This is a genomic window from Actinoplanes sp. NBC_00393 (assembly GCF_036053395.1).
In the GTDB taxonomy this organism is placed as follows: Bacteria; Actinomycetota; Actinomycetes; order Mycobacteriales; family Micromonosporaceae; genus Actinoplanes.
The window spans coordinates 9,131,330-9,362,015 of the sequence record NZ_CP107942.1 but is presented as its reverse complement, the minus strand read 5'-3'; the positions used below and the strand labels follow the sequence as shown (position 1 = coordinate 9,362,015).

The 230,686-nt window shown below is 70.3% G+C and carries 216 protein-coding genes, 1 tRNA gene, 2 pseudogenes and 2 riboswitches (2 of these 221 cut by a window edge); of the genes and pseudogenes, 66 read left to right on the top strand and 153 right to left on the bottom strand.

Going from position 1 to position 230,686, the window contains the following annotated elements; genetic code table 11:
• Positions 1–677: the 5' portion of a mannose-1-phosphate guanylyltransferase gene (locus tag OHA21_RS43380; RefSeq protein WP_442875004.1), read on the bottom strand. 445 nt of this gene lie to the left of the window's left edge; 677 of the gene's 1,122 nt are visible here — the first part of the coding sequence; the start codon lies at positions 675–677; its stop codon lies beyond the left edge, outside the window.
• A 22-nt stretch (positions 678–699) separates the two neighbouring features.
• The gene (locus OHA21_RS43375; protein ID WP_328465363.1) at positions 700–1,845 is read right to left on the bottom strand and encodes a glycosyltransferase family 4 protein; all 1,146 of its coding nucleotides are present in this window, start codon (positions 1,843–1,845) and stop codon (positions 700–702) included.
• 230 nt (positions 1,846–2,075) lie between these two features.
• Between OHA21_RS43375 and OHA21_RS43370 the strand changes: the two genes are divergently transcribed.
• Positions 2,076–2,801, top strand: coding sequence for a TIGR03089 family protein (locus OHA21_RS43370; protein WP_328465361.1), 726 nt, complete (start codon positions 2,076–2,078; stop codon positions 2,799–2,801).
• 164 nt (positions 2,802–2,965) lie between these two features.
• Here the strand turns inward: OHA21_RS43370 and OHA21_RS43365 are convergent, their stop codons facing one another.
• Together OHA21_RS43365 and OHA21_RS43360 are read right to left on the bottom strand one after the other, a co-directional pair.
• Entirely contained in the window at positions 2,966–4,915 is a 1,950-nt protein-coding gene (locus OHA21_RS43365) for an acetoacetate--CoA ligase (RefSeq protein ID WP_328465359.1), read from the bottom strand.
• Between the two features lie 20 nt (positions 4,916–4,935).
• Positions 4,936–5,460: an acyl-CoA thioesterase gene (locus OHA21_RS43360; protein ID WP_328465357.1), complete on the bottom strand. Its 525-nt coding sequence runs from the start codon at positions 5,458–5,460 to the stop codon at positions 4,936–4,938.
• A gap of 60 nt (positions 5,461–5,520) precedes the next feature.
• Between OHA21_RS43360 and OHA21_RS43355 the strand changes: the two genes are divergently transcribed.
• Both OHA21_RS43355 and OHA21_RS43350 read left to right on the top strand, forming a co-directional pair.
• Positions 5,521–7,362: a hypothetical protein gene (locus OHA21_RS43355; protein ID WP_328465355.1), complete on the top strand. Its 1,842-nt coding sequence runs from the start codon at positions 5,521–5,523 to the stop codon at positions 7,360–7,362.
• 270 nt (positions 7,363–7,632) lie between these two features.
• Positions 7,633–8,274 (top strand): SnoaL-like polyketide cyclase, encoded by a 642-nt coding sequence (locus OHA21_RS43350; RefSeq protein ID WP_328465353.1) that lies wholly within the window; start codon positions 7,633–7,635, stop codon positions 8,272–8,274.
• 38 nt (positions 8,275–8,312) lie between these two features.
• Here OHA21_RS43350 and OHA21_RS43345 read toward each other — a convergent pair whose 3' ends face one another.
• Both OHA21_RS43345 and OHA21_RS43340 read right to left on the bottom strand, forming a co-directional pair.
• A complete protein-coding gene (locus tag OHA21_RS43345; protein ID WP_328465351.1) occupies positions 8,313–9,698 on the bottom strand; it encodes an MFS transporter in 1,386 nt (461 codons plus the stop codon).
• The gene (locus tag OHA21_RS43340; RefSeq protein WP_328465349.1) at positions 9,695–10,894 is read right to left on the bottom strand and encodes a M20 metallopeptidase family protein; all 1,200 of its coding nucleotides are present in this window, start codon (positions 10,892–10,894) and stop codon (positions 9,695–9,697) included. The genes OHA21_RS43345 and OHA21_RS43340 overlap by 4 nt, the downstream gene beginning before the upstream one ends.
• Positions 10,895–10,949: 55 nt before the next feature.
• Between OHA21_RS43340 and OHA21_RS43335 the strand changes: the two genes are divergently transcribed.
• A complete protein-coding gene (locus OHA21_RS43335; protein ID WP_328465347.1) occupies positions 10,950–12,032 on the top strand; it encodes an Lrp/AsnC family transcriptional regulator in 1,083 nt (360 codons plus the stop codon).
• Between the two features lie 6 nt (positions 12,033–12,038).
• Here OHA21_RS43335 and OHA21_RS43330 read toward each other — a convergent pair whose 3' ends face one another.
• The 3 genes from OHA21_RS43330 to OHA21_RS43320 are packed head-to-tail and all read right to left on the bottom strand — an operon-like array spanning position 12,039 to position 17,137.
• Positions 12,039–14,210, bottom strand: a complete 2,172-nt coding sequence (locus OHA21_RS43330) for a carbohydrate-binding protein (protein WP_328465345.1) — start codon at positions 14,208–14,210, stop codon at positions 12,039–12,041.
• Complete coding sequence (locus OHA21_RS43325; protein ID WP_328465343.1) at positions 14,210–16,054, bottom strand: RICIN domain-containing protein; 1,845 nt, start codon at positions 16,052–16,054, stop codon at positions 14,210–14,212. Before OHA21_RS43325 ends, OHA21_RS43330 begins: the two co-directional genes overlap by 1 nt.
• A gap of 57 nt (positions 16,055–16,111) precedes the next feature.
• Positions 16,112–17,137: a LacI family DNA-binding transcriptional regulator gene (locus OHA21_RS43320; protein ID WP_328465341.1), complete on the bottom strand. Its 1,026-nt coding sequence runs from the start codon at positions 17,135–17,137 to the stop codon at positions 16,112–16,114.
• Positions 17,138–17,279: 142 nt separating this feature from the next.
• On the opposite strand from OHA21_RS43320, the gene OHA21_RS43315 reads away from it, so the two are divergent.
• Together OHA21_RS43315 and OHA21_RS43310 are read left to right on the top strand one after the other, a co-directional pair.
• Positions 17,280–18,299: an alpha/beta hydrolase gene (locus OHA21_RS43315; RefSeq protein WP_328465339.1), complete on the top strand. Its 1,020-nt coding sequence runs from the start codon at positions 17,280–17,282 to the stop codon at positions 18,297–18,299.
• A 41-nt stretch (positions 18,300–18,340) separates the two neighbouring features.
• Positions 18,341–19,081, top strand: coding sequence for a class I SAM-dependent methyltransferase (locus tag OHA21_RS43310; protein ID WP_328465337.1), 741 nt, complete (start codon positions 18,341–18,343; stop codon positions 19,079–19,081).
• Between the two features lie 165 nt (positions 19,082–19,246).
• Here the strand turns inward: OHA21_RS43310 and OHA21_RS43305 are convergent, their stop codons facing one another.
• On the bottom strand, positions 19,247–20,089 hold the full coding sequence (locus OHA21_RS43305) for a helix-turn-helix domain-containing protein (protein ID WP_328465335.1): 843 nt from the start codon (positions 20,087–20,089) through the stop codon (positions 19,247–19,249).
• A 100-nt stretch (positions 20,090–20,189) separates the two neighbouring features.
• Between OHA21_RS43305 and OHA21_RS43300 the strand changes: the two genes are divergently transcribed.
• Entirely contained in the window at positions 20,190–21,278 is a 1,089-nt protein-coding gene (locus tag OHA21_RS43300) for an FAD-dependent oxidoreductase (protein WP_328465333.1), read from the top strand.
• Here OHA21_RS43300 and OHA21_RS43295 read toward each other — a convergent pair.
• The gene (locus tag OHA21_RS43295; protein ID WP_328465331.1) at positions 21,242–21,517 is read right to left on the bottom strand and encodes a hypothetical protein; all 276 of its coding nucleotides are present in this window, start codon (positions 21,515–21,517) and stop codon (positions 21,242–21,244) included. The two genes, OHA21_RS43300 and OHA21_RS43295, sit on opposite strands and share 37 nt — an antisense overlap.
• Positions 21,518–21,714: 197 nt before the next feature.
• Between OHA21_RS43295 and OHA21_RS43290 the strand changes: the two genes are divergently transcribed.
• Positions 21,715–21,882 (top strand): class I SAM-dependent methyltransferase, encoded by a 168-nt coding sequence (locus tag OHA21_RS43290; protein WP_328465329.1) that lies wholly within the window; start codon positions 21,715–21,717, stop codon positions 21,880–21,882.
• A gap of 272 nt (positions 21,883–22,154) precedes the next feature.
• Here OHA21_RS43290 and OHA21_RS43285 read toward each other — a convergent pair whose 3' ends face one another.
• From OHA21_RS43285 to OHA21_RS43265, 5 genes are all read right to left on the bottom strand, one after another.
• A complete protein-coding gene (locus OHA21_RS43285) occupies positions 22,155–23,033 on the bottom strand; it encodes a hypothetical protein (RefSeq protein ID WP_328465327.1) in 879 nt (292 codons plus the stop codon).
• Positions 23,015–24,265, bottom strand: coding sequence for a hypothetical protein (locus OHA21_RS43280; protein WP_328465325.1), 1,251 nt, complete (start codon positions 24,263–24,265; stop codon positions 23,015–23,017). The genes OHA21_RS43285 and OHA21_RS43280 overlap by 19 nt, the downstream gene beginning before the upstream one ends.
• A complete protein-coding gene (locus OHA21_RS43275; protein WP_328465323.1) occupies positions 24,265–24,537 on the bottom strand; it encodes a hypothetical protein in 273 nt (90 codons plus the stop codon). The genes OHA21_RS43280 and OHA21_RS43275 overlap by 1 nt, the downstream gene beginning before the upstream one ends.
• Positions 24,534–24,794, bottom strand: coding sequence for an SAV_915 family protein (locus OHA21_RS43270; protein ID WP_328465321.1), 261 nt, complete (start codon positions 24,792–24,794; stop codon positions 24,534–24,536). Before OHA21_RS43270 ends, OHA21_RS43275 begins: the two co-directional genes overlap by 4 nt.
• 199 nt (positions 24,795–24,993) lie before the next feature.
• Positions 24,994–26,148 (bottom strand): acyl-CoA dehydrogenase family protein, encoded by a 1,155-nt coding sequence (locus tag OHA21_RS43265; RefSeq protein WP_328465319.1) that lies wholly within the window; start codon positions 26,146–26,148, stop codon positions 24,994–24,996.
• 229 nt (positions 26,149–26,377) lie between these two features.
• Between OHA21_RS43265 and OHA21_RS43260 the strand changes: the two genes are divergently transcribed.
• Positions 26,378–31,546: an SCO7613 C-terminal domain-containing membrane protein gene (locus OHA21_RS43260; protein ID WP_328465317.1), complete on the top strand. Its 5,169-nt coding sequence runs from the start codon at positions 26,378–26,380 to the stop codon at positions 31,544–31,546.
• Between the two features lie 18 nt (positions 31,547–31,564).
• Here the strand turns inward: OHA21_RS43260 and purE are convergent, their stop codons facing one another.
• Complete coding sequence (gene purE, locus OHA21_RS43255; protein ID WP_328465315.1) at positions 31,565–32,062, bottom strand: 5-(carboxyamino)imidazole ribonucleotide mutase; 498 nt, start codon at positions 32,060–32,062, stop codon at positions 31,565–31,567.
• Entirely contained in the window at positions 32,063–33,205 is a 1,143-nt protein-coding gene (locus OHA21_RS43250; protein WP_328465313.1) for a 5-(carboxyamino)imidazole ribonucleotide synthase, read from the bottom strand.
• A 174-nt stretch (positions 33,206–33,379) separates the two neighbouring features.
• On the opposite strand from OHA21_RS43250, the gene OHA21_RS43245 reads away from it, so the two are divergent.
• On the top strand, positions 33,380–33,940 hold the full coding sequence (locus OHA21_RS43245; RefSeq protein ID WP_328465311.1) for a Uma2 family endonuclease: 561 nt from the start codon (positions 33,380–33,382) through the stop codon (positions 33,938–33,940).
• On the opposite strand, the gene OHA21_RS43240 is transcribed toward OHA21_RS43245, so the two are convergent.
• From OHA21_RS43240 to mca, 4 genes are all read right to left on the bottom strand, one after another.
• Positions 33,941–35,932 carry a thioredoxin domain-containing protein gene (locus OHA21_RS43240; RefSeq protein WP_328465309.1) on the bottom strand — a complete coding sequence of 664 codons (1,992 nt, stop codon included), beginning with the start codon at positions 35,930–35,932 and terminating at the stop codon, positions 33,941–33,943.
• A gap of 36 nt (positions 35,933–35,968) precedes the next feature.
• The gene (locus OHA21_RS43235) at positions 35,969–38,488 is read right to left on the bottom strand and encodes a putative bifunctional diguanylate cyclase/phosphodiesterase (RefSeq protein ID WP_442875002.1); all 2,520 of its coding nucleotides are present in this window, start codon (positions 38,486–38,488) and stop codon (positions 35,969–35,971) included.
• A 224-nt stretch (positions 38,489–38,712) separates the two neighbouring features.
• Complete coding sequence (locus tag OHA21_RS43230; RefSeq protein WP_328465305.1) at positions 38,713–39,063, bottom strand: hypothetical protein; 351 nt, start codon at positions 39,061–39,063, stop codon at positions 38,713–38,715.
• A 16-nt stretch (positions 39,064–39,079) separates the two neighbouring features.
• Complete coding sequence (gene mca / locus OHA21_RS43225) at positions 39,080–39,961, bottom strand: mycothiol conjugate amidase Mca (protein ID WP_328465303.1); 882 nt, start codon at positions 39,959–39,961, stop codon at positions 39,080–39,082.
• 114 nt (positions 39,962–40,075) lie between these two features.
• Here mca and OHA21_RS43220 point away from each other — a divergent pair, with 114 nt between their 5' ends.
• Complete coding sequence (locus OHA21_RS43220; RefSeq protein ID WP_328465301.1) at positions 40,076–40,495, top strand: DUF4307 domain-containing protein; 420 nt, start codon at positions 40,076–40,078, stop codon at positions 40,493–40,495.
• A 132-nt stretch (positions 40,496–40,627) separates the two neighbouring features.
• Positions 40,628–41,122, top strand: a complete 495-nt coding sequence (greA, locus tag OHA21_RS43215; protein ID WP_328465299.1) for a transcription elongation factor GreA — start codon at positions 40,628–40,630, stop codon at positions 41,120–41,122.
• A gap of 51 nt (positions 41,123–41,173) precedes the next feature.
• On the opposite strand, the gene ilvA is transcribed toward greA, so the two are convergent.
• The 3 genes from ilvA to OHA21_RS43200 are packed head-to-tail and all read right to left on the bottom strand — an operon-like array spanning position 41,174 to position 44,969.
• Positions 41,174–42,415, bottom strand: coding sequence for a threonine ammonia-lyase (ilvA, locus tag OHA21_RS43210; protein WP_328465297.1), 1,242 nt, complete (start codon positions 42,413–42,415; stop codon positions 41,174–41,176).
• A 21-nt stretch (positions 42,416–42,436) separates the two neighbouring features.
• Entirely contained in the window at positions 42,437–43,795 is a 1,359-nt protein-coding gene (locus OHA21_RS43205) for an amidase (protein WP_328465295.1), read from the bottom strand.
• Positions 43,796–43,817: 22 nt separating this feature from the next.
• Positions 43,818–44,969, bottom strand: a complete 1,152-nt coding sequence (locus OHA21_RS43200) for a cystathionine gamma-synthase (RefSeq protein ID WP_328465293.1) — start codon at positions 44,967–44,969, stop codon at positions 43,818–43,820.
• A 24-nt stretch (positions 44,970–44,993) separates the two neighbouring features.
• On the opposite strand from OHA21_RS43200, the gene OHA21_RS43195 reads away from it, so the two are divergent.
• On the top strand, positions 44,994–45,440 hold the full coding sequence (locus tag OHA21_RS43195) for an HIT family protein (protein WP_328465291.1): 447 nt from the start codon (positions 44,994–44,996) through the stop codon (positions 45,438–45,440).
• A gap of 2 nt (positions 45,441–45,442) precedes the next feature.
• Positions 45,443–46,102 carry a peptide-methionine (S)-S-oxide reductase MsrA gene (gene msrA, locus OHA21_RS43190; protein WP_328465289.1) on the top strand — a complete coding sequence of 220 codons (660 nt, stop codon included), beginning with the start codon at positions 45,443–45,445 and terminating at the stop codon, positions 46,100–46,102.
• A 334-nt stretch (positions 46,103–46,436) separates the two neighbouring features.
• Here the strand turns inward: msrA and OHA21_RS43185 are convergent.
• Positions 46,437–46,654: pseudogene (locus tag OHA21_RS43185) on the bottom strand (winged helix-turn-helix domain-containing protein).
• Between the two features lie 776 nt (positions 46,655–47,430).
• Between OHA21_RS43185 and OHA21_RS43180 the strand changes: the two are divergent.
• Positions 47,431–47,781 carry a hypothetical protein gene (locus OHA21_RS43180; RefSeq protein WP_328465287.1) on the top strand — a complete coding sequence of 117 codons (351 nt, stop codon included), beginning with the start codon at positions 47,431–47,433 and terminating at the stop codon, positions 47,779–47,781.
• 2 nt (positions 47,782–47,783) lie between these two features.
• Here OHA21_RS43180 and OHA21_RS43175 read toward each other — a convergent pair whose 3' ends face one another.
• From OHA21_RS43175 to OHA21_RS43160, 4 genes are all read right to left on the bottom strand, one after another.
• Entirely contained in the window at positions 47,784–48,317 is a 534-nt protein-coding gene (locus OHA21_RS43175; RefSeq protein WP_328465285.1) for a GNAT family N-acetyltransferase, read from the bottom strand.
• Positions 48,314–49,222: a ribonuclease Z gene (locus tag OHA21_RS43170; RefSeq protein WP_328465283.1), complete on the bottom strand. Its 909-nt coding sequence runs from the start codon at positions 49,220–49,222 to the stop codon at positions 48,314–48,316. The genes OHA21_RS43175 and OHA21_RS43170 overlap by 4 nt, the downstream gene beginning before the upstream one ends.
• A gap of 279 nt (positions 49,223–49,501) precedes the next feature.
• Entirely contained in the window at positions 49,502–50,470 is a 969-nt protein-coding gene (ppk2, locus tag OHA21_RS43165) for a polyphosphate kinase 2 (RefSeq protein WP_328465281.1), read from the bottom strand.
• Positions 50,452–51,876, bottom strand: a complete 1,425-nt coding sequence (locus tag OHA21_RS43160) for a CYTH and CHAD domain-containing protein (protein ID WP_328465279.1) — start codon at positions 51,874–51,876, stop codon at positions 50,452–50,454. Before OHA21_RS43160 ends, ppk2 begins: the two co-directional genes overlap by 19 nt.
• A 90-nt stretch (positions 51,877–51,966) precedes the next feature.
• Here OHA21_RS43160 and OHA21_RS43155 point away from each other — a divergent pair, with 90 nt between their 5' ends.
• Positions 51,967–52,131 carry a hypothetical protein gene (locus OHA21_RS43155; RefSeq protein ID WP_328465277.1) on the top strand — a complete coding sequence of 55 codons (165 nt, stop codon included), beginning with the start codon at positions 51,967–51,969 and terminating at the stop codon, positions 52,129–52,131.
• 16 nt (positions 52,132–52,147) lie between these two features.
• Here OHA21_RS43155 and OHA21_RS43150 read toward each other — a convergent pair whose 3' ends face one another.
• Positions 52,148–52,474, bottom strand: a complete 327-nt coding sequence (locus OHA21_RS43150) for a hypothetical protein (RefSeq protein ID WP_328465275.1) — start codon at positions 52,472–52,474, stop codon at positions 52,148–52,150.
• A gap of 395 nt (positions 52,475–52,869) precedes the next feature.
• On the bottom strand, positions 52,870–53,205 hold the full coding sequence (locus OHA21_RS43145) for a hypothetical protein (protein WP_328465273.1): 336 nt from the start codon (positions 53,203–53,205) through the stop codon (positions 52,870–52,872).
• A gap of 177 nt (positions 53,206–53,382) precedes the next feature.
• Here OHA21_RS43145 and OHA21_RS43140 point away from each other — a divergent pair, with 177 nt between their 5' ends.
• Complete coding sequence (locus tag OHA21_RS43140) at positions 53,383–54,312, top strand: S1C family serine protease (protein WP_328465271.1); 930 nt, start codon at positions 53,383–53,385, stop codon at positions 54,310–54,312.
• Positions 54,313–54,444: 132 nt separating this feature from the next.
• The gene (locus OHA21_RS43135) at positions 54,445–55,011 is read left to right on the top strand and encodes a DUF695 domain-containing protein (protein ID WP_328465269.1); all 567 of its coding nucleotides are present in this window, start codon (positions 54,445–54,447) and stop codon (positions 55,009–55,011) included.
• Positions 55,012–55,051: 40 nt separating this feature from the next.
• Here the strand turns inward: OHA21_RS43135 and OHA21_RS43130 are convergent, their stop codons facing one another.
• Complete coding sequence (locus tag OHA21_RS43130) at positions 55,052–56,410, bottom strand: cystathionine beta-synthase (RefSeq protein WP_328465267.1); 1,359 nt, start codon at positions 56,408–56,410, stop codon at positions 55,052–55,054.
• A gap of 3 nt (positions 56,411–56,413) precedes the next feature.
• Entirely contained in the window at positions 56,414–56,758 is a 345-nt protein-coding gene (locus OHA21_RS43125) for a YkvA family protein (RefSeq protein WP_328465265.1), read from the bottom strand.
• Between the two features lie 213 nt (positions 56,759–56,971).
• Here OHA21_RS43125 and OHA21_RS43120 point away from each other — a divergent pair, with 213 nt between their 5' ends.
• Genes OHA21_RS43120 through OHA21_RS43110 form a run of 3 tightly spaced genes read left to right on the top strand, consistent with a single transcriptional unit; the run spans position 56,972 to position 60,117 of the window.
• Positions 56,972–57,997: an SGNH/GDSL hydrolase family protein gene (locus OHA21_RS43120; protein ID WP_442875203.1), complete on the top strand. Its 1,026-nt coding sequence runs from the start codon at positions 56,972–56,974 to the stop codon at positions 57,995–57,997.
• Between the two features lie 32 nt (positions 57,998–58,029).
• A complete protein-coding gene (locus tag OHA21_RS43115; protein WP_328465263.1) occupies positions 58,030–58,818 on the top strand; it encodes an SGNH/GDSL hydrolase family protein in 789 nt (262 codons plus the stop codon).
• 54 nt (positions 58,819–58,872) lie between these two features.
• A complete protein-coding gene (locus tag OHA21_RS43110) occupies positions 58,873–60,117 on the top strand; it encodes an acetyl-CoA C-acetyltransferase (RefSeq protein ID WP_328465261.1) in 1,245 nt (414 codons plus the stop codon).
• A 58-nt stretch (positions 60,118–60,175) separates the two neighbouring features.
• On the opposite strand, the gene OHA21_RS43105 is transcribed toward OHA21_RS43110, so the two are convergent.
• From OHA21_RS43105 to eno, 18 genes are all read right to left on the bottom strand, one after another.
• The gene (locus OHA21_RS43105; protein ID WP_328465259.1) at positions 60,176–60,484 is read right to left on the bottom strand and encodes a hypothetical protein; all 309 of its coding nucleotides are present in this window, start codon (positions 60,482–60,484) and stop codon (positions 60,176–60,178) included.
• Positions 60,485–60,568: 84 nt separating this feature from the next.
• Positions 60,569–61,423, bottom strand: a complete 855-nt coding sequence (locus tag OHA21_RS43100; protein WP_328465257.1) for a Bax inhibitor-1/YccA family protein — start codon at positions 61,421–61,423, stop codon at positions 60,569–60,571.
• Positions 61,424–61,584: 161 nt separating this feature from the next.
• Positions 61,585–61,667 (bottom strand) — tRNA-Leu (locus tag OHA21_RS43095).
• 56 nt (positions 61,668–61,723) lie between these two features.
• Entirely contained in the window at positions 61,724–63,079 is a 1,356-nt protein-coding gene (locus tag OHA21_RS43090) for an NAD(P)/FAD-dependent oxidoreductase (protein ID WP_328465255.1), read from the bottom strand.
• A gap of 99 nt (positions 63,080–63,178) precedes the next feature.
• Positions 63,179–63,742 (bottom strand): hypothetical protein, encoded by a 564-nt coding sequence (locus OHA21_RS43085; protein ID WP_328465253.1) that lies wholly within the window; start codon positions 63,740–63,742, stop codon positions 63,179–63,181.
• Position 63,743: 1 nt separating this feature from the next.
• Positions 63,744–65,039 carry a DUF58 domain-containing protein gene (locus tag OHA21_RS43080; protein WP_328465251.1) on the bottom strand — a complete coding sequence of 432 codons (1,296 nt, stop codon included), beginning with the start codon at positions 65,037–65,039 and terminating at the stop codon, positions 63,744–63,746.
• Positions 65,032–66,054, bottom strand: a complete 1,023-nt coding sequence (locus OHA21_RS43075; protein ID WP_328465249.1) for an AAA family ATPase — start codon at positions 66,052–66,054, stop codon at positions 65,032–65,034. Before OHA21_RS43075 ends, OHA21_RS43080 begins: the two co-directional genes overlap by 8 nt.
• Positions 66,035–66,610 carry a hypothetical protein gene (locus OHA21_RS43070; protein WP_328465247.1) on the bottom strand — a complete coding sequence of 192 codons (576 nt, stop codon included), beginning with the start codon at positions 66,608–66,610 and terminating at the stop codon, positions 66,035–66,037. The genes OHA21_RS43075 and OHA21_RS43070 overlap by 20 nt, the downstream gene beginning before the upstream one ends.
• The gene (locus OHA21_RS43065; RefSeq protein WP_328465245.1) at positions 66,607–67,317 is read right to left on the bottom strand and encodes a DUF4129 domain-containing protein; all 711 of its coding nucleotides are present in this window, start codon (positions 67,315–67,317) and stop codon (positions 66,607–66,609) included. Before OHA21_RS43065 ends, OHA21_RS43070 begins: the two co-directional genes overlap by 4 nt.
• A 46-nt stretch (positions 67,318–67,363) precedes the next feature.
• Positions 67,364–68,116 (bottom strand): uracil-DNA glycosylase, encoded by a 753-nt coding sequence (locus OHA21_RS43060; protein ID WP_328465243.1) that lies wholly within the window; start codon positions 68,114–68,116, stop codon positions 67,364–67,366.
• A 42-nt stretch (positions 68,117–68,158) separates the two neighbouring features.
• Complete coding sequence (locus tag OHA21_RS43055) at positions 68,159–68,596, bottom strand: LppU/SCO3897 family protein (RefSeq protein WP_328465241.1); 438 nt, start codon at positions 68,594–68,596, stop codon at positions 68,159–68,161.
• Between the two features lie 99 nt (positions 68,597–68,695).
• Positions 68,696–69,655: an HAAS signaling domain-containing protein gene (locus OHA21_RS43050; RefSeq protein ID WP_328465239.1), complete on the bottom strand. Its 960-nt coding sequence runs from the start codon at positions 69,653–69,655 to the stop codon at positions 68,696–68,698.
• Entirely contained in the window at positions 69,652–69,981 is a 330-nt protein-coding gene (locus tag OHA21_RS43045) for a PadR family transcriptional regulator (protein WP_328465237.1), read from the bottom strand. Before OHA21_RS43045 ends, OHA21_RS43050 begins: the two co-directional genes overlap by 4 nt.
• A gap of 505 nt (positions 69,982–70,486) precedes the next feature.
• A complete protein-coding gene (locus OHA21_RS43040; RefSeq protein WP_328465235.1) occupies positions 70,487–71,395 on the bottom strand; it encodes a Ppx/GppA phosphatase family protein in 909 nt (302 codons plus the stop codon).
• Entirely contained in the window at positions 71,392–71,886 is a 495-nt protein-coding gene (locus OHA21_RS43035) for an amino-acid N-acetyltransferase (protein WP_328465233.1), read from the bottom strand. The genes OHA21_RS43040 and OHA21_RS43035 overlap by 4 nt, the downstream gene beginning before the upstream one ends.
• Positions 71,883–72,377 (bottom strand): DUF501 domain-containing protein, encoded by a 495-nt coding sequence (locus OHA21_RS43030; protein WP_328465231.1) that lies wholly within the window; start codon positions 72,375–72,377, stop codon positions 71,883–71,885. The genes OHA21_RS43035 and OHA21_RS43030 overlap by 4 nt, the downstream gene beginning before the upstream one ends.
• Complete coding sequence (locus tag OHA21_RS43025) at positions 72,377–72,949, bottom strand: FtsB family cell division protein (protein WP_328465229.1); 573 nt, start codon at positions 72,947–72,949, stop codon at positions 72,377–72,379. The genes OHA21_RS43030 and OHA21_RS43025 overlap by 1 nt, the downstream gene beginning before the upstream one ends.
• Positions 72,950–73,027: 78 nt before the next feature.
• Positions 73,028–74,311, bottom strand: a complete 1,284-nt coding sequence (gene eno, locus OHA21_RS43020) for a phosphopyruvate hydratase (protein WP_328465227.1) — start codon at positions 74,309–74,311, stop codon at positions 73,028–73,030.
• Positions 74,312–74,484: 173 nt separating this feature from the next.
• On the opposite strand from eno, the gene OHA21_RS43015 reads away from it, so the two are divergent.
• Positions 74,485–75,135, top strand: coding sequence for a hypothetical protein (locus tag OHA21_RS43015; protein ID WP_328465225.1), 651 nt, complete (start codon positions 74,485–74,487; stop codon positions 75,133–75,135).
• 57 nt (positions 75,136–75,192) lie between these two features.
• Positions 75,193–76,137 (top strand): hypothetical protein, encoded by a 945-nt coding sequence (locus OHA21_RS43010; protein ID WP_328465223.1) that lies wholly within the window; start codon positions 75,193–75,195, stop codon positions 76,135–76,137.
• Positions 76,138–77,147: 1,010 nt separating this feature from the next.
• On the opposite strand, the gene OHA21_RS43005 is transcribed toward OHA21_RS43010, so the two are convergent.
• From OHA21_RS43005 to mfd, 4 genes are read right to left on the bottom strand one after another with little or no spacing between them, the layout of a single operon-like run.
• Positions 77,148–78,764, bottom strand: coding sequence for a DUF885 domain-containing protein (locus OHA21_RS43005; RefSeq protein WP_328465221.1), 1,617 nt, complete (start codon positions 78,762–78,764; stop codon positions 77,148–77,150).
• Between the two features lie 10 nt (positions 78,765–78,774).
• On the bottom strand, positions 78,775–79,716 hold the full coding sequence (locus OHA21_RS43000) for a MazG family protein (protein ID WP_328465219.1): 942 nt from the start codon (positions 79,714–79,716) through the stop codon (positions 78,775–78,777).
• Positions 79,713–80,459, bottom strand: a complete 747-nt coding sequence (locus OHA21_RS42995) for a hypothetical protein (RefSeq protein ID WP_328465217.1) — start codon at positions 80,457–80,459, stop codon at positions 79,713–79,715. Before OHA21_RS42995 ends, OHA21_RS43000 begins: the two co-directional genes overlap by 4 nt.
• Before the next feature lie 45 nt (positions 80,460–80,504).
• Positions 80,505–84,119, bottom strand: coding sequence for a transcription-repair coupling factor (gene mfd / locus OHA21_RS42990; RefSeq protein ID WP_328465215.1), 3,615 nt, complete (start codon positions 84,117–84,119; stop codon positions 80,505–80,507).
• A gap of 192 nt (positions 84,120–84,311) precedes the next feature.
• On the opposite strand from mfd, the gene OHA21_RS42985 reads away from it, so the two are divergent.
• From OHA21_RS42985 to ppc, 5 genes are all read left to right on the top strand, one after another.
• Complete coding sequence (locus tag OHA21_RS42985) at positions 84,312–86,102, top strand: hydrogenase maturation protein (protein ID WP_328465214.1); 1,791 nt, start codon at positions 84,312–84,314, stop codon at positions 86,100–86,102.
• Between the two features lie 99 nt (positions 86,103–86,201).
• Positions 86,202–87,908 carry a glycosyltransferase family 2 protein gene (locus OHA21_RS42980; protein ID WP_328465212.1) on the top strand — a complete coding sequence of 569 codons (1,707 nt, stop codon included), beginning with the start codon at positions 86,202–86,204 and terminating at the stop codon, positions 87,906–87,908.
• Positions 87,905–89,854 carry a galactose oxidase-like domain-containing protein gene (locus OHA21_RS42975; protein WP_328465210.1) on the top strand — a complete coding sequence of 650 codons (1,950 nt, stop codon included), beginning with the start codon at positions 87,905–87,907 and terminating at the stop codon, positions 89,852–89,854. Before OHA21_RS42980 ends, OHA21_RS42975 begins: the two co-directional genes overlap by 4 nt.
• A 3-nt stretch (positions 89,855–89,857) precedes the next feature.
• Positions 89,858–90,883, top strand: a complete 1,026-nt coding sequence (locus OHA21_RS42970; RefSeq protein ID WP_328465208.1) for a glycoside hydrolase family 6 protein — start codon at positions 89,858–89,860, stop codon at positions 90,881–90,883.
• Between the two features lie 100 nt (positions 90,884–90,983).
• Entirely contained in the window at positions 90,984–93,779 is a 2,796-nt protein-coding gene (ppc, locus tag OHA21_RS42965; protein ID WP_328465206.1) for a phosphoenolpyruvate carboxylase, read from the top strand.
• Between the two features lie 625 nt (positions 93,780–94,404).
• Here ppc and OHA21_RS42960 read toward each other — a convergent pair.
• The 5 genes from OHA21_RS42960 to OHA21_RS42940 all read right to left on the bottom strand — a co-directional run bounded on the left by OHA21_RS42960 (position 94,405) and on the right by OHA21_RS42940 (position 99,321).
• On the bottom strand, positions 94,405–95,115 hold the full coding sequence (locus tag OHA21_RS42960; protein ID WP_328465204.1) for an ABC transporter permease: 711 nt from the start codon (positions 95,113–95,115) through the stop codon (positions 94,405–94,407).
• Positions 95,115–96,065 carry an ABC transporter ATP-binding protein gene (locus OHA21_RS42955; protein ID WP_328465202.1) on the bottom strand — a complete coding sequence of 317 codons (951 nt, stop codon included), beginning with the start codon at positions 96,063–96,065 and terminating at the stop codon, positions 95,115–95,117. The genes OHA21_RS42960 and OHA21_RS42955 overlap by 1 nt, the downstream gene beginning before the upstream one ends.
• Positions 96,062–96,928, bottom strand: a complete 867-nt coding sequence (locus OHA21_RS42950; RefSeq protein WP_328465200.1) for an ABC transporter permease — start codon at positions 96,926–96,928, stop codon at positions 96,062–96,064. The genes OHA21_RS42955 and OHA21_RS42950 overlap by 4 nt, the downstream gene beginning before the upstream one ends.
• Positions 96,921–97,835 carry an ABC transporter ATP-binding protein gene (locus OHA21_RS42945; RefSeq protein ID WP_328465198.1) on the bottom strand — a complete coding sequence of 305 codons (915 nt, stop codon included), beginning with the start codon at positions 97,833–97,835 and terminating at the stop codon, positions 96,921–96,923. Before OHA21_RS42945 ends, OHA21_RS42950 begins: the two co-directional genes overlap by 8 nt.
• 88 nt (positions 97,836–97,923) lie before the next feature.
• Positions 97,924–99,321 carry a glycosyl hydrolase gene (locus OHA21_RS42940; protein WP_328465196.1) on the bottom strand — a complete coding sequence of 466 codons (1,398 nt, stop codon included), beginning with the start codon at positions 99,319–99,321 and terminating at the stop codon, positions 97,924–97,926.
• Between the two features lie 183 nt (positions 99,322–99,504).
• Between OHA21_RS42940 and cysC the strand changes: the two genes are divergently transcribed.
• From cysC to OHA21_RS42895, 9 genes are all read left to right on the top strand, one after another.
• Positions 99,505–101,025, top strand: a complete 1,521-nt coding sequence (gene cysC, locus OHA21_RS42935; protein ID WP_328465194.1) for an adenylyl-sulfate kinase — start codon at positions 99,505–99,507, stop codon at positions 101,023–101,025.
• 96 nt (positions 101,026–101,121) lie between these two features.
• Complete coding sequence (locus tag OHA21_RS42930; RefSeq protein ID WP_328465192.1) at positions 101,122–102,819, top strand: Wzz/FepE/Etk N-terminal domain-containing protein; 1,698 nt, start codon at positions 101,122–101,124, stop codon at positions 102,817–102,819.
• Entirely contained in the window at positions 102,816–104,183 is a 1,368-nt protein-coding gene (locus tag OHA21_RS42925) for a hypothetical protein (RefSeq protein ID WP_328465190.1), read from the top strand. The genes OHA21_RS42930 and OHA21_RS42925 overlap by 4 nt, the downstream gene beginning before the upstream one ends.
• Positions 104,180–105,409 carry a hypothetical protein gene (locus OHA21_RS42920; protein WP_328465188.1) on the top strand — a complete coding sequence of 410 codons (1,230 nt, stop codon included), beginning with the start codon at positions 104,180–104,182 and terminating at the stop codon, positions 105,407–105,409. Before OHA21_RS42925 ends, OHA21_RS42920 begins: the two co-directional genes overlap by 4 nt.
• 5 nt (positions 105,410–105,414) lie before the next feature.
• The gene (locus tag OHA21_RS42915) at positions 105,415–106,293 is read left to right on the top strand and encodes a sulfotransferase domain-containing protein (RefSeq protein ID WP_328478902.1); all 879 of its coding nucleotides are present in this window, start codon (positions 105,415–105,417) and stop codon (positions 106,291–106,293) included.
• On the top strand, positions 106,290–107,792 hold the full coding sequence (locus OHA21_RS42910; protein ID WP_328465186.1) for a lipopolysaccharide biosynthesis protein: 1,503 nt from the start codon (positions 106,290–106,292) through the stop codon (positions 107,790–107,792). The genes OHA21_RS42915 and OHA21_RS42910 overlap by 4 nt, the downstream gene beginning before the upstream one ends.
• Positions 107,789–108,523 (top strand): class I SAM-dependent methyltransferase, encoded by a 735-nt coding sequence (locus tag OHA21_RS42905; RefSeq protein ID WP_328465184.1) that lies wholly within the window; start codon positions 107,789–107,791, stop codon positions 108,521–108,523. Before OHA21_RS42910 ends, OHA21_RS42905 begins: the two co-directional genes overlap by 4 nt.
• Complete coding sequence (locus OHA21_RS42900) at positions 108,516–109,511, top strand: glycosyl hydrolase (protein ID WP_328465182.1); 996 nt, start codon at positions 108,516–108,518, stop codon at positions 109,509–109,511. Before OHA21_RS42905 ends, OHA21_RS42900 begins: the two co-directional genes overlap by 8 nt.
• A gap of 262 nt (positions 109,512–109,773) precedes the next feature.
• Complete coding sequence (locus OHA21_RS42895; RefSeq protein WP_328465180.1) at positions 109,774–110,331, top strand: DUF4262 domain-containing protein; 558 nt, start codon at positions 109,774–109,776, stop codon at positions 110,329–110,331.
• Between the two features lie 108 nt (positions 110,332–110,439).
• Here OHA21_RS42895 and OHA21_RS42890 read toward each other — a convergent pair whose 3' ends face one another.
• Entirely contained in the window at positions 110,440–111,231 is a 792-nt protein-coding gene (locus tag OHA21_RS42890) for a WecB/TagA/CpsF family glycosyltransferase (protein ID WP_328465178.1), read from the bottom strand.
• Between the two features lie 62 nt (positions 111,232–111,293).
• On the opposite strand from OHA21_RS42890, the gene OHA21_RS42885 reads away from it, so the two are divergent.
• The 4 genes from OHA21_RS42885 (at position 111,294) to galT (ending at position 115,072) form a co-directional block, all read left to right on the top strand.
• The gene (locus OHA21_RS42885; RefSeq protein ID WP_328465176.1) at positions 111,294–112,223 is read left to right on the top strand and encodes a sulfotransferase; all 930 of its coding nucleotides are present in this window, start codon (positions 111,294–111,296) and stop codon (positions 112,221–112,223) included.
• A complete protein-coding gene (locus OHA21_RS42880) occupies positions 112,220–113,134 on the top strand; it encodes a glycosyltransferase family A protein (RefSeq protein ID WP_328465174.1) in 915 nt (304 codons plus the stop codon). Before OHA21_RS42885 ends, OHA21_RS42880 begins: the two co-directional genes overlap by 4 nt.
• 76 nt (positions 113,135–113,210) lie before the next feature.
• Positions 113,211–113,987: a DeoR/GlpR family DNA-binding transcription regulator gene (locus OHA21_RS42875; protein ID WP_328465172.1), complete on the top strand. Its 777-nt coding sequence runs from the start codon at positions 113,211–113,213 to the stop codon at positions 113,985–113,987.
• Positions 113,984–115,072 carry a galactose-1-phosphate uridylyltransferase gene (gene galT, locus OHA21_RS42870; protein WP_328465170.1) on the top strand — a complete coding sequence of 363 codons (1,089 nt, stop codon included), beginning with the start codon at positions 113,984–113,986 and terminating at the stop codon, positions 115,070–115,072. Before OHA21_RS42875 ends, galT begins: the two co-directional genes overlap by 4 nt.
• A 128-nt stretch (positions 115,073–115,200) precedes the next feature.
• Here the strand turns inward: galT and OHA21_RS42865 are convergent, their stop codons facing one another.
• Entirely contained in the window at positions 115,201–116,415 is a 1,215-nt protein-coding gene (locus tag OHA21_RS42865) for an NADP-dependent isocitrate dehydrogenase (RefSeq protein WP_328465168.1), read from the bottom strand.
• Between the two features lie 112 nt (positions 116,416–116,527).
• Here OHA21_RS42865 and OHA21_RS42860 point away from each other — a divergent pair, with 112 nt between their 5' ends.
• Entirely contained in the window at positions 116,528–117,118 is a 591-nt protein-coding gene (locus OHA21_RS42860; protein ID WP_328465166.1) for a hypothetical protein, read from the top strand.
• Between the two features lie 87 nt (positions 117,119–117,205).
• Here OHA21_RS42860 and mdh read toward each other — a convergent pair whose 3' ends face one another.
• From mdh to purN, 3 genes are all read right to left on the bottom strand, one after another.
• Positions 117,206–118,156, bottom strand: coding sequence for a malate dehydrogenase (gene mdh / locus OHA21_RS42855; protein ID WP_328465164.1), 951 nt, complete (start codon positions 118,154–118,156; stop codon positions 117,206–117,208).
• 557 nt (positions 118,157–118,713) lie between these two features.
• Positions 118,714–120,276: a bifunctional phosphoribosylaminoimidazolecarboxamide formyltransferase/IMP cyclohydrolase gene (purH, locus tag OHA21_RS42850; protein ID WP_328465162.1), complete on the bottom strand. Its 1,563-nt coding sequence runs from the start codon at positions 120,274–120,276 to the stop codon at positions 118,714–118,716.
• Positions 120,273–120,890: a phosphoribosylglycinamide formyltransferase gene (purN, locus tag OHA21_RS42845; RefSeq protein WP_328465160.1), complete on the bottom strand. Its 618-nt coding sequence runs from the start codon at positions 120,888–120,890 to the stop codon at positions 120,273–120,275. The genes purH and purN overlap by 4 nt, the downstream gene beginning before the upstream one ends.
• 143 nt (positions 120,891–121,033) lie before the next feature.
• On the opposite strand from purN, the gene OHA21_RS42840 reads away from it, so the two are divergent.
• A complete protein-coding gene (locus OHA21_RS42840) occupies positions 121,034–121,387 on the top strand; it encodes a DUF4190 domain-containing protein (protein ID WP_328465158.1) in 354 nt (117 codons plus the stop codon).
• 44 nt (positions 121,388–121,431) lie between these two features.
• On the opposite strand, the gene OHA21_RS42835 is transcribed toward OHA21_RS42840, so the two are convergent.
• From OHA21_RS42835 to OHA21_RS42820, 4 genes are all read right to left on the bottom strand, one after another.
• On the bottom strand, positions 121,432–122,850 hold the full coding sequence (locus OHA21_RS42835) for a cell division protein PerM (protein WP_328465156.1): 1,419 nt from the start codon (positions 122,848–122,850) through the stop codon (positions 121,432–121,434).
• 124 nt (positions 122,851–122,974) lie between these two features.
• A complete protein-coding gene (gene sucD / locus OHA21_RS42830) occupies positions 122,975–123,859 on the bottom strand; it encodes a succinate--CoA ligase subunit alpha (RefSeq protein ID WP_328465154.1) in 885 nt (294 codons plus the stop codon).
• A gap of 4 nt (positions 123,860–123,863) precedes the next feature.
• Positions 123,864–125,042, bottom strand: coding sequence for an ADP-forming succinate--CoA ligase subunit beta (sucC, locus tag OHA21_RS42825; protein ID WP_328465153.1), 1,179 nt, complete (start codon positions 125,040–125,042; stop codon positions 123,864–123,866).
• Positions 125,043–125,603: 561 nt separating this feature from the next.
• Positions 125,604–126,008, bottom strand: coding sequence for a cobalamin B12-binding domain-containing protein (locus tag OHA21_RS42820; protein WP_328465152.1), 405 nt, complete (start codon positions 126,006–126,008; stop codon positions 125,604–125,606).
• A gap of 414 nt (positions 126,009–126,422) precedes the next feature.
• Between OHA21_RS42820 and OHA21_RS42815 the strand changes: the two genes are divergently transcribed.
• A complete protein-coding gene (locus OHA21_RS42815; protein ID WP_328465150.1) occupies positions 126,423–127,163 on the top strand; it encodes a M23 family metallopeptidase in 741 nt (246 codons plus the stop codon).
• Between the two features lie 138 nt (positions 127,164–127,301).
• Positions 127,302–128,243 (top strand): M23 family metallopeptidase, encoded by a 942-nt coding sequence (locus tag OHA21_RS42810; protein ID WP_328465148.1) that lies wholly within the window; start codon positions 127,302–127,304, stop codon positions 128,241–128,243.
• Positions 128,244–128,339: 96 nt separating this feature from the next.
• Here the strand turns inward: OHA21_RS42810 and pcrA are convergent, their stop codons facing one another.
• Positions 128,340–130,751: a DNA helicase PcrA gene (gene pcrA / locus OHA21_RS42805; protein WP_328465146.1), complete on the bottom strand. Its 2,412-nt coding sequence runs from the start codon at positions 130,749–130,751 to the stop codon at positions 128,340–128,342.
• Positions 130,752–130,837: 86 nt separating this feature from the next.
• Here pcrA and OHA21_RS42800 point away from each other — a divergent pair, with 86 nt between their 5' ends.
• Both OHA21_RS42800 and OHA21_RS42795 read left to right on the top strand, forming a co-directional pair.
• The gene (locus OHA21_RS42800) at positions 130,838–132,679 is read left to right on the top strand and encodes a bifunctional metallophosphatase/5'-nucleotidase (protein WP_328465144.1); all 1,842 of its coding nucleotides are present in this window, start codon (positions 130,838–130,840) and stop codon (positions 132,677–132,679) included.
• A 225-nt stretch (positions 132,680–132,904) separates the two neighbouring features.
• On the top strand, positions 132,905–133,195 hold the full coding sequence (locus tag OHA21_RS42795; protein ID WP_328465142.1) for a chorismate mutase: 291 nt from the start codon (positions 132,905–132,907) through the stop codon (positions 133,193–133,195).
• Positions 133,196–133,273: 78 nt separating this feature from the next.
• On the opposite strand, the gene OHA21_RS42790 is transcribed toward OHA21_RS42795, so the two are convergent.
• The 8 genes from OHA21_RS42790 to OHA21_RS42755 form a co-directional block, all read right to left on the bottom strand.
• Positions 133,274–133,666, bottom strand: a complete 393-nt coding sequence (locus OHA21_RS42790) for a hypothetical protein (RefSeq protein ID WP_328465140.1) — start codon at positions 133,664–133,666, stop codon at positions 133,274–133,276.
• Positions 133,667–133,922: 256 nt separating this feature from the next.
• Positions 133,923–134,930, bottom strand: coding sequence for an ABC transporter ATP-binding protein (locus OHA21_RS42785; RefSeq protein ID WP_328465138.1), 1,008 nt, complete (start codon positions 134,928–134,930; stop codon positions 133,923–133,925).
• Complete coding sequence (locus OHA21_RS42780) at positions 134,923–135,933, bottom strand: ABC transporter ATP-binding protein (protein WP_328465136.1); 1,011 nt, start codon at positions 135,931–135,933, stop codon at positions 134,923–134,925. Before OHA21_RS42780 ends, OHA21_RS42785 begins: the two co-directional genes overlap by 8 nt.
• A gap of 25 nt (positions 135,934–135,958) precedes the next feature.
• Positions 135,959–136,900 (bottom strand): ABC transporter permease, encoded by a 942-nt coding sequence (locus OHA21_RS42775; protein WP_328465134.1) that lies wholly within the window; start codon positions 136,898–136,900, stop codon positions 135,959–135,961.
• Positions 136,893–137,819 (bottom strand): ABC transporter permease, encoded by a 927-nt coding sequence (locus OHA21_RS42770; RefSeq protein WP_328465132.1) that lies wholly within the window; start codon positions 137,817–137,819, stop codon positions 136,893–136,895. The genes OHA21_RS42775 and OHA21_RS42770 overlap by 8 nt, the downstream gene beginning before the upstream one ends.
• A gap of 129 nt (positions 137,820–137,948) precedes the next feature.
• Positions 137,949–139,586, bottom strand: a complete 1,638-nt coding sequence (locus tag OHA21_RS42765; protein ID WP_328465130.1) for a peptide ABC transporter substrate-binding protein — start codon at positions 139,584–139,586, stop codon at positions 137,949–137,951.
• Between the two features lie 242 nt (positions 139,587–139,828).
• Positions 139,829–140,497 (bottom strand): response regulator transcription factor, encoded by a 669-nt coding sequence (locus OHA21_RS42760; RefSeq protein ID WP_328465128.1) that lies wholly within the window; start codon positions 140,495–140,497, stop codon positions 139,829–139,831.
• The gene (locus OHA21_RS42755; protein ID WP_328465126.1) at positions 140,494–141,753 is read right to left on the bottom strand and encodes a PspC domain-containing protein; all 1,260 of its coding nucleotides are present in this window, start codon (positions 141,751–141,753) and stop codon (positions 140,494–140,496) included. Before OHA21_RS42755 ends, OHA21_RS42760 begins: the two co-directional genes overlap by 4 nt.
• Positions 141,754–141,886: 133 nt before the next feature.
• Here OHA21_RS42755 and OHA21_RS42750 point away from each other — a divergent pair, with 133 nt between their 5' ends.
• From OHA21_RS42750 to OHA21_RS42740, 3 genes are read left to right on the top strand one after another with little or no spacing between them, the layout of a single operon-like run.
• Positions 141,887–143,320, top strand: coding sequence for a PspC domain-containing protein (locus OHA21_RS42750; RefSeq protein WP_328465124.1), 1,434 nt, complete (start codon positions 141,887–141,889; stop codon positions 143,318–143,320).
• Positions 143,317–143,664 (top strand): hypothetical protein, encoded by a 348-nt coding sequence (locus OHA21_RS42745; protein ID WP_328465122.1) that lies wholly within the window; start codon positions 143,317–143,319, stop codon positions 143,662–143,664. Before OHA21_RS42750 ends, OHA21_RS42745 begins: the two co-directional genes overlap by 4 nt.
• A gap of 60 nt (positions 143,665–143,724) precedes the next feature.
• A complete protein-coding gene (locus OHA21_RS42740) occupies positions 143,725–144,969 on the top strand; it encodes a phosphatidylserine decarboxylase (protein ID WP_328465120.1) in 1,245 nt (414 codons plus the stop codon).
• Positions 144,970–145,156: 187 nt separating this feature from the next.
• Here OHA21_RS42740 and OHA21_RS42735 read toward each other — a convergent pair whose 3' ends face one another.
• The 5 genes from OHA21_RS42735 to OHA21_RS42715 form a co-directional block, all read right to left on the bottom strand.
• On the bottom strand, positions 145,157–146,041 hold the full coding sequence (locus OHA21_RS42735; protein ID WP_328478900.1) for a CDP-alcohol phosphatidyltransferase family protein: 885 nt from the start codon (positions 146,039–146,041) through the stop codon (positions 145,157–145,159).
• 267 nt (positions 146,042–146,308) lie between these two features.
• Positions 146,309–147,211 carry an NUDIX hydrolase gene (locus OHA21_RS42730; RefSeq protein WP_328465118.1) on the bottom strand — a complete coding sequence of 301 codons (903 nt, stop codon included), beginning with the start codon at positions 147,209–147,211 and terminating at the stop codon, positions 146,309–146,311.
• A 139-nt stretch (positions 147,212–147,350) separates the two neighbouring features.
• The gene (locus OHA21_RS42725) at positions 147,351–148,298 is read right to left on the bottom strand and encodes an NUDIX hydrolase (protein ID WP_328465117.1); all 948 of its coding nucleotides are present in this window, start codon (positions 148,296–148,298) and stop codon (positions 147,351–147,353) included.
• A gap of 130 nt (positions 148,299–148,428) precedes the next feature.
• Positions 148,429–149,976 carry a glutamine-hydrolyzing GMP synthase gene (gene guaA / locus OHA21_RS42720; RefSeq protein WP_328465115.1) on the bottom strand — a complete coding sequence of 516 codons (1,548 nt, stop codon included), beginning with the start codon at positions 149,974–149,976 and terminating at the stop codon, positions 148,429–148,431.
• 74 nt (positions 149,977–150,050) lie between these two features.
• On the bottom strand, positions 150,051–151,850 hold the full coding sequence (locus OHA21_RS42715) for a S8 family serine peptidase (protein WP_328465113.1): 1,800 nt from the start codon (positions 151,848–151,850) through the stop codon (positions 150,051–150,053).
• Between the two features lie 148 nt (positions 151,851–151,998).
• Here OHA21_RS42715 and OHA21_RS42710 point away from each other — a divergent pair, with 148 nt between their 5' ends.
• Positions 151,999–153,108, top strand: a complete 1,110-nt coding sequence (locus tag OHA21_RS42710; protein ID WP_328465111.1) for an LCP family protein — start codon at positions 151,999–152,001, stop codon at positions 153,106–153,108.
• 18 nt (positions 153,109–153,126) lie between these two features.
• Entirely contained in the window at positions 153,127–154,533 is a 1,407-nt protein-coding gene (locus OHA21_RS42705) for a M1 family metallopeptidase (RefSeq protein WP_328465109.1), read from the top strand.
• Positions 154,534–154,577: 44 nt separating this feature from the next.
• Here the strand turns inward: OHA21_RS42705 and OHA21_RS42700 are convergent, their stop codons facing one another.
• Positions 154,578–155,696: a GuaB3 family IMP dehydrogenase-related protein gene (locus tag OHA21_RS42700; RefSeq protein ID WP_328465107.1), complete on the bottom strand. Its 1,119-nt coding sequence runs from the start codon at positions 155,694–155,696 to the stop codon at positions 154,578–154,580.
• A gap of 30 nt (positions 155,697–155,726) precedes the next feature.
• Positions 155,727–157,214 carry an IMP dehydrogenase gene (gene guaB, locus OHA21_RS42695; protein ID WP_328465105.1) on the bottom strand — a complete coding sequence of 496 codons (1,488 nt, stop codon included), beginning with the start codon at positions 157,212–157,214 and terminating at the stop codon, positions 155,727–155,729.
• 119 nt (positions 157,215–157,333) lie between these two features.
• Here guaB and OHA21_RS42690 point away from each other — a divergent pair, with 119 nt between their 5' ends.
• The gene (locus OHA21_RS42690) at positions 157,334–157,735 is read left to right on the top strand and encodes a DUF5319 domain-containing protein (RefSeq protein ID WP_328478898.1); all 402 of its coding nucleotides are present in this window, start codon (positions 157,334–157,336) and stop codon (positions 157,733–157,735) included.
• Positions 157,736–157,795: 60 nt separating this feature from the next.
• Here the strand turns inward: OHA21_RS42690 and OHA21_RS42685 are convergent, their stop codons facing one another.
• Positions 157,796–158,647: a response regulator transcription factor gene (locus OHA21_RS42685; protein WP_328465103.1), complete on the bottom strand. Its 852-nt coding sequence runs from the start codon at positions 158,645–158,647 to the stop codon at positions 157,796–157,798.
• Positions 158,648–158,878: 231 nt separating this feature from the next.
• Here OHA21_RS42685 and OHA21_RS42680 point away from each other — a divergent pair, with 231 nt between their 5' ends.
• On the top strand, positions 158,879–159,265 hold the full coding sequence (locus OHA21_RS42680; RefSeq protein ID WP_328465101.1) for a WhiB family transcriptional regulator: 387 nt from the start codon (positions 158,879–158,881) through the stop codon (positions 159,263–159,265).
• Positions 159,266–159,424: 159 nt separating this feature from the next.
• Here OHA21_RS42680 and OHA21_RS42675 read toward each other — a convergent pair whose 3' ends face one another.
• The 10 genes from OHA21_RS42675 to OHA21_RS42630 all read right to left on the bottom strand — a co-directional run bounded on the left by OHA21_RS42675 (position 159,425) and on the right by OHA21_RS42630 (position 171,893).
• Entirely contained in the window at positions 159,425–160,993 is a 1,569-nt protein-coding gene (locus tag OHA21_RS42675) for a molybdopterin-dependent oxidoreductase (RefSeq protein WP_328465099.1), read from the bottom strand.
• Between the two features lie 13 nt (positions 160,994–161,006).
• Positions 161,007–162,716, bottom strand: coding sequence for a M16 family metallopeptidase (locus OHA21_RS42670; protein ID WP_328465097.1), 1,710 nt, complete (start codon positions 162,714–162,716; stop codon positions 161,007–161,009).
• A complete protein-coding gene (locus OHA21_RS42665; RefSeq protein ID WP_328465095.1) occupies positions 162,713–163,657 on the bottom strand; it encodes a hypothetical protein in 945 nt (314 codons plus the stop codon). The genes OHA21_RS42670 and OHA21_RS42665 overlap by 4 nt, the downstream gene beginning before the upstream one ends.
• A gap of 56 nt (positions 163,658–163,713) precedes the next feature.
• Positions 163,714–165,183: an insulinase family protein gene (locus tag OHA21_RS42660; protein ID WP_328465093.1), complete on the bottom strand. Its 1,470-nt coding sequence runs from the start codon at positions 165,181–165,183 to the stop codon at positions 163,714–163,716.
• An 84-nt stretch (positions 165,184–165,267) separates the two neighbouring features.
• Positions 165,268–166,446, bottom strand: coding sequence for an ROK family transcriptional regulator (locus OHA21_RS42655; protein ID WP_328465091.1), 1,179 nt, complete (start codon positions 166,444–166,446; stop codon positions 165,268–165,270).
• Positions 166,447–166,480: 34 nt separating this feature from the next.
• A complete protein-coding gene (locus OHA21_RS42650) occupies positions 166,481–167,737 on the bottom strand; it encodes a sugar ABC transporter permease (protein WP_328465089.1) in 1,257 nt (418 codons plus the stop codon).
• On the bottom strand, positions 167,734–168,537 hold the full coding sequence (locus tag OHA21_RS42645; protein ID WP_328465087.1) for an ATP-binding cassette domain-containing protein: 804 nt from the start codon (positions 168,535–168,537) through the stop codon (positions 167,734–167,736). The genes OHA21_RS42650 and OHA21_RS42645 overlap by 4 nt, the downstream gene beginning before the upstream one ends.
• 164 nt (positions 168,538–168,701) lie before the next feature.
• Complete coding sequence (locus OHA21_RS42640; protein ID WP_328465084.1) at positions 168,702–169,811, bottom strand: sugar ABC transporter substrate-binding protein; 1,110 nt, start codon at positions 169,809–169,811, stop codon at positions 168,702–168,704.
• A gap of 362 nt (positions 169,812–170,173) precedes the next feature.
• Entirely contained in the window at positions 170,174–170,656 is a 483-nt protein-coding gene (gene ybaK, locus OHA21_RS42635) for a Cys-tRNA(Pro) deacylase (RefSeq protein WP_328465082.1), read from the bottom strand.
• A gap of 52 nt (positions 170,657–170,708) precedes the next feature.
• Positions 170,709–171,893 (bottom strand): class I SAM-dependent methyltransferase, encoded by a 1,185-nt coding sequence (locus OHA21_RS42630; protein WP_328465080.1) that lies wholly within the window; start codon positions 171,891–171,893, stop codon positions 170,709–170,711.
• 215 nt (positions 171,894–172,108) lie between these two features.
• On the opposite strand from OHA21_RS42630, the gene groES reads away from it, so the two are divergent.
• A complete protein-coding gene (groES, locus tag OHA21_RS42625) occupies positions 172,109–172,423 on the top strand; it encodes a co-chaperone GroES (protein WP_014440794.1) in 315 nt (104 codons plus the stop codon).
• A 74-nt stretch (positions 172,424–172,497) separates the two neighbouring features.
• Positions 172,498–174,153: a chaperonin GroEL gene (groL, locus tag OHA21_RS42620; protein WP_328465078.1), complete on the top strand. Its 1,656-nt coding sequence runs from the start codon at positions 172,498–172,500 to the stop codon at positions 174,151–174,153.
• 98 nt (positions 174,154–174,251) lie between these two features.
• Here the strand turns inward: groL and OHA21_RS42615 are convergent, their stop codons facing one another.
• The 12 genes from OHA21_RS42615 to OHA21_RS42560 form a co-directional block, all read right to left on the bottom strand.
• A complete protein-coding gene (locus tag OHA21_RS42615) occupies positions 174,252–176,021 on the bottom strand; it encodes an ABC transporter ATP-binding protein (RefSeq protein ID WP_328465076.1) in 1,770 nt (589 codons plus the stop codon).
• Positions 176,018–177,709, bottom strand: coding sequence for an ABC transporter ATP-binding protein (locus OHA21_RS42610; protein WP_328465074.1), 1,692 nt, complete (start codon positions 177,707–177,709; stop codon positions 176,018–176,020). The genes OHA21_RS42615 and OHA21_RS42610 overlap by 4 nt, the downstream gene beginning before the upstream one ends.
• Positions 177,710–177,835: 126 nt before the next feature.
• Positions 177,836–178,090, bottom strand: coding sequence for a hypothetical protein (locus OHA21_RS42605; RefSeq protein ID WP_328465072.1), 255 nt, complete (start codon positions 178,088–178,090; stop codon positions 177,836–177,838).
• Between the two features lie 9 nt (positions 178,091–178,099).
• The gene (gene tsaD / locus OHA21_RS42600; RefSeq protein ID WP_328465070.1) at positions 178,100–179,152 is read right to left on the bottom strand and encodes a tRNA (adenosine(37)-N6)-threonylcarbamoyltransferase complex transferase subunit TsaD; all 1,053 of its coding nucleotides are present in this window, start codon (positions 179,150–179,152) and stop codon (positions 178,100–178,102) included.
• Positions 179,145–179,588 (bottom strand): ribosomal protein S18-alanine N-acetyltransferase, encoded by a 444-nt coding sequence (gene rimI, locus OHA21_RS42595; RefSeq protein ID WP_328465068.1) that lies wholly within the window; start codon positions 179,586–179,588, stop codon positions 179,145–179,147. The genes tsaD and rimI overlap by 8 nt, the downstream gene beginning before the upstream one ends.
• The gene (tsaB, locus tag OHA21_RS42590; protein WP_328465066.1) at positions 179,588–180,265 is read right to left on the bottom strand and encodes a tRNA (adenosine(37)-N6)-threonylcarbamoyltransferase complex dimerization subunit type 1 TsaB; all 678 of its coding nucleotides are present in this window, start codon (positions 180,263–180,265) and stop codon (positions 179,588–179,590) included. Before tsaB ends, rimI begins: the two co-directional genes overlap by 1 nt.
• 9 nt (positions 180,266–180,274) lie before the next feature.
• Positions 180,275–180,958 carry a uracil-DNA glycosylase gene (gene ung / locus OHA21_RS42585; protein WP_328465064.1) on the bottom strand — a complete coding sequence of 228 codons (684 nt, stop codon included), beginning with the start codon at positions 180,956–180,958 and terminating at the stop codon, positions 180,275–180,277.
• Positions 180,955–181,404 (bottom strand): tRNA (adenosine(37)-N6)-threonylcarbamoyltransferase complex ATPase subunit type 1 TsaE, encoded by a 450-nt coding sequence (tsaE, locus tag OHA21_RS42580; RefSeq protein ID WP_328465062.1) that lies wholly within the window; start codon positions 181,402–181,404, stop codon positions 180,955–180,957. The genes ung and tsaE overlap by 4 nt, the downstream gene beginning before the upstream one ends.
• Positions 181,401–182,468, bottom strand: a complete 1,068-nt coding sequence (locus OHA21_RS42575) for an alpha/beta fold hydrolase (protein WP_328465060.1) — start codon at positions 182,466–182,468, stop codon at positions 181,401–181,403. The genes tsaE and OHA21_RS42575 overlap by 4 nt, the downstream gene beginning before the upstream one ends.
• Entirely contained in the window at positions 182,465–183,583 is a 1,119-nt protein-coding gene (alr, locus tag OHA21_RS42570; protein WP_328465058.1) for an alanine racemase, read from the bottom strand. The genes OHA21_RS42575 and alr overlap by 4 nt, the downstream gene beginning before the upstream one ends.
• A 44-nt stretch (positions 183,584–183,627) precedes the next feature.
• Entirely contained in the window at positions 183,628–185,079 is a 1,452-nt protein-coding gene (locus OHA21_RS42565) for an NAD(P)H-hydrate dehydratase (protein WP_328465056.1), read from the bottom strand.
• A gap of 30 nt (positions 185,080–185,109) precedes the next feature.
• Positions 185,110–185,478 (bottom strand): holo-ACP synthase, encoded by a 369-nt coding sequence (locus OHA21_RS42560; protein WP_328465054.1) that lies wholly within the window; start codon positions 185,476–185,478, stop codon positions 185,110–185,112.
• 165 nt (positions 185,479–185,643) lie between these two features.
• Here OHA21_RS42560 and OHA21_RS42555 point away from each other — a divergent pair, with 165 nt between their 5' ends.
• Together OHA21_RS42555 and OHA21_RS42550 are read left to right on the top strand one after the other, a co-directional pair.
• Positions 185,644–185,931, top strand: coding sequence for a type VII secretion target (locus tag OHA21_RS42555; RefSeq protein ID WP_328465052.1), 288 nt, complete (start codon positions 185,644–185,646; stop codon positions 185,929–185,931).
• Entirely contained in the window at positions 185,928–187,376 is a 1,449-nt protein-coding gene (locus OHA21_RS42550) for an alpha/beta hydrolase (protein WP_328465050.1), read from the top strand. The genes OHA21_RS42555 and OHA21_RS42550 overlap by 4 nt, the downstream gene beginning before the upstream one ends.
• Here the strand turns inward: OHA21_RS42550 and glmS are convergent.
• Positions 187,363–189,246 carry a glutamine--fructose-6-phosphate transaminase (isomerizing) gene (gene glmS, locus OHA21_RS42545; protein ID WP_328465048.1) on the bottom strand — a complete coding sequence of 628 codons (1,884 nt, stop codon included), beginning with the start codon at positions 189,244–189,246 and terminating at the stop codon, positions 187,363–187,365. The genes OHA21_RS42550 and glmS overlap by 14 nt on opposite strands.
• Before the next feature lie 110 nt (positions 189,247–189,356).
• Between glmS and OHA21_RS42540 the strand changes: the two genes are divergently transcribed.
• Both OHA21_RS42540 and OHA21_RS42535 read left to right on the top strand, forming a co-directional pair.
• The gene (locus tag OHA21_RS42540) at positions 189,357–190,145 is read left to right on the top strand and encodes an MmpS family transport accessory protein (RefSeq protein WP_328465046.1); all 789 of its coding nucleotides are present in this window, start codon (positions 189,357–189,359) and stop codon (positions 190,143–190,145) included.
• On the top strand, positions 190,142–191,314 hold the full coding sequence (locus OHA21_RS42535) for a pyridoxal phosphate-dependent aminotransferase (protein WP_328465045.1): 1,173 nt from the start codon (positions 190,142–190,144) through the stop codon (positions 191,312–191,314). The genes OHA21_RS42540 and OHA21_RS42535 overlap by 4 nt, the downstream gene beginning before the upstream one ends.
• Here OHA21_RS42535 and glmM read toward each other — a convergent pair whose 3' ends face one another.
• The 3 genes from glmM to rplM form a co-directional block, all read right to left on the bottom strand.
• Entirely contained in the window at positions 191,315–192,667 is a 1,353-nt protein-coding gene (glmM, locus tag OHA21_RS42530; protein ID WP_328465043.1) for a phosphoglucosamine mutase, read from the bottom strand.
• Positions 192,668–192,834: 167 nt separating this feature from the next.
• The gene (gene rpsI, locus OHA21_RS42525) at positions 192,835–193,341 is read right to left on the bottom strand and encodes a 30S ribosomal protein S9 (RefSeq protein ID WP_328465041.1); all 507 of its coding nucleotides are present in this window, start codon (positions 193,339–193,341) and stop codon (positions 192,835–192,837) included.
• A 20-nt stretch (positions 193,342–193,361) separates the two neighbouring features.
• A complete protein-coding gene (gene rplM, locus OHA21_RS42520) occupies positions 193,362–193,805 on the bottom strand; it encodes a 50S ribosomal protein L13 (protein WP_328465039.1) in 444 nt (147 codons plus the stop codon).
• A gap of 648 nt (positions 193,806–194,453) precedes the next feature.
• On the opposite strand from rplM, the gene OHA21_RS42515 reads away from it, so the two are divergent.
• Positions 194,454–195,599: a uroporphyrinogen-III synthase gene (locus tag OHA21_RS42515; RefSeq protein ID WP_328465037.1), complete on the top strand. Its 1,146-nt coding sequence runs from the start codon at positions 194,454–194,456 to the stop codon at positions 195,597–195,599.
• A 145-nt stretch (positions 195,600–195,744) separates the two neighbouring features.
• On the opposite strand, the gene OHA21_RS42510 is transcribed toward OHA21_RS42515, so the two are convergent.
• From OHA21_RS42510 to OHA21_RS42490, 5 genes are all read right to left on the bottom strand, one after another.
• Positions 195,745–196,083: a transposase gene (locus tag OHA21_RS42510; RefSeq protein WP_328465035.1), complete on the bottom strand. Its 339-nt coding sequence runs from the start codon at positions 196,081–196,083 to the stop codon at positions 195,745–195,747.
• Positions 196,084–196,698: 615 nt separating this feature from the next.
• Positions 196,699–197,301, bottom strand: coding sequence for a GTP-binding protein (locus tag OHA21_RS42505; RefSeq protein WP_328478896.1), 603 nt, complete (start codon positions 197,299–197,301; stop codon positions 196,699–196,701).
• Positions 197,302–197,311: 10 nt separating this feature from the next.
• Complete coding sequence (locus OHA21_RS42500) at positions 197,312–197,674, bottom strand: DUF742 domain-containing protein (RefSeq protein WP_328465033.1); 363 nt, start codon at positions 197,672–197,674, stop codon at positions 197,312–197,314.
• A 42-nt stretch (positions 197,675–197,716) separates the two neighbouring features.
• Entirely contained in the window at positions 197,717–198,124 is a 408-nt protein-coding gene (locus OHA21_RS42495; RefSeq protein ID WP_328465031.1) for a roadblock/LC7 domain-containing protein, read from the bottom strand.
• Positions 198,121–200,976 (bottom strand): sensor histidine kinase, encoded by a 2,856-nt coding sequence (locus OHA21_RS42490; protein ID WP_328465029.1) that lies wholly within the window; start codon positions 200,974–200,976, stop codon positions 198,121–198,123. The genes OHA21_RS42495 and OHA21_RS42490 overlap by 4 nt, the downstream gene beginning before the upstream one ends.
• Before the next feature lie 550 nt (positions 200,977–201,526).
• On the opposite strand from OHA21_RS42490, the gene OHA21_RS42485 reads away from it, so the two are divergent.
• The 4 genes from OHA21_RS42485 (at position 201,527) to OHA21_RS42470 (ending at position 207,342) form a co-directional block, all read left to right on the top strand.
• On the top strand, positions 201,527–203,074 hold the full coding sequence (locus tag OHA21_RS42485) for a hypothetical protein (RefSeq protein ID WP_328465027.1): 1,548 nt from the start codon (positions 201,527–201,529) through the stop codon (positions 203,072–203,074).
• A 103-nt stretch (positions 203,075–203,177) separates the two neighbouring features.
• The gene (locus OHA21_RS42480) at positions 203,178–203,570 is read left to right on the top strand and encodes a ribonuclease domain-containing protein (protein ID WP_328465025.1); all 393 of its coding nucleotides are present in this window, start codon (positions 203,178–203,180) and stop codon (positions 203,568–203,570) included.
• A 225-nt stretch (positions 203,571–203,795) separates the two neighbouring features.
• Positions 203,796–203,871, top strand: a riboswitch (cyclic di-GMP riboswitch).
• A 17-nt stretch (positions 203,872–203,888) separates the two neighbouring features.
• Positions 203,889–204,323, top strand: coding sequence for a hypothetical protein (locus OHA21_RS42475; protein ID WP_328465023.1), 435 nt, complete (start codon positions 203,889–203,891; stop codon positions 204,321–204,323).
• Positions 204,324–204,432: 109 nt separating this feature from the next.
• Positions 204,433–207,342, top strand: coding sequence for a DUF5305 family protein (locus OHA21_RS42470; protein WP_328465021.1), 2,910 nt, complete (start codon positions 204,433–204,435; stop codon positions 207,340–207,342).
• Positions 207,343–207,350: 8 nt separating this feature from the next.
• Here OHA21_RS42470 and thiC read toward each other — a convergent pair whose 3' ends face one another.
• From thiC to OHA21_RS42425, 9 genes and pseudogenes are all read right to left on the bottom strand, one after another.
• Positions 207,351–208,880 (bottom strand): phosphomethylpyrimidine synthase ThiC, encoded by a 1,530-nt coding sequence (gene thiC, locus OHA21_RS42465; RefSeq protein WP_328465019.1) that lies wholly within the window; start codon positions 208,878–208,880, stop codon positions 207,351–207,353.
• A 74-nt stretch (positions 208,881–208,954) separates the two neighbouring features.
• Positions 208,955–209,722 (bottom strand): bifunctional hydroxymethylpyrimidine kinase/phosphomethylpyrimidine kinase, encoded by a 768-nt coding sequence (gene thiD, locus OHA21_RS42460; protein ID WP_328465017.1) that lies wholly within the window; start codon positions 209,720–209,722, stop codon positions 208,955–208,957.
• Between the two features lie 146 nt (positions 209,723–209,868).
• Positions 209,869–210,429 (bottom strand): annotated as a pseudogene (locus OHA21_RS42455) (thiamine phosphate synthase); the annotation flags it as partial.
• A complete protein-coding gene (locus OHA21_RS42450) occupies positions 210,423–211,175 on the bottom strand; it encodes a thiazole synthase (protein WP_328465015.1) in 753 nt (250 codons plus the stop codon). The gene OHA21_RS42450 and the pseudogene OHA21_RS42455, both read right to left, overlap by 7 nt.
• A 1-nt stretch (position 211,176) precedes the next feature.
• A complete protein-coding gene (gene thiS, locus OHA21_RS42445; RefSeq protein WP_328465013.1) occupies positions 211,177–211,377 on the bottom strand; it encodes a sulfur carrier protein ThiS in 201 nt (66 codons plus the stop codon).
• On the bottom strand, positions 211,368–212,402 hold the full coding sequence (thiO, locus tag OHA21_RS42440) for a glycine oxidase ThiO (protein WP_328465011.1): 1,035 nt from the start codon (positions 212,400–212,402) through the stop codon (positions 211,368–211,370). The genes thiS and thiO overlap by 10 nt, the downstream gene beginning before the upstream one ends.
• Before the next feature lie 74 nt (positions 212,403–212,476).
• On the bottom strand, positions 212,477–213,055 hold the full coding sequence (locus tag OHA21_RS42435) for a thiamine phosphate synthase (protein ID WP_328465009.1): 579 nt from the start codon (positions 213,053–213,055) through the stop codon (positions 212,477–212,479).
• Positions 213,049–213,159, bottom strand: a riboswitch (TPP riboswitch). It overlaps the preceding gene by 7 nt.
• Positions 213,160–213,194: 35 nt before the next feature.
• A complete protein-coding gene (locus OHA21_RS42430; RefSeq protein WP_328465008.1) occupies positions 213,195–214,841 on the bottom strand; it encodes an ABC-F family ATP-binding cassette domain-containing protein in 1,647 nt (548 codons plus the stop codon).
• 27 nt (positions 214,842–214,868) lie between these two features.
• A complete protein-coding gene (locus OHA21_RS42425) occupies positions 214,869–215,486 on the bottom strand; it encodes a class I SAM-dependent methyltransferase (RefSeq protein WP_328465006.1) in 618 nt (205 codons plus the stop codon).
• Between the two features lie 96 nt (positions 215,487–215,582).
• Between OHA21_RS42425 and OHA21_RS42420 the strand changes: the two genes are divergently transcribed.
• Positions 215,583–216,308, top strand: coding sequence for a hypothetical protein (locus OHA21_RS42420; protein ID WP_328465004.1), 726 nt, complete (start codon positions 215,583–215,585; stop codon positions 216,306–216,308).
• Here the strand turns inward: OHA21_RS42420 and truA are convergent.
• From truA to rpsC, 26 genes are all read right to left on the bottom strand, one after another.
• Positions 216,305–217,132 (bottom strand): tRNA pseudouridine(38-40) synthase TruA, encoded by an 828-nt coding sequence (gene truA / locus OHA21_RS42415; protein ID WP_328465002.1) that lies wholly within the window; start codon positions 217,130–217,132, stop codon positions 216,305–216,307. The genes OHA21_RS42420 and truA overlap by 4 nt on opposite strands.
• Positions 217,133–217,213: 81 nt before the next feature.
• Complete coding sequence (gene rplQ, locus OHA21_RS42410; protein WP_328465000.1) at positions 217,214–217,780, bottom strand: 50S ribosomal protein L17; 567 nt, start codon at positions 217,778–217,780, stop codon at positions 217,214–217,216.
• Positions 217,781–217,815: 35 nt separating this feature from the next.
• Positions 217,816–218,838, bottom strand: a complete 1,023-nt coding sequence (locus OHA21_RS42405; RefSeq protein WP_093618743.1) for a DNA-directed RNA polymerase subunit alpha — start codon at positions 218,836–218,838, stop codon at positions 217,816–217,818.
• A gap of 89 nt (positions 218,839–218,927) precedes the next feature.
• Positions 218,928–219,554: a 30S ribosomal protein S4 gene (gene rpsD / locus OHA21_RS42400; protein ID WP_328464996.1), complete on the bottom strand. Its 627-nt coding sequence runs from the start codon at positions 219,552–219,554 to the stop codon at positions 218,928–218,930.
• Positions 219,555–219,567: 13 nt separating this feature from the next.
• Entirely contained in the window at positions 219,568–219,975 is a 408-nt protein-coding gene (gene rpsK / locus OHA21_RS42395) for a 30S ribosomal protein S11 (RefSeq protein ID WP_014440747.1), read from the bottom strand.
• Positions 219,976–219,992: 17 nt separating this feature from the next.
• Complete coding sequence (gene rpsM / locus OHA21_RS42390) at positions 219,993–220,373, bottom strand: 30S ribosomal protein S13 (protein ID WP_196415123.1); 381 nt, start codon at positions 220,371–220,373, stop codon at positions 219,993–219,995.
• Between the two features lie 162 nt (positions 220,374–220,535).
• Positions 220,536–220,652 carry a 50S ribosomal protein L36 gene (gene rpmJ, locus OHA21_RS42385; RefSeq protein ID WP_014440745.1) on the bottom strand — a complete coding sequence of 39 codons (117 nt, stop codon included), beginning with the start codon at positions 220,650–220,652 and terminating at the stop codon, positions 220,536–220,538.
• A 51-nt stretch (positions 220,653–220,703) separates the two neighbouring features.
• Positions 220,704–220,925 carry a translation initiation factor IF-1 gene (infA, locus tag OHA21_RS42380; protein ID WP_007073013.1) on the bottom strand — a complete coding sequence of 74 codons (222 nt, stop codon included), beginning with the start codon at positions 220,923–220,925 and terminating at the stop codon, positions 220,704–220,706.
• 236 nt (positions 220,926–221,161) lie between these two features.
• Entirely contained in the window at positions 221,162–221,602 is a 441-nt protein-coding gene (locus tag OHA21_RS42375) for a DUF1707 SHOCT-like domain-containing protein (RefSeq protein WP_328464991.1), read from the bottom strand.
• A 34-nt stretch (positions 221,603–221,636) separates the two neighbouring features.
• On the bottom strand, positions 221,637–222,467 hold the full coding sequence (gene map / locus OHA21_RS42370) for a type I methionyl aminopeptidase (RefSeq protein ID WP_328464989.1): 831 nt from the start codon (positions 222,465–222,467) through the stop codon (positions 221,637–221,639).
• 1 nt (position 222,468) lies between these two features.
• Positions 222,469–223,122 carry an adenylate kinase gene (locus tag OHA21_RS42365; RefSeq protein WP_229073950.1) on the bottom strand — a complete coding sequence of 218 codons (654 nt, stop codon included), beginning with the start codon at positions 223,120–223,122 and terminating at the stop codon, positions 222,469–222,471.
• Positions 223,123–223,196: 74 nt separating this feature from the next.
• Positions 223,197–224,537, bottom strand: a complete 1,341-nt coding sequence (gene secY / locus OHA21_RS42360; RefSeq protein WP_328478894.1) for a preprotein translocase subunit SecY — start codon at positions 224,535–224,537, stop codon at positions 223,197–223,199.
• Between the two features lie 526 nt (positions 224,538–225,063).
• The gene (rplO, locus tag OHA21_RS42355) at positions 225,064–225,513 is read right to left on the bottom strand and encodes a 50S ribosomal protein L15 (RefSeq protein WP_328464983.1); all 450 of its coding nucleotides are present in this window, start codon (positions 225,511–225,513) and stop codon (positions 225,064–225,066) included.
• The gene (gene rpmD / locus OHA21_RS42350; RefSeq protein ID WP_043531070.1) at positions 225,514–225,696 is read right to left on the bottom strand and encodes a 50S ribosomal protein L30; all 183 of its coding nucleotides are present in this window, start codon (positions 225,694–225,696) and stop codon (positions 225,514–225,516) included.
• On the bottom strand, positions 225,696–226,316 hold the full coding sequence (rpsE, locus tag OHA21_RS42345) for a 30S ribosomal protein S5 (protein ID WP_328464981.1): 621 nt from the start codon (positions 226,314–226,316) through the stop codon (positions 225,696–225,698). The genes rpmD and rpsE overlap by 1 nt, the downstream gene beginning before the upstream one ends.
• Before the next feature lie 13 nt (positions 226,317–226,329).
• Complete coding sequence (rplR, locus tag OHA21_RS42340; protein WP_442874998.1) at positions 226,330–226,725, bottom strand: 50S ribosomal protein L18; 396 nt, start codon at positions 226,723–226,725, stop codon at positions 226,330–226,332.
• The gene (rplF, locus tag OHA21_RS42335; RefSeq protein WP_328464979.1) at positions 226,722–227,261 is read right to left on the bottom strand and encodes a 50S ribosomal protein L6; all 540 of its coding nucleotides are present in this window, start codon (positions 227,259–227,261) and stop codon (positions 226,722–226,724) included. Before rplF ends, rplR begins: the two co-directional genes overlap by 4 nt.
• A gap of 14 nt (positions 227,262–227,275) precedes the next feature.
• On the bottom strand, positions 227,276–227,683 hold the full coding sequence (gene rpsH / locus OHA21_RS42330) for a 30S ribosomal protein S8 (protein ID WP_014440735.1): 408 nt from the start codon (positions 227,681–227,683) through the stop codon (positions 227,276–227,278).
• Positions 227,684–227,802: 119 nt separating this feature from the next.
• Positions 227,803–227,988: a type Z 30S ribosomal protein S14 gene (locus OHA21_RS42325; RefSeq protein ID WP_020513598.1), complete on the bottom strand. Its 186-nt coding sequence runs from the start codon at positions 227,986–227,988 to the stop codon at positions 227,803–227,805.
• 2 nt (positions 227,989–227,990) lie between these two features.
• Positions 227,991–228,560 (bottom strand): 50S ribosomal protein L5, encoded by a 570-nt coding sequence (gene rplE, locus OHA21_RS42320; protein ID WP_328464974.1) that lies wholly within the window; start codon positions 228,558–228,560, stop codon positions 227,991–227,993.
• Entirely contained in the window at positions 228,560–228,880 is a 321-nt protein-coding gene (gene rplX, locus OHA21_RS42315; protein WP_196415190.1) for a 50S ribosomal protein L24, read from the bottom strand. Before rplX ends, rplE begins: the two co-directional genes overlap by 1 nt.
• Positions 228,877–229,245, bottom strand: coding sequence for a 50S ribosomal protein L14 (gene rplN / locus OHA21_RS42310; RefSeq protein WP_007073026.1), 369 nt, complete (start codon positions 229,243–229,245; stop codon positions 228,877–228,879). Before rplN ends, rplX begins: the two co-directional genes overlap by 4 nt.
• 94 nt (positions 229,246–229,339) lie before the next feature.
• On the bottom strand, positions 229,340–229,612 hold the full coding sequence (gene rpsQ, locus OHA21_RS42305; protein WP_328464971.1) for a 30S ribosomal protein S17: 273 nt from the start codon (positions 229,610–229,612) through the stop codon (positions 229,340–229,342).
• Complete coding sequence (gene rpmC / locus OHA21_RS42300) at positions 229,609–229,842, bottom strand: 50S ribosomal protein L29 (RefSeq protein WP_014440730.1); 234 nt, start codon at positions 229,840–229,842, stop codon at positions 229,609–229,611. The genes rpsQ and rpmC overlap by 4 nt, the downstream gene beginning before the upstream one ends.
• Entirely contained in the window at positions 229,842–230,267 is a 426-nt protein-coding gene (gene rplP / locus OHA21_RS42295; RefSeq protein ID WP_014687763.1) for a 50S ribosomal protein L16, read from the bottom strand. Before rplP ends, rpmC begins: the two co-directional genes overlap by 1 nt.
• A gap of 3 nt (positions 230,268–230,270) precedes the next feature.
• Positions 230,271–230,686 carry the end of a 30S ribosomal protein S3 gene (rpsC, locus tag OHA21_RS42290; RefSeq protein ID WP_328464967.1) on the bottom strand. 442 nt of this gene lie beyond the right edge of the window, so the window shows 416 of its 858 coding nt (coding positions 443–858); the start codon falls outside the window, past its right edge — the gene reads right to left on this strand; its stop codon occupies positions 230,271–230,273.

Here is a 230,686-nt window from a genome sequence, read left to right as displayed (position 1 = left end):
ACACCGGCCGCCAGCTGCGGCTGCTGCCGGGCCAGCTCGGCCAGGAACACGTCGACCCGCCACACGAACATGCCCGCGTTCCACAGGTAGTTGCCGGACTTCACGTAGCTCTCGGCCACGTCGTAGGACGGCTTCTCCTTGAACTCCTCCACCGACAGCAGCGGACCGTCGTCGTCCACCGAGCCGCCGCACTGGAGGTAGCCGTAGCCGGTCTCCGGGCGGGTCGGGGTGATCCCCAGCGTCATCAGGAGGCCCTGCTCGGCACCGGCCATCGCCTTGCGGATCACCTCGGCGAACTGGGTCTTGTCGGCGATCAGGTGATCGGACGCGAACGAGCCCATGATCGCGTCCGGGTCGCGGCGGGCGATCACGGCGGCCGCCAGGGCGATCGCAGCACACGAGTCCCGCGGCGACGGCTCGATGAGCACGTTCTCCTCGGGCACCTCGCTGAGTTGCCGGGAAACCGCCGCGGCGTGCGCGACGCCGGTCACCACAAAGGTCCGTTCGGGGGAGGTGAGGGTATCCAGCCGGTCCACCGTGGCCTGCAACAAAGAGGCCTCAGTGCCGGTCAGAGGGTGCAAGAATTTGGGATGACCGGCGCGGGACAGTGGCCAGAGGCGGGTTCCGGTGCCCCCCGCCAGAACCACGCCGTACAGCACAGCCTGCTCGTCACTCATGTGCGCAGAGTTTAGTTGATGATCAAGCCGCGACCCTCGTCCAAGTTGTCACATGAACCTCCGCGCTGGAGGCCCACGTGAACTCCTTGGCCCGGTCGAAACCAGCCTTTGCGAGGGTCCCGCGACGCGGCTCGTCGTGCAGCAGATCGGCCAGATCCTCGGCGATCCGCTCCGGCGCCTCAGTCGTGTAGGCCACCGCGTCACCGCCGACCTCGGGCAGCGAGAGACGCGGCGTGGTGAGCACCGGGGTGCCGCAGGCCATCGCCTCCAGGATCGGCAGACCGAAGCCCTCGCCGAACGACGGGTAACAGGCCACCAGCGAGCCGCCGAGGAAGCCGGGGAGATCCGCGTACCTCAGGTAGCCGGGCCGCAGCAGCCGCAGGTGCGACGGCACCTCGGCGACCGCCCGGTCGATGTCGTCGTCGTGCCCCTGGCCGCCGGCGAGCACCAGGGCCGGCGGGTGCGGCCAGTCGGCGACCGCGCGGGCCCAGCCACGGATCAGGTTGGGCACATTCTTCCGGGGCTCCTTAGCGCCGAGGAACGCGACGTAGCCGGAGTCGCCGAGGCCGAGGCGGGCCCGGACCCGGGCCTTCTCCTCCGCGGTCGGCATGTGGAAGGCCGACTGGTCGACCCCGTGATAGGCCACATCGATCCGGGTCGGGTCGGCATCCAGCAGGCGGATCAGCTCGTCACGGGTGGCCTTGCTCGGCACGATCACCCGGGCGGCCCGGCGCAGCGACGTCTTGATCGCGCTGCGGAAGAACGTCCGCTTGGTGTTGTCGTAATGCTCCGGCTCGGTGAAGAAGGTCGCGTCGTGCACCGTGACGGTAACCGGGCATCCGGCCCTGAGGGGGCACGTGTAGAAGGGCGAGTGCAGCACCTGGGCGCCCACCTGCTGGGCGAGCAGCGGCAGGCCGGTCTGCTCCCAGGCGAGCCGGGCCGGGCGGTGCGCGATCGCGGCCGGGCCGGGGAGCACCTCTGCCTCGGGCAGCATGCGGCGGTAACGCTCCGCATCCGATCGCTGGGCGACGACGGCGAGGTCGACGCGGCTCGGGTCCAGCTGTCCGAGGGCTCCGAGCAGTCCGTCGACATATCTGCCGACTCCGCCTCTGTCGGCGGGGACACTAGTGGCGTCGACCAGCACTCGCGGGGGGCGACCGGGGGTCACGAGGCATCTCCTTGGCGTCTCTGACGTACCGATGCTGCGGTGTAGCTCTGACGTTGAGGGTCGCCAACGTCACTGTCGAGGGTACGCCTGGAAGGCTTCAAGAAAGTGTCCGCGACACCGGCACATCGACGGCGTTCCGTCGCCGTCACCCTCGGTGAGGCTATCCATGTGAGTGCGTATCCCAAGGTAGGTGGCGGATCGGCAGCCGTGATCCATCTATCGTGAGACCGGTGACGAACACGATCCCGCAGGTGTTCGCGGCCGCGGTACACCGCGACCCGGCCGCACCACTGCTGACCTGGTACGACGATGCCACCGGCGACCGCACCGAACTGTCCGGGGCGACCCTGGACAACTGGGTCTCGAAAACCGCGAACCTGCTGGTCGACGGGGTCGGCCTGGGGCACGGCGACACGGTGGCGCTGGTGCTGCCGCCACACTGGCAGACCGCGGCGCTCCTCCTCGGCGTGTCGGCCGCCGGCCTCGCCGCCGACCTGGGCCACGAGCCGCAGCCGGTCGAGGCGGTTTTCACCACCCCGGACCGGGTCGCGGTGGCCGGCGGATGGAACACCATGGACCGGTACGCCACCGGGCTGCTCCCGCTGGCCATGCCGCTGCGCACGCTGCCTGAGGGGTACGCGGATTACGTCACCGAGGTCCGCAACCACGGCGACCACTACCGCGGCGCACCGGTCTCCCCCGCCGACCTCGCGGTGGCCGGCCCGTATGAGCTCAGCCACGAGGAGACCGTCGAAACGGCGGTGGCCCGGGCAGCCGAGCTCGGCATCGGGGCCGGCGACCGCGTCCTGATCGACACCGCCGCCTACCCCGACCCGGCCGACTGGCTGCTCGCGCCCCTGGCGGCCGGCGCCTCGATCGTCCTCTGCGCCAACCTGGACCGGGCCAAACTGGACGCCCGCTCCGACGCCGAAAAGGTCTCGGTCACGCTGACCTAGACCCCGCGGCGCGCCGACCGGCTCCGCGGGCACGATCCAGGCCCGCCGGCCGGCACTGCGGGCACGATCCAGGCCCGCCGGCCGGCACTGCGGGCACGATCCGGCCGGCACTGCGGGCACAAACCGGCTCCGCGCGCCGGGTGCCGCAGCCGCCGGCCTGATGGTCAGGCGCTGCGGCCCTGGGCCAGGTCGGCGAACGAGTTCAGCGACTCCGGGTTGACCAGCGCGCCCTTGGCCGCAGCCGACTCCACCGGGGTGCCGGTGAGGATCCGCTTCACCGGCACCTCCAGCTTCTTGCCGGAGAGCGTCCGCGGCACCGCCCGCACCTGATACGCCGCGTCGGGCACGTGCCGCGGCGACAGCGCGGCACGCAGCTCCCGCGCGATCCGGCCGCGCAGCGCGTCGTCCAGCTCGGTCCCCTCGGTGAGCACCACGAAGAGCAGCAACTCACCATTCGGATCGCCGGGCTTGTCCAGGTGCACGACCAGCGAGTCCTCCACCTCCGGCAGGCTCTCCACCACCGAGTAGAACTCCGCAGTCCCCAACCGCACCCCACCCCGGTTGAGGGTGGCGTCGGACCGGCCGGTGATCACACAGGTGCCGTCCTCGCCGATGGTGATCCAGTCGCCGTGCCGCCAGACGCCCGGGAAGACGTCGAAATACGCCTCCCGGAACCGGGAACCGTCCGCATCGTTCCAGAACCCGACCGGCATGCTCGGCATCGGCGCGGTGATCACCAGCTCGCCGAGCTCGCCGATGACCGGTTTCCCCTCACCGTCGAACGCCTCGACTCGGGCGCCCAGGATCCGGCAGGCGATCACGCCGGCCCGGACCGGCAGCAGCGGTGCGCCGCCGACAAACCCGGTGCAGACGTCGGTGCCCCCGGACAGGGACAGCAACTGGAGGTCCTTGCCGACTGCCTCATAGACCCAGGCGTAGCCCTCCGGCGGCAGCGGGGCGCCGGTCGAGCCGACGCCCTTGAGCTGCTTGCGAGGGGTGATCCCGGCCTTGCGGCAGGCCAGCAGGAACGGCGCCGAGGTCCCGAAGTAGGTGATGCCGGCGGTGTCGACCAGATCCCAGAGCGCCGACAGGTCCGGCCAGCCCGGATTGCCGTCGAAGAGCACGATCGCCGCACCCACGGCCGGACCGCTGGCCAGATAGTTCCACATCATCCAGCCCGTGGTCGTGAACCAGAAGAAACGGTCCGCCGGGCCGAGGTCGTGGTGCAGTGCCAGGACTTTGAGGTGCTCGAGGAGGATGCCGCCGTGGCCGTGGACGATCGGCTTGGGCAGGCCGGTGGTGCCGGAGCTGTAGAGCACGTAGAGCGGGTGATCGAACGGAACCGGCTCGAAGGCCATCGGGTCGTCGCCGTCAAGATCATGCCAATCACCACCGTTGGAATCGAGGTATCCAATGGTGATGACGTGTTCGATCGACGGAATCGCTGCCTTGATCGCGGAAATTTCCTCGCTCCGGCTGATGTCCTTGTTCCCGTACCGGTAGCCGTCGGTCGCGACCAGCACTTTCGGCTCGATCTGGCTCCACCGGTCGATCACGCTGCGGGCGCCGAACTCCGGCGCGCAGGACGAGAAGATCGCCCCGAGGCTCGCCGTCGCGAGCATCAGCACGTAGGTTTCCGGGATGTTCGGCGCATAGGCGGCAACCCGGTCACCCTTGCCGATCCCCCGGGCCTTCAGCCCGGCACGCACCCGCCGGACCTGGTCACGCAACTGCCGGGCAGTCAGTTCCACCGGCTCACGACTTTGTGAGTACGCGAGGACGACCGGCTCATCGAGCTCCCGGCCGGGCATCCGCAACACGTTCTCGGCGTAGTTCAGCGTGGCGCCGGGAAACCAGGTCGCCCCCGGCATCGCGGCCTCACCGAGCACAGCCGTCGGCTGGTCGTGCGCCACCACCTCGAAGTGGTCCCAGATCGACTGCCAGAAGGCGGTCAGGTCGGTGACCGACCACTCCCAGAGCGCCTGGTAGTCGGCGAACGAGAGCCCTCGCTCCTGCTCCAGCCATGCCAGGTAGCGGCCGATCCGGGTGTGCTGCCGAGCATCCGCCGCAGGCTCCCAGAGCACCGTGCCGGACGTCACCTCGCCTGTCGTCATCACCACACCTTAACGGCGGATCAATCGGCCTCCGGATGATGTTCGGCACGGGCCTGCTGGATGGCTTTACGGCGGGCCAGACGGTGGTCCCGGCGGATCCGTGCCTCGGTGAAACGGCGCTGGTCAGCGGGGTTCTCGGGCAGAACCGGCGGCACTCGGCGCGGGTTGCCGGCCACGTCCACGCCGACGAAGACCAGGTACGCCGTGGCCACCGGAAGGGGGGTCCCGCCGACCTGGTCCCAGCGTTCCGCGGCCAGCTTCACCCCGACCTCCATGGACGTGGCGCCGGTCCAGTTCACCTGGGCGTACGCATGCACCAGATCGCCCACCCGGACCGGCTCCAGAAAGACGATCTCGTCGATCGCCGCGGTCACCGCGGTGCCGCCGCTGTGCCGTGCCGCGGCGGCGCCGGCCACGTCGTCGACGAACTTCATCAGCACGCCGCCGTGCACGGTGCCGTAGAGGTTGACGTCCACCGCCGTCATGATCCGGCTGAGGGTCACCCGCGAGTTCGCGGTGGGCCGTCCGGGGAGCTGTTCTTCCATGCCCGGTACGTTACGGACGGCATTCGCCGCCCTTGCCGGTGGCAGGTACCGTGCCGGATCATGCGCCACCTCAGGTCGATCTTGTACGCACTCGTGCTGGCCCCGGCAATCTGGGTGCTGGCCGGCGTGGGGTTCACCCACGACCTGTCCAGCCGCGGCCGGGAGTTCTTCGCCGCCGAGTCGATCTCCGGCCTGCTTCTTCTGGTCTTCGCCGGCATCCTGTACGCGATCCTCGCCTTCGCCCCGGTCTCCCCGGCCGGTCCGGTGCTGGCGGGCGCGGTCTACCTGGGCGTGGCGGTCTGGGCGTGGAACTCACCGGAGGCGTACGCCGGACTCTGGCCGGCGGAGGTCTCGAAGGAGGGCTTCGACCTGAGCCGGCCCGGCTACGGCCTGGCCGTGCTGCTGGCCATTCCGCTGCTGGGCACCGCGCTGAGCGCCCGCCGCTGGGCCCGGTACGAGCCGCCGGTCCTGCCGATCATCGGCGAGATCGGCCGCTTCCGGGGTGCCGCGCAGGCACCCGGAATCCCGGTCTCGATCGAGGAGACCACGGTCCTGCAAACCGCCCGCAACGGCGACCCGGCCGTGCCGCTCACCGCAGCCCGCCCGGACGACCGCACGGTGCCCATGCCGCCCGCCTCCGCCGACCCGACCATGGCCATCCCGCCGGCCGCCGCCTCCGCTCCCGCCGGCCTGACCGCGTCCACGCCGCCGGCAACCTCCGCCGCCTCCGCTCCCGCCGGCCCGACCGCGGCCACGCCACCGGCAACCTCCGCCGCCTCTTTTCCCACCGGCCGGACCATCGCTACGGGGCCCGCGGACGCGGACACCGAAGACCTGAGCGTTGCCCTGGCGCCCGCTGTTCCCGCCGCCGATGGGGCCGACCCCACGGCGGCAATGCCGGCCGCAACGGCGCTGCCCGACGACCGCACGGTGACGATGCCCGCGGCGACGGAGGAACGAATCGCCGCCGCCACCACGGCACCCGTCGCGGCGGCGAAGCCGGCACTGGTGACTGCGCCGGCCGACCTGGGCCAGCCGTGGGAGCCCACGATCGCGGTCCGGACGCCGGAGGCGGAGCCGACAACCGTCTTCGTGGTTTCCTCGGACGAGACCACCACGGTGGCGGCGCGACCGGCGCCATCCGGGCCCGGTAAAACCGCACAAGCAAATAATTCGGCAATTACCGCTAATTCAAGAATCGCCGAAAAGGCTTCCGCGGACCAGCCGGCGACCGTTTCGGCCGAGCCCGCGACGGCGGCCGGAGAGGAAGCCACGACGGCTTTCGCGGCCACGCCCGCAACGACGGCGGGGGAGGAAGCCACGGAGACCCTCGCGTCCCCGCCCGCGGCGGCGGCCGGAGAGGAAGCCACGGAGACCCTCGCGTCCCCGCCCGCGGCGGCGGCCGGAGAGGAAGCCACGGAGACCCTCGCGGCCCCGCCCGCGGCGGCGGCCGGAGAGGAAGCCACCACAGCCTTCGCGAAGCCGGGTGCGGAGGAAGCGACCACGGCCTTTGCAGCCACGCCAGCGGCGGCGGCCGGCGCGGCAACGACGACGGCTTCCACGGCCGCGCCTACGAAGCCGGCTGGGGAGGAAGCCACGGCGGCTCTCGCGGGGTCGGCTGAAGAGGCGGCGACCACGGCTTTCGCGAAGGTGGCCGAGGAGGAAGCGACAACGGCCTTCGCGAAAGCTGGCGGAGAGGGCGCGACCGCGGCTTTCGCGGAGACGGCTGATGAGGCTGATGAGGAGGAGACTCATCGGCTGCCGGAGGCGGCTGCGATTGAGGCGGCCGCGGCGGAGCTGGAAGATTTGACCGCGCCGCTTCGGCTGTCGGCTCCGGCCGTGGGTGGCGAGCCGACCGCCTACATCCCGGCGCAGCGGCGGCCTTACCCGACCGAGGCCTGATCTGCCCAGCGCGACCACCTGCCCGGGCCCGGCGGCCGCGCTGGGGCCCGGAGTGGGCAGAAAGGCCGCGCGGCTCGGCGGGACTGTCCCTTTCGGCGGGACCCGAAAACCCGTACCCCGAAATCTGTTCTCTTTTGAAAATAGCTGTTAACCGATGGGGTCTTTCGCGATCAGTCCACGATGGATAGCGTGATCAGCGCTTCATGGCTACGGGGGGTAACCAAATAGCAACGGGTCGGTGCCCCCTGCCCTCGTGGAAGGACACCAGACTTGACCGAGACCCCGTTGTGGTTGCAGGGCCGCTCCGCCGTGGTGGAGGCCGCCGACCCGTCCGAGTGGCGGCACGGCACCCCGGACTACCACCTTTCGCACACTGTGATGCCCGGGCAGCGCACCACCGAGCACGCCCCTGATTCGCTCGAGGCCGTCGTCGAGTCGATCGTGCAGGTCTTCGAGATGGAGGTCTCGCACAAGAAGGACCCGGCCACCTGGGTTTCCATGGTCACCGAGCACTTCCGGACGAATGTGAACGGCGGGCCGTGGGCGTCCGCGCAGGACATCGCGGACATCGGCAGCTACAACGTGCTGATCGGCGACAGCCCGTTCTACCGGACCGGGAAGGAGTCGTTCGACAGTCAGCACGACATCTTCCACGGCGCGTTTCCGGGCGGGTTCTACTGGGAGGTGCTGGAGGTGCTCAGCCCGCCGCCGGTGGTCACGTTCAAGTGGCGGCACTGGGGTGCGTTCGAGGGTGAGTATCACGGTCACCAGCCGAACGGGAAGACCATCGAGATGTTCGGCCTGAGCGTCGCCAAGGTGAGCGATGACCTCAAGCTGCTCGAGGTCGAGCACTACTACGACCCGAACCAGTTCCTCGGCAAGTTGACCGGCGGGTGCCCGGTAGCGCACTGAGCAGGGTGCCGGTGCCGCCCGGAGGCGGCACCGGCAAGCTATTCGGCCCGGCGAGCGAACCTCGCGGTCAGCGCGGCGCCCAGGCAGAGCACGCCGCACATCAGCCAGACCACGACGTACGCGCTCTCCCGCGGCGTGTCGTCCCCACCGGGAAGCACCAGGGTCGCCAGGATCGCCGCGACCACCGCCCCGGCGACCGCGCCGCCGAGCGTCTTCACGTTGTTGTAAAGGGCCGTCGTGATCCCGGTCCGGGAGGGTGGAGCGGTCTCCGCGATCACCGTCGGCATCGCCCCGAGCGCCACGCCGGCCGCGAACCCGACCGGGATCTTGAAGGCCAGCAGCTGCCAGACCTCGTCGTGCAGGAGCGCCTGCGCCAGGAACGTCGCGCCGATCATCAGGAACGCCGCGATCAGGGTCGGCCGGTAGCCGAACCGGCCGGCGATCACCGCGGTCAGCGTGGAACCGGCCACCGCGCTCACCGCTGCGGGCAGGGCGACCAGGGAGATCTGCAGGGCAGTGAAGCCGAAGCCGTACCCGGCGGTGTCGCGATCCGCGGCCAGGAAGGTCGCGTCCGGCGCCTGGCTGCCGAAGTAGACGATGCCGAAGACGAACGAGCAGAGGAAGAACGGCGCGACGTGCCGTCCGGTCAGCGCCCGCAGGTCGACCAGCGGTTCCTCGGTGCGCAGCTCCAGCACCACCCAGCCGGCGAATCCGGCCAGGCCGATCACCACGAGCACCCCGGCCAGGCCGGTGGTCGAGCTGAACAGCGAGATTCCGGTGAGCAGCGCCACCATCGAACCGCTCAGGAGTACGACGCCCGGCACGTCCAGTTTGCCGGTGGCGAGCTGGGAGGTCTCCGGTACGGCCAGGAACGAGATCGGTACGCAGATGATCGCGAGCGCGGCCGGCACGAGCAGGGTGAGCCGGGCGTCGCCGATCACCTGGTAGAGCCCGGCCGTGATGACGCCACCGAGCAGACCGCCGAGGGTGAGGGCGCCGACCAGCCGGGCGATGGCGCGCCGGGCCAGTTCGACCGGGAGCCGGTCCCGGACCAGGGCGATCTCCAGTGGCAGTAACGCGGCGAGCGGGCCGAGCAGGGCCCGGCCGGCCAGCAGCATCGGAAGGTTCGGGGCCAGAGCGACGAGCAGGCTGCCCGCCGCGACGCAGGCCAGCGCGATGCGGAGCATGCGCCGGTGGCCGTAGAGGTCGCCGAGTCGGCCGAACGCCGGGACCGAGACCGCGGCCGCCAGCAGCTGCACCGAGATCACCCAGTTCAGGTTGGCGTCCGAGATGTTCATCTCGGTGCCCAGGTCGGGCAGCAGCGGGGCGACACCGAGCTGGATGAATCCGCTGGTGATCTCGAAGAAGACCAGCAGGCCGACGACGGCGGAGACCTTCTGCCGGTCCAGGATCGGAGTGGTCACGAGGCGGCCTTGCGCAGGCGGGCGGCGGCGAGCGAGGCGAGGACCACGGCGGCTTCCGGAACGCTGCGGTCGTCGAAGATCGCCTGGGGCGCGTGGTTCATCGGCGCGGTGGCCGGGTCGGTGCCGGGCGGGACCGCGCCGACCATCAGGTACGCCCCCGGCACCTGTTCGAGCACGAAGGAGAAGTCCTCGGCGCCGGCGACCGGCCGGGGCGCCTCGAACGCGCGCTGCGGCCCGATGATCTCCCGCATGGTGTCCAGCGCGAAGGCGGCCTCGGCCGGGTCGTTCACGGTGACCGGGTAGTTGGCCTGGTAGTCGATCTCCACCCGTACCCCGTGCGCGTCGGCGATGCCCTGGACGACCCGCTTCACCCCGGCCTGGATCGCCTGGTGGGTCTGCGGCGAGAAGGTTCGTACGGTGGCCTGGAAAGTGCCGGTCTCCGGGATCACGTTGAACGCCGAACCCGCGTGGATCGAGCCGACGGTCAGCACGGCCGGGTCGAACGCGTCGGCCGTACGGGTGACCATCGTCTGCAGGGCGGTGACCATCTCGCACAGCGCCGGCACCGGGTCGACCGCCAGGTGCGGGGACGAGCCGTGACCGCCCTTGCCGTGCACGGTCACGGTCACCGAGTCGGAGGCGGCCAGAATGGTGCCGGGCCGGGTCGCGACGACGCCGAGCGGCAGCATGGTGGCGGCGGCGTGGATGGCGTACGCGGCGATCACCCGGTCCCCGGCCGCGTCCAGCACGCCCTCCTCGATCATCACCTTGGCACCGCGCTGCCCCTCCTCGCCGGGCTGGAACATGAAGACCACGTCCCCGGCGAGCTCCTCGCGCCGCAAGGCGAGCAGGTGGGCGGCGCCGACCAGCGCGCTGGTGTGGATGTCGTGCCCACAAGCGTGCATCACGCCGGGGATCGCCGAGGCGAAATCGAGGCCGCTCTCCTCCTGCACCGGCAGCGCGTCCATGTCGCCGCGCAGCAGCACCGCCGGACCCGGGCGGCCGCCACGGAGGACCGCGGTGACCGAGGTCAGCGCCTTGCCCGTGCTGATCTCCAGGGGCAGGCCGTCCAGCGCGGCGAGCACCTTGGCCTGGGACAGCGGCAGGTCGAGGCCGAGCTCGGGTTCACGGTGCAGCGCGTGCCGCAGGCCGATCAGGCGCTCGGCCAGCGGAAGGGCGTCAACGAAGGAGAACATGGCGGTATGGTCACCGGAAAGATCGATCCGGCCGTGAGATTGCAGAGATCCGCCGATGACCACCGGTGAAACGCTGGAAAAGCTCGACGAGCTCGACTACCAGCTGGTCACCGCCCTGCAGTTGGCGCCACGGGCCGACTGGCAGCGGATCGGCGCGGCCCTCGGGGTGGACGGTTCGACCGCCGCGCGCCGCTGGAACCGTCTGCACCGTTCCGGCCACGCCTGGATCAGCTGCCTGCCGACCACAATCGCGATCACCACGGCGGTGGTCGCGGTGATCGAGGTGGACTGCGTCGCGGGCCGGTTGCCGGAGGTGGCGGCGGGACTGGCCGGTGACGAGAACGTGGTGACCCTGGAACACGTCACCGGTGCCCGGGACCTGCTCGTCCAGGCGTTCTTCGCCGACCACGTGGATCTGGCGCGGTATCTGAGCTTCCGTCTCGGCCGGCTGCCCGGGGTGGCGGCGTCACGCACCCAGATCGCCGTCACGCTGCACACCGAGGGAAGTCACTGGCGGCTCGACCGGCTGAGCGAGCCGGCCCGGCAGGCGCTCGCCGAGACCCGGCCGCCGCAGTCCCGGCCGTCCCGCCCGTTCGACCAGGACGATCTGCGGCTGATCCAGGCGCTCAGCGACGATCCCAGGCAGACCGCGGTGCGGCTGGCCGAGCGGACCGGGCTCAGTCCGACGACGGTGCGACGGCGGCTGGACCGGCTGGACGCGGAGCGGTCGATCGCGTACCGGTGCGAGGTGGCCCGGTACGCCTCCGGCTTCCCGATCTCGGTGTCGCTCTGGTGCACCCTGCCGCCGGGTGACACCGGCCGGGCGGTGAGCAAGTTGAGCGGGATGCGCGAGACCCGGTTCTGCGCGACGCTCTCCGGCGCGGCGAACCTGCTGCTCGTGGTCTGGTTGCGGTCGGTGCAGGAGATCGCCGCGTTCGAGGCCCGGCTCGCCACGCAGATCCCGGAGCTGACCATCACGGACCGGTCGGTGGCACTTTGGATCATGAAGATCGGCGGCCACCTGCTGGATCCGCTCGGGCGGAACCTGCGCGCCGTACCCCTGGGTTTCTGGTCGGACGCCGCGTCCGACGCTGCCGAAGGCGAGCTTGTGGCCCGCCTCCGGCAGGCGGATGGCTGACGGCCCCTACCCGATCAGCCGGAGGTAGTCCAGATTGAACCCCCCGGTTTCACAGTAAACCGTAAGTTGTTGATCGCCGTCCGGGAGCGTGACCGGCACCCGGACCGGCCGGTAGGCGCCCCAGCCGCCGGTGTCCGGCACGGTGCCGGTGGCGAGCACCTCACCGGCCGCGTCGCGGACCGTGATCGCGCCCGGCAGCTCGGCGCCGAGTCCGGTGGCGACGCCCAGCTCCAACTCGTATGTACCGGCCGCGGCCAGATCGAACCGGTACTTCAGCCAGTTGCCCGGCGCGGTCCATCCGACGTTGCGGCCACCGCTGGCTGCGGCGTTGCTCTCGATGAAGTTCGCGCCACCCTCGGTCCAACCGTGCTGCTCGGTGTAGGCCTCGGCCTCGACCGTCGCCCCCGCCGGAGCACCATGCGGCCGGACCGTCAGATGCACGGTCGTCTCGTTGTGGCTCTGACCGTCGGTGACCGCCACTGTCAGGTCGATCTCGCCGGCAACCGTGGGCGTCAGCGTGAGTTCCCCGGTCGCGGCGTTGAGCCGGACACCCGGCGGCAGGTCGGTCGCGTAGTAGGCGAGCCGGTCGCCATCACGGTCGGTAGCGCGCAGCGGGATGCGCACGGTCGCGTACTGATCGGCGACGACGCCGGAGACGCCGGCCAGCACGGGCGCACGGTTGTGCCGCGACGGCGGCTTGCGGCCGGTCCAGCGATAGGTGGCGTACGCGCGAGCCGGCACCACCGTCCGGAAGGAGCGACCACCCAGCACCACCTCGACCGAGGTGTCCACGGCGTTGCCGTTGCCGAGGACCGCGACGTACTCGTTCCGGTCCCGGAACACCACGTTGCCGACCCCGCCGTCCGTCGTGCTGGACTGCACCCGAACGTGCCCGGGCCGCAGATACCGAGCGAACTGCCCGAGTTGGTACAGCTCGTCCCGCACGGTGAAGGTGCGAGTCGTCGTGTCCACTTTGACCAAGCGGTCCGGCCACTTGCTGGTCCGGGCGACCTCATCCCAGTCGACGTTGTTGTCCCGTTTGTCGGTCCAGTGCAGGGTGCCGCCGTCCTTGTCGGTGGCCTGCGCCCACAGCAGGTACGAACTCGCGTCCAGCCGCATGTCGGCCAGCACGGTCGCCGGCGACAGGTCACTGGTCTCGGTGAGGTGCACCGGCTTGCCGAACTCCTCGTAGGCATCCCGCATCACCGTCGGATCACCCCAGTACGGGTGGAACGCGATCCCGTCGACGGCCTTCCGGGTCGCCGGGTCCGCGAAGATCCGGTGGTAGTTCTTGGTCTCCGTGCTGTTCGGATCACGCCAGTCCCAGAAGTTGAAGTCGTGCACGTAGAGCTGGGTGCTCAACCCGGCCCTGCGCAGCTCCCGCTTGATCGCGACCGACAACCTCTTCTGTTGATCGACGCTGATGTCCATCGCCGGATAGACCACGTCCATGCCCGGCTCGTTCAACAACGTCAACGCGTCAATGTTGATGTGTTGACGCCGGTACGCCTGGACGAACTTGACGTAGTACCGCGCGAACACGTCGATGCACTCGTCGCGCAGCTTGCCGACCTGGTAATACTCGGTGCTGCTGCCCGGCTTGAGGGCGACCTCGCCGAGGAACCTGTTGTTCGTCTTCATCCAGGCCGGCGCGCTCCACGCCGACGCGAGGAACGTGGCCTTCGGGTTGTACTTCTGGATCAGCTTGATCGTGTCGACGATGTGCAGGTCGATGTCGCGCTGGATGGAGAAGTACCGGAGGTCCCAGTCCTCGGTCACCCCCGTGGGCAGTTCGTCGTAGGACCAGAACGGCCGGTGCTCGATCAGGTCAGGGCTGCCGATGGTCACCCGGAACCGGTCGAACCCCGCCCCGGTACGCGGATCGACCAGCAACCGGATCGCCCGGTCCCGCTCGGCCGGGGTGAGTTTCCACAGGTTGGAGACGCTGGTCTCGTCGATGGAGAAACCGATGCCGGTGTAGTGCTGCCGGCTCCGGCTCGGGTCGATGACGACGGTGGCGTCCGCTGTCTTCGCGCCCTTGGTCATCGTGGCCGCCGGCAGGTCCGCCCAGTGCGCGGCTCCACCGGAGTAGGTGCCGGTCACCTTGACATCGCCCGCGGGGACGCCGGTCAGGGTGGTGGCGGTCAGCGCCGCCACCACCAGGGACTTCAGAAGCATCAGTTGAGCACCCACTTCTGGTTGGCGCCGGCGCCGCAGGTCCAGATCTGCAACCGGGTGCCGTCGGCCGAGTTGTTGTCGGTCACGTCCAGGCACTTGCCGGAGTACGCGTTCACCAGCCGCTGCGATCCGTCATAGGTCCACTTCTGCGAACTGCCGGTGTGGCAGTCCCAGAGGTGCGCGTCGGTGCCGTCGGCGTTGGTCGGCCCGGTGATGTCGAGGCACTTGCCGAGCGAGCGCAGGGTGCCGTCCGAGGCCCGGGTCCACTGCTGCGCGGCGGTGCCGTTACAGGCGTAGAGCTGGATCGCGGTGCCGTTGGCGGTGTTGGCACCGGCGACGTCGACGCACTTGCCGGCCAGCCCGGTGATCGTGCCGGACGGCTGCGGGGTGGTGGTGCCGGACCAGGTGAAGGTGGCGGTGGTGCGGGCCGGCAGGTTGTACACGAAGGACTGTCCGGACCAGTTCACGCGTACCGACTGGGCGCCGGTGCCGCCGTTGTGCGCGATCAGGGCCTTGGAGCCGTCCGGGTTGCGCCACGCCACGTTCTGCACCGCGGTGTTGTTGGACTCGATCCGGACCGCGCCCGGCTTGACGAACTTCGTGAGGTGGCCGGTCGTGTAGTACTCGACGGTGTAGTCGACCTGTCCGGCCCGGCTGCCACCCTCCTGCACAGTGATCAGCCCGGTGCAGGTCCCGCAGCCCCCGTTGTGCGGGCCCATGTTCTGGTTCAGCGCCAGGCTCCATTTGACCAGGCTGCTGCTCCAGTTCCGGGCGTAGTTGACGATGTCCGCCAGGTCTTCGTTGTGCTGGTTGGTGATCCAGGTGCCGCCGGAGTGCTCGGTGCTGAACTGCTTCACCTGTGGGAACTGGTTGTGCACCTGGGTGCCGACCGCCGGGTCACCGAAGTAGCCGTGCCAGGCGATGCCGCCGAAGAGCGGGTCGTTGCGTACACCGGCGTCACCGAGGATGGCCGCGCCGAAGTTCGCGTAGTCGCCGTAGTTCCAGTCGTGGATCAGTACCTTCGTGGTGATGCCGGCCGCCCGGAACGCCGGGTAGACGAAGTTCTTGGTGAACTCCACCAGGCCGGACGGGTTCCAGCTCATGCCCGGGTAGTTCATCGCCGTCGGGTTCGCCGCCTGGCAGCAGTTCGGCTCGTTCTGCACCGAGATGTAGTTGATCGGCACGCCGGCGGCCTGGTAGCTCTGGATGTACTTGACCAGGTACTGGGCGTACGTGGGGTAGTGCTCCCACTTGAGCCAGCCCATCTGGTCCATCCGGCCGTTGTCCTTCATCCAGCCGGGCGCGCTCCACGGAACGCCCTTCACCCGCAGCGCCGGGTTCAGCGATTTGGCCTGCTGAGTCAGCAGCCGCACGTTGGTGTCGTACCCGTTGGCGTTGAAGTCGTTGAGGTCGCAACACGTGTCGTCGAGCGAGACGTTGCCGGGCCGGGACAGGTCCGAGGCGCCGATCGGGTTGCGGACGAACGACAGGCCGATGCCCTGGGTCGGGCTGAACAGCTTCTGCATCACGCTGTCCCGGGTGGCCGCGCTGATCGGGCCGCCGCGCAGCAGGTACGCGGTAGTGTCGGTGATCGACGCGCCGCCACCCTCGAAGGTCTGGTAGGTGACGCCCTCGTTGACGTTGATGGTCTGGTTCGCGGTGCCACCGGCCGGGCCGAACGCGATGTTCGCCTGCTGCTGCAGACCGCGGGTAACGGTGCGGCCACCACTGTCCGAAGTGGTGGTGAGGTGGACGTTGACGGTCTCGCCGGCGGCGAGGGCGGGAGCGACGGGGGACGCAAGGAAGGCGATAGCACCGACCACCGCTGCGAGCAACAGCCTCATGGGGGACTCCCTGCTACGAGATGTAACAGGAAGGAAACCTTCGCCAATCCAGCGAGGTCAATGAATTCTGGTTCCGGATTGCCCTGTTCCGGTTCCGGAACCATGAAACACGTCAGTCGATCCGCGAATCACCAGCTCGGTGGCGAGCTCGACGTGCAGCGCCTCGAGCCGGTGCCCGCCGAGCATCCGCAGCAACAGGTTGACCGCCATCCGGCCCATCTCGCCGAGCGGCTGCCGGACCGTGGTGAGCATCGGATGGCTCGCCTCGGCCAGCTCGATGTCGTCGAACCCGGCCACTGACAGATCCGCCGGCACCCGCAGGCCCCGCTCGGCCGCCGCCCGCAGCGCGCCGATCGCCATCTTGTCGTTGAACGCGACCAGCGCGGACGGACGATCCGGCAGGTCGAGAAGCTCGGCGGCAGCCCGGTGTCCCAGCTCGGTGGTGGGCTCGGCCACGAACCGGGTCAGCTCCGGCGCCTGCAACACCCCGGCGTCCGCGAGCGGCGACAGGTAGCCGGCGAACCGGTTCTCGCTGGCCAACCAGTCGCGAGGGCCACCGATGATGCCGATCCGCCGGTGCCCCAGCTCGACCAGGTGCGCGGTGAGCAGGCGGGCGCCGGCGAAATGCGCCGCGGAGACCGCGGCGATGTTGCGCGGCGGCGGGGTACGCGGATCGACCACCACGAACGGGAAGCCCCGGTCCCGCAGCCGGACCAGCTCGGCACCCGGCTCCGGCGGCAGGATCAGAACCGCACCGGCCACGTTGCGCCGGCTGGTCAGGCCGGCCAGCACGCGGTCACGCTGGGCGGCCACCCCGGCGTTCAGGATCACCTCCAGGCCGTGCGGCTCGAGAGCCTCGGCCACCGCGGAGACAATCAGTCCGAAGTAGTCGGTCAGCACGTACGGGCAGCGTACGTAGATCCCGGTGGCCCGTTCGGCGCGGCCGCCACGCCGCTGCGGGGCCTGCCGGCCCAGCGTGACCATCGCGCTGAGCACCCGGTCGCGGGTATGCGGCGCCACGTTGGCCCGGCCGTTCAGCACCCGGGAGACGGTCGCGATCGACAGGCCGGTCTGCTCCGCCACGTCACGAACGGTGGCACGCCGTGGAGTTGTTTCAGCGCCCTGTTTCATCGCCGCGAGCATAGACGCTGATACCTCGGTACTAGGGGACATCTGGCTCCGTGGATTGACGAAAACCGCGATCCCGCCGCCCTACCTTCGCCCGATGAATCGACTGTGGATCCTCTCGGCGCTCCTGCTCACCGCCCCGGCGATGTGGCTCTTCGGGCCCACCCAGGCGATCGCCCCGGCCCCGCCCCGGTATCAGGAGTGGCTCGCTGACGCGCGGCACCTTCCGGACCCGGCGACCGCCACCACGCAGCAGATCTCAGCATGGTTCGCGAGTCTGCCGCCGGGTGAGGCCGACGCGTTGACCGAGGACTATCCCGAGGTGGTCGGCAACCTGGACGGCGTACCGGTGGCCCGCCGCTATGCGGCCAACCGCGACCCGGCCCTGCCCGGCCGGCAGATCCTCGCCCTGGACCGGCGCGGTGACGGACTGGTCGCCGAGGTGTTCGGCGACCTGAACACGGCGAACCGGGTGGCGGTGCTCATTCCGGGCGTGGCCACCGAGCTCGCCAACTTCAACACCGGCCTCGGCGGCGTGCGCCACCGGGCGCCCGCCTGGCAGGCGCGGCAACTGCACGATCAGCTGCGCACGCTCGATCCGGGCACGCCGGTCGCGGTGATCGCCTGGCTGGGCTACGACACCCCCGATGCGGTACGCCGTGACGCGCTCCGCGAAGACTCGGCAGCCTCCGGGGCGCTCGCCCTGGAACGGCTGGTCGCCGGCCTGACGCAGGACCGCCCGGACCGGCGGATCACGCTGATCGGGCACAGCTACGGGTCGATCGTGGCCGCGCACGCCGCGTCCCGCCTCGGACCGCAGGTCACCGACATCATCGCGATCGGGAGTCCCGGCATGGGCGTACCGGACCGTGCGGCCCTGCACACCAGCGCCCGGTTGTGGGCGGGCAGTGCTCCGGACGACTGGACCCGGCGCCTGCCCGGCGTACAGATCTTCGGTCTGGGCCATGGCCGCCTGCCGGTCGACCCGGCTTTCGGCGCCCTCCCGCTGCCCTGCGCCGACACGGCCGGCCACGACGGCTACTTCCAGCCCGGCACCCGATCGCTGCACGCCATGGCCCGGATCGCCCTCGGCCAGGCCGTCGCGTCCGAAGCGTGAGCACACCGTGAGCGTGGGTAAGTGAGGCGAAGGAGCACAGCATGACCATCGACATGGACGTGATCGTCGGCCTCTACTTCAAGCACGCGGCGGCTCTGCGTGCAGCTCGTGAGGCCCAGTCCGCCCTGCTCAGCGACGGGCACCGCATGCGGCCGCGCCTCGACGACGCCGAGGCGGAGATCTGCTATCTGCTGGTGCGTGAGCTGCGGCCCGGCCGGGTCGTCGAGCTCGGCGGTGGGCACGGTTGGTCCACGACCTGGCTGCTGCGAGCTCTGACCGACAACGGCTACGGCACCCTCGACACGTACGCCGCCCCGGACCACCTGCGCCGCCCCGCGCAGCCGTCCGGCCGGATCCCCGCGTCGCTGACCGCCCGGTGGCGGTTCCACGACTGCGACGTGCGCACCGCGGACGACCTCGAGCCCGCGCACATCGACCACCTGCTGATCGACGCCAGCCACACGGTGTCGTTCGCCCACTGGTACCGGCGGCACCTGCTCAACCGCCTGCGCCCAGGCACCCCCGTCGCCGTCCACGACGTCTTCCACCGCCCCACGACCCCGTCCCGTGAAGGCCGCGTCGTGCTGGACTGGCTCGCCGCCCACAGCGCGCCGCACTTCACGGTCTCCGCTGCCGCCGCACCCCAGGAATACGCCGAGCTGACCGCCGCGAAGCGCCTCCTCGCGCTGGACGCGGTCGTCCACCGGCCCGCCCCGAACCCCATGCTCTTCTGCACCACCCCGCAGCCACCCCGCTACCCGAGGCCCAGGCCCACCAGCTGACGCCCACCGCTGCCTCCCGGCCCGCGAAGCAACCGTGACGGTCAGCCGGTGGGGTCGGCTGACGCCCACCGCTGCCTCCCGGCCCGCGAAGCAGCCGTGACGGTCAGCCGGTTGGGTCGGCTGACGCCCACCGCTGCCTCCTGGGGCGGGAAGGGACCGTGACGGTCAGCCGGCTACCAGGCGGAGGGGCTCGCGGAGGGTGCGCAGCGCGGCGGCGGTGGCGTCGTCGGCCGGCAGGTAGGCGATCAGGCGCTGGTCGTCGTCGGCGGACAGGTCGAGCGTTTCGTAGGACAACCGGAGAGCGCCGGCGGCCGGGTGCTGCATCCGGATCGTGCCGTTGGTCCGGGGCAGGCCGGGCACACTGGCGACCCGCGCGGTGAACTCGTCGCCCGCGATCACGGTCAGTTCGTCGGCGAGGGCGGTGACGTGCGGGTCCGCGCGGAACGGGCCCTGCTTCAACGCTGCCACCTGCTCGTCCGCGACGTGCGACCAGTCCGGGTAGGCGACGCGGGACCGGGAGTCGGTGAAGAGGTAGCGGGCCAAGTTGGGCGGGTCGCCGTCGAGCAGGCCGAGCGGGGCGGTCAGGCGGGCGTATCCGGCCGTGTACGCCAGCACGTCCCCGAGCTGGTTCAGCAGCACCGCCGCCGCAGGTTCGAGCTGGTCGAGCAGCATCCGCACGGTGGGCCGGACGATCCGGGCCGGTCCGGCGGCGCCGCGGCAGGTGAAGCCGGCGTCGGCGGACTTGACCAGCCGATGCAGGTGAACACGTTCGGCCGGACTGAGCTGCAGCACGCCGGCGAGGGCGGCGAGCACCTGCGGTGAGGGCCGGCGGTCGCGGCCCTGCTCGAGCCGGATCAGGTACTCCACGCTGACGCCGGCGAGCATCGAGACTTCGGAGCGGCGCAGTCCGGGCGTACGCCGTCGTGCACCGGCCGGAAGCCCGGCCTCGGCCGGCGTGATCGCTTCCCGGCGGCTGCGCAGAAACAGGCCCAGCTCGTTGTCGCTCACCACCCGACCGTAGCAACGTCGCAGGCCCGGAGGGTGTCCCCCGCACTACCACCCTGAGCACGGCCTCCCCGCCGGCCGCCGCGCCGATGAGAGTCGGCTCATGACTGCGAACGTGATTGTGGTGGGTGGCGGGTACGGCGGCATCGCGGTGGCGAAGGCCCTCGACGACGTCGCCGACGTCACCCTGGTGGAACCGCGCGAGACCTTCGTGCACAACGTGGCCGCGCTGCGCGCGACCGTCGATCCGGACTGGACCGACAAGATCTTCATCGAGTTCAACGGACTGCTCACCCGCGGCCGCGTGCTCCGGGACCGTGCGACCCGGGTCGCCGCGTCCGAGGTCGAGCTGGCTTCCGGTACGCGCCTGCCGGCCGACTACGTCGTGCTGGCCACCGGCTCGTCCGGCCCGTTCCCCGCGAAGATCGACATCCCCGGCCGGGACGCGGCGGCCGCCCGGTTGGCCGAGGCACGGGACGCGCTGCAACGTTCGTCCCGGGTGCTGCTGCTCGGCGCGGGCGCGATCGGCCTGGAGTTCGCCGGCGAGATCAAGGCGGCCTGGCCGGAGAAGGCGGTCACGGTCATCGACCGCGGCGACGACATCCTCGGCGGCCGCTTTCCCGAGGATTTCCGGGCCGACCTGCGGAAACAGTTGGACGCTCTGGGCGTACGCCTGCTGCTGGGAACCTCGCTGCGTGCCCAGCCGGAACCGGAACCGGCAAGCCTGCGCCCGTTCACCGTGACCACCACGGAGGGTGACGTGCTTGCCGCTGATCTCTGGTTTCCGTGCTTCGGTGGTGCGGTACGCACCGACTACCTGGACCCCGCCCTGGCTGCGGCCCGGCAGCCGGACGGCCGGCTCGCGGTCACCCCGCACCTGCGCCTGGCTGGTCAGACGACCGTCTTCGCGGTCGGGGACGTGACCGCCGTGCCGGAGCTGAAGCAGGCGCGTGCCGCCGGTGAGCACGCCGCGGTGGTGGCCGCCAATATCCGCACGCTGATCGAGGGCGGCACGGTGAGTGACGAGTACCGAGCGGCACCGGACGCGATGCTACTGCCGCTCGGCCCGGCCGGAGGCGCCGGTTACGCCCCGGAATGGGGTCTGGTCGGTGCGGAGGCGACCGCGCAGTTCAAGGGGACGTTCTTCCTGGAGAACTATCGGGAACTGCTGGGGGCGACCGTCCCCGCGTGATCGGGGCGGCGCTCGCGCCAGCGGCGGCGCACCGCGCCGAACAGCGCTAGAGCAGCGAGAATGCCGGGGCCCATGTGCACGGCGAGCACTCCGGCGAGCGCCGGGCCGCCCCAGTCGTCGCGGTAGGTGGACGGGTCGGTGACGTCGATGACGAACGGTTCGGCGACCGCGCGGACGATCAGGTAGAGCCCGAGGATCACCCCGAGGGTCTTGAGTACGCCGATGGCGAATCGCTTCATGCCTCGACGGTAGGAACGCCGGAGGCCGGCTGCATCGGGAAGATCCCGGATACCGCCCACCAGGGGTTTTCACAGTTCGAAGCGGCTGCCGACCGCGTTCGGCCGGAACGCGGCCGGGCCGTTTCGAACAGGCCGGCTGGACCGGGGCGGAGAAGGCCACCGGTTACGACCGCCTGCTCGGCCGGATCACCGCCCGGGTGGTCGACCCGCTCCTCGACGCCGCCCGGGTGGAGGCCGGCTCACGCGCACTCGATCTCGCCTGCGGCCCCGGCCAGGCAGCCGCCCAAGCACTGATCCGCGGCGCCCGGCCCGTAGGGGTCGACCTGTCCCCGGCGATGGTCGCGCCCGCTTCGCAGGCATCCTGATCGATGCGATAGCCGAGGTCGGCGCGCCACCGCCGGCTGATCTTCCCCCGGCCCACCCCTTCTTCCGGTACGCGGACCCGGCGCCCTCTCCGCCTGCTCGCCGACTTCACCGAGGTCACGGTGATCTCAGTGGCGTTCGAGCAGCACCTCTCCTCAGTGGACGAGCTGTGGCACGGCTTGCTCGACGGCACGGTACGCACGGCGGCCCTGGTCCGGGCCCAGCCACCTGCGGTCCAGGCGGGGATCCGAGCAGCTTTCGACCGGCTGGCCGCTCAGTACAACCTGTCGGTCCCGGTCGCAGCGGTGATCGCCTCGGGCGTGCCCAGCAGCGACCGCCGCTCCCGGTGACGCAGGTAGAAGTCGATCGCCCGGTAGACCGGCCGCGAATTGCCGCCCAGCGAATAGGCCCCGATGACGATGAAGGGCCAAAAATCTTCCTCAGACCTATTCCTACGCCTGGAGAGACGGCGTTGACGGGCATCCGGCGACGGATCGGCCTTCACCACGATCATTGGATCGGCAGTAGTCACTCCGACCCCAGAAACCGCGTCCCATGGCGTGAAGTATTCGGCGAAGTGTGAGCGGTGGTAGATGCCGCTCGGAGTCAGCACCACACGTCCCGGCGCTCGCCGGAGAAAGTCGACAACGAACCAGGTCAGCGAGCCAGCGACGAGTCCCGCCACCGCGGCGATGATCCAGCCACCGACAGGACCCATGACGGCCGTGCCCAGGGCCCCACCGGCGAATCCGAGAGCGGTCAGGATCACAATGGCGCTCTGCCAATAGTAGGGGGCGCGGGCGTAGGCGAAGGTCAAACCTCGCTCACCGCGATCATCGACACCGAGCACAGGAGACCGGCCATGGCGCGGATATCGCAGCCGGCTCGCTCCCGCTGCCGTCAGATGACCGAAGTACACGGCGATGACGATAAGCATGAATCCGGTGCCGGGTTGACCGTCGGCAGTCACCCAGCCGGCGGCTGCGAGAAGACCGATGGTCAACAGCGCGAGAAAGGCAGCACCGAATAGCGACGATGGAGGCCGCTCGGCCTTGGGCCAGTCATCCGGCAATCCGTACGGGAGCACCGGACCAGAAAGAGGATCTCGCTTCGATTCCACCATGTCCGCCTCTGCTAGAAGATGGCGTTCCACACTCGCTTCGCACCGTCCCCGACCGCTTCGCCGGTGTCCCCTACGACTTCCGTGATCGCCTTGTCAGCGGCATGCAGGGCGCCGTCTACCGTCTTGCCGGCATCGACAACAGCATTTCCGACGGCCGCGAAGCCGCCTTCGATAGCATCCTGCACCTCATCCGATGCCTGGTCATAGAGCCAGTCAGCGGTACCGCTGGCAAGCAGGCCGGCTCCGATCCCGACCGCGGCGCCGATCAGGATCCCGGGCGGGCCGGCCAGCATCCCGGCAGACATGCCGGCGACCACCGAGCCGGTCACGCCGCCGACCGCCGTCGACACACCGGCACCGACCACACCGCTGATGATCGCCTTGCCGGCGGGTTTCCCCTGATGGATGTCGTAACCTATGCCGGCGGCAGTGATGCCCAACCCGATGATCGGAACCTTGCTGGTGATCCGGGACACCGATCCGGCCTTGCGCGTGTACTCATCCGCGTCGAAGTAACGTTGGTTCGCCACTCTGTTGTACCGCATGGCCTCTGTGGAGCCACCGCGCGCCTTCAGGTAGCGTTCCTCAGCCAATTTCTGATCCGCCCGGAGTGCCTCGGCCTGCCTCTTCATGATGACCTCGTGCTTCTTAGCGAAACCGCCGACGGCCCCGTTGGCGAAATCCAAGGCATTGAGGAGGGCTTTGGCTAGAAGGTCGTCCCACGCATTCCTGCCGATGGCGAACAGCGCTTCTTGGGCATTCTTGGTTCGCTTCGCCTGACGCTCAGCGGTCAGGTAGGCATTCACCTTCCGCTGATGGTCATGGTAGGCAGCAACTGACAGGTCGTAGGCCTGAACCATTTCCGGGGCGGCCGGCTGATCGACCGGCAGTTCCTTGACCGCGGGAGCGGGACCGGGTTCCAAGATGACGTCGCCATCCAGTTCCAGCCCGCCTTCGGCGGCTATCTCACGGGCCTGCCGCATGCCGGCCTGTGCGTTCTCCAAGCCGTCCGCATACGAATGGAATGAACTCGCCAGGTTCTCCACATCGATCCGAAAATCGTCGGTTTTGCGGCCGGCCGAGTCCATTCGCTGGTGAAACGCCGGGCCGGCATCACCCTGCCAGCCGTCGCCGCCACGGTCCCTGGCCGCGCGCAGCTCGTCGACGGCCAGGTCCACGCTGCCGGCCAGCCGGTCGCGTAGCCAAGCGGCGGTGGCACGGATGCTCTCCGGGTCACCGTCGATTCGAGTGTCGATCGGCATCAGAAGAGCCCTCGTATCTCCCCGGCCGCGTTGTCGTCCTGGTTCAGGTAGCGAGTGCCTGCCGTGTCCACTCGATCGGCCGCTTCCAGCATGCCCAGCACGAGGTTGGCCGCGCCGTCGAAGACGTGCGCGAGCACCGCGGCCATCACGGCGGTCTGTTCGCCGGCATCGGGTGTCAGCGGCCTGGTCCCGCCGGTCTGGTCAACTGCCTGACCGGTACGCCGCAATCCTTCGGCCACCGCAGCCAGCACCTCGGGATCAGCGTGCATCACCCGGCGCTCCCCGGCCGGCGGCACTCATCGGGAATCTCCAGGTCCAGGAAGACGAGATCGAAGCCGGACTCCAGGCGTAGCCGATCGAGGCCGATAGTGGGTATGACCGCCCACGGCTGCCCCTGCCCGCAGCAGTCGATGAGGCGGTCCAGCGCGGAGTACACCAACAGCGCCCTCCGCCCGTCGCGCATGGGCCAGATGTCGATGGAGAGCTCGTCGGCCTCGGCCTGCACAGGCCCGCAAGGCACGTAGACCACCGGAGGGAAGGCATGCTTCGCTTCGGCGACAGGTTGCTGAGCGGGAGCCTCGCTCCAACTCCCGGCAGTCATGCTCTCGAACCCAGCCATGCCATGGAGTACGCCGTCCGCTGTGCCCAGGGTTCACGGCCGCCGCGGAGGTGGCACACGAAAGCGCTCCGGTCGGGGATCCCGGCCGGAGCGCTCGCGAGAAAAGGGCTCAGTCCTTGAGGAGCTGGCGGGCCATCACGATGCGCTGGACCTGGTTCGTGCCCTCGTAGATCTGGGTGATCTTTGCGTCGCGCATCATGCGCTCGACCGGGTAGTCGCGGGTGTAGCCGTACCCACCGAGGACCTGGACCGCGTCCGTGGTGATCTCCATGGCCACGTCCGAGGCGAAGCACTTAGCGGCCGCGCCGAAGTAGGTCAGGTCAGCGTCGCCGCGTTCGCTCTTGCCGGCGGCGGCGTACGTCAACTGGCGGGCCGCCTCCAGCTTCATGCCCATGTCGGCGAGCATGAACTGCAGGCCCTGGAAGTCGGCGATCGCCTTGCCGAACTGCTTGCGCTCCTTGGCGTACGCCAAAGCGAAGTCAAGCGCGCCCTGCGCGATGCCGATGGCCTGCGCGGCGATGGTGACCCGGGTGTGGTCGAGGGTCTGCATGGCGGTGGCGAAGCCGGTGCCCTCGGCGCCGATCATCCGGTCGGCGGGGATACGGACGTTGTCGAAGTAGACCTCGCGGGTCGGCGAGCCCTTGATGCCGAGCTTCTTCTCGGGAGCGCCGAAGCTGACGCCCTCGTCGGACTTCTCCACCACGAAGGCGGAGATGCCGCGGGAGCGGGCGGCCGGGTCGGTGACCACGAAGACCGTGTAGAACTCCGACACGCCGGCGTTGGTGATCCAGCGCTTCACGCCGTTGAGCACCCAGTGGTCGCCGTCGCGGACCGCCCGGGTGGTCATCGACGCGGCGTCGGAGCCGGCCTCCGGCTCGGACAGGCAGTAGGAGAACATCGCCTCGCCGGCCGCGACCTTCGACAGGTACTTCTGCTTGAGCTCCTCGGACGCCGACAGGATCAGCGGCATCGTGCCGAGCTTGTTGACCGCGGGGATCAGCGACGACGAGGCGCAGGCCCGGGCCACCTCCTCGATCACGATGGCGGTGGCGAGGGCGTCCGCGCCGGCGCCGCCGTACTCCACCGGGATGTGCGGGGCGTGGAAGTCGGACGAGCGGAGCGCCTCGTAGGACGCCTTGGGGAATTCACTGGTCTCGTCGGCCTCGGCGGCGTTCGGGGCGACCCGCGCGTCGCAGACCTCCCGCACCGCAGCGCGGATGGTCTCGTGGTCCTCCGGAAGCCGGTAGGCGTCGAACTCTGACATGCTCCTTAACCTTCCCTCAGGCGGTCCCGCCGCCATGTTACCGGCGCGTAGCGTTCGGCTGGCAACAACCGCTCCTGTGCCGAATATCGCCGTCCGGAAAAGGGCATGCTGGGAAACCGCCGGGTTGGGGTCGTTTCCGCAGATCTCTACCTGGTTGAGACTGTTCTAATGAGGTGTCCGACCGGCATGCTCTAACTACACAGAGCCGCCGGCTGCTCGAGGAGGTCCCGTGGCGCAGGCTGACGAGCCCGAGTACGCAGAGGAACTGGCTCGCATCGATGCCTCCATCGCGTCACTGAAGATAAGGGACATGCAGGCCGCCAAGGAGCGGACGCAGATCGCCAGCAAGATCCAGGCGGCCCAGTTCCAGCGCGACATCCTGGCGCACGCGCAGAAGTCCAAGGGCACCAAGAGCCGCAAGACCCCGCGCCGCAAGTCGCCGGAGGACTTCCCGCCACCACCCCCGCCGGCCGCCGGTCAGCAGCCGCCCGTCGAGGAGGAACCACCGCCGCCGCCGCCCGAGTCGGCCCGGCGGCGTCCGACGGCTCCGCCACCGGACTGGGCCGAGCCGGGCACGGCGTACACCGGTCCGCCGGGCGCCGCTTCCGACGGGGTCACCGTCCTGGTCGACGATCCGCCGCCGAGCGAGCGGGTGACGCCGGCGCCCGGGCCGCGGCGTCCACCGCTGGCCACCATGGAACATCCGCCGGAAGCGTCCAGCCAGTCGGTGCAGAACATTCTGCTCGCCCTCGGTGCTCTGCTCCTCGGGGTGGCAGCCGTGGTGTTCGCCGGGGTGGCGGTTTCGAACCCGTTCGCGCGTACGCTGATTCTGGCTCTGGCCACCGGCATCGCTCTCACCGTCGCGCCGGGGGTGGCCCGCCGGGGTCTGACCTCGACCGGTGAGACGATCGCCGCGGTCGGGCTGGTCCTGCTTCCGATGACGCTCTATGCGTTGCACGGCAGCGCGCTCACCGGCGGGCCGGACGTGCCGGTCGCCCTCTACCTGGGTCTCACCTTCGCGATCACGGCGGTGGCCGCCTTCATCTACGCCGGGGTCACGCGCCTTGCGGCACCCCGGTACGCGACGGTCATCGCCACTCAACCGGTTGCGCCGCTTCTCGCGTACCCCATGATCCAGAGCCCGGCCGGCTGGGGCCTGGCCCTGACCACGGTGGCCGTGCTCGACCTGCTGTTGCTGACCACGGTGATCCGCACCGGGCGGCTGGTGCCACGCTGGCCGCTGGGCCGGCCGGTGGCCGCCGACCGTGTCTCGCTCGCCGATGCCGACGCGGACGCTGAGCGGTTCGCGCGCCGTCCCGGCGCGCCCGATCCGGCGGACCCGGCGGCGTACGCGCCGGACGCCCCACCCCGCCCGGAGTCCCACCCGGAGGAACCGGATCTGATCATCCCGGGCCTCACCCGGCCCAAGCGGCGCTGGCTGCCCACCCGGATCTTCCCCGGCCCGCGGCCGGAGGGCGCCCCGCCGGCCGGCTCGATGCCGCTCGCGCCGCCCGCCACCCCGCCCTCGGCCGACTGGCTGCGGGAGCTGACCTTCGCGCTGCTCTGCATCGCCTGCGCGGGTGCCCTGCTCTATTCCTCGGTGGCGCTGCTGCAGGCCCAGGTCACCGGGGACGCGCTGCGCTCCGGCCTGATCCTGGTCGCCGCCGCCGGCACCGCCGTCGCGGCCGCCCGCCTGCTCAAGCACCCCTTGGCGCTGAACATCGCCGGCGCCGTGCTGACCCTGGCCGTGATCGGCGCGGCAGCCCGGATCGCCGACGTGGTCTCCCCGCGCTGGACGCTGGTCGTCGCCGCCGCGGTGGTCGCGCTGGCCGGCGCCGTCGTCGGGTTGCTGGCCGAGCCGGTACGCCGTGGCCCGCAGTACGCGTCGACCGGCGCGCTGGCCCTGATCGGCCTGATCGTGGCCGTCGACGTGGTCCGGGCGGCCATCGCCCCGGTCGCCGCGGTCCGCCCGATCTGGAACGCCGACACAGCTGCCTACTCCCAGCAGTTGGCCGACGCGGTCGGCCCGGCCGGCTGGCTGCTCGCGTTCAGCGCGCTGCTGCTGACCATCGCCGCCGCACTGGCCCTGCCCACCACCATCCGGCACGAGGGTGCCGTCGCCGGCATCGCGATGACCGCCCTGGCCGTGCCCGCCTCCCTGGGTCTTCCCTGGTCCGAGGCCCCCTGGCCGCTCGTGCTGGCGGCCATCGGCCTGGGCGCGGCCGGTCTGTGGGCCGGCACCCGCAGGGTCGCGATCGCCCACGTGCTGGCGGCCGGCATCGTCGGCCTGTTCGGCGCCGGCGCCGCGCTCAGCGCCTCCTGGCTGACCGCGGCGGTGCTCACCGCGATCGCCGGCGCGGGTGTGATGGTCGCGATCGCCGCCCGGCAGATCCCGGTGCGCATCTTCGCCTGGCTGGTCGGTGACTGGGCCGCCGGCGCCGCCGCGCTGGCGATCCCGGGCGCCGCCGTCACCGCCGCCCTGGCCATCTCCGACACCGGCGGCGGTCCCCCGCCCACCGCGGGCTCGACCGTTCCGGCGCTGGCCGCGGGCTTCCTCGCGGTGGCCGGCACGCTGAGCTACGCGGCGGTCTTCCAGGTCGCGCACCGGGAGATCAGCCTGCCGCTGACCGTCGGCACCGGGCTGGGCGCGCTCTCGATGGCGTTCGCCGCGCTCTTCGCCCCCGGCGCCGCCGCACCCGACATCTGGGTCGGCGCGCTGCTGCTGGGCGCCGCCGGTCTGCTCTTCTTCGCCAAGTCGATCGACGCCCGCGGCCACAACCAGCGCAGCCTGGACGGGCCGGACATCGCCGCCGCGGCCGCCACCGTCGCGATCTGCGGGGCGCTGGCCCGGGTCGCCGCCCTCGCTTTCCCGAACGCGCCGCTCGCTGTGGCCGGCGTCGTGGTGCTGCTGGTCGGGATGGGGGTGTCGCTGCTCGAGGAGGATCTGCGGCGCGGACCCGCCCGGGGACTGGGCGTCGCCGCCGCGGTGGTCGGTGTGATCGCCGGCTGGCAGGCGATCGGAGGCAGCCTGCGGATCCTGTCCGCGCCGGGGCCGCTCTGGGACGCCGACCTGAGCCAGTTCTCGACCGATCCGCCGGCCGGGGCGTGGCAGGCGCCGTTCGCCCTGGTCATGGTCGCGATCACGGCCGCGATTGCGATGCCGAAGCCGTATTCGCACTACGCCTCCGGGCTGGCCGCCGCACTCGCCACGATGGGTACGCCGTGGGCGCTCGGTCTGCCCTGGTGGTCGCCCCTGGTGGTGGGCGGGGCGGTCGCTATCGCGTACGCGCTGGCCGCCGTCGCCACTGCACAGCCCGCAGCGGCCCGGGCCCGCGCCGGGGTCGCCGCCCTGGTGCTGCTGCACGCCGCCGCGACCGGTCTGGCCCGTCCCTGGTCCACCGCGCTGGCCCTGCTGCTCGTCGTGCTGCTCGGCGCGCTCGTGGCAGTGATGGCGCGGGTCCCGGTCGGCCCGTCCGTCGGCACCCCGGAGGACCCGGCGCCCACCGTCGAGTACGCCGAGATCGCACCGGACGAGCCGCCCCTTGCCGTGCTCCCCCCGCACCGCGCCCAGCTCGGCGGCGCCGCGACCGCCTCGGTGCTGCTCGCGCTGCCCGGTGTCCTCGCCGCCCTCGCCGCCGACCAGAGCAACGGCATCCAGGTGGTGCTGACCGCCGCGCTGGCCGGTTCCAGCCTGGGCCTGGCCCTGCTCGCGGCAGCCGGCCGGCACATCCCGCAGTACCTGCCCTGGGCGACGATCGGCCTGGTCCTCGGGGCCACCATCACGGCGCTCACGTCCGTGCCGACCGACTACCCCACCGCCCTGTACGCCGCTGCGGCCGCACTCCTCGGCGTCCTCGCCGAGCTGCTGCGCGGCGCGGTGCCGGCCCCGGTGCAGCGGGTCGCCCCGATCGAGTACCCACCGTCGAGCCGGTACACCCGTCTGCGCCGCGGTGCGCTGCGCTCCAGCGGCCTGACCCGCGGCGGTTGGGTCGAGCGCTGGCTCGCCGACCCGGCGACCGGTGCGGTGGCGATGGCCCTGATCCCGACGGTACTGGCGCTCTTCTCGCTCGCGCCGGCCCTGCGCGCCGCCCTCGTCGACCCCCTGCGGCAGCTGCAGGCGATCTGGGAGGGCCCGATCCCGGCGCTGGCGAACCCGGCGGCCGGCAACGTCGACGCGACCAGCGCCCTGGCGGCCGTGCTGCTCACCGGCGCCGCGGTGCTGGCAGCGATCGGTTTCGGCGGCAAGGCGTCCGAGGCCGTGCCGGTGGTCCTGCCCGGTATCGCGCTCACCCTGCTGATCACCCCGATCGCGCTGGGCGCGTCGTTCCCGGCGGCGACCGGCGCCGCCCTGGTGGTCTTCACCATCTCGATGCTGGGACTGGCCCTCACCCCGCCCCCGGTGGCGACCCGCGCGCCGCTGCTGCGTGGCACCCGCAACGTCGTCTTCGTGATCGGTCTGCTCGCCGGTGGCGCCGGCCTTTCCGGCAGTCTCGCCGAGCAGCCGCTCACCCTGTTCACGCTGGGCAGCGCGGTCGGCGTCGGCCTGGTCGCGGCGATCGGCGGCCGCACCCAGATGGCACGTCTGCTGGGCTGGCTGTTCGCCGCCCTGATGGGTCAGGCGTTCGTGCTGACCGGAGCGATCGCGGCCGGGCTGGAACGGCACTGGGCGGCGTTCGGGGTACTCGCCGTCGGCGCCGCGCTGCTCTCCCTGGAGGCGGCTCTGCCCCGGTTGGGCCTCGCGCAGTACCGGGCCGAGGCGATCACCGTCGAATGGTGCGGGTATGCGTCCGCGATCATCGCCGGCGCCCTGGCCTTCGACTCACTGCCACACCTGGCCGCGCTGCTGGCCGCCTGGGGTGCGGTGCTCGGCCTTGCGGCGTCCCGCCCGGACCGGACCCCCAACCAGCGGCGGACCCTGTTCTGGACGGCGGTCGGCTTCGAGATCGTCGGCTGGTGGCTGTTCATCGCGCTGGCCGAGGTGGGGCTGCCGGAGGCGTACACGCTGCCGTTCGCGGCTCTCGCCCTTGCCGTCGGTGTGGTCGAGGCGCATCACCGGCCCGATCTGAGCAGCTGGGCGGCGTACGGGCCGGCCCTGCTCGCCGCCTTCGTGCCGACCATGGGCATCGTGCTGGCCGGCAACGGCGGTGACGTTCGCGAGGTGTTGCTGCTGCTCGGCGCGGTGATCACGCTGATCATCGGGTCGCGGAGCAGGCAGCAGGCCCCGGTGGTGGTCGGCACCATCGCCACCGTGATCGCCGCGTTCCGGTTCGCCTTCACCCTGGGCGGGCCGTGGCTGATGCTGATCCCGATCGGCGTGATCCTGCTCTTCCTGGGCGCCACCAGCGAAAGCCGCCGGCGCGCCCAGGAGCTGCGAAACGTGGTCTCGCAGATGCGCTAGAGCCGCGTCCGGGCCTCGCTAGCCGAGAAGCTTGCTCCGCAGGGCGGCATCCTTCTCGGCGACCATCTTCTCCAGCCCGGACTGGAAGTCGGCCATCTTCTGCCGCAGCGCCGGGTCGGACGCGCCGAGGATCCGGACCGCGAGCAGCCCGGCGTTGCGGGCGCCGCCGATCGACACGGTGGCGACCGGCACGCCGGCCGGCATCTGCACGATGGAGAGCAGCGAATCCATGCCGTCCAGGTGCTTGAGCGGCACCGGCACACCGATCACCGGCAGCGGCGTCAGGGCCGCGACCATGCCCGGCAGGTGGGCCGCTCCCCCGGCGCCCGCAATGATCGCCTTGATGCCACGGTCCGCAGCCGACTCGGCGTAATCCACCATCTTGCGCACCGTGCGGTGCGCGGAGACGACCCCGACCTCGAACGGCACCTCGAACTCGGCGAGCGCGACCGCGGCGGCCTCCATGGTGGGCCAGTCCGAGTCGCTGCCCATGATGATGCCGACCTGCGGGCCCATCTACACGCCTTCCTGAAGCCACTTGGCGGCGCGCACAGCCCGCGCGCGCACCTCTTCCAACGAGTCGCCGAGCACGGTCACATGCCCGATCTTGCGGCCCGGCCGGACCTGCTTGCCGTAGAGGTGCACCCGCGCGCCCGGGTCCGCAGCGAAAAGGTGGTGCAGCCGCTCGTCGATGGAGATCCCGCCCGGCTCCCCGCCGAGCACGTTCGCCATCACGACCACCGGCGCGGTCAGCGCCGTGGAACCCATCGGATAGTCCAGCACCGCCCGCAGGTGCTGCTCGAACTGCGAGGTCCGGGCCCCCTCGATGGTCCAGTGCCCGGAGTTGTGCGGGCGCATCGCCAGCTCGTTCACCACGATGCCGGCGTCGGTCTCGAACAGCTCGACAGCGAGCAGCCCGACCACCCCGAGCGCGTTCGCCAGGTCGATCGCCAGCTGCTGCGCCTCGACGGCCAGCTCCTCGGACAGCCCCGGCGCCGGGGCGATCACCTCGACGCAGATCCCGTCCTGCTGCACGGTCTCCACCACCGGGTAGGCCGCGACCTGCCCGAACGGCGAGCGCGCCACCAGCGCGGCGAGCTCCCGGCGCAGCGGCACCTTCTCCTCGACGATCAGCGGAATCCCGGTGGACACCAGATCCGCGGCCGCCTCCGGTGAGCCGACCATCCAGACGCCGCGACCGTCGTACCCCCCGCGGGTCGCCTTGGCCACCACCGGCCAGGAGCCACCCGCGAAGGCCTCGATCTCCTCGGCCGTGCTCACCCGCTGCCATCGCGGCACCGGCGCGCCGAGCGCCGCGAGACGCTCCCGCATCATGCCCTTGTCCTGGGCGAAGACGAGCGCCTTCGAGCCCGGGAAGATCTTCACACCCTCACTCTCGAGCGCCTCGATGTGCTCGGTCGGCACGTGCTCATGGTCGAAGGTGACCGCGTCGCACCCCTTCGCGAACTCACGCAGCGCAGCAAGATCGGTATGCGTGCCGATCGGCACATCCGCCGCGACCAGCGCGGCACTGTCATCAGGCTTCTCACTGAGCACACGCAGTGACTGGCCGAGAGAAATGGCAGCCTGGTGGGTCATCCGGGCCAGCTGGCCACCGCCCACCATGCCGACTACGGGCAGACCGGTTCGGGTATCCATCGCCGGTCAAGCCTAGCGACGGTCCAGCTCACCAGAAAAATCAACCCCATTCCCGGTACGCCTACACCTCCCCACGTCGACCGGCCTGCCCCCCGCCCTGCGGGCGCTACCGCCAGCCGGTGCCCCGCCCCACGAGTGACGAAAATGTCGGTCGTCGCCAGTAGCATGACCGGCATGAGCGCAGAGGCCATCGGCCGGTTGATGCCCGCCGTCATCACGCTCGACGACCTGGCCGCCATGATCGCGGCGGACACGCACGGACACCGATATGAGACAAGCACCCAAGGAGTGCTCTCCGTGGTTCCGCCCCCCGACAGTAAGCACGCCAAGATCGCCGGCCATTTGATGTTGTGGTTCGGCAGGGCCGGCTGGTCCGGCGACCAGATCATTCAGGTGCCAGGCATCCGAATCCCTGGGCCGGCCGGAGATGCCGGGCGCATCCCCGACCTGGCACTCTGGTCCCGCCCTCCCGAGGATGCAGTCTGGCTGGATGTCGATGACCTCCTACTGGTCATCGAGATCGTTTCTCCAGGTTCCGAGGCGACAGATCAGGTCACCAAGGTCAAGGAGTATGCCGCCGCGGGCATCCCGCGGTACTGGACGGTGGCACGCGACACAGCCAACACGGTGACGATGTATCGACTCGTGAACGGGGCCTACCAGACCACTGCCGAGAAGCCACTCACCTGGCTACTGCAGTCGGATCCACAGGAGTTCCTACCGCGAGACCATTGATCACTGCTTGAGGCGGATGCCCAAGTCCTGGGCGGTGGTCACCGGCCGCTCGCAGACGAAGCCGCGGCAGACGTATGCGGTGGCGGCGCCGTCGGTCAGGGGGCGGTCGGCCAGCAGCGGCACTCCAGGCCGGTCCGGCTCGCCGACGACGATCACTGTGCCGCCCGGCGCCTGCTGGAACGCTGCCGCGACCAGCGGATCTGCCGGGTCGCTCGTGGCCACGGCGATCTCGAACGGGCCGGTGAGCGCCGCCTCCGCGACGGCCGCCGAGTAACCCGCGAAGCGCGGGTGGCCGCCGATCAGCGGGCCCAGCGTGGCGAGCGCCGCATCGGCCGCCTCACGGTAGGAGGTCTCGCCGGTCAGCGCCGCGTACCCGACCAGGGCCGCGCAGATCGCCGACGCGCCGGACGGGGTGGCGTTGTCGGTCGGGTCCGCCGGGCGGGTGAGCAGCTTCTCCGCATCGTCGGCGGTGTCGTAGAACCCGCCCTCGCCGGTGCCGAAGTGGGCCAGCGCCACATCCAGCAGCTCCTTCGCCAGCCCGAGCCACCGCGGGTCGGCGGTGATCTGGTGGACCGCGAGGAACGCCTCGGCCACACACCCGTAGTCGTCGAGCACCCCGGCCGGCTCACCCACCGCACCGTCCCGGGAGACCCGGCGCAGACGGCCGTCGACGAGGTGCCGGTCGGCCAGCACCCCGGCGAGCGTGATCGCTGCATCCCGAGACGAAGCCGACCCGGTGAGCACGCCGTGCTCGGCCAGAGCCGTGATCGCCAGACCGTTCCAGGAAGCGACCACCTTGTCGTCGCGGGCCGGCTGCGGCCGGGACGCGCGGGCCGCCAGCAGCCGCTGCCGCACGTCCTGCCAGCGGGCGACCAGCGACGGATCGGCGGCGTCGATGTCACGCGCCAGCACCAGAACGCTCTTGCCGTGCTCGAACGTGCCGGCCGTGGTCACCCCGAACAGGTCTGCGGCCCACGTCCCGTCCGCCTCGCCGAGAGCTCCGATCAGCTCGGCGGGCGTCCACGCGTACGTCAGACCCTCGACGCCCTCAGCGTCGGCATCCAGTGCCGACGCCAGACCGCCGGGCCCGGTGCCCAGGTCGCGCAGCAGGAATTCAGCCGTCTCGTCGGCGATCCGCCGGGCGAACGCGTCCCCGGTCAGCCGCCACAGCTGGGTGTAGACCCGCAGCAGCAGCGCGTTGTCGTAGAGCATCTTCTCGAAGTGCGGCACGGTCCACGTGTTGTCCACCGCATACCGGGCGAAACCGCCGGCGAGCTGGTCGTAGAGGCCGCCACGGCCCATCTGCTCGGCGGTGTGCCGGACCATCTCGAGCGCCTCGGCCGAGCCGGTGCGCTCGTGGTGCCGCAGCAGGAACAGCAGGTTCATGTGCGGCGGGAACTTCGGGGCGCCGCCGAACCCGCCGTACGTTTCGTCGTGCTCCTTGGCCAGGCCGCCCGCTGCCGCCGCGAGCAGATCGGCCGAGATCGGTGCGGTCGGCCCACCGACCAGCTGGGCCCCGCCGACCGCCTGGACCACCGCCGCGCCCTGCTTGAGCACGTCCTCCCGCTGCTCCCGCCACGCCGTGGTGACCGAGTCGAGCAGCTTGCCGAAGTGCGGCTTCGGGAAATAGGTGCCGCAGAAGAAGGGGTCACCGTCCGGAGTGGCGAAGACCGTCATCGGCCAGCCGCCCTGACCGGTCATGGCCTGCGTCGCGGTCATGTAGACGGCGTCGACGTCCGGCCGCTCCTCCCGGTCCACCTTGATCGAGACGAAGCCGTCGTTCATCTGCTGCGCGATCCCGTCGTCCTCGAACGACTCGTGGGCCATCACGTGGCACCAGTGGCAGGCCGCGTAGCCCACCGAGATGATCACTGGGACGTCGCGCCGGCGGGCCTCCTCGAACGCTTCCGGCGACCACTGCCACCAGTCGACCGGGTTGTCCTGGTGCTGCTGGAGGTAGGGAGAGGTGGCTTCGGCGAGACGGTTGGCCATGTCTGCAACCCTCTCACGCAGAACGCGGTTCGCCGATCAGGAGGCGTCCTCGGCGCGCAGCGGCGTGATCTGGGCGGCGGGGGTGGTCGCGGCCAACTGGGTCAGCGCCTGCACGATCTTGTCGGCCGGCATCGGCTTGCAGAAGTGGTAGCCCTGCGCGGTCGGGCAGCCGAGCGCGATCAGGGCCGCCCGCTGCTCCATCGTCTCGATGCCCTCGGCCACCACCCGCACGCCCAGGCGGGCCCCGAGCTCGACAGCCCCGCGCACGACCGCCCCGGCCGCCGCCGAGTCGATCATCTCGTCCACGAACGACCGGTCGATCTTGATCTCGTCGACCGGCATCCGGGTGACCGAGGCGAGCGACGAGAACCCGGTGCCGAAGTCGTCCAGCGAGACCTGTACGCCGGACGCCCGCAGCCGGGCCAGCACCTCGTCGACGATCTCCTGCTCGCTCACCGCCACCGACTCGGTGATCTCGAGGACCAGGCGCGACGCCGGCGTACGGTGCCGGCGCAGCGCCTCGGTGACCTGAGCCGGGAACGTCGGGTCGGTGAGGCTGCGTGCGGACACGTTCACAGAAACCGGCACATCGATGCCGTGCGCGTTCCAGCTCGCCGCCGCGGCCAGCGCCAGGTCCAGAACCCGCCGGGTGAACGGGATGAGCAGCTCGCTGCGCTCCACCGCGGGCAGGAAGTCGCCCGGCGACAGCTGACCGCGCCGCGGGTGCCGCCACCGGACCAGGGCCTCCACCCCGGTCGGCACCGAGGTCACCAGATCCACGGCCGGCTGCAGGTGCAGCACGATCTGGTCGTCGGCGACGAACGCGTCCTGCAGTTCGGCGAGCAGGGCCAGCTGATCGGTACTGCTCGCGTCCTGCCCGCTGTCGTACGTACCGACGGTGACGCCCAGTTCCTTGGCCGTACCGACCGCCAGCGACGCCCGCCGGAGCAGCTCGCCGATCTCCACCTGGCCGGCCGGCGCCACGACCACGCCCACGGTCACCTCGATGGCCAGCCGTACGCCGGCCACCTCCATCGGCAGCCGCAGCTGTTCCACCAGCTCCCGAGCCCGGCGCAGGGCCGCCGGCAGCGGGCTGGGCTCGCCCTGCGGCCACGCCGCGGAGTCGGCGAGCGCCGCAACCGTGGGCGCCAGCAGCGCGAACTCGTCATCGCCGGTACGCGCCACGATCTCCTGCGGCCGGGCCAGGTCGGTGAGCCGCCCGGCGACCAGGCGCAGCACCTCGTCGCCGCCGCGATGCCCGAGGGTGCTGTTGACCTGCCGGAAGTCGACCACGTCGAGCAGCAGCACGGCGACCTGCCGGCCCCGGTCCAGGGTGCGCAGCAGCGGATCGCCGACGCCGGCGAACGCCGTCCGGTTGACCAGCCCGGTCAGCGGGTCGTGGATCCGGTCATGGGCCGCCCGGGCGTCCAGCTCGATCATCCGCTGGTGTGCCGCCGCGTCGTGCAACGCCCCGGCCAGCGCCTCCCCGTACGCCGTGATGGCCGCCTCGTCCTGCGGCACCGGCAGATTGGGCTCGCCGAGCCACACGGTGAGCTCGCCGACCGGTCGGCCGGCCACCGCCATGCTGCGGGTGATCGCCGGACCGGAGCGGCCACCGGGCGCCTCGTCCTCGCCGGGGCCGTCCTGGGTGTAGCGCCGGTTCCCGTTGCCGGTGTGCACCTCCAGCTCCGCACGACGGGCGCCGAAGACGTCCAGGGCGCCGCGCAGCCCGGCCCGGGCCACCTCAGCCTCGCTCGTCCCCGGCAGCCGGGCGGTGGCGGTGGCGAACGCCTCCCACATCCGGCGTTCCTCGGCGGCGCGCAGGTGGAACCGGTAGGTGCGGTGCAGCAGCCAGAGCGCCGGCCCGAAGGCGACCAGCCAGAGCGGCTCGCGGGCCAGCGCGAACACCGCGCAGAGGCCGACCAGCACGTTGCCCACCGACATCGGCAGCTTGGCGTGCAGCACCCGGGTGGCGATCTGGGTCGGCTCGACGTCCCGGTGCAGGGTGAGGGTGAGCACCACCAGCCCGAACGTGATGAGCAGATAGGTGACCGCACCGGCGACCAGGGCGAGCGGCAGGCGGGCGCTGCCCAGCGGCGCGTCCCCGGCGAGCAGCGCGGTGACCAGCGCGGCGCCGGCCACCCCGAGGGTCATCGAGGCGATGAGATGGACCACCTCGGCGGTGTTGCGGATCCCGGTCAGCCAGGAGAGCAGCGACCAGGCCAGACCGGTGCCGATCAGGGTAGCGGCGGGTAGCCAGCCGGCCGGCGCGACCACGAAGCCGACCACGACGGCCGCTTCCGCCCAGCTCACCGAGACCGCGTCCGGCCCGAGCCGGAAGCGCAGGCCGGCGAGTTGGGCGATGGCCGCCAGGACGGCGGCGACACAGACGCCGTCCAGCGGGGAGAGCGGGCGGTCGGCCGGAAGGTCCGCCGGCTGCAGGGCGCCGAGCACGACAGCGGCCAGGGCCGCCACCACGACGACGACCGTCAGGATGCGTACGGGTCGCGGGCGACCGAGCCACGAGTGATCACGGATCGTCACGATGGCACCCACACCGGGTGCACAGGAAGATGCACGTGCAAATGCTTCGCGGAGACTTTGCGCCAGACTGTGTCCATGTCGGCGCCCCCTTCCGCGCAGGGTCCCGGGGCCGTGTCGGCCCCCGGCGGAAGGCTAAATCAATACCGATGAACGCAACAGGGCTTGACGGACCCCAGAAGGTAATGCTCGGCGTTCCAGGGTCGAAAACCCCCGGGGTACGCCGAGCACGTCAACCCTCAGGCCTTGGTCGAACCGCTCTCACCGGCGGTGCCGCGCTCGGCTTCCGGAGCGGCTCCCACCTCGCGTTCTTCGGCCGCGGCAGCCGTCGCCGATCGATTCGCTTCGACATCCGGAGCCGCCGTGGCGGCGGATCGCTCGAGATCGGCATCGAGACGCGCGATTTCCGCCACACGCTCACGCTCGCCGGCGGCCGGGAAACTGTCGGGAAGCCGACGAATCCGCTTGTTCATGTTGCGGATCAGGAGCACGGTGGCGACACACATGAGGACGATGAGGAACAGCCCCATCGGACCGGCCAGACCGCCCGATCGGGTGTCGCCGAAATTGTTGACCGCGAAGACGTCCACGTGCTCAGCGTACTGCTCAGTGGGCGTCGACCTTCTCCCGGATGCCCGCGAACAGGTCCGACTCGGGGACCGGGCTGTCGACGAGCGAGCGGGCCAGCTCGAAGTCCTCGGTCGGCCACACCTTCTGCTGCAGCTCGAGCGGGATGTGGAACCAGAACCCGTCCGGGTCGACCTGGGTGGCGTGCGCCCGCAGCGCATCGTCGCGAATCCCGAAATAGTCCCCGCACTCGATCCGAGTGGTGATCTTGTCACCCCGGTCGTGCCGGTCCGACCACTTCTCCAGCCACTCCGTGTACGGCGACTCGAGGCCGGCCGCCAGCATCCCCTCGTGCAGCGCGAGCATCCGCGCCCGGGTCCAGCCGGAGTTGTAGTACAGCTTCAGGGGCTGCCAGGGCTCGCCGAGCTCCGGGTACAACTCGGGGTCGCCGGCCTGCTCGAACGCCACCACCGACACCTTGTGGCACATGATGTGGTCGGGGTGCGGATAGCCGCCGTTCTCGTCATACGTCGTCATGACGTGCGGCCGGAACTCGCGGATCAGCTTGATCAGCGGTTTCGCCGCCTCCTGCGGGTCCTGCAGACCGAAGCAACCGTCCGGCAGCGGGGGCAGCGGGTCGCCCTCGGGCAGGCCGGAGTCGACGAAGCCAAGCCAGGCCTGATCGACACCGAGAATCTCGCGCGCCTTGTCCATCTCGGCGCGGCGGATGTTCGTGATGTCCGCCAGCACCTCGGGGCGGTCCATCTTGGGGTTCAGGACGCTGCCCCGTTCCCCACCGGTACAGGTTGCGACCAGCACCTGGACACCCTCGGCAACATACTTGGCCATGGTGGCGGCACCCTTGCTCGACTCGTCGTCGGGGTGCGCGTGCACGGTCATCAGGCGCAACTGCTCAGCCACGTGTGGAGATCCTCTCGACCAGGCCTGCCGTGGGCATGCCGGGATCGGCTGCGAAGATGGAACTCTGCCATTCTGGCCGATCCCCCCGACAACAAACGCACGAGAGGTCGTCAGGTGAGCGAGACGCACGCCACAACGCCGGTGTTCCCGCCGGGTCGCTACGGTCGCCGGCGCGACGGCCGCAAGCGCCGCTGGCTGCCGATCCTTCTCGTCGTGCTGTTCGCCGCCGCCATCCTCGGGCTCACGCTGAAGTTCTACGACAAGTTCGGGCAGACCGACTACACGCCGCAGATCATCGGGTGGAGTGAGCCGACCGACACCGAGATGGTCATCCAGTTCCGGGTCTGGGTCCCCGAGGGCGGCACGGCCACCTGCATGCTGCGGGCGCGCGACTACGACGGGTTCGAGGTCGGGCGGCAGGCGGTGCTCGTGCCGGCGCCGGACGGTGGCGGCTCGGTTGAGGTGAGCGAGAAGGTCGCCACCAAGGCCCGCGCGTCGGTGGGCGACGTGATGGGCTGCCGCGCGGCCGGGTGACCGCGCAATCCGACGATCTTTCGCCTTCCAGGCGGATCGCCTACCGCTGGTAAGCTTGGTGATTCGCTGCGTTCGGCACGCCGTGTTCTCGGTGTGCCACAACACTGCCCAGTCCCAGCAAGGAGATCGACCTTGTCCAGTTCCGAGGCGCCGAAGACCTGGCTCTCCCAGGACGCTTACGACCGGCTACAGGCCGAGCTCGACGAGTTGATCGCGAACCGGCCGGCGGTGGCTGCGGAGATCAACGCCCGGCGCGAGGAGGGTGACCTCCGGGAGAACGGTGGCTACCACGCCGCCCGTGAGGAGCAGAGCCGGCAGGAAGGCCGCATCCTCTACTTGAAGGAGTTCCTGCGCAACGCCGAGGTCGGCGAGGTCCAGGTGGCCGACTCGGTCGCCGCCGGCTCGGTCGTGACCATCTACTTCGACGACGACCAGGCGGACACCGAGACGTTCCTGCTCGGTTCCCGGGAGATCTCCTCCACCACGGATCTCACCGTGTACAGCCCGGAGTCGGCGCTCGGCAAGGCGATCCTCGGCGCCCGGCCCGGCCAGACCGTGACCTACACGGCCCCCAGCGGCGCCGACATCAAGGTCACCGTGGTGAAGTTCGGCCCCTTCGAGGGTTAGTACCCGGTTCTGTCGAAGAGCTCGCGGCACCCGCCGCGAGCTCTTCGTGCATCACGGCGTCGCCTCCGCCAGCAGGGCGACCCGGTAACCGGCGTCGCGCAGGGCGCTGATCAGGGCCGACGAGTGGGCCGGGCCGCGGGTCTCCACCGAGAGCGCCACCTCCACCTCGCCGAACCCCAGGCGCGGGCTCTGCCGCGAGTGCGAGACGTCGACGATGTTCGCCCGCTGCTCGGCGATCTCACGCAACAGCCGGGCCAGCTGCCCCGGCCGGTCCGCGCAGCGCACCGCGAGGCGCAGGAAGCGGCCGGCCGACGCCAGACCGTGTTCGATCACCCGCAGCAGCAGCATCGGGTCGATGTTGCCGCCGGACAGGATCGCCACCACCGGGCCACTGCGCGGCGGCACGTAAGCACCGGTGAGCAGCGCCGCCACCGCGGCCGCACCGGCCGGCTCCACCACCATCTTGTGCCGTTCGAGCAGCACCAGCAGCGCCGCCGACAGGTCCTCGTCGGTGACCGTGACGATCTCGTCGACCAGCTTCGCGACATGCGCGAAGGTCAGATCGCCCGGCCGCATGACGGCGATGCCGTCCGCGATGGTCGCGCAGGCGTCCAGCTTGCGCGGTGCTCCGGCAGCGAGCGAGGGAGGGTACGCCGCCGCGCCGCTGGCCTGCACCCCGACGATCCGGATGTCCGGCCGGATCGCCTTCGCCGCCACCGCCAGCCCGGAGATCAGGCCACCGCCGCCGACCGCGGTCACGATCGTCGCCGCCTCCGGGCACTGGTTCAGGATCTCCAGCGCCACCGTGCCCTGGCCGGCGATCACGTCCGGGTGGTCGAACGGGTGGATCAGGATCGCCCCGGTGCTGCGGGCGAAGTCGTGTGCCGCCTCCAGCGCGTCGTCCACACTGGTGCCGGCGTATTCGACTGCGGCGCCGTACCCCTTGGTCGCCGTGACCTTGGGAAGTGGGGCGCCCTCCGGCATGAAAACGGTGGCCCGCGTGCCCAGCAGGCCGGCGGCGAGCGCCACGCCCTGGGCGTGGTTGCCGGCACTGGCGGCGACCACCCCGCGGGCGCGGTCCGCGTCCGACAGCCGCGAGATCCGGGTGTACGCCCCCCGCACCTTGTACGACCCGGCCCGCTGCTGGTTCTCGCACTTCAGCCAGACCGGCGCGCCGGTGATCTCGGCCAGCGGCCGGGACGGGATCAGCGGCGTCTCCTTGACCACCCCGGCCAGCAGGTCACGGGCGGCTTCGACGTCGGCGAGGGTGAGCAGGTCCAGCGGATCGGTCATGGCCACCAATCGTGCCACCGCCTACACAAGCGCGTGCCGCTGCCAGGGGTTGAGGACCTCGAACTGCCCGGCGACCGCGAGAAGCAGCAGCTCGGAGTCGGGCGGGCCGACGATCTGCACGGCGAGCGGAAGGCCGTCCGGGCGGAAGCCGACCGGGATCACGATGGCCGGCAGACCGGCGTAGTTCCACGGCGCCGCGTACGGCGCGTAGGACGCGTTGGCCCACATGTTCCGCCGCCACGACTCGCCCGAGTACTGCACCGCCGGCGGAGGGGCAGTCGCCAGCGCCGGGGTGAGCAGCAGGTCGATCGAGCGATCGGCGAAGAACTGGATGGAACGCTCGCGCCAGGCGTCCCGCTGCTTCTGCCGGACCAGCCCGGCCCGCATCGCGGCCCTGCCGAGCCGGATGTGGTTGCGGGTGCGGGGCTGCAGGCTGCGCACGTCCAGACCCTCGGAGTTCACGTACGCACCCGCGAACCAGGTGGCGAGCACGCCGAGAGCGACACCGTTCGGATAGCGCGGGTCGGCGGTCACCGTGTCGTGACCGGCCTGGACCAGCAACTTCGACGCCGTGGTGACGGCCGAGACGTTCGGCTCGTCCGGTTTGACCCCGGCGACCGGGGACCGCAGCGAGACGCCGATGCGCAGTTTGGCCGGCTCCACCAGCTTCGCCGGGGCCTGTCCCGCCAGCACCGAGAAGCCGAGCGCCGCGTCCGCCACCGTGGTGGTGAGAACCCCGTTCTCCGTCAGGCCGAACCAGTCCTTGTCACCGAAGCCGACCGGCACCACACCGCGACCGGGCTTGAGCCCGACCAGACCGCAGCAGGCCGCCGGAATCCGGATCGAACCCAGTCCGTCGTTGCCCTGCGCCATCGGCACCAGCCCGGCGGCGACCGCAGCGGCCGAACCACCCGACGAACCGCCCGGTGTGCGATCCAGATCCCACGGATTCCGGGTCGGGCCGTCCTCGTCGTCGGTCACCGCCCACAGGCCCATCTCCGGCATCTTGGTGACACCGACGACGACCGCGCCGGCGCCTCGCAGCCGCCGGACCACCTCGTGGTCCTCCTCCTCGACCTCGGCGGTCCGCGCCGCCGCGGAGCCGTGCCAGGTCGGCAGGCCCGCCACCGCGGTGTTCTCCTTGACCGCCACCGGCACCCCGGCGAGCGGCAGGTTCGCCAGGTCCTCCTGGTCGTCGACCTTCTCCGCCTCGGTGATCGCCTCACCGCCGCGGACCACCCGGAACGCGCCGAGCGCCGGATCCGAGATGGCGATCTGTTCCAGATGGTCGGCCACGACCTGGGTCGCGCTCGCATCGCCGCGCCTCACCGCACGGGCGATCTGCTTCGCGGTGGCGCCAACCCAGGTCGTCGATTCCATGCGCAGATCTCCAGCGTCCGTCTTATCCGAGCGCCTGCTCCAGGTCGGCGAGCAGATCGTCAACGGTCTCGATGCCGACAGACAGTCGCACGAGATCGGCGGGAACTTCAAGCGCCGAGCCAGCAGCCGACAGGTGTGTCATCTGTCCCGGGTGCTCGATCAGCGACTCGACTCCGCCGAGCGACTCCGCGAGCACGAAGAGCTTCGTCTTGTTGCAGATGGCGATCGCCTGCTCGGGACCACCGGCCGCACGGAACGACACCATGCCGCCGAACCGCTGCATCTGCTTCGCGGCGGTCTCGTGCCCCGGGTGGCTCTCCAGGCCCGGGTACAGGACCTGGCCGACAGCCGGGTGCTCACGCAGGTAGCCCACGATCCGCTCGGCATTGTCGCAATGCCGGTCCATGCGTACGCCCAGAGTCTTGATGCCGCGCAGAGTGAGCCAGGCGTCGAAGGGGCCGTTAACCCCGCCCATCGCGTTCTGGTGAAAGGCCAACTCGTCGCCGAGGCCGGCGTCCGCGGTGACCAGCGCGCCGCCGACCACATCGGAGTGCCCGCCCAGGTACTTCGTGGTCGAGTGGATCACCACGTCGGCGCCGAGCGCGAGCGGCTGCTGAAGGTACGGCGAGGCGAACGTGTTGTCCACCGCGAGCATCGCGTCATACTCGTGGGCCAGCGTGGCCAGCGCCGTGATGTCGGCGATGTTGAGCAGCGGGTTGGTCGGCGTCTCCGCCCAGATCAGGCGGGTGTGCCCGGGGCGGAAGGCGGCGCGCACCGCGTCCAGGTCGTCCAGCGGCGCGGCGGTCCAGTCCAGGCCCCAGCGCTCGGCGACCTTCGCGAAGAGGCGGTAGGTGCCGCCGTACGCGTCATTGGGGATGACCACGTGATCGCCGGGCCGGCACACCGTACGCAGAAGGGTGTCCTCGGCGGCAAGGCCGCTCGCGAAAGCGAGCCCGCGCCGGCCGCCCTCGATCGCCGCCAGGCATTCCTGCAGCGCGTCCCGGGTCGGATTGCCGGACCGGCTGTACTCGTAGCCCAGGCGGGGGGCGCCGACGGCGTCCTGGGCGTAGGTGCTCGTCTGATAGATGGGTGGCACCACCGCGCCGGTCCGCGGATCCGGCTCCTGGCCGGCGTGGATCGCGAGGGTGTCGAACCCGTACTCGTTAGCCGTCATGTTGCGCAAGGCTAGTCTCACCTGATGGCCGACTGCTTGTTCTGCGGCATCGTGGCGGGATCGATCCCGGCGTTCATAGTGGCCTCGTCGCCGGCCGGCGTCGCCTTCCTCGACATCCGCCCGGTATTCAAAGGTCACGTCCTGGTGGTTCCCCGTCCGCACTTCGTCGAGCTCGTTGATCTACCAGCCTCTGAACTGCCGGGATATTTCCGGTTTGTCCAGCTAGTCGCCGCCGCGGTGCCCGCGGCGCTCGGCTCGCAGGGCACCTTCGTCGCGAACAACAACATCGTCTCCCAGTCGGTCCCCCACCTGCACACCCACGTGGTCCCCCGCACCAAGGGCGACGGCCTGCGCGGCTTCTTCTGGCCCCGCCGCAAATACGACAGCGACGACGAGGCCACCGAGATCGCCGGCGCCATCGGTAAGGAATACGTCCGGTTGAGCGTTGCAGAGACCGGACGAAGGGAGTGACCGTGTTCCTGCGGCACAAGAAGCTCGACCTGCCCACCGCCGACACCGCCCTGCCCGGCCGCGACATCGAGATGCCGGTCGCTGCGAAGCACACCGTCCTCGGCACCCCGCTGAAGGGCCCGTGGCCGGCCGGCCTCGAGACCGCGGTCTTCGGGATGGGCTGTTTCTGGGGCGCGGAGCGCATCTTCTGGCAGCTCCCGGGCGTGTACTCGACGTCCGTCGGATACGCCGGCGGCTTCACCGCCAACCCGACGTACGAGGAGACCTGCTCGGGCACGACCGGCCACACCGAGGTGGTCCAGGTCGTCTACGACCCCGCGGTGATCGACTACGCGGACCTGCTGAAGGCGTTCTGGGAGAATCACGACCCGACCCAGGGCATGCGCCAGGGCAATGACGTGGGCACCCAGTACCGGTCCGCGATCTACACCACGACGGACGCCCAGGCCACCACGGCGGCGGCCTCCTTGGAGGCCTTCCAGCCGGTGGTGACGGCCGCCGGCCGGGGCCAGATCACCACCGAGGTGAGGCCGCTGACGACGTACTACTACGCCGAGGATTACCACCAGCAGTACCTCTCAAGTGATAAAAACCCCAACGGGTACTGCAACCACGGGCCGAACGGGATGACCTGTCCGATCGGTGTCGCTCGCACCAACTAACGCTCTACTGATCTGGGCTCGTGCTCGCTTCGGCGAGTGCGGGCTCAGCTCGTTTCTGCCTGCCATCCCGTCGGCCGTCGACCCGCCCTCCGTGGAGCGGGCCGCCGTCGGGGCCGCCACTGCACGCATGGCGTGAGGTGCGTGCGAAGGCTTGGCGGTCCCGGCGGTGGTTTGCTCGGCTGCGCCTGGGGCGACGGACGTCGGGATGGCTTCCTCATCCCGGAGGCCTGAGATCCCCGCCGGGGGCAGGGCTGTTAGTTCGGCCCTGATTGTGAGCCGGTGCGCCGGCCGATGCCGGCGCTTGCGCCGCCAGCAGGCCGAGCGCGACCGGCGGTCACTGCTCGCGGACGAAGACTCCGACGCCTGGCAGGGTCTCGGTGATCTCCTTGACCCTCAGGATCTGCATCGCACGGTCGATGACGGGTTCGGTGACCTCGTAGTGCGCGATCAATTCGCGGCGACTGGCAGCCGAGAGCCCGGCGGGTACTCGCCAGCGGCGATCCGCTTCTGAAGGTCGTCAGCGATCTCTTCGTATCGGTAACGCGGCGGCACAGGTGATCTCCCCGGTTACATACGGTGCCGGGTTGGCAGCGCGCATGCCGCAGCCTGCGCCCCTCTGCACGCCAGCCGCCGGGCTGCTTGAGTGGCCGTCGTGTGCGGCAGCTAAGCGACGGGCACCCGCCCAGGCCCGGCCTGAGCGGCCCGTTTCGGGCCGCCTTGACTCTGTATTGAAAGTCGCGACCTCGGTCAACGCGAGACGGGCGCCCCTACGGCCGGGTTTTCGATCGTCCGGCTGGCAGCTGCGCACCCCTTCAAGGGGGTGGAGGCAGCACCAGGTCCCAGCCGACCGCCGGAAACCGGCTGTGGGGGCCGCCCGGCTGGGAGTTGCGGCACTTCTGCATCTGCCACAGTGCAGCGATTCAGGGCGAGGCCTTTCCGATACGCGGCCACACCCGCTGCGGGTGTGGTCACACGCGCAGCGGGTGTGCCGGCATCCGGGTGGCTGGTGGGTGACAGCGCCAGCGTGCGGCTGGGGCCGAAATTTCGGCTTGTTCGATCACTGAGCCGTGCGCCGGAGTCGTCTCACGGGCCGTGAGGCAGTGCTGCCGCGCGGCCGGGTGATCAGCCGGACCCAATTCGAGGCCTCAGCCGCGCGGCAGCGCCGTCACCTTGGTTTGTGCCGAGGGTCGACACGCCGCCGTCGAGCCCTGGCGCGATCTTGGCGCCTTAGCCGGGCGCAAGTCGCCAAGATCGTCCGAAAGTGTGCGGAGCGCGGCGGGCGGACCTCGACCCGGAACGCTGTCTATCATTCGGCCGTGTGTCGGTACGTGCAGAGCATCTACAAGGTGCACTACGTCTGCGTGCCTTGCCGGCGCAGTCACAAGTACGGCTGGGACGATGCGCTGCATCTCTGCACGTCCTGTCGGCAGCCGATGGTGTTCGCGGGGCATGATTTCGCGGCTCCGCGCCGGCGGAATGACTCCGCCTGGGCCGCGGTTGCGGCGGTTCTCGGGGCGGGGCTGCTCTACGAGGGCTTTGAGGTCTGCGGGTGCGGCCGGGAGCCGAAGTTCCGGCCGCGGACGCGCGCTCAGGTTCGGATGCGGCGGCGCGTCGCCCGCCGCCTCGGGGTGCCGGAGGCTGAGGCGATAGCCGCCCGGGATCCGTACGATCTTGGCTGACCTCAGCGGCTCGAAGAAGGAAGCGGTGCACGCGGGAGTGAGTGGGTGTAGCGGAGCTGCGGCAGCGGCTGGTCGTTGACCGGAGCAACCCTGCTCGCGCCGTCCGGGTGCCAGCCTCCGGCCTCGTAGAAGCGGCGCGCTGTCTTGTTGGCCTCCAGCACCCACAGAACAGCCCGGGGCTCGCCGTAGCGGGGCAGGTCCGTCAAGGCCTTGAGCATCAGCTGGCGGCCGATGCCGGCGCCCACCCAGGCCGGGTCCACATGGATCGCATACAGCTCCGCGGCGCCGGGGGTTTCGCTCGGGCCGATGTACGTGAAACCCAGCAAGCTGCCGCCCTGTTCGGCGACGGTCAGGCGGTGGGTGTCGCGCTCCCAGCGCCAGCGCTCGGACCACCACTCCGCGAGCATGGACGGGCCGCGGGCTGCGAAGGTGGCGGGGTCGAGCAGGTCGGCGTACGCGGACGCGCGGGACCGGTGATGCAGGTCGCCTACCAGGGGCAAGTCGGCGTCCGAGGCCGGGCGCAGCAGAACGGTCATGGAGTCGACGGTAGCCGCCGGGGCGGGATCGGGACGCGGAGCAGGTCCTCGGCGATCACTATCGGGCCGTCGAACTCCTTGCGGGCCTCGTCGAGGAAACGCGAGGCGTCCTGGTAGCGCTGAGAGAAATGGGTCAGGACCAGCATCCGTACGCCGGACTCGCGCGCCACCATGGCGGCCTGGCCGGCCGTGAGGTGGCCGACCTGCGCTGCCATCGCGGCGTCCTCGGCGAGGAACGTCGACTCGATCACCAGCATGTCGACGCCGTCGGCCAGGGCGTAGACGTTGTCGCACAGGCCGGTGTCCATCACGAAGGCGAAGCTCTGGCCGGGGCGGACCGCGCTGACCTGCTCGAGTGTGACGTCGCCGAGCCGGCCGGTGCGCTGCAGCTCGCCGACGGCCGGGCCGCTGATGCCGTGTTCGGCGAGCAGGGCGGGCAGCATGCGGCGGGAGTCGGGTTCGGCCAGGCGATACCCGTACGCCTCGATGGAATGCCAGAGCGGCAGGGCGATGAGGCGCCCCGCGGAGGTCTCCGCGACGAAGCCGGCGCCGACCGGCGAAGCGACGATCTCGGCGTTGTCCCAGTAGCTGGTGGCGTGCCGGAGCCGGTCGTAGAACTCCTGGCCGCCGGCCGGGTAGTGGACGTGCACCGGATGCGGCACCCGGTCCAGCGAGATGCGCTGCAGGATGCCGGGCAGGCCGAGGCTGTGGTCGCCGTGGAAGTGGGTGATGCAGATGCGCTTGAGCGGGGTGACGGCGAGGCCGGCCATCAGCATCTGCCGCTGGGTGCCCTCACCCGGGTCGAAGAGGATCACCTCGTCGTCCCAGCGCAGGAGGTAGCCGTTGTGGTTGCGGTGCCGGGTCGGCACCTGGCTGGCCGTGCCGAGCACAACGAGCTCACGCATCTGGGACCCCCATATGAAGCGACCCCAGGGGACTTCCACGCTCGCTGACGAGCGTGGTCCGGTCGGACAAGGCCGGATCCCCTGGGGTCGGGTGGCTGTCTGGTACTCGCCGGGCCGCTGCCACACGGTCTCGACGTTTTCAAACGAAGCTGTCAAGGACAGCGGCTAGCGGACAGCCACCTCACGAGTCCCGTTGCTATACAACTTCGGACCACCTCCCTTCACGTGTACGGCCACGTTAGCCACCCGAGAGGCGTCCTGCCAACGCTTTTAGAATCACTACAGCCGCGGGAATACCCTGGGCGACATTTCGGTGCTTTCCACCACCAGCGAGGCGGGGCCCACGATCAGCGGGTCGGGCGTGCCGACGATCTCGGGATCCTTGCCGGTGTAATCGAACCGGTGCAGCACGTGCCGCATCGCTGCGAGCCGGGCCCGCTTCTTGTCGTTGCTCTTCACCACGGTCCACGGGGCGTCGGCGGTGTCCGTGTAGAAGAACATCGCCTCCTTGGCCTCGGTGTAGTCGTCCCACTTGTCCAGGGACTCCAGGTCCATCGGGGAGAGCTTCCACTGGCGTACCGGGTCGACCTGACGGATCGCGAACCGGGTCCGCTGCTCGCCGCTGGTCACCGAGAACCAGAACTTCACCAGATGTACGCCGGACCGGACGAGCATCCGCTCGAGTTCCGGGGTCTGCCGCATGAACTCCAGGTACTCCGCGCGGGTGCAGAAGCCCATCACCCGCTCGACGCCGGCCCGGTTGTACCAGGACCGGTCGAAGAGCACGATCTCACCGGCGGACGGCAGGTGCTTGATGTAACGCTGGTAATACCACTGGCTGCTCTCCTTCTCGTTCGGCTTCTCCAGGGCCACCACCCGGGCGCCGCGCGGATTGAGATGCTCCATGAACCGCTTGATGGTGCCGCCCTTGCCGGCCGCGTCCCGGCCCTCGAAGAGGATCACCAACCGCTCGCCGGTGTCCTTGCACCAGTTCTGCAGCTTCAGCAATTCGATCTGGAGCAGCCGTTTGTCGTGGTCGTACTCGGTGCGGTCCATCCGCTCGTCGTACGGGTAGTCCTCGCGCCAGGTGTCGACCGGGGTGCCGTCCGCCTTCAGCAGCCGCGGGTCGTCGTCCTCGTCGTCCACCACCCGGTAACCGGCCAATTCGGCGACCGGGCCGTCATAGGGGCCCGTCGTGGTGTCGTCGTAGGAAGTGTCGATGTCGATGCTCATGTCTTCGCCAGCCACCGCCGTACCTTCTTGCGCCGAGAGGCCCGCACCAGCGCGGGCACTGCTGCCAGCGTCTCTTTACCCACTTGTTCCTGCCTGCCGTATAGCACGCCGAAGTGAAAACTGTCCGAACCGAGTTCGCGCAGCACTTCGCGGGCGACGGTGGAGTCCTGATGGGCGCCGAGCCCGTCCTGCAGGGCGGTCAGCGCCTTCACCAGACGCTTGGCGGGTTTACCGACCTCGGGGGCGATCACCTCGACCGCGTACCGGGCCTTCTTGTAGCTCTTGCGGGCCTCGTGGATCTCCTCGTCCACCCCGCCCGCCAGCGCGGCGTCCAGCTCGTCGTCCGCCTTGCGGACGGCCTTCCGGGTCCGTTTCGCCGGGTTGCCGGCCGAGGTGGGCTGGTCGACCAGCTCGTCGATGCGGTCCAGCAGATCGAGGTAGCGGTCCGAACCGAGTGCCTCGGCCAACTCCTCCCGGCCCTGCGCGACCCGGTGCTCCAGACCCGACTTGATCCGCTGTGCGGCCGGCTCGAACTCCGGCCCGGAGTCGGCCACCCCGGCCAGCAGTTTCTCCTCCAGCACCTGCGGGTCGCGGACCGCGCCGAGCGTATGGGCCAGCCAGCGCAGCTCGTCGCCCACCTGGTTCTCGGGGAACCAGCGCTTGTAGGTCTTCAGCGTGCTGCGCAGCCGCCGGGTGGCGACCCGCATCTTGTGCACGCCCTCCTCCTCGCCACGACGGGCGGCCGGGTCGCGTTCGAGGATGGCGTCGCGCTGCTCCCGCGCGTACCGGAAAACGGGGTTGATCTTGCCCTTGGTCTTCTCCTGCTGCGCGGCGGCGAGACGCCCGGCCAGCGCCCGCGCCACCTTCGACGGGCCCTCCGCCGGGCGGGCGCCGGCGTCGAGCAGCGCCCGCTCGACCGCGTCAAGGACCGCGATGTCGCCGTCGACGAGCTCCACCTCGACCTCCTGCCAGGAGGTCTGTTCGCCGTCCGACTCGGCGCGCACCTGATCCTGCGCGATAAGCGCCAGGGTGCGGCCGTCGGCGTCGCGCAGCGGCGTCTCCACCCGGTGGGTGCAGAGGCGGGCGACGGGCGTCACCGGATGCCGCCGGACGATCACCCGGACCAGGTCCAGCAGCTCGTCGGGGGGCGTTGCGGACTCACCGGAAACCCGATGCTCGGTACGCCCGGAGCCGTCCCCGGGCGTTTTCAGATGCCAGCCCGCGTCGTGCCCGCCGGTGCGCCGCCGAAGTGTCCGACGGTTTTTCATCAACCGCAGGTCCGCGGTGTCGAAGTAGGTGGCGTCGAGATCATGGATCTCGGCGTCGCCGACACCGGCGATGCCGGCCGCACCGGCCAGCTCGGGAAGTTCGAAGGTCTCGGGGACGTCGTACTTGCGCTCGGTTTCGGTGGCGATCTCCACAGGTCAATGGTGCCCGTTCCGGCGCTTCTAACACAGCGGTGTCTCAGGTTCGGCTGGCATCGTGGGAGCCCGGCTCAGAAGGAGTGCTGCATGGAGAAGTCCGAACGCCGTCCCGTCTCCCTCGCCGGTCTGCGCCTCATCGGCGCGGGCGCCGTCCTCGGACTGGCGCTGGCTGTCCCGGCCTCGCCGGCTCAGGCGGACCCGCCCCGGCCGCCGGCCTCGCCGGTCGCCGAGCACGACGCGCCCGACGACTGAGCGGCAGCCACACGGCTCAGATCCGGGCGCTGTCGTTGTCGCGCAGGTACAGCGCCCGGGTGTAATTCGCGGTGGCGGCGCCGAAATACATCGTCGCGAGGCCCATGTGGAAGTTGTTGTTGGTGATGGCGTTCTTCGCGGTGGCCGTCGCCGACCAGCGGATCTCCGCGTCCGAGGCGCTGATCCCCCGGCGGGCGCACCGCTGGCGGTTCATCTCCTTGCCGGTCCGCCACGTCTCCATGGCCTTCTCGGCCTCGCGCATCATGGCCCGGCCCTGCTGGATCAGGGATTCGGCGAGCTCCCAGGCGGCCCGCTCCTCGTTGTTGCGGAATCTCGGCGACATACTTCCGAGTCTGCGCGAGATGTCCTGACATGTCGATTTTTTTCGATCTCAGGTGTGAAAAGTGGGTCGGGCACTTGCCGAAGCCGAAGCAGCCCGCCGCAACGAGTGCGGCGGGCTGCTGGTCGGGCGGGAGTACGTGACCGAGTGAATGCGGGGGAACCTGTTGGTCACGTACTCCCGCCCACCGCCCCGCCCGAACCGGATGCGCCTGGCCGGAGGCGCGGACCAGCGGAGGCGTGCTGGTCCGATGATCCAGTTCAAGGGCGGGTCTGGGCGCGGGATGCCGGAACGCTGGCGGGGCGCCCCGGCGTCACCGCCGGGTGACGTCGCCGGGCCGGGAAGCCGTTGCTTGCCGGGGGACGGTCAAGCTCGTCGACGACGTCCAGATCTCTGGTTCAGTCGAGGTACCTCCACTGATGGTCGTTGGGGCTGAAATCGGTGCGATGACGACCCGGAGCGTTCCCACCGTCCTCCAGGCCGTAACGCCGGCCGGGCAGGGTCCGCATGCTGTTGACGTCGTGCCGCAACGTCCAGGCCTCGCGCCACGGACGGCGGGCCACGGCGTCGGCCCGCTCGGCCAGCCGGCGTGCCGAACACGGCCACCGCCACCCGCACCAGACGCAGTTACCGTCCGCGCCGGCCGCCTCGTGGCGTTCGAGCATGTGCTGCGCGTCGCGCCACAGCAGGCGGTCCACGATGTCACTGGGCGCCGCCTCATCGACGTCGACCATTCCCTAACCCTCCGTCCGGGACTGGCTCAAAGCTCCGTCACGACAGATACAACCGCAGCGAACCATCGGCCGGTCGGACTGTCTGTGCGATTGCGGCGACTATCCGTGACGGCCGTTGTTCGCCATGGGCGGACGCACCACGGGCATCGACCGGGGTCAGCGGCTGTTGTCTGTCACATGGACACCGAAGAATCCGAGGCTCTGGACGCCTACAGCCGGGTCGTCACCGGCGTGGCGGCCCGCCTGCTGCCCTCGGTGGCCGCTCTCTCGGTCCGGTCTCCCCGAGGCGGGGCCGGTTCCGCGGTCACCTTCACCGACGACGGTTTCCTACTCACCAACGCGCACGTCGTGGCCGGCGCGAACGGCGGCTCGGCGGCCTTCGCCGACGGTGTCGAGACCCCGTTCGACGTGGTGGGCGCCGACGCGCTCTCCGACCTCGCCGTGGTGCGGGTGCACCATCCGGGCGCGCCGGCCGCGCCGCTCGGCGACGCCGACGGGCTGAAGATCGGCCAGCTCGTGGTCGCGGTCGGCAACCCGATGGGCCTGGCCGGCTCGGTCACCGCCGGCGTCGTGTCCGGACTGGGCCGGTCGCTCCCGGCCCGGGACGGCCGCCGGGTACGCATCATCGACAACGTCATCCAGACTGACGCCGCCCTCAACCCGGGCAACTCCGGTGGGGCTCTCGCCGACTCCTCCGGCACCGTGATCGGCATCAACACGGCGGTGGCCGGCTACGGGCTCGGCCTGGCCGTACCGATCAACGCCACCACCCGGTCGATCATCGGCGAACTGGTCGCCACCGGCCGGGTCCGCCGGGCCTGGCTGGGCGTGGCGGGCCTGCCCACCCCGCTGCCGCCGCAGCTGGCCGAACGGCTCGGCCAGAAGTCCGGCCTGCGAGTGGTCGAGGTGGTGCCGGGCAGCCCGGCCGGCACCGCGGGTGTCTACCTCGGCGACATCCTGGTCACCGCGGGCGGCCGTCCGGTGCAGAGCGTGCAGGCCCTGCAGCGCCTGATGCTGGGCCCGGCGATCGGCGCCGACCTGCCGATCACCCTGCTCCGCCGCAACGCCCTGGTCGACGTGATCGCCCGCCCCACCGAACTCACCTGAGTCGCGATACCGTCCGCGGGTGCTTTCAAGCGGCGGTCGAAGACGAATCCGGCACCTGCTGGTGGTCAGCGCGGCCGGCGATCCGGAGCTGCGCTCACTGGCCGAACGCTGGCGCCGGGCCGGTCCGCCGCCATGCCGGAGGAGGCCCGCAACCAGGTCGCGTTCCTCTCGCTGGACTGGCTGCTCGGCGAGGACACCGTCGAGATCTGGGTGGGCGGGATCGCCGCGGCCACTACACCCGGCGACGGCCTGACCGGCCGGGACCTGGTCGCGCTGGTCGCGGGCCTGGCGCCGGTCGACGGCGGGTACAACTGGCGCGCGCTGTCCGGAGCCCGGGACGGCAAACCGCTCATCGTTCTCGTGCAGAGCCCGCTGCAGCCGGCCTGTCATCCCGGCCACGACCTGCACGTCCGGCTGGACGTGCCGTACCGCGGCCGGGACGAGAACGGCCTCCCGGTCAGGGACGTCCTGCCGCAGCTGCACGCCCTGGAGGACCACTTCGGCCGGTACGCGGACGGCGCGGTCATCGTCGCCCACGAGACCTGCGACGGCGTACGCACCACACACCTGTACGCCGACCGCCCGGCCGCCGCCGAGTCGCTGAAGCCGCTGATCGCCTCCTGGCCGGACGGGCGCGTCCGGATGACCGTCACGCCCGACCCGGCCTGGAAGCAGGTGTCACACTTCACCCGCCGGTGAACCCGCAAAACGCCGCCGGTGAGGAGCGAAGCGGAGCCAGCTAGCTCAGATGGGCGAGCAGATCCTGCCGGGTCAGGACGCCGGCGGGTTTGCCGTCGACCAGGACCATCGCGGCGTCCGACTTCTCCAGGAGCACGACCGCCTCGGCCACCGGCTCGCCACCGCCGATCATCGGCAGCGCGTCGCTCATGTGCTTCTCGATGGTGTCGTGCAGGTGGGCCTGCCCGGTGAACAGCGCGTCCAGCAGCGCCTTCTCCGAGATGGAACCGGCCACCTCACCGGTCACCACCGGCGGCTCGGCCTTGAGCACCGGGAGCTGCGAAACGCCGTACTCCCGCATGTAGTCGATCGCGTCGCGCACCGTCTCGGTCGGGTGCACGTGGATCAGCGGCGGGATCTCGGCGCCCTTGCCGGCCAGCGCGTCGGCGACGGTCGGCGTGCCGGTCTGGGTACGCAGGAACCCGTACCGGGCCATCCACTTGTCGTTGAAGATCTTGGACAGGTACCCACGGCCACCGTCCGGCAGCAGGACCACGACGACGTCGTCCGGTCCGGCCTTGCGGGCCACCTCGAGCGCCGCCACCACGGCCATCCCGCAAGAGCCGCCCACGAGCAGGCCTTCCTCACGGGCGAGCCGGCGGGTCATCTCGAACGAGTCGGAGTCGCTGACCTCGATGACCTCGTCGGTGACCTGACGGTCGTACGCGGTCGGCCAGAAGTCCTCGCCGACCCCCTCGACCAGGTACGGCCGGCCGGTGCCGCCGGAGTAGACGGACCCCTCCGGGTCGGCGCCGATCACCCGTACCGAGCCCTGCTCTTTCAGGTATCGCCCGACGCCGCTGATCGTGCCGCCGGTGCCGACCCCCGCCACGAAGTGGGTGATCTTGCCGTTGGTCTGTTCCCACAGCTCCGGCCCGGTCTGTTCGTAGTGCGACCGGGGGTTCGCCGGATTGCTGTACTGGTCCGGTTTCCAGGCGCCCGGGATGTCCCGGGTCAGCTGGTCGGAGACGTTGTAGTAGGAGCGCGGGTCCTCCGGCGCGACGGCGGTCGGGCAGACCACCACCTCCGCACCGTACGCCCGGAGCACATTCTGCTTGTCCTCGCTGACCTTGTCGGGGCAGACGAAGACGCACTTGTAACCGCGTTGCTGGGCCACCAGGGCCAGACCCACGCCGGTGTTGCCGCTGGTCGGCTCGACGATCGTGCCGCCGGGTTTGAGCAGGCCCGCCTTCTCGGCGTCCTCCACCATCCGCAGCGCGATCCGGTCCTTGACCGAGCCGCCGGGGTTCAAGTACTCGACCTTGGCCAGCACGGTGGCGCTGATGCCGTCGGTCACGCTGTTCAATCGGACCAGCGGGGTATTGCCGATGATCTCGACCACGTTGTCGTAATAGCGCACGCTTTACTTTACGACCAGGCGCGGGCGGGTCCGCTCCCACTCCAGGAACCGCTCGGTCTCGGCGAGCACCGCGCCGGCCAACCAGGTGACCATGACGGCGTCGTCGATCAGCCCGAAGACCCACAACAGCGCCTCCGGCACCGCGTCGATCGGCGAGACCACGTAGACGGTCGCGGCCGTCATCAGCGCGATCCGCAGGCCGCCGTCGTACTCCCCGCGGGCTGTGGCGGTCGCCATCCTCGGCAGGGCGGCGAGCCGCTTGCCGACCGACGGTCCGCCTCGGGCACCGGCGGTCAGCGCCCGGCTGAGTGCCGTGAACGCCGCCGCACGTTTCAACGTTTTGGCCATCCGTGTTCCCCTTTCCGCCACTCCAGCATGACCTGGACGCGCCATGATTGCCTCTCGCCATCGCGAGTTAGCCTCGAATTCCCACCCCAGGTGCCGATCTACGGCGAGCCGGATGGTTCCCTTCGAGAGACAGCGAGGGAGACTGTGAGCAGCATCGATTGGACTAGCGCGACGGCACGGATCCGCGATCTCTCCCCCGAGGACCGGCGGCGGATCAGAACAGCCGGGCGGGTCGCCGGACAGGTGACCGGCGCGCTCGCGGGGTTGACCGCCCTCTCGGCAGGGCTGTTGATGCGGCAGGCGGCCGATGCCCGCCGGATCATCCCGATGGCCGAGGCGCCACCGCCGCGCGGCGACGGCGTCTACGGGGCGAAGTTCGGCGGGAAGCCGATCAACCTGGTGATCCTCGGGGACTCGACCGCGGCCGGGTACGGCGTACACCGCCCCCGCGAGACCCCCGGCGCGCTTTTCGCCACCGGGATCTCCCGTCGCCTGCGCCGCCCGGTCCGCCTGCACCGGCTGGCCGTGGTCGGCTCGATCTCAGCCGGCCTGCCCTACCAGGTGGACGCGGCCCTGGAGTATGCACCGGACATCGCGATCATCTTCATCGGCGGGAACGACGTGACGCACGCCTCGGGCTTCCCCGCGGCCGTCCGCCATCTCGCCGACACCGTGCGCCGGCTGCGCGCGGCCGGCTGCCGGGTGGTGGTCGGCACCTGCCCGGACATCGGCGCGATCAAGCCGATCAAACCGCCGCTGCGCTGGCTGGCCCGGCGCTGGAGCCGGCAGCTCGCCGCCGCGCAGACGGTGGCCGTGGTCGAGGCCGGTGGGCGTACGGTGTCGCTCGGCAACCTGCTCGGCCCGATGTTCGAGGCCGATCCCGTGCGGATGTTCGCCTCGGATCGTTTCCACCCGTCCGCGACCGGGTACGCACGAGCAGCGGCCGTGATGATGCCGACGGTGCTTGCCGCCCTGGGCGAGGACGACCGCACGGCCGTCCCGGTCGCCGAGGCGCTGCGCACCCTGCCTGAGGCAGCCGACGAGGCGGTTCGGGCACCCGGCACCGAGGTCAGCCCCACGAGTGTGCGCGGTGGGGCCGGGCGGTGGGCGCAGTTGCGCAAGCACCCGTGGTTCGGCGAGCCGAGGCACTGGTTCGGCGTACGGACCCCCACAGTTCCCGGCGGTGCCCCGGCTGACGGGGCCGTAGGGTATACCCCAGAGGATCATCAAGTCGGGTGACGCAGAGTCGGGATCAAGCAGGGAGGCGGGACATGGCTGGTCTGCCGGAACGACTGAGCAAGGCCGCTGCCACCAGCCTTCTGGCCGGTGTGGTGGGCGGCGCCGCCCTGCTCGCGGGCGAGATGCTCGCCGCGAAGGCCCGCCGATATGCGAAGCCCACGATGGGCCTGGCACTGCGCACCTCGATGGGCCCGCAGAGCGCTCCGCCGCTGCGCCTGGTGCTGCTCGGCGACTCGGCCGCGGTCGGTGTCGGCGTGGAGTGGCTCTCCGAGACGGTCGGCGGCCAGCTGGCCCGTCTGCTGGCCGACGGCTCGCCGGACACCGGTCAGCGGCACGTGCTGCTCTCCAGCGTCGGGGTGGCCGGGTCCCGTTCGAGCGACCTCGCCACCCAGGTCGCCCGCGCGCTGCTCGGCGAACGGCCGGACGTCGCCGTGGTGCTGATCGGCTCGTACGATGCCGCGTCCGGTCGCAGCCCGGAGGACGCGGCCGGCCATCTGGGGCAGGCGGTCCGCCGGTTGCGCGCGGCCGGCGTTCAGGTGGTGGTCGGGACCTGCCCGGATCTCGGGGCGGCCCGGTCGATGGCGCCGCCGCTGCGGCAGATCGCCGGGGTGGTCGGCCGCCGGATGGCGAAGGCGCAGGCCAAGGCCGTGGCCGATGCCGGCGGCGTGGTCGTCGATCTGGCCGCGGAGACGGGTGCGGTGTTCCGCGCTGACGCCGGAACGCTTTGTTACGACGGCTTCCACCCGTCCGCGGACGGCTATCGGGTGTGGGCGCACGCGCTGTATCCGGCGGTAGCTCGTGCCGCAATGAGCGGTGTATGACGGGTGTGACAAATTCGCGCTTCCGACCATGTTACCGGTGAGTAAACTGACCGCATGCCGGAAGCTGTCATCGTCGCCACTGCCCGCTCCCCGATCGGACGCGCCCACAAGGGCTCGCTGAAGGATCTGCGTCCGGACGATCTCGCCACCACGATCGTCGACGCCGCCCTGAACAAGGTGCCGCAGCTGGACCGCACGCTCATCGAGGACCTCTACCTCGGCTGCGGTCTGCCGGGCGGCGAACAGGGCTTCAACATGGCCCGCGTGATCGCTACCAAGCTGGGCCTGGACGGTCTGCCCGGCGCCACGATCACCCGGTACTGCTCCTCCTCCTTGCAGACCACCCGGATGGCGTTCCACGCCATCAAGGCCGGCGAGGGAGACGTGTTCATCTCGGCCGGCGTCGAGACCGTCTCCCGGTACGCGCGAGGCAGCTCGGACGGCCTCCCGTCGGCCGCGCAGGAGCTCGTCGGCGGCAGCTGGACCAACCCCGCCTTCGACGAGGCCCAGGCCCGCACCGTGTCCACCGCCAAGAACGGCGGCACCTGGCACGACCCGCGCGAGGACGGCCTGCTCCCCGACATCTACATCGGGATGGGCTACACCGCCGAGAACCTCGCCCAGATCAAGAACATCTCCCGTGCGGAAATGGACGAGTTCGGCGTACGCAGTCAGAACCTCGCGGAGAAGGCCATCGCCAACGGCTTCTGGGACCGTGAGATCACCCCGGTCACCCTCCCCGACGGTACGGTCGTGTCGAAGGACGACGGCCCCCGCCCGGGTGTCACGCTGGACGCGGTCTCGCAGCTCAAGCCGGTGTTCCGCCCCGACGGCCGGGTCACCGCCGGCAACTGCTGCCCGCTCAACGACGGCGCCGCCGCGGTGGTCATCATGAGCGACACCAAGGCGCGGGAGCTGGGCATCACCCCGATCGCCCGGATCGTCTCCACCGGTGTCACCGCGCTCTCCCCCGAGATCATGGGGTACGGGCCGGTCGAGGCGTCGAAGCAGGCGCTGAAGCGGGCCGGCATGAGCATCGGCGACGTCGACCTGGTCGAGATCAACGAGGCTTTCGCGGCGCAGGTCATCCCGTCGTACCAGGATCTGGGCATCCCGATCGAGAAGCTGAACGTGAACGGCGGCGCGATCGCGATCGGCCACCCGTTCGGCATGACCGGCGCCCGGATCACCGGCACCCTGCTCAACGCGCTGGACTGGCACGACAAGAGCATCGGTCTGGAGACCATGTGCGTCGGCGGCGGGCAGGGCATGGCCCTGATCCTGGAACGCCTCAGCTGACCCACTCAGCCCCAGGCCCGGCGCGTCGCACCACGCGCCGGGCCTGTCTTTTTGGGGCTCAGCTGAGCGCGGCGCGGACCCGGTCGACCTCGGCGGTGGCTCGCGTTAGCAGGTCGGCGGACGGGTCTGCGGCGAGCAGGTCGTCGGCCATCACGCGGATCTGGTCGGGCAGGACCATGTGGTGCAGGCGCGGGACCGGACGGGGCGGGCGCTGCTCGGCCTCGGCGCCCAGGTCGGCGAGCTGCTGGACCAGGGTGTGGACCATCTCGGCCCGGGTGCCGGCACCGGACGGGGCGGACCAGCGGGTCTCCACCCAGTGGTGCACCAGATTGAGCAGCCGGTCGATCGAGGTGGCGAAGTCGGGCACGGCGTAAAGGTACCCGGAAACGGGACAACGCCCGGTCCGCGGGGAGACGGACCGAGCGTTGCTGGTAGGACGACCGGCGAATCGTCAGTCGTCGCCCTGGAGGAACGACAGGAGCCGCAGGACCTCGATGTAGAGCCAGATCAGCCCGACCAGGATGCCGAAGGCCGCGGTCCAGGAGTAGCGCTGCGGAAGACCCATCCGCACGCCCTCCTCGATCTCGTTGAAGTTCAGAATGAAGCTCAGCGAGGCGACCACGATGCAGACCAGGCTGAAGATGATGCCCAGCGGGCCGGAGTCACGCAGGCCGGTGTTGACGCCGAAGAGCGCCAGCACGAGGTTGATCAGCATGACGGCGAAGAGACCACCCATGACCGCGATCATGATGCGGGTGAACTTCTTCGTCGCCCGGATCACCCGGGCCCGGTAGAGGATCGCCATCAGGAAGAAGACCCCGAAGGTGGCGATCACCGCCTGGACCACGATGCCGCTGTAGAGGGTCTCGAAGAACTTGCTGATCATGCCGACGAACACGCCCTCGATCACCGCGTAGGTGACGACCAGAGCGGGGTTGGCCATCCGCGAGAACGAGATGACGAGGCCGAGCACGAGGCCGACCAGCGCTGCGCCGATCCAGGCGGGGCCGACGAGCGCGTCCGGGATGAGGGCCCAGGCGGCTGCGGCGGAGATGCCGGTGATGCCCAGAACCGTGACCGTCTTGACGACGACGTCGTCGATGGTCATCGGCTGGACGGCCGGCGGGGACGCGGGGTAGCCCGTCGCAGTCGGGTACGGCTCGCCGTAGGCCGGCTGACCATAGGCCGGCTGACCGTAACCCGGCTGCTGGCCGTAGGCGGGCTGACCGGCCGGCCCGTATCCGGCCGCTCGCTCCCGCTCGGCCGCCTGGCCGAGGCGCGAGAGCACCGGGTTCGATGTCTTCACTGTTTCCAGCCTCCCTTTGAGGTTGAGGCGCTGTGCCTGTTGGTCAAGGGTACGGGCTGGAAGCACATCCTGCCGCACCCCGAAGCTGTGAGCAGACTGAGAGGGGATCTCTCCCGAACACGAACGCGGCCGCAGCTTGATGCCACGACCGCGGAGAACCGTGCCCGGGGCGGGTCTCGAACCCGCACGCCTTGTCAGGCAGCCGCTTTTAAGGCGGCCGTGTCTGCCATTCCACCACCCGGGCGGGCCTGCGAACACCGTAGCGGGTGCCACCCGGGCGGCGGAATCGGCCATGGCCCGTCAGCGCGAGCCGGCGCCCACCTTCTTGGCGGCGGGCATGTCGACCGGCGGGGTCACCTCAGTGAACTCCTCACGCGGGTGGTGCAGCTGCCCCAGCGCCACGGTCTCGCGCTTGAGCAGGAACGCCAGCACCCAGTCGGCCAGCACCCGGACCTTGCGGTTGAACGACGGGATCCGGCTGACGTGGTAGAAGCGGTGCATCAGCCACGCCGGGTAGCCCTTGACCTTGACGCCGTACACGTGGGCGACGCCCTTGTTGATGCCGAGGCCGGCGACGCCACCGACGTGCTTGTGCCGGTACTCCTTCGGCGCGCCACCGAGGATGACCTGGGCGATGTTGTCGGCGAGCACCTTGGCCTGCCGGACCGCGTGCTGGGCGCTCGGCGAGCACCAGCCACCCGGGTTGGTCAGGTCCGGCACCTGGGCGCAGTCACCGGCGGACCAGGCGCCCTCCCACACCTCGCCCTCGAGCGAGGCCACCTGGAGGGTGGGCAGGCAGTTGACGTGCCCGCGCGGGCCCTTCGGCAGGTCGGTCTGCTCGATCATCGGCGACGGCTTGACACCGGCCGTCCAGACCAGCGTCTCGGCGCGGAACGAGTCCCCGTCGGAGAGCACGATCCGGCCGTCGACGCAGGACTCGAGGAAGGTGCTCAGGCGCAGGTCGACGCCACGGGCGGCGAGCTGGCGGGCGGTGTAGGCGCCCATCTCCGGCCCCACCTCGGGCAGGATCCGGTTGGTCGCCTCGACCAGGATGAAATGGACCTCCTTGGGGTCCAGCTCCGGGTAGTACTTCAGGGCGTCGGCGACCACGTCCTGCATCTCGGCGAGCGCCTCGATGCCGGCGAAGCCACCACCGACGAAGACGAAGTTCAGCGAGGCCTTGCGCACCTCCTCGTCGGGCGTCACCGCGGCGACGTCCAGCCGGTCGAGGATGTGGTTGCGCAGGTAGATCGCCTCACCGATGGTCTTGAGGCCGATACCCATGTCGCTCAGACCCGGGATGGGCAGGGTACGCGAGACGGAGCCCGGGGCCACGATGATGTGGTCGTACTCCATCTCGTAGGCCGGGCCGTCGATCGGCTGCACGGTGACGGTCTTGCGAGCGTGCTCGACCCGGGTCACCTCACCGGAAACGATCCGGCACTTCTTCAACTCCCGGCGCAGCGGCACCACAGCGTGTCGCGGCGAAATGTTCCCAGCCGCTGCCTCAGGCAGGAACGGCTGGTAAGTCATGTGCGGAACAGGGTCGATGACGACCACCTCGGCCCGATTCCGATTCAGCTTCTTGGACAGGCGGAGGGCGGCGTAAAGCCCGACGTGACCTGCTCCTACGACGACTATGCGCGGCGGATTCACGTCCCTATTGTCGCGCGCGCGAGCCATTTCGTGCGCGGTTCTGTGACCATCGCAACCAACGAAAGTCAAGTGTCGTAACCCACAGTTTGACCGGGATTTTTATCTCCGCCGGATTGTCTGTGCTAGGAGAAGTGTCACAGCGACGGCGCACGCCAAGCCGGTGAGAGTGGCCAGTTGGAACGGGTCACCGCCGAGGTCGGCGGTCAGCCCGAGGGCGAGCACGATCAGCACCGCGGAGATCAGGATCACGGCGCCGGCGCGGGCCAGCCAGAGCGCCGGGACGTCGACGTTCACCATCGCGTCGTACGGCAGGAGGGCGGCGAGCGCGGTCAGCGTGTGGGCCAGATAGAGCAGGGTGGCCAGGGCCAGCACGCGCCAGAGCGCGATCCGGCTGTCGTACCAGGCGGTGTCGGCGAGCCAGCCGGCCACCACGACGAGCGCGGCGACGGTGCCACCGCGACCGCGCGGCGCGACCGCCGGCCAGAGCGCGACCAGGAACAGCGGGATCAGGAAACGGCCGGCCAGCAGCGCGGGCGGCCAGGCCACCGCCATGGCGAGCAGGCCGGCGAGCAGAACACCACAGCGGATCAGCACCGGTACGGCAGTCGCACGCCGGGCGATGGTCCGCAGCTTCTCCACCCGGCGGGTGATCGCGGTCAGCACGTCAGCGCCCCCTCGGTGCGGAGGCAATCCGGGCCACGTCGCGCAGCACGAGGTCGAGACTGCCGGCGCCGGCCCAGGCCACCACCGGTACGCCGTGCTCGCGCAACCGGCCCAGCACATTCTCCCGTTCGATCCGCCACAGCCGGGTGGCCAGCGGCGTCCACTGGTTGCGGACCGGCGGGGCGGCCCCGGGCGGCAGGGTGTCGACCGCGACGGTGTACCGGCCGGTCTGGGTGAGCTGGGCCAGCATGTCGGCGGCGCGCGGGTCGACCAGCGGGGTCAGCACCACGACCAGCGCTGACGAGGAGATGTGATGTGCGCTGAGGATCGGCTCGTACTGCTCGGTGTCGACCGGGTCGGGCCGGACGTCGAGCAGCCACTCGAGCACAGTCAGGTACTGGCGGCGGCCGGAGGCGGGACGCAGCCGGCGGGACGCGGCGCCGTACTCCAGCAGCGACACCCGGTCGCCCCGGTGCAGGTAGTGCTCGGCGATCGCGGCGGCCGCCCGGACCGTGGTGTCCAGGACCGACGCGTTACCGCGTACCCCGCCGGGCAGGCCGACCTCGCCCAGCACGTCGAGCAGCAGCAGCACCTCGGCGTCGCGGTCCGACAGGGTGTACGCCACGTGCAGGTCGCGGGTGCGCAGCGACACCCGCCAGTCGATGCGGCGCAGCCGGTCACCGGGCGCGAACTGGCGTACGCCGGCCAGCTCACCACCCTCGCCGGGACGCCGGGACCGGTGCGCGCCCACCAGACCGGCTGCGGCGGGCATCGCCTCGGTCGCGTTGAACGGCTCGGTGACCGGGTAGACGCGTACCCCCCGGGCGTCGGTGACCACCGGGCGCGAGGTGAGCAGACCACCGCAGGCCACGGCCCGGGCGGCGGCCGGGCCGACGTCCTGCCGGCCCCAGCGCAGCGCCTCGCCGGGCAGGTCGATCGAGGCCCAGCCGTCGGACGGCACGGTGATCGCGAACGGGCGGTCGGACTGCTCCAGGCGCAGCCAGCGGGAGGTACGGGTACGGACGACGACCAGGTCGTAGCCGATCTCGTCCGGGTTGGCGACGGTCAGACCGGCCTCGACCTGCCCGCCCTCGACGATGTGCTCGTCGCCGGCGGTGATCGTCACCTCCGGCGCGGAGCGGGGCACCCGGCGCAGGTGGAAGGCCGCGCCGATGGCGAACGGCGCGGCCAGCAGCACCAGGTCCACCCGGCCGAGGACCACCCCGAGGACCAGCAACAGTCCGGTGAGCAGGACCGACCGGCCGAGTGCCCGGGTGGGCACCCAGGTGTCAGTCATGGTGGGCGTAGGTCGGGAGCGCGCCACTGGCCGGGGCCGGCACCGCCGAGAGCACCTCCTGCACCACGAACGACGGGTTGACCTGGCGCAGCCACATCTCCGGGCGCAGCGTTATCCGGTGTGCCAGCGCGGGCACCGCCACGTCCTTCACGTCCTCCGGCACCACGTAGTCGCGGCCGGCCATCGCCGCCCGGGCCCGGGCCAGCAGGAGCAGCGCGAGCGAACCACGGGGTGACGAGCCGACCAGGACCGCGCCGTGTTCCCGGGTGGCCGAGGTCAGCGCCACGATGTAGCGGCCGATCGAGTCCTCCACCGCCACCGACTCCAGCGCGGCCTGCATGTGCTGCAGGGTCTGCGAGTTGACGACCGGGGCGAGCTGGGCCTCCTCCTGGCGCCGCGACATCCGGCGGCGCAGCACGTCCCACTCCTCCTCGGCGGTCGGGTAGCCGAAGGACACCCGCAGCATGAAGCGGTCCAGCTGCGCCTCGGGCAGCGGGTACGTCCCCTCGTACTCGATCGGGTTGGCGGTCGCCAGCACGTGGAACGGCGGGTCCAGCCGGTACGTCACGCCCTCCACCGAGACCTGCTTCTCCTGCATCGCCTCGAGCAGGGCGGCCTGGGTCTTCGGCGGCGTCCGGTTGATCTCGTCGGCCAGCAGCATGTTGGTGAAGACCGGACCGGCCCGGAACGCGAAGTCGCCCTTGCGCTGGTCGTACAGGAAGGAGCCGGTGACGTCGGCGGGCAGCAGGTCGGGGGTGAACTGCAGCCGGCGGAAGTCCAGCCCGAGGGCCTGGGCGAAGCAGCGGGCGGTCAGCGTCTTGCCCAGTCCTGGCAGGTCCTCCAGCAGGACGTGCCCGCCGGCCAGGATGCCCGCGAGCACCAGCTCCAGCGAGTCCCGCTTGCCCACCACCACGGTGCCGACGGAGTCGAGAACCGCTCCGGCCAGCCGCCCGACCTCGTACGGGGGAAGAGCCTGGGTCACCGGCACGCCTTTCTCACAGTCGTTCCAACGCATTGACGAAGGTCTCGATGTCACGGGCCCGCAGGCCACGCCGGCCGGGCGCGGCCAGCGCCGACCACAGTTCCTCCCCGAGCAACTCCCGGGCGCGGCGGGGGTCACTGGCCCGGGTGATGCCGTGCCGCAACCGCAGCCGTTCGTCGGTCAGCTCGGCGAGCACCGGCAGAACGTTACGCGTATACAGTTCCGGGTCCGAGTGCGCCCGGTCCAGGTTCTGCTCCCAGCGGCGGACGGTGGCACGCAACGCGTCCGCCACCGGTGGCGCCTCCGGCCCGAAGCGCGACCGCAGGTGGGGCGCCGGGGGCGGCGTGACCAGCGAGGCCGCATAGAGAATCAGGCGGAGGACCACCAGGGCGGCGACGATCAAGAGCAGCGGGATCCGTACGCCACCCGCCCGCAGACCGGCCACGATCACCACCGTGGTCAGCGCGAGGAGCGCGGCCTCCCCCGCCAGGCGCGGGATCGGGGAACGCCGCTTCTCAACCGGCGGCGCTTCCTCGACGGCCGGCGCCTCGGCCACCCCGAACAGGTCGTCCAGTCCCCCGTCGCTCACGCCGACACTCCACTACGAGCGGAGCCCAGATCAGCCCGGAGCCGTTCCAGCGCCGAGCGGGCCTGCAACCGCATCTGATCATCCACGGTGTGCGTCGCGTACCGGGCCTCGCGGTAGACCTCCAGCAGCGCGGCCAGCACCCCGGCGTCCACCCGCTGCTCGGCCAGCAGGCGTCCGACCAGGTCGGTCGGGCTGTCCCCGGGGTGGCGCGGCGTGCCGGCGGCGGCCGCCGCGTCCTCCAGCCGGACCCAGCAGGCGATCACCGCGCGGCGCGGGTCCCGGTCGGTGTCGGAGAGCTCCTCCAGACCGGCGTCCAGGGCGGCGACCAGGTCCTCGGCCGTACGAGGCTGGCGGCGCTGACCCCGCTGCCCGCGGCGACCGGAGCGCCGGCGCATCTGGTCGCGCACCAGCGCCGCGGTGAGCACGATGATCATCGAGATGGCGAGGATGCCCAGCACCACCAGCGCGGCGGTGCCCACCCAGTCCGGCAGGTTGCGGGCCGCCTCGGGGACCGGCGGCTCCGCGGTCGGCGTGCCGGCCACTTCGGTGCGCGGGGGCAGCAGCGGTGGCGCCGTCGTGGTCGGGGTCGCCTCCGGCGTGACCTGGTCCAACTGGGGCGACGACCGGGTGGCAGCCATCGAGAGCACGAAGAGCAGCCCGATGACGGCGGCCAGTGGCCACCATCGGCGGAGTGCGGACAGGTCCATGCGGGGGCTCAGATCCGTGACATAAGGGTGGACGGCAGACCCCGCATCATGCCAGGCCCGCCAGAGCCTTCGCACGGGCGAACACGCCGTCCAACATCGCCGGAGTGAGCTTTCCGGTGAACGTGTTCTGCTGGCTGACGTGGAAACACCCGAGCAGATCGGGGACTCCGGGCTGACTCACATGGGCGCCATGCCCGAATTTCGGACGCGGGACGGGTGGGCGTACGCCGTACACCGCGGTCATCGCCGGCCACCATGCGTGCCAGGCGAAGGCACCCAGAGCGACCACCACCTTCAGGGTGGGCCGGATCAGATCGAGCTCGCGCCGCACCCAGGGCGCGCAGGTGTCGCGCTCCTCGGGCAGCGGCTTGTTGTCCGGCGGCGCGCAGCGCACCGCCGCGAAGATCCGGGTGTGCCGCAGCTCGAGGCCGTCGTCGGCGGCCTCGCTGGTCGGCTGGTTCGCCAGGCCGGCCCGGTGCAGCGCCGCGAAGAGCACGTCACCGGAGCGGTCGCCGGTGAAGATCCGCCCGGTCCGGTTGCCGCCGTGCGCGGCCGGCGCCAGGCCCAGGATGGCGATCTCGGCGTCGGCGACGCCGTAGCCGGGCACCGGCCGGCCCCAGTACTCCTGGTCCCGGAAGGCGGCCCGGCGCGTCACGGCGATGTCGGTGCGCCAGCTGACCAGGCGCGGGCAGGCGAAACAATCCGCGATCCGGGCGTCCAGCACGCTCAGCGAGGCGGCGTCCGACGCCTGGGCGGCGACCTCTTCGGGGGTACGCGGGGACGACTCGGACGGATGCACCGGATCAGCACAACATCCCCGGCCGATCGCCCCGCACCCGGGTCAGGCGTTGGTCTTCAGGCAGAGCAGGTAGCCGTCGCCCTCCTTGCTGCCGATGACCGAGCCCTCCTCACCCTCCTTGAGCTTCGCGTCGAAGGTCGGGTCACAGGCCGTGCTGTACACGTCCGACACGCCGTCGACGCGGCCCAGCACGGTGAACTTGGCGTCCGACGCGGAACACTCGGTCACCTCGGCCTCGACCTCGGTCGCCGCCTCGCCCAGGTCGGACTTGATCGCGAGGCAGTCGCCCGCCTTCGCGTCGCCGGTCGGGTCGGGCCGCAGCACCGCGCCGAGACCGGTCTTCAGCGCCACGACCACCACGATGATCAGCAGGCCGCCGAGGAGGCCGAGAATCCGCTTGCCCACCGTCTTCTTCTTCGGCGGGTCGGCGGGCACCTCCGGCTCGGCAGCGGGCTGGGGCGGTGCGACCGGGTCAGTCATGAACGTTCCTTGATTTCGAGGGGCGCGGCCGGAGAGCCGACCGCCGCACGGGAGGATAGCGATCGCCATCCTCCCGCGCGACCCCCCGATGACCAGGTGTTACTTGGTGCTGGAGGAAGACGGGGCAGCGCTGGCGGACGGTGACGGAGCCGCCGCCGACGGTGTCGGGGCGACCGACTCCTCGGGCACGGCCATCAGGAACGGCGCCTGCTCCGGGCAGCGCGGGTAGCCGAGCCGGCGGCTCTCGATCTCGTTCCCCTCGTCGTCGAGGCAGAAGGCATCGCCACCGATCTTGATCGGCTGACCGTTCTGGTCGTAGAGCTGGGCGCCCTGGACGAGCTTGCCCTGGCTGTCGAAGACGAACACGTCGTCGACGCCGTTGTAGTCGCTGACGTACGTCGTGGTTTCGATGTAGCCCGAGCGGCGTGCCTGCTCGTCCGCCTCGAAGAGGCCGACCACCGCGAAGAGCAGCAGCAGCACGGTGCCGGCCCCGAGCAGGAACCGCTGCACGGGCTTGACGAGCGGGCCGCGGCGGCCGAGCCAGATCGAGCCGAGCACCGTGCCGATCAGCAGCAGCAGGCCGAGCAGCTCGTTGTCCTCGATCCGGGGCAGCAGGCCGAGCGGCGCGCCCGCGTTGTAGAACATGTAGGCGAGAGCCATCGCGACCAGGTAACCGCGCAGCACCCACCAGGCCGGGCGGAGCAGCACGAGGAAGTCGCTGGCTTTCGCGTACCCCAGAAGGGGACCGACCCGGACATCGGCCCGCCGCGTCGCCTCGCCGAGCCGCCCCCGCAGCTCGGCGAGACGGGCGGCGCCCGCCGGCGGCCGCGGCGCCTTGCCCGAGCCGGCAATCCCGGCGCTCGCGCTCAACTCCGCGGCGTACGCCTGCGGCGTGCCGAGGCGATCGACGAGTGAGCCGCCGCCCTCGGCCAGCACCTCGGCGAGGTGTTCCGGAAGATCCTCGAGCAGCTCCTCGCGAGTGGTCGCGGGCAGGTGCGCGAGCGCCAGCCGCACCTGCTCGACATAGGAAGCGATCTCGTCCTGTGCTGTCAGGTTCACGCCGTCCCCCGCTCGCGAAGCAGATCGTCCATGATCGAAGCAAAGCCCTGCCACACCTTGCCGGACCGCTGCAGCTCGGCGCGGCCGGCCTCGTTGAGGGCGTAGTACTTGCGGTGCGGCCCCTCGTCGCTGGGGACCACGTAACTGTTCAGCAGGCCGCCGTTGAAGAGGCGGCGCAACGTGCCGTAGACGGAGGCGTCGCCGACGTCCTCCAGCCCGGCGGAACGCAGACGGCGCAGGATGTCGTAGCCGTAGCCGTCCCCGTCCCGCAGGACAGCGAGAACCGCCAGGTCGAGCACGCCCTTGAGTAGCTGGGTCGGATCCACGCGAGGCACACTACTGCGCAATCCGAAGTACCGTCAACAGCGCGCTACCCGCCTGGCGGTCGACGCGACGGCGCGCGGAACGCATTCCGGCAGCCGGCCGCCGCCTCCCCGTACGTGCTATGGCGCCACCGCCTACGAGCCGCCAGCCAGGCACGTCTCACCGCCCTCAATACGCGTCTGACAGGCGGCCGCCACCCACGAGCCGCCACCCAGACACGTCTCACCGCCCTCAAAACACGTCTGACAGGCGGCCGCCACCCCCGAGCCGCCACCCAGACACGTCTCACCGCCCTCAAAACACGTCTGACAGGCGGCCGCCACCCACGAGCCGCCACCCAGACACGTTTGCCGCGCTGGAGACATGTCGGACGGGCGGCTCGCGCACACCAGCCGCCCGGTATGCACGTTCGCACGCACCATTCCGGCCAGCTCTGCAAGATCGAGGAGGAGGAGGAGGCGGCGGCGGAGGCCAGGACGTGTGGCGGGCCGCGGGTGGCGGGTCGTGTCAGGGGGAGAGGCCGAAGGCTATGCCGTCGAGAATGTCGTGTTCGGAGGCGATCACCGAAGGCAGGCCGGAACGGGCCTGGATGATCTTCATGATCAGGGCGCCGGCGCCGATCACGTCGGCCCGGCCGGGGTGCATGACCGGCAGGGCTCGCCGCTCGGCGACGGTCATCTTCAGCAGGTCACGCGTCACCCGGGAGACGTCGGCGGCCTCGACCCGGCTGTGGTGGATGCGCGCGGAGTCGTACGCCGGAAGGTCGTGAGCGAGAGCGGTCACGGTCGTGACCGTCCCGGCCAGGCCGACCAGCGTCCTGGCTTCCTGGCCGGAAACGGCCGCCAAGGCCGTGTCGACGGCCGCCGTGATGTCCGCCTCCGCCGCAGCGATCTCGGCGGCGGTGGGTGGATCGGAGTGCAGATGCCGCTCGGTCATCCGGACGCAGCCGATGTCCATCGAGATCGCCCGCTCGACCGTGGTGGTGCCGGTGACGAACTCGGTGGAGCCGCCACCCAGGTCGTAGACCAGGAACGGCCCCTCGGCGTCGAGGCCCTGCACCGCGCCGAGGAAGGAGAGCTGGGCCTCCTCCTCGCCGGTGATCACCTCGGGATCGATGCCGAGCACGCCGCGGACCATGTCGCGGAAATCCTGCGCGTTCCTCGCGTCCCGGCTCGCCGAGGTGGCGCACATCCGGACCCGGGTCACGCCCAGCTCGGCGATCTCGGCGGCGTAGCCGAGCAGGGCCTGGCGGGTGCGTTCGATCGCGGCCGGAGCCAGCAGACCGGTACGGTCGACGCCCTCCCCCAGCCGGACGATCTCCATCCGGCGGGCGACGTCGACCAGCTCGTCCCCGTTGACGTCAGCGATCAGCAGGCGGATCGCGTTGGTCCCACAGTCGATCGCGGCGACTCTCATAGGTGCAACAACATCCTTGTGTTCCCGAGGGTGTTCGGCTTGACCCGCTCCAGATCGAGGAACTCGGCGACACCCTCGTCGTACGAGCGAAGCAGTTGCTCGTAGACCGAGTGCGGAACCGGCGCCCCGTCGATCTCGGTAAACCCGAACGAGCCGAAGAACCGGGTCTCGAAGGTGAGGCAGAAGACCCGGGCCACGCCGAGCTCCCGCGCCTGCTCGATGAGGGCGGCGACGATCCGGTGGCCGATCTTCTGACCGCGCCGAGCGGGGTCGACGGCGACCGTGCGGATCTCCGCGAGGTCCTCCCACATCACGTGCAGGGCGCCGCAGCCGACCACCTGATCGTCCTCGTCGGCCGCCACCCAGAACTCCTGGACGGCCTCGTAGAGGGTGACCGTCGCCTTGCTGAGCAGCCGGCGATCGGTGGTGTAGGTGTCCACCAGCGCCCGGATCGCTTTGACATCGGTGGTGCGCGCCCGCCGGACGATCATCGGTTCACACAGGATCCGCCGGACCAGTACGGCCCGATCGCGTCGCGGACCTCGTCGCCGAACGGGTTCACCCCGGGGCCGGCCGCCAGCGCGTGGCCAAGGTGGACGTGCAGGCACTTCACCCGGTCGGGCATCCCGCCCGCGCTCACCTTGGCGATCTCCGGAACGTCCTCGATGGCGGTTCGCCGGTCCAGGTAGTCCTGGTGTGCTTCGGCGTACCGTTTGGCCAGCTCGGGGTCGGTGCTCAGGCGTTCCTGCATGTCGCGCATGACGCCGGCGGACTCCAGCCGGCTGCACGCCGCGGTGGCATGCGGACAGGTCAGGTAGAACAGCGTGGGGAACGGGGTGCCGTCGTCGAGGCGCGGCGCGGTCTCCACCACGTCCGGGTTGCCGCACGGGCAGCGGTGCGCGACCGCCCTGGTGCCACGCGGTCGACGGCCGAGTTGGGCCGCGACAGCGTCGAGATCCTCGGGGGTTGGTGCTTCAGACATCAGTCAGCGGGCTCCGCATTCGCGGCTTGGACGCTGCTCCACAGCGTGTCGTACCAGCGGTCCGGAGCGGCCGCCGGCGCTTTCTCCTCGGCGTCGCGAGCGGCGCCAGCCGCATCGTAATAGACCAGCAGCGGCGTCTCGCCGGGGCGCACGTAGAAGAAGTTCTCCCGGGCCTGGATCCGCAGGTACTCCGGGTCGTTCCACTTCTCCAGCTCCTTGGCGGTGTCCGCGATCTTCGCCCGCTGGGCGGTCGCGGCCCGCTCCATCTCGGCGATCTGCGACTCCTGCTCCAGATACACCCGCAGGGGGTAGGTGTAGGCCAGCGCAAGGGCGACGAAAACCGCGATCAGGACAGTGGCCCGGCCGGTCAGGGCGCGCGGGCGGGGAGCGTCGGTGCGCTTGGCGGCCGGGCCGCCTTCAGACCTCGGGGTACGCCGGGACGCCGGCACCCGGATCGGCCCGGTGTTACGAACCCGTGTGGTCGACGAGGTCGACGGGCGGCCACCGGCACCCGCGCGCGGACCGGTGCGGCGGGCCGGGCCCTGCCCGCTCGGCATGCGGCGTTGCGTCAAATCCCTGCCCTCCCCACCGACCGTGGTGGCGCCCCGCCTGAGCGGGGCGCCGTTACTCCATGATCTGTCTGCTGGACGTCAGCCCGCGCGGTAACGCGGGAACGCGCCCGCACCGGCGTACCGGGCGGCGGTCTCCAGCTGCTCCTCGATGCGCAGGAGCTGGTTGTACTTCGCGACCCGGTCGGAACGCGCCGGCGCGCCGGTCTTGATTTGGCCGGAACCGACCGCCACCGCCAGGTCGGCGATGGTGACGTCCTCGGTCTCACCGGAACGGTGCGACATCATCGTCTTGAAGCCGGCCCGGTGGGCCAGGTCCACGGCGTCCAGCGTCTCGGTCAGCGAACCGATCTGGTTCACCTTGACCAGCACCGCGTTGCCGGCCGCCTCGGCGATGCCGCGGGCGATGCGCTGCGGGTTGGTGACGAACAGGTCGTCGCCGACGATCTGGATCTTGTCGCCCAGCTCGGAGGTCATCGCGCTCCAGCCGGCCCAGTCGTCCTCGGACAGCGGGTCCTCGATGGAGACGATCGGGTAGTCGGCGGCGAGCTTCGCGTAGTAGGCGATCATCTCGTCGGTCGACTTCGGGGCGCCCTCGAAAACGTACGCCCCCTCCTTGTAGAACTCGGTCGCGGCGACGTCCATGGCCAGCACGATGTCGCTGCCCAGGGAGAAGCCGGCAGCCTGCACGGCCTCCGCGATCAGGTCCAGCGCGGCGGCGTTGGCCGGCAGGTTCGGCGCGAAGCCGCCCTCGTCACCGAGACCGGTGGACAGGCCCTTCTTCTTCAGCACCGACTTCAGCGCGTGGTAGACCTCGGCGCCGCTGCGCAGGGCCTCACGGAAGGTCGGCGCGCCGATCGGGGCGATCATGAACTCCTGCACGTCGACGTTGGAGTCGGCGTGCGCGCCACCGTTGAGGATGTTCATCATCGGCACGGGAAGGAGCGCGGCGTTCGGACCGCCCAGGTAGCGGAAGAGCGGCAGCTCGGCGGAGAGCGCCGCGGCCTTGGCGACGGCGAGCGACACGCCGAGGATCGCGTTGGCGCCCAGCTCCGACTTGCCGTCGGTGCCATCCAGGTCGAGCATCTTCTGGTCGATGAGGCGCTGCTCACTCGCCTCGTAGCCGATCAGCTCGTCAGCGATCTTGTCCTCGATGTTGGCGACCGCCTTCTCGACACCCTTGCCGAGGTAGCGGCCCTTGTCACCGTCGCGGAGCTCGAGCGCCTCGAACGCACCCGTGGAGGCGCCGGAGGGAACCGCGGCGCGGCCGACCGTGCCGTCGTCCAGGCCGACCTCGACCTCGACGGTGGGGTTACCCCGGGAATCGAGGATCTCGCGGGCGACGATCGCTTCAATGGTGGCCATTAGTCGTGTCGCTCCCTAAAGAGTTGAACGTTATTCAGTTCCGGTCCGCGACCCTGCGGGCCGACCACGCACCTGAGCGTATCGAGTCGGGCGGTGACACGTTCGCGGGGCCGGTGAACTCTCCGGTCGCTATCCCTCAAACACCCGCCCGGACTGCCGAACCAGTGGGCACTATGACCAGTAGCCTGTTTCCCGCCGCCGGCACCCGCGTCGAGATGGACACCGGGGACGAACGCCTCTCGGAAGTCCGAGTGGTCCGGGTCACCGACGCTGCCGTGACACTCTCGCTAGCCCTGGACGACGTGCCACCGCTGGGGTCGTCGGTGACCCTGCGCTGGCCGGCCGTGCCCCGAGGGCTTTACGCCGTACGCGCCACGGTGGTCTCGCTGGACGAGAACCGGGCCGACTTCACGATCTCCACGACCCCGGTCATCGAGCAGCGGCGCATGTTCGTCCGTGGCGGCGGAGGCGAAAGCGTCCAGCTGGTCCGCGCCGACGCGCCCGAGTGTGTCGGGCTGGTCCACGACATCAGCGAGCGCTCGGTGCGGGCCCACTTCACGGACGTCGAGTTGCGGCCGGGGCAGGAGATGACCCTGCGGGTGCAACTCGACGGGGAGGTGGTGGAGTTCCCGGCCACCGCCCTGCGGGTCAGCGCGATCCGGCAGCAGGTGCCGGTCCGCGGCCCGGTCGTGGTGGAGATGGTGGCAATCTTCGAGCAGGACGAACGCCAGGCAAAAATCATCAGACGGTACGTCCTACGCCAGCAGGTCGCCCGCGCCCGCGTGGCGGCGCTGGCCGCATCCGACGCCCTCACCGCCGTCTGAGCCCCGCGCCGGTTAACTCGATTGCACGGTGTCGGCGGGTGCGCAAGGGTGAGCCTCGTGCCCGCCTTCCCGCTTCACGCGACCGCGCGGCCCCGCCGCGTATCCGCCGGCACCATCCTGACCGCCACCCTGTTGATCATGGTCACCACCTCGTGCACGGACCTGGACCAGGCGAGCGCCGCCGGCAGCACCCGCCAGGACCTGGCCGCCGAGATGGCCACCCAGCTGGCCGGGACGTCAGCACTGACTTACACAGCGACATACCGCCTACCCGGCGGCGCAACGGCCCGCGCAGCGCGGCGCACAGATCCCCTGCGCACCGCGTATGTGTATCCCTCCGGCCGCATGATCACCACGTCCTCCACCATCACGGAGTGCACCCGGCCGGCGGACAAGCTGGTCTGTACCACCACCGACCCAGGCAGCGCCGGCAACCAGCCACCCTCCGCGCAGCCGCCCGCCGCTCAGCTGCCCTCCGCCCAGCTGCCATCGGCCCAGTCGCCTGCCAGCCGGCTGCCCTCCGCCCAGCTGCCGTCGGCCCAGCTACCCTCCGCCCAGTTGCCATCGGCCCAGCAACCCTCCGCCCAGCTGCCATCGGCCCGGCCGCCTGCCACCCAGCCATCCGCCCAGCCCTTCTCTGGCCGGTCACCCGCCGCCCGGGTCACGGCCAAGCCGGCTTCACCCCGCTCCCTGCCGCCGACCTCCGGCATGGTGGAGCCGGAGGCCGTGCTCACCATGCTGGAGGACGCCTCGATCGACCCGGCCTTGGAGATCGAGCGGCAGGACACCACGCTCGCCGGCCGCCCAGCCACCTGCCTGCAGATCCGCGGCCCGGACAGCTTCCGCACCTGCGTGACGGTGGAAGGCATGCTGGCCAGCTTCACCGGCCACATCGACGGCGCCGCGGTGGAGATGGTGCTGGTCGAGTACACCGAAGAGACTGACGACCTCGACTTCACCATCCCGCCGAACGCCCACTTCGTCGACCGCCGCAGCAACTGATCCCGCCGCACCGCCTAGCCTCGCCCCGCCACCGGCATCCGCCCTCGCCAGGCCGCCTTGTCCGAGCCATGCCGCCACCGGCTTCCGCCCTCGCCAGGCCGCCGCCGGCTTCCGCCCTCGCCTGGCCACTCCGCCGTCGGTTCCACCCTCGCCGGGTCAAGTCACCGCCGCGAATAACCAGCGTGAACGTCGGCCGGACCAGCCCAGCCGTCGCCCAGCCAGGCCTCCAGCCTCGAATAACCAGCCTGAGCGACAGCCGGATCAACCCAGCCGTCGCCCAGCCAGGCCTCCAGCCTCGAATAACCAGCCTGAGCGACAGCCGGATCAACCCAGCCGTCGCCCAGCCAGGCCTCCAGCCTCCAATAACCAGCCTGAGCGACAGCCGGATCAACTCAGCCGTCGCCCAGGCAGCTCTTGGCCTCGGATAACCGGCAAGAGCGACAGCTGGGTCAGCCCCTGCCGCCGAGCCGTGGTTGAACATGGCTGCAGCTTGTAGCCGAGCAGCAGCAATTGCCTGTGCCCTTTCGGAGACGAACTACTGGACGGAAGCCTTATCGCTGGCCACGCCGTGAGCGGCAGGGCAGGGCCAGAACCCAGGCCGGGCCAGAACCCGGGCCGGAGACGACCCGCGGAAGGCCCAGCACCGAGTGGCGGATGCTGGCGACTCGCCGTGTTGGATCGGGTTTGGTCGTGGCTGCTGTAGGGACGGGCCTCGGGCTGCGGTCCAATCCGTGTCGAGCACGGCTGAGGCGGTCTTGGGCCGCGGCCGAACCCATCTCAGCCACGGCCGACGCGGACTCGAGCCACGGCCGACGCGGACTCGAGCCACGGCCGACGCGGGTTCCGACCGTAGTCGAAGTGGCTCGGCTGCGGACGGAGCGGGCGGGCTGCGGCCAGAGCGGGCTGGGGCTGCGGCCAGAGCGGGCTGGGGCTGCGGCCAGAGCGAGCAGGGGCTGCGGCCGAAGCAGGCTGGGGCTGCGGCCGGAGTGGGCTGGGCTGTGACGGGTGGGTCAGACGCCCAGCAGGGTGCGCAAGTGGCGGGGTGGCGGTGAGCCATGCGCCAGCATCGCGTCGTGCCAGGCTCGGGGGGTGGCGCCGAAGGGGCGGGCCGCTGCGATGGCTGCGACCTCGGTGTAGCCGACGAAGTAGGTGGAGAGCTGGGTCGAGGTGAGCAGCGCCCGCCGCCACTTGCCGGCGGCCTCGCCCTCCTCCTGGAAGCCGCGGCCGGTCATCAGGGACATCGCCTCGGACTCGGGCAGGCCGTCGCAGTGCGTGAGCTGGTCGATGATCGCGTTGAGGCTCATCCGCAGCTGCATCTTGAGCTGCTGGAGCCGGACCGGCAGGCCGCCGAAGCCGAGGCCGGTCATCAGCTCCTCCGCGTAGACTGCCCAACCCTCGACGAACGGGCCGGACCAGCCCAGCGCCCGCACGCGGGTCGCGGCCCGGAAACGACGGGAGTGGGCGATCTGCAGGAAGTGGCCGGGCATGGCCTCGTGCACGGTGAGATTGCGGAGCATCTCGTTGTTGTACTCCCGGTAGAAGCTGGCGATCCGCTCGGCGGGCCAGTCGGCGGGAGCCGGCGCGATGCAGTAGAAGGTGGGGACTTCCGCGGTCTCCAGCGGGCCGGGTGGGTCGCAGTAGGCCACCGCGACGCCGCGGGCGAACTCCGGCATCTCCTCGATGACGCAGGGATCGTCCACCAGCGACACGATGTCGTGCCGGCGGACGAACTCGGTGGCCTCGTCCATCGTCACCTTGGCCAGCCCGACGATGGACGTGTTGTCGGGGTGCTGCTCGGCAATCATGTTCAGCCCACGACGCACCGTCTCGTCGGTGGCCGGACCACCGACCAGCTCGCCGGCGGCTGCCCGCAGCTCCTCGCTGACCCGGTCGAGGTTGGCCCAGGCCCGGGAGAGCACCTCGGCGGCGGAGAGCTCGGTGTCCAGCGTGTGCCAGAGCCGCGCCTCCCAGAGCCGGCGGCCGAGTCGTGGGTCGCGGCCCGGCTCGCCCCGGTCGAGCAGCCCGCGCAGCCAGCCGTCGAACTCGCCCAGCGCCTCCAGCGCGGCAGCTGAGGCCGGCTCAACGACGTCGCGCATCGCGGGCGCGCCCGCGAGCATGGCGGGCACCTCGTCGCGGATCAGGGCGGCGGTGCCGGCGAACTGCCCGGCCGCGGTCTCGGCGTGGATCCGCGGCACGTCACGCAGGACGGCACGGGCGGTGGCGAGTGCGTCGGGGATCGCGGCGAGCCGGCCGGCCAGGCTCTCCAGCCGCTCCTCGACCGGGGCGAACGGCCGCGCGATCAGCCCGTGCAGCAGCGGCCCGGGATTGTGCTCCAACGGGTTCCACTCGTGCTCGCGCACGTCGCTCAGCTCGAAGAGGGCCCGCTCGACCTGCGCCGCCAGGATGGCGTGGTCGACCTGCTCCTCCGGGGCGAGCCCGTCGGCGTCGACCCCGCTGAGCGCGTCACCGGCGTCACGCAGCATGGCGAGCCGCCCGGCGACACCGGACGCGGACAGGTCTGGCAGGCGGTCGTCGAACCGGTGATCCCCCGCGTAGGACGCGGTCGCGGGATCGCTTTCCAGGAGGGCGTCGACGATGCGCTCGGCGAGCGGTACGAACTCCGGCATGCCGAAAAACCTACTCGGAGGGACCGACATTTTCCGCCGCACGCACCGCGTCCGCGTACCCGAGTGCGGTTCGGCGTAGCTCGGCCTCGGGATCGAGGCCCGCGGCGAGGGCCTCGGCGACCACCTTCAGTAGGACGGCGCCCAGGTCGTCAGGGTCCGGCAACGGTACGCCCACCCCGCCCCGTTCCACCCGCTGCAGAATCTTCGCCGCCAGAGCGAGCGCCGGCTGACTCAACGCGATCCCGTCGAGCACCGACTCCCGTTCCTTCTCCGCCTGCTTGATCCGCTCCCAGTTGGCCGTGATCTCCTCGAGGTCACGCACCTGCTCCCCCGCGAACACATGCGGATTGCGCCGCACCATCTTCTCGACCAGCCCACCGGCCACGTCGTCGATGGTCCACTCCTCGGCCAGCCGCGCGTGCAGCACGACCTGGAGCAGCACGTCCCCGAGTTCCTCGCGCAGCGCGTCGAGGTCGTCCGACTCGATCGCGTCGTACGCCTCGTAGCTCTCCTCCAGCAGATAGGGAGCGAGCGACTGATGCGTCTGTGCCTGCTTCCACGGGTCGCCACCGGGCGAGACCAGCCGGTCCATCACGGCGACCGCGTCGAGCAGCCGCGCGCCGGGCGGATCCCACGAGCCGTACATCAGCTCCAACTCGGCCAGCCCGGGCTCGCGGGCCAGCCGCAGACCCAGCTGCCGGGCGAACGCCTGGTCGCCGCCGGATCCGGCGAGCCAGACCGCGGCGGGTTGCCCGGCGATGGCATCGAGCAGGCCTTGCGCATCGGTGTCCAGGATGGTGACCGGCACACCGGTCACCCGCAGGGCTTCGGCCTGGTCACTGTCGGCGGCGGCGAAGACGGGGTACGCCCGGACGACATCCCAGGCCTCAGCGGTCAACAGCCCGGCCGGCAGTCGCGGCGAGGTGACCAGCAGGACGATCCGGGTGCTCAAGAGACGTCGGCCACCGGAACCGACTGGTCCTCGCCGAACTCGGCGCTGAGCAGGTCGAGACTGTTGGTGCCGTCGTTGACCTGCAGAAGATTCACCTCGTACGGCTGGTAGCGCGGGTTGACCTTGACCGAGAGGTCCTCGGCGGCCGCCTCGAGCTCGTCGCGCAGGACGGCCGCGGTGGCGACCACCTGCTTGTTCTGGTCGGTGACCTGCTCGGACTTCCAGGTCTCGAAGGTCTGCCCGGGCTGCACCCCGCCGTTCGCGGCCAGCGTGTCGTAGACGAGCCGCAGGTCGTCGTCGGCCGGCGGAGTGCTGGTCTGGACCTTCTCCATCAGCTGGTTGCGCAGGACGAGGTTGTCCACGTAGAGCCGCACGTACTGCAGGTCGGGCGGCAGCTGGATCTGGGCGGCACCCTCTTCGTACGGCATCTGCGCGGGCAGCGTGACCCCGTGCTGCCCGGCGACCTGCCCGAGAAGCTCCCGGGTGACCAGCGCGTGCACGACGTCGCCCCGGGTGAACGGCACCTGCACCGGCTTGGCCTGCTCACCCTCGGCCGGCGGCGCCGGGTTCTCGGCGAGCACGTCGTACGCCTCGTCCCAGATCTCCTGGACCTGCTGCTCGGAAACCCGCTCGGTGTCACCGAGATAGGCGGCGACGGTTGGCTCGGACCGGCAGGCGGCGAGCCCGCCCACGGTGAGAGACGCGACGACAACAGCGGTGGCGAGTCGGCGAGCACGCAGCATGGTCAGAACTGTCTCATGCGCAATGTGATGTGCGTCGCCCACCCCCTACCGCCCTGCCGCGGCCGGGGTGGGCACCTCGCCGAGGACGTCCTTGAGCAGCTGGGCGCACCACTGCAGAAGCTCCTGGTCACGCAAGGGTTCGCCGCCCACCCGGCGGGTGCTCGGCCGGGGGACGCTCACCTGGTCGTTGGCGGCCTTGTAGACCGAGTCCGGGTGGTAGCGCTTGAGCCGCATCTGTTTCGAGTCGGGCAGCGGCAGCGGGGAGAAGCGGATGTGCTTGCCCTGCAGGGAGACGTCGGTCAAACCGTACTGCCGGGCCAGCTGGCGGAAGCGGGCCACCGCGATCAGGTTGACGACCTGGGCCGGCGGCTCGCCGTACCGGTCGGTCATCTCGGCGATCACCTCTTCCAGGCGGACGTTGTCGCGGGCCTCGGCGAGTTTGCGGTACATCTCCAGGCGGAGGCGTTCGACCGCGATGTACTCCGTGGGCAGGTGCGCGTCGACCGGCAGGTCGATCTTGACCTCGGGCTCCTCCTCCGGGCGCTCGCCCTTGAACTGCGCGACCGCCTCGCCGACCATCCGCACGTAGAGGTCGAAACCGACGCCCTCGATGTGGCCGGACTGCTCGCCGCCGAGCAGGTTGCCGGCGCCGCGGATCTCCAGGTCCTTCATCGCCACATACATCCCCGCGCCGAGCTCGGTGTGCTGGGCGATGGTGGCGAGCCGCTCGTGGGCGTGCTCGGTGAGCGGCTTGTCGCGCGGGTAGAGGAAGTACGCATACGCCCGCTCGCGTCCCCGGCCGACCCGGCCGCGGATCTGGTGCAGCTGGGCCAGGCCGAGCAGGTCGGCGCGCTCCAGGATCAGCGTGTTCGCGTTCGGGATGTCGATGCCGGACTCGACGATCGTGGTGCAGACCAGGACGTCGAACTCCTTCTCCCAGAAGCCGACCATCACCTTCTCGAGCTGTTCCTCGCTCATCTGGCCGTGCGCCACCGCGACCCGCGCCTCGGGGACCAGCTCGCGCAGCTTGCGGGCCGCCCGGTCGATCGACTCGACCCGGTTGTGCAGGTAGAAGACCTGGCCGTCGCGGAGCAGCTCGCGGTGGATGGCCGCGGCGACCTGCTTCTCGTCATACGCCCCCACGTAGGTCAGCACGGGGTGCCGTTCCTCCGGCGGGGTGGCGATCGTCGACATCTCCCGGATGCCGGTGATCGCCATCTCCAGGGTCCGCGGGATCGGGGTGGCCGACATGGTCAGCACGTCGACCGACGCCCGCAGCGCCTTGAGCTGCTCCTTGTGCTCGACGCCGAAGCGCTGTTCCTCGTCCACGATGATCAGGCCGAGGTTCTTGAACCGGGTCGACTGCGCGATCAGCCGGTGCGTACCGATGACGATGTCCGCGGTGCCGTCGGCGGCCTGCTCCACGACGAGCGCTGCCTCTTTCGGCGTCTGGAACCGGGAGAGCTGCTTGATCTGGATCGGGAACTGGCTCATCCGGTCGGTGAACGTGTTGAAGTGCTGCTGGGCCAGCAGTGTGGTGGGCACCAGAATCGCCACCTGCTTGCCGTCCTGCACCGCCTTGAAGGCGGCCCGCACCGCGATCTCGGTCTTGCCGTAGCCGACGTCACCGCAGATCAGCCGGTCCATCGGGACGGCCAGCTCCATGTCGTGCTTGACCTCGTGGATGGCCGCAAGCTGGTCGGGTGTCTCCGTGTACGGGAAGGCGTCCTCCAGCTCCCGCTGCCACGGGGTGTCCGGCCCGAACGCGTGGCCCTGCGAGGCCTGCCGAGCCGCATACAGCTGGATGAGCTGGGCGGCGATCTCCTTCACCGCCTTCTTGGCCCGGGCCTTGCTCTTCTGCCAGTCGGCGCCGCCCATCTTGTGCAGCGAGGGCGACTCGCCGCCGACGTAGCGGGAGAGCTGGTCGAGCTGGTCGGTGGGCACGTAGAGCCGGTCGCCGGGCTGGCCCCGCTTGGAGGCGGCGTACTCAATCACCAGGTATTCCCGGTCGGCGCCGTTGACCGTGCGCTGCACCAGCTCGATGTAGCGGCCGATGCCGTGCTGCTCGTGCACCACGAAGTCGCCGGTCTTGAGCTCCAGCGGGTCGATGGTGTTGCGCCGGCGGGCCGGCATCTTGCGCATGTCCTTCGTGGACGCGCCGCGGCCGCCGGAGATGTCGTTGCCGGTGATCACCGCGAGCCGGGACGCCTCGTCGACGAACCCGTGGTTCAGCCCGCCGCAGGTGATCAGGATCTGGTTGTCCTCGATCGGCGACGAGATGGAGTCGACCGGGGTGACCCCGAGGCCGGCGTCGCGCAGCAGCTCGGTGGCCCGCTGCGCGGTCCCCTTGCCCTCGAAGACCAGGGCGATGGCCCAGCCCCGGCCGGCCCACTCCGACAGGTCGCCCGCCAGTTTCGCGGTGTCGCCGTGGTAGAGCGGGACCGGCTGCGCGGCGAGCGCCACCGCGTCGCCGAGGTCCGGTGAGACCTCGACCGACGTGGCGTCCTCCCAGGGGAGCGCGGCGGCGGGTTCCTCGACGGCCAGGCCGAACGGGGAGACCGTCCACCAGGGCTGCTTCAGGGTCGCGGCATGAGCGCGTACATCAGAGAGGGGCCGGAAGGCGACCGCGCCGACATCGATGGGGGCCTGGCCGCCGACGGCGGCCGCGGCCCAGGAGGCCTCGAGGAATTCATCCGAGGTACGCGTGAGGTCGTGCGCCCTCGTGCGGATCCGCTCCGGGTCGCAGAGCAGCACGTGCGTGCCGGCCGGCATGCAGTCGAGCAGCAGCTCCATGCTGTCCGTCCCGTCGAGCAGAGCGGGCGCCAGCGACTCCATGCCCTCGACCGGGATGCCCTCGGCCAGCTTGTCGAGGATCTCGGCCAGCTCGGGATGCTGCGCGGCGAGGGCCGCGGCCTTGGCCCGGACCTCCGGGGTGAGCAGCAGCTCGCGGCACGGCGGCGCCCAGAGCCGCTCCACCTGGTCGATGGTGCGCTGGTCGGCGACCGCGAAGGTGCGGATCTCCTCCACCTCGTCGCCCCAGAACTCGACCCGGGACGGGTGCTCGTCGGTGGGCGGGAAGACATCGAGGATGCCGCCGCGGACCGCGAACTCGCCGCGTTTGGTGACCAGGTCGACCCGCGCGTATGCCATGTCGGTGAGCCGGCGGGCGACCCCCTCCAGCTCCGCCTCGCGGCCCGCGACCAGCTCCACCGGCTCCAGGTCGCCGAGGCCCTTGAGCTGCGGCTGGAGCATCGACCGGACCGGCGCGACGACGACCTGCAGGGGCTGCTCGCCGGGGTGCGCCAGGCGGCGGAGCACGGCGAGCCGCTTGCCGACCGTGTCGGAGCGTGGGGAGAGCCGCTCGTGCGGCAGCGTCTCCCAGGACGGGTAGACGGCGACCCGGCCCGGCTCGATCAGGCAACCGAGGGCGTCGGCCAGGTCGTCGGCCTCACGCGAGGTCGCGGTGACGGCGAGCACCGGGCGCTGCGCCCCGCCGAACTCGCCGGAGCCGGCCACGGTGGCGACCACGAACGGCCGCAGCGAGACCGGCGCCGTGAGGTCGAGCGAGTCCGAGTCGACGAAGCCTTTGCGGGCCAGGTCGCGGGCACGGGCGAGACCACGGTCGCGCAGGGCGGCTGGGATCAGACCGGAAAGCTGCATGCGAGAAGACCCCCGAAGGCACGACGAACAACCCCGGACGCCCGAAGGGGGCGGGGGTATACGGAACAGCTTAGTCCGCCCCTCCGACACTTCCGGCTGGGCGCGTGTTATCGCACAGCATGTCCGACATGAGCGCGAAGGGGTCGTGAAGAGTGCCCGAACGTTGCGGAGCACATCATCCGGGGAGGCAACGTGCGGATCCTGCTGCTCGTTACAGCGTTCAACGGCCTGAGCCAGCGTGTCTGGTGCGCCCTGCGGGAGGCGGGGCACGAGGTGGGCGTCCTGCTGGCCACCAGCGGGCCGGAGATCGTCGACGGGGTGCATGCGGCCCGGCCCGACCTGATCCTCTGCCCGTACCTGAAGGACCGCGTGCCGGCGCAGGTCTGGCAGCACTGGCGGACGATCATCCTGCATCCCGGACCGGTCGGCGACCGCGGCCCGTCCTCTCTGGACTGGGCGATCAGCGAGGGACTGCCGGCCTGGGGCGTCACCGCGCTGCAGGCGGTCGAGGAGCTGGACGCCGGCCCGATCTGGGCCACCCGGACGTTTCCGCTGCCCGCGGCCCCGCCACGGAAGTCGGCGCTGTATACGGGGCCGGTCTCGGACGCCATGCTGGAGTGCGTCTTCGAGGTCGTGGCGAAGGCCGCCGACCCGATGTTCGTCCCGGTTCCGGCCGAGGACGCTCCGACCGAGGCGCCCGGCGCCCGTCCCCGGCCGCAGATGCGGCAGGAGGACCGGGCGTTCGACTGGTCCGAGCCGACCGACGTCATCCTGCGCCGGATCCGGGCCGCTGACGGGTCGCCCGGGGTGCTCACCGACGTGGGTGGGCTGGCGGCGTACGTCTACGACGCCCACCCCGGCCTGGCCCGCGGTGGCCGGCCGGGCGTGATCCTCAGCCGCCGCCAGGGCGCGGTCCTGGTCGGCACCGGCGACGGCAGCCTGTGGATCGGGCACCTGCGCCCGGCCGGTGACGACGGGATCAAACTGCCGGCCACCAGCGTGCTCGGCGCGCGGCTGCGCGGTGTCCCGCACGCGCCGGTGGGGCCGGAGATCGACCCGGAGGCGCCGTCGGCGTACCGGCAGATCCGCTACCGGCGTTCCGGGGCGGTGGGCTGGCTGCATTTCGACTTCTACAACGGCGCGATGGCGCCCGGGCACTCACGCCGGCTGCTGGCCGGGCTGCGCCACGCGGCCGCCCAGGACACCCGGGTGCTGGTGCTGCGCGGCGGGACCGAGGCATTCAGCAACGGCATCCACCTCAACGCGATCGAGGCGTCGGCCGATCCGGCCGGGGCGGCCTGGGCCGGCATCCGGGCGATCAACGAGGTGTGCCGGGAGATCATCACCTGCACCCGGCAGCTGGTGGTGGCGGCGTACGCGGGCAGCGCCGGAGCCGGCGGCGTGATGCTCGGGCTCGGCGCCGACGTGATCGCCGCCCGGGACGGGATCGTGCTGAACCCCTACTACGACATCGGCCTGTTCGGCTCCGAGCTGCACACCTTCACGCTGCCCCGGCGGGTCGGCGCGGACCGGGCGCAACGGCTGATCGACGAGCGGCTGCCGGTGAGTGCGAGCCAGGCGGCCCGGATGGGTCTGGTGGACGAGGTCGGGCCGCGGCACCCGGAGGCGTACGCGCAATGGCTCGCCGCCCTGGCCGAGCACCACAGTGACGTGCGCACCGCGCGCAAGCGACGCGCAGCGAAGGCGAGGCGGCTGGCCGCCGAGCGGATTCCGCTGGACGTGTACGAGACCCGCGAGCTGGCCGAGATGAGCCGGGACATCTACACCGACCGGTCCGGTTTCGCCGCCGCCCGCCGCGGCTTCGTCCGCAAGATCCGCCCGGACGGCACGCCGCGGCGACTGCTGCTGGCCGCGAACGCTGGACCGGCCACTGCAACCCGGTCCCGGGCCACGAACGCCGGGCCGGCCGCCGAACGACGACCTGCCCTTCGCCCAGCGGTCCCGGTGTCGGTGTCGGCCTGATCGATGAGTGTTCTGCGCACCCCGGGTTCCGGGGCGACTCCCCCTGCCCACGATGACCGCACCGTCCCCACTCAGCGCCCGCCGACCGGACGTGCTCCGATGCCCCGCGACCAGCTGGGCAGCACCATGCTGTTCCCGGCCCAGTTCGAGTACAGCGCGTACAGCGTGCTGGCCGGGCCGGCCGAGCCGCCGCCCGCGGACGGCGAGCCGTACCGGGTCCGGATGCGGCGGCTGGCCCGCCGCCGTCCGATCCGGACGGTGCTGATCACGCTGTTCGCGTTCGCCTTCGAGAGCACCTTCTTCGGCTGGCTGATCACCTCGATCGAGCTGCCCGACCAGCGCCTGCACACCGTGCTCTACGTGGCCACCGTCTTCATGATCGGTGCGACCGCGCTGATCGAGCTGTTCCGGCTGGTCAACGTCGTGACGCTGTGCCTCGCCACGCTCTGGGCCTGCGATCCGGTGCCGGTCGTCCCGGACACCACGCTGCGGGTCGCCTTCCTCACCACGATCGTGCCGGGCAAGGAGCCGATCGCCATGGTGGAGAAGACACTGCGGGCGGCCCGGAAGATCCGGTACGCCGGCACGTACGACGTGTGGCTGCTCGACGAGGGCGACGACCCGATCGTGAAGCTGATGTGCCGGCGGCTGGGGGTACGCCACTTCAGCCGGAACGGGCGGGACGAGTACAACACCCGAACCGGCGCGTTCAAGACGAAGACCAAGCACGGCAACTACAACTCCTGGCTCGACGCGCACGGCGACGGCTACGACGTCTTCGTCTCGGTCGACCCGGACCACGTGCCGGCGCCGAACTTCTGCGAGCGGCTGCTCGGTTACTTCCGCGACCCGGACGTCGGGTTCGTGGTGGGCCCGCAGATCTACGGCAACTACGACAACCTGGTGACCCGGTGGGCCGAGTCGCAGCAGTACCTGTTCCACTCGCTGCTGCAGCGGGCCGGCAACCGGCGTGGCATCGCGATGCTGGTCGGCACCAACAACGCCGTACGCATCTCCGCCCTCAGATCGATCGACGGTCTGCAGGACTCGATCACCGAGGACATGGCGACCAGCCTGCGGATGCACGCCACGAAGAACCCGGAGACCGGCCGCCGCTGGCGTTCCGTCTACACCCCGGACGTGCTCGCCGTCGGTGAGGGCCCGTCCTCCTGGACCGACTACTTCACCCAGCAGCACCGCTGGTCCCGGGGCACCGACGAGGTGGTGGTCCGCCGTTTCGCCCGGCTGGCGTGGCGGCTCGGGGTGGGCCGGGCGCTGCACTACTCGCTGCTGATGTCGTACTACCCGCTGACCGCGGCGGCCTGGCTGCTCGGCGCGGCGAACGCGGCCGGATTCCTGCTGCTGGGCGCGAAGGGCGTACAGGTGCCGGAGTCGGTCTGGCTGATGCTCTATGTGGACGCCGCGCTGTTCCAGATCGGGCTCTACCTGTTCAACCGGCGGCACAACGTCAGTCCGCACGAGGGTTCCGGATCCTCCGGGCTCGCCGGGATGCTGGCGTCCACTTTGTGCACTCCGATCTACGTGTCGTCGTTCCTCGGCGCGGTGCTGCGCCGGAGGGCCGGGTTCGTCGTCACGCCGAAGGGCGACTCGACCAGCCCGGACCGGCTCGCCACGTTCGCACCCGGACTGCGCTGGGCCGCCCTGTACGCCGCGATGCTGGCCGTCGCGCCGTTCATCGACCACGTCGACGCCGCCATGTACGCCTGGCCCGCGCTCAACCTCGTCATCTGCCTCACCCCGGCCATGATCTGGCTGACCCGTACCCGGAAGGAGCCCTCCGCATGAAGCCCCCCTCGCGTCCCACCCTCGCTCGTCGCCTGGTGAGCGGTCTGGCCACGCTGGTGGTGCTCGCCGGAGTCGCGGTCGCCAACCGGCCGATGGTCGCGGTCGGCGCCGAGGCGCTGCACACGTACCAGATCAACCGGGAGTCCTACAAGAAGAAGTACGGCCACTGGGCCCGCCTGCCGGTGCCGCGCGGCTACCGGGTCAACGCGATCCACGCGGCGCTGCTGCACACCGGCAAGGTGCTGATCATCGCGGGCAGCGGCAACAACCGCGACGCCTTCGAGGAGAAGAGTTTCCGTACGGTCCTGTACGACCCGGCCACCGAGAAGTTCACCGAGGTGGAGACACCCACCGACGTGTTCTGCGCCGGGCACACCTTCCTGCCGAACGGCAATCTGCTGGTGGCCGGCGGCACCAAGTCGTACGAGGTGCTGGAGAAGGACGTCGAGCACGCCGCCGGCGTCATGAAGCTCAAGAACGAGTCGCCGGACCACGGCGACCGGACCTTCGAGAAGGGCACCCGGCTGCTCTCCGCCACCGGCGAGGTCTACCTGACCCGGACCAAGGTGACCGTGCCGGCGGCGAAGAAGGTCACCCACGGCGCGCACACGATGGTGCACGCCGGCGAGGCCGAGGTCTGGGTGGACGCCGAACGCAAGGGCGACGCCCCGGTGGCCCGCGAGGGCGCCCAGTACCGGATCGACGGGTTGACCGGGGACGACGCCAAGAACCTGTACGGCGTGGCCGACAAGATCACCAGGGAGAAGCAGGAGTACGGCGGGGACAAGACGTCGTACGAGTTCGACCCGGTCGCCGAGCGTTACGTCAAGACCGGAAGCCTGCGGGACCACCGGTGGTACCCGACCCTGATCGGGCTGACCAACGGTGAGGTCCTCGCCGTCTCCGGCCTCGACCAGTTCGGCCGGGTGCTGCCCGGGCGCAACGAGCGGTACCTGCCGGGCGAGCGCCGCTGGGTCCGCGCCCCGGAGCTCAAGCGATACTTCCCCACCTATCCCGGCCTGCACATGATGGCCGACGGGCAGGTCTTCTACTCCGGTTCGAACGCCGGCTACGGCTCGGACACCGAGGGCCGTACGCCGGGCGTCTGGGACGTGCGGCGCAACAGATTCAAGACCGTTCCGGGGCTGCGGGACCCGCGGATGACCGAGACCAGCTCCTCCGTGCTCCTCCCGCCGGCGCAGGAGCAGAAGGTGATGATCCTGGGCGGCGGGGAGATCGGTGAGTCGCCGGTCTCCACGGCACGGACCGACATCATCGACCTCGACGCGAAGAAGCCGGAGTACAAGCCCGGCCCGGACCTGCCCCGCCCGGCCCGCTACCTGTCCACAGTGGTGCTGCCGGACGACACGCTCTTCACCACCGGCGGGTCGTCGGGCTACCGCGGCGGGCCGTACCAGGGCAAACCCCGCAGCGATCTGTTCAACTCGCAGATCTACCGGCCGGCCGAGAACGACTTCGCGACCGCCGCCGAGTCGACCGTCGGCCGCAATTACCACTCCGAGGCGATCCTGCTCCCCGACGGCCGGGTGATCACCCTGGGCGGCGACCCGCTCTACGACAAGTCCGGGAAGAACGCCGGCACGTTCGAGCAGCGGATCGAGGTGTTCAGCCCGCCCTACCTGTTCCACGGCGAACGACCCCGGATCACCGGCGGGCCGGCCGAGATCGACCGTGGCTCGACCGCCCGGTTCACCACCCCGGACGCCGCCCGGATCGCCTCGGCCCGGCTGCTGCGGCCCAGCTCGGTCACCCACGTGACCGACACCGATCAGCGGTCCGTGGCCGTCGAACTGGAGACCGGCGCCGACGGTGTCGAGGTGTCGGTTCCGGAGAAGCCCGGACTCGTGCCGTCCGGTTGGTACATGCTCTTCCTCGTGGACGACAAGGGCGTACCGTCGACGGCCCGGTGGGTCCGGGTGCGTTAGCTGATGGGCCGGCACCTGAAGGCCCGCCGCAGCCGGCGGGCCGTGCTGCTGGCCGCCCTCCTCGGGGTGGCGGCCGGCGGCGTCATCCTGCACGACCGCGAACCGGCGCCGGCGGTTCGCGTGACACCGGAGACCACCGGCATCGCGTACCCCGGCCTCTATGTCGACCCGAACGGCGCCGCCGCCGCGTATGTGCGGGCCCTCGAACGCTCCGGGCGCAAGGCCGAGGCCGCGATCCTGCGGCGGATCTCCGATCGGCCCGCCGCCACCTGGTTCACCGACGCGGCGCCGGGATATCCGGCCCGGGCCCGGCGACTGGTGACCGCGGCGAGCGCGGCCAAACGGCTACCGGTGCTCGCGCTCTACTTCATCCCGAACCGGGACTGCGGGAGCCATTCCAAGGGTGGGGCGACGAGTGCTCACGCGTACCGGCTCTGGGTCTCGGCCCTGGCCCGGGCCATCCGCGGGCATCGCGCGCTGATCATCCTGGAACCGGACGCGGTCGCGCAGGCGGTGGGCGGCGGATGCCTCACCGCGCGCGCCGCCAGGCAGCGCTACGCGCTGCTCGCCGCGGCGGTGACCACCCTGCAGGCCCAGCCCGGGGTGTCGGTCTATCTCGACGCCGGCAATCCCACCTGGGTCCCGGCGGCACGGATGGCGCCGGCGCTGCGCCTGGCCGGCGCCATCAAGGCGCGCGGCTTCGCGCTCAACGTCGCCAACTTCGAGACGACGGCAGACAATTTACGGTACGGGCGACAGCTCTCGAAGCTGCTCGACGGCCGGCACTTCGTGATCGACACCAGTCGCAACGGCAACGGTCCGGCCCGCCGCGGACCCGGCGACCGGCACTGGTGCAACCCGCCCGGGCGACGGCTCGGAGTACCACCCACGCTGCGGACCGGCCGGCCGCTCGTCGATGCGTACCTCTGGGTGAAACGCCCGGGTGAGTCCGACGGCGCCTGCGGCCGGGGCGCTCCGCCCGCAGGTCAGTGGTACCCGGCCTATGCGCGCAGTCTCGCCGGGTCATGAGACTCTTGACTCAATTCACCCCTTGACCGGGGTACGCCGATAACATCGGCGAAGTCGGGACAGCGCCGTCCTGGAGCCATCCGAGCTAAGGAGCGCCCCGATGACCGACCAGCCTGCCCACCTGGACCGAGAGGGTTCGGACGCGGCGTTACGAGCCGACATCCGGCGGATCGGCACGCTGCTCGGCCAGACCCTCGCCCGGCAGGAAGGCCGGCCGCTGCTGGACCTGGTCGAGGAGATCCGCGCACTGGTCCGGCAGGACGCGCCGGCCGCCGCCGACCGGCTCTCCGCCATGGACATCACCACCGGCACCAAGCTGGCCCGCGCCTTCTCCACCTACTTCCACCTGGCCAACATCACCGAGCAGGTGCACCGCGCGCGGGACCTGCGCCGGCGCCGCGCCAAGGACGGCGGCTGGCTGGACCAGGCGGCCACCCGGATCGCCGAGCGGGAGATCCCGGCCGACGAGATCGCCGCGGCCGCCCGCCGCCTCGCGGTCCGCCCGGTCTTCACCGCACACCCCACCGAGGCCGCCCGCCGCTCGATCCTGTCGAAGCTGCGGCAGGTCGCCGACTCGCTCGACGCCGAGTCCGCCGCCGCAGCCCTGTACGGCGCGACCGACACCACCGCCTCCACCAAGCGCTTCGCCGAGCTGATCGACCTGCTCTGGCAGACCGACGAGCTGCGCCTGGACCGGCCGGACCCGACCGACGAGGCCCGCAACGCCGTCTACTACCTCAAGGACCTGTACGCCGAGGCCGCCCCGCAGGTCCTCGACGACCTGGCCGAGACGCTGCGCCGGCTCGGGGTGGAGACCGCACCGACGTCCCGGCCGCTCACCTTCGGCTCGTGGATCGGCGGCGACCGGGACGGCAACCCGTTCGTCACCCCGACGGTCACCCGTGACGTCCTGCTGATCCAGCACGAGCACGGCATCCAGGCCACCGAGAAGGCCATGGACAAGCTGATCGACGAGCTGTCCGTCTCGCGCCGGCTGCGCGGCGTCTCGCTGGACCTGTCCGCCAGCCTGGCGCAGGACCTCGACAACCTGCCCGAGATCGCGGACCGGTTCCGCCGGGTCAACGCCGAGGAGCCGTACCGTCTGAAGGTCCGGGCGATCAAGGCGAAGCTGGCCAACACCCGCGCCCGCCTGCGCAACGGCATCGCGCACGTGCCCGGCCGCGACTACCTGGGCAGCGACGAGCTGATCTCCGACCTCGAGCTGATGCGCGCCTCGCTGGCCCGCAACTCCGGCCAGCTGCCCGCGGTCGGTGTGGTCGCCACCGCGATCCGCCAGGCGTCGGCGTTCGGCCTGCAGCTGGCCACCCTCGACGTGCGCGAGCACGCCGAGAAGCACCACGAGGTGCTCCAGCAGATGTACACCCAGGTCGGCGAGGTCGACGACTACGCCACCCTGGACCGGTCGGACCGGACCAAGCTGCTCGCCTCCGAGCTCACCGGCCGGCGGCCGCTCTCCAGCGCCGACACCCCGCTCACCGACTCGGCCCGCAAGACGTTCGACGTGTTCAACACGATCCGCGAGGCGCAGGACGCCTTCGGGCAGGACGTCATCGAGACCTACATCATCTCGATGACCCTCGGGGTGGACGATGTGCTCGCGGCGGCCGTACTGGCCCGCGAGGCCGGCCTCGTCGACATCCACACCGGCCGCGCGCGGGTCAACATCGTGCCGCTGCTGGAGACGCCGGCCGAGCTCGACGCCGGTGGCGACCTGCTGGACGAGATGCTGTCGCTGCCGGCCTACCGCGAGATCGTGCGGGCCCGCGGGGACGTGCAGGAGGTCATGCTCGGCTACTCGGACTCCAACAAGGAGGCCGGGATCACCACCAGCCAGTGGCGCATCCACAAGGCGCAGCGGTCGCTGCGTGACGTGGCGGCCCGGCACGGGGTCCGGCTGCGCCTTTTCCACGGCCGGGGCGGCACGGTCGGCCGTGGTGGCGGTCCGACGCACGAGGCGATCCTGGCCCAGCCGTACGGGACGCTGGACGGCGCCATCAAGGTGACCGAGCAGGGCGAGGTCATCTCCGACAAGTACACGGTGCCCGCCCTTGCCCGGGAGAACCTGGAGCTGACCGTCGCCGCGGTCCTGCAGGCCACCCTGCTGCACACCCAGATCCAGGTGGACCCGGTACGCCTCAAGGTCTGGGACTCCACCATGGACACCGCCTCGGACGCGGCGTTCGCGCAGTACCGGTCGCTGGTCGAGGACCCGGACCTGGCCGCCTACTTCTGGGCCGCCACCCCCACCGAGCTGTTGGGCGCCCTGAACATCGGCTCCCGCCCGGCGAAACGCCCCAACGCCGACGCCGGCCTGAGCGGTCTGCGGGCCATCCCGTGGGTGTTCGGCTGGACCCAGACCCGGCAGATCGTGCCCGGCTGGTTCGGCGTCGGCACCGGCCTGGCCGCGGCCCGCGCCGCCGGCCTCAGCGACGTCCTCGACGAGATGCACGGCAACTGGCAGTTCTTCCGCACCTTCCTCTCGAACGTCGAGATGATGCTGGCCAAGACCGACCTGTCGATCGCCCGCCGCTACGTGGAGACCCTGGTCCCGGAGGAGCTGCGGCCGATCTTCACCAAGATCGAGCAGGAGTACGCGCTGACCGTCCAGGAGGTCCTCGCGATCACCGGCGGCAGCGAGCTGCTCGACTCCCAGCCGGAGCTGTCGCGCACGCTCAGTGTCCGCGACACCTACCTGGAGCCGCTGCACCACCTGCAGGTGGCCCTGCTCCGCCAGTACCGCGACCTGGGCGAAGGCGGCCGCCAGATGCCCACGGCCCCGGGCGCCCGCCGCGGCCCGTCCGACTCGACGGCGCTGGAGCGCGCGCTACTCACCACGGTCAACGGCATCGCCGCCGGCATGCGCAACACCGGCTGACCACCCCCGCTTCACCGACCGCCCCTGCTTCACCGACCGCCCCGGCGCGCCTCCGCACCGGGGCGGTCGCCCTTTCCAGCGGCTCCCGCCCAGCACGCCGGCGGCTCCCGCCCAGCACGCATGCCTGCCCACCGGGCCCAGCCGACCCACGCCCTGATACATGCCTGAGCGGCGGCCCACCACCACGAGCCGCCCACCAGCCACGCCTCCACCGCCCCGAGACATGCCTGACCGGCGGCCCACCACCACCAGCCGCCCACCAGCCACGCCTCCACCGCCCCGAGACATGCCTGACCGGCGGCCCACCACCACCAGCCGCCCACCAGCCACGCCTCCACCGCCCCGAAACATGCCTGACCGGCGGCCCACAAACACCAGCCGCCCACCAGCCACACAACGCGGCACCCGAGACCCGCCCGAGCGGCGGCCCACAAACACCAGCCGCCCACCAGCCACGCAACACGGCACCCGAGACACGCCCGAGCGGCGGCCCACCAACACCAGCCGCCCACCAGCCACGCAACGCGGCACCCGGGACATGCCTGAGCGGCGGCTGGTGGGACAGAGCAGCCGGCCCGCCTGCCCCGAGGTGCGGGCGGCGGGCCGGAAGCGGATTGCGGCAGTGTCAGCTGGTTTCGCCGGCGAGGCTGAAGCTGCCCAGCCGGTTGATGGCGACCGCGGTGCAGACCACCGCGAAGACCGCGCTCATCACGATCGCCGTGGTGAGGCCCACCTGGGACGTCAGGATGGCGGTCGGCGAGATCTTGTCGGCGATCGTGATCACGTACTGCTGGATGGAGAGGACCCGGGTGCCGCTCAGGAAGTTACCCAGCAGGCCCTCCCAGACCAGGATGTAGACCAGGCCGAGCAGGACCGGCCGCCGGGTCAGCAGGCTGAGCAGGACGAACAGGGCGGAGTACGCGATCGAGCCGGCCACCGCGGCCACGGCCAGGGCGGTGCCGAGCTCGGCGGAGCCGGCCAGCAGTCCGACCACGAAGAGCGGCAGCGCCGTGGTGAGGGCGGTGACCACGACGGCGACGCCGAACTTGGCCAGGATGATGTCGCGGCGCGGGAGCGGCTTGGTCAGGATGTGGACCAGCGTCCCGTCGTCGACCTCGGAGCCGAGCACGCCGGTGCCGACGATCAGCGCGATCACCGGGAGCATCACGGCGAAGCCGAGGCCGACGATGACGGCCTGGCCCCATTGGTCGGGCGACACATCGTACGCCCGGACAGTCAGCGCCAGGCCGATGAGCAGCAGGGGCAGCGGCAGGAGCAGCAGTGCCCGGCGGCGGCCCAGGAGGCCACGCGCCGTGATCAGGGCGACGGTAGACATCAGGCCTCCAGCAGGTAGGAGAAGACGCTCTCCAGGGATTCGTCGGACGGCACCAGCTTCTGCAGCCGGATGCCCTGGTCCAGGGCGATCCGCGGCAGCGCACGGGTGAAGCTGCCGTAGTCGGACGCTCGGACGGTGAGGCCACCGGCCTCGATCTCGATGCCGCTCACCGATTTCTCGGCGATCAGCGCGACCGCGAGCCGCCGGTCGTCGGAGCTGCGGACCGCGAAGACGTGCGGCCGGTTGGTCATCAGCCGCCGGATCTTGCGGTAGTCGCCGGAGGCCGCGAGCCGGCCCGCCACGATCACCTGGACCAGGCCGGCGACCTGCTCGACCTCTTCCAGGATGTGCGAGCTGAACAGGATGGTGTGGCCGCGGTCGCCGAGCGAGTGCAGCAGCTCCATCATGTGCATCCGCTGGCGCGGGTCCATGCCGTTGAACGGCTCGTCGAGCAGCAGCACCCGCGGCTCGTGCACCAGCGCGGCGGCGACCCGGGTGCGCTGCCGCATGCCCTTCGAGAAGGTCTCGATCCGGCGGTGTGCCGCATCGGTCATCTCGACCAGTTCCAGGGCGCGGCGGGCGGCGCCGGCCGGGTCCGGCAGTTTCTGCATCTTGGCGCAGGCCAGCACGAACTGTTCGGCGGTGAGGAAGCCGTGCACCGCCTCGCGCTCGGTGACCAGGCCGAGGTCGCGGTAGACGGCCGGGTTGCGCCAGGTCGGCTTGCCGTCGATGGTCAGCGTGCCCCGCGACGGGGCCAGGAATCCGGCCATCATGTGCAGCACCGTGGTCTTGCCGGCGCCGTTCGGGCCGAGCAGGCCGGTGACGCCGGCGCCCAGCGACATGGTGATGTCGTTGACCGCTACGACGTTGCCGTACCAGCGGGTCACGTTCTGCAGGTCGATCACGGCGGTGGCCGCGCCGGTCTCGGCGGCGAAGGTCTCGGTCGTCACAGCGAGGCCACCTTCCGGTAGCGGGCGAGCAGCAGCAGGAGGCAGGCGGCGATCAGGCAGAACGCCTCGATCGCGTAGACCGGGCCGAAGCGGCCGATGGGGAACTCCATCTCGCTGGTGCCCGGTGTCAGCCAGGCGCCGATTCCGGCGATCAGGGTCATCGGACTGGCCAGGCCGGCCAGGTTGTTCGCGGTGGTGGAGCCGATGATGCTCAGCACGCCGACCACCGGGGTGGTCACCAGGAAGACACCGACGATGCCACCGGCCGCGAAGGCCTGCTTGCCGGTCAGCGACGCGATCAGCAGGCCGATGCTGCTGAACAGGACCGCCCAGAGCAGGCTGTAGCCCCAGCCGGGAACCAGGTCGAGGAACTCGTTCCACACCCCGCTCGCGCCGTCCTTCGTGGTGAACGCCGCGCCCAGGAACATGATCAGCTGCGGGATGCCGAGGAGCAGCCACACCGCGGTGACCATGGCGGCGAACTTCGCCAGCACGTAGTCGGCCGCGCGCAGCGGACGGCTGAAGTACAGCGGGAGGGTGCCGGACCGGATGTCACGGGACATCAGCTGAGGCGCGAGGATCGCGACGAAGAAGATGATCAGCCAGGACATCTGGTCGTCGAACTGGACGTAGGTGAAGATCACCTCGCCGAGCTGCGAGCGGACCGCGGCCAGGATCACCGCGACCAGCAGCATGATGCCGGCCACCAGCCAGGGGAAGATCTTGGCCTTGGCCGAGCGGCCGAAACCGAACGAGGCCCGCAGACCGTGTACGTAGAGCGCGGTCAACCCGGCACGACGGCCGAGCCGCTGCCCCTCGTACCGCTGGTATCCGATGTCATGGATGACGCCTGCCTCAGACATCGGCGGCCTCCTTCGCGGTGAAGAGCTCGGCGACCCGGTGCCGGCGCTGGTCCAGGCGGTGCAGGGACAGGTCGAGGTCGGTGACCGCGTGCAGGATCCGGTCGTACGCCGTCTCCGACTCCATCGGGACGAGGAGCAGCCGGCCCTCGCGGGAGACCGCCATTCCCATCTCGGCGAGGGCGGCGGCGAGTTCGTCCGTACCGTCGCTGACCTCGACCGCAAGCACATCGGAGGCCTCGGTCATGCTGGAGATGCGGTCGGCGCGCAGCAGCCGGCCGCCCTCGATGGCGATGAGGGAGTCGCAGATCCGCTCGACCTCGCCGAGCAGGTGCGAGCAGACCACCACCGAGATGCCGAACTCGGTGCCGATCCGGTGGATCAGGGCGAGCATGGCGTCCCGGCCGGCCGGGTCGAGGCCGTTCGTCGGCTCGTCGAGCAGCAGCAGGTCGGGGTCGTGGACCAGCGCCTGAGCGAGCTTGACCCGCTGTTTCATGCCGGTCGAGTAGCCGCCGATCTGCCGGTAGCGCTCCTCGTAGAGGCCGACGTGCCGCAGCGCCTCCGAGGCGCGTTCGCGGGCGGCGGTCCGTGGGAGCCCGCTCATCCGGCCCAGGTGGGTGACGAACTCGGCGGCCGAGACGTCCGGTGGCAGGCAGTCGTTCTCCGGCATGTAGCCGACGCGGGCGCGAACCTGGTCGGTCTGCGTGACGGGGTCGAGGTTGAAGACACGGACGGAGCCGCTGCTGGGCGGCACCAGTCCGAGCATGATTTTGATGAAGGTGCTCTTACCGGCGCCGTTGGCGCCGACGAGGCCGATGACGCCCTCGTCGACAGCAACGGTCAGGTCGGCGAGGGCGGTCACCCCGCCGCCGTACGTCTTGGTCAGCGCCTCCGTAGCGATGATGGTCACGGGTTCAGCCTAGAAAGCCCGCGCACCGCCGTGGATCCGGAAGTCCCCTGAGGCGTACTCAGGGTTTCTCAGCCGCCTCTCAGGAAACTCAGCTCACCGCCACCTGGAAGACCGGCAGCTTGCCGAGCCTGCGGTATTCGCGCAGCGCGGCCGGGGTGCTGTCGACCGACGAGTCCTGGCCCTTGTGGTTGCCGGGTGTCTCGAAGTGCACCATCGCCTTGATGCCCGGGAAGTGTTTGATCTGCTTGCCGACCTCGCGGTAGAACTCGGCCATATGGCTGGGGTTCCGCTTGGAGAACCAGACACCCCACTCGGCGATCATCAACGGCTTGCCCGGATGTGCCCGGCGGACCCAGTTGTAGAAGCCGGGCCAGCCGGGCTTGCTCGCCGAGCGGCGGTTCAGCAGCTCGGCGAAGTCGCCGTGGCCGTAACCGGGGTCGCTGTACGAGTACGTGTCGAACCCGATCCAGTCGACCACGTCGTCGCCCGGGTACATGTGGCGGAACCAGCTCTTCGTGGTGTGCGGCACGTACGCCATGTGCACCAGAACGGTCACCACGTTGTTCGCGCCCTTGGCCCGCAGCCGCTTGACCACGTGCCGGAACATCTTCGCGTAGTCACGTGCCGTGTACCCCGAGCCGGCCCGCTCCCGGACCTGGTCCTCGGCCTCGTGGTGGATCGCGAAGAAGAACTTCTCCCGGTAGTTCTTCTTGAGGTGGACCGCGAGCCGGTCGAGGAACTCGTCGGTGCGCCGGTCACCCTTGGCGATCGCGGCCCAGGTGGCACTCTCCGGCTTCCAGTTGAGCAGCAGGACCCGTTTGCGGCCGGGTTCCCGGGAGATCGCGATCTCCTGCGGCGTCGGGAAGAGCTGCCGCGTCCCGCTGTGGTACGCGTGGAAGATCGCCTGGTGCCGCCCCGTCTTGCGCTCGAACTCGGCCAGCGCCCGGGTGCTCTTCTCCTCGGTGTGCGCGCCGGGCGCCACGCCCCAGAGCACGCCGCAGGTCGGCACCAGCTTGGCGCCGGTGCGGCACTTCTTTCGCCGGTGCGGCTGTGGCTGCTGCTGCGGCTCGGCGAACCGGGCCGGGACACCGCCGAGCAGCGGACCGGCCAGCCCGCGGGCCACCGGCGACCGATACGTGGGCAGTACCGGATCCGGCAGCCCGGTGTACCGCGGCAGCACGACCGCCGGCGCGGAAGCCGACGTGGATGCCGACGTGGACAGGGCCGGCGTCGGCGCCAGGATCCGCACGCCGGGGTCGGGCAGCGCGCTGTGCCGCAGCGGTGAGGTTCCCGGCTCACCGCGGGAGGGCTGCGCCGGCACGTCGGCCATCGGCGCCGTCACGGTCGGGTCACCGGACGACGCGTACGGCAGTCCGATCTGGTCGACACCGCCGGTCCACGCCCAGGCGAGGGTGGCCGTCACCGACATGGCGAAGGCCGTGGTCAGCGCCGCGATATGAAGAAACCGAGAACGGGTCTGTCTCACGATCGCCCAGTATTAAAGGATCATTGCGACTTGTCCAGGAAGCTGGGCTTTTAAACACAATTAAGTCATAAGCGGGTTTTATCCGGGTGGACGGAAGATCAGCGCCGGAGCCCTGACCCGGCTCGACCGCCGCGATCGGGGCTGCGAAACTGTCCCCCAAATCGTCTGCAGGGGGATTTCGAAGTGAATGGTTCGGTACTACCCGACGACGTTCTGCGGGACGCCCCGTCCTTCACGCCCCGCCCCTACGAGCTGGCAGACCTCGAACTGCTGCTGTCCGGCGCATACGCGCCGCTCACCGGCTTCCTCGGGCGCAACGACCTGGCGTCGCTGGCCCGCCGCGGACGGCTCGCCGACGGCACCCCCTGGCCGGTTCCGGTCACCTGTGAGATCCCCGCGGAGATCGCGGCCAAGCTGGACCTCGCCGACCCGCGGCGCCGCACGGTCGTCCTCACCGACCTGGAAGGCGCGCCGGTCGCGGCCATCGAGGTCACCGACGCCTGGCAGACCGGGGAGCAGAGGTACGGCATCGGCGGCCCGGTCCGCCGGATGGGCGACGGGGGCCACGGGCCGTTCCAGCGTCTGCGGCGTACGCCGGCCGAGGTGAAAGCCCTGCTGCCACCGGGCCGGGTGCTCGGCGTCATCGCCGACCGGCCACTGCACCGGCCACAACTGGCGCAGATCGCGCACGCTGCGCGTACCCTCGCTGCGCATCTCTTGATCTTGATCCCGGTCAGCGGACCGGGACCGGACGGCCTGCCGCCGGAGTCGCTGGTCCGCTCGATCTTCGCCGCCCGCGACCGGATGCCGCCGGCCACCATCGTGGCCGTGCCCCTGATGACCCGCCGCGACGAGATGCGCGACGCGCTGCTGCGTGCCCGGGTGGCCCAGGCCTACGGCGTCACCCACGTGCTGTCCACCGGTGAGGCTCTCTCCGGCGCCGGCCTGCGGGTCCTGGTGCCGCGCGAGCTCGCCTACGACAACCGGGACGGGCAGTGGCGCTGGCGCGACGACATCCCGCCGCGCAACCGCCGGCTGGCGATGAGCCCGGCCGAGATCGACGACCTGCTGGACCGCGGTTTCCCGCTGCCCGAGTGGCACACCCCGCCGGCCGTCGCCAAGGAGCTGTCCCGGGTCCGGCCGCCGCGCCGGCACCGCGGCCTGGTCGTCTTCTTCACCGGCCTGTCCGGCTCCGGCAAGTCCACGATCGCCCGCAACCTCGCCGACGCCATGCGGGAGAACGGCGAGCGGACCATCACCCTGCTCGACGGCGACGTGGTACGCCGCGAGCTCACCGCCGGTCTCGGCTTCAGCAAGGCCGACCGGGACCGCAACGTACGCCGGATCGGCTGGGTCGCCGCCGAGGTGGGCCGGCACGGCGGCATGGCGGTGGCCTGCCCGATCGCACCCTACGAGGCGGCCCGCGCGGCGGCCCGGCAGATGGCGATGGAGGCCGGCGCCGGGTTCATCCTGGTGCACGTGGCGACCCCGCTGGAGGTCTGCGAGGCCCGCGACCGCAAGGGCCTGTACGCCCGGGCGCGCGCCGGCCAGCTGCGCGGGATGACCGGCATCGACGACCCGTACGAGATCCCGCCGAACGCGGAGCTGACCGTGGACACCACCACGATGACCGTCCCCGAGGCGGTCGAGGTGGTGCTCGGCTACCTCGTCGAAAGCGGCTGGGTGGAGCCCAAACTGACGTAGCCCCATCACTATCGGCGGGAGTGTGGCGTTACCCCACAGGGGCGAAACGCCCAAAGCTGGCAACCCACACTCCTCCTGGAAGGCCGCCGAAAACCGATGGAAGCGTCCCGTCCTGCGTCTGCCGACCTCTCGCACTACCTGGGCGCGCTCCGCCGGCACTGGTGGCTCGCCCTGGCGGTCACCGGCGCGGGTCTGGGCGCGGGCGCGGTCCTCGCGCAGACCATGCCGAAGGTCTACGAGTCCTCCGCCTCGGTCCTGGTCCAATCCGTCGATCAGGACACCAACGCGCAGGGCGGCCGGACCAAGGGCGCGGTGAACCTGGACACCGAGGCCCAGCTGGTCGGCTCCGGCGCGGTCGCGGCGAAGGCGGCCGCGCTGATGCGGGCCGACGTGTCGCCGATCGAGCTGGCCAAGTCGGTGTCGGTGCAGGTGCCGGCGAACACCACGGTCCTCGTGATCACCTTCAAGTCGGAGACGCCGCAGGGGGCGCAGTCCGGGTCGCACGCGTTCGCGGAGGCGTACCTGCGCAACCGCGAGGAGACCGCCCGCGCCCAGCTGGACAAGCAGATCCAGTCGCTGAACCTGAAGGTGCGGCAGCTGACCGGCACGCTCACCGGGATCAACGCGAAGCTGGCCGCGGCCCGCCCGGGCAGCCCCACCGAGAGCAACCTGCAGAGCCTGCGGAACAACTCGCAGAACCAGCTCAACTCGCTGACCGGCCGGCTCAACGAGCTGACCACCACGATGGTCGGCGGCGGCAGCATCATCAGCGACTCCCGCGTGCCGGAGGACCCGACCAGCCCGAACACGCTGCTCAACGTCGGTACCGGTGGCATGATCGGCCTGCTGCTCGGACTGGGCCTGGCCTACCTGCGGGAACGGTTCGACCGGCGGCTGGTCACCGCGACCGACGTACGGGACCGCGGCCGGGTCGCGGTGCTCGCGGCGCTGGACGAGCGCAGCACCCCGCACTTCGACGACGTGCTGCAGCCGTACGGTCCGGGTGGCCGGGTCTTCAACCGGCTGCGCAACGAGGTGCTGGCCAGCCTTGAGGGCGGCGAGCAGATCATCGTGGTGACCGGTACCAGCCGTGGCCCGGCCAGCACGCTGGTCGCCGCGAATCTGGCGGCGGCGCTCGCGCGTACCGGAAGTGATGTCGTCCTGATCGGCGCCCACCTGCCGGACAGTGTGGTGGATGCCGCGCCGCTGGCGCGGATGCTCGGGGTCTCGGCCGTGCCGGGCCTCTCCGATCTGCTGGCCGGGCGGGTCGCTCTGGGCCGTGCGCTGCAGCGCACGCCGCGCATCCCGTCGCTGCGGGTGATCACCACCGGCGGCGCGGCCACCGCGGCCGGGCTGATGCAGTCGCAGCGGCTCAAGGACACCCTGGAGACGTTGCGGCGGCAGAGCCAGTACGTGGTCATCGAGGCGCCGTCGACCAGCAGCAGCGCGGACGCGCAGAGCCTGGCCAGCCTGGCCGACGCGGCGATCCTGGCGGTCGAGCTGCGCCGCTCCCGCCGTCCCGCTCTCATCGACGCCGCCGAGCAGCTCCAGCGGGTCGGCACCCGGATGCTCGGCGCCGTGGTGATGCCGCGGCTCAGCGCGATGCAGCCCAGCCAGCTGTCCACACCGGCCGTGACGCTGCCGCCGCCCATGCCGGAATCCGACGGCGCGGTGGAGGGCCCGACCCAGCAGCTGTCGTTCGCCCGGCCGCGCTCGGCCGAGCAGGACAGCGCCGACGCCACCGCGGTCATCGACCTCTCCAACGCCGGCGCCGCGGACGGCGACGACAAGTGACCGCGGTCGCCCCGGCGCCCGTCATCGCCGGTCCGGCCCACCGCACCGTCAAGAACCGCTCGCTGCCGGCCTGGCCGGTGGCCGGGATCCTGCTGCTCTATCCGCTCTGGTGGGCGCTCGGTCTGGGCGTACTGATCTTCCCGCTGATGGCCGCGCCGATGCTGTTCCTGCTGATCCGGCGCCGGGCGGCGGGCCGCAGGCTGCGCCTGCCGCCCGGCTTCGCCTGGTGGGCGATCTTCCTGCTGGCGGTGGTGGTGAGCATCGCCGCGCTGGGCGCGGACCCGGCCGGGACGGTGGTCGAGCGGGCAAGCGACCGCCTGGTCGCCGTCGTCTACAAGCTTTCGATGTACGCGTCACTGACCGTTCTGCTGCTCTACGCCGGCAACCTGACCGAGGCCGAGCTGTCCCGTCGCCGCCTGGTGCGGCTGCTCGCCGGGATGTTCGTGGTGACCGTGCTGGGCGGGCTGCTCGGCATGGTGGCCGGGAACTTCGAGTTCACCTCGCCGGTCGAGTGGCTGCTGCCCTCCGGGGTGCGCAACAAGGGATTCGTCCGGTCGCTGGTGCATCCGTACGCGGCGCAGATCATGGACCTGGTCGGTGGGGAGAAGCCGCGCCCGGCCGCACCCTGGGGTTACACCAACACCTGGGGCAACAACTTCTGCCTGCTGGTCGGCTTCCTGGTGGTGGCCGCCTGGGCCAGTCACAGCGCCGGTAAGAAGGCGCTGGCGATTCTCTGCCTGGGCGTCTCGGTGGTGCCGGCGATCGCCTCGCTCAACCGGGGCCTGTGGATCGGCATCGGCGTGGTCATCCTCTACGTCGCCGCCCGCTACGTGCTCGCCGGCCAGCTCTGGATCATCGGGGCGCTGCTGGTCGCGACCGGTGCGCTGGCGGTCGCGCTGGTCGCCACCCCGCTCGGCGACACCGTGCAGGCCCGGCTGGACAACGGCAAGTCCAACGGCGTCCGCTCGTTCCTGATCGACAAGGCCCTGGACGGTTTCACCGGCTCACCGGTGATCGGCTACGGCGGCACCCGCAACACCCTCGGCGGGCGCAACTCGATCACCGTCGGCGAGAGCGCCGGGTGCGAGCGCTGCGGCAATTTCACCGTCGGCGGCAACGGTCAGCTGTGGCAGCTGCTCTACGCGCACGGCGCGGTGGGCACCGTGGGCTATCTGGGCTTCTTCGGGTACGGCCTGTGGCGTTTCCGCCGCGACCGGAGCCCCACCGGCCTGGCCGCGGGCGCCGCGCTGGTCAGCTCGTTCTCGGCGATGCTCTGGTACAACTCCCTGGTCACCCCTCTGGCCTTCATGGTTCTGGCATACGCGCTGCTCTGGCGCAACTGGATCGAGGGGAACAACACGTGAGCCCAGTGAAGACTGCTCCGGCGGAACTCACCGTCGACGACGCGGCCCTGCGGACCCAGTACCTGAACGAAGTGCTGGGCCTGCTCTACCCACCGCCGTGCGACACCGACGGCGGACCGGGCCCGCTGATCGCCGACTACCTGGTGGTCCCCAACGCCCGCCGGCCGAAACTGCTGGTCCCGTCCATCTCACCGGCCGTCGCCGCCGCCGCGGTCCGCCGGTACGCCGAGCCGCAGTCCCGCCTCGCGAAACTCAAGCGGGACGCCGTGGTGGCCGCCGTGCACACCCGGACCAGCGGGCTGCTGTTCCGCGACCGGATCCGGGTGACCGGACCGGTGTCGGCCGGCATCGACGGCTACCTGAGCGAGGCGCTGCGCCGCGACCTGGCCGTGAGCATCCACATCGGTCCGGCCCGGGCCAACCGCAAGCCGGTGCTGCAGCTGCTCGGCACCGACGGCGAGACGTTCGCGTTCGGCAAGCTGGGCACCGGGCCGCTCACGCAGCGCCTGGTCAAAGCGGAGACCGCGGCGCTGACCGCGCTCGGCACCAGCCAGCTCACCAAACTGACCGTGCCCCGGGTGCTGCACGCCGGGCAGTGGCGCGACATGCAGGTGCTGATCCAGTCGGCGCTGCCGGTATGGCTGCCCCGGGCGCCGCTGACCCAGCGCCGGCTGACCGCGGCGATGCTCGACATCGCCGGGTGCTGCGGGTACACCACCGGGCCGTTGACCAGCAGCGCGTACTGGCACGAGCTGCGCGGGCGGCTGGCCGCGGTGGCGGACCGGGCGGAGGGCGCCGGCCTGGCCGCCGCTGTCGACGTGCTGGCCGCGCACAGCGGCGAGACCGCCCTGCGGTACGGGGCGTGGCACGGTGACTGGGCCCCGTGGAACATGGCCAACCTCACCGACGCGCTTCTGGTCTGGGACTGGGAACGGTTCGCCACCGGGGTGCCGCTCGGCTTCGACGCGGTGCACCACGAGCTGCAGAAGCGCATCCAGTCCACCGGGGACGCGCGGGCCGCGGTGGAGGCGACCGTACAGCGGGCCGACGAGCTGCTGGCGCCGTTCGGGGTGGCGCCGGTGGCCCGGGAGATCACCGCGCTGCTCTACCTGGTCGACCTGGCCGTCCGATATCTCACCGACCGGCAGGCGGAGGCGGGCGCCCGGCTCGGCGTGCTCGGCACGTGGCTGCTGCCCGTGCTCATCCGCCGTGTAGAGGAGCTCTAGTGACCATGGACATCCGCAAACTGCCCGCTCCGGTGAAGCGGGTGGTGCACCTGGGCTCCCGCTCGTACGGGCGGCTCACGGCGGAGAGCCGGATGCTGCCGTCGTTCCTGATCTGCGGCGGTCAGCGATGCGGGACGACCTCGCTGTATCGGGCGATGGCCGCGCATCCGATGGTGCTCAAGGCGGTGCTGCACAAGGGCGTGCACTACTTCGACACCTCGTACCACCGGGGGCTGGATTGGTACCGCGCGCACTTTCCGCTGGTCCGGACGGCGGAGAAGATCGCGGAACGGTACGGGATGCCGGCGCAGACCTTCGAGTCGAGCCCGTACTACATGTACCACCCGCAGGCAGCCGCCCGGATCGCCCGTGATCTGCCGTACGCCAAGCTCGTGGTCCTGGTCCGCGACCCGGTGGAACGCGCCTACTCGCAGCATCACCACGAGGTGGCCCGCGCCTTCGAGGCCGAACGCGACTTCGGCGCCGCGCTCGCACTGGAACCGGCCCGCCTGCACCGTCAGGAGGAACGGCTCGCCGAGGACCCGGCCTTCTACAGCTTCGCCCACCAGCACCACGCCTACCGGGCCCGCGGCGAGTACGCGCGCTACCTGAGCGTGATGGCCCAGCACGTCGGCCGGGAACGGATCCACGTGGTGGAGAGCGAGCGCTTCTTCACCGACCCGGAACCGGTGTACGACGAGGTCTGCGCGTTCCTCGGGCTCCCCGCCGACCTGGAGCGGCCGCCGTTCGAGCGGCACAACGCCCGGCCCCGGCAGAGCGACATGGATCCCGGCCTGCGCCGCGAGCTGAGCGCCTACTACCAGTCGCACGACGAGGCGCTCGGCGGCTGGCTCGGGCACACCCCGGTCTGGCGCCGCGGGTGACGGCAACCCTTCCTGATCGGGCAGCTCGCGGCGCGGCCCGCGGCGGGCTGGCCAACATCGCCGGGTCGGCCCTGGCCGGCGGCACCGGGGTGGTGGTAACCTGGATCGTCGCCCGAACCCTCGGCCCCGAGCTGGCCGGCGCGTTCTTCGCCGCTACCGCCGCCTTCGTGCTCGCCGGCGGCCTGGCCAAACTCGGCACGAACACCGGACTGGTCTACTGGCCGGCCCGGCTGCGGGCCACCGGGCGCAGCCATCTGCTCGGCGCCTGCCTGCGCACCGGCATTCCCCCGGTGGTCGTGCTGTCGGTGGTGCTGGCCGCGGCGATGTGGGCGGGTGCGCCGGCGATCGCCCGTCTGACCGCTGGTGAGTCGGCGCACGTGGTCGCCGATCACGCCGCCGGGCTGCGCGTGCTCGCCGTCTTCATCCCGTTGCAGGCGCTGACCGATGTGCTGCTCACCGTCACCCGTGGCTATCGGATCATGCGGCCGACTGTGCTGCTGGACCGCGTACTCCGCAGTGGTCTGCAACTGCTTGCGGTCAGCGCGGCCGGCGTAGCGACCCTCTGGCTGGCCGCGTCGCTGCCGGTCTTTGCGCTGGCCTGGGCCGCGCCCTACCTGCCGGTCGCGCTTCTGGCCGGGTACGCCGCCCGCCGCGCCTACCTGTCCGGGCTCGTGGAACAGCGCCCCGGTCCTGCGAGTGAACGCCGGCAACTGCGCCGCGACTTCTGGGTCTTCACCGGGCCGCGCGCGGTCGCGGCGGTGGCCCAGCTCGCCCTCCAGCGGATCGACGTGCTGCTGGTGGCCGCGCTGGGCGGACTGGCGCCGGCCGCGGTGTACGCGGTGGCCGGCCGGTTCGTCGTGCTGATCCAGTTCGCCAACCAGGGACTGTCCCAGTCGGTGCAGCCGCGGCTCGCCGAGGCGCTGAGCACCGGCGACCAGGTCACCGCGAAGCAGCTCTACCAGACCGCGACCGGCTGGCTGGTGCTGGTCACCTGGCCGATCAATCTGCTGGTCATCGCCGGCGCGCCCTACTACCTGCGGCTGTTCGGCGACGGGTACGTGAGCGGCGTACCCGTCGTGGTGGTGCTGGCCGGGGCGATGCTGGTGGCGACCGGCTGCGGGATGGTCGACATGGTGCTGGCGATGGCCGGCCGCACGTCGGCGAACCTCGGCAACGTACTGATCGCGCTGACCGTGATGATCGGCCTGGACGTGCTGCTGGTGCCCCGCTGGGGCGCGCTCGGCGCGGCCGCCGGGCTGGCCTGCGCGATGGTCGTCAACAATCTGCTGCCCCTGGCCCAGGTGTACCGCGGCACCGGGCTGCATCCGTTCGGCCCGGGCACCCGGGCCGCCGCACTGCTGTCGGTGTGCTGCTTCGGACCCCTGATCTTCGCGCCCAGCGCCGTCGTGGTGGCCGTGCCGGCCTTCGTCGCGGGCGCCTGGCTGCTGCGCGGACGGCTGATGCTCCGCGCCTTCATCCCCATGAGGAGGACGAATTGACCAGCGATTACACCCAGGTGTTCCAGGACACCGAGGCGGTCGAGAAGTACGAGAACGTGACGTACGCCCCGGACAGTTACGCGTCGCAGATCAACGATCGGCAGCGGGAGTATTTGCGTGCTCTCGTGCGGCGCGAGTTCCCCGAGCATCCACCGGTGCAGCACGACTTCGCGTGCGGCACCGGGCGGGCGATCCGGGCCCTGCAGGGGCTGGTCCGCGAGGCGCACGGGTACGACACGTCGGCGGAGATGATGGCCAAGGCGGCCGAGGTCGGATCCCGGGCGTTCTGGCACCAGATCCCGATGGACGGGCCGGTTCCGAACCCGGTGGCGGCCGGTTTCCCGGCGCTGGTGACGATCTTCCGGCTGCTGCTCAACGTGAACGAGGACGTCCGCGACCGGGCTCTCGCGTTCGCCGCCAAGGTGCTCCCGCATCGCGGATCCGGGATGCTCGTGGTGGAGAACCACGGCAACTCCGGCTCGGTCCGGCACCTGCGGGCCCGCCGGCACAGCGGGCAACGGTGGTTCGCCGAGCTCTCGCACGACGAGGTCGAGCGGCTGCTGGCCCGGCACGGCTTCGAGATCGTGGAACGCCGCGGGTTCTCGATGCTCACCCCCGGCCTGCACGACCACCGGGTGGCCCGGCTCGCGGACGCGGCGGCCCGGCGGATGCCGGGCAGCGACGCGTACGCGGTGAACGTCCTCTACACCGCCCGACGGGTCCATGCGTAGGGGTGTCGCGGCCGTCGCCGTAGCACTGCTGCTGGTGTCCGGCTGCACCGACGACAAGCGCAAGAAGCCCGCCCCGGAACCCTCGCCCGACCTGACCAGCGCGCCGCGGGCGGTGGCGATCGATCCGGGACCGTTCGAGGCAGGCCCGTTCGAGCCGCCCGGTCACGGCGCCTACTTCGGCGCCTGGATCAAGCCGGATCAGCTCACCCACGTCGGCCGGCTCGCCGCGGTCGGCGGCCTGGAGGAGTCACTCGGCCGGCGGCTGGACTTCATCAACACGTATCGCCGCTTCGACCAGCTGATGGGCACCCCCTCGGACAAGGAGTTCCTGTCCCAGGGCGCCAATCTCATGATCAGCTGGGCGACCGGGGACAACCGGTCCATCCTGGCCGGCGAGCACGACCGGCTGATCCGCCAGCAGGCGCGGGCGATCCGCAAAATCAAGAAGCCGGTGCTGCTGCGCATGCGGTGGGAGATGGACCGGCCCAACCTGCGGGCCACCATGTGGTCCGGCGAGGACTACATCGCCGCCTGGAAGTACGTCCGGGAGATCTTCCGCAAGGAGAAGGCGGAGAACGTCTCGTGGGTCTGGTGCCCCACTGCAGAAGGATTCGTACGCGGTGAAGCACCCGACTTCTACCCCGGTGACGACCAGGTGGACTGGACCTGCGTGGACGTCTACGCCGGCGCCCAGTTCCAGCCGATCGGCAAGCTGATGGGCCCGTTCCTGGACTGGGCCGCGCAACGCCCCAAACCGATCGTGATCGGCGAGTTCGGCGTGGCGAAGGCGTGGGGGTCGGCAGGCCGGAAGGCATGGCTCGAGGACGCCGAACGCACCTTCAAGGCGAACCGGCAGATCAAGGCCATCGCCTACTTCGAGTCCGACCCGGAGGGCAACGGCCCCAACCAGCAGTTCCAGCTCACCGGCGACAAGGCGGCGTTCGGCGCGTTCCACTCGCTCGTCCAGGACCCCTATTTCAACCCCTGATCGTGGTCACCCCCGGAAGCGCCCTGGTCCGCGGCGTTCGCGGCCGCGGATCACGGCGTTCACCGCCGCCCTGACACCCTCAGTGTCCTTGCGGAACCGGCTTCTCTGCACAACGGCCACATCCGCTGCGGGTGTACCCACACCCACAGCGGGCGTGGCCGCACGCCGGAAGTCGCTGGGCAAGGCCAAGGCCCGGAAAAGTGTCGTACACCTGTTCCAAAATGAGTGGGACAGAGCGAGCACGACTCCGGGGGTGGCACCGATGTCCAACCGCGACGACTTCTTCGACCGCCAGAGCGAGATCATCAAGGAGTACGGGTGGGCCGTCGTCCACGTCCTGCCCGCCGACGAGGACCCGGAGGATGCGGTCCCGTTCGCCTACACCGTGGGCCTGACCGGTTTCGGGTTTCCTGAGCTCGCAGTCGCCGGGCTCGACCCGGAGGTCGGCCACCAGATCCTCAACGAGTTGGCCTGCCGCCTGTGCGACGACGGTCTGCGGTTGCGGCACGGGCAGCGCATCCCCGACCTGCTCGTCGACCAGGAGGTCGTGATCGTCGCCGGCGCGGCGATCGACGAGGTGTTTCCCGGCGCCGCATTCGCCCGCTACGGCGACGACCGGGTGCAGCTGCGCCAGGTGGTCTGGCCCGATCTCGACGACCGCTATCCCTGGCAGGAGGGGTATGAGTCGTTTCTCTACCCCCAGCCGACAATCGGTTCACCGGCGCCCGCGGCCGGGGCGCGGTGCCGGGGGTTCCGCGGCATCCCACAGCCGCCCGGCCGGCACCGTTCATCCCCGCGCATCCAGAGAGGCGGCGCCTGAGCACATCTGGCATCCCTCGCCCGGGCAAGGACGGGCGCGGAGGCGCGGGGCGAGGGCGCGGGGGCGAGGGCGAGGGCGAGGGCGAGGGGCGAGGGGGCGCGAGCAGCGTCAGGGCCTGCGGCGGGGGGCCCGGGCCAGAAGGCGCAGGGCGTAGGGGGCGTCGTGCCGCAGATATCGGCCGGCCAGGCGGCGAGGTTCGGTGCCGAGGCGGTGAGCCCATTCCAGGCCGGTTCGCTGCATCCAGCGCGGGGCGCGGTGCACGTCGCCGGTAACGAAGTTCACAGCTGCGCCGCAGCCGACGAACCAGGTGGCGGGGAGGTGCGGGCGAAGGCGTTCGATGACCAGTTCCTGCTTCGGGAAGCCCAGCCCGACGAAGACCAGGTCCGGCTGCGCGGCGATGATCGTGGCGCAGAATTCGGCGTAAGCCCGCTCGTCGTTCTCGAAACCGAAGGCGGGGCTCAGGGTGCCGGCAATGCGCAGACCCGGGCAGGCCTCCACCAGCCGATCCGCGGCCCGAGCCGCACCATCGACCTGGTCGGCCGCGCGGTCGACCGGGGTGCCGCCCACCACGAAGATGGAGCGGTGGTCCCGGCCCAGGCCCTGGGAGAGGGACCAGATCAGGCTGCTGCCGGCTACCCGCTCGGGCAGCGGGGCGCCGCCCAGGCGGCTGGCCCAGACCAGGGGCATGCCGTCGGCGACGATCAGGTCGGCGTCGTCGAGGTGGCGGCGGACTGCTGGGTCGGCGGCGGCCCGGCGCAGGATGTCGACGTTCGGGGTGATGATGCGACCGCCTCGGCCGGAGGCAAGAGCGTCCCGGACCACGGCCACGACCTCGTCCTCGGTGATCCGGTCGATGCCGGTTCCGTCCAGGTGCACGCGGTCGAAAGCCTCGATAGTCACCTAACGCCTCCTTTTGCTTGCTTCACTCGTTACCAGAGCGAAACGAGCGAAGGTGAGCCAAAGTGGCACAGGTGCTTTTTCTTGGCGGATTGGGGCGAAGCGGGACAACGCTCGTCGAACGCCTGCTCGGCGAACTCCCCGGGATGTGCGCTCTGGGCGAGGTCGTTCACCTGTGGCAGCGCGACCTGCGCGACAACGAGCGGTGCGGCTGCGGCTCCCGCTTCTCCGGTTGCACCTTCTGGCGGCGGGTCGGCGACCTGGCCTTCAACGGCTGGACGAACGTCGACGTCGACCGGGTGCACGCGCTGCGCGACGCCGTCGAGCGCACCCGGCACATCCCCCGGCTGGCCTCGGCCACCACCGCCACCGCCGAGGTGCGGGAGTACGCGTCGTACTACGCCCGCGTCTACACCGCGGCCGCGCAGGTCTCCGGCTGCCCGGTGGTCATCGACTCCTCCAAGCATTCCGCCCTCGCGCACGTGCTGCGCTGGGCCGACGACATCGACCTGCGGGTGGTGCACGTGGTCCGCGACGCCCGCGGGGTGGCGTACTCGTGGACCAAGACGGTGTCCCGCCCGGAGACCGACGGCACCGACGAGATGACCCGCTACTCCCCCGGCCGTTCGGCGCTGCTCTGGAACGCGCACAACGCCGCGTTCGGGCTGCTCGCCCGCCGGGGTGTGCCGGTGCGGCGGATCCGGTACGAGGAGTTCCTCGCCGACCCGCGGGCCGGCCTGCTGCGGCTCGCCGACTTCGCCGGCGTCACCCTCCACCAGGAGGACCTGGACTTTCTCCGGCCGAGCCACGCCGACCTGCGGGTCGGGCACAGCGCGGCAGGCAACCCGATGCGGTTCACCGTGGGGCGCCTTCCGCTGCGCCGGGACGACGCCTGGAAGCGGGCCCTGCCCAGCTCCCAGCGCCGCCTGGTGGGCGCGGTGTGCGGGCCGATGCTGCGGGCGTACGGCTATCCGATCAACGTGGAGGCGCGATGAACTGGCCGTCGGTAGGGGTCGTCATCCCCACCCGGAACCGCCCCGAGCTGGTCCGGCGGGCGATCACGGCGGTCCGGGAGCAGCGCTACCCGGGCGAGATCAAGATCGTGGTGGTGTACGACCAGACCGAACCGGACTATCTGCTCGCCTCCACCGAAGGCGTACCGGTGCTGGTGTTGACTAACTGGCGCCCGCCCGGCCTGGCCGGCGCGCGCAACACCGGCATCCTGGCGCTGGACACCGAGCTGGTGGCGTTCTGTGACGATGATGACCGATGGCTGCCGGACAAGCTGCGCCGCCAGGTCGCCGCGCTGCTCGCCGAGCCGGACGCCGAGTTCGCCACCTGCGCCATCGAGGTGGAGTACGAGGGTCGCGCCACGCCCCGGCTGGCCCACCGCAGCCGGGTGACCGTGGACGATCTGGCCCGGTCCCGGATGGCGATGCTGCACTCGTCGTCGTTCCTGATCCGCCGCGAGGCGCTGACCGAGGACGAGATGGGCCTGGTCGCCGAGGACGCCCCGGGCAGCCAGAACGAGGACTGGGACCTGCTGCTCCGGGCCGCCCGCCGGGCGCCGATCGTGCACCTGGACGAACCCCTGGTGCAGGTGCTGTGGGGTCGCACGTCGCACTACGCGTACGAATATGCCACCAAGATCTCCTCACTGCGCTGGATGATGCAGCGGCACCCGGAGATCAGCGGCTGCCGCCCGGGGGCGGCCCGCGTCTACGGGCAGCTGGCCTGCTGGTCGGCGGCGACCGGGAACCGCAGCCAGGCGTGGCGGTACAGCAAAGAGGCGGTCCGAGCGAACTGGAAGGAACCGCGTACGGCAATCGCGCTCGCCGCGATGACCGGGGCGGTCAAAGTGGAGAACGTGCTCTCCGCTCTGCACAAACGCGGCCGGGGTATCTGAACTCACTCTTCCGCATCGACCCGAACACGCGGTAGTGTTCGAGTGTGTTCGAAATAGTGCGGTTGCGAGAGCCGGGATGTTAGCCCAGCAGCGGCAGGCGGCGATCCTCGATCGGGTCCGCGCCACCGGCGGTGTGCGCGTCAGTGAGCTGGCCGCCGAGTACGGCGTCTCCGACATGACGATCCGCCGTGACCTCGAGGCCATGGCTGATCGCGGTCTATTGGCGAAGGTACATGGCGGTGCGACCACCGTCAGCCCTGGCTCGGCACACGAGCCGGGCTTCGCCGCGAAATCCGACCGGCAGCGTGACGAGAAGACGGCGATCGCGATGCGCGCCGCGGCCCTGGTCTCCCCGGGCGACGCCATCGCGCTCTCGGCCGGCACCACCACCGCCGAGCTGGCGCAGCGACTCGTCGACGTGCCGTCGCTGACCGTGGTGACGAATTCGATCCCGGTGGCCGACGTCTTCTACCGGGCCGGGCGACCGGATCAGACCGTCGTGCTGACCGGCGGGACGCGGACGCCGTCCGACGCCCTGGTCGGCCCGGTCGCCGTGGCCGCAGTCGGCACCCTGCACCTGGACATGCTCTTCCTCGGTGTGCACGGGATGAGCGAGCGCGCCGGTTACACCACGCCTAACCTGATGGAAGCGGACGTGAACCGGGCCCTGGTCGAGGCCGCCGAGCGCCTGGTCGTGCTCGCCGACCACACCAAATGGGGCACCGTGGGCATCTCGTCGATCGTGCCGCTCAGCCGCGCGGACGTGCTGATCACCGACGGCGGCCTGGATGACAACGCCCGCGCCGTCCTCGCGGAATCCGTTACCGAACTCGTGGTGGTGAACCCGCAGTGAGCCCGACCCGGTCGGCCGTCCGCCTCTCGGACGGCCGTGAGCTGATCTATTTCGACGAGACGCCGGATTCCGGTCGTTCGGCGTACCCGGACACCCGCGAGCTCCCGCCGCCCCCGCCGGCCTCGCAGTTGCGGTACGACCCGCTGGTCGACGAGTGGGTCGCGATCGCCGCGCACCGGCAGACGCGGACCTTTCTGCCGCCGTCGGACGCCTGCCCGCTCTGCCCGACCACCGCACGGTTCGCCAGCGAGATCCCGGCGCCCGATTACGACGTCGTGGTCTTTGAGAACCAGTTCCCGTCGTTCAGCGACCGGATCGTGCCCGACGAGATCACCCAGCTCACCGAACTGGTGCCGGTCAAGCCGGGGCTGGGCCGGTGCGAGGTGGTCTGCTTCACCAGCGACCACAACAGCGCCTTCGGGTCGTTGCCGCCGTCGCGCGTGCGTACCGTGATCGAAGCGCTTGCGGACCGCACCGCGGAACTCTCCGGGCTGCCCGGTGTCGCGCAGGTCTTCCCGTTCGAGAACCGGGGCGTCGAGATCGGCGTGACGCTGCACCACCCGCACGGCCAGATCTATGCCTATCCGACCGTGCCGCCGCGCACGGCGGCCATGCTTCGCGCCGCCGTGCAGCACGCCGCGCGGACCGGCGGCCGCAACCTCTATGCCGACGTTCTAGCGGCAGAGCAGGCAGCGAAGGTACGGGTGATCGCCGACAACGAGCACTGGACGGCGTACGTTCCGGCCGCCGCCCGCTGGCCGTTCGAGGTGCACCTGGCCCCGCACCGTCAGGTCCCCGACCTGCCCGCCCTGAGCGACGCCGAGCGCGACGCGTTCGGGCCGCTCTACCTGGACGTGCTCCGCCGTTTCGACGGGCTGTTCGGTAAGCCGATGCCGTACATCTCGGCCTGGCACCAGGCGGTCGTGGGCGCCGGCCGCGACCTCGGCTATCTGCACCTGCAGTTGTTCAGCATCCGCCGGGCCGCCGACAAGCTGAAGTTCCTGGCCGGGTCGGAGTCGGCGATGGGCGCCTTCGTCAACGACGTCGTGCCGGAGAACGCCGCGCAGATGCTCCGCTGTGTCTAATGGCGTCGCCTCCGGCTCGCGGCGCTGCGCCCCTTGACGTCGGTGTCAAACCGAGCGAGCCGCGTCACCGGTAGGTGGCGCGGCTCGTTGGGCCGACAAGGGGGCCTTGTCCCGGGCCCCCTTTCTCTTTAAGCGAGCTTGCGGGCCAGGTTCTCGTCCAGGGCGTTCATGAACTCGTCGGTCGACAGCCACGGGGCGTCCCGGCCGATCAGCAGGGCCAAGTCCTTGGTCATCTGGCCGCCCTCGACGGTCTCGATGCAGACCCGCTCCAGCTTCTCGGCGAACTCGGTCACCTCGGGGGTGCCGTCCAGCTTGCCGCGGTGCTTGAGGCCACCGGTCCAGGCGAAGATCGAGGCGATCGGGTTGGTCGAGGTCTTCTCGCCCTTCTGCCACTGCCGGTAGTGCCGGGTGACCGTGCCGTGCGCCGCCTCGGCCTCGACGGTCTGGCCGTCCGGGGTCATCAGCACCGAGGTCATCAGGCCGAGCGAGCCGAAGCCCTGCGCCACGGTGTCCGACTGCACGTCACCGTCGTAGTTCTTGCAGGCCCAGACGTAGCCGCCCTCCCACTTGAGCGCGGCGGCGACCATGTCGTCGATCAGCCGGTGCTCGTACGTGAGGCCGGCCGCCTTGAACTGGTCCGCGAACTCGGTCTCGAAGATCTCCGCGAACAGGTCCTTGAAGCGACCGTCGTACGCCTTCAGGATCGTGTTCTTGGTGGACAGGTAGACCGGGTAGTTGCGGGCCAGGCCGTACCGGAACGAGGCCCGCGCGAAGTCGCGGATCGACTCGTCGAAGTTGTACATCGCCATGCCGACACCACCGGCCGGGAAGTCGGCGACGTGGAACTCCAGCGGCTCCGAGCCGTCCTCCGGCGTGAAGGTGACGGTGAACTTGCCCGCCTTCGGCGCCACGAAGTCGGTCGCCTTGTACTGGTCGCCGTGCGCGTGCCGGCCGATGATGATCGGCTTGGTCCAGCTCGGCACCAGGCGGGGCACGTTGGACATGATGATCGGCTCACGGAAGACGACGCCGCCGAGGATGTTGCGGATCGTGCCGTTCGGCGATCGCCACATCTTCTTGAGGCCGAACTCCTGTACTCGGGCCTCGTCCGGCGTGATCGTGGCGCACTTGACGCCCACACCGTGCCGCTTGATGGCGTTGGCCGAGTCGATCGTCACCTGGTCGTCGGTCTCGTCACGGTACTGGATCGACAGGTCGTAGTACTCGAGGTTCACGTCGAGGTACGGCAGGATCAGCTGCTCACGGATCTGCTTCCAGATGATCCGGGTCATCTCGTCGCCGTCGATCTCCACGACCGGGTTCTTGACCTTGATTTTCGCCATCGGCCGGCGCTCCTCTCCCGAAACACATGCTTAGCAGTACGAGCGTACTGCCCGCCCGTCGTAGATCGCCGGGCGGCCCCGATCTGGCTGTCCCCGTCTACCATCCCAGGCAATGAAGATCCGCCGCGCCGATAAGCGCTATCCGCCCCGACACGGCGGGACCTGGGTGGACGATCTCCAACTGCGGGCCGGCGAGATCGGTACGGCCCTCGGGTGGCTCGCCGCCGCCGCTGTGGTCGGAGTCACCGGATACTTTCTCCACGACGACCTGTTCGAAACAGTCCGCGAGCTGACCGGCGACACTTCGGCCGGCATTGCCGCGGCCGGCTGGGGCATCGTGGTGGTCTCCGCGGGGGCCAGCACGGGTTTCCTGGCGATCGCTCTGCGGGACCGCCTCCACCGCGCGCTGCTGCTGGCCTGCTACGCCGCCGGGGCGGTGGCCGCCTTCCCCGCGCTCTGGTACATCCCGACCCGCGACTCGGGCGAGCGGCTCGGCCACGACAGCCTCGACCTGGTGGCCGGAACGCGATGGGGCTGGATCACGATCGTGCTCAGCGGGTTCCTCGTGATGCTGTCGGCGCTGGCGCAGACCGCGCTGCGGGTCGGTGAGCTCTGGCAGCGCAGATGGCTGCTCGGCACCGCGGCGGCGATCGTCACCGGCGCGGCGCTCACCCTGATCGCGGCGATCACTCTGGCGGGGTGAGTGCGTGCTTTGCGCGTACCCCACAGAACGGGTGAAGGCCGGGGCGTGCGGCCCCGGCCTCTCCCGCAGTGATCTCGTGCGCTGAGGTCAGAGACCCGCGACGTCCGCCTGCTTGGCGCGGACCGCCTCGGCGGCCTCCTTCAGACCGGCCAGCTCGGTGTCGGTGAGCTTGTCCTCGACGACCCGCTTGATGCCCTGCGCGCCCAGCTCGGCCTCGACGCCCAGGCAGACGCCGGAGATGCCGTACTCGCCGTCGACCCAGGCGCAGACCGGCACGACCTCGCCGGAGTCCTCGGCCACGGCCTTCGCCATCCGGGCCGCGGCGGCCGAGGGAGCGTAGTACGCGGAACCGGTCTTCAGCAGCGCGACCACCTCGGCGCCACCGTTGCGGGTCCGGACCACCAGCTCCTCAATCTTCTCGGCCGGGAGCAGCTCGGACAGCGGCTTGCCGTCCACGGTGCAGCGCGACGGGACCGGCACCATGGTGTCGCCGTGCGAACCCAGCGTGAGCGCCTTGACGCTCTTCACCGGGACGTTGAGCTCCTCGGCGATGAAGTTGGTGAAGCGGGCGGTGTCGAGCACACCGGCCTGGCCGAAGACGCGGTTCTTCGGGAACTGGGTGGCGATCTGGGCGAGCGCGGTCATCTCGTCGACCGGGTTCGACACGACGATGACGACGGCGTTCGGCGCGTACTTCGCGATGTTCTCAGCGACCTGGCGCACGATCTTGGCGTTGACCTCGAGCAGGTCCATCCGGCTCATGCCCGGCTTACGCGGCAGGCCGGCGGTCACGACGACCACGTCGGAGCCCTCGATCGCCTCGTAGCCCTCACCGTTCGGGCCGGTGGTGGCGCCGATGACCTTGGTCTCGTAGCCCTCGATCGGCCGGGACTGGTTGAGGTCGAGCGCGAGGCCGGCGGGCTTGCCCTCGATGATGTCGGTGAGAACCACCGTCTCGAAGATGTCGTACTCGGCGAGACGCTGCGCGGTCGTGGACCCGTAGAAACCGGCGCCTACGACGGTTACCTTCTTGCCCATAGCTCTGCTCTCCCAGTGTCCGGGCGATATTTTCGCGACCGTATCAGCCGGTAAACGGCGCATTACGAGCCGGTCGGTTTAACGCGAGGTAAGCCACTCGATACTGCCAGGAATCCCGCTTGTCCACAGGCAGTCCCGAGTTGTCCACAGGCTGTCCCGCGGCCTCCCGCGCCTTGCCATGCTGACCGCCGTGTCCCGTCCAGCCGTCATTCCCCCAGCGCTCGCCGATGAACCGTTCCTCGGCTCACGAGCTGTCGCCTCCGGACTGATCACCAGGGGCATGCTGGCCGGCCCGGGCTGGCAACGGCTGCTCCCCGACGTCTACGTGCACCGACCTGGGCCGGCGAGCGGGACGGGCCGATGCGCTGACGGTCCTCGACGCCATGCTGCATCGCCATCTGCTGGACCCGCAGCTCGGCTGGCGGTCACGCAGGTAATTCGGCCGAATAACCTGCATCAGCGCCAGCTCAGGCAGCCCGGCTGGCGACGGCGCAGGTCATCCACCCGAATAACCTGCACCAGTGCCAGCCCGAGCCGCCAGCGGCCCCGCCGCCGGCTCAGTGGTAGAAGTGGCGCGTCCCCGTCAGGTAGACGGTCACCCCGGCCGCAGCGGCAGCCTCGATCACCAGGTTGTCCCGGATCGAGCCCCCCGGCTGCACCACAGCCTTGACCCCCGCCTCGATCAGCACCTCAAGCCCATCCGGGAACGGGAAGAACGCATCCGAAGCCGCCACACTCCCCGCAGCCCGCTCAGCCCCAGCACGGGAGACCGCAAGCCGAGCCGAGTCCACCCGGTTGACCTGCCCCATCCCCACACCAACAGTCGCACCGTCACGCGCGAGCAGGATCGCGTTGCTCTTCACACTGCGGATCGCCCGCCAGGCGAAGACCAGATCAGCCAGTTCGGACTCCGAAGCCGGCGCCCCGCACGCGAGGGTCCAGTTGGCCGGGTCGTCACCGTCCGCATCGATCCGGTCCGCCATCTGCACCAGCACACCCCCGCCCACCTGCTTGATCTCCGCAGGTGGCGGGTTCCAGGCCGGGGCGACCAGCAGCCGCAGGTTCTTCTTCTCCCGGAACAGTTCGAGTGCTTCCGGCTCGAATCCCGGCGCCACCACGACCTCGGTGAAGATCTCGGAAAGCTGCCGGGCCATCTCCACCGACACGGATCGGTTGACCGCCACGACCCCACCGAACGCCGACACCGGGTCGCATTCGTGCGCTTTGCGGTGCGCGGCAGCCACATCCTCGCCGACGGCGATGCCGCACGGGTTGGCGTGCTTGATGATCGCCACGCACGGCTCGGTGAAGTCGTTGGCACTGCGCCACGCGGCGTCCGCGTCGACGTAGTTGTTGTAGGACATCTCCTTGCCGTGCAACTGCTCGGCCTGGGCCAGCCCGGCCGGCGCCCCCGGATCCACGTACAGCGCGGCTTCCTGGTGCGGATTCTCCCCGTACCGCAGCACCGACGAACGCTGCAGGACGATCCCGGCGAACTCCGGCCACTCCGAGGGCGCGAGCACGGTGGCGCACCAGTTCGCGACCGCCACGTCGTACTCCGCGATGTCCGCGAAGGCGCGAGCCGCCAGCAGCTTGCGCTGCGTCAGCGTGAATCCGCCATTCTTGACGGCTTCCAACACCAGGGGGTACGCGGAAACGGCCGTGACCACCGCGACCGAAGCGTGGTTCTTCGCGGCCGCCCGCACCATGGCCGGCCCGCCGATGTCGATCTTCGCGATGCACTCCTCCTCGCCGGCTCCCGAGGCGACCGTCTCGGTGAACGGGTAGAGGTTGCTGATCAGCAGGTCGAACGGTTCGATGCCGTGCTCGGCGAGTTCGGCCACGTGGCTCTCCAGCCGCATGTCGGCGAGCAGCCCACCGTGCACCTTCGGGTGCAGCGTCTTGACCCGGTCGCTGAGGATCTCGGGGAAGCCGGTCAGCGACTCGACCCGGGTCACCGGCACACCGGACTGCTCGACGGTCGACGCGGTCGATCCGGTCGAGACGATCTCCACCCCGGCGGCGTGCAGCGCCTGCGCCAGCTCGACGATGCCGTCCTTGTAGAAGACGCTCAGCAGCGCCCGCTTGATCGGACGGCGCCCCTCATCCACCCCAGTCACGGAATCCGTACCTTTCTGTCCTCAATGGTCCAACCCTCGCGGACCAGGCGGCCGACGTACTCGACCAGCTGGGCCCGCTCGGCCACCTTGATCCGCTCGGTGAGCGAGTCCTCCGTGTCACCGTCGAGCACGGGCACCGCGACCTGGGCGATGATCGGGCCGGTGTCGACTCCGGCGTCGACGAAGAACAGCGTCGCGCCGGCGACCTTCACGCCGTACGCGAGCGCGTCCCGCGGCCCGTGGATGCCGGGGAACGCCGGCAGAAGCGCGTTGTGCGTGTTGATGTACCGGTCGCCGAACGCGTCCAGGAAGTGTTTGCCGACCAGCTTCAGGAAGCCGGCCGAGATCACCAGATCCGGAGAGTACGCAGCGACGTGCTCGGCGAGCGCGGCGTCCCAGTCGTCGCGGGTCGGGTACGCCTTCACCGAGTCCACGAACGTGGGAATGCCGGCCGCGGCAGCCCGTTCCAGTCCGGCGATGCCCTCCCGGTCGGCGCCGACAGCGACGACCTTCGCTCCGTACGCCGGGTCGGTGGCCGCATCGAGAAGTGCTTGCAGGTTGCTGCCCGATCCGGAGACGAGGACGACCAGGCGGGCGGGCGCGGGGTCAATCACCTGTGCACCCTATCGCCGCAGGGTCTGACCACCGACAACGGGGCATTCCGGGACACCGCAAATCGGCTGACATCCATTACGCTGCGCCAGCAGACTAAAGCTGTCATTGATCGCCGCTCGCGGCGAACTCGGAGGAGAGAAACGTGGCATATCCGCCTCCTGCCTATGGACCGCCGCCCGGCCAGCAGCCCTACGGTGCCGCCCCGCAGAACGGCTTCGGCCTGACCAGCATGATCCTGGGCATCGTGTCGATCCCGATCTCCTGCTGCTGGTACATCAGCGGGATCGTCGGCATCATCGGCCTGGTCTTCGGCTTCCTGGGCAAGAAGAAGGTCGACGCCGGCGTCGCGAACAACCGCGGTATCGCCATCGCGGGCATCATCACCAGCGCCATCGGCGTGGCCTTGAGCATCCTGTTCCTGATCCTGACGATCGCCCTGCAGGACTTCGACACCCAGCAGTGGATCCAGGACCTCCAGGACCAGCAGAACGCCTGATTCTCCGCGGTGATCCGGTGCTCACGCGCCGGATCACCGCTTCGTCAGGAGCGCCGGCCCGCGCCGAAGATTCGCGCCGCGGCTGCTCCGACCGCTACCGAGACACCGGCGACGATCGCGCCGACCAGGCACACCTGCAGCGGATCCGGTCCGATCTGGGAGAGCCGGCCGTCGCCGAGTGCGCCTCCGGAGAGCCAGGAGAGCAGCGCCAGCACCGCACCCGCGACCGGGCCCGCGATCAGGCTCGATCCGATCAGAAGCAGCCACGGCGGCTCTTCGACGTCGACGCCGCCGCGCCGGCCGGGCCGCCGGGGCCCGCTCCGCCCGTGCCGCAGCCGCTGGGTGAGCAGCCAGCCGGCAGCCGCGCCGGCGATCACCGGCAGAGTGAGCAGGGCCGTCCCCCATGCGCCGGTCGGCCCGTCCGGCAGGCCGGCGAGCAGCGGCAGCGTCGGCAGTGGGCCGACGGTGACCTCGGTCAGGCTGATCGCCGAGTCGGTGCCGAGCGCGAAACCCGGCCCGAGCAGGTAGGCCGCCGACCAGATCACGGCATTCACCGCGTACCCGATGCTGATCAGTGTGATGCCGGCCTGGCCGGCCACGCCGGTGCGGTAGGCGGCGATCATCTCGGCGGCCTGGCCGCCGCCGAGCGCCACCGAGAGTCCCCCGGCCACCGCGCCCGCCGCCAGGATCAGGAAGGCCGCCACCAGCCCGGCCCGCAGCCCGTGCCGCAGCACCGGCGGCACCCGCCGGGCGAGCACGGAGACGGCGTCGGTGCCGCGCAGCGATCCGATCAGCGCCCCGACGATGCCGAGGACGAGGAAGTTCGTCGCGGCCCGGCCGGTGGAGACGTCGGTGCCGCGGCCGTCGACCAGATGGGCGCCCAGGGCACCGACCATGGCGTACGCCGAACCGACAGTGACCGCCACGACCAGCGCTCGTCCGGTCGAACCGCTCCGCCGGGCCCCCACGGCCCGGGTGACGTGCAGCCCGGCCCGGTTCAGCCGCCAGACCACCAGCAGGGTGAGCAGGAGCGGGGCGATGGCGAGCGGGCCGATCGAGGTGCCGATCGGGACGCCGTGACCCAGCAGCCAGGCCGCCAGACCGGCGTGCGCCGCCCCCAGGACACCACCGGAGCCCTCCAGGGTCCGGGCCAGACCGATCACCGCGGCCACCGGAAGGTACGTCAGCAGCGCCGCCCAGAGGGTGGCGAAAGCGGCCGCCACCAGCAGTGGTGCCCGGCCGGCCGATTCGGCGGGCCGGCGCGGCTGCGGCAGGCGGACGGTGTCGCGGCGGCCCAGCATTGCGTCGTCGACCACAACCGTGTCGCGTCGCTCGTCGCGCTCGGCGGGGGCGTCGTCACGCTCCAGCTCGAGCGGCTCGGTGTCCCGCACCACAGACTGCAGCGCCTCGGCGACCGCGAACGGGTCCTCCGAGCCGTCTGGCCGGTCGGTTGTGCTGGGCATCGCCGCCTACTTTTTCACGCCGGAGCGCTCACGGCGATGCAGAAACAGCGGCGCGCCGCCGATCGGGCCCACGAGGGCCCGGCCGACGGCGCGCCGGAGAACGCTGTGCTGCGCGGTGAAGAACTCAGGAGCTCATGACCTCACGCATGAGCTGCGCGGTCTCGCTCGGCGTCTTGCCGACCTTGACGCCGGCCGCCTCGAGGGCCGCCTTCTTCGCGTCCGCGGTGCCCGCCGAGCCGGAGATGATGGCGCCGGCGTGGCCCATCGTCTTTCCGGGCGGGGCGGTGAAGCCGGCGATGTAGCCGACGACCGGCTTGGTGACGTTGGCCTTGATGAACTCGGCGGCCCGCTCCTCAGCGTCGCCACCGATCTCACCGATCATGACGATCGCGTCGGTCTCCGGGTCCTCCTGGAAGGCCTTCAGCGCGTCGATGTGCGTGGTGCCGATGATCGGGTCACCACCGATGCCGACCGCCGTGGAGAAGCCGAATTCGCGCAGCTCGTACATGAGCTGGTAGGTCAGCGTGCCGCTCTTGCTGACCAGGCCGATGCGGCCCTGCGGGGTGATGTCGGCCGGGATGATGCCGGCGTTGGAGGCGCCGGGCGACGCGATGCCGGGGCAGTTCGGCCCGATGATCCGGGTCTTCTCGCCCTTGGCCACGTTGTACGCCCAGAACGCCGCCGAGTCCTGCACCGGCACGCCCTCGGTGATCACCACGGCGAGCGGGATCTCGGCGTCGATCGCCTCGACGACCGCGGCCTTGGTGAACGCCGGCGGGACGAAGATGACCGACACGTCGGCGCCGGTCTCCTTGATCGCCTCGGCGACGGTGGCGTAGACGGGCAGCTCGGTGCCGTCGAAGTCCACCTTGGTGCCGGCCTTGCGCGGGTTCACGCCGCCGACCACCTGGGTGCCCGCGGCGAGCATCCGCTTGGTGTGCTTGGAGCCCTCACCACCGGTGATGCCCTGGACGATGACCTTGGAGTCCTTGGTGAGCCAGATCGCCATTAGTTCACTTCCCCGCAGCCGCGAGCTCGGCGGCACGCTCGGCCGCTCCGTCCATCGTGTCCACCCGCTCGACCAGCGGGTTGTTCGCTCCGTCGAGGATGGCACGGCCGGCCTCGGCGTTGTTGCCGTCGAGGCGTACCACGAGCGGCTTGGTGACCTGCTCGCCGCGCTCCGCGAGCAGCGCGAGGGCCTGGATGATGCCGTTGGCCACCGCGTCACAGGCGGTGATGCCGCCGAAGACGTTGACGAACACGGACTTGACGGCCGGGTCGCCGAGGACGATCTCCAGACCGTTCGCCATCACCTGGGCGCTGGCGCCACCACCGATGTCGAGGAAGTTGGCCGGCTTCACGTTGCCGTGCCGCTCACCCGCGTACGCCACCACGTCCAGCGTCGACATGACCAGGCCGGCGCCGTTGCCGATGATGCCGACCTCGCCGTCGAGCTTGACGTAGTTGAGGTTCTTCGCCTTGGCGGCCTGCTCCAGCGGGTCGACCGCGGACTTGTCCTCGAGCGCCTCGTGGTCGGGGTGCCGGAAGCCGGCGTTCTCGTCCAGCGTGACCTTGGCGTCCAGGGCCAGCACCCGGCCGTCGCCCACCTTGGCGAGCGGGTTGACCTCGACCAGCGTGGCGTCCTCGGCGACGAACGCCTGCCACAGCTTGACCGCGATGTCGACGACCTGGTCGGCGACCTCGGCCGGGAACTTCGCGGCGGTCACGATCTCGCGGGCCTTGGCCTCGTCGACACCCTTGCTGGCGTCGATCGCGACCTTGGCGACCCGGTCCGGGTCCTCTTCCGCGACGGTCTCGATCTCCATACCGCCGGCGACGCTGGCGATGCAGAGGAACGTACGGTTGGCCCGGTCCAGCAGGTAGGAGAAGTAGTACTCCTCCTTGATGTCGGCCGTCTCGGCCAGCATCACCTTGTGGACCGTGTGGCCCTTGATGTCCATGCCCAGGATGTCGGTGGCGCGGGCCTCCGCCTCATCCGGACCGTCGGCCAGCTTGACGCCGCCGGCCTTACCGCGGCCACCGACCTTCACCTGCGCCTTGACGACGACCTTGCCGCCCAGCCGCTCGGCGATCGCCCGGGCCTCCTGCGGGGTCTCGGCGACGCCGCCGCCCAGCACGGGCAGGCCGTGCCGTTCGAACAGGTCGCGCCCCTGATACTCGAACAGGTCCACGTGTCTCCTTTCGCTCGCGACGCCAAGCGCCGGCAAGCCGCACCATTGCGTCCCGACCTGTGTGCGCGGCGCGTCGCAGCAGCAGCGCCGCCAGCGTGAGGATCGTCCGGACTTCCACAGGACGCGGAAAGTCCCTCATCCGCAGACTAGCGACCGTTTCGGCCCCCGTGACCGCGCGGGTGCACGGTGTGCAAGACCACACACCAGAGTGACGAAATAGCAGGTCCGGGCCGTTTGTGGCCACTGCGCCCGGAGTGCGCGGTGAGACGGCTTGCACACCGTCGTCCCCGATCGGCGCGAAGCCAACCCTCGATGCGCGGGACACGTTTCGCACATGCCGACGCCGCGCGGGTGAACGGACCCACGGAAACCTGGAAAACAGTCATGCCGCCGCACGTAACCCGCCCAGAAGGGCGTCGTTGAGTGTGGTGTCGGAGCGCTACGGCGCACCGCAAGGAAGCGGCCGATGCCCTGTCGGTCGAGGGGTGGCGGCGGGGCATCGCGCATAGAGAGGCCGGACGTGTGAGGGGTGCGTCCGGCCTCTCCCCTTGCCCGGGTATTTCAGGCGACCGGTGCACCTACATTGGCGCGTACCCATTCGACGATGGATGCGGTCGTCGCACCCGGAGTGAATATGTTGGCTACGCCGAGTGATTTCAATTCGGCGATGTCGTCCTCCGGAATGATGCCGCCACCGAATACCACGATGTCGTCGGCGTCACGTTCCGCCAACAGCTCCAGCACTCTCCGAAAGAGCGTCATGTGCGCCCCGGAGAGCACCGAGAGGCCGATCGCGCCGGCGTCCTCCTGGATGGCGGTCTCGACGATCTGCTCGGGCGTCTGGTGCAGCCCGGTGTAGACGACTTCCATGCCGGCGTCACGCAGTGCCCGCGCCACCACCTTGGCACCGCGGTCGTGCCCGTCCAGCCCGGGCTTGGCGACGACGACCCTGATCCGTGCTTGCATGCTGACCCCTTCGGGCTCTCCTGACCCCGGTGCCGGGCGTCACCGTCCGGGCTGCCCCGCGGTCACCTGAACGAACGGTAACCCGCGCGAGCGGCCCGGGGTAGCACCGGGCGGAGCTGGGTGGACCGGATGAATAGTTCTCCCGGTCACATTACTTTCCGTTTTATAGGCGATCACACTGGGTTGCCAATTCACCCCACGAGAAAGGCAACCAATTCGGACAATCGATGATCAATGCTGACCAGGAACTGTCATGAAATTGGCGCTGCGACTTGTGACGCGGCTGCCGTTTCGTTACCGTGGCCCACGGCTGTCGCACAGGTTCCCCCAACAACGACGGCCCGGCCGACCACCGTTTACCGCTGACGCGGAGCGTGGTGATGCCGCCGCAATGCCACCGACGGAGGGTTGTTCGTGCGCCAGCGCTTGTCGTCTGAGCCCGATCGCTATCGCGGCCGCCGCCGCGTCCCCACCCCTCCCCGCAGCCGCTACGCGGTCGTCGTCACCTCAGCATTCGTCGGCGCCGGCGTCGTCGCTCTCGGAGCGGCCTCCAATCTTCCCGACGCCAAGGCCGTCAGCCCCGACGTTCTGGAAAGCCTGAAGACCTCACAGGTCGCCACCGAGGCGCTGAACGAGCGCGCCGAGGACGGCAACCGGGCATCCCGGAGCAACGACCGGGAAGCGGACGCCGAGCTCGACGCGGCAGCGCTCAACGACATCTACCTCCTGCCGCTGGACGACTACGAGTTCACCTCGGCCTACGGGGTCCGGTTCGGCAAGCTGCACGCCGGCATCGACCTGGCCGCGCCCGACGGGACGCCGTACAAGGCAGTCCACGCCGGCAAGGTGACCAAGGCGGGCTACAACGGCGGCTACGGCTACTCGATCACGGTTCAGCAGGACGACGGCACCGAGGTCATCTACGCCCACTCGCGGCGGCTGCTGGTCAAGGCGGGCGACGCGGTCAAGGCCGGCCAGGTGATCGGCGAGGTCGGCAACACCGGTTATTCGTACGGGACTCACCTGCACCTCGAAGTGCACGTGAAGGGCACCCCGGTCGACCCGATCGTCTTCTTCCAGGATCAGGGCGTCGACATCAAGCTCAAGATCGAATCGGTGTACGCCGGCATGGCCGCCGCCGAAGCCGCTTCCTGATCTCTTCCCCACCTCACCGGGGTCAAACACCTCGGTTGCATATTGGTAGAACCCCGCTCCTTCCGGTCAGTGACCCGGTGCCCCGGACCGACAGGAACGTGACAGCAAACGTCACGTCAGTCGGGGAGGGCACTTCGCGTGGGGCAGCATTCGCATTCAGGCCGAGGCGGCAAGCACCGTCAGGAGCTGCTGCACCGCCACCGTGCACCCGCGTTCCCGGAACTCTTCGCCACCCGTAGCCGCTCGGCCCTCTCGGTCACCGCGCTGAGCGCAACACTTGCGGCCGGCATCGGCGCAGCCAGCGTCTCCGCCACCGCGGCCCCCATCGGCGGCGCCGGTTCCGCCCCCGGCGGCCACATCACGGCCGCGCACCCGACGGCCGCGCTCCCCATCGTGCCGCCGGCCGGCGACGAGGCCCCGGCCAAGGCATTCCGCACGGGTACGGCCGACCCAGCCGGCCCGACCGTCCCCACCACGAAGCCCGGCTCCACGACATCCGGCTCCACGACATCCGGCTCCACGACATCCGGCTCCACGACCTCAGGCTTTGCGGCGTCCGCGCTTGCGGCATCCGGGTCCACGGCGTCCGGGTTCGCGGCGTCCGCGTCGGCAGCTCAGCGCAAGGAGCGCCCGGCCCCGGTCACGATCCAGCAGAAGGCGCAACCCCGCACCAACGCGAAGTGGGTGCACCCGCTCTCGAAAGCCGACGTGACCTCCTGCTTCGGCCAGCGCTGGGGCCGCCTGCACGCCGGTGTCGACCTGGCCGCCCCGCACGGCAGCCCGATCGTCGCGGCCGGCGCCGGTCGCGTGGTCTCAGCCGGACCGAACGGCGGCTACGGCAACGCGATCCTGATCGACCACGGCAACGGCTACCTCACCCATTACGGGCACCTCTCCGCGATCCAGGTCACGGTCGGCCAGACCGTGCGCGCCGGCGAGCAGATCGGCGAGGAGGGCTCAACCGGCCACTCGACCGGCCCTCACCTGCACTTCGAGGTCCACCGCGGCCACTTCCAGAACCCCCTCGAGCCCACCGCGTGGATGCGCGACCACGGCGTCGAGATCCCCGGCTGCGCCTGAGCCGGCCCGCGCGCCCCGGCAGCGTCCGGAGCCTGCCCGCGCGCCCCGGCAGCGTCCGGAGCCTGCCCGCGGCGCTGCCGAGCAGCGCCGCGGGGATCAGATCTTCTCGATCGGTGCGTGCCGCAGCACCAGCCACATCACCTGGTCACCGAAGTCGATCTGGGCCCGGGTGCCCGGCCCGTGCCCTTCCACGGCCAGCACCCGGCCCAGCCCGTACCGCTGGTGGTTGACCCGGTCACCGGGATCCACCTTCGGGCCCTGCTTCAGCTCACTGGCGGTGGACAGCTTGCTGCCGTCGATACCCAGCCGCTCGGCGATCCGCTGCGCCTTGGGCGTACCCCCCGCGAAGCCGCCGCCACGCTGGCGGTCTCCCCCGCCGCGGCCGCCCACTCCGCCGCCGGTGCCGGACCAGGACGTGTACGACCCCCCCGTCCGCTCCCAGCGCACCAGCTCGGCCGGCAACTCGTCGGTGAACCGGGACGGCGGGTTGTACTGCGGCTGCCCCCACGCCGACCGGGTGACCGCCCGGGACAGGTAAAGCCGCTGCCGGGCGCGGGTGATCCCCACGTACGCCAGCCGGCGCTCCTCCTCCAGCTCGGTGTTGTCGCCGAGCGCCCGCATGTGCGGAAAGACGCCGTCCTCCAGCCCGGTCAGGAAGACCACCGGGAATTCCAGGCCTTTCGCCGTGTGCAGCGTCATCAGCGTGACCACACCCTGATGGTCCGGATCGTCGCTGGGAATCTGATCAGCATCGGCCACGAGGGCCACCTGCTCGAGGAACCCGGCCAGCGTGGCCGCCTGCTCCGCACCCTCCTCAGCCTGGGCCTCGACCCGCTCCGTGTACTCCCGGGCGACGCTCACCAGCTCCTGCAGGTTCTCCACCCGGCCCTGATCCTGCGGGTCGAGGCTCTCCTCCAGCTCACTGAGCAGCCCGGACCGCTGGAGGACCGCCTCCAGCACCTCCTCCGGCGGCGCCGTCCTGGCGAGCTCGCGCACGTCGTCGAGGAGTTGCACGAAGTCGGCGATGCTGTTGGCCGAGCGGGTCGAGATGCCCGGCGCCTCCTTGGCCCGGCGCAGCGCCTGACCGAACGAGATCCGCTCACGCGACGACAGCGCTTCCACGCAGGCCTCGGCCCGGTCGCCGATGCCGCGGCGTGGTGTGTTCAGCACACGGCGGATGCTCACGGTGTCGTCGTCGTTAACCACCGCGCGCAGGTAGCCGAGCGCGTCACGCACCTCCTTGCGCTCGTAGAAGCGCACCCCGCCGACCACCTTGTACGGCAGGCCGACGCGGATGAACACCTCCTCGAACACCCGGGACTGGGCGTTGGTCCGGTAGAAGACCGCCACGTCACCGGGCCGAACGTCGTGGTTGTCGGTGAGCCGGTCGATCTCCCGCGCCACCCAGTCCGCCTCGGCGTGCTCGGTGTCCGCCACATACCCCACGATCTGCTCGCCGGCACCCTGATCGCTCCAGAGCCGTTTCGGCTTGCGGGAGAGGTTGCGGTCGATGACCGCGTTCGCCGCGGAGAGGATGGTCTGGGTGGACCGGTAATTCTGCTCCAGCAGGATGGTCCGCGCGTCGGGGTAGTCGCGCTCGAACTCCAGGATGTTCCGGATCGTCGCGCCCCGGAACGCGTAGATCGACTGGTCGGCGTCGCCGACGACGCACAGCTCCGCCGGGTCCTCCGTGCCGACCAGCTCGCGAACCAGGGTGTACTGCGCGTGGTTGGTGTCCTGGTACTCGTCGACCAGCACGTGCCGGAAGCGCTTGCGGTACACCTCCGCCACGTGCGGGTGCGACTGGAGCAGGTGCACGGTGGCCATGATGATGTCGTCGAAGTCCAGCGCGTGCGCCTCGCGCAGCCGCCGCTGATACAACTCGTACGCCTCGGCGACGGCCCGCTCGTTCGGCCCCTTCGCCTTCGCCTTGAAATCCTCCGGCTCGACCAGCTCGTTCTTCAGGTTCGACACCTGGGCGGCCAGGCCTCGAGCCGTGTATCTCTTCGGGTCGAGGTCGAGCTCGCGGGCGACCATCTGCATCAGGCGGCGCGAGTCGTCGGCGTCGTAGATCGAGAACGTGCTCTTCAGCCCGGCGTGCTCGTGCTCGGCCCGCAGGATCCGCACGCAGGCGGAGTGGAAGGTCGACACCCACATCAGCCGGGCCCGCGGCCCGACCAGCTGGGCGACCCGCTCCTTCATCTCACCGGCGGCCTTGTTGGTGAAGGTGATCGCGATGATCTGGCCCGGGTGCACATCCCGCTCGGCCAGCAGATAGGCGATCCGATGCGTCAGCACCCGGGTCTTGCCCGACCCGGCGCCGGCCACGATGAGCAGCGGAGAACCGGAGTGCGTCACCGCATCCCGCTGCGGGCCGTTCAGGCCGGTCAGCAGCGCCTCGGGATCCAGCCGCCGGGGCGCCGGCCGGGCGGCGGGCCGGGGCTGCTCCGGTGCCCGCACAGCGGGCAGGGAGAACAGGGTTTCGGAAGGTTCTGAGGAAGGTCGCATCGCGGGAGCCAGTGTATGCCGACCCCCCGACACAAATTCGCTGCAGATGGGCCCACCCATCGGCGCCCGGCGATACATTGTTCACCATGTCTCTTCTCCAGCGCCGGGGCCGGGCCGTTCTGACTGCCGCGCTCCTGGCAGCGACCGGAGTCGTGGCGGCGATCCCGACCACGCAGACCGCAGCGGCCGCACCCCCGCCGGAGTTCAATCCGGTGTCGGCTTCCTACGGCGCGCCGAAAGGCGCCACCGTCCAGGGCCAGTTCCTCAGTTACAACGACTTCCACGGTGCGATCGACCCACCCACCGGCAGCGGTGCGGTGATCAACGCCAGCGGGACGAGTACCCCGGCCGGCGGCGTGGAGTACCTGGCGACATATCTCAAGAACTTGCGGGCCGAGGCCAAGGCCGAGGGCCGCCAGACGATCACGGCCGGCGCCGGCGACCTGATCGGCGCGACGCCGCTGGTCAGCGCGGCGTTCCACGACGAGCCGACGATCGAGTTGATGAACACGATCGGGCTGCAGGTCAGCTCGGTGGGCAACCACGAGTTCGACGAGGGTGTGGCGGAGCTGATCCGCATCCAGCGCGGCGGCTGCCACCCGACGGACGGCTGCCAGGACGGCGACGGCTTCCGCGGGGCCAAGTTCACCTACCTCGCGGCGAACACGATCGACAACCGGACCGGACTGCCGATCCTGCCGCCGATCGACATCAGGTACGTCGGCGGCGTCCCGGTCGGTTTCATCGGCATGACGCTCGAGGGCACCCCGAGCATCGTCAACCCGGCCGGCATCAAGAACGTGCACTTCACCGACGAGATCGTGACCGCCAACAAGTGGAGCAACCTGCTCACCCTCTTCGGGGTCAAGGCGCAGGTCCTGCTGCTGCACGAGGGCGGCTCGCAGGGCTCGGCCACGCCCACTCCCGGCGTGTCGGACTGTACTGACTTCACCGGTCCGGTGGTGCCGATCGTCGCCGGCCTCAACCCGTCGATCAGCATCGTGATCTCCGGACACACCCACCGCTTCTACTCGTGCAAGCTGCCGAACAGCAAGGGCGCCGACACGGTCGTCACCAGCGCCGGCAGCAACGGTCAGCTGGTCACCGACATCGACTACACGCTCGACAAGCGGACCGGCCGGTTCACCGCGATCACCGCGAAGAACGTGATCGTGGAGAACGGCGTGCCGGACGGCAACGGCGGCTGGCTGAAGGACGCCGGTGGGGCGTACCTGAAGAATCCGGACACCGTCGATCCGGCGGCGAAGAAGGTGGCGGACAAGTACCGCACCGCGGTCGCCCCGATCGCCAACCGGATCGTCGGCAGCATCACCGCCGACATCGTCCGGACCGCCAATCCGGCCGGGGAGAGCCCGCTCGGTGACGTGATCGCCGACGCGCAGTTGGCGTACACGCAGGGTGCCGGCGCGCAGATCGCCCTGATGAACCCGGGTGGCATCCGCGCCGACCTGGACGCCGACCAGTCCTCCGGCGGCGAGGCGTTCGGCCAGGTGACGTACGGCGAGGCGTTCACCGTCCAGCCGTTCAACAACCTGGTGGTCACCCAGACGTTCACCGGAGCGCAGCTCAAGAACGTGCTGGAGCAGCAGTTCGTCGGCTTCGCCGGGCAGACCACCCAGCGCATCCTGCAGGTGTCGGCGGGTCTGACGTACACCTGGTCGGCCTCGGCCGCACCCGGCTCGAAGGTCACGAACCTCGCGCTGAACGGCACACCGATCGACCCGGCCGCCAACTACCTGGTGACGACGAACGACTTCCTGGCCAACGGCGGCGACGGCTTCAGCAACCTGACCCTGGGCAGCGGGCGGGTCACCGCACCCGGCTTCGACGTGGACGCGCTGGTGGCGTACCTCGGCACCGGCCCGATCGCACCCGGCCCGGCCAACCGGATCACCACAACGCCGTAAACATCCCACGCTTCGGGCGGTTTCCTTGCGGGACCGTCCGGGGCGGGGGCATACTCGGCTCGTGATCCAGCAGGCGCGATTTTTTTACTACGGCACCGGAGGCCCGGCAGCCGTAGGTCGCTCCTGAACGACAGACCTACATCAAGCCCCGGGCTTCCCCGCCCGGGGCTTGATGCTGCCCGGGCCGGGTCGTCGACCGGGGCGCCAGCACCCGAGGAGCAGGACATGACCGCCGACGTGATGGACCAGGCAACCGGCGCGGGCCAGGAGCCGGCCGCCGAGAAGATCCGGGAGATGCGCGACCGGATCAACGAGATCGATCAGGCCATCATCGACCTCTGGCTGGAACGTGCCAGTCTCTCCCAGGAGGTCGGTAAGACCCGGATGGCCAGCGGCGGCACCCGCCTCGTGCTGGCCCGGGAGCGGGAGATCGTCGAGCGTTTCCGCAACGCGCTGGGCCCGGACGGCACGCAGGTCGCCCTGCTGCTGCTCCGCTCCGGCCGCGGCCCCCTCTGATCAGGCCTGGAAACAGCGCTGCCGGGCCCGATGACGGGCCCGGCGAGGCGCACAGAAATTCAGTTCAGCAGCAGGCGGTCAGCGCTTGCCACCGAAACCGTCGCGGTGACCGAAGCGGTGCTTGTCGTGGCCACGGAAGTCGTGCCGGTCGTGGCCGCCGAAGTGGCGGAAGCGGTCGCGCTCGACCTTGAGGACGACCATGCCGCGGCGGAAGCCGAAGCGCACCGGGTCGCAGTCGTAACGGTCCCACTTGCCGACGAAGTCGCCGATCCGGCCGGCCCGCTCGCAGGCCCGGTAGGTCCGGTAGAAGCCGGCGATCCGCTCCCGGCCGAAGTCCTGCTTCACCGAGGTCTTCGACGGCTTCTGCGCGGTCGTCGCGCTGCTCTCGGCCGCCAGCGCCGGCGCTCCGATCGACGCCCCGGCCAGCAGCCCCAGGCCCGCCATGGTCAGTGTCCGCATCACCTTGTTCATCGTCTTTCCCTTCCTCGGGTTGTTGTTCCCTCCGTGGTTAAGACGATGACAGATCGGACAAATAACTCTAAGTACCCATACACATACTTTCGGTCAGATGCTGATGATCTAGTGGCCGAATCCGGCCTCGAATGATCCATTTCGGCCGTCCCACCGACACCCGGCCAATTCGGCACGTCGTTGGGCAGGATGCGGCGCATCCTGCCCATGCGAAAGGGCCGGGAGATCAGCGATCTCCCGGCCCTTTCGCGGTATGTCAGCGCCCGTGCACCACGTCGCGGATCTCCGCGAAGTGACACGCGCTCGGGTGCGGCGAACGCTCCCGGATCTGCAGTACCGGGTCCTGCTCGGCGCAGATGCTCTGCGCCTTCCAGCACCGGGTCCGGAAGCGGCAACCCGACGGCGGGTTGGCCGGCGACGGCACGTCACCCTCCAACACGATCTGGTCGCGGTTTCCTCGCAGGCGCGGGTCCGGCACCGGCACGGCCGACAACAGAGCCTGGGTGTACGGGTGTGTCGGCTGGTCGTAGATCTCGGTCTCGTACCCCTGCTCGACGATCCGGCCGAGGTACATCACGGCCACCCGGTCGGCGATGTGCCGAACCACCGACAGGTCGTGCGCGATGAAGATGTACGACAGCCCGAACTCGTCCTGCAGCCGCTCCAGCAGGTTGATGACCTGCGCCTGGATCGACACGTCGAGCGCGGACACCGGCTCGTCGCAGACGATGATCTCCGGCTTGAGCGCCAGGGCCCGGGCGATGCCGATGCGCTGGCGCTGACCGCCGGAGAACTGGTGCGGGTAGCGGTTGATGTGGTCGGGGTTGAGGCCGACCGTGTCCAGCAGGTCCTGCACCGCACGCTCGCGGCCCTTGCGCGGGACCACCTCCGGGTGGATCTCGAACGGCTCGCCGATGATGTCGCCGACCGTCATCCGGGGGTTGAGCGAGGTGTACGGGTCCTGCAGCACCATCTGGATGTTGCGGCGGGCCTTGCGCAGTTCGTTGCCCTTGAGCCGGACCATGTCCTGCCCACGCACCATGATCGAGCCAGCGGTCGGCTTCTCCAGGCCGACCAGCAGTTTCGCCAGCGTGGACTTGCCGCAGCCGGACTCGCCGACCACGCCGAGCGTCTCACCACGGCGCAGCTGGATGTCGACGCCGTCGACCGCCTGGACCGCACCGACCTTCGTCTTGAAGACGATGCCCTGGGTGATCGGGAAGTGCTTGACGAGACCCTTGGTCTCCAGGACGACGTCACTCACCGAGAACCTCCCGGAAGAAGTGGCAACGGGAAGTACGGTGCGGCGCCACGGCGTACGCCGGCGGCGCCGGGTCCTGGCGGCACGGATCCTTCGCGTACCGGCAGCGCGGGTTGAACGCGCATCCCTTCGGGATGTCGGTCAGCGCCGGCGGCAGGCCGCGAATGACGTTGAGCTGCTGGCCCTTCATGTCGAGCCGCGGGATCGACTCGAGCAGCGCCCGGGTGTACGGGTGAGCCGGCCGCGAGTAGATGTCGTAGACACCGGCCTCCTCGACGACCTTGCCCGCGTACATCACGGAGATCCGGTCGGCGACGTCCGCGACCACGCCCATGTCGTGCGTGATCAGGATGAGGCCCATGTTGCGCTGCTGCTGAAGCTCCGCGAGCAGGCCCATGATCTGCGCCTGCACGGTGACGTCGAGCGCCGTGGTCGGCTCGTCGGCGATCAGCACCTCCGGGTCGAGCGCGAGCGCCATGGCGATCATGACGCGCTGGCGCATACCGCCGGAGAACTGGTGCGGGAAGTCGTTCGCCCGGGACTTGGCGGCCGGGATCTTGACCTGCTCGAGCAGCTCGATGGCCCGCTTGCGGGCGTCCGACCGGGACATCCCGCGGTGCACCCGGAACACCTCGCCGAGCTGGAACCCGACCGTGTAGACCGGGTTCAGCGCGGAGAGCGCGTCCTGGAAGATCATCGCGATCCGGTTGGCGCGCACCTTGCGGCGCTGCTCCTCCGGCAGGGTGAGCAGGTCGACCCCGCGGTAGCGGACCTCGCCCTTCGTGATGAACCCGGGAGGGCTGTCCAGGATGCCCATGATCGCCTGGGCGGTCACCGACTTGCCACAGCCCGACTCGCCCAGGATGGCGAGGGTCTCGCCCGGGGCGAGCCAGAAGTTCGCACCGTTGACGGCCTTGGCGACGCCGTACTGCGTGCGGAACTCGACGTGCAGGTCGTTGACCTCGAGCAGAGGTGCGCGCGGATCGACGCCGGGTATGGCGTCCATTTGCGCCTTGATATCAGTCACAGGGTCACCGCAACTTCGGGTCGAAGGCGTCGCGGATGGCGTCGCCCAACATGATGAAGGCCAGCACCGTCAGGCCGAGGAACGTCGCGGGCCAGACCAGCGGCGCCGCCGCCACCCGGGCCGTGCCGGTGGCCTCGGAGATCGCGATACCCCAGCTGATGGCATCGCCCTTGAGCCCGACACCGAGGAACGACAAGGTCGCCTCGACGCCGATGTTGACGCCCAGCAGGATGGTCAGCACGACGATGAAGGCAGCGATCGAGTTCGGCAGGATATGCCGCAACATGAGACGTCCGGAACCGGCGCCGAGCATGCGGCCCGCGGCGACGTAGTCCTGGTTCTTCGCCGAGATCACCGCGGACCGCATGACACGGGCTCCGGTGGTCCAGGTCAGCAGGCCCAGGGTCAGGATCACCGCGATCAGGCCGTCGTCGTTCGGGTCCGAGGAGAGCCGCGAGGACAGCACGATGCCGGCGAGCAGGAACGGGATGGCCAGCATGATGTCGATGAAGCGGGACAGCACCGCGTCGGCCCAGCCGCCGAAGAAACCGGCGGAGAGACCGACGGTCATGCCGATCACACCGGCGATGAAGGTCGACACGATGCCGACGATGATCGAGTTCCGAGCACCGTAGACGGTCCGCGCGTAGACGTCGCAGCCCTGGAAGTCGAACCCGAAGATGGCGCTGCCGCTCGGGCCGGCGAACTTCCGGCTGAGCGCACAGTCCTCCGGGTCCGCCGAGGTGAACAGCGACGGGAACGCCGCCATCAGCAGAACGATGAACACCAGGACGATGGCCACCCAGAAGATCTTGCTCCTGCGCAGGTCCGCCCAGGCGTCGCTGGCCAGGCTGCGCGGCTTGTCCTGCCTGCCGCGCCGTGGCCGGGGCTGATCCGCCAGGCCGGTCGGGGCTTCGGCTGCGGTAACCGAGTTCAAGTCACTCATAGCGGATCCTGGGGTCGAGAGCGGCGTACAGGAGGTCGACGAGCAGGTTCACGATCAAGAAGATGATCACAAGGGCGCTCACGAAACCGACCACCAGCGGACCGTCCTCGGTCCGGATGCCACGCGCAAGGTTGAAGCCCACACCGGGGATGTTGAACACACCCTCGGTCACGATCGCGCCGGCCATCAGGTTGCCCAGGTCGACACCGATCAGGGTGATCACCGGGATCAGCGAGTTACGCAGCACGTGCACGGAGATGACCCGCTTGAAGGCCAGACCCTTGGCCTTGGCGGTACGCACGTAGTCGGCTCGCAGGTTCTCGGCGACCGAGGTCCGGGTGACTCGTAGCTGTGTGGCGAAAACCGAACTCGCCAGCACGAGCGCCGGTAGCAGGAGTTGCCAGAGGCCGGGATCAGCGCCGGAGGTCGGCGGGAACCAGCCGAGCTGGATACCGAAGAGCAGCTGGGCGAGCGGCGCGATGACCACGATCGGCATCGACAGCAGCACCAGCGTGAAGACCAGAGTGACGTTGTCGAAGGCGCCACCGCGGCGGATGGCCGAGATGACACCGGCAACGATCGCGAAGACGGCGGCGATCACGGCGGCGAGAACGGCGAGCCGGAAGGTGACCGGCCAGGCCTGCTCGAGCATGTCGCCGATCTGGCGCCCGGTGAGTGACTGACCGAAGTCGCCGGTCAGCAGGCCCTTCATGTAGTACCAGTACTGGACCAGGAAGGGCTCGTCCAGGTGGTAACGCTCGGTCAGCGCGATGCGCTGACTCTCGGAGATGGGTCGTTCGCCCGCCAACGCCTGGAGGGGGTCGTCCTGGTTGGCGAACATCAGCGCGAAGACTACGAAGGTGGCACCGAAGAAGGTGAGCACCATTTGTAGTAAGCGCCGCACGATGTAGCGGAACATTCGGGTTTAGCCTCTTCCGCGGAAGAGCGCCGGCCTCGTGAGCACGGCGACGATTAGGGTGGGATCAACAAAGCGGTGGCGCCACGGTCGCACAAAACCCGTGACGCCACCACCGTTCAAGCGGATGTATCAGCTGACTACTTCGACCTTGTAGATGTTGATCTTCTGGAAGAGGTCCACCTCAACGTTGGTGACCTTCTCCGAGTAGCCGAAGACGTTCTGGCCGACGCGCAGCGGGATGACCGGCATCTCCTTGGCGAGGATATCCTCGGCCTCCTGCCACTTGGCGATCGACTCCTCCGGAGTCGCCGCCTCGGAGCCGGCCTTCACCAGGTTGTCGAACGTCGGGTTGCTGTAACCGTAGTAGTTCGACGAACCACCGGTGCCGTACAGCGGGCCGAGGTAGTTCTCCATCAGCGGGTAGTCCATGATCCAGCCGAGGCGGATCAGGCCGACCGGCTGCTTCTTCTCGACCTTGGTCAGCAGGTCGGCGAACTTCGGCTCACCCTGGCCGGTGCAGTTGACGCCCAGCGAGGCCTTGATCTGGTTGCACGTGGCGTCGACCCAGGCCTTGTGGCCACCGTCGACGTTGTACGTGATCTTGATCTCCGACGGGCCCTTGGCGTTCGTGTAGAGCGTCTTGGCCTCGGTCGGGTTGTACTCACAGTTCGCGCCACAGGTGTTCGGGCGGTAGCCCGCGACGACCGGGGAGACGAACGAGGTCGCCGGGGTCTGCGAGCCCAGGAAGACCTGGTCGGTGATCTCCTGGCGGTTGATCGCCATCGAGATCGCGCGGCGCACGTCGACGTTCGAGAACTCCTTCTGGAACGTCGGGAAACCGACGAACTGGAAGACCGAGTTCGGGCTCTTCTTGAAGCGGTCGCCCAGGTCGGCGGAAGCCTTCGCGAGGCTCTCGATCGGGATCTGGGTCTGCACGTCGAGGTTGCCCGCCACGAGGTCCGCGTACTGGGCGGTGTCCTCCTGGTAGATCTTCCAGGTGATGCCGTCGACCTTCGGCACCTGGCCCTTGAAGTCCGCGACCTTCTCCACGACGATCTGCGAGTCGTGCTCCCACTTGCCCTTCATCTTGAAGGGGCCGTTGCCGATGATGGCGTCTTCGAAGCCCTCGGCGAGAACGCCGTCACCCGAGAACGCGGCCTTCGGCAGCGGGTAGAAGACGGTGTAGCCGAGCAGCGACTTGAAGCCGGCGAACGGCGCCGAGAGCTTGACGGTGAAGGTGGTGTCGTCGACCACCGTCAGACCGGTCAGCTTCTTGGCCGCGGGCTCGGGCGCCTTCTTCGGGCCCTCCTCGCCGTCCGGGTCGGTCGACTGCATCGCGTCGAAGCCGTCGATCCTCGTGAAGAAGTACGAACCGCCCTGGCCGTTGGGCCCGTAGGCGCCGTAGTTCCAGGCGTCGACGTAGTTCTGCGCGACGACAGCCTCGCCGTTGTGGAAGGTGAAGCCCGGCTTGAGCTTCACGGTCCAGGTGGTGTTGGTCGGGTCGGCGGTGATCGACTCCGCGGCGACCTCGACCGGCTTGTTCTCCGCGTCGAAGTCGACGAGCGGGTAGAACAGCGACGAAAGAACCTCCGCACCGTTCGACTCCGTCGTGTTCGACGGGATCAGGTGCTGCGGTTCGCCGATACCGACCGAAATCGTATTGGAAGTAGCGGCCGAGTCATCGGACCCGCCGCCACCGCAACCGGCGGCCAACAAGGCGATGGCGGTCGCACCGACCGCCATCTTCCATGGGCTTTTCCCAGGCATGGGAGTGCCTCCTTCAGGGGCGCTCACGAGGGGTTGTGTGAGTAGCTGCCACTGTGACACAGGGGCACGGAAACCTTTGAGCGCCGTTATCAAGCCGATATTAGCCGTTTACGTCCCGGCGCAGACCCAAAGATCGTTCTTTCGGCAGATCTGACCGTCCTGACCTGCAGGTACTCCCGGGCGTGCCCGTTCGGCCACATAACGCAGCCGTACAGACTGATGCGAAACTCGCTTGACGGACCCTAGACCAGGCGCCGGTCAGCGGCCCAGCGTGACAGCTCGTAGCGGTTGCTCATCTGGAGTTTGCGGAGCACGTTGGAGACGTGTGTCTCGACTGTCTTGATCGAGATGAACAGCTCTTTCGCGATCTCCTTGTACGCATACCCCCGGGCGAGCAGCCGCAGCACCTCGCGCTCGCGGTTGGTGAGCTGGTCCAGCTCCGGGTCGGCGACCGGCACGTCCGGCCGGGACGCGAAGGCGTCCAGCACGAAGCCGGCCAGCCGTGGGCTGAAGACGGCGTCACCGTCGGCCACCCGCTTCACCGCGGCGGCCAGCTCGTCCGGCGAGATCGTCTTGGTCACGTAGCCCCGGGCGCCGGCCCGGATCAGGCCGATCACGTCCTCGGCCGCGTCCGACACGGAGAGCGCGAGGAACTTGACCTGCGGATGGCTGCGCCGCACCGACTCGAGAACGGCCCGTCCCCCGCCGTCCGGCATGTGCACGTCGAGCAGCACCACGTCGGGTTGAACCGCCGCGATCCGGCTGATCGCCTCGCTGACCGTGCTGGCCTCTCCCACCACCTCGACGTGCACACCGAGCTCGGCGCGCACCCCGGCGCGGAACATCGCGTGGTCGTCGACCAGGAAGACAGTGAGCCGGCGGTCCTCCGGCTGTGCCACGGGCTCGGTCATCGTGCCTGCTCCTTACCGGCGGTCACGCTCTCGTAGACGGGGAGCATGAGCCGCACCTCGGTACCGTCGCCGGGCGCGCTCCGAATCTCGGCGCGCCCGCCATGTCGCTGCATGCGCCCGATGATCGACCCTCGTACGCCGTGGCGCGTCTCCGCCACGCCGCCGAGCTCGAAGCCCGCCCCCCGGTCCCGGACGAAGACGCTGAGCTCATCCTCCTCCACCTCGGCGTAGAGCGAAACAGTCTGTACGCCGGCATGCCGTGCGGCGTTGACGAGCGCCTCCCGGGCCGCGGCGACCAGCGCCATCACCCGCTCGTCGGACTGGGTGTCACCGACCACGACGGTCTCCACGGTGATCGCGTACGTGTCCTCGACCTCGGCGGCGGCCTGCTCCAGCGCGGCGGCGAAACGCTCGGTCGGCGACCCGGTCGGCCGGTAGAGCCAGTTGCGCAGGCTGCGTTCCTGCCCGCGGGCGAGCCGTTGCACCTCTTTGATGTCGGCGGAGTTGCGCTGGATCAGCGCCAGGGTATGCAGCACCTGGTCGTGGATCATCGCGGCCAGCTCGGCCCGTTCCTGTTCCCGGATCCGGCCCTCGCGCTCGGCGCGCAGCTGTCCGAAAGTGCGCCAGACCAGCGGCGCCACCACGACACCGACGCCGAGCAGACCGACGAACGCGAAGATCACGCCGTTGAACACGGCGGAGAGCGACTCGGTCGGTGCGTACACCGCGATCACGCCGATGATCCCGACCGCGACCAGGATGCCGCCGCCGATGAAGCGGAAGACGAAGGAACGCCGATCGTTCTCGGACACGAAGGCCGCGAACCACGGCGCTGCGGCGATGTTGTTGTCGGCGCCCTGGTCACGGCGGCTCGGATCGGACTGGTGCCAGATCACGCCCGCGCCGACCGCGATCACCGCGATCATCCAGCCGGCCGTGGTGGCCACCTGGTCGTCGAAGACCAGCGCCTGGAGCAGGACCACACCGAGGCCGATCGCGGCGAACGGCATCAGGGCGGCGAAATCGCGACGGGTGGGTTCCTCGTCGTCGCGGGCCTCCTGGGGGAGCACCGCCCAGAACGCCGCATAGAGAAGAAGGCCGAGGGCGTTGAAGCCGAGCAGGACGACGAGCGCGATGCGCACCGCCAGCACCGGCAGGCCGAGGTGGCGGGCCAGGCCGACGGCGACGCCCGCGACGATGCGGTGGTCGCGCGGCCGGTACAGCCGGCGCGGTTGCGGCGGGGCAGCGGTAGTCACCCTCCGATCGTCACACGTGGGACAAGCCCGAGCCACGGGGAACTCCCCCGGGAAACCGGCCCCCGGATCTCAGGGTGGCCTCAGGGTCGGTTCCGGAAGCGGCTCGGGTCGTTCGGGCAGCACGATCGAACCCATGAACGACGAAGCTGCCGAACCCCGCGGACCTTCCACGCCGGGTGCCGGTCCCCAGGGCGAGCCGGCATCGTCCGAGCAACCCACCGCTGACCAGGCGACCACGGCCCCGCCGCCGCCCGGCGCGAACTTCCCGCCGAACGCCAACGTGCCGCCCTGGCTGGCCAACGCCGGTGCGGCCTTCGCCCGCCAGCAGCTGGTGCGGCCGCGCAACGGCCGGTACGTCGCCGGCGTCTGCGGTGCGCTGGCCCGCGCCACCAACACCGACCCGGTGCTGTGGCGGGTGCTGCTCGCGGTGCTCGGCATCCTGGGCGGCACCGGTGTCCTGCTCTACCTGATCGGCTGGCTGATCATCCCGTCCGAGGGCGACACCGCCTCGCCGATCGAGTCGCTGCTCGGCAAGGGGCAGTCCGGGATGGCCCCACTCTCCGTGGTGCTGCTCGGCGGCGCCGCCCTGCTCACCTTCGCGTTCATCGTCAACTCGGGGGCCCGGGCCAGCATGCTCGCCGCCGCGGTGATCATCGGTGCGTTCCTGCTGATCAAGCGAGGCGGGGTGCCCGGGCGCGAGGGCGCCGCGTTTCCGTCTGCTCCACCGCCGACGACGCCGGCCCCGCCGCCGCCTGCCACGCCCGTTGCTGAGGAGCCGACGATGGCGTTCACTCCGCCGCCCCCGGCCGCACCGGCCGCAGAACCGGTGACCGCGCCGCCGGCGCCGCCCCGCTACGAGCCGCCGACCGGTGGCTTCCGGCCGCCGTTCGCGCCGCACGGGCCGTACGCGAGTGCTCCGCCCGCAGCGCCGCCGCCGCCCGCACCGCCCAAGGTGAAGCCTCCGAAGCCTCCGAAGGAGCGCTCGGTCCTGGGCCGGCTGACCTTCTTCGCGGTCCTGCTCGCCATGGGCGTGCTGGCCGTGCTCGACATGGCCGGGGTGAACGTGGCGGTCTCCGCCTACTTCGCCGTGGCGCTGGCGACCATCGCGTCCGGCCTGATCATCGGCACCTGGTTCGGCCGGGCCCGGGGCCTGATCGCACTCGCCCTGGTGGCCACCTTCGGACTGGCCGTCTCGACCGGTGTGGAGCGCTTCGGCGAGGACTTCACGCCCAGCGTCTACCGTCCGACGAGCCTCGCCGAGGTCGCCGACCGTTACGACTTCACCTTCGGCAACGTCACGCTGGACCTGCGGCAGGTCGACTTCACCGGCCAGCAGCAGACCACCGCGGTCACCATGAAGCTGGGCCAGCTGCGGGTGCTGCTGCCGCCGGAGGTGGACACCACGGCGGACGTCCGGATCGACGGCGGGCGCACCCTGCTCTTCGGCGACGAGTTCAACGACCCCGGCAGCCAGTCGGTCACCAACCTGGGCGCCGACGGCACCGGCGGCGGGACCCTGCTGCTGGACATGCACATGGAGGCCGGAAACCTGGAGGTGGCCCGATGAAGCCGCATCGGATGGACGCGGTCTCGCTCAGCTTCGGGCTGCTCTTCCTGGCCGTCGTGTTCTGGTGGGCGATCTCCCGGGTGGTCACGCTGCACCTGCCCGCGGTGGGCTGGATCGTCGCCGGCGGTCTGATCTTCTTCGGCATGGTGGGGCTGCTCGGAGCGATCCGGTCCGGCCGCCGTGAGGTGCCCGCGCCGGTCACCGCGGAGGCCCGCATCGAGACGCCGGGCGACCTCCCGCCGGAGATGCACGCCTCGATCGTGCAGGAGCTCCTCGACGACCCGGGTCACCGGTTCGCCCGGGAGCACCCGGAGGACGCCAAGGATCAGCCGAAGCGGGACTGAACGTGTGCCATGCCCCGCCCACGGGTCATTGACCGGTGGGCGGGGCAATATGCTCGCTGAATGACCCCGTATCCCGCCGTGTCCACCACGCCCGTACCCGGCGTGGGTGCCCGGGCCGCCCGTGCCTTGACCGCCGAGTTCGCCCGGCAGAACGCGCCCACGTCCGCACTGCTGGTCGGCGCCGATCACGCGTCCGCCGTGGTGGCCGCCGCCGTCGAGGCGCTCCTGCCCGGCGACACCCTGACCCTGGTCCCCGGTGAGCACAGCAGCACCGACCTGCTGCGTGGTCACATCACCGGCCTGGGCAGCTGGATCGCCGACCGGGTGAAGGTCGTCGAGTCGCTCGACGAGGCGCAGTCCGCCGACGTGGTGATCGTCGGTGAGCCGCTGACCGGCACCGCCGAGGAGACCCGGGCCCTGCTCGACCAGCTCGGGAAGTACCTGGCCGACGGCGCGGTCCTCTCGGTCGCCACGCCGGCCGCGCCCGGGCGTACCGCCGGGGCCGCCGCCGAGCTGTTCCGGCAGGGCGCGCTCTTCGGTGTCGGCTCCGACCTGGTCGTCCGCAACCAGCCGCCGCTGCGGGTGCACAAGCTGCGCTTCAGCCCGGCTGAGGTCTCGACCGCCGCGACCCTCGCCCCGGCGTACCGGCCGTCCAGCGTTCCGGTCACCCGCACCATGCACATCGACTCCAACGGCGTCGCCGCGGCCGGCATCGCGCTCGGCCTGGCCTTCCTCGCCCGCCGGGCCCGGCCGAAGTCCAAGCTCTGGCTGCTCCCCGCGGTCGCCGCGGCCCCGGTCGCCGCCTTCTTCCGCGACCCGGAACGCGACGTGCCCGCCGACCCGTCCGCCGTCGTCGCGTCGGCCGACGGCAAGGTTCTCTCGGTCGAGCGCATGCACGACGAGCGTTTCGGGCCCGGCGAGTTCCTGCGCATCGCGGTCTTCCTGTCCGTTTTCGACGTGCACGTCAACCGGTCGCCGGTGGCCGGCCGGGTCGCCGACTACTTCGTCGAGGAGGGCGGCTACGCCAACGCGATGACCGCGGCGGCCGAGCACAACGTGGCGGCGTACACGGTTCTCGACACCGAGCAGGGCACCGTCGTGGTGGCTCAGCGGACCGGTCTGATCGCCCGCCGGATCGTGCAGCGCGCGCCGGTCGGCACGCTGCTGGCCAAGGGCGAGCGCTACGGCCTGATCCGTTTCGGCTCCCGCACCGACATCTACCTCCCCGCCGACAAGGCCGAACCCCTGGTCAGCGTCAGCGAGCGCGTCGTCGGAGGCTCCACCGTCGTCGCCCGCTGGAAATAAAACCGCAGAGGGGTACGCGTCACGCAAAGTCCCCGCTCACCCAAGCGGCCGAGCAGCCACTCCAGGCCCTAGCGCCCGCGCCGGGCTGATGCGTCGGTGGGGCTTGCACGGGGCCTCGCTCGGCTCGGCGCGCGCAGCGAGAAAGGGCCGCCTCCCAGTGGGAGGCGGCCCTTTCATATGGTCAAAATCAGACGCGCTTGGCCTTCATCCACAGGATCGGGCCGCTCACCAGGTAAGTGGCGACGATCAGGACGAAGGTCATGCGGGGCTCGACCAGCGCGCCGACGATCGGGAGGAGCCAGAGCCACGGCGGGAGCTTCACGACGCGGGCGAGCTTTGCGTACGGGAAGCTGGAGACCATCGCGAAGGCCAGCAGGGCGACGCCGGCGAGCAGGGCCATGCCGGGCAGCGGCAGGCCGATCAGCACGGCCAGGGCCAGCACGGCGGCGGCCATCGTGGTGGGCACGCCGCAGAAGAAGCGGCCGTCCTTCGGCGAGACGTTGAAACGGGCCAGCCGGATCGCGGCGCAGCCGGCGACCAGGGCGCACGCGATGGCGGCGGCGGCCGGCGGGACCGAGTCGGCCAGCGACGCGTACACCACCACGGGGGCGGCGAGGCCGAACGAGCACATGTCGGCGAGCGAGTCCATCTGGGCGCCGAACGGGCTGGCGACGCCGAGCTTGCGGGCCAGCGCGCCGTCCAGGCCGTCGAAGACGACGCAGGCCACGAGGCAGGCGGCCGCGAGTCGCGGCTCACCGTCCATGGCCAGGAAGATCGCGAGCAGACCGAGGCCGAGACTGGCCAGGGTGCACGCGTTGACCAGGGCAAAGCTGACACGCCGCGACATGGTGTGCTCACCGGGGAGCAGGGGTATCGGAGCCGGCACCGAGTCTTCGGCGGCGGGCACATCCACAGGAACTCCAGGCGCGGGAATCGTCACGACCCGCACCGGTTCCGGCCCGGTGTAGAGCACCTCGGCCCGAGTAGCGGTGGCGGCGCGCCCTGTCTCGGCGGAGCGGCGGCCCACCCGAACCATCAGGGCCTGCCGCGCGAGAGTCCCGCCGCGACGCAGCCGGCCAGCCCAACGACGCCCGGCGGGACGGGGACTATCCGTCGTACGACGCCGGCGCCAAGGGGTACTCGGCACGTGGTTCCTCCATGGAGTTCGGTGTTCCGCCAGTCACGATCATGAAGACCGGCGAAATTGCGGGTTACACCGTCGCACAGCCGGACGGTTTTGGCGAGAGGGTGAACGATCCTGAGGTGCAACGACGAGGGCCGTCGGTTTCATCCCTCCCGCGAACCGGCGGACCTTCCCTCAACCTTCCGTCCAACGATTTTAGCCCGTCTGCTCCAGCGCTTCCCGGCTCAGCTCGGTGAGCGGCAGGTTGCCGAGCTCCGACCGGGTGAACCAGGCCGCTTCTGCGGTTGATCCACCGGCCGCTTCGGTAACCGCCGCGGTGGTCGGTTCGTCAATCCGAATCCGGTATGTCACCCGGATCACGTGCCACTGCAGCGGCACCCCTTCCGGACCGAGGGCGGCCGGGTCGTACCGGTGGCTGACGCCGATCAGTCCGACGATCCGGCCCTGTTGCGACGTCTCCTCGTAGAGTTCGCGGGCCACGGCGCGCTCCGGCGTCTCCCCGAAATCCGTGCCGCCGCCGGGCAGATGCCACAGCCCGGCACCCGGATAGCCGTCGGCGATGCGGGTCAGCAGGACCCGTCCGGCCGGATCGGTGGCCAGACCGTACGCACCGAACCGCTGGACCTTGCCGGGCGGCCGCTCCACCTCACCGGCGGGCAGGTCGTCGGCGATCCCCGCCGGGTCGTCGAACCGGACACCGAGGATCCGGGCCGTGAACGGGAGCAGGGGACGCGCCGCCACCTCCGCCGACGGGACCCATTCGACCAGGTCAGTCGTGCCGGACACCTCGGACCGCAGGTCCCCGCCGGTCACCTCGATGTCGTAGATGATCCGGTCGGTGTGCTCGATCGAGCCGTCGGGCAGCGAGGCGAGGTCCGCCAGCACGGCGCGCAGGCCGCTCACGCGTACCCCGATGCCGGTCTCCTCGGCGAACTCCCGGACGACCGTGTCGTCCGGGTGCTCACCGTGATCGATGCCACCGCCCGGCAGGGACCAGACGCCGGGGAACGCGCTGGCGTCCGATCCGCGGGTGAGCAGGACCCGGCCGTCCGGGGTGCGGCAGACGCCGTACGCCGCAGCCCTTCTCTTGATCTTCACAGTGCTTGATTGCTCCGCTTCGCTTCGCGGCAAAACACCTTGTAACCGGTGAGGAGACAGGTGATTTCCCGCCGTCCGCAAACCCCGCGGCCGTCGGGAAATCACTTGCCTCCTCACCGGCGGCGTTTTGCGACCGGGCCTAGATTAGTCGCGCTGCCCGCAAGGCCTCGGCGGTGACTTCGGTGAGGCGGTCGGCGGCGATCTCGGCGACCTCCTTGAGCGGCCACCACTTGGCCTCGTCGGTCGAGCCGCCCACGTCGTGGATCATGACCGGGCTGGGGTTGTCGACGACCACCCGGTAGAAGGCGCGCACGCCGTGCCAGTCGATCGGGTAGCCCTCGGGGCCGAGCGAGGCGGCGTCGCGGTGGCTGGCCACGCCGAGCAGCTCGACGAGCCGGCCCTGCTGACCGGTCTCCTCGACGAGTTCGCGGATCAGCGCGGTGCCCGGCTGCTCGCCGTAGTCGGTGCCGCCACCGGGCAGGTGCCAGCAGCCGGCGCCGGGATATCCGGGCGAGATCTTGGTGAGCAGCAGATTCTCGTACGGATCGGTGGCGATCGCGTAGGCCGCGAAGCGCTGGGCCCGGTGCAGACCGTCCGGCCCCCGGTACGCATAGAAGGAGGGGAAGTCCGGCACCTCCTCCGGCCGCAGGTCGGCGGAGGCAGCGGGGAGCCCGAGCGCGGCCGCCGTGAACGGGCGCAGCCGCAGCCGCTCGGCCTCCTCCAGGGTGTGCCAGCGCGCCAGGTCGGTGGGGTGGCCGACCCGGTCGATCAGGTTGCCGCCGCGTATCGACACCGAGTAGATGAGCCGGTCGGTGTGGATGGTGACGCCTCGGTGCGGCAGCGAGCGCATGTCCGCCAGGACGTCACGCAATCCCGAGACGGCGACGGAGAGGCCGGTCTCCGCCGCGGTCTCGCGGACGACGGTGTGGTTGGGATCTTCGCCGTGGTCCACGGCGCCGCCGGGCAGCGACCAGACACCTGGGGTGCCGGATCGGGACGAGGCCCGGACCAGGAGGACGCGGCCCTCGCCGTCGCGGGCGACGGCGTAGGCGGCGATCCTGCGGAGCGGTTCCAGTGCGGGGGTCACGGGCGGCATTCTGCCCGGATTATGTTACCTCTCAAGAACTTCTGTCGGATTCCTGACAGTGGGATAGCGGTGAGTAACCGCAGCTCAGGGCGTTTTCGCCCGCCCTGAGCCACTGATCCGCTACCCAGCGTCACTCCCACTCGATGGTGCCCGGGGGCTTGCTGGTGACGTCCAGAACCACGCGATTGATCTCCCGGACCTCATTGGTGATCCGGTTCGAGATCTTCGCGATCAGGTCGTACGGCAGGCGGGACCAGTCGGCGGTCATGGCGTCCTCACTGGACACCGGGCGCAGCACCACGGGGTGCCCGTAGGTCCGGCCGTCGCCCTGCACGCCCACGCTCCGTACGTCAGCGAGCAGGACCACCGGGAATTGCCAGACGTCACGGTCCAGCCCGGCCGCGGTCAGCTCCTCGCGGGCGATCAGGTCGGCCTGGCGCAGGATGTCGAGCCGTTCGCGGTCGACCGCGCCGATGATCCGGATGGCCAGACCGGGGCCCGGGAACGGGTGCCGCTGGACCATCGCCTCGGGCAGGCCGAGCTCGGCGCCGAGGGCGCGCACCTCGTCCTTGAACAGCGTGCGCAGCGGCTCGATCAGCGCGAACTGCAGGTCGTCGGGGAGACCGCCGACGTTGTGGTGCGACTTGATGTTGGCCGTGCCGGTGCCGCCGCCCGACTCCACCACGTCCGGGTAGAGGGTGCCCTGCACCAGGAACTCGATGTGCCGCTCCGCGTCGAGCTTGCGGGCGGTCGCCTCGAAGGTCCGGATGAACTCGCGGCCGATGATCTTCCGCTTCTGCTCCGGGTCGGTGACGTCCTTCAGGAAACCGAGGAACTGTTCCTCCGCGTCCACCACGACGAGCCGGATGCCGGTGGCGGCGACGTAGTCCTTCTCCACCTGCTCGGCCTCGCCGGCGCGCAGCAGGCCGTGGTCGACGAAGACGCACGTGAGCTGGTCACCGATGGCCTTGTGGACGAGCGCCGCGGCGACCGCCGAGTCGACGCCGCCGGAGAGCGCGCAGAGGACCTGCTTGTCGCCGACCTGCTCACGGATCGCGGCGACCTGATCCTCGATGATATTGCCGGGCGTCCAGGTCGGCTCGATGCCGGCGATGTCGTACAGAAAGCGCTTGAGCATCTCCTGGCCCTGCTCGGTGTGCGCCACCTCGGGGTGGAACTGCACACCGGCCCGCTTGGCGGTCAGGTCCTCGAAGGCGGCGACCGGCGCGCCCGGGGTCGAGGCGGTGACCGCGAAGCCCTCGGGGGCGACGGCGACGCTGTCGCCGTGGCTCATCCAGACCGGGAGGTCGGCGGGGAGATCGCGGAGCAGGGTGCCGCCCTGGGCGGCGAGCAGGGTCCGCCCGTACTCCCGGGAGCCGGTGTGTGCCACCGTGCCGCCGAGGGCCTGGGCCATCGCCTGGAAGCCGTAGCAGATGCCGAAGACCGGGACGTCGTTGTCGAAGAGGCCGGCGTCGAGCGTGGGAGCACCCGGCTCGTAGACGCTGGACGGGCCACCGGACAGGATGATCGCGGCAGGATTCTTCGCCAGCATCTCGGCCACCGGCATCGAGTGCGGGACGATCTCGGAGTAGACGCGGGCCTCACGGACCCGGCGGGCGATCAACTGGGCGTACTGGGCGCCGAAGTCGACGACGAGAACGGGACGCGGGGTACTCACCCGGCGAGTTTACCGGCGAGGGGCGGCCCCTTCCGGAGCCGCCCCTCGACGCTGTGACGATCAGGTACTGACGATCAGGCGCGGTAGTACGTCCGGGACGCCACGTTGGTGACGTTGCCCGCCTTGTCGTACGCCCGGACCTGAACCTTCATGGTCTTCGCCTGCTTGGCCACCTTGAAGCTGAGCGCCCAGCCGGCCTTGGTGTCGGTGGCGACCACCTTGCCGTTGACCAGCAGCTGCACCTTGCTGATGCCGGACTTGTCGGTCGCTGACACGTACACCGCGACCGTTCCCTTCACCTTGGCCTTGTTCGCCGGCGCCTTGGTGATCTTCACAACCGGCTTGATGTTGTCGGCAATCAGCGTGCGGTAGCCGGTCCACGTGACGTTGCCGGCCTTGTCGACGATCTTCAGTCGCAGCGAGATCGGACCGTTCTTGCTGCCGGTCTTCAACTGCGGCGCGAACGGGGCGACGTAGTCCCGGCTGTGCCGCACGCTACCCAGGTACAGCTCGACCTGGCGGATGCCCGACCCGGTGCCGTCGGTCGCGCCGGAGGTGATCGCGACCGTGCCGTGCACCAATTGGTTCTGCCCAGGGCTGGTACGGCCCGCGCTCGGCGCCACCTTGTCGGTCGACTTGAAGAGCGCGGCGTTCGCGTCCACCAGGCCGTACTGCGTGCCGGCGACGGCCGTGGGGGTGGCCGACTTGATCGAGTGCTGGATGCTCCACCCGGAGAACGTCGGCTTGAACGAGGCCACCAGGGCGGCGATGCCGGAGACCAGCGGGGCGGCGAACGAGGTGCCCTGCAGGGTCTCGCCACCGCAGGCGGTGCTGTTGCCGTCGTAGCAGTAGCGGGCGTTGCTCCACATGCCGGCGGTGATGCCCGGCGCGGCGACGTCGACCCAGCTGCCGCGGTTCGACCAGGAGGTCAGCGTCTTGCCACCGGTACGGGTGTTGGTGGCACCGACCGCGAGCACGTCCGGGTACGCCGCCGGGTAGCTCAACGCCTGGCTGCCGTCGTTACCGGCGGCGGCGACCACCAGAACGCCCTGGCCGTTCGCGTACGCCACCGCGTTCGCGATGGTCTGCGAGTGACTCGGCCCACCCAGCGACATGTTGATGATCTTCGCGCCCTGGTCGACCGCGTAGACGATGCCGTCCGCGATGTCGGAGTTGAAACCGTAGCCCTCCACGCCGCCCAGAACCTTGACCGGCAGGATCTGGCACTGGGCGCAGACCCCGGCCATCCCGGCCGAGTTGTTGTGCTTGGCGGCGATCAGCGAGGCGACGATCGTGCCGTGCCGGAAGGCCCCGGGGTCGTCGTCGGCGGGGTTGCTGTCGTAGTTGAAGAAGTCGTAGCCGGGGAGCACCTGGCCGGCCAGGTCACCGACCGGCGAGACACCGGTGTCCAGCACCGCCACCTTGACCGCCCCGCCGGTCGTGGTGTCCCACGCCTTCGGCACGTTGAGCTGGCGCAGTTCCGGCTGGCGGCCCTGCACGAAGAGGGTGTCGTTCGGGGTCACGTCGAAGGCCTTGGACTGACGGTCCACCTCGACGTACGCAACCTTCGGGTCCTTCTCCAGCGCCGCGATGGCGGCGGCCATCTTGGCCTTGGGAACGGCCACGGCCTTCGCGTTCAGCCGGGCGCCCAGACGCGACTTCGACGGTGCGGCGGCGCGGGCTCCTGCGGCCCGCAGACCGAGGCTCGCCTCGGCAGGCAGCTGGGCCTCGGCGTCGGCGCCGGCCTTGAGTCCCACGATCAGCCGGACCGGCGATGACGTGTCGGCGGCCTCAGCTACGCCGAACGCGCCGAGGCTGGCGGCCAGGCCGACAGCGACGAGCCCGAACGTGATCCGCCGATGAGATGACCTCATTTCGGTGCAACCTCCCCGTAGCGACGGTCGCGTACCGACGCGCCGCCCGGCCAGCGTACTGGCGATCTTGTATTTCGCAAGACCGGTTCCATTGACCGAGATCTGCAGCGACATTGAGCAGTACGGCGATGTCCTTTACTGTTCCGCTATGCGGAACAGCAAGATCACTTGGGCGGTGCTCGCGGGCGTCGTGCTGGCGCTGGTCGCCGGCATCGGCGTCGCGATAGCGATCAATCGAGGATCTTCCGAGCCGGACGCCGCACCGGCCGGACCCGCCGCGGCCTCGGCATCTGCCGGTCCGTCCGCATCCCCCTCGGCGTCACCCAGCCCGTCTCCCGGCGCCGACATCAAGGGCCCGCTCGACCTGGTTCTGATCGGCGTCGACACCCGGACGTCGATCCCCGGCTGGGAGCCGCACGCCGACGCGATCATGCTGCTGCACGTCGACGCCGGACTGGAGTCGGCATACCTCTACTCACTCCCCCGCGACCTGCGCGTGGAGATCCCGGCCTACAAGAAGTCCGGATTCGGCGGCGGCCGCTACAAGATCACTGAGGCGATGAGCCGGGGCTCGCGCGTCCCGGGTTCCGACCGGGTCAGCGTCGAGCAGGGGTATGAGCTGCTCACCAAGACGCTCAGCGCGTACACCGGGATCAAGACGTTCCACGGCGGGGCGATCCTCAACTTCGGGGGTATGGCGAAACTCGTCGACGCGCTCGGCGGCATCGAGATGACGATCGACCAGCGGGTCGAATCCCGGCACCGCAAGCCGGACGGCACCATGCGCCAGCTGGCCCGAGGCGGCGGCGACTTCGTCGGACCGCAGGCGGTCTACAAGCCGGGCAAGCAGCGGCTGGTCGGGTGGCAGGCGATCGACTACGCACGCCAGCGGTACGGCCTGCCGAACGGTGACTACGACCGGCAGCGGCACCACCGGCAGCTGGTCCGGGCGATCCTCGGCACGGCGATGAGCCAGGGCCTGGAGGACCCGGCCAAACTCGGCGACGTGATCAGCGCGCTGGGCAAGTCGCTGGTCTACGTGGGCGGGCGTACGCCGTTCGAGTACGCGTACGCGCTGCGGGACCTGAGCCCGGCGGACATCACGATGGTCAGCCTGCCCGGCGGCGGGATCGGCCGCGGCGGCGGTTACCTGGGTGAACAACTCAAGGCCGAGGGCAAGGGCTTCCTCAAAGCGCTGGTGAAGAACCAGCACGCCGCCTACCTGGCGCAACACCCCAAGCTGGTCGACAAGGGATAGAGCCGTAGTCTCGAACCCATGTGGCGACGCGGTGGACTGGTCCTGGTGCTCCTCATCGCGGGGTGTTCCGCGGACGAGCCTGAGCCGGCGCCCTCAGTCACGCCGTCCACCGCACCCACGTTCCAGCCCGGCGCCGAGGGTGTCGGTGATCCGTACTTCCCGACGTACGGGAACGGCGGCTACGACGTCGCCGGATACGACCTGGACCTGCGGTACGACCCGGCGGCCGGCCGGCTCAGCGGCACCGCCACCATCACGGCGACTGCGACGCAGCACCTGTCCCGGTTCAACCTCGATCTCGCCCATCTCAAGGCCGAGCAGGTCACTGTGGACGGCGCCGCCGCGACCAGTGCCGCCGAGGGCAACGAGCTGGTGATCACCCCGGCAGCCGGCATCGTCGACGGGCGCAAGTTCACCGTCGTGGTCCGGTACGCCGGACAGCCCGCCCTGCTGGAGAACAAGGCGCTCGGCAACGGCGGCTGGATGCGCGTCGGGAACGACGGCGCCATCGCCCTCGGCCAGCCGGAGTCGGCGAGCACGTGGTACCCGGTGAACGACCACCCGTCGGACAAGGCCACCTTCCGGCTGGCGATGACCGTGCCGGACGGCATCGAGGTGCTCAGCAACGGGGTGCCCGGCGAGCGGGAGACCGTCGACGACTGGACCACCTGGCGCTGGACCGAGAACTCCCCGATGGCCAGCTATCTCTCCACGGTGGTCATCGGCCAGTACCGGATCACCCGCGGCACCCACGGCGGCAAGCCGATGGTCACCGCGATCCCGGAGTCACTGCCGGCCGACGGCCCGGCGGCCCGTTCGATCGCCCGCACCGGGGAGATCACCGACTTCCTGGCGGGGCACTTCGGGCCGTACCCGTTCGACGCCAACGGCGGGGTCGTGGTCGACGCGGACCAGATCACCTACGCGCTCGAGACACAGGCCCGGCCGGTGTACGGCAACACGTTCTTCGCGCGGGGCCTGAACCCGGGTGTGGTCGCGCACGAACTGGCGCACCAGTGGTTCGGGGACAGCGTCGCGCTGAGCCGCTGGCAGGACATCTGGCTCAACGAGGGCTTCGCGACGTACGCCGAGTGGCTCTGGTCCGAGCACGAGGGCGACGCGACCGCCCAGCAGATCTTCGACCGGACGTACGCGAGCTTCGACTGGCGGCAGATCCCCGGCGACCCGACCCCGGAGCGGCTGTTCGGCTCGGCCGTCTACCAGCGCGGCGGGATGACCGTGCACGCGCTGCGCCGCACCATCGGCGACGAGGCGTTCAGCAAGCTGGTGAAGTCGTGGACCGCCGACAACCGCAACGGCAACGTCACCGCCGACGAATTCATCGCGGCCGCAGAAAAGGCGTCCGGGAAAGACCTGGACGCCTTTTTCCAGTCTTGGCTCTACGGGACCGAAAAGCCGAGCTAGCTGGCTCCGCTTCGCTCCGCGGCAGAACGCCTTGTAACCGGTTTTCACCGGTCCAGAACGAGTGCCACCTTCTGGAATTCCTTGACGTCGCGGTAGCCGCACTTGGCCATCGCGCGGCGCAGGCCGCCGAACAGGTTGAGCTGACCGTCCGGGCGGTCGGCCGGGCCGTAGAGCACCTCTTCGAGCGTGCCGTCCGGCTCGCCGGCGATGCAGAAACCGCCGCGCGGCAGAGCCGGGTGGCTGGCCGCCGAGTGCCACCAGGCGCCACCGGCCGGCGCGCCCTCGGCGAGCGAGAGCGGCTCGCCCAGCATCACCGCGTCCGCGCCGCAGCCGATCGCCTTCGCGATGTCACCGGAGGTGGCGATGCCGCCGTCGGCGATCAGGTGCACGTACCGGCCGCCGGTCTCGTCCAGGTAGTCACGGCGGGCGGCCGCGGCGTCGGCGATCGCGGTGGCCATCGGCACCCGGATGCCGAGCACGGTGTCCGTGGTGGCCCACTCGTCGGCACCGACACCGACGATGACGCCGGCCGCACCCGTACGCATCAGGTGCAGTGCCGTCTTGTAGTCGGTGCAACCGCCGACGATGACCGGCAGGTCGAGGTCGGCGATGAACTCCTTGAGGTTCAGCGGCTCGTCGGTCGTCGAGACGTGCTCGGCCGAGACCAGGGTGCCCTGGATGACCAGCAGGTCGACGCCGGCGTCCAGCACCACCGGCGCCAGTGCCAGGGTGTGCTGCGGCGACACCCGGACGGCCACGGTCACGCCGCCCGCCCGCATCTGCCGCACCCGCTCGGCGATCAGCTCCGGCTTGATCGGCTCCGCGTACACCTCCTGGAGCCGCTTGGTGGCGTCGGCGTCCTCGTCCAGCGAGGCCAGCTCTTCGAGGATCTTGGAGGGGTCCTCGTACCGGGTCCAGAGGCCCTCGGCGTTGAGCACGCCCAGGCCGCCGAGGCGGCCCAGGGCGATCGCCGAGTCCGGGCTCATGGTGGCGTCCGACGGGTGCGCGACGCAGGGGATCTTGAAGGGGTACGCGTCGAGCTTCCACTCGGTCGACACATCGTCCACGTCGCGCGTGCGACGGCTCGGAACGATGGCGATGTCGTCCAGGTGATACCCGCGCTGAGCGGTCTTTCCTAGGCCGATCTCAACGACGTCACGCATGGCCGGTCTTGTCCTTAAAACGAAGGGTGACTAACGGGAGTGGTAATTCGGGGCCTCGACGGTCATCTGGATGTCGTGCGGGTGGCTCTCCTTGAGGCCGGCCGCGGTGATCCGGATGAGCTGTCCCCGCTCCTGCAGGTCCGGGATCGTCTCGGCGCCCGCGTAGCCCATCGCCAGCCGGACACCGCCGACCAGCTGACCGACCACCCGGGACAGTGGGCCACGGTAGGGAACCTGACCCTCGACGCCCTCCGGCACCAGCTTCTCCTCCGGCACGTCGTGCTGGAAGTAGCGGTCCTTCGAGTAGGACTTGGCCTGGCCGCGCGACTGCATGGCGCCGAGCGAACCCATGCCCCGGTACGACTTGAACTGCTTGCCGTTCACGAAGATCAGCTCGCCGGGGCTCTCCTCCGAGCCGGCCAGCAGACCGCCGAGCATCACCGAGTTGGCGCCCGCCACCAGGGCCTTGGCGATGTCACCGCTGTACTGGATGCCGCCGTCGGCGATCACCGGCACACCGGCGGGCTTGCACGCCCGGGCCGCCTCCATGACCGCGGTGATCTGGGGCACACCGACACCGGCGACGATCCGGGTGGTGCAGATCGCGCCCGGCCCGACACCGACCTTCACCGCGTCGGCGCCGGCCTCGACCATGGCCTTGGCCCCCGCGTACGTCGCGACGTTGCCGCCGACGATGTCGGTGGTGGTGTCCTTCTTCAGCCGGGCGATCATGTCGAGGACCTGGCGCTGGTGGCCGTGCGAGGTGTCCACGATCACGACGTCGACGCCGGCCTCGATCAGGCCGCGGGCCCGCTTGTACGCGTCGTCGCCGACCCCGACCGCCGCGGCGACCCGCAGCCGGCCCTGGTCGTCCTTGGTGGCCAGCGGGTACTGCTCGCTCTTGGTGAAGTCCTTGACCGTGATCAGGCCACGCAGGTGTCCCGCCTCGTCGACCAGCGGCAGCTTCTCCACCTTGTGGCGGCGCAGCAGGTCCAGCGCATCCTGTTTGGTCACCCCGACCGGGGCGGTGAACAGCGGCGATTTCGTCATCACGTCGCGCACCTTGGCGCTGCTGTCGCTGACGAAGCGCATGTCGCGGTTGGTCACTATGCCGACCAGCTTGCCCGTGCTGTCGACCACCGGGACGCCGGAGATCCGATACCTCGCGCAGAGCGCGTCGACCTGGGCCAGGGTGTCGTCCGGGCTGCAGGTGATCGGGTTGGTGATCATGCCGGACTCGGACCGCTTCACCAGGTCGACCTGGGCGGCCTGGTCCTCCGCCGAGAGGTTGCGGTGCAGCACCCCGATGCCGCCCTCGCGGGCCATCGCGATCGCCATCCGGGCCTCGGTGACGGTGTCCATGGCCGCGGAGAGCAGCGGGATGGTCAGCTCGACGTTGCGCGTCAGGCGCGTCACGGTGTTGACCCGGCTGGGCACGACGTCCGACTCACCGGGCTGCAGCAGCACGTCGTCGAAGGTCAGACCGAGAGGAACGGTGCGGGCGCTGTCAGTTTCCACAAATCATCCCTAGAGAAGAGGCGGAGTCCATCATCCTACCCATCCCACGCGGGGCACCCGGGCGGCGGACAGAACGTGCGGGCCAGCACACTCGGCCGGGAGGTGAGTACGGTATGAGGGTGCAAGATGAGCCGATCGACCCGTTCAACGGCGACCCGACCGACCCGGCCGCCGGACTCGACGACCTCAATGAGGACGCCGAGTCCGAACCGCTGACCGAGGACGAGCGGCAGGACGTCCTGGAAGACCTCTCCGACCTGGAGATTTATCAGGCGCTGCTGAGTCCGACGGGCATCCGCGGGTTGGTCATCGAGTGCGAGGACTGCCATGAGCCGCACTACTTCGACTGGGACCTGCTGCGTGGCAACCTGCGGCACCTGCTGAGCAGCGGGCGGCCACGGGTGCACGAGCCGGCGTACGACCCGGACCCGGACCACTACGTCACGTGGGAGTACGCACGGGGTTACGCCGACGGCGTCCACGACACCCTCACCGAGGGCACTGAAGAAGAGCAGAGCTAGACACGATCTTGGGCGCCCCACCACCGCTTGTGGTGGTCAGACGCCCAAGATCGCAATGCGTCAGGCGACGAGGCCTGCCCGAAAGCCTGCGGCTACGGCGTGGGCTCGGTCGCGGGCGCCGAGCTTGCGGAACAACCGCCGGGCGTGGGTCTTGACGGTGTCCTCGGAGACGAACAGTTCCCGGCCGATCTCCGCGTTGCTCTTGCCGTCGGCCATCCCCCGCAGCACCTGCAGCTCCCGCTCGGTGAGCGTGAGCCGCCGGCCCGCCGGCTGCGCGTCGGCCATACCGACCCCGGCCTCGTTGCCCGGCCAGGCCACCATCGGCCGGCCGGTCGCCGGGTCGATCGGGGCGTCACCACGCTGTGCCGGGACCATCGGCGCGTTCGGTCCGAGCATGGCCGGTACCGCCGCCGCGTTCGGTACGCCCATGCCGGGTCCGCCGTGGTACTGACCCCGGGCCGCCGGGGAGTTGTTGTTGCGCGCGCCGCCGGCCACGGTGGCCGGTTGCGCGTTGGCGCCGTTGATCGGCATGCCCTGCGGGCGTACCGGCAACAGCAGTAGAAGCAGTGCCTTGGCGACGACGCTGACCAGGTCGTGTTCGACGCCACGGATGACACCACGGGCGCCTGCGGCAACGGCTGCGGCCGCCACCCGGGGGTCTTCAGCGCCGAAGAGCACCACTTGGGCCTGTGGCGCGCGGGCCAGGACGCGCCGGGTGAATCCGACGCTGTCGGGTCGGGTCACGGCGGTGTCGGCCAGGACGACTTCGGCCGGCCGTTCCGCCAGTCGGATCATGGCCTCGGTCTCGCTGACCGCGGTCCGGACGACGCCGGTCATGCCGAGCCGGGCCGCGGTGGACGCGACGGTCTGGGCCGCCAGCGGGGTTCGGACGCACACGAGGACGGTACGCACAGTGATCCTCCTTCTCTCTCAGAGGAGATCACGCGAGGGCCGCAGCATTACGCGCTTTAGATGGAAAAAACGGGAAAGAAAGGTATGACTTGCCACCCCTTTGCCATACCGCTTGCGAAGACATCGACATGTTGCGTGTGAGTCGGCGTGAGCCGGGGTACACCCGCGAAAGGCCTGAGCCAGGCCCGTCATGACGAACGCTCCGCGGTGCCGCGCGGGAGGAGGGTGTTGATGTCGAACGTTCGCAGACTGCCCGGGCCCATCGCCGATTTGTGGGACTGGCAGAGGCTGGGCCTCTGCCGGGGCCGGGACAGTGCGCAGTTCTTCCACCCCGACGGCGAGCGTGGCTCGTCCCGCAATCGTCGCGAGGCCAAGGCGAAGTCCATGTGTGGCGCCTGCCCGGTCCGGGCGGAGTGCGCCGCGCACGCCCTCGCGGTCCGCGAGCCGTACGGTGTCTGGGGAGGTTTCAGCGAATCGGAGCGGCTGCGGCTGCTCGCGGTCGGCTGGGAGGATCTGGCCGATCGTCACGGACGGGTCGACCTGCTACGGCTCGAGGCGCGCCTCGGCCGGCCCCACAAGACGGCGGTACCCGCACAACGGCAGGCACCGGCGGCCTGACGCCGCCCGGCGCGCGGCATCACCACACGGCTGGCGACACGGTCCTCCGCGGGGGACCGTGTCGAGTGGTTCAGCGGTTCTTCAACCGCATCGGTGGACATGCAACCCACCGTATGAGCGACTTGCGTTTTCGAGTCGGACCGAAAGTGCGGCTTTCCGCTATTCGATGTTGACGGTCACCTCGTGCCACCCGGTGGCCCCGTCGGGCGCCGGTTCGGCGCGATCGGCGGTCTGGGTCACCCCGTCGCGATCGGTCGCCCGCACTCGGAGCCGGTGCTCCCCGGGCTCAGCGGTCCAGGCCACGCTCCACTGGACCCAGGTGTCCACCGAGACGGTCGGGGCGAGCGTCGCGACCACCCAGGGACCGTCGTCGACCTGCACCTCGACCTTGACGATCCCCCGATGCTGGGCCCAGGCGACCCCGGCCACCGTGACCGCACCGGCCGGCCGGGAGGCGCCGTTGCGCGGGGTGTCGATTCGGGACTGGGTTTTCACCGGCGCCTGCGCCGACCAGCCGCGCGGCACCCAATAGGCATCGAAGTCAGCGAATCTCGTCAGCTCGATCTCGGTGATCCACTTGCAGGCGGAGACGTAGCCGTACAGTCCGGGAACGACCATCCGGACCGGGAAGCCGTGGGCGACCGGCAGCGGCTCGCCGTTCATCCCGACCGCGAGCAGCGCATCGCGCCCGTCCCGCAGCACCGCGGTCGGCGTGCCGCAGGTCCAGCCGTCCACCGACCGCTGCACCACCTGGTCCGCCCCGGGCAGCGGGCCGGCCTCGTCGAGCAGGTCCTTGATCGGCGTACCCAGCCAGAGCGCGTTGCCGATCAGATCGCCGCCCACCTCGTTGGAGACGCAGGCCAGCGTCAGATAGCGCGCCACCATCGGCCGGCGGAGCAGATCCGCCCAGGTCAGCGTGATCGGGTTGCGGACCATGCCGTGAATGCGCAACTGCCAGGCCGCCGGGTCCACCTGCGGGGTCACCAGCGCGGTGTCGATCCGGTAGAAGTCCCGGTTCGGCGTGACGAACGGGACGGCGCCGGGTGCCTGGGCACCGGCAGGCGGCGTGGGCACCGGTCCGGCCGCGACCGGCAACGCGATCGACTGCCGGGCCGCGGTCACCGCGCGGCGCGAGGTCAGCATCCGGCCCGCGACGCCGCCGGCGGCCGCGACGGCAGCCACGATCCCCAGGTCACGCAGGAAGCGGCGCCGGCTTTCACCGGGGTACGCGGAAGCGGGCGCCGCAGGCACGCGAGGCTCGGCCACCTCGGCAGCGTGCCCCTCGACCGTCGCGGCCGTCCGCAGCAGATGCCGCAGCACCAGCACCGCCGCGGCCGCTCCGATCAGGGACGGCAGTACCGCGGCCGGCCCCGCCCCGGTACGCGTGAGCGCTGCCCCGGCCCCGATGGCCCCGAACACCGCGATGCCGGTGACCGCAACCGCCCACCGGCGTCGACCGAGCGCGCCCACCCCGTACGCATAAATCGCCACCAGCAGAGCGGTGCCGACAAGCAGCGCGGTCTTGTCGTGCACGCCGAAGACCGCGATGCCGAAATCCTTGACCGGAGCCGGCACGTGATCGACCACCACGCCACCGACCGCCACCAGAGGCGCGGTGGAGGCGCCGGTCAGGACGGCGGCCAACTCGGCCACGCCGAGTGCCACCGCGGCTGCCGCCACCCCGCTGAGCCCGGTCCGGATCGATGCGTTCACCTCACCATCCTGCATCGCCGGCGCCCGGTCAGCGCCCGCGCAGCCGCCCGATCGCCTTGGCGGCCCCATATCCGCAGGCTGCGGCCACGAACAGGAAGGACAGTCCGAGGATGATCTCCGAGCCGGTGTCCTCACTGTCGGTCACCAGGGACAGCAGCATGGCCAGCCCGAGCAGTCCGAAGATCAGCAGGAGCGGCGACAGCACCACCAGGCTGAGCACCGCGCCGACCGTGCCGCCGCTGTCCGACGGCTGTTCCGGGGCGGATTGGACCTCCTGCGGTGGTCTCGGCTGCGGCACCGGGATCCGGGCCGCGTCGCGGGCCGGCATCGGTGTCCGCAACTCCGGCCGGACCCGGGCGTCGAGCGCCGGGATCAGCGAGTGCCCGTTCGGGAAGAGGGTCGGCTCCACGCTCACCTGGATGCCGTCGTGACCGATGAACCGCCGAGCGCCGTCCGGCCAGGCGAGCACGGCGGCGCACTGGTCGAACCAGACCGTCGCGGCCGAGCCGTCCCCCACCATGCTGATCCCGCGCTCACCCGCGACCAGGGACAGCTCCGGATCCTCGATCGAGGGGTACGTGATGCCCTGCACCACCTGGTCGGACGAGGTCGGGGCCGCGGCGTACCCGGCCCACTCCGCGCCACCCCGGCCGGGGGTCATCAGCAGCCCGTCGGCGTACGCGGCGGCGGCGACCGCGGCGACGTCGTCCCGGGTGACCGCGCGCAGTTCGGCGAGCGCCTCGTCGAGGGTCTGCACCGGCCGTCCGGCGAGCAGGTTGAACGCCTGACCGGGCAGCCGGCCGCCCTGCTCCTCGGCGTGGGTGAGTTCCTCGACACGCTGGTTGACGACCGTGGTCACCTCGGCCTGGTCGATCAGGCCGAGCCGGACGGCGGCCAGCACGTCGACGAATCCGCCGAGCACCGCACCCTGTTTCTCGGGCAGCGCGTCGGCGAAGGCGGAGAGCACCGCGCTGCCGTCGGCCCGCGGCTCGTACCCGGCGTGCACGGTGTAGGAGAGTCCGCTCTCCTGACGCAGGGACCGGAACAGCGCCCGTTCCAGGACTCCGGCGAAGACCGCGGCGCGCACGTCGCGGCGTACCACCGCGTCCCAGGCCACCATGTTGGAGGGCCGGGAGAAGTACGCCGGGCGCACCGGAAGGGCCGACGACGCCACCGGAACCGGCTGGCGGTACCCGTTGGGCAGGTTGAGCTGGAGCCCGGCGGGCACAACCGGGCCGGCGATCCAGAGGGCCGCGTTCTGCCGGGTGAAGAACCGGGCGACCCAGGCGCGCAGGTCGTCGGGGGTGATCCCGCTCAGTCCCCACTCGGGGTAGGTGACGACGCCGTAGTCGCGGGCGCCGTGGCGCCAGAGCGCCAGCGCCTCGGTCGGCCCCTCGCTGCGACTGTTCTCCTCGGTGCGCAGGATCTCCTTCTCGGTGGAGAGCCGGTGCATCGGCAGGTCGGTCAGCGCCGCGCACACCCCGTTCAGGAACTTGACGATGTCCGCCTCGCTGCCCCGGGTGTGGAAGAACGTGTACTCCACCGAGGTCGCGCCGTTGTAGTGGTAGTCGGCCACCCCGAAGGAGTGCAGGGCCAGGTGCTCGACGAGGTGGGTGATGCCCCGCTTGGCCAGCGGCTCGTCGGCGAACCCGACCCGGAACACCAGCCCGGCGTGCATCGGACCGGTGGCCGGGCCGTGCACCACGGGGATGCCGTCGATCTGGAGTTGAGTGATCATCGGGTGCCTCCGAAGGCCCAGGCCCGAGCCTGCTGGATCTGGGTGGCGACGTCGTCGTCCAGGTAGTCCCACGGGTGCCGGGTCGCCAGGTTGCCCATCGCGGTGAACGTGGCGGCCGCCGCGCGCTGGTCGTCGAGGAGCATGAAGAGCAGCGCGAACGTGCTCAGCGCCTCGATCCAGCCGTAGCCGCGGCGGAACCCCGGATGCCAGATGGACCGCTGCGCCGCCTGGTAGATCTCCGCCCGGACCTGCTCGTTCGAGAGGTAGCCGAGCATGTCCGCCCGGGTGTCACCGTCGAAGACGTGTTCGATGTGCGCCTCGGCGACGATCAGACCGTGCGGGCCGCCGGGTGGTGCGGCGCCCATCGCGTCCCGGGCGAACTCGTGCACCTGCTCCCAGGTCCCGTCCCACTTCGGGCAGAGCATCTGCAGCAGCTGGAGCTGCCCGGGCAGGTGGTGCGGGTCCGCGGCGGCGAGCCGGTCGTACCGTCGCCGGCTCTCGGCCAGGCCCAGCTGCAGGCCGCGCGCCGAGGTGATCCGGGCGGTCCAGACGGCCGGGTCCCGCGGGTTGTAGGCGGCGCCGTCGATCAGCACCTGCTCGGCCTTGCGAAGCCAGTCGTGGAATGCGGCGAACTGCTCGCGGCTCACGTACTGGGCCCGGGCCGCAGTCCGGATCTTCCAGCCGACGTCGATCAGGTGGCTGCCGAGCAGCGCGGACGCGGCGCCGTCAGCGGGATTCGCGGCGAGCACGGCACGCAGGAACCCCTCCAGGCCCTCGTCCTCGCAGACCGAGCGGATCAGCGCGGTCCGCTCCATCGGGCCGGCCGAATCGAGCACGGCACGGCTGGCCGGCCAGTCACGGCGGGCCAGGGCGGCCCGCAGAGCAGCGATCTCCGGGTACGCGACTGCGCGGTCGAGCACCACGTCGGTGGCTTGGGACATGGCGCGCAGCATAAGCGTCGATCAAAATCCTCGCGCACCGGTTATCCCGCTGCGGGTCAGCCGGTCGCCGCCCACCACAGCCGGCGGCGCGGCCGCGGGGTCTGCTCCGGGTCCCGGGCCGGCATGATGATCTGCCGCGACGCCGGTGTCCGGGTGTCGATCTCGTTGGTCACAGCGGCGCCCTCGCGGAACAGGGCGGGCTCGACGCGTACCGTGATGCCGTCCTCGCCGATCAGCTCGCGGCCGCCGTCCGGCCAGGCCAGCACGGCCGCGCACGACTCGTAGCGGACGGTCCGGACCGTCTCGCCGACGAGGGTGCTGATGCCCTCGTCGCCGTGGACCAGCCGCAGGCCGCGGTCCGTCCGGCAGCGCCGGGTACGCCCGGCCACGACCGGCCCGGCGTCCGGGGGCGTCAGCGCGTACCCCGCGATGTCGGCCGTGCTGCCGGCCGGAGTCATCAGCAGGCCCGCGTCGTACGCCGCGGCCGCCACCTCGGCGACCTCGGCCGCGGTGACCGCCTGCACGTCGGCGACCGCGTCCGCCAGGCTGCGCACGCTCAGCCCGGCCAGCACGTTGAAGGCCTGTCCCGGCAGCCGCCCGCCGCGTTCCTCGGCCTCCCGCAGCCCGTCGCAGGTCAGCTCGACCACGCCGGCCACGTCGTCCGCATCGATCCGGCCGGTACGCATCTCGGCCAGCACACCGGCCAGCCCGGCCAGCGCGGCCTCCCGCCGGCCCGGCAGGGGTTCGGCGAACGCCGTGATCCGGGACGTCCGGGCGGCCCGCGGCTGGTACTCGGTCCGGACCGCGCCGGCGATCGGGCTGTTCCCGCAGAGGTTCCGGTCCAGTTGCCGCTCGAGCACGTTGGCGAAGACCGCGGCCCGCGCCTCCCGGCGTACCACGGTGTCCCAGGCTGTCCGGTCGCCCGGCCCGGCGAAGACAGCGGGGCTGACCGGCAGCGCCGACGACGGTGCCGGAGCCGGCTGTCGAGTGCCGTCCGGCAGGTCCAGCGCCAGGCCCGCGGGCAGCTCGTCGCCGGCCACCCAGAGTGCGGCGTTCGCCCTGGTGAAGTAGCGGGCGATCCACTCGTTGAGGTGTTCCGCGGCGAGCCCGGACAGACCCCACTCGGGGTAGCTCGGCATGCCGAAGTCGCGGGCACCGTGCCGCCGCATCGGCAGCGGATCGGTCACCCGCCCGGCCGCCTCGCTGCGCAGCACGTCCTTCTCGGCCTCGAGCCGGTCGGTGGGCAGCCGGCGCAGCGCGGCGCAGACGCCGGCCAGGAACTCGGCGATCCGCTCGGCGGAACCCTGCACGTGGAAGTAGGTGTGCTCGATCCCGGTCCGGCTGTTCAGATGGCTGCTCACCTGGGCCGGCCCGGGCAGCACCAGATGCTCGACGAGGTGGGTGATCCCGCGGTTGACCGGGGACTCGTCGGCGACACCGACCCGGAAGACCAGACCGGCGTGCATCGGCCCGACGACGGGGGCGAGCAGAGTGGGTACGCCGTCCACCTCGAGCTGTTCGATCATGAGCGGGGTTCCCGATGGCGCGCGAGCATGGCGGGCAGCATAGATCTTCCCCAGTGGACCCCGGCTGGCGGGGGAAACCGGCGCTCAGGACAGCAGCGGATCGTCCAGCAGATGCTCGAAGGCCAGCTCGGCGGCGCCGATCAGAGCGGCGTCCGCGCCGAGTTCGGGGGTACGGAGCCGGACGTGTTCCCGGCACGCGGGCAGCCCGACCGCGTTGAGCCGGCTGCGGATCTGTGCGGCCGCGCCGAGGTAGACGTCGCGCAGGGTGCCGCCGAAGATCACGACTTCCGGGTTGAAGATGTTGACCAGGTTGCCGACGCCGAACCCGAGCCAGTCGCCGACCTGCCGCAGCGCGTGCTGGGCCTGGCTGTCACCGCGCATCGCGGCGTCCACCACTTCGAGCACCGCTTCCCGGCCGGTGCTGTCCGCCCGTCCGGCGAGCCGGAGCAGGGCGTGCTCGCCGATCTCGGTCTCCCAGCAGCCGCGCGAGCCGCAGGAGCACGGGCGCCCGTACGGGTTGACGACCATGTGGCCGACCTCGCCGCCGTACCCGCCGTGTCCCATGACCCGGCGCCCACCGGCCACGATGCCGGCGCCGACGCCCACATCGCCGTACAGGTAGATGACGTTGTCGCAGTTCAGGGCCGCGCCGCGGGCATGTTCGGCGAGAGCGCAGACATCCGCGTGGTTGCCGACCGTGAGCCGGCCCGACTCACCGAGCTCGGCCCGCAGAGCCGCGCCGACCGGCTCCTCGACCCACCCGATCGTCGGCGCGAGACGGACCAGGCCGTCCTGCCGCCGCACCATGCCGGCCACGGCCAGGCCGCTGCCCACGCACTTGGCGTCGTCGGCCACCCCGGCACGCATGGCCCGGATGAAGTCGGCGAGCGGCTGCACCGCGTCGTCGGAGCTCATCCCGGGCGGGCGGGCGGTCTCGTACTGCTCCAGGATCCGCCCGCCGAGGCCGACCCGGGCCGCGCGCAGCCGGTCCACCTCGATGCTGAGCGCGTACGCGTACACCTTGCCCGACTCGGGCCGGACGACCAGTGAAGGTCGCCCGGCCCGGCCGGTCTCCCGTGGCACCGCCTCGGTGACCAGCCCCGCGCTGATCAGCTCGGCGGTGAGTGCCCCGATGGTGCTGCGGTTGAGGCCGAGCCGGTTGGTCAACTCGGCACGCGACGTCGCGCCGTGCGTGTGCACGTAACGCAGGAGCGTTCCGAGGTTGTACCGGCGTACCTCTTCCTGGCTGGGGCCGGCACGCATCAGCGTCCCGTCCCCGGCCCCGGGTTTCGGCGCATCAGTTACCTGTTGCGGAGGCTCGGCGCCGCGCCAGTGCGTCGACGCTGGCCGCGGTCAGCAGGATGAGGCCGGTCACGATGTACCGGGTGCCCGGCGCGAAGCCCATCAGGCCCATGCCGTTGTCGATCACCGCGATCACCGCGCCACCGATCACCGCGTTGATCACCTTGCCCTTGCCGCCGAAGAGGCTGGTGCCGCCGATGACCGCCGCGCCCACCGAGTAGAGCAGGATGTTGCTGCCACCGGTGTTCGGGTCGACCGAGCTGGCCCGGCTGACCACCAGGATGCCGCCGATGGCCGCCATGAACGAGCAGATCACGAAGACCGAGATGCGGATCCGGTCGACCGGGATACCGGCGCGGCGGGCCGCCTCGGTGTTGCCGCCGACCGCGTAGACGTGCCGGCCGTAGGTGGTGCGGCTGAGCACGAACGTCCAGACCACCAGGAACACCGCGATGATCGGTACGACGATCGGGGTGCCCTTGAGCGAGGTGATCGCCACGTTGATCGCGCGCTCCTGGGTGAGCACCAGGGTGGCCGCCACGAACAGCACGGTGAGGCCGGCGATGCGCAGCAGGACGATGCCCAGCGGGTCGGTGACGAGGTTCTTGGCGGCACGCCGGCGGTACCGGTTGAGCTGCACGAACGCGAAGCCGACGATGCAGACGATCGCGAAGACCCAGCTCCACAGGACCGACATGGTGTCGTTGTTCAGCGCGCGGACGAACTCGTCGGTGATCGAGATGTTCTTGCCGCCCTCCAGGAGGGTCAGCAGGATGCCCTGGAAGGCGAGGAAGGCCGCCAGGGTCACGACGAACGACGGGATGCCGAGCTTGGCGACGAGCACGCCGAGCGCCAGACCGATGATGATGCCGGTGATCATCGCGGCCGGGACCGCGATGTACCAGGCCATGCCCTCGTTGGTGAGCAGGATGGCCATGATCGCGCCGCAGACGCCGCTCGCGAAGCCGGCCGAGAGGTCGATCTCGCCGAGCAGCAGCACGAAGACCAGGCCCATGGCGATGAAGGTCACCTGGGCGCCCTGGTTGAACAGGTTCGCGAAGTTGAGCGCGCTGAGGAACGTGTCCGGCCGGGCGACGCTGAAGATCAGCGTGAGGACGAGAAGTCCCAGGACGGCCGGGAGGGTGCCGAGGTCGCCGCCGCGGACCCGGGCCCAGTAGTCGCGAATGTGGCTGGACACCGTCGGCTTGACGGCCTGGATCCCGCCCGCCGTGGTCGTGGTCGTGGTGGTCACTGGGCCTCTCCCGGCGTGATGTCGATGAAGTCGGAGGGCTTCTCCGGCGGCAGGCCGAGGTTGCCGCTGCGCCCGCCGGTGATCAGCTCGACGACCTGGGAGTGGGTGACATCGGACGCCTTGACCTGAGCGGCCATCCGGCCGAGGTAGAGCGCGGCGATCCGGTCCGAGACCGCGAAGACGTCGTTCATGTTGTGCGAGATCAGCACGACGCCGAGACCGTTGTCGGCGAGCCGGCGGACCAGCTCGAGCACCTGCGCGGTCTGGGCGACGCCCAGCGCGGCGGTCGGCTCGTCGAGGATGACGACCTTGCTGTTCCAGAGCACCGACTTGGCGATCGCCACGGTCTGCCGCTGACCGCCGGAGAGGCTGGAGACCAGCTGGCGCAGCGACTTGACGGTCCGCACCGAGAGGCTGCGCAGGGTCTCCCCGGCCATCTCCTCCATGGTGTCCTCGTCGAGGACGATGCCGTTCTTCTTCTCGCGGCCGAGGAACATGTTCTGGACGATGTCCAGGTTGTCGCAGAGCGCGAGGTCCTGGTAGACGACCTCGATGCCGAGCGCGGAGGCGTCACGGGGGGTGTGGATCGCGACCTCACGGCCCTCGAAGGTCACCGTGCCCGCGTCGATGTTGTAGATGCCGCTGATGCACTTGACCAGCGTGGACTTGCCTGCGCCGTTGTCGCCGACCAGGGCGGTTACCTCGCCCGGGTAGACGCTGAGCCCGACGTCGTGCAGGACCTGGACAGGACCGAAGCTCTTGTCGATCCCGCGCAGCTCCAGAAGGGGTGTCGCGGCCACGGGTGGTTCTCCTTCGTTCGGTGACCGGTTTCGTCGAGGCCGCACCACTTCGTCGTGGCTAGCCGCGTGCGGGAGGTGTTGCAAAACCGACTCCGGCGCCGCCCACGCGGACGTGGGCGGCGCCGGCCTCAGCCGTACGGATCAGGCTTTTCGTCAGCTGAAGGTCAGCTGATGCCCGCGTCCGTGCAAGCCTTGGCGAAGTCGGCGGTGCAGAGCTCCTCCTTGGTGACGAAGCCGTCAGCGACGACGTCCTTCACGTTCGCCTTGGTGATCGACTGCGGGTCGAGCAGGACGGCCTTGACGTCCTTGCCGGACTCCACGTCCTTCACCGTGTCGGTGGCGGTGGACGGCGCCTGCTGCTTGGCCAGCGCGATCGCCAGCTCGGCCGCGGCGTCGGCCTCCTTCTTGATGGCCTTGTAGACCGTCATGCACTGGTCACCGGCGAGGATGTTCTGCAGACCCTGCACGGTGGCGTCCTGACCGGTCACCGGGACCTGGCCGTTCAGCTTGTTCTTCTTCAGCACCTGGATCGCGGCGTTGCCGAGGCCGTCGTTCGCGGCCAGGACACCCTTGATCGCCTTGTTCGAGGTCAGCTGCTGCTCGAAGATGGTGCCGGCCTGGGCGTTGTCCCAGTCCGGAACGGCCTCTTCCGGGCCCTGCACGTACTCACCCGAGTCGAACTTGGGCTTCAGAACCGACTGGTAGCCCTCCTTGAACAGGGTGGCGTTGTTGTCGGTGGGCGAACCGTGCAGCTGCGCCACGACCGGCTTGGTGGCCTTCAGGTCGGTGAGGCACTGGACCAGGCCCTCGCCCTGGAGCTTGCCGACCGCCACGTTGTCGAACGACACGTAGTAGTCCGCGCCGCCGTTCAGGGTCAGGCGGTCGTAGTCGATGGTCGCGATGCCCGCGGCCTTCGCCTTGTCCAGCACGGCCTTGCCGGTGCCGGAGTCCAGGTTGACGATCATCAGAACCTTGACGCCGCTGGTGATCATGCCGTCGGCGATCGTCTGGAACTGGGTCTTGTCACCCTGGGCGTTCTGGATGTCGGCCTCGACACCGGCCGCCTTGAAGGCCTCGGTGAGGTACTTCAGGTCGGCGGTCGCCCAGCGGGCGGAGCTCTTGGTGTCGGGCAGGATCACGCCGACCTTGCCCGCCGAGGCGGCGTTGCCGCTGCCGCTGTCGGTGCCGGAGTCGCCGCTGTTGTCGCCGCATGCGGCCATGCTTCCGGTGGCCATCAGGCCGACCGCGGCAAGGGCGAACAGTCCCTTACGCATTCCTTATGTCCTTTCGGGGGGTAAATCCGGGGCCTTGGTTCGGATTTGTCAGGGTCGCGTTGCCTGGGAGTACCGCTCCCCTGGGTGACGCCGATGGATCAGGAACCGGTTTGTTGTGCCCGGCAACGTATTCCCATCGTGGCCGACAACACAAGCCGCAACGAGGGTCTATCCCGTAACGAGGGATAACAATCCGGCAACACAGCAGCGTCGCAAGGGTCCGCTGAGCGCCTGGAAGGTGCTTCCAGAGATCCCACGAGGTAACGCTAGGTAACATTCGTGTCCGGTGGGACGAGAACCCCTAAGAACAGACCTTTTCGTCCGCTGACTACGATCGCGCGACCGGTGCGGATCAACGGGACTCAGCCCCGGATCGGCGCCAGCGTCGCCCCGGTCAGCCGGAGCAGATCGCCCGGCGAGAGCGCGACCTGAAGCCCGCGACGGCCCGCCGAGACATACATCACGTCCAATCCGGATGCCGAGTCGTCGACCACCGTGGGCAGGCGCTTGCGCTGGCCGAGCGGACTGATCCCGCCGCGCACATAACCGCTGCTGCGCTCGGCCGCGACCCGGTCGGCGAGCGCCGCGCGCTTGCCCCCGGCCGCGGCGGCCAGCGCCTTCAGGTCCAAATCGCCGGTCACCGGCACGACGCCGACGACCAGCCGCCCATCGACCTCGGCGATCAACGTCTTGAAGAGCCGCTCCGGCTCGACGCCGAGGGCCTGCGCGACGAGAGCGCCGTAGTTGGGCGCCTCCGGGGAGACCTCGTACGGATGGAGGGTGTGTGGAACCCGTTCCGCGGTCAGCAAGACGGTGGCCGGCGTACCGGCCGCTTTCTTGGCCATGGGCGCACGCTACTCCGGTGAACGATCACCAGGCGCGCCCGATAACCACCTGTTACGACGTTGTTGTCAGAAGCGCGAGCGGTGCCCCGTCCACCCGGGTGAGCACCAGACCGGCCGCGTTCGGCCCGGACAGCTTCAGATCCCGGCGCAACTGGTCGGGGATCAGCGCCGAGCCGCGCTTGCGGATCTCCAGCCGGCCGACGCCACGCTCGCGCAACAGCGCCCGCAGCCGCTTCAGGGAGAACGGCAGCACGTCGGTCACGCCGAGCCGCCGGCCGTACGGAGTGTCCACCGGCTCGTCGGTGTAGACGTAGGCGATCGACGGGTCGGCCAGCCGTCCACCGATCGTCTCGGCGAACTCGGCGACCAGGTGCGATCGGACCACCGCCGGGTCGGGGTCGTAGATCCAGGCGCCGATCGGCCCGACCGGCGCGGCGTCGGTGCCGGAACCGGTGAGTTCCGCGGTGTCCCGGCCGAGCAGCGTGGCCCGGCGGGGCGCCGCGGCCAGCGGCCCGCACCAGAACGCCGCCTCCACCAGGTCCCCGCCGACGCTCACCCACTCCCCCTCGGCACCCGGCGGCAGCAGCCCGTGGTCGATCCCGGGGGCGAGCTTGAGCACGGTACGCGGCACCCGGCCGGCCAGCCCGATCACGAAGTCCCAGGGCGGCGAGTACGCCTTCGGGTCGAACACCCGTCCCCGGCCGGCCTGCCGCCGGGCCGGGTCGGCGAAGACCGCGTCGTAGCCCTCCACCTCCACCGTGGTCGCGTCGGCGCAGGCCACGGTGATCAGGTCGGCCAGCCCGGCGGCTTCGGCGTTCGCGGCCGCCATCGCCGCGGTCGAGGGATCGGCGTCCACGGCGTACACCCGGATGCCCTGACGTGCCGCCGCCAGCGCGTCGGAGCCCAGCCCGCAGCCCAGGTCGGCCATCGTTCGCACGCCGGCGGCCGCGAGGCGCCTCGCTCGCCGGTCGGCGACCACCGCTCGCGTCGCCTGCTCCAGTCCGGCCCGGGTGAAGAACATCCGCGCCGCGTCCGGCCCGAACTTCATCGCCGCGCGCTCGCGCAAACTAGCCTGGGTCAAGGCGGCTGCGGCGAGCTCCGCGCCGATGCCCCGGGCCCGCATGGCCGAGGCCGCGGCGAGTGGCTCACCGCCGCCGATCTCGGCCGCCACGGCCAGGGCTTCCGCCCCTTCCGGGGTACGCAACAACGACAACGGCTCAGAGGTCACACCAGGCATTCTCCCTGGCGTGACAGGTTGGCACTCTGGTTGACGGAGTGCTAGTTCCGGAATAGTCTCCGGTTAGCACTCTCAACATGAGGGTGCCAGCCGCCCGGCCCGTCCGTGCGGTTAGGCACCAGGCGGACCGGCACCCGCGACGACGGCCCCGCCCGGTGGCATGAGGCATCAGACCGGCCTGGTTCAAGGCCGGCGAAACCTGTACCCAGGAGGGTATGCCCGTGACTACCGCGACCAAGGTTGCGATCAAGCCGCTCGAGGACCGCATCGTGGTCCAGGCGAACGAGGCCGAGACCACCACCGCGTCCGGCATCGTGATCCCCGACACCGCGAAGGAGAAGCCGCAGGAGGGCACCGTCCTCGCTGTCGGCCCCGGCCGGATCGACGACAAGGGCAACCGCGTTCCGCTCGATGTCAAGGTCGGCGACGTGGTCCTCTACTCGAAGTACGGCGGCACCGAGGTCAAGTACGCCGGCGAGGAGTACCTGGTGCTCTCCGCCCGCGACGTCCTCGCGGTCATCGAGAAGTAAGACCTAACTGACTGCGCAGACGCCCTGTTCCGACGAAATCGGGGCAGGGCGTCGGTGCGTGAAGGGACCAATGCATGGCGAAGATTCTCAGCTTCTCTGACGACGCCCGGCACCTGCTGGAGCACGGCGTCAACACGCTCGCCGACACGGTCAAGGTCACTCTCGGCCCGCGCGGGCGCAACGTCGTCCTGGACAAGAAGTTCGGCGCTCCGACGATCACCAACGATGGTGTGACCATCGCCAAGGAGATCGAGCTCACCGACCCGTACGAGAACCTTGGCGCGCAGCTCGTCAAGGAGGTGGCGACCAAGACCAACGACGTCGCCGGCGACGGGACCACCACCGCTACCGTGCTCGCGCAGGCGCTGGTCCGCGAGGGCCTGCGCAACGTGACCGCGGGCGCGAACCCGATCGGCCTCAAGCGCGGCATGGACCAGGCCTCCGAGGTCGTGTCCAAGGCTCTGCTGGGCAAGGCCGTCGAGGTCGCCGACCACAAGGCGATCGCCAACGTGGCCACCATCTCCGCCCAGGACGCCACCATCGGCGAGCTGATCGCCGACGCGATGGACCGGGTCGGCCGCGACGGTGTCATCACCGTCGAGGAGGGCTCGGCGCTGCACACCGAGCTCGAGGTCACCGAGGGTCTCCAGTTCGACAAGGGTTTCATCTCGCCGAACTTCGTGACCGACGCGGAGTCTCAGGAGGCGGTGCTCGAGGACGCACACATCCTCATCACCACCCAGAAGATCTCCAGCATCGAGGAGCTGCTCCCGCTGCTGGAGAAGGTGCTGCAGGGCGGCAAGCCGCTGCTGATCATCGCCGAGGACGTCGAGGGCCAGGCGCTCTCCACCCTCGTGGTGAACTCGCTGCGCAAGACCATCAAGGTCGCCGCGGTGAAGGCGCCCGGTTTCGGTGACCGCCGCAAGGCGATCCTGCAGGACCTGGCGATCGCCACCGGTGGCGAGCTGATCGCCCCCGAGCTCGGCTACAAGCTCGACCAGGTCGGCCTCGAGTCGCTGGGCAGCGCCCGGCGGATCGTCGTCGACAAGGAGAACACCACCATCGTCGACGGTGGCGGTCAGGCCTCCGAGGTCGCCGACCGGGTCGCGCAGATCCGCAAGGAGATCGAGGCGTCCGACTCCGACTGGGACCGGGAGAAGCTCGCGGAGCGGCTGGCCAAGCTCTCCGGCGGCATCGCGGTGATCAAGGTCGGTGCCGCGACCGAGGTCGAGATGAAGGAGCGCAAGCACCGCATCGAGGACGCCATCGCGGCGACCAAGGCGGCCGTCGAGGAAGGCACCGTCCCCGGCGGTGGCGCCGCCCTCGCCCAGGTCGCCAAGGAGCTCGACGGCGGTCTCGGCCTCACCGGCGAGGAGGCGATCGGTGTTGCGATCGTCCGCAAGTCGCTGGTGGAGCCGCTGCGGTGGATCGCGCAGAACGCCGGTCACGACGGCTACGTCGTGGTGGGCAAGGTCAACGAGCTGGGCTGGGGCCACGGCCTCAACGCGGCCACCGACGAGTACGTCGACCTGGCCGCGGCCGGCATCATCGACCCGGTGAAGGTGACCCGCAACGCGGTCTCCAACGCCGTCTCGATCGCCGGTCTGCTGCTGACCACCGAGAGCCTCGTGGTCGAGAAGCCGGCCGAGCCGGCCCCGGCCGCTGCCGGTGGACACGGTCACAGCCACGGTCCGGGTGGTCACGGCCACCAGCACGGCCCGGGCTTCTGACCGAGCACTCACACGCAGGGCGCGCCGGCATGCCGGCGCGCCCTTTGCGTTGCTCGGCCGGGCAACGTGGCTGGTTGACAGGGCTGTTCCGGCGTCGCTCAAACAGCCCTGTTGACCAGCCACGGGTCCGGGCTGCCCTGCCAGGAGCGCCACAGAGCCGCGTACGCCCCACCCGCCGCCACCAGCTTGTCGTGCGGCCCGACCTCGACGATCCGGCCGTCCTCGACCACCGCCACCCGGTCGGCGTCGTGTGCCGAGAACAGGCGGTGCGCGATCGCCACCACCGTGCGGCCGCGCACCACCGCCGCCAGGGACCGTTCCAGGTCGCGGGCCGCCCGTGGGTCCAGCAGCGCGGTGGCCTCGTCGAGGACCAGCGTGTGGGGATCGGCGAGGATCAGCCGGGCCAGCGCCACCTGCTGCGCCTGAGCGGGCGACAGCAGATGCCCGCCGGCGCCGACCACGGTGTCCAGCCCGTTCGGCAGGCGGTCCACCCAGTTCTGCGCGTGCATGGCGGTGAGCGCTGCGCGTACCTCGCCCTCCGGCACGCCGGGACGTGCCATCGCGACGTTGTCGCGCAGCGTGCCGATGAAGATGTGATGTTCCTGGGTGACCAGCGCGACCTCGGCACGCAACCGTTCGGGCGGCAGTTCCCCGAGCGACACCCCGCCCACCGTGACGATGCCCCTGGTCGGCTGGTACACGCCGGCGAGCAGGCGGCCCAGAGTGGACTTCCCGGCGCCCGAGACGCCGACCACGGCCAGCCGCTCGCCCGGTTCCAGGATCAGGTCGACGCCGTGCAGTACCTCGCGATCGGCCTGGTAGGCGAAGTGGACACCGCGCATCTCGATGCGGTTGTCGGGGATCTCCGGCACGGTCGCCGGCATCGGCGCCGCCACCGCTGCGACACCGAGCAGCCGGGCCAGCGAGGCCGCGCCGACCTCCAGTTCGTCCAGCCAGCCGGAGAGCCGGTCCAGCGGGTCGACCAGCAACTGGACGTAGATCACCGCCGAGGTCAGCTGGCCCAGGGTCACCAGGCCGCGCAGGTTCAGCCAGCCGCCGTAGAGCAGGGTGACCGCCACCGGCAGGACGTAGCTGATCTCGATCATCGGCCACCAGACGGTACGCAGGAACAGCGTGTACCGCTCAGCCCGCCAGGACTTCCGCAGGTCCTTGTCGGTCCGCTCGATCCGCTGCCGCTGGCGACCCAGCGCCTCGACGGTCCGCGCGCCCTCGACCGTCTCGCTCAGTCCCTCGGTCACGTCCGAGTACGCCGCGTTCTGCCGCAGATACGCGGACGGCGCCCGGCGCAGATACCAGCGCGTGCCGATCACCATGATCGGCACGCCGATCAGCAGTGGCACCGCGAACAGCGGACTGACCAGCAGCAACGCGACGACCACCAGGACCAGCGTGATCATTGCGATCATGGTTTCCGGCACCGCGAACCGGACGCACTTGGACAGCGCGTCCACGTCCCGGGTGGTCCGGGTCAGCAGGTCACCGGTGCCCGCCGACTCCACTGTGGCCAGCGGCAGGGTCAGCACCCGGCAGAGGAACTCCTCGCGGAGCCGGGCCAGGATCCGCTCCCCGAGACGAGCCGAGGCGAGGTACGCGAACCGGGTCAGGATCCCGCGCAGCAGCACGAATCCCGCGATCGTGAAGATCAGCCGGTCCAGTGCCGCGACGGTGGCGCCGTCGCGGATGGCCTCCACCAGGTTGCCGAGCAGCCGCGGCCCGGCCAGGGCGGCCAGGGCGGCGGCGACGTGCAGGCCGACGGTCGCCCGGAACAGGGCCGGGTAGCGGCGGACCAGGTCACGCGCGTACCGGCGGACCTGTACCGAGTCCGCCACCGGCAGCGCGCGGCTCACGGCTGATCCTCACGCTGCACCATCCGGGCGTACCGGGGATGGGATCGGAGCAGGTCGGCATGCGATCCGGCGGCGACCACCCGGCCGGACTCGAGGTAGCAGACGCGGTCGACGCGGCTCAGCACCAGCGGGCTCGACGTGCAGATCACCGTCGTACGCCCGGCGCGCATCTCCCGTACCCCGGCCGCGATCCGCGCCTCGGTGTGCGCGTCCACCGCGTTCGTCGGCTCGACCAGGATCAGGATCTCCGGGTCGGCGACCAGTGCCCGGACCAGCCGGAGGCGTTGCTGCTGCCCGCCGGAGAAGGAGCGTCCGCGCTCGTCGACCATGTTCCGCACACCGTCCGGCAGTTCCTCGACGATGTCGGTCGCGGCCGCGGCCTCCAGTGCCGCCTCGAGAGTGCCCCGGTCGTAGGGATCCAGGTCGGCCCGCAACCGGCCGGAGAAGAGCCGGGCCTCGTTCTCGACGACCAGGATCCGCTCCCGCACCGAGGCCAGGGTCACGTCCGCCAGCGGTACGCCACCGAGGGTCGCCCCGTCCGCGTACCGGCCCAGCCGATCGGCGATCCGGGCCGCGTCCACCGGTTCCGCCGCGACGATCGCCGTGAACCGGTTCGCCGGGATCCGCAGTCCCGAGTCCGGGTCGGCCAGCTCACCGGCCGGCAGCGGTCCTGCCCGCGGCGCATCGGGCAGGTCGCTCTCCACCCCGAGCATCGCCACCACCCGGCGGGCCGAGACGTGGCCGCGGGTCAGCTTGTCGATCGCGTCGGTGAGCTGCCGCAGCGGCGCCACCAGGAACGCCGCGTACGCGTAGAACGACACGAACTGCCCGACCGTGATCTGCCCGTTCGACGCGAACCGTGCCCCCACCAGGGTGACCGACACCAGCAGCGCCCCTTGGAGCAGCACCTGCGCCGCCTCGAGCAGAGCTTCCACCCGCGCGGTGTAGACCCCGGCCGCCCCGAGCTGCTGCGACTCCTGGCGGTAGCGGCTCGCCATCAACGCCTCGCCGCCGACGCCGCGCAGCACCCGCAGACCGGAGACCAGGTCGGCGGCCCGGCTGGTGAGCAGCCCCTGCTTCTCCCGGTACGCCTGCTGGCGCCGGTGCAGGGGACGGATGAGCAGGCTCACCACCAGCATCAGCAGCGGCACACCGATCACCACGATCAGGCCGAGCGGCACCGACGTACGCAAGAGCAGGACGGTGACCGTGACGACCGCGAGCACCGCGCCGACACCCCGGGAGACGATGTCGACGGCCGCGCCGATGTGGGTGATGTCCGAGGTGCCGATCGCCACGACCTCACCGGCGTCGAGCCGGCGCGGCAGGGTGGAACCGAGCCGGTTCGCATGCCGGACCACCGCCTGCACCGTCCGGAACGACGCGCCCAGCCAATTCACCACGGCGAACCGGTGCCGGCAGATCCCGGCCACCGCCTGCGCGGCGCCGACCCCGAGCAGGATCGCGACCCAGCCGAGCAGGGCACGCCAGTCGCGGTCCACGGCCGCGTCGACGGACAGGCCGACGACCGCCGGAGCCAGCGCCTGACATCCCATCCAGGCGATCGCGAGCAACGCAGCGGCGATCGTCGTCAAGCGGGCGGACCGGACCAACCAGTACAGATAACGCAGGGCGGACCGAGAGTCGGGCAGGCCGGGATCCGGCTCGGGCAGTGAACCTTTTTCCACCTGGCTTCGAGCCCAACGGCGCCGGGCCGTTGACCGCTTCCAGGTACTGCCGGCCTCGCCACGTTGAAAAAGGTTCATTCGCATCAGGCCCCGACGGTAAAGCCGAGGTGCGAGTACTGCGACTGCTCAGCGATCGACGGGCGTGAAATCCCAGACGTGCGGAGCGCGTGCTACCAGCTTCTCTGGCGGCGTCGGCATGCTTTGCGGGGTGTTTCGCCATTTGGTGATGACGACGATGCGATGATCCGTGGACGAATAGACGTCACTCGACACATGTTGTGGCAGGACCTCCAAGCCAGGCACCGCCGTGTCGCAGACCCAGGCCAGCAGCTCGTCGAAGCCACTGCGCGAGGCCCGCACCTCCCACATCCGAGCGATCATGAAGGCTTCCTACCCCGGCACGCTGACCGTGGTCAAACCCATCGCGGAATCCGCCGGCAGATCGAGACGGCTCGGAGCGACGCCGGCCGCGACGAGATGCGAGCCGAGTGCCGCGACCATCGCTCCGTTGTCGGTGCAGAGCTGCGGGCGGGGTACGCGTACCGCGATCCCGTGTTTAGCAGCGCGTTCCTCGGCGAGCACCCGCAGTCGCGAGTTCGCCGCCACGCCGCCACCGATCACCAGCGTCTTCACGCCGCTGGTCCGGCACGCGTCGATCGCTTTCGCGGTGAGCACGTCGCAGACCGCCTCCTGGAAACTGGCCGAGACGTCCGCGATCGGCACCGGCTCCCCGGCCCGCTCCCGGCTCTCCACCCAGCGGGCCACCGCGGTCTTCAGACCGGAGAACGAGAAGTCGAACCGGTGCGCCGCGAGATCCTTGGGCGCGGTGAGCCCGCGCGGGAAGGCGATCGAGACGGGATCACCGTCGCGGGCGGTCCGGTCGATGATCGGCCCGCCCGGGAAACCGAGCCCCAGCAGACGGGCCACCTTGTCGAACGCCTCGCCGGCGGCATCGTCGATGGTCGCGCCGAGCGGAGTGACGCCCGCGGTCAGATCGTCGACCAGCAGCAGGGACGAGTGCCCGCCGGAGACCAGCATCGCCACCGCGGGCTCGGGCAGCGGGCCGTGCTCCAAAGTGTCCACTGCAACGTGCGCAGCCAGGTGGTTGACCCCGTAGATCGGTTTCTCGGCGGCCAGCGCGTACCCCTTCGCCGCGGCCACACCGACCAGCAGGGCGCCGGCCAGGCCGGGCCCGCTGGTCACCGCGATCGCGTCGACGTCGGCCAGGGTCACGCCGGCCTCGTCGAGCGCCCGCTGCATGGTCGGGACCAGGGCCTCCAGGTGCGCGCGGCTGGCCACCTCGGGCACCACCCCGCCGAACCGGGCGTGTTGATCCACACTGGACGCCAGCGCGTCGGCGAGCAGGGTGTGCCCGCGCACGATGCCGACACCGGTCTCGTCGCAGGAGGTCTCGATCCCGAGGACCAGGGGCTCGTCAGGCATCGCGCATCATCACCAGGGCGTCCGTATTGGTGGGTTGGTAGTAGCCACGCCGGATCCCGACCGGCTCGAAGTCGTAACTGGCATAGAGCTTCTGCGCCGGGGCGTTGTCGACCGCCACCTCGAGCAGCGTCCGGCGCGCCCCGCGGCGGGCCGCCTCGGCGAGCAGATCGTCGAGCAGCAGCCGCCCGATGCCGCGCCGCTGAGCGTCCCGCCGGACCGCGATGTTCTGCACCCAGGACTCGTCGGCGTCCACGACAGACAGACCCGCGTAGCCGAGCACCGGCCCACCCGGCTCGTCCACCGCGACCCGGTAGAAGTGCCGCTGCGCCAACTCGTTCCAGAACATCGCGGCGGACCACTTCTCGGGGCCGAACAGGTCCTCCTCGAGCGGCAGCACCTCCTCGATGTGCCACCAGCGGAGCTTCTCGACCAGCATCAGGTCAGCACCGGCTTCCGCCCGGCCGGCTCGACGGCATCCGGGCGCCGCAGGTAGAGCGGGATGAGCGCCTCGCTCGGCGCGGCGTCGCGGATCCGCGACGCCGCGATCGCCACCAGCGCGGCGCCGGGCGGATGAAGCAGGTGTTCCTCCACCGGTACGCCGAAGACGTCCCCGTATTTCAGCGCACCCTCACCGGCCGACTTGTCCACGACCTCAGCCAGCGGTCCCACCAGCCCTGCCACGTCGCCCGGCCGCGCGACCTCCGGGCCGAACACCCGCTCACCGTCCCGGTACGTCGCGAAGTAGACCTCGCGCCGCCGCGCATCAGTCGCCACCAGCACCCGGCCCGGACCGGCAGCCCGGCCCAGCGCGTCCAGTGAGCACACGCCGTAGGTCGGGATGCCGAGCGCCTGGCCCATGCTCGCCGCGGTGGCCAGCCCGACCCGCAGCCCGGTGAACGGCCCCGGGCCGACGCCCGCGACGATCGCCCCCAGGTCGCGCGGGCGCGCCCCGGCTGCTTCCAGGGCCGCGGCGATCTCCGGGGCGAGTTTCTCCCCGTGCGCACGCGGGTCGACCGTCCGCTGCTCGGCCACGCCGAACAGGCTGTCAGCGGTCACTTCGACCAGCGCGGCCGTCGACGCGGGCGTGGCGGTGTCCAAAGCGAGTACCAGCACAGCGTGACCCTAGACCGTGGCCCGCGGGTCCCAGTCGATGACCGGCCGGCCACCGTCCGCCAGGGCCTTGTTGGCCGCGCTGAACGGCCGGCTGCCGAGGAACCCGACCCGGTTCAGCGGGCTCGGGTGGCCGGCCTCGAGCACCACGTGCGCCGGGTTGGTGACCAGCGCCGCCTTCTTCCGCGCGTAGCTGCCCCAGAGCAGGAAGACCACCCGCTCGTTCCGCTCGTTCAGCGCCCGGATGGTGGCGTCGGTGAACGCCTCCCAGCCCTTGTTGCCGTGCGAGCCGGCCTTGCCCGCGCGCACGGTCAGCACCGCGTTGAGCAGCAGCACGCCCTGCCGGGCCCAGCCGGTCAGGTCACCGCTCGCCGGCTTGGGAACGTTGAGATCCTCGTTGAGCTCCTTGAAGACGTTGCTCAGCGACGGCGGTTTGCGCACCCCGTCCCGCACGCTGAAGCTCAGCCCGTGCGCCTGCCCCGGCCCGTGGTACGGATCCTGGCCCAGGATCAGCACCCGGGTCTGCGCCGGCAGACACAACCGGTACGCCGTGAACAGGTCCTCCGCCGGCGGGTAGACGGTCTGGGTCGCATACTCCTCGGCGACCCAGGCGCCCAGGGCGGCCGTGGCCGCCTCGTCGAGGTGGGGGGCCAGCTCAGCGCGCCACTCGGCGGGCAGCAGCTCGGTCAGGTTCACATGGTCTCCAGTCGGTGTGCCCAGTCGCCCCCGTGGGGAACGAGGTCGATGACCCGGGTGTCGTCGTCCAGCCGATCGATCCGGACCTGTAGATATTCGTCGTTGAGCTGCTCGACCAGCCCGGCGCCCCACTCGACGACGGTCACCGCGTCCTCCGCCGAGGCGTCCAGGTCGAGGTCGTCGATCTCGGCGCGCGGGTCCGGGCGTTCCCCCAACCGGTACGCATCCGCGTGCACCATCGGCACCGGGCCCCGATGCACCCGGGCGATCACGAAGGTCGGCGAGGTGATCGGACCCTGCACGCCCAGCCCGGCGCCGATGCCCTGCACCAGGGCGGTCTTGCCCGCGCCGAGCGGACCGGTGAGCAACACCAGATCGCCGGCCCGGAGCACACCGGCGAGCCGCCGGCCGAACTCCCGGGTGTCGTCGACGGTCCTCAGCTTCACGAGATCTTCTCCAGGAACGGGATCAGCGCGGCGTTGACCTGGTCGGCTTTCTCCAGCATCACCACATGGCCGCTGTTCTCCACCTTCAACAGCTCGGCCTCGGGAAGGTTCTTCAGAATCTCCTCGGAGTGGGTGACGGGAGTCAGATAGTCCCGATCGCCGACCACGACCAGCACCGGCACGCCGCTCAGCGCCGACAGCGCCGGGATCCGGCTGTGGGTGTAGAGAGTCTGCAGATATTTCGTGAGCGTCTCCACCGACGTCTTGGAATTCATGCTCTCCACGAAGGTGACCAGCGACGGGCTGGGCTTGGCCTCACCGAACCCATACCGCCGGGTGAGCAGCCAGGCCAGGTCGGAGGAGACCACCCGGGCGCGGTCGATGGTGCCGCCGCCGAGTTGGGCGGCCTTGTCCCACAGCGGGAAGAAGGGGGCGCTGACCCGGGCCACCATGTTGGTCAGGCCGAGCCGGGCCTTGTCGAACAGGCCGGCCGAGGTGGACATCAGCACCACACCGGTCACCCGGTTGCCGAACCACTCCGGATACTGCTCGGCGAAGGCCATGATGGTCATCCCACCCATCGAGTGGCCGACCAGGATGATGTGCCCGTCCGGCACGGTCTCCTCGAGCACCGCGGCGAGCGAGCGGCCCAGCGCCGCGATGTCGTAGGTCCCCGATTTCAGCTTGCCGGAGCGGCCGTGCCCGGGCTGGTCGTAGAAGACCAGCCGCTGCTCGGCCCGCTCGGCGAGCGCCTTGCGCTGGAAGTAGAAGGTCCCCATGTCCAGCGCGAAGCCGTGCACGAAGACGATGGTGGGCCGGTCGGTCGGCTGGGCCGGCTCGACGACCTCGACGTGCAGGTCGGTGCCGTCCGCCTCGGTGACGGTCAGCTCGCGGTCGAAGGGCTGGTCACCGAACGGCTCGTCGACATAGGGGTCGCCGGGTGCGTTGACCGATCGGCGCACCAGCGCCCGCTCGACGGCGAACGCCGTGGCCAGACCGGCCGCGGCGACACCGACCGCGGCCCCGAATATGCCCGCCCGCTTGGCGGCACGCGAACGACTCACGCGAGCTCCCCGTCGTAGTGCCGGGGCACCCGGCTGCTTCCGAACCTGGTGACGATCTCGTAATTGATCGTCCCGGTGGCGGCGGCCCAGTCGTCGGCGGTGGGCTCACCATCGGCGCCGGGGCCGAAGAGGGTGGCCACGTCCCCGGCCACCACCGGCTCGTCACCCACGTCGACCACCACCTGATCCATGCAGACCCGGCCGGCGATCCGGGCGACCGTGCCACCGATCCGCACCGGACCCGCGCTGGACGCGTGACGCGGCACGCCGTCGCCATACCCCATCGGGACCACGGCAAGCGTGGTCTCCCGCGGAGTGACGTAAGTCAATCCATAGGACACGCCCTGGCCGGCCGGAACGCGCTTGGTCAGCATCACCCGGGCCCGGGCGGTCATCGCCGGCCGCAGACCGAAGGTGTTGCCGGCGACGGGCGACAGCCCGTATGCCGCGATGCCGACCCGCACCATGTCGAAGTGGGTGTCCGGGCGGGTCAGGGTGGCCGCCGAGTTGGCGAGGTGGCGGTAGCGGGGCGAGATCCCGTAACGCTCGGCGAGGGCCAGGCCCTCGGTGAAGGCGGCGAGCTGCCGGTCGACCGACTCGTGCCCGGGCTCGTCGGCACAGGCCAGGTGACTCCACACCCCGACCACCTCGAGATCGCCGCCGGCCTGGGCCTTGGCAGCCGCCTCCAGCACGGCCGGCCACTCGGCCGGCGTGGCGCCGCCCCGGGCCAGGCCGGTGTCGAGTTTCAGGTGCACCCGGGCCGGACGACCGGCCCGGCGGGCGGCGGTGACCAGCTCGTCGAGCAGGCCCGGAGTGGCCGCGCTCAGGTCGACGCCGGCCGCGATGCCGTCGTGCAGGGGCAGCCCCGGGCTCAGCAGCCAGGCCAGGATCGGCGCCTCGATGCCGGCCCGGCGCAGCTCCAGCGCCTCGCCGAGGGTGGCCACGCCGAGCCAGGTGGCACCGCCCGCCAGCGATGCCCGGGCGGACGGCACCATGCCGTGCCCGTAACCATCCGCCTTGACGGCGACGAGCACCTCGGACGAGGTGCGCGAGCGCAGCGTCGCGACGTTGTCCCTGATGGCGTCCAGATCGACGCGCACTTCGGCCTGCCACATGCCTCCACCCTACTGAGGCGTATGACAATTCCGGTCCGCCCCGGTCACCCCAGCAGATCGGCCAGAACCGGTCGCAGGGCGGACGCCACGTCCGGAGCGGTCACCGGCCCGTCCAGCGCCGCGCGCCGCCCGGCCAGACCGTGCACGTACGCCGCCGCCACCGCCGCCCGCACCGCCGGCAGACCAGCCGCGAGCAGGGAACCCAGCAACCCGGCCAGCACGTCCCCGGAGCCGGCGGTGGCCAGCGCCGGGCTGCCGGTCGGGTTCGCCCAGATCTCCCCACCCGGGGTTGCCACGATCGTCCGGTCACCCTTGAGCAGGACCACCGCGTTGGTCCACGCGGCCAGCCGGGCCGCGGCTCCCGCGCGGTCCTCGCCCGGCGCCTCACCGGCCAGCCGCTTGAACTCGCCGTCGTGCGGGGTGAGCACGAGCGGGGCGTCCCGGCGCAGGTCCTCGGCGTGCTCGCCGCCGACCAGCAGGGTGATGGCGTCCGCGTCGAGCAGCACCGGCAGCGGGGTGGCCAGCACGCTGCGCAGTTCGGTACGCGCCTCGTCGCCGGTGCCCAGCCCGGAGCCGCAGACCCAGGCCTGCACCCGGCCGGCCTCGGCGACCCGGGGTGCGACCACCACCGACGGGTGCGCGCGAACCACCTCCCGGTGGGCGCTGCCGGCGTAGCGGACCATCCCGGAGGGGCCGGCCAGCGCACCCGAGCTGGAGAGCAGGGCCGCCCCGGGATACTGCGCCGAGCCGGTCGCCAGTCCGACCACGCCGCGGGTGTACTTGTCCGAGGTCGGCCCCGGCTGCGGCCACCAGTCGGCCACGTCCGCCGTCTCGGCGATCCGGACCGCGGGGTCGGTGATCAGAACCGGTCCGAGGCCGATGTCGACCAGCTCGACCTCGCCGCACCGGACCGCGGCCGGGCCCAGCACGTGTGCCGGCTTGAGGCAGCCGAACGTCACGGTGACGTCGGCGGTCACCGCTTCACCGGGGACGTCGCCGGTGTCCACGGCCACCCCGCTCGGCACGTCCACGGCCACCACGAGGGCGCGTTCACCCGTACGCCCGCGAAGTGTGCCCAGGTCTCGCACCAGAGCCGCGGCCGGCGCACGCAGGCCGCCGCTGGCGCCGATCCCAACGATCCCGTCCAGCACCAGGTCGGCACGGGTGGGCAGATCTCGGGTGGTGAAGCCGCCGGCTGCGCGCAGCGCGGCCAGGCCGGCCAGATGAACCCGCTCCGGGGTGATCAGCAGCGCCCGCACCTGAGCACCCCGCTTGGCCAGGGCGGCGCCGGCGTAGAGCGTGTCGCCGCCGTTGTCACCGCTGCCGACCAGCAGCAGAACCCGCGCGCCGTAGACCCCGCCCGTCGCGTCCAGCAGCAGGGCGCAGCGCCGGGCCAGTCCGGCGGCCGCCCGCTGCATCAGCGTCCCCTCGGGGAGCTGCGCCATCAGGGTCTTCTCCGCTGCGCGGACATCCGCGACCCGCCACGCCCGCCGCATGCTGCTCTCCGATCACTCGAACCCGGGACCTCAGGCCTCGGCCACCACCATCGCGGACGCGATACCCCCGTCGTGCGACAGCGACAGATGCCATCGATTGATACCGCGCTCGCCCGCTGCCGCGGCGACCGTACCGGAGACGGTCAACCAGGGCCGGCCGTCCGGATCGGTGACGATCTCGCAGTCGTGCCAGCGCAGCCCGATGGGTGCGCCGAGCGCCTTGGCGACCGCCTCCTTGGCAGCGAACCGGCCGGCCAGCGACTCCGCCGAGCGCGGATTACCCGATCCGGTGAGCCGCTCGGCCTCGGTGAAGAGCCGATCCGCGAGCAACGGGGTCCGTTCCAGAGCGCGGGCGAAGCGTTCCACCAGGACGACGTCAATGCCGACAGACACGATCACACCGGCCACCCTAGCGAGGTACGCACTATCAGTGCTTTCGATCCGGGGGCAACACCTGTGGACACCCGGGGTACGCCGTACCGGCCCGCTGTCCACAGCCCAGCCCCGGGACCTGCTCCGGTTCCTAATGTCGGCGCATCCCGTCGAGGTCCCTGGAGGCAGCTCATGAATCCCGATTTCGAGGTCGACACCACCGGCCTGCGCAGCGACGCCGCCACCCTGGCCGGTACCGCGGCCCGGGTGACCGGCGCGGCCGATTCGGCGCCGCTTCCCGATCCGACCCCACGCTGGTCGACCACCGGTGCCGCGGAGCTGGCCGCGACGGCCGCCCGGCAGCTCCTGACGCAGCTGGGGGCGGACATCGAGGCGACGGCCCGGCAGATCCGGGCCACCGCCGAGGCGTACGAGGAGGCCGACACCCGCGCCGCCAAGCGCCTGCGGCTGAGCCGATGAGCTCGGTCTACGCGCGACTGCGGATCACCGATCCGGCCCGCTGGCGGGCTGCCGCGCTGGCGTGGCGTCGCTGGGCGGCCATCGCGGGGGCGTTCTGCGCCGAGTTCGGGCCGGCCGCCGCCCGGTTGCGGGAAGTCTGGTCGGGCCCGGCGGCCGATGCGGCCGTCGCCCGGCTGGGCGGGTTCCGCCGGCGCATGGTGCTGTTCCGGCTGTTCTGCTGGCGGGCCGATCAGGCGCTCAGCGAGTTCGCCGCGGCGCTGGGCCGGGCCCGCACGCTGCTGGACCGGGCCCGCAGCCGGGCCCAGCAGGCCGGCCTTCGGATCGATGAGAACGGTACGGTCCACGGCTCCGGCGGCGAGTCCGTCGCGGCTGACCTGGCCGCGGCGATCTCGGTGGCCGCTCAGGCCGACGACGCAGCCGCACTCCGGCTGGCCCGTCTCACCGGCGACGCCGATCCATTGGCCGAGCCTGTCCGGCCATCGTGCACCGCCACGCCGGCCGAGGTGCGGCGGTGGTGGGCGGGCCTCACTGCCGCCGAGCGGAACTGGGTGCTGGCCTGCGAGCCCGGCTCGATTGCCGGCACGGACGGCATCCCGGCGGCCGACCGCGATCTGGCAAATCGGCTGCTGCTGGAGCAACACCGTGCCTTCCTCGATCAGCATCGCGCCGAAGCCGGCCGGGAACGACGCGAAGGGCTCGACGAGCTGACCGCCCGATTGGATGACGATGCCGGGCCCCGGGCGTACCTCATGGGTCTGGACACCGCCGGTGACGGCCGGGCCGTGGTCGCGCTCGGCGACCCGGACCGGGCCGCCCACGTCCTCACCCACGTGCCCGGCATGACCTCCGACCTGGCCTCGCTCGGCGGCGAGCTGACCCGGGCCGAACGGGTCGCGGTCCGCGCCGCCGAACTCGGCCCGGCCGAGTCGACCAGCGCGGTGCTGTGGCTGGACTACGACGCGCCGGACTTCCTGCACGAGGCGTTCTCCGACCGGCAGGCCCGGGACGGCGCCGCCGAGCTGCGCCGGTTCCAGGAGGGCCTGCGGACCACTCACGAGGGACCACGCGCGGATCAGACCCTGCTCGGGCACAGTTACGGCTCGCTGGTCGTCGGCGAGGCCGCATCCGGCGAACGGCTGGAGGCTGACCGGGTCGTCTTCGTCGGCTCGCCGGGAGTCGGCGTCGATGAAGCCGCCGAGCTCACCGTCCCGGCGGACCGGGTCTGGTCGTCGACGTCGCTGACCGACCCGATCCAGTACCTCGCGGTCCGCCCCGGCATCGGGGAGTTGTGGTTCGGCGAGAACCCGAGCGGGCCGGACTTCGGCGCCCGGGTCTTCCGCAGCCAGGTCGACGCCGGGCACCTGGGCTACTGGGACGAAGGGCGGCCCGCGCTCGACGCGCTGACCGCCCTCGCTCTCGGTGGGGAGCCGCCTACTCGACCGTGACCGACTTGGCCAGGTTCCGCGGCTGGTCGACGTCGTGGCCGCGGGCCGAGGCGATCTCGCAGGCCAGGACCTGCAGCGGGACCGTGGTCAGCAGCGGGGCCAGCAGCGTGGGGGTGTGCGGCACCGTGATCAGGTGGTCGGCGAAGGCGCGGACGTCCTCGTCGCCCTCCTCGGCGATCACGATGGTGCGGGCGCCACGGGCACGTACCTCCTGGATGTTCGACACCACCTTGTCGCGCATGACACCGCGGCCGGCCGGCGACGGGACCACGCACACCACCGGGGTGCCCTCGTCGATCAGGGAGATCGGGCCGTGCTTGAGCTCACCGGCGGCGAAGCCCTCGGCGTGCATGTACGCCAGCTCCTTGAGCTTCAGCGCGCCCTCGAGGGCCACCGGGAAGCCGACGTGCCGGCCGATGAAGAGGATGGCCGAGGCGGTCCGCAGGTCACGGGCCAGCTCACGGACCGACTCCATCCGGTCGAGCAGGGCGCGCAGGGCGTCCGGGGTGGCCTGGAGCTTCTCGACCACGGCGGCGACCTCGTCGGCGTACATGACGCCGCGGATCTGGGCCAGGTGCAGGCCGATCAGGTAGCAGGCGACCAGCTGGGTGAGGAACGCCTTGGTGGAGGCGACGGCGATCTCCGGCCCGCCGTGGGTGTAGAGGACCGCGTCGGACTCCCGCGGGATGGTCGATCCGTTGGTGTTGCAGATCGCCAGGACCCGGGCCTTCTGCTCCTTGGCGTGCCGGATCGCCATCAGCGTGTCCATGGTCTCGCCGGACTGGCTGATCGCGATCACCAGCGTGGACCGGTCCAGGATCGGGTCCCGGTACCGGAACTCGCTGGCCAGCTCCACCTCGCAGGGGATGCGCACCCAGTGCTCGATGGCGTATTTCGCGACCATGCCGGCGTGGAAGGAGGTGCCGCAGGCGACGATGAAGACCTTGTCGACGTCGCGCAGGTCCTGGTCGGTGAGGCGGACCTCGTCCAGGATGATCTCGCCACGCTCGGAGAGCCGGCCGAGGAGCGTGTCCGCGATGGCCTGCGGCTGCTCGGCGATCTCCTTGAGCATGAAGTAGTCGTAGCCGCCCTTCTCCGCGGCCGACGCGTCCCAGTCGATGTGGAACTCGGTCCCGGTGGCGGGCGTGCCGTCGAAGCCGGTGATCTCGATCCCGGCCGGGGTGATCAGAACCACCTGGTCCTGGCCCAGCTCGATCGCCTCGCGGGTGTGCTCGATGAACGCCGAGACGTCGCTGGCCAGGAAGTTCTCCCCGTTGCCGCGACCGACGACCAGCGGCGAGTTGCGCCGGGCGGCGATCACCGCGTCCGGCACCGCGACGTCGACGGCGAGCAGCGTGAAGGCGCCCTCCAGCCGGCGGACCGTACGCCGCATGCCCTCGGCGAGCAGCGCCGGACCGTCCTCGGCGCCGGACGCGCGCAGCGCCCGGAGCTCGGCGGCGAGCAGGTGCGCTGCGCACTCGGTGTCGGTGTCGCTGCGGAACTCGATGCCGTCGGCCTCGAGCTCGGCGCGCAGCCGGGCGAAGTTCTCGATGATGCCGTTGTGGATGACGGCGACCCGGCCGTCGGCGGACAGGTGCGGGTGGGCGTTGCGGTCGGTCGGGCCGCCGTGCGTGGCCCAGCGGGTGTGCCCGATGCCGCTCACCCCGGAGGTGATGCCGTCCTCGGGGCGCTCGCTCAGCGCCTTCTCCAGGTTGGCGAGCTTGCCCGCCCGCTTCTCGGTCTGGACGACGTCACCGTCGAGGATGGCGACGCCCGCGGAGTCGTACCCGCGGTACTCCAGTCGCCGCAGCCCGTCGAGGACGATGCCCAACGCCGGACGATTGCCTACGTAACCCACGATCCCACACATGCCGGGCAGCGTAGCCGACTTTCGCTCAAACGTCATGCTCGGGAAGTGCGCTTTCGAGCATCGCCTGTGATCGGAACGATAGCTCATCCTCGCTTGCCCCGTACGGGTGGGTGACGATCGATTCGCAGTCCTGGCGTACCGTCGGCTACGGCGCCCCACCTGGAGGAAAGATGAGTGAGCCGCACCAGCCGCCCAAGCCACCGGAGTTCACCCCGGGCCAGGCCACTCCCCCGCCGTATGAGCCGGAGCCGGAGTACCCGCCGACCTCGCAGTTCCCGCCGGTCAACTATGCCCCGCCGGGATACACGCCGGACTACGGTCAGCAGCCTCCCGGCCAGGGCCAATACCCTCCACCGCCGTGGCCGGGATACGGCGCCCCACCGCCCCCGCCACCGCCGCGCCGGAGCAACAAGCCGATCATCGCGGTGATCGTCGCCGTCTCGCTGCTGCTCTGCGGTGGCGTGGTCACCGCCGGCGTGCTGCTGGTCCAGCGGGCCACCCAGGAGGTGCAGGAGGCGACCGCCGACGTGCTGCCCACCGAGGCGCCGGCTCTGCCCACCGATCTGCCCGAGCTTCCGACCGATTTGCCCAATCTTCCGGGCCTCGACGAGGGCGCGGAAATCACCGTGACGTATGAGGTGACCGGCGACGGTCCGGCGAACATCATCTACGCCGAACAGTTGGGGAGCACCCCCAAGGTGGTCGAAAACGTCGACCTGCCGTGGAAGGTGACCACCAAGATGAAGGGCGCCGCGTTCGTCTCGGTCACCGCGACCCGCGGCGCGGACGGTGACGGATCCATCGAGTGCCGGGCCACGGTCGACGACGAAGAGGTCGCCACGAACAGCGCGGCGGGCGGCTGGGCCACCACGACCTGCAACAAGCTGATCTTCAAATGACCGATCCCCTGGTCGCGCGGATGCGGCCGTTCGGCACCACGATCTTCACGGAGATGTCGGCGCTCGCCGTGCGTACCGGTGCGGTGAATCTCGGTCAGGGCTTCCCGGACTCGGACGGCCCCGCCGAGATGCTGGCTGCGGCCGCCGAGGCGCTGGCCTCCGGCGCCAATCAGTACCCTCCGCTCGCCGGCATCCCCGCGCTGCGCCACGCGATCACCGCGCACGAGCAGCGGTTCTGGGGACTGAGCCGGGACCCGGACACCGAGGTCGCCGTGACCGCGGGCGCCACCGAGGCGATCGCCGCCACGATCCTGGCGCTCTGCGAGACCGGCGACGAGGTGGTCTGCTTCGAGCCGTACTACGACTCGTACGCGGCCTCGATCACCCTGGCCGGAGCGGTCCGCAGGCCGGTCACCCTGCGTCCCGGCGCCGACGGCCGGTACGGGTTCGACGAGGCGGAGCTGCGCGCGGTGTTCGGTCCGCGTACCCGGTTGGTGCTGCTCAACTCACCGCACAACCCGACCGGCAAGGTCTTCACCCCGGACGAGCTGGCCCTGATCGCGGCCCTCTGCCAGGAGCACGACGCCTACGCGGTGACCGACGAGGTCTACGAGCATCTGGTCTTCTCCGACGCCGCCTCCCCGCACGTCCCGCTGGCCGGTCTTCCCGGCATGCGCGAGCGCACCCTGCGCATCTCCTCGGCCGGCAAGACCTTCTCCTGCACCGGGTGGAAGGTCGGCTGGGCCACCGGACCGGCGTCGCTGCTCTCCGCGATGCTGCGGGTCAAGCAGTTCCTGACGTTCGTGAACGCGTCACCGCTGCAGCCCGCGGTCGCCGTGGCCCTGGGCCTGCCGGACTCCTACTTCTCCGGTTTCGCCGCCGGACTCCAGGAGCGCCGGGACCGTCTCGTGTCCGGGCTCACCGACGCCGGGCTGGCCGTGCTGCCGTCTGAGGGCACCTACTTCGTGACCGCCGACATCCGCCCGCTGGGCGGTACCGACGGCATCGAGTTCTGCCGGCAGCTGCCGGAGCGCTGCGGCGTCGTGGCGGTGCCGACCCAGGTCTTCTACGACCATCAGGACGCGGGCCGGCACCTCATCCGATTCGCCTTCTGCAAGCGCGCCGAGGTGATCGACGAGGCAGTTCAGCGACTCAAGACGCTCAGCTGATCAGGCCGGGCTGGCCGCCGACACCTCGGCGGCGATCCGCTCGGCCACCTCGCGCGCCTTGTCCTCGGTGGCGGCCTCGACCATCACCCGGACCAGCGGCTCGGTGCCGGACGGGCGCAGCAGCACCCGGCCGGTCTCGCCCAGCTCGTTCTCGGCCAGGGCGACCGCGGCCTGCACGGTCGGGGCGGCCGCGCCGGCCTCCCGGTCGCCGACCTTCACGTTGATCAGGACCTGCGGCAGCTTGTGCACCACGGCGGCCAGGTCGGCCAGCGACTTGCCGGAGGCAGCGACCTGGGCCATCAGGTGCAGGCCGGTCAGCACGCCGTCGCCGGTGGTGGCGAAGGCCGGCATCACGATGTGCCCGCTCTGCTCGCCGCCGAGCGCCAGCCCGTCGTTCTGCAGCTCCTCCAGCACGTACCGGTCGCCGACCTTGGTCTCGACCAGCTTGATGCCGGCCTGCTTCATCGCGATCCGCAGCCCGAGGTTGCTCATCACGGTGGCGACCAGCGTGTCGTCGGTGAGCGTGCCGTTGTCGCGCATCGCCAGCGCCAGGATCGCCATGATCTGGTCGCCGTCGACGACCTCGCCGGAGGCGGTGACCGCCAGGCAGCGGTCGGCGTCGCCGTCGTGGGCGATGCCGAGGTCGGCGCCCTCCCGCAGCACGGCCTCACGCACCTTGTCAAGGTGCGTCGAACCGCACTCATCGTTGATGTTCAGCCCGTCCGGCTCGGCGTGGATCGCGATGACCTCGGCGCCGGCCTCCCGGTACGCCACCGGGCCGGCCTCACTGGCCGCGCCGTTCGCGCAGTCCACCACGACCTTGATTCCGTCCAGGGGGTGCGGGATCGAGTCGACCAGGTGCTTGATGTAGTGCTCGGCGCCGTCCAGCAGGTCGTGGACCCGGCCGATCGCGGCCCCGGTCGGCCGGCCGACCAGACCGTGCCCGTCCTCGACGGCCTGCTCGATCCGCTCCTCCAGCTCGTCCGGCAGCTTGGTGCCACCGGCGGCGAAGAGCTTGATCCCATTGTCCGGCATGGGGTTGTGCGAGGCGGACAGCATCACGCCGAGGTCGGCGTTGGTCTGCCCGACGAGGTAGGCGACCGCCGGGGTGGGCAGCACGCCGACCCGTACCACGTTGGCGCCGGCACTGGTCAGACCCGCGACGACCGCGGCTTCCAGCATCTCGCCGCTGGCCCGGGGGTCACGCCCCACGATGGCGAGCGGCTGGTGGCTGCCGTCGGTCTCGACCAGGACCCGTGCGGCCGCGACCGCGACCTTCAGGGCCAGTTCGGGGGTGAGCAGTTCGCCGTTCGCAAGACCACGAACGCCGTCAGTGCCGAAGAGTCGCCCCATGGCGGCTTCCTTTCGCCGGTAACACGCTGGGCTCAAGCCTGCAACAGGATGCCGCAGGTCCAGGAGTACCGGAACGGCTAGTTGGGGAGGGATGAAAACGGCGACGGCCGAGCACGCCTCCAAAAGCAGGAGGTGGGCTCGACCGTCGGTCGAAAACGGCGCAAAAATCAGCGCTTCGAGTACTGCGGAGCCTTACGGGCCTTCTTGAGACCGTACTTCTTGCTCTCCTTGACCCGGGCGTCACGGGTCAGGAAGCCGGCCTTCTTCAGGGCGGGGCGGTCGTCCGGCTCGTTCACGATCAGAGCGCGAGCGATGGCGAGACGCAGGGCGCCGGCCTGGCCGGTGATGCCGCCACCACGGAGGTTCGCGATGACGTCGTACTGCTCGGTGCGCTCGGCGGTCACCAGCGGCTCACGGATCAGCTGCTGGTTCACCTTGCTCGGGAAGTAGTTCTCGAGGTCGCGACCGTTGCAGGTGATCTTGCCGGTGCCGGGGACGAGACGGACCCGGACGATGGCCTCCTTGCGGCGGCCCACGGTCTGGACGGGACGGTCACCGGGACGCGGGGCGCGGACCGGGGCCGGCGCGGGAGCCTCGACGACGACAACCGTCTCAGCGGGCTCCTCGACAGTCTCGACGGTCTCGACGACCTCGGGCTCGACGATGTCGGTCATGCTGCTGCCTTCTCCCGCGCTCACTGCGCGATCTGCTTGATTTCGAACGGCTGCGGCTGCTGGGCGGCGTGCGGGTGCTCAGCGCCGGGGTAGACCTTCAGCTTCTTGATGATCTGCCGGGCGAGCTTGTTGTGCGGAAGCATGCCCTTGACGGCCAGCTCGATCGCCTTCTCGGGGCGCTTGGACAGCAGCTCCTCGTAGCCGACCTGCTTCAGACCACCCGGGTAGCCGGAGTGGCGGTAGGCGACCTTGGTCTGACGCTTGTTACCGGTCAGCGCGACCTTACCCGCGTTGATGATGACCACGAAGTCGCCGGTGTCGACGTGCGGGGCGAACGTGGGCTTGTGCTTGCCACGCAGCAGGTTCGCGGTGTGGGTGGCCAGGCGGCCCAGAACGACGTCAGAAGCGTCGATAATGTGCCACTGACGCTCGATCTCACCCGGCTTCGGGCTGTACGTACGCACAGAATTACCTTGTCTCGTCGTCGGTCTGGGGGCGCGCACTGGTCGCATCAAGCCGATGCGTCAAGCGACCCCACATAGGGACCACTCGCAAATGCACAACAGCAGGCAACAATACCCGGCTGCGCGGCGAGTGGTCAAAACAGGCGCAGATCAGGGCACCAACGAACCGGCGAGCATCCTGGTTGCAGACACTCAGCCCTGGCGGAACCCCAAACGAGGCAAGCATACTCCGCCCTGACGGCGCACCCGAAGCGGGTGCCGGAACCCACTCTGCCTGACGTAGCAGGCTTGAAACAAACGGGACGCTCTACCGAAATTCACCCCCGGCACGCTTCGAGGCATGTCCAACGGTGCGGACCTTCCAACGATGCGGACCCGGATTGGCCGATGCCGCCCTCGCTGGCGCACCATGGAGAGACCACCGTCAGGGTTGAGGACGGACCTGACGGTGTCCGCCGAGCCGGTTCGCCGGTTCGGTGAGGAGAAGTCGCGGCGTGTCCCGGACGGAGGCACGGCGAAGAACGCAGGCGTGACATGGGAGCGGGTCGACGCCGAGGACGGCGGGCTTCGAGCGTGCCCTTCGGTGGACCGTTCGGCCACGCCGCGACTTCTCGGCCCGGGATCGGGTCTTCGCCAACCGGGTTTGGGATGACGGACCGGACCCCGGGCGCCCGCCGGGCGGCGCTGACCGAGGCCGCCCTGGCGGAGCCCACGGCGTCCCTATCCGGCTACACGATCGGTGTCACCGCCGACCGCCGCAAGGACGAGCTCGCCATCCTTCTCGAGGCCCGTGGCGCGCGGGTGGTGCTGGCCCCGGCGCTGCGCATCGTCCCGATCTCCGACGACGCCGAACTGCGTGCCGCCACCCGGGCCTGCCTCGACACCCCACCGGACATCGTGCTGGTCAACACCGGGATCGGCATGCGCGGCTGGCTCGAGGCGGCGGACGGCTGGGGGCTGGGGGAACCGCTGCGGGCGGTGCTGTCCCGGGCGTACCTCGTAGCTCGTGGCCCCAAGGCCCGCGCCGCGGTCCGCACCGCCGGCCTGCAGGATCAGTGGTCTCCCGACGGCGAAGGCTTCGAGGAGGTCGTCGAGCATCTGACCGCCCGGGGCCTCGACGGTCTCACCGTGGCGATGCAGCTGCACGGGGAGAGCCAGCCGGAGTACACGGAGGCTCTGCAGTCCGCGGGCGCCCGGGTGATCGAGCTTCCGGTCTACCGCTGGGCGCCGCCGACCGATCCGGCCCCGCTGCACCGGCTCGTCGACCTGATCATCGGCAGGCTGGTGGATGCAGTGACGTTCACCTCAGCTGCTGCCGTGCACGCGGTGCTGCGGGCCGCCGGCACCGGAACCGATGCGCTCCTCGACGCCTTCCGCAAGGACGTGCTCGCCGCGTGCGTGGGCCCGGTCACTGCAGCGCCGCTGCGCCTGCATGACGTACCGGTCTCCGCACCGGGACGCGCCCGGCTCAGCGCGCTGGTCCGCACCATCGTGGACGAGCTGCCCAAACGCGCCGTCACGCTGCAGGTCTCCGGCCACTCGCTGACCCTGCGCGGCCATGCCGCAATCGTGGACGGCGAGCTGCGCCCCCTGGCGCCGGCCCCGATGGCCGTCCTGCGTGCCCTGGCCGAGTCACCGGGCCGAGTACTCTCCCGCGCCGCGCTGCTCCAGGCCCTCCCCCGCGGCGCCGACGAGCACGCGGTCGAGATGGCGGTCGCCCGCCTCCGAGCCGGCCTGGCCATCTCCGGCGTGGTCCAGACGGTGGTCAAGCGGGGCTACCGCATTCCGGCTTAGACCGTGCGTCAGTTGGGGTTGTTGCTGGCCAACAGGCCGAGCCGGTCGGCGCGGCGGTAGCAGATCAGAGCGCAGGCTAGGCGCAGGAATCCGAGGTAGTGCATACCGATGCGTTCGTAGCGGCGGACCAGCCGGCGGAAGCGGGTCAGCCATTCCAGGCAGCGTTCGATGACGTAGCGGTGCCGGCCGAGGCGTTTCGAGGACTCGATGCCCTTGCGGGCGATCCCGAGGATGATGTTGCGGGCACGCAGCAGTTCGCGGCAGCCGGGAAGTCGTAGCCCTTGTCTGCGTGCAGCTTGGCCGGCCTCTTGCGCGGACGCCCGATCGGCTGGCGGACCGGTCGAACGCCGTCGACCATGTCCTGCAGCATCCGGTGGTCATTGAGGTTCGCGGCGGAGATCTCCACATGTAAGGGCGGACCGCCGCGCTCACCGATCGCGAGGATCTTGCTGCCGGGTTTGCCCCGGTCAACCGAAGCGATCATCACCCCGACCTGCGCCCCCTCGGCGAACCGGCGATGCCAGATGCCACAACGCGTCCGGGCAGCACTTCTCCACGTCACCGACGCACGGTCAACGAACGACCTTGCGCTTCAACGCCCCCAAAGACACACGGCCTTAAGACCATTCCGGGTACGCGCGAACCCGTCCCGCCGAATTTTCGCCGTCCCCCACTACGACGCGATCACCAGCCCACTCCCGGCCCCACCGCGACCGCCGGGAAATACCAGATGGCCAGCTGACCCCCACGGCTGCTTCCCGCGCTGCGAAGCAGCGCTGACGGTCAGCCAGCCAACCCAGCTGTCACCCAGCGCTGCCTCCAGCGCGCGGAAGCAACCCTGACGGTCAGCCCAACAAACCCGGCTGTCACCCAGCGCTGCCTCCGGCGGGCGGAAGCAACCGTGGCGGTCAGCCCGACTAACCCGGCTGTCAGCGAGCGCTGTTTCGGCGCTGCGAAGCAGCGCTGGGTGGCAGCTGGGGGCGTGCTGTTTCCCGGCGGGCGCGGTGGGGCCTTGAGTGGCTGGTGCTCGCGTCGTAGTGGGGGACGGCGAAAATCGGCGGGACGGGTTCACGCGTACCGGGAAGGGGGTTGATCTTGGTTAGCCGACCGGGGTGGGGTGGCCCTTCTCGTGCTCGGCGACGAGCGTGGCCATCGCGTGTTCGACCACGCCGATCAGCACCGCCTTGACCGAGTCGCGGTGCCGGGCGTCGCACATGACCAGCGGGACCCGGGCCGGGATGGCGAGGGCCTCGCGGACCTCCTCCGGTTCGTAGCGTGGGGCGCTGTCGAAGCAGTTGACCGCGACCAGGTACGGCAGGTGCCGGTTCTCGAAGTAGTCCAGCGGTGCGAACGCGTCGGTGAGCCGCCGGGTGTCGACGAGCACCGCCGCACCGACCGCGCCCCGGATGAGTTCGTCCCACATGAACCAGAACCGGGTCTGACCTGGGGTGCCGAACAGGTACAGGATGAGGTCGTCGGCCATGGTGATCCGGCCGAAGTCCATCGCGACCGTGGTGCTGCCCTTGCCTGGCACCTTCGACGAGTCGTCGATCCCGGCGCCGGCCACGGTCATCACGGCCTCGGTGGTCAGCGGTTCGATCTCGGAGACCGCCCCGACCAGGGTCGTCTTGCCGACGCCGAAGCCACCGGCGACGACGATCTTCGCGGAAGTGATCTCTGTCGGGTGCGTCCCCGTACGCATCCCGACCGGCTCAGAGCTTGCGAAGTCCACTCAACACCCTTCCCAGCAGATCCATCCGCTCCGTGAACCCGGTCTTGGGAGCGGCACTGTGCAGCTGTAACAGCCCGTCGGCCACCATGTCGGCGACGAGCACCCGAGTAACCCCCAGCGGTAACCGGGTGAGTGCTGCGAGTTCGGCGAGCGATTGGGCCTTCGGCTCACACAGCACGGCGATGCGGTACTTGTCATGTCCGGCGAACCGCGCTTCCTGAACGGCTGCCGAGGTCGCGATGAGGACCGCCTCGATCGGGATGTCCCTGATCGGTTCGGTCCGGCCGCGCGTGACCGCGTACGGCCGCACCAGGTTGCCCCGGGGATCGTGCGGCTCTGTCATGTCGCGGTCACCTCGTCTCCGCCAGAGTCTCGGCCCCGGCGTCTAGTGGCTGACGGCCTCACGCGCCGCCGGCGACAAAGCCGCGCCGACGCGTTCCACCAGCAGGGCCATCTCGTAGCCGACCTGGCCGACGTCGCAACTGCGCGCCGCCAGCACGGCCATCGAGGAACCGTCGCTGATGGACATCAGGAAAAGATAGCCGCTGTCCATTTCGATGATGGTCTGTTGCACCTTTCCCGCGCTGAACATTCGCGACGCGCCGTCGGTGAGACTGACCACGCCTGAGGTGATGGCGGCCAGCTGATCCGCACGGTCGCCGGGCAGATCGCGGGACGAGGCCAGCAGGATCCCGTCCGCTGAAACGGCCACGACGTGTGCGATGCCGGCGACGCTGTCGGCGAAGTTGCTGAGCAGCCAGCCCATGTCATGCATGGTGGGGGGCCTGGTCACTGTTCGCTCTCCTTAGGAACCTGTGGTGCCGCCGCGGCGACATCGGCAACGCCGTCCGTCCGCCCGCGTTGCACCCCTCGGTGGTACGCGGACAACAATCCACGAACCTCGTCGGGACTGCGACGGTTCTGCGCCCGCTGTGGCGACTGCACCCCGCCGGGTACGAGCTGCGCCTGCGGGACTCGTTTCGGTAGCCCGGATCGTGTGGTTCCCCCGTCGGCGGGCATGGCCGCGGCCATCGCCCGGTGCCAGCCCTCGTCGGCGGCCGTCTTCCACCGGTCGTCGGCGGTCGAGCCGGCCTTCGGAACCTCCCGGCCGATCCGCCGGGTGTCCTCCCCCACCGGTGGTCGGGGTGCCGCCGGCGGGCTGGACACGGGTGGGCTGGAGATCGGTGGGCTCGACACCGGCGGGCTGGAGACCTGGACTGCCGGCGCCGGCCCGGGCGGTGGCGCGTACCCGGCGGTCGGCATGCCGTGCTGATCGGCCGGGTCACCGGCGAACCAGCTGTGCTGCATCTCCACCTGGATGGGCGCCATCTGCGACGGCACCTGCGCGGCCACTTCCGGCAGCGACGGCAGTGCCGCGACCGCCGCACCCCAGCCCGGTGACGTCACACCGGCCGGCGTGGTGACTCCGGCCGGCGCCGCGAACCCGGCGGACGCGGCTGCCGGGACCGGCACCTCGACCGTCTTGGGGCTGCGCGACGGCAGTGGCGGCCGATCCGGGGTGGGGCGCAGGTCCAGTTCGGACGGCGGTGCGGTGGGCTGGCGCGGCGGGCGGAAAGCCGGTTCGGCCGGTGCCGGCGCGGACCGGATCGGCGGGCGGGACTCCGGGATCCGCGGCGTGCTGATGGACGCCGGCGGCGGTGGTCCGGGGCGGGTCCAGCTCGCTGCGCGTACCGGTGCGGCGGGCACGCCGGGCATCACCACGATGTCGGCGGGCAGGCTGATCTCGGCGACAGTGCCACCGTCGTAGCCGGGTCGCAGCTCGACCCCGATGCCGTGCCGGGCGGCCAGCCGCGCGATCACCGCGAAGCCCATCAGCCGGAACGCCGTGACGTCCACCTCGGACGGTTCGGCGAGCCGCCGGTTGATCTGTTCCCTCTGCTCGGCGGAGACACCCAACCCGTGGTCCTCGACCTGCACCACGACGTGATCGCCGGTCCGGCCGCCGTGCGCCACCACCACGGTGTTCGGCGGGGAGAACCGGGTGGCGTTGTCGAGCAGCTCCGCGATGAGCCGGACCACGTCGTTGACCGCCGCCGCGCCGATCAGGATGTCGGTGTCGATCGAGCCGAACTCGATCCGGTGGTAGAGCTCCACCTCGGACTGTGCGGCCCGCAGCGCGTCGACCAGCAGCGCGTCCTCCCGGCGCGGGGCGCCGACCTCGGCACCGGCCAGCACCAGCAGGTTCTCATCGTTGCGGCGCATCCGGGTGGCGAGGTGGTCCAGCTCGAAGAGGCGGGCGAGCCGCTTCGGGTCCTCCTCCATCCGCTCGATCTGGTCCAGCTCGCCGATCATCCGGTCGACCAGGGACTGGCTGCGCCGGGCCAGGCTGAGGAACATCGTCGAGACGCTGGTCCGCAGCGCGGCCTGCTCGGCGGCGACCCGGATGGCCTCCCGGTGCACCATGTTGAACGCCTCGGCGACCTGGCCGAACTCGTCGGCCTCGGTGACCGGGATCGGGTCCCGGGTCTGCGCGATGATCCGGTCGACACCGCCCTCGCCGAGGTTGTCCGCGTCCTGCAGCCGGTGCACCGCGTCGGGCAGGTCGCGGTTGGCCACTGCGAGGGCGCCCTCGCGCAGGCGGCGTACCGACAGGTGCAGCGAGCGGCCCAGGTAGAACGCCATCGCCACGGCGGCGATCAGGATCAGCAGCACCACGACGAACTCGAGGGTGGCCTGCTGCGTACGGCGCTTGCTCGCGTCCTCGGCGGCGGCCACCGCCTGCGCGTCGAGCTGCCGCTCCACACCGCGGAACAGCTCGATGACGTCGGTGAAGGAGTTGATGATGTCGACCGGCGCCACCGCGGCCGGGCCGGCCAGCCGGGCCGCGAGGCCGTCGGCGCCGGCCAGCGTGTCGTCACTGAGCGTCGAGTCGACCAGGGAGATCTGCTGTGCCGTCGCGAGGGTGCGGAAGTCGTTGAGCGCGTCGGTCCGTACGGCCTGGATCGCGTAGAGGGCGCGGAGCTGATCCGGGCCGGCGTCGCCGCTCACCCGGGCCACGTAGGTCAGCGCCGCCTGTTCGGCCGCGGCGGCCTCAGCCTTGGTGAACGCGGCCAGGGCACGCAGGTTGTCGGAGACCTCGCCGGGTTCGGCGACCTGGCTGACCGCGGTCTCGTAGCCGGACAGGCTGGTGAGGGCCTTGGTGTAGCGCTGCGCGGCGTCGGCCACGCCGACACCCTTGCGCTCGCCGATGCCGGCGCGGGTCTGAGGCAGGGCGGTCAGTTCCTGATCGATCCGGGTCAGCCGGTCGGTAACCGGGGCCGGCACTTCGGTGATCGCGGCCCGGTTCTCCCGGAAGACCTGCACCTGCGCGTCCACCGACTTGACCGACTCGCGGAACTCGGTGGCGGCGGCATCCGGCGAACCCAGGTACGCCAGCGCGGCCATCCGCTCGTCGTGCAGCAGCCGGGTCAGGTTGGACAGGTCGGTGCCGAGCTCGGCCATGTCGGCCACCCGGCCCGCGTCGCCGGCCCGCTCACCCACGTCGACCAGGCGCACGGCGGCCAGCCCCAGCACTGCCGCCAGAGGCAGGAACAGCAGGCCGGCGAGCTTGGCCCGGATCCGCGCGTCCCGAAGGCGCGGGAAGCCACCACGTCGCGCAGCCAGGGTCGAGGATCCCGTGCTCACGACAACTCCTTCACGGTCAGCCGGCTCGCCGGAGGCTGCGGTCCGGCCCCGTCCGGTGCCCGCAGCAAAGCCCGCGCCGTTTTCGGCACGGCGGCGATTTCACCAGAACGCCGGTACGTTTGGGAAGCCTGGAACCTCCCGGAAAAGCCACGGCTGTCCTGGTGGTAACCGCGCGCGGGTGCTGATCTTGGCGGCATCCATGAGGTTGACGTGCGCGAATGCGTCACGTGCAACCGTCCGTGATGTCGCGGTCACCGAACACCATCACGATTCCAACCACTATGTGGGACTTCCGTCCCGCGACCTCGGGTTTCGACAGGCGTCTCACATTCGCAAGGTTTCGCATCAGGTGACGGACAGGCTGTCCGTGCCGGGTAGTGTCCACTGCGGACGGTCGTCTGGCAAATATCCCGTACGTTGCAAAGAAGTCACACTGCGTATTCGAAATTGAACGAATAATTTCGATGTATGAAGATCGTGACTTTAGGCTGTCTTAAGAAGCGCGGACCGGACTGGCGCATGGCGCGGAACATTCCGTAACGTGCCCGGCATGGCATTTCGGAGCTGGGTGAAGCTGTTGGCCACTACGTCCGCGGCAGCAGCCGTGGTCGGAGCCGGCCAGCTCGGCATCGCCTACGGGCTCGGCATGGTGCGGCTCGACCTGGACCTGGATATCACCCTCCGTGATCAATGGACGGCGCAGCTGGCCTGGGTCGCATGGATCACGATGACCGCCGCCGCCCTCGCCGCGATCATCGGAACCGGCTTCCGCCCCAGGTGGCGCCCGCAACCGGTGGGACCCGGCGGAGCGCTCGCGATGGGCCTCGCCGCCGGTCTCGGCGCGCTGGCGGTGCTCCCGCTCACCATGCAACCCGCCCGGTCCGCGCAGATCGACGGCATCCGCCCGGTTCTGGTCATCGGGATCTGCGCGGCACTCGGCGCCGCCGCGGGCATCTTCGCCGCGTGGGCCGCCGCCGCAAAGGCAGTGGCCCGGTGGAACGTGGCCGTGCTCAGCGTACTGATCTGGGTTGTCGCCCTGGTCTCGGTCGCACCGTCCCTGCTGCCCGGCCGCACGCCGGCCTCGGTCCGTCTCGGCGTCCTCGACGGCAGCCTGATCCCGGCGGCCGTCGCCGAGCGCACCCCGTTCCTCACCATGCCGGTGCTCGCCCTGCTCTCCGGGCTGGTCCTCGGCTGGATCGCCCGCGGCCGGAACATGTCGACCCTCGCCGTCGCCCTCACCGGCCTGGCGGGACCGGCCCTGCTCACCGGCGCCTACCTCATCGCCGGCCCCGGCTCGTCGACCGACATCAGCTTCAGTCCCTACTGGGCGGCGATGATCGCGAGCGGCGCCGGCGTACTCGGCTCGGTCCTGGCCGCGATCATGCGCGGCGCCCCCTCAGCCACCCCCGCGGAAGAGCCGGGCAAGCCGGGCGACACCCCACCCGACTCGGCGCCCGAGCCCAGCGCCGGCCGCTCGCCGCTGCCCCAGCGCAACGCGCCCAGCCAGTCCGCGATCGCTGCGGTCGCGGCTGCTGCCGCCAAGCGTCCGGACGCGCAGCTGCGGCCCTCCGACACCGGCGTGTTCACGCTGCCGGACCGGCCGCATCCGCTGGCCGACCTGGCCAACAACACCCCGGCCAATGCGGCTGGGTCACCCTTTACCGCCGGCACGGGTACGCCGTTCGGCCACTCCGGCACCGCATCGCCGAACTTCCAGGGGGCGGCTGCTTCGCCTGCTTTCCAGGCCGCCCCGTCCCCCTCCGCCCAGCCTCCTTCCTCATCCGCTTCGCCTGAGCCGCGTTTCTCCGGTCAGCAGAGCCGGTCCGGTGGCCCGGTCGCCAGCCTGCGCCGGGGCTGGCGCACCCGCCGCCCGGCGCCCGAGCCCACCCCCGCCGCGCCAGCCGCGCCCGCACCCACGCCGTCGTTCGACGGTTTCGCGGCTGCCCAGCCCGCCCCGCGCACCGGCATCGACACCGCCGAGCACCCCCGGATCAACGCACCGGCCCAGCGCGCACCCCTGCAGCCGGACGCGATCCTGCCGCCGCCTGGCAAGGACTCCGAATACGTCAACTGGGTGAACGGTCTGGGCAGCAACTGAACTTCCATGGAATGACCGGTTCGGGAGGTACCGCCGGTTTCCCACCGCAGTGACGATGGTCGATGTCCGGGTCTCATCCCCTCGATGGCATCGGAGTCCGATCATGCTGTCCCGAATCGGCCGGCTCTTCGCCGGCCTGGCCCTGGTACTCACCGCAGTGGTGGCGCCCGTCTCGACAGACGCCGCGCAGGCCGCTGTGTACAACAGCTGCACGATCAGCAGGTGCGCGGCAGCCCGCACCGCCTACAGCGGCTGGCAGTCACTGGGCTGGCCCACCTCCGCCGGGTGGTACTCGTGGCCGTACGGCAACTACAACTACACCGGCGGCCGCTTCTACAACCGCGAGGGCCAGCTGCCGTCAGCAACCTACGGCGAGTACGACGTCTACTCCCGCAACCGCGGCGCAGCCCGAGACGCGTACCGAATCGTGGTCAATCGCAGCAGTCGGGTCGCTTACTTCACGCCCGACCACTACGTGACTTTCTACAGGCTTTAAAACCCGTTCTTGCGTACGCGCGGCGCTCGTCTCCGGACGACCGTCGCGCATTGTCTGTGCCCCGCTGGGCCCGGATGCCCGGTTCTGCAGCACCTCCCGCAACCGCATAGCACCGTGTTGGAGCTAAGGCACGGAATTCGCGGAAAAGATGCGCCCTAACTCTTAGGCCCTCCGGCCCATGACCGAACAACCTGGCGCAAGCAACAAACACTCGAGCATCCGCTCGGCCGACAAGAGCAAACCCGAGCGCAAGCCGGGGACGCAAAGCCACAGGGCCCACCGGGCCGGCTGGGTTACCGACCAAGGGGAGACACACATATGCGCAACATGATTCAGCTGCTGGGCGGCATCGCCGTCGCCGGTGCCGTCGCCGCAGGCAGCACCGCCTTCACCGCCAGCGGCCTGACCAACACGATTTCCGGTCCCACTGTCGTCGGCGGCAAGATCGCCGTAGCTCAGGATGTCGAGGGTGCCGACCTCACCGGAATCGTCTTCGATACCGACGCCACCAACCCGGACCGGGTTACTGGCGCGACCGTGACATTCGCTGGCCAGAACGGGGCCACCGTCCCCGACGGTTCAACGGTCAAGGTTGTCGTCTCGGGATCTGCCGGAAACAGCGCGGCTGGGTTCTACTGCGCACCCACGACCTCCGAGTCCACCACCTGCACAGTTGGTCAGAGCGCCGGAACTCCGACCGGCTCCTGGTACACGGCTTTGACGGACGTGTCCGTAAGCCTTGTGGCAGCCTGAGCAAGGCACCCGCGCAAACGCCGAGTTCGTCGGACAGAGCAACTCGACAAGCCCGATTTGTACCTCCGGAATAGGTTGACGAACCATCCGATCAGTCCGCCCTTTCGCCATGGCCGCCATCATCCTGATGGCGGCCATGGTCGCGTGGGCGATCGGAACCCAGCGGGTCTCCTACGTCGTCACACATGGCATCAGCATGCTGCCCGTGTACCACGCGGGCGATCTCGTCATCGTCGCAAAGTCCGATAGCTATGAAGTGGGTCAGATCGCCGCATATCATGGCTCTGGCGGCCGGTTGGAAGTCTTGCACCGCATCATCGGCGGCGACGACAACGGTTACGTCCTGAAGGGCGACAACAACGGTTCCATCGACGCCGAAACACCCGCCTCCAAGGAGATCATTGGACGGGCAGTCGTGCACATACCTAAGGCCGGTGCGTGGCTTCAGCCACTGCTCAGTCCGACCGGCCTGGGGATGCTGGGCTTCTTGTTCGTCGGCGGTGGCACAGCAGCGGCAAAGACACGCCGGGACATCCCCCGCGGTAGCCGGAAGAAGAAAGTGAAACGCATGTCTGGCCAAGGCGGCACTCTGGCAATGGCCACAGCGAGTTTCAAGGCCATTCGCCGGCTACATCCCGCGGCCAAAGCCCTTGCCATCATGGTCGGCCTCTGTGGTTTCGCCGGTATTGCACTCGGCTTGCTGGGCTGGATCAAACCGGCCACCGAGGCCGTCGTCGGCACGGCGAGAGCCGGAGAGTCGATGACTTACAGCTACTCCGCTGAGGTACCACGCTCCGCGGCCTACGACGGCACCACGGTGTACTCGCCTGATCCAATATTCCGGAAACTCACCGAGATCGTCGACCTGCATATGCACTATCGAGGTCGACCTGGAAGAATCGGCGTCACCGCCCGTCTTTCCGCCGATAACGGCTGGCACACAACGATGCAGTTATCTCAGGAGAAAGAGTTCAACGCCGACCGCTACACCGGCAAGGTTCAACTGGATTTGGCCGCCCTTCAGCAGCGCGCAGTTGATGCTGGCAAAGCAATCGGCGCTGAAATCGGCGCAGTCACCCTGGCTATCACCGCACAAGTTCAACACAGCGATGGCACCACCTTCGAGCCGCAGGTCTCGCTCAACCTCGCCCCGCTCCAGCTAACCCTTGCCGGTGGCCCGGAAACCCTAGTGCTCGACCAGTCCAGCGGTGGCACCGTCGCCTCGATGCAGAACCGCCAAATCGGTGTCTTCGGCTACGATCTCCTCACCGCCCACGCCGCCCGCCGATACGCCGTCTACTTGCTGTTGATCGCCTTCGTCGGCGCCATGATCATCGCGGTGATGGCTCTCCGCCACGTGCCTCTGCGAACTCGGGCGCAGATCGAACGCCGGTACCCCCACCTGATCGTCCCGGTGGAGCCGATGGCCTCCCCACCCGGCAAGCCCGTCGTCCAGGTCGACACCTTCCCCGCCCTGGTCAAGCTCGCCGAACGCTACGGCCAGATGATCCTCACCTGGACCCGCCCCGACGGCTCCGACGACTTCGTCGTCCGGGACGAGGGAATCACCTACCGCTATCGAATCCTGACCGCCGCAACAGACCCGGAGTCCCCACAAATCACCGCCGACCCCGCTGCCACTTCCCGGTCGCGCAAGGCCGCCCCGGTCTCCGGTTCGGTTCCGGCCGCCGCTCTACCCGCGGCCCCCGAGGCGCCCGAGATCGCAGTGATCGAGCCGGCAACAACGCCCGAGGCCGCGACAGTGGAGATCCGGGCGTCGGAGACCGCCGCCGCGAGAAAGCCATCGGTGCGGGCGACCGCCGCAGTCAGGCAAGCAAGCGCCGCAACCTCGGACGAGCAAGGGTCGGCTCCCACGATGGGCCAGGAAGAGGGCGGCCAGCAGGATGCCGGCGAGCAGCCACAGGATGGCAGCAAGAAGCCGAAGCCAAGGGCCAAAGCCACCCCGGCGAAGGCCCCCGCCAAGCGAGCCCGCCGTCCCAGGCCGAAGCCGACGGCTGAGCCTGCAGCCGTTGAGCCTCCAGCCCTTGAACCTGAACCCGCCGAGTCCGCAACCACTGAGCCCGCAACCATTGAGCCCTCTGCCACCGAATCGACCACCGAACCGCAGGACACAGAGCGGCCCGTCGTAGAACCGCAGCAGATTGCGCCAGAAGCTGCCGACCTGCCGATCGCCGCCGATACCGACCAGCTGCAACCCGACACGGCCTCCGCGTCCACGGAGCCGACCGAGCCGGCGACCACCACGCCGGAACCCGAGCAGAACGGGAGCACAGCAACCCCCGCTGAGCCCGAACCCGCTGCCCCGACACCCGAGCAGACAACAGGCGCCGCCGCGGACCCCATGGCCGTCCCGCAAGCCGCGGAGACAGCCGACGCCGAACCCGAACAGGCGATCGACCTGGCTGACACCGATCAATCAGCGGGGAAGCATCGCGCTTCGGCCCAAGAGACCAGCCAAGCTCAAGAGCTCCCGCAACCCACTTCGGCAAAGAGCGACGACGCCGAAAAGATCGACGCCGAAGCGAAGAGCCGCGCCGAGGGTAAGTACAACACCGAAGAGCAGGCCGCACATAACGCGCCATCCGAGGTAAAGAAGCGGGCCAGCCGCCGCAAGCCCCGCCCGCGCAAGGCAGCCACCCCGCCACAGCCAGCCCAGGCCGAACCGCAAACGCAGCCTCAACCCAAGGCCGAGGCACAGCCTCGAGCCGAGGCCGAATCGGTCGACCCCCGCCTCGACCGAAACTCCCAAGCCGAACCCGAAGCCACCGTGGGCACCCCCCAACCGGACAACGACGACGAAGCCCGTGCAACGGCTGCCGCCGCCGAGCGCCAAGCCGTGCAGGATCTGGCCGAACTCAACGAGCCCATCGGGACCGCCCCGGCCGACGAGGCTGATGAGGCTGAGAAGCCCAGCGAGCCGCAACCGGCCGAGGCGTCCCACGAGCCCTTCTACGACTTCCTACCCCCGTCAAAACGCCCCAGCAGCAAGTCCGACTGAGCGCGACATCAGCTGGTCGGCGTAACCGGCAGGTAAACCCGCCCTCCAGCCTCCACGAACTCCGACGACTTGGCCTTCATCCCCGCCGCCCGCAGCTCATGACTGATCTTCATAGAGCAGAACTTTGGCCCACACATAGAACAGAAGTGCGCCGTCTTGGCCGGCGCCGCCGGCAGCGTCTCATCGTGGTAAGCGCGAGCAGTAGAAGGATCCAGCGCAAGCTCGAACTGGTCCTCCCACCGGAAATCAAACCGCGCCCGAGACAACGCGTCATCCCACTCCTGCGCCCCCGGATGCCCCTTGGCCAGGTCCGCCGCATGCGCCGCGATCTTGTACGCGATCATCCCCGCTTTGACGTCCTCCTTGTTAGGCAGCCCCAGATGCTCCTTGGGCGTCACATAACACAGCATCGCCGTCCCGAACCAGCCGATCATCGCCGCCCCGATGGCCGACGTGATGTGGTCATAGGCCGGCGCGATGTCCGTAGCCAACGGCCCCAACGTGTAGAACGGCGCCCCACCACACAGCTCAACCTGCAGATCAACGTTCTCTTTGATCTTGTGCATCGGCACATGCCCAGGCCCCTCGACCATGACCTGCACGTCGTACTCCCAGGCGATGTGCGTCAGCTCCCCCAACGTACGCAGCTCCGCGAACTGCGCCTCATCATTGGCATCCGCGATCGACCCCGGCCGCAGCCCGTCCCCCAGCGAGAACGTGATGTCGTACTCCCGGAAGATCTCGCAAAGCTCCCGGAAGTGCGTGTACAGGAAGTTCTCCCGGTGCTCAGCAAGACACCACGCCGCCATGATCGACCCACCGCGCGACACGATCCCGGTGACGCGTTCAGCGGCCAGGGGCACATACGCCAACAGCACCCCCGCATGGATGGTCATGTAGTCGACGCCCTGCTCAGCCTGTTCCAGAACGGTCTCCCGGAACAGTTCCCAGCTCAGTTTCAACGGATCGCCGTTGACCTTCTCCAGGGCCTGATAGATCGGCACCGTTCCGATCGGCACCGGCGAGTTCCGGACGATCGCCTCCCGCGTCTCGTGGATCCGCGGCCCAGTGGACAGATCCATGACGGTGTCCGCACCCCATCGGGTCGCCCACGTCAGTTTCTCCACCTCCTCGGCGACCGACGAGGTGACCGCGGACGTACCGATGTTCGCGTTGACCTTGACGAGAAAACGGGAGCCGATGATCATCGGCTCGGATTCCGGGTGGTTCACGTTGGTCGGAAGCACGGCTCGTCCGGCTGCGATCTCATCACGCACGAGAGAAGCAGAGACACCCTCCCGCACCGCAACGAATTCCATCTCGGGCGTGATGATCCCGGCCCGCGCCGAGGCGAGCTGGGTCTGCCCGGTCCGCCACGGTTTCCGCATCTCCGGCAGGCCGACCTCCGGATCACTGCCAGGACCGGACGTGTCGTAGAGCTGCACCGGCGGGTTGTCACCGGTCAGCACCACCTCGGTGAACGGCACCCGGATCTCCGGACGGGGTCCCTCGACATACACCTTGCGACGCACGAGCAATACCTCCCCATATAGTGACAAAACCGACGGCCGATGAGCGCACGAATCCCCACCAGCGCGAACCGCCGGGAAACTTAGGCGGACCAGCCGAAGTGGTCCAGCGGCCCTGGCCCGGCGCCCAGCTGCCACGAACTGCCACCGCGCAGGCCACGCCGCACGTACTCCTTCGCCGCCGCAACGGCATCCGGCACCGCATCGCCGGCCGCCAGCCGCACCGCGATCGCCGAGGAGAACGTGCACCCCGAACCGTGGTTGTTCACAGTCGGCACCGGCTCGCCGCGCAGCAGCGACGTCTCCCCATCGAAATGCAGGACATCGATCGCCAGCTCACTCCCGGTCACCACGACCGCGCGCGGTCCCAGCGCGGCAAGCTCGGCTGCCGCCGAGATCATTTCCTCGGCGGTCTGGACCGGCCTGCCCAGGAGGGCGCCGGCTTCGTGCCGGTTCGGCGTCAGGACACTGGGGTACGCGCAAAGCACCCCCACCACCGCCACCTCTCCCAACCGGCTCCCCGCAGTGGCCACGAGCACCGGGTCGACGACAAGGTTCGGCAGGTCGGCAGCCCGTTCCGCGATGACTTTCGCGACTTCCGGATCCGACACCATCCCGACTTTGACCGCCGCCACCGGCAAATCGGCGAGCACCGCGTCCAGTTGCGCCGCCACCACCTCAGCCGGCACCGGATGAATCGCCGTGACCCCAAGCGTGTTCTGCGCAGTAATCGCCGTGATCACCGAGGTCCCGTAGGCCCCCAACGCCGCGAACGTCTTCAGATCCGCCTGAATCCCGGCCCCACCCCCAGAATCCGACCCAGCAATCGTCAACACCACCGACGGCGTCATCCCCGCCCACCCCCACGGCTGTCACTCACTGCTGCTTCAACACGCAAGAAGCGACCCTGAGCGTCAGCCGGCAAACCCGAGCTGTCACCCAGTGCTGCCTCAACGCCCGCCAGACGACCCTGAGCGTCAGCCGGGCCGGACTGCCCCGCGGCGAAACCCACCGCCAGCGACCGGGCCGTGTTCGCTGGGTCCGGCGACCGCATAACCGCCCCCATCACCGCGATCCCCGCAGCACCCGCGGCAGCACACTCCGCCGCCCGGGACACCGACGAGATCCCGCCCAATGCCAGCCAGGGCACGGGCGCACGCAGCTCGGCGGCCCCCGTGACCCCGAGCGCCGGCCCGTACCCCGGCTTCGACGCGGTCGGGAAGACCGGCGACAGAGTCACGTAGTCCACTTCGGACAAGGTCTCGTGCCCGTGCCAGGACCGGCCCACCAGGGCGATCCCGTCCGGCAGCGGGTCGGCCGCCGCCAGGTGCACGGCCGAGCCGCCCAGCGGATCCGGCCCTGCCACGATCAACCGCCCCGGCGGCAGGAGCGAGCGGAGTCGCGCGGCAAGAGCAGCGCGTTCCGCGTACCCAAGATCGCGTTCCCGGAGAATGACCCATGCGGCGCCGCCGCGAACTGCCGCCTCGACCACCGCTTCCAGCGGCCCGGCGGCAGACCGCCGATCGGTGAGCACAACGAGCCCGCCCGGCGTCACCACACCGGGATCCCTTCGTCCGCTGTGGACGCCACCGCGTGATATCGCCGCGGGATGCGCCCGGCGGCCCGGGCCAGCCGCCCGGCCGCAACTGCATGCCGCATAGCCGCAGCCATCGCCGCCGGATCCTCGGCCCGGGTGATCGCGCTGGCGACCAGCACCGCATCGCAGCCGAGTTCCATGGCGAGCGCCGCATCCGAGGCGGTGCCGATCCCGGCGTCGAGAACCACCGGTACGTCCACACTCTGCCGGATCAGCTCGATGTGATGCGGGTTGGAGATGCCCAGCCCGGAACCGATCGGCGACCCGGCCGGCATCACCGCGGCGCATCCGGCGTCAGCCAGACGACGGGCCAGGATCGGGTCGTCCGTGGTGTACGGCAGAACCGTGAACCCGTCCATCACCAGCATCTCCGCCGCCCGCAGCAACTCCACCCCGTCCGGCAGCAGGGTCCGCTCGTCCCCGATCACCTCGAGCTTGATCAGATCGGTCTCGAACGCCTCCCGCGCCATCTGCGCCGTCTTGATCGCGTCCCCCGCCGTGTAGCACCCAGCCGTGTTGGGCAGCACCCGCACACCGAGCCGGTCCAGCATCGGCAGCAGCCCCGGCCCGGCCGCCTCGACCCGCCGCAGTGCCACCGTGACCAGCGTCGTCTCCGATGCGCGGATCGCCGATTCCAGCGCGGCCAGGCTGTTCGCACCGCCGGTCCCGAGGATCAGCCCGTTCTCCGGCAGGAAAGGCACGACCATCTCAGCCTCCCTGCGCAGCGGTCAGCACTTCGATCTTGTCGCCGTCGGCCAGGTCGACGTCGGCCCAGGTCGAGCGGGGCACGACGGTTCCGTTGACCGCGACCGCCACCCCACGCTGGGCGGCGATGATCTCGGCGACCAGGGTCGCGACTGAGCAGTTGTCGGGCCGGCTCTCCGTCCGGCCGTTGATCGTCAGGCGCATCCGAACCTCCCGGGGGTGAAGTCGTCCAGCAGAGCGGGTGCCGAGCCGGTGAGTACCAGGTCGGCGACAAGTCGTGCGGTGATCGGCGCGAGCAGCACGCCGTTGCGGTGATGACCGGCGGCCACCACGGTCCGCCGGATGTCGTCGACGTGGCCGAGGATCGGGGCGTTGTCCGGGGTGCCCGGGCGGTGCCCCACGGTGATCTCGGTGATCTCGTGTTCGGCCAGCCCTGGCACCAGGTCGAGGGCGGCCCGGAGCAGGTCGTGCACACCGCCGACGGTGATCGCTCGGTCGGTCCGCTCCTCCTGGGTGGCGCCGACCACGACCTCGCCGTCCGCGCGCGGGACGAGGTAGACGGGCCGGCCGTCGGCACTGCCGTGGATCACGTGCCGGAGCAGGCCGGGTTCGCCGCGCAGCCGCAGCACCTGGCCTTTCACCGGGCGGATCGGCAGCCCGGTGAGCGCCGCCGTGCCACAGCCGGCCGCCACCACGGTGACGTCGGCATCCACATCGGAGAGAACGTCCACGCGTTTTGCTGCGATGCGCCCGGCCAGCCCGGCTCGCAGTGCAGCGACCACCTTGCGCGGGTCGACCTGCGTCTCGGTGGGCGCGAAGACACCGGCCCGGACCCGCGGCGAGAGGGCCGGTTCCCGGTCCCGCAGTTGCGAGCCGGTCAGCGGATCGAGTTTCTGGTGTCGCCATTCCCGCATCGAGTCGGCGACGTCGTCAGCGGTGAGCGCGACACCGAGCGTCCCGGCATCGTCGTATCCGACATCGCCGAGCGACGCCGCGAACTCGGGCCACAGCGCATTCGAGGCTTCCAGCAGCCGCGTGAGGTGCGGATATTCGTGAGCCGACTCGCCGCCTGGTGCCAGCATTCCGGCGGCGACGTGCCAGGCGCCGTCGCTGCCGCCCGGATCCGGGTCGAAGACGGTCACCTCGGCGCCGCGCGACACCAACTCGGAGGCGATGGCCAACCCGATGATTCCGCCACCGACGACCGCAACGGTCCGGCGCCCGCTCATCGCAGAGCCGCCGGCCCGGCCGCTCCCGGTCGAGCTGCGAAAAGGGCCGCGGAAAGGGCCACGGAAAGGGCCGCTCATCGCAGAGCCGCCAGGAAATCCGCCGCCGCTCCCTTCGGGTCCTTCGCGAAGGCGGCGACCGCCGCGACACCGTGCACCGCGAGCAGCGGCACCCGATCCGCGGTGATGCCACCGATCGCGAGGACCGGCGTGCCCGGAACCGCCTCGGCGACGGCCGCGATCGCGGCCGGCCCGAGCGGCGGTGGCAGCCCGTCCTTGGTGGATGTCGCGAACGCCGGACCGACACCGAGATAGCTCGCGCCGTCGGCGACGGCAGCTCGGGCGGCCGCCGGGTTGCGGCAGGTGGCACCGATGACCGCAGACGGCCCCAGCACCCGCCGGGCCGCCGTCACCGGCAGATCGTCCGCGCCCAAATGGACCCCGTCCGCGCCGGCCGCCAGTGCCACCCCGACCCGGTCGTTGACCAGCACCAACGTCCCGGCGGCACGGCAGACTTCGACTGCGGCCACAGTCAGTGCGTAAGCCTCGGCATCGTTGGATTTGACTCTGATCTGGACCGCGACCTCATCGGCTCCGGCCACGCCGCGGACCACGTCGATCGAATCAGTTATGACGTGAATGCGAGCAAAAAGCATGACGCACTCCTCCCTGCGCCGGCATTACCCGGATCAGGTTCGACGGTCGGGGGCGGCGTCAGCCCCCCTCTCAGCCCGGTGCCCGGGCTCCCGTGGGGTTGGTTGTAATCGGACCCTAACCGGTCCGTGACGAGAAAAGCTAGCGCACGTCCCAAACCGGCTCGGGCACCTCGACAACCTCACCGTCGCTTCTGAACAGCACGAAGCGGTCGAAGGACCGGGTGAACCAGCGGTCGTGGGTGACAGCTATCACGGTGCCGTCGAACGCCTTCAATCCCTCCTCGAGCGCCTCGGCCGAGGCCAGGTCGAGGTTGTCGGTGGGCTCGTCGAGCAGCAGGACCGTCGCCCCGGAGAGCTCGAGCAGCAACACCAGGAACCGGGCCTGCTGTCCACCGGAGAGCGTCCCGAACCGCTGATCTCCCTGGGCGGCCAGTTCGTACCGGTTCAGCGCTTTCATGGCCCCGGCCCGGTCCATTCCGGACCGATGCTCGTCGCCGCGCCACAGGATCTCGACGAGGGTCTTCTCCAGCAGCTCAGGCCGGTCGTGGGTCTGCGAGAAGTGCCCGGGCCGGACCCGCGCGCCGAGCCGTGCCCGTCCCTCGTGAGCCACGTGCGCCAGCGGCGCCCCGTCGACCGGTTTGTGCTCCAGATCCGGCTCGGTGCCACCGGCCGCGAGCAGCCGCAGGAAGTGCGACTTGCCGGTGCCGTTCGCGCCGAGCACGGCCACCCGATCGCCGTACCAGATCTCCAGGTCGAACGGGAAGGTCAGATCCTCCAGCTCGACGCCCTCGCAGATGACCGCGCGCTTCCCGGTCCGCCCGCCGCGCAGATTCATCCGCAGCGACTGCTCCTTCGGCGGCAGCGGTGGCGGACCGGCCTCCTCGAACTTGCGCAACCGGGTCTGCGCCGCCTGATACCGCGAGGCCAGCCCGTCGTTGTACGCCGCCTTGTTCTTCAGCGTGAAGACGAGCTCCTTGAGCTTCTCGTGTTCCTCGTCCCAGCGCCGCCGGTTCTCCTCCATCCGGTCGTGCCGGTGCAGCCGGGCCTCGTGCCAGGACGCGAACCCGCCCGGATGCGTCCACGCGCTGCCACCCTCCACAGCGACCACCCGGTTGGCGGTCTGGGCGAGCAGTTCCCGGTCGTGCGAGACGTAGAGCACCGATTTCGACGACTCCCGCAGCCGCTGCTCGAGCCAGCGTTTGGCGGGCACGTCGAGGAAGTTGTCCGGCTCGTCGAGCAGCAGCACCTCGTCGGTGCCGCGGAGCAGCAGGTCCAGCGCGAACCGCTTCTGCTCACCGCCGGACAGCGTGCGCACGACCCGGTCTCGCACCTCGTCCCACGGTTTGCCCAGGATCGACACCGCGACCGTGTCGAAGAGCACCTCCGCCTCGTACCCCCCGGTCTCGCCCCAGTGAGCGAGCGCGTTGGCGTACGCAATCTGGGTCTTCTCGGTCTCGTCGAGGGCCGCGGCCGCGGCACGCAGCCGCTCACCTGCCGCGCCCAGCGCCGGCGTCACCAGGGAAAGTGCAAGATCCTCCAGGGTACGGTCATCGCCGATCATCCCGATGAACTGCCGCATGACGCCGAGCCCGCCGGACCGCGCGATCGAGCCGCTCTGGGCCGGGATGTCGCCCGCCACCATCCGCATCAGCGTCGTCTTGCCGGCGCCGTTGGGCCCGACGAGCGCCACCTTGGCGCCCTCACCGACCCGGAACGAAACGTCGGCGAAGAGCTCCCGCCCGTCCGGAAGCACGAAGCCGGCACCGGCGACATCCACGTAACCCATGCCGGCATCCTCCCTGCCTGCCCGGAACTAGTCAGCCGAATTTCGGGTGACCCGAAGCACCCGGAACCCCTTCTGGCTGGCCACCCGCTCGACCGTCCAGCCGCCGGCGACCAGCCAGGTGTGCAGCGAATCACCACCGAGGTTCCGGTTGATCACCAGCCAGGCAATGCCGCCCGGGGCGAGGCGGGGCAGCCAGCGCTCCATGATCGCGTGCAGTTCGGCCTTGCCGACGTGGGTCGGCGGGTTGCTCCAGATCTCGGTGAAGGTCACGTCGTCCGGAACCTCGTCGGGTGCGGCGACCCGGATCCGGCCGGCCAGACCGAGCGCCGCGGCGTTCTCGGTGGTCAGCTCGCGGGCGCGCGAGTTCACGTCGACGGCGTAGACCGTGGCCTGCGGCGCCTCGCTGGCCAGCACGTTGGCGATCGGCCCGTACCCGCAGCCCAGGTCGAGCAGCGTCCCCTCGGTGGCGGCACCGGGCAGTTCGGCCTTGCGCAGAAGCACGGCCGTGCCCGGGTCCAGGCGCCCGGCCGAGAACACCCCGGACGCCACCGCCAGCCGGTAGTCCCGGCCGGCGACGTTGAACTCGATCTCGCCCCGGCGGAACGGCGCGTCCGGCTCGGCGGTGAAGTAATGGTCGGCGGTCACCCGGCAAGTCTCCCGCCGCCGGGTCAGGCGTCACCCGGCGGGGTGGCGGACAGGCTGTGCGTTAATAGATCAGCATGCGCGCCTAGCTTGGGGCCCATGCGGTACGCCACCCCTACGCGCTCCGCCCACCGCGCCACTCCGGCCGGCGGCCTTCTGCTGCTGGTGAGGCATCCGGGTTTCACCGGTCAGCATCGCCACCCCGCGGGGGTCCGCTCGGGTCCGCAACGGCACCTCCGGCGGGATCCGCGCCGAACCGCCCACCTGCTCACCCTCGGCCTGGCCGCCCTGATCGTGCTCGGCATCTGCATCATGCTGGGCATTCTCATCGTCGCCGATGACGGCCCCGGCCCGGCCACCGCGGCACGGACCGCGCCGCTGACCGCGGCCGAGGCCTTTCCGGCCGGCTCCGGGGCTTTCCGGGTCCAGCGCACCGACCTCTCGGCCGACTGCACGGTCGCGGTCACCGGCACGTTGCGCACGACATTGCAACGGTACGGGTGCACACAGGCGATCCGCGCCGCCCTGACCGTCCCCTACGCCGACTTCCGGATCACCGCCGGCGTCCTGGACCTACCCGACATCACCGGCGCGGTGGCCGTCGGCGATCAGCTCCGATCCCTGGTCGAGACCGGTGACGGCGGATTCGCCCAGATGAGCGGCCTGGAGTCCGGCCCCGGCACCCCGGTCGTCTGGCGTACCCACGGCCGCTACCTGGTGTACTGCGTGATCACCGGCCCGGCCGGCGAACTGGTCCCAGCCGACGACCCAGGCGTCCAGCGCGCCGCCCAGGACGTCCTGAACACCGTGCCCGCAGCTGGTTAACCAGCCGGGATCTCGCGCAGCCGACGGGTGGCTTCGGCGCGGGCGGCGTACTCGGTCTCCTCGGGATAGCCGACCGCGACCAGCGTCAGCCCGTGCGCCGGCGCGACCGTCACCTCGCTGGAGCGTTCCCGCTGCGTCAGCAGCCGGGCCGGCCAGTCCGGTTCCCGGCGCCCGTCACCCACGGTCAGCATCGCGCCCACCAGACTGCGAACCATCGCCTGGCAGAACGCGTCCGCCTGCACGGTGGCCACGCAGATCCGGTCCGGGTCGCGGCGCCAGTCCAGCCGGGTGATCGCCCGGATCGTGGTGGCGTGCTCCTTGCGCTTGCAGAACGCCGCGAAGTCGTGCTCCCCGACCAGCCCGGCCGCGGCGGCATTGAGCCGGTCCAGGTCGAGCCGGCGCAGCCAGCCGAGGGTGTCGAGGCGGCGCAGCGGCTCCGGGCCCCACGGGTCGTCGGAGACGCGGTATTCGTACCGGCGGAAGGTCGCAGAGAAACGCGCATCGAAGCTGGCCGGCACGGGCGTCACCGCACGGACGCGGGCGTCCGGCGGCATCAGCGCCGCCAGGCGGCGCAGCAGAGACCCCGCAAGCTCGGCGTAACGGTCCGCAGGAAGGTCGATGTGGCAGACCTGACCGGTCGCATGCACCCCGGCATCGGTACGCCCGGCAACGGTCAAACCAAGAGCGGTCTCCGCCCCGACGAGCCGGCCGAGCGCCTCGGTGAGAACCCCCGCGACGGTACGCCGGGTGGGCTGCGCCGCCCATCCCGAGAACTCGGCGCCGTCGTACGACACGTCCAGCCGTAGCCGAATGGAATCGGTCATCCCGCAGCATGCTCCTCTTGCTCAGAACACAGGAAAGGCCCGGCACCTCCGAAGAGGATGCCGGGCCTTCACCTGGCTAAATCAGGCCTTCGTGGTGGCGTCGTCGTCGCCCTCGGCCTTGTCGCCCTCGGCGCCCTTGTCACCGGAAGCGCTGACCGGCGGCTCGGCGTCCTGGTCGTCGGAGGTGGTGGCGGCGGGCACCTCCTCCTCGGGCGCGAGCGCCTCGACCTTGGCCTGCTGCGCGGCGGCCTTGCGCGACTCCTTCGACGGGGCCGTGGTGGCCGCGACCTGGAGCTCCTCGACCAGCTCGATGACGGCCATCGGAGCGGCGTCACCCTTGCGCGGGCCGATCTTGGTGATCCGGGTGTAGCCGCCGGGGCGGTTGGTGTACCGCGGAGCGATCTGCTCGAACAGGGCGTACACGACGTCCTTGTCCTTCACGACGGTCAGCACCCGGCGACGGGCGTGCAGGTCGCCGCGCTTGGCCTTCGTGACGAGCTGCTCGGCCAGCGGGCGCAGCCGCTTGGCCTTCGACTCGGTGGTCTTGATCTTCCCGTGCCGGAAGAGCTCGGTGGCCAGGTTGGCCAGGATGAGCTTCTCGTGCGCCGGGCTGCCGCCGAGGCGGGCACCCTTGGTGGGCGTGGGCATTCCGATGCTCCTTGGTTATGGCGCCGGACAGCTAGTTACAGCTGCTCGGTCTCGCGGTAGTCGTCGGTGTCGTAGTCCACGTCGCCGAACGAGTCCACGACGTGCGCCGGGTCGAAGGACGGCGCGCTGTCCTTCAGCCCTAGGCCCATTCCGGCGAGCTTCATCTTGACCTCGTCGATGGACTTCTGGCCGAAGTTCCGGATGTCCAGAAGGTCGGCCTCCGTACGCCCTATCAACTCGCCCACGCTATTGATGCCCTCGCGCTTGAGGCAGTTGTACGAACGGACGGTGAGGTCCAGCTCCTCGATCGGGAGCGCCAGGTCGGCAGCGAGCTGCGCGTCCTGGGGCGACGGGCCGATGTCGATGCCCTCGGCGGTCTCGTCCAGTTCCCGGCAGAGCCCGAAGAGCTCGACCAGGGTGGAACCGGCCGACGCCAGCGCGGTCCGCGGCGAGATCGACGCCTTCGACTCGACGTCGATGATCAGACGGTCGAAGTCGGTGCGCTGCTCGACACGGGTCGCCTCGACGCGGTAGGTGACCTTGAGAACCGGCGAGTAGATGGAGTCCACCGGAATCCGGCCGATCTCCGCGCCCGCGTTCTTGTTCTGCGCCGCCGTGACGTAGCCACGACCCCGCTCGACGGTCAGCTCCATGTCGAGCCGGCCCTTGCTGTTCAGCGTCGCCAGCTTCAGATCCGGGTTGTGCACCGAGACACCGGCCGGCGGCTGGATGTCTCCGGCGGTCACGTCGCCCGGGCCCTGCTTGCGCAGGTACATGCTGACCGGCTCGTCGTGCTCCGAGCTGACGGTCAGTTCCTTGACGTTCATGACCAGCTCGACCACGTCCTCCTTGACACCGGGGATCGTGGTGAACTCGTGCAGCACGCCGTCGATCTTGATGCTGGTGACGGCCGCGCCCGGGATGGACGACAGCAGGGTACGGCGAAGCGAGTTACCGAGGGTGTAGCCGAAACCCGGCTCCAGGGGCTCGATGGTGAACCGGGAGCGGGTCTCGCTGAGCGACTCCTCCGAGAGGGTCGGCCGCTGGCTGATGAGCACGCTGTTCTTCTTTCTGTCAGGCCACCCACTATTTGATGGCCGTCCGTTGGATCAGGGCGCCGGCTGCGAAGCCGGCGCCCCATGAGCCACTACTTGGAGTAGAGCTCGACGATCAGCTGCTCCTGGACCTGCGTGTCGATGACAGCGCGGGCCGGGAGCGAGTGGATCAGGATCTTCATCTCGCTCGGGATCGGCTCCAGCCACGCCGGCACCGGCCGGGAACCGGCCTGAGCCTGGGCGACGACGAAGGGGGTCATCTCCTTCGACTTCTCCCGCAGCGTGACGATGTCGTGGTCCTTCACCCGGTACGACGGGATGTCGACCTTGACGCCGTTGACCAGGAAGTGGCCGTGCTTGACCAGCTGCCGGGCGGCGTCACGGGACGCGGCGTAGCCGGCCCGGTAGACGACGTTGTCGAGCCGCGACTCGAGGATCTGCAGCAGCACCTCACCGGTCTTGCCGGGCTTGGTGACAGCCTCCTCGTAGTAACCGCGGAACTGCTTCTCGAGCACGCCGTAGACGCGGCGGGCCTTCTGCTTCTCGCGGTGCTGGAGCAGGTACTCGGTCTCCTTGGTCCGACCGCGGCCGTGCTGGCCGGGCGGGAAGGGACGCGACTCGAACGGGCACTTCGGCCCGTCGCACTTGCTGCCCTTGAGGAACAGCTTCATCTTCTCGCGGCGGCAGCGCTTGCAGTCCGCACCTGTGTAACGAGCCATCTCTAGATCTCCCTCAGACCCGGCGACGCTTCGGCGGACGGCAACCGTTGTGCGGCTGCGGCGTGACGTCGGAGATCTGTCCGACCTCGAGGCCGGCGGCCTGCAGCGAACGAATGGCGGTCTCCCGGCCGGAGCCCGGACCCTTGACGAACACGTCGACCTTGCGCATGCCGTGCTCCATGGCACGACGGGCGGCCGCCTCGGCAGCGAGCTGCGCGGCGAACGGGGTCGACTTGCGGGAGCCCTTGAAGCCCACCTGGCCGGACGAGGCCCAGGAGATCACAGCACCGGTCGGGTCGGTGATCGACACGATGGTGTTGTTGAAGGTGCTCTTGATGTGCGCCTGCCCGTGGGCGACGTTCTTGCGTTCCTTGCGCCGGACCTTCTTGACGGCGGCCCCAGCGCGTGCCTTCGGTGGCATAAGTCAGTGCGCTCCTATTACTTCCGACCGGGCTTCTTCTTACCGGCGACCGTGCGCTTCGGACCCTTGCGGGTACGAGCGTTGGTCCGGGTCCGCTGTCCACGCACGGGCAGGCCCTTGCGGTGGCGGATACCGGCGTAGCAACCGATCTCAACCTTGCGGCGGATGTCCGCAGCGACCTCGCGGCGCAGGTCGCCCTCAACCTTGAAGTTGGCCTCGATGTAGTTCCGGAGCTGGACCAGCTCCTCTTCGCTGAGGTCCTTGGCGCGCTTGTTCAGGTCAATCGCGGTAGCAGTCAGTGCCTCGACGGCACGGGTGCGACCGATGCCGAAGATGTAGGTGAGCGCGATCTCCATCCGCTTTTCGCGGGGAAGATCCACGCCGACGAGTCGAGCCATAAGTGGGCGTACTCCTCAGGTGTCTCACGGAGGTCTGTGCCCATTCCACCCCGCCTGCCCGGGCGGGCCCCGGCCTCCGACCGGGGGTGCGGCCGCTCAAGCGCATGCTTGGCGGCTGGAACGAGCTTGTGCTGTGGTACGGATCCTTACGCTGAGGCTGTGTCAGCCCTGGCGCTGCTTGTGGCGCGGGTCGGTGCTGCAGATGACCATGACCCGGCCGTGCCGCCGGATGACCCGGCAGTTGTTGCAGATCCGCTTGACGCTCGGCTTGACCTTCACGGTTTGCCTTAACTCTCAGTCAGACGGGATGGGAACCACCCCGCGACCCGCTTACTTGTAGCGGTAGACGATTCGCCCACGGGTCAGGTCGTACGGCGAGAGTTCGACGACGACCCTGTCCTCGGGAAGGATGCGGATGTAGTGCTGGCGCATCTTCCCGGAGATGTGTGCCAGGACCTTGTGACCATTGGCGAGCTCGACGCGGAACATGGCGTTCGGCAGGGGCTCGATCACTCGGCCTTCGATCTCGATGGCTCCGTCTTTCTTAGGCATGTCCTCCGCTACCTGACATCGGGTTCGTGGGGCAGGCTTTCGCAACGTCTTACCCGGGCCTGAAAAGGCTCGGACCAGCCGCGGCTCCCCCGGTCCTCGAAGCGCGTGAGGACATGAAGGAGTGGACGCTGCGCGCCAGCAAGCCAGTCTACGCGCCCGTAACAGCGACGCCAAACCGAGGGTTCCGCAACCCGGGGTCGGGCGTGTCTGTGCCGGACATACCCGACAATATCGCCTCAGTCCCGGCGCTTGTTGCGGTCGGCGAAGTGCGCCAGCACCGCGACCGCGACCGGGATCAGCACCCAGGCCGGCCAGAAGTAGTGCAGCTCACCCGAGGTCAGGCTGATGATCGCCCAGATCACCGTGCAGAGCACGAACGCGCCCAGCGCCGGCGCCACCCTCGGCCGTCCACCATGCGGCGCCGGATGCGGCTCCACATGCGGTGAAACCGGGGCCGGCGGCTGGTACGGCTGGATCCGGGCCCGCTGCACCGGGATCGCGCCGGGCAGGTCGTCGAGCAGGCCGTCCAGGTCCCCGTACGTCCTGGCCGCGTACGCCCTCTGCACCCGCTCGTCGTACTCGTTCAGGTCGAGCCGGCCCTCGTCGAGCGCCGCCTTCAGCTGATCGGCGACCTTCTGCCGGTCACCGTCACTGGCCCGCATGCCCTCCTGCCCCATGCGTCACAGCATGGCAGCCGGGCACCACCGACGGCTACGGCTGGCGGGCGGTGACCAGATCGCCGAGCTTCGCACGGCCGCCGTCCGGCGCGGTGGTCACCCAGACGCCGTCGTCCAGCAGCGCCATGGTGTGCTCCACGTGCGCGGCCCGGGACCCGTCCCGGGTCACCACGGTCCAGCCGTCGTCGAGCTCCACGGTGCGCGGGGAGCCCATGGTGATCATCGGCTCGATGGCGAGCGCCATGCCCGGGACCACCCGTACGCCGCGGCCCGGCTTCCCGTGGTTCAGCACGTGCGGGTCCTGGTGCATCTCGGTGCCGATGCCGTGGCCGCCGTAGCCGTCCACGATCCCGTACCGCCCGGCCTTGCGGATCACCTTCTCGATGTTGAACGAGATGTCGGTGAGCCGGCCCCGGCCGTTCGCCGCGCCGCGGGCCGCGGCAGCGATGCCGGCCCACATGGCCTCCTCGGCGACCTCGGCCATCCGCAGCAGTGCCGGATCGGTCTCGCCGACGCCGACCGTGATCGCCGAGTCGCCGTGCCAGCCGTCCAGGATCGCGCCGCAGTCGAGCGAGATGAGGTCGCCCTCCTGCAGGATCTGCTTCGCGTTCGGGATGCCGTGCACCACCTGCTCGTTCACCGAGGCGCAGATCGACGCCGGGAAGCCGTGGTAGCCCTTGAACGACGGCACCGCGCCGGCGTCCCGGATCACCTTCTCCGCGACCGCGTCGAGGTCGGCGGTCGACACCCCGGGCGCCACCGCGTCCCGCATCGCGTCGAGGGCGGCCGCCACCACCAGGCCGGCGGCCCGCATCTTCTCGATCTGCTCGGGCGTCTTGAACTGGATGTCCTGCTGACGAGCCATGTCAGCCGCCGTAGGACCGCAGAGCGTCGATCGCGCGCACCGTGACGTCCTCCACCGGGCCGGTCGCGTCGATGCCCACCAGCTTGCCCTGGGCACCGTAGAAGTCGACCAGGGGCGCGGTCTTGTCCGCGTACTCGACCAGCCGGTTCGCGATCGTCTCGGCCTTGTCGTCGTCACGCTGGAACAGCTCGCTGCCGCAGCGGTCGCAGATGTTGTCCTTGCTCGTCGGGTCGAACTCGACGTGCCAGATCTTGCCGCACCCACGACAGGTCCGGCGGCCGGAGAGCCGCCGGATCACCTCGTCGTCGTCGACCACGAGCTCCATCACGATGTCCAGAGCGGTGCCCAGGTCGGCCAGGAGCTTGTCCAGGGCCGAGGCCTGCGGCACGGTACGCGGGAACCCGTCCAGCAGGAAACCATCGCTCGCGTCCGGCTCAGCGAGCCGGTCGCGCACCATGTTGATGGTCACCTCGTCCGGTACCAGCTGCCCGGCGTCCATGTATCGCTTGGCCTCGACACCGAGCGGGGTGCCCTGCGAGACGTTGGCGCGGAAGATGTCCCCGGTGGAGATCTTCGGTACGGCGAGATGGGCGGCGATGAACTCAGCCTGGGTCCCCTTGCCGGCCCCCGGAGGGCCCACCAGTACCAGCCGCACCTACATCGCCTCGCTTCGGTCAGGAGAAACCACGCCCACCGTCGACGGCAGAGCCCCCCGGCCCCGCGTACCCACTAGCGGAGGAACCCTTCGTAGTTCCGCTGCATGAGCTGGCTCTCGATCTGCTTCACCGTCTCCAGACCCACACCCACCATGATCAGCACCGCGGTACCACCGAACGGGAAGTTCATGTACTGGTCCTGGTTGAGCCAGATGAAGAAGAAGTTCGGCAGAACCGAGATCAGACCGAGGTACAGCGCACCCGGCAGGGTGATCCGGCTGAGGATGAAGTCGAGGTAGTCGGCGGTCGGCTTGCCCGGACGGATACCCGGAACGAACCCACCGTACTTCTTCATGTTCTCCGCGACCTCAGTCGGGTTGAACGTGATCGACACGTAGAAGTACGTGAAGAAGATGATCAGCAGGAAGTACAGGCCGATGTAGATCGGGCTGGTCGGATCCGCCAGGTTGTTCTGGATCCAGATCTGGTAGCCCTTGAGGTTGTTCTGGTCGAAGAACTGCAGGTACAGCTGCGGCAGGTAGAGCAGCGAGGAGCCGAAGATGACCGGTACGACACCCGCCTGGTTGACCTTCAGCGGGATGTAGGTGGAGGTGCCGCCGTACATCCGCCGGCCGATCATCCGCTTCGCGTACTGCACCGGGATGCGGCGCTGCGCCTGCTCGATGAAGACGACCAGACCGATGATGACCAGGACCAGACCGATGACCAGCAGGAACTTGCCGGTGCCGCTGGACTCCTTGATGCTCCAGCCCTCGCCGGGGAGGCGGGCCGCGATCGAGGTGAAGATCAGGACGGACATGCCGTTGCCAACGCCGCGGTCGGTGATCAGCTCGCCGAGCCACATGACCACGCCGGTGCCGGCGGTCATCGTCATCACCAGGACGGTCAGGGTCAGCCACATCGGCAGCCCGGTGTTCTCCGGGATGATCTGGTACGCCGGGTTGTCCTGGTCGCACATGTTGCCGAACAGCTGGCCGGTCCGGGCGAGCGCGACGAACGCGGAGGCCTGGAGGACGGCGAGGCCCAGCGTCAGGTACCGGGTGTACTGCGTGATCTTCGCCTGGCCGGACTGGCCCTCCTTGCGGAGCTGCTCGAGACGGGGAATGACCACCGTCAGCAGCTGCAGGATGATCGAGGCCGTGATGTACGGCATGATGCCCAGCGCGAAAACGGAGAGCTGGAGCAGCGCGCCGCCGGAGAACAGGTTCAACAGGTTCAGGACGCTGTTGCCCGCACTCTCGGTGAGCTCCAAACAGTTCTGCACGTTGGAGTAGGACACACCGGGACTGGGCAATGTGGCGCCGAGACGGTAGATCGCAATAATCGCTACCGTGAAGAGTAGCTTCTTCCGCAGGTCAGGCGTCCGAAGCGCGCTCGAGAAGGCGGACAACAACTGATCCTCCTGCGTGGTCGCCACACTCTGGGTTGCGGTATCCCCGAAGTTCGGGCACACATCATTGAGCAGCCATAGAGGCCGCCAGCGGAGCACTGTATCAGCAAGGCGGACAGCGCAACCACCGGCATCGCACGGGCCGATGCCCCAGTACAACACAACTGTCCGGCTTAGTGGCTGAACCGTCTGCTTACGCCACGATCGGCAAGCCGCGTTGCACCGGGCCCGGTCACCCCCGCGCCCGAGCCGGGTCCCACAATACGGTACGTCCGGGCGGATCCCGGTCACTCGATGTCTTTCGATCTTTCGAATCGGCCGGCGAGCCCGCCTGAGCGCCGCTGAGCACGCCGACCAGCCGGCGGGTGGGTCGAGTGCCTCCTGGGGCCGAACGCGCCCTCACGCGGCGTACAGGGCCGTTTGCGCATCGCCGTCCCGGTTTCCGCTCCCCCGGAACCCCCTACCGCGGAAACGACGAAGGCCGCGGCGCCGGGTGTCCCGGTGCCGCGGCCTTCGACCGCTTCACGACTTACAGCTGGGTGGCAGAGCCACCGGCAGCGGCGATCTTCTCCTTGGCGGACTCACTGAACGCGTGCGCCGAAACAGTCAGCGACACGCCGCCCAGCTCGCCGGAGCCCAGGACCTTGACCGGCTGGCCCTTGCGGACAGCGCCGGCCTCGACCAGCTCGGCCGGGCCGACCTCGCCGCCGTTCGGGAACAGCTCGGCGAGGCGGTCCAGGTTGACGACCTGGAAGACGACCTTGTTGCGCGGCTTGTTGCGCAGGCCCTTCATCTTCGGCAGGCGCATGTGGATGGGCATCTGCCCACCCTCGAACGATGCCGGAGTGTTCTTCCGGGCGCCGGTGCCCTTGGTACCGCGACCGGCGGTCTTGCCCTTGGAGCCCTCACCGCGACCCACACGGGTCTTCGCGGTCTTCGCGCCCGGCGCCGGACGCAGGTGGTGGACCTTGATCGCCATTTACTCGACCTCCTCGACAGTGACGAGGTGGTTCACGGCGAAGATCATGCCCCGGATCTCGGGACGGTCCTCCTTGACCACCACATCGTTGATCCGCTTCAGGCCGAGCGACCGCAGGGAGTCCCGCTGGTTCTGCTTACGGCCGATACCGGACCGGATCTGGGTGACCTTCAAGCGCGCCATCAGTGCACCGCCGCTTCCGCACGCGCCGCCAGCATGGCCGCCGGCGCCACGTCCTCGACCGGGAGGCCACGACGCTTCGCGACGTCCTCCGGCGACTCGAGGCCCTTCAGAGCGGCCACCGTCGCGTGCACGATGTTGATCGGGTTCGACGAGCCGAGGCTCTTCGACAGGATGTCGTGGATACCCGCGCACTCGAGCACGGCACGCACCGGGCCACCGGCGATAACACCGGTACCGGCCGACGCCGGCTTGAGCAGGACGACACCCGCGGCAGCCTCACCGGTGATCGGGTGCGGAATTGTCGCACCGATCCGCGGAACCTTGAAGAAGTGCTTCTTGGCCTCCTCGACGCCCTTGGCGATGGCCGCGGGCACCTCCTTGGCCTTTCCGTAACCGACACCCACGGTGCCGTCACCGTCGCCGACGATCACCAGGGCGGTGAAGCTGAAGCGACGACCACCCTTGACGACCTTCGCGACACGGTTGATCGCGACGACCCGCTCGAGGTGCGGGGTCTTCTCGACGGGCGCGTTACGACCGCCCTCGCGGCGGTTGTCCCTGCGGTTGCCACCCTCGGTGTTACCGCCGGACCCGCCGCCTCGGCGCTGCTGACCAGGCATTGGTCAATCCCTCCTAGAACTCGAGTCCGGCTTCGCGGGCGGCATCCGCAAGCGCGGCAATCCGGCCCGCGTACTTGTTGCCACCGCGGTCGAAGACGACCTTGGAAATGCCCGCCGCCTTGGCCCGCTCGGCGACCAGCGCGCCGACCTTGCCGGCCAGAGCGCTCTTGTCGCCCTCGCCACCCCGGATCGAGGTGTCGAGCGTGGAGGCCGAAGCCAGCGTGTGGCCCTTGAGGTCGTCGATGATCTGCGCAGTGATGTGCCGCGAGGACCGGGTGACGACCAGGCGCGGACGCTCGGCCGTACCACGAACGTTCTTGCGGACCCGGAAGTGCCGACGCGCCTTGCCGACGGCACGCTTGGCGGCGGAGCCGCCGCCGTTGCGGCGCTTGAGCAGCGTGGCGGTCACTTCTTACCTGCCTTTCCAGCCTTGCGGCGGATGACCTCGCCCTGGTACTTGACGCCCTTGCCCTTGTAGGGCTCCGGCGGGCGGATCTTGCGGATGTTCGCGGCGACCTCACCGACCAGCTGCTTGTCGATGCCGGTCACGGTGAACTGCGTCGGCTTCTCCACCGAGAAGGTGATGCCCGCCGGCGGCACGATGTTCACCGGGTGCGAGAACCCGAGAGCGAACTCCAGGTCCTTGCCCTTGGCGGTGACGCGGTAACCGGTGCCGTTGATCTCGAGGACCTTCTTGTAGCCCTCGGTGACACCGACGATCATGTTGGCGACGAGGGTCCGCGAGAGGCCGTGCAGTTCCTTGGCCTTACGCTCGTCGTTGGGGCGGTTGACGACCAGCTCGCTGCCGTCCTTCGAGACCGTGATCGGCTCGGCGACGGTGTGCGAGAGCTCGCCCTTGGGGCCCTTGACCTTGACGGTCTGCCCCGTGATGGTGACGTCGACACCGGCCGGCACCGGGATCGACTTACGTCCGATTCGCGACATGTCTAAGTCTCCAGTTACCAGACGAAGGCGAGGACTTCCCCGCCAACACTCCGCTTGCGGGCCTGCTTGTCGGTCAGCAGTCCCTGGGACGTCGAAATGATCGCGACACCGAGGCCGCCGAGCACTCGCGGCAGCTCGTCGGACTTGGCGTAAACCCGCAGGCCGGGCTTCGAGACGCGCTTGATGCCGGCGAGGCTGCGCTCGCGGTTCTGGCCGTACTTGAGCTCAACGACCAGACGCTTGCCGACCGCGCCCTCCTCGGGCTCCTCAGACGTCCACGAGGCGATGTAACCCTCAGCCTTGAGGACCTCGGCGATGTTCGCCTTGATCTTCGAGTAGGGCATCGTCACCTTGTCGTGGTACGCCTGGTTGGCGTTACGCAGACGCGTGAGCATGTCTGCGATCGGGTCCGTCATCGTCATGGGTATTCGTCAACCTTTCTCGCCGGGGTTCCCGGTAGGACCAGGCCTACGGCGAAGCGGTATTACTTGTGAACCAGCCTTCAGACCGCTTTAGGGCGGCGGGTGGGGCGGTTGGATGGTTACCAGGAGGCCTTGGACACGCCGGGCAGCTCACCACGGTGGGCCATGTCCCGCACGCAGACCCGGCACAGGCCGAACTTGCGGTAGACCGAGTGCGGACGACCGCACTTCTGGCAGCGGGTGTAGGCACGCACAGCGAACTTCGGCTTCGCGGCAGCCTTCAGGATCAGCGCCTTCTTCGCCATGCTCAGTTCTCCTTGAACGGGAAGCCCAGGAGCTTCAGCAGCGCCCGGCCCTCGTCGTCGGTCGTGGCCGTGGTGACCACCGTGATGTCCATGCCCCGCGGCCGATCGATCTTGTCCTGGTCGATCTCGTGGAACACCGACTGCTCGGTCAGGCCGAAGGTGTAGTTGCCGTGCCCGTCCAGCTTCTTGCCGTCCAGGCCGCGGAAGTCACGGATACGCGGCAGCGCGATCGACAGCAGCCGGTCCAGGAACTCCCACATCCGGTCGCCGCGGAGGGTGACCTTCGCGCCGATCGGCATGCCCTCACGCAGCTTGAACTGCGCGATCGACTTGGTCGCCCGGCGAACCAGCGGCTTCTGACCGGTGATGGTGGTCAGGTCGCGGACCGCGCCGTCGATCAGCTTGGCGTCCCGGGCAGCCTCGCCGACACCCATGTTCACGACGACCTTGACCAGGCCGGGGATCTGCATGGGGTTGGCGTACTGGAACTGCTCCTGGATGGCCGGGATGACCTCGGAGCGGTACTTGGTCTTGAGGCGCGGCAGCGTCTTGGTCTCGGTGGCGGCAGTCATCAGAGTTCCTTACCGGTCGTACGCGCGATGCGGACCTTGTTGCCGTTCTCGTCGATCCGGTAGCCGATCCGGGTCGGCTTGCCCTGGTCGTCCAGCACCTGCACGTTCGAGATGTGGACGGGGGCTTCCTGGGTCACGATGCCGCCGGTCTTCGAACCACGCTGGGTGGTGCGGATGCGTTCGTGCTTCTTGACGCGGTTGACGCCCTCGACCAGGACCTTGTCCTGCCGCGGGAAGGCCGCGATGACCTTGCCCTTGGCACCCTTGTCCTTGCCGGCGATGACGACGACCGTGTCGCCCTTCTTGATCTTCACGGTCAGAGCACCTCCGGCGCCAGGCTGATGATCTTCATGAACCGCTTGTCGCGCAGCTCGCGCCCGACCGGGCCGAAGATGCGGGTGCCGCGGGGGTCCCCGCCGTCCTTGATGATGACGGCGGCGTTCTCGTCGAAACGGATGTACGAGCCGTCCGGGCGCCGCTTCTCCTTGGCGGTGCGGACGACGACCGCCTTGACGACGTCACCCTTCTTCACACCGGCACCGGGAATGGCGTCCTTGACCGTGGCCACGATGACGTCGCCGATGCTCGCGTAACGGCGACCGGAGCCGCCGAGCACGCGGATGCACAGGATCTCCCGGGCACCCGTGTTGTCGGCGACGCGCAGTCGCGACTCCTGCTGGATCACGTCTGTCTCCTATGTCTGCCAGTTCTCCGGGCAGCGTGCCCGAAGCTTGGCGGAACGATGGTCCGCTGGGCCGGCCGAAACCGGCCCAGCGCACTCACTTGGCCTTTTCGAGGATCTCCACGATCCGCCAGCGCTTGGTGGCGGAGAGCGGGCGGGTCTCCATCAGCAGGACGCGGTCACCGATACCGGCCGCGTTCTGCTCGTCGTGAACCTTCAGCTTGCGGGTACGACGGATGACCTTGCCGTACAGCGCGTGCTTGACCCGGTCCTCGACCTCGACGACGACGGTCTTGTCCATCTTGTCGCTGACCACGAGACCTTCGCGCACCTTGCGCTGGGCGCGCGGTGCAGTCGCGTTCTCACTCATGCTGTCACCTCATCCGGCGCAACCGAGAGCCCCAGCTCGCGCTCACGCATGATCGTGTAGATCTTCGCGATGTCCTTGCGGACGACCTGCAGCCGACGGTGATTGTCGAGCTGGCCGGTCGCGCGCTGCACACGAAGGTTGAACAGCTCCGCCTTGGCCTCCCGCAGCCGCGAAACCAGCTCCTCTTCGGAGAGTTCGCGCAGCTCGGCTGCCTTAACGCCCGCTGCCATCAGCTTTCACCCACTTCGCGCGTCACGATGCGGCACTTCATCGGGAGCTTGTGGATCGCGCGGCGCATCGCCTCACGCGCGACCGTCTCGTTCGGGAAGGACATCTCGAAGAGAATCCGACCCGGCTTGACGTTCGCCACCCACCACTCGGGAGAACCCTTACCGGAACCCATGCGGGTCTCGGCCGGCTTCTTGGTCAGGGCCTGGTCCGGGAAGATCGAGATCCAGACCTTGCCGCCACGCTTGATGTGACGGGTCATCGCGATACGCGCCGACTCGATCTGCCGGTTCGTCACGTACGCGGGCTCCAGCGCCTGGATACCGAACTCGCCGAAGACCACCCGGTTGCCGCCCTTGGACGCGCCGTGGCGGTCCGGGTGGTGCGGCTTGCGGAAGCCCTTCGGGGGCTTACGCGGCATCAGCATGTGTCAGCCCTCCTGCTGCGTCTCGGCCTGAGCCGGAGCCGCGGCGACCGCGGCGTCGTTCGTGTTCTCGCCGGTCGGGGTGTCGCCACCCCGCGACTGCGCCGCAGCGCGGCCGGCCTCGGTACCGCCGGCGGTCGTGCCGGACGAGCCGGAACGGCCACGGCGCGGACGCTCGGGCCGGTCGGCACGGTCGCGGCGCGGACGCGCGGCCGTCTCGGTGACGACCTCACGACCCGGAACGGCGTCGCCCTTGTAGATCCAGACCTTCACGCCGATCCGGCCGAACGTGGTACGCGCCTCGAAGAAGCCGTACTCGATGTTGGCGCGCAGCGTGTGCAGCGGAACGCGACCCTCACGGTAGAACTCCGTGCGGCTCATCTCCGCGCCGCCGAGACGGCCGGAGACCTGCACCCGGATGC

Coding starts and splice junctions, on each gene's coding strand:
- OHA21_RS43365 (WP_328465359.1), bottom strand. CDS start 4,915: ATGACGACAGGCGAGGTGACGTCCGGCACGGTGCTCTGGGAGCCTGCG.
- OHA21_RS43360 (WP_328465357.1), bottom strand. CDS start 5,460: ATGGAAGAACAGCTCCCCGGACGGCCCACCGCGAACTCGCGGGTGACC.
- OHA21_RS43355 (WP_328465355.1), top strand. CDS start 5,521: ATGCGCCACCTCAGGTCGATCTTGTACGCACTCGTGCTGGCCCCGGCA.
- OHA21_RS43340 (WP_328465349.1), bottom strand. CDS start 10,894: ATGTTCTCCTTCGTTGACGCCCTTCCGCTGGCCGAGCGCCTGATCGGC.
- OHA21_RS43335 (WP_328465347.1), top strand. CDS start 10,950: ATGACCACCGGTGAAACGCTGGAAAAGCTCGACGAGCTCGACTACCAG.
- OHA21_RS43330 (WP_328465345.1), bottom strand. CDS start 14,210: ATGCTTCTGAAGTCCCTGGTGGTGGCGGCGCTGACCGCCACCACCCTG.
- OHA21_RS43325 (WP_328465343.1), bottom strand. CDS start 16,054: ATGAGGCTGTTGCTCGCAGCGGTGGTCGGTGCTATCGCCTTCCTTGCG.
- OHA21_RS43315 (WP_328465339.1), top strand. CDS start 17,280: ATGAATCGACTGTGGATCCTCTCGGCGCTCCTGCTCACCGCCCCGGCG.
- OHA21_RS43310 (WP_328465337.1), top strand. CDS start 18,341: ATGACCATCGACATGGACGTGATCGTCGGCCTCTACTTCAAGCACGCG.
- OHA21_RS43300 (WP_328465333.1), top strand. CDS start 20,190: ATGACTGCGAACGTGATTGTGGTGGGTGGCGGGTACGGCGGCATCGCG.
- OHA21_RS43295 (WP_328465331.1), bottom strand. CDS start 21,517: ATGAAGCGATTCGCCATCGGCGTACTCAAGACCCTCGGGGTGATCCTC.
- OHA21_RS43280 (WP_328465325.1), bottom strand. CDS start 24,265: ATGCCGATCGACACTCGAATCGACGGTGACCCGGAGAGCATCCGTGCC.
- OHA21_RS43265 (WP_328465319.1), bottom strand. CDS start 26,148: ATGTCAGAGTTCGACGCCTACCGGCTTCCGGAGGACCACGAGACCATC.
- purE (WP_328465315.1), bottom strand. CDS start 32,062: ATGGGCCCGCAGGTCGGCATCATCATGGGCAGCGACTCGGACTGGCCC.
- OHA21_RS43250 (WP_328465313.1), bottom strand. CDS start 33,205: ATGGATACCCGAACCGGTCTGCCCGTAGTCGGCATGGTGGGCGGTGGC.
- OHA21_RS43245 (WP_328465311.1), top strand. CDS start 33,380: ATGAGCGCAGAGGCCATCGGCCGGTTGATGCCCGCCGTCATCACGCTC.
- OHA21_RS43240 (WP_328465309.1), bottom strand. CDS start 35,932: ATGGCCAACCGTCTCGCCGAAGCCACCTCTCCCTACCTCCAGCAGCAC.
- ilvA (WP_328465297.1), bottom strand. CDS start 42,415: ATGACCGATCCGCTGGACCTGCTCACCCTCGCCGACGTCGAAGCCGCC.
- OHA21_RS43205 (WP_328465295.1), bottom strand. CDS start 43,795: ATGGAATCGACGACCTGGGTTGGCGCCACCGCGAAGCAGATCGCCCGT.
- OHA21_RS43200 (WP_328465293.1), bottom strand. CDS start 44,969: ATGACGGCTAACGAGTACGGGTTCGACACCCTCGCGATCCACGCCGGC.
- OHA21_RS43195 (WP_328465291.1), top strand. CDS start 44,994: ATGGCCGACTGCTTGTTCTGCGGCATCGTGGCGGGATCGATCCCGGCG.
- OHA21_RS43175 (WP_328465285.1), bottom strand. CDS start 48,317: ATGACCGTTCTGCTGCGCCCGGCCTCGGACGCCGACTTGCCCCTGGTA.
- OHA21_RS43170 (WP_328465283.1), bottom strand. CDS start 49,222: ATGCGTGAGCTCGTTGTGCTCGGCACGGCCAGCCAGGTGCCGACCCGG.
- OHA21_RS43155 (WP_328465277.1), top strand. CDS start 51,967: ATGGAGAAGTCCGAACGCCGTCCCGTCTCCCTCGCCGGTCTGCGCCTC.
- OHA21_RS43150 (WP_328465275.1), bottom strand. CDS start 52,474: ATGTCGCCGAGATTCCGCAACAACGAGGAGCGGGCCGCCTGGGAGCTC.
- OHA21_RS43145 (WP_328465273.1), bottom strand. CDS start 53,205: ATGGTCGACGTCGATGAGGCGGCGCCCAGTGACATCGTGGACCGCCTG.
- OHA21_RS43140 (WP_328465271.1), top strand. CDS start 53,383: ATGGACACCGAAGAATCCGAGGCTCTGGACGCCTACAGCCGGGTCGTC.
- OHA21_RS43135 (WP_328465269.1), top strand. CDS start 54,445: ATGCCGGAGGAGGCCCGCAACCAGGTCGCGTTCCTCTCGCTGGACTGG.
- OHA21_RS43125 (WP_328465265.1), bottom strand. CDS start 56,758: ATGGCCAAAACGTTGAAACGTGCGGCGGCGTTCACGGCACTCAGCCGG.
- OHA21_RS43115 (WP_328465263.1), top strand. CDS start 58,030: ATGGCTGGTCTGCCGGAACGACTGAGCAAGGCCGCTGCCACCAGCCTT.
- OHA21_RS43110 (WP_328465261.1), top strand. CDS start 58,873: ATGCCGGAAGCTGTCATCGTCGCCACTGCCCGCTCCCCGATCGGACGC.
- OHA21_RS43080 (WP_328465251.1), bottom strand. CDS start 65,039: ATGACTGACACCTGGGTGCCCACCCGGGCACTCGGCCGGTCGGTCCTG.
- OHA21_RS43075 (WP_328465249.1), bottom strand. CDS start 66,054: ATGCGTTGGAACGACTGTGAGAAAGGCGTGCCGGTGACCCAGGCTCTT.
- OHA21_RS43065 (WP_328465245.1), bottom strand. CDS start 67,317: ATGGACCTGTCCGCACTCCGCCGATGGTGGCCACTGGCCGCCGTCATC.
- OHA21_RS43055 (WP_328465241.1), bottom strand. CDS start 68,596: ATGACTGACCCGGTCGCACCGCCCCAGCCCGCTGCCGAGCCGGAGGTG.
- OHA21_RS43040 (WP_328465235.1), bottom strand. CDS start 71,395: ATGAGAGTCGCCGCGATCGACTGTGGGACCAACGCGATCCGCCTGCTG.
- OHA21_RS43035 (WP_328465233.1), bottom strand. CDS start 71,886: ATGATCGTCCGGCGGGCGCGCACCACCGATGTCAAAGCGATCCGGGCG.
- OHA21_RS43030 (WP_328465231.1), bottom strand. CDS start 72,377: ATGTCTGAAGCACCAACCCCCGAGGATCTCGACGCTGTCGCGGCCCAA.
- eno (WP_328465227.1), bottom strand. CDS start 74,311: ATGGCCACCATTGAAGCGATCGTCGCCCGCGAGATCCTCGATTCCCGG.
- OHA21_RS43015 (WP_328465225.1), top strand. CDS start 74,485: ATGACCAGTAGCCTGTTTCCCGCCGCCGGCACCCGCGTCGAGATGGAC.
- OHA21_RS43005 (WP_328465221.1), bottom strand. CDS start 78,764: ATGCCGGAGTTCGTACCGCTCGCCGAGCGCATCGTCGACGCCCTCCTG.
- OHA21_RS42995 (WP_328465217.1), bottom strand. CDS start 80,459: ATGCTGCGTGCTCGCCGACTCGCCACCGCTGTTGTCGTCGCGTCTCTC.
- mfd (WP_328465215.1), bottom strand. CDS start 84,119: ATGCAGCTTTCCGGTCTGATCCCAGCCGCCCTGCGCGACCGTGGTCTC.
- OHA21_RS42980 (WP_328465212.1), top strand. CDS start 86,202: ATGCCCCGCGACCAGCTGGGCAGCACCATGCTGTTCCCGGCCCAGTTC.
- OHA21_RS42975 (WP_328465210.1), top strand. CDS start 87,905: ATGAAGCCCCCCTCGCGTCCCACCCTCGCTCGTCGCCTGGTGAGCGGT.
- OHA21_RS42970 (WP_328465208.1), top strand. CDS start 89,858: ATGGGCCGGCACCTGAAGGCCCGCCGCAGCCGGCGGGCCGTGCTGCTG.
- ppc (WP_328465206.1), top strand. CDS start 90,984: ATGACCGACCAGCCTGCCCACCTGGACCGAGAGGGTTCGGACGCGGCG.
- OHA21_RS42960 (WP_328465204.1), bottom strand. CDS start 95,115: ATGTCTACCGTCGCCCTGATCACGGCGCGTGGCCTCCTGGGCCGCCGC.
- OHA21_RS42950 (WP_328465200.1), bottom strand. CDS start 96,928: ATGTCTGAGGCAGGCGTCATCCATGACATCGGATACCAGCGGTACGAG.
- OHA21_RS42930 (WP_328465192.1), top strand. CDS start 101,122: ATGGAAGCGTCCCGTCCTGCGTCTGCCGACCTCTCGCACTACCTGGGC.
- OHA21_RS42915 (WP_328478902.1), top strand. CDS start 105,415: ATGGACATCCGCAAACTGCCCGCTCCGGTGAAGCGGGTGGTGCACCTG.
- OHA21_RS42900 (WP_328465182.1), top strand. CDS start 108,516: ATGCGTAGGGGTGTCGCGGCCGTCGCCGTAGCACTGCTGCTGGTGTCC.
- OHA21_RS42895 (WP_328465180.1), top strand. CDS start 109,774: ATGTCCAACCGCGACGACTTCTTCGACCGCCAGAGCGAGATCATCAAG.
- OHA21_RS42880 (WP_328465174.1), top strand. CDS start 112,220: ATGAACTGGCCGTCGGTAGGGGTCGTCATCCCCACCCGGAACCGCCCC.
- OHA21_RS42875 (WP_328465172.1), top strand. CDS start 113,211: ATGTTAGCCCAGCAGCGGCAGGCGGCGATCCTCGATCGGGTCCGCGCC.
- OHA21_RS42865 (WP_328465168.1), bottom strand. CDS start 116,415: ATGGCGAAAATCAAGGTCAAGAACCCGGTCGTGGAGATCGACGGCGAC.
- OHA21_RS42860 (WP_328465166.1), top strand. CDS start 116,528: ATGAAGATCCGCCGCGCCGATAAGCGCTATCCGCCCCGACACGGCGGG.
- mdh (WP_328465164.1), bottom strand. CDS start 118,156: ATGGGCAAGAAGGTAACCGTCGTAGGCGCCGGTTTCTACGGGTCCACG.
- OHA21_RS42835 (WP_328465156.1), bottom strand. CDS start 122,850: ATGCCCAGCACAACCGACCGGCCAGACGGCTCGGAGGACCCGTTCGCG.
- sucD (WP_328465154.1), bottom strand. CDS start 123,859: ATGGCGATCTGGCTCACCAAGGACTCCAAGGTCATCGTCCAGGGCATC.
- OHA21_RS42820 (WP_328465152.1), bottom strand. CDS start 126,008: ATGCAAGCACGGATCAGGGTCGTCGTCGCCAAGCCCGGGCTGGACGGG.
- pcrA (WP_328465146.1), bottom strand. CDS start 130,751: ATGCGACCTTCCTCAGAACCTTCCGAAACCCTGTTCTCCCTGCCCGCT.
- OHA21_RS42800 (WP_328465144.1), top strand. CDS start 130,838: ATGTCTCTTCTCCAGCGCCGGGGCCGGGCCGTTCTGACTGCCGCGCTC.
- OHA21_RS42795 (WP_328465142.1), top strand. CDS start 132,905: ATGACCGCCGACGTGATGGACCAGGCAACCGGCGCGGGCCAGGAGCCG.
- OHA21_RS42790 (WP_328465140.1), bottom strand. CDS start 133,666: ATGAACAAGGTGATGCGGACACTGACCATGGCGGGCCTGGGGCTGCTG.
- OHA21_RS42780 (WP_328465136.1), bottom strand. CDS start 135,933: ATGGACGCCATACCCGGCGTCGATCCGCGCGCACCTCTGCTCGAGGTC.
- OHA21_RS42775 (WP_328465134.1), bottom strand. CDS start 136,900: ATGAGTGACTTGAACTCGGTTACCGCAGCCGAAGCCCCGACCGGCCTG.
- OHA21_RS42770 (WP_328465132.1), bottom strand. CDS start 137,819: ATGTTCCGCTACATCGTGCGGCGCTTACTACAAATGGTGCTCACCTTC.
- OHA21_RS42765 (WP_328465130.1), bottom strand. CDS start 139,586: ATGCCTGGGAAAAGCCCATGGAAGATGGCGGTCGGTGCGACCGCCATC.
- OHA21_RS42760 (WP_328465128.1), bottom strand. CDS start 140,497: ATGACCGAGCCCGTGGCACAGCCGGAGGACCGCCGGCTCACTGTCTTC.
- OHA21_RS42750 (WP_328465124.1), top strand. CDS start 141,887: ATGAACGACGAAGCTGCCGAACCCCGCGGACCTTCCACGCCGGGTGCC.
- OHA21_RS42745 (WP_328465122.1), top strand. CDS start 143,317: ATGAAGCCGCATCGGATGGACGCGGTCTCGCTCAGCTTCGGGCTGCTC.
- OHA21_RS42740 (WP_328465120.1), top strand. CDS start 143,725: ATGACCCCGTATCCCGCCGTGTCCACCACGCCCGTACCCGGCGTGGGT.
- OHA21_RS42715 (WP_328465113.1), bottom strand. CDS start 151,850: ATGAGGTCATCTCATCGGCGGATCACGTTCGGGCTCGTCGCTGTCGGC.
- OHA21_RS42710 (WP_328465111.1), top strand. CDS start 151,999: ATGCGGAACAGCAAGATCACTTGGGCGGTGCTCGCGGGCGTCGTGCTG.
- OHA21_RS42705 (WP_328465109.1), top strand. CDS start 153,127: ATGTGGCGACGCGGTGGACTGGTCCTGGTGCTCCTCATCGCGGGGTGT.
- OHA21_RS42700 (WP_328465107.1), bottom strand. CDS start 155,696: ATGCGTGACGTCGTTGAGATCGGCCTAGGAAAGACCGCTCAGCGCGGG.
- OHA21_RS42680 (WP_328465101.1), top strand. CDS start 158,879: ATGTCGAACGTTCGCAGACTGCCCGGGCCCATCGCCGATTTGTGGGAC.
- OHA21_RS42675 (WP_328465099.1), bottom strand. CDS start 160,993: ATGCAGGATGGTGAGGTGAACGCATCGATCCGGACCGGGCTCAGCGGG.
- OHA21_RS42670 (WP_328465097.1), bottom strand. CDS start 162,716: ATGATCACTCAACTCCAGATCGACGGCATCCCCGTGGTGCACGGCCCG.
- OHA21_RS42665 (WP_328465095.1), bottom strand. CDS start 163,657: ATGTCCCAAGCCACCGACGTGGTGCTCGACCGCGCAGTCGCGTACCCG.
- OHA21_RS42660 (WP_328465093.1), bottom strand. CDS start 165,183: ATGATCGAACAGCTCGAGGTGGACGGCGTACCCACTCTGCTCGCCCCC.
- OHA21_RS42655 (WP_328465091.1), bottom strand. CDS start 166,446: ATGCGTGCCGGCCCCAGCCAGGAAGAGGTACGCCGGTACAACCTCGGA.
- OHA21_RS42640 (WP_328465084.1), bottom strand. CDS start 169,811: ATGCGTAAGGGACTGTTCGCCCTTGCCGCGGTCGGCCTGATGGCCACC.
- ybaK (WP_328465082.1), bottom strand. CDS start 170,656: ATGGCCAAGAAAGCGGCCGGTACGCCGGCCACCGTCTTGCTGACCGCG.
- OHA21_RS42630 (WP_328465080.1), bottom strand. CDS start 171,893: ATGCCTGGTGTGACCTCTGAGCCGTTGTCGTTGTTGCGTACCCCGGAA.
- groES (WP_014440794.1), top strand. CDS start 172,109: ATGCCCGTGACTACCGCGACCAAGGTTGCGATCAAGCCGCTCGAGGAC.
- groL (WP_328465078.1), top strand. CDS start 172,498: ATGGCGAAGATTCTCAGCTTCTCTGACGACGCCCGGCACCTGCTGGAG.
- OHA21_RS42605 (WP_328465072.1), bottom strand. CDS start 178,090: ATGATCGCTCGGATGTGGGAGGTGCGGGCCTCGCGCAGTGGCTTCGAC.
- tsaD (WP_328465070.1), bottom strand. CDS start 179,152: ATGCCTGACGAGCCCCTGGTCCTCGGGATCGAGACCTCCTGCGACGAG.
- rimI (WP_328465068.1), bottom strand. CDS start 179,588: ATGCTGGTCGAGAAGCTCCGCTGGTGGCACATCGAGGAGGTGCTGCCG.
- alr (WP_328465058.1), bottom strand. CDS start 183,583: ATGTGGCAGGCCGAAGTGCGCGTCGATCTGGACGCCATCAGGGACAAC.
- OHA21_RS42565 (WP_328465056.1), bottom strand. CDS start 185,079: ATGCGGCGGGCGTGGCGGGTCGCGGATGTCCGCGCAGCGGAGAAGACC.
- OHA21_RS42555 (WP_328465052.1), top strand. CDS start 185,644: ATGAATCCCGATTTCGAGGTCGACACCACCGGCCTGCGCAGCGACGCC.
- OHA21_RS42550 (WP_328465050.1), top strand. CDS start 185,928: ATGAGCTCGGTCTACGCGCGACTGCGGATCACCGATCCGGCCCGCTGG.
- glmS (WP_328465048.1), bottom strand. CDS start 189,246: ATGTGTGGGATCGTGGGTTACGTAGGCAATCGTCCGGCGTTGGGCATC.
- OHA21_RS42535 (WP_328465045.1), top strand. CDS start 190,142: ATGACCGATCCCCTGGTCGCGCGGATGCGGCCGTTCGGCACCACGATC.
- glmM (WP_328465043.1), bottom strand. CDS start 192,667: ATGGGGCGACTCTTCGGCACTGACGGCGTTCGTGGTCTTGCGAACGGC.
- rpsI (WP_328465041.1), bottom strand. CDS start 193,341: ATGACCGACATCGTCGAGCCCGAGGTCGTCGAGACCGTCGAGACTGTC.
- OHA21_RS42515 (WP_328465037.1), top strand. CDS start 194,454: ATGACGGACCGGACCCCGGGCGCCCGCCGGGCGGCGCTGACCGAGGCC.
- OHA21_RS42510 (WP_328465035.1), bottom strand. CDS start 196,083: ATGATCGCTTCGGTTGACCGGGGCAAACCCGGCAGCAAGATCCTCGCG.
- OHA21_RS42505 (WP_328478896.1), bottom strand. CDS start 197,301: ATGCGTACGGGGACGCACCCGACAGAGATCACTTCCGCGAAGATCGTC.
- OHA21_RS42500 (WP_328465033.1), bottom strand. CDS start 197,674: ATGACAGAGCCGCACGATCCCCGGGGCAACCTGGTGCGGCCGTACGCG.
- OHA21_RS42485 (WP_328465027.1), top strand. CDS start 201,527: ATGGCATTTCGGAGCTGGGTGAAGCTGTTGGCCACTACGTCCGCGGCA.
- OHA21_RS42480 (WP_328465025.1), top strand. CDS start 203,178: ATGCTGTCCCGAATCGGCCGGCTCTTCGCCGGCCTGGCCCTGGTACTC.
- OHA21_RS42475 (WP_328465023.1), top strand. CDS start 203,889: ATGCGCAACATGATTCAGCTGCTGGGCGGCATCGCCGTCGCCGGTGCC.
- OHA21_RS42470 (WP_328465021.1), top strand. CDS start 204,433: ATGGCCGCCATCATCCTGATGGCGGCCATGGTCGCGTGGGCGATCGGA.
- thiD (WP_328465017.1), bottom strand. CDS start 209,722: ATGACGCCGTCGGTGGTGTTGACGATTGCTGGGTCGGATTCTGGGGGT.
- OHA21_RS42450 (WP_328465015.1), bottom strand. CDS start 211,175: ATGGTCGTGCCTTTCCTGCCGGAGAACGGGCTGATCCTCGGGACCGGC.
- thiS (WP_328465013.1), bottom strand. CDS start 211,377: ATGCGCCTGACGATCAACGGCCGGACGGAGAGCCGGCCCGACAACTGC.
- thiO (WP_328465011.1), bottom strand. CDS start 212,402: ATGAGCGGGCGCCGGACCGTTGCGGTCGTCGGTGGCGGAATCATCGGG.
- OHA21_RS42435 (WP_328465009.1), bottom strand. CDS start 213,055: ATGCTTTTTGCTCGCATTCACGTCATAACTGATTCGATCGACGTGGTC.
- OHA21_RS42430 (WP_328465008.1), bottom strand. CDS start 214,841: ATGGGTTACGTGGATGTCGCCGGTGCCGGCTTCGTGCTTCCGGACGGG.
- OHA21_RS42420 (WP_328465004.1), top strand. CDS start 215,583: ATGCGGTACGCCACCCCTACGCGCTCCGCCCACCGCGCCACTCCGGCC.
- truA (WP_328465002.1), bottom strand. CDS start 217,132: ATGACCGATTCCATTCGGCTACGGCTGGACGTGTCGTACGACGGCGCC.
- rplQ (WP_328465000.1), bottom strand. CDS start 217,780: ATGCCCACGCCCACCAAGGGTGCCCGCCTCGGCGGCAGCCCGGCGCAC.
- rpsD (WP_328464996.1), bottom strand. CDS start 219,554: ATGGCTCGTTACACAGGTGCGGACTGCAAGCGCTGCCGCCGCGAGAAG.
- rpsK (WP_014440747.1), bottom strand. CDS start 219,975: ATGCCACCGAAGGCACGCGCTGGGGCCGCCGTCAAGAAGGTCCGGCGC.
- rpsM (WP_196415123.1), bottom strand. CDS start 220,373: ATGGCTCGACTCGTCGGCGTGGATCTTCCCCGCGAAAAGCGGATGGAG.
- infA (WP_007073013.1), bottom strand. CDS start 220,925: ATGCCTAAGAAAGACGGAGCCATCGAGATCGAAGGCCGAGTGATCGAG.
- OHA21_RS42375 (WP_328464991.1), bottom strand. CDS start 221,602: ATGGGGCAGGAGGGCATGCGGGCCAGTGACGGTGACCGGCAGAAGGTC.
- map (WP_328464989.1), bottom strand. CDS start 222,467: ATGGCTCGTCAGCAGGACATCCAGTTCAAGACGCCCGAGCAGATCGAG.
- rplO (WP_328464983.1), bottom strand. CDS start 225,513: ATGGCGATCAAGGTCCACCACCTGCGTCCGGCGCCGGGCGCGAAGACC.
- rpmD (WP_043531070.1), bottom strand. CDS start 225,696: ATGGCGCGCTTGAAGGTCACCCAGATCCGGTCCGGTATCGGCCGTAAG.
- rpsE (WP_328464981.1), bottom strand. CDS start 226,316: ATGCCTGGTCAGCAGCGCCGAGGCGGCGGGTCCGGCGGTAACACCGAG.
- rplF (WP_328464979.1), bottom strand. CDS start 227,261: ATGTCGCGAATCGGACGTAAGTCGATCCCGGTGCCGGCCGGTGTCGAC.
- rpsH (WP_014440735.1), bottom strand. CDS start 227,683: ATGACGATGACGGACCCGATCGCAGACATGCTCACGCGTCTGCGTAAC.
- OHA21_RS42325 (WP_020513598.1), bottom strand. CDS start 227,988: ATGGCGAAGAAGGCGCTGATCCTGAAGGCTGCCGCGAAGCCGAAGTTC.
- rplE (WP_328464974.1), bottom strand. CDS start 228,560: ATGACTGCCGCCACCGAGACCAAGACGCTGCCGCGCCTCAAGACCAAG.
- rpsQ (WP_328464971.1), bottom strand. CDS start 229,612: ATGAGTGAGAACGCGACTGCACCGCGCGCCCAGCGCAAGGTGCGCGAA.
- rpmC (WP_014440730.1), bottom strand. CDS start 229,842: ATGGCAGCGGGCGTTAAGGCAGCCGAGCTGCGCGAACTCTCCGAAGAG.
- rplP (WP_014687763.1), bottom strand. CDS start 230,267: ATGCTGATGCCGCGTAAGCCCCCGAAGGGCTTCCGCAAGCCGCACCAC.